Genomic DNA, 222,393 nt, shown 5'->3' with positions numbered 1-222,393 from the left:
GTGCCGAGCGCGTGGCCATCGGCGACCCAGTGGAAGACGGTCTGGCCGTGCGTGCACACGGCATCCACTCCCCCGACCGCGTCGGATGCTGCGGCGGCGACCTCGGCGAAGGCCTGCCCGATCAGAGTGTCGAGCTCGCAGACCTCGGCGAGGGTCGTGGGCGCCGGCGGCAGCGCCGCGACGAGCCGGGCCCGCAGTGCGGGAGCGTAAGGAACGCTGTCCTCGTGCAGGACGGTGCCCTGCAGGTCTCCGTCCTTCTCGACGAAGTCCACGACCGTGACGTCGATGCCGTCGTGTGAGGTGCCCGAGAGCAGTCCGAGTACGCGCATGCGTGTTCCTTCCGTCGCCTGCTACGAGCGTAGGGCCGATTTGTTAGGGAGGCGAACGGAACGAGGGTGCTCTTCTGCACGATCACCTTCTGCAACGCGTTTTACACGCCGGCCGGTGAAGCGCGTGCATGCCGACAGCCCCCTCCGACGGCTACGTAGCATTCTGCGAGACCCCACCCTCCACCCGCAGAATGGGAGCATGTTCGTGTCCGCAGAGATCATCGCGATCGTCCTCAGTGCAGTGGGACTCCTTCTGACCCTGGGCGGCACCATGGTCGCGGGCTTCGCCTGGTGCGTCCGCAGATCCGACCGCGTCGAGGAGAGACTCGGCGCTCGCATCGACGGAGTCGAGGAGAGACTCGGCGCCCGTATCGATGCGGTCGCCGCCGACACGACCGAACTCAAGATCGCGATGGCCCGCATCGAAGGGCCGCAGCGCCACCTGATCGTTGCGGCCCGCTGACCTGGTCCGCGCCGGCGACTCAGCGTAAGACGAGCGCCGCGGCGCCGATGAGCGGCCCCTCGTCGCCGAGGCCCGAGCGCACAACCCGTGTGCGGCGGGAGTACTCGTGCGCGGCGCTCGCGGTGAGCGCCTGCTGCACGAGGTCGATGTAGTCCGTAGACACGCGCGAGAATCCGCCGCCGATCGCGACCATGTCGAGGTCGACCAGGGTCGCCGCGTCAGCGAGAGCCTCGCCGACGGCCTTCGCCGAGCGCTCGATCGCGGCACGGGCGATGGTGTCGCCCGCGGCGGCATCCCGCGCCAGGTCCTCGCCGGTCGCGCCCGTCCAGCCCTGTGTCTGCGCCCACGCGGCGCTCGCGGGTCCGGAGGCGATCTCCTCGAGGGTGAGCCCGCCTTCGCGACGCACCTGTCCGAGATGCCCGGCGTTGCCGGTGGCGCCGGGGATGTACGCGCCGTTGACGACGAACCCTCCCCCGACACCCGTCGAGACGACGATCGACAGGGAGGAACGGGCATCCTTGGTGGCACCGAGCCAGGACTCGGCGAGCGCGAGCGCACCTCCGTCGTGGCCGAAGACAGTGGGCAGCGCGCGTCCGAGGATTCCGGAGGCGGTGGAGCGCACCGCCTCCGCGAGACCGTACCCGCGGGCTGCAGGCATGTTCACGGGGAGGATCTGTCCGACGTTCCGGTCGATCGGACCAGCACTGCCGATGCCGGCGCCGATGAGTTCGGCGTCGTCGGGGAGCCGGGAGAGAGCGTGGGCGATCACGGTCGCGATCGCCTCGTCGAGGGACGCGGGAGTGGCGTCGCGGCCCGTCGCCCGGCGGCTGCGGCTTCCCCGCGCGAGCATGCCGTCATCGCCGACGAGCGCGGCCTCCATCTTGGTGCCGCCGACGTCGACGGCCAGGGCGTAGCGGGTCACTGGGGGTCGAGTCCGAGGTCGTCGAGGTCGAAGGCGGCGCGCCATTCGAGGCCCTCGGCTTCGATCGCGGCCTGCGCGCCGGTCTTGCGGTCGACGATCACGGCGACGGCGACGATCTCGGCGCCCTCCTTGCGCAGCGCCTCGACGGCCTTGAGCGCGGACTGACCCGTGGTCGAGGTGTCTTCGAGCACCACGACGCGCTTGCCCTCGACGTCGGCGCCCTCGATCTGGCGGCCCCGGCCGTGGTCCTTCGGCTCCTTGCGCACCACGAAAGCGTCGAGCGGCTTGTCGGCGGCGACCGAGGCGTGCAGCACCGAGTTCGCGATGGGGTCGGCCCCGAGGGTCAGGCCGCCGACCGCGACGACGTCGAGGTCGCCGATCAGGTCGAGCATGATGCGGCCGATCGCGGGAGCCGCGCGGTGGTCGAGGGTGAGCTTGCGCATGTCGACGTAGTACGTCGCCTTCTTGCCGCTCGAGAGGGTGAAGTCTCCGTGGAACACCGCCTCGTCCTTGATCAGGTCGAGGAGGGTCTGGCGGTCTGCGTCGAGTGCGGTCACGGCATCCAGTGTAGGAGGCAAGCCCTAGGCTTGACGCATGCGCTTGGCCACCTGGAACGTCAACTCCATCCGCACCCGTGTCACACGCACCGTCGAGTTCGCCGTCAGAGAAGACATCGACGTGCTGGCGATGCAGGAGATCAAGTGCAAACCCGAGCAGTTCCCGTACGGCCCGTTCGAAGAAGCCGGGTACCACGTCGAGGTGCACGGACTGAATCAGTGGAACGGCGTCGCGATCGCGAGCCGCCTGCCGATCACCGACGTGCGCACGGCGTTCGACGGCATGCCGGGCTTTGCCAAGGGCCATGAGGGACCGGATGCGCCGCTCGAAGCGCGCGCTCTGGGCGTGCTCGTCGACGGCGTGCGGGTGTGGAGCCTGTATGTGCCGAACGGCCGCTCGCTCGACGACCCGCACTACACCTACAAGCTGCACTGGCTCGAGGCTCTCAAGCAGTCGACCGCGGCAGAGCTCGCCGCGAATCCCGATCTGCCGCTCGCTTTGGTCGGCGATTTCAACATCATCCCGTTCGACGCCGACAATGGCGACCCCGACATCGTCGAGGGTGTTTCGACGCACGTCTCGCCGCAGGAGCGCCAGGCCTTCTTCGCGTTCGGCGACGCAGGAGTCACTGACGTCGTGCGCCCGCTGCTTCCCGAGGGCTTCACCTACTGGGACTACCAGCGCCTCAAGTTCCCGCGCAACGAGGGCGTGCGCATCGACTTCATCCTCGGCTCGAAGACGCTGGCGGATGCGGTCACCGGCGCATCGATCCACCGCGACGAGCGCAAGGGCGAGCAGCCCAGCGATCACGTTCCCGTGGTCGTCGAGTTCGACCTCGGCAACGCCGACGAAGACGACGATGACCTGCCGATGATTTTCTCCTGATTCCCGTGCCCCTCCGGCTGATCGCCACCGATCTCGACGGGACCCTGCTCGACTCCTCGTCCTCCGTCACGCGGCGCACCCGCGCGGCCCTCGACGCGGCGCGGGCACGCGGCATCCATGTCGTTCCGGTGACGGCCCGTCAGCCGATCGGCCTGCGCGCGCTCGCTGGTGATGCGGGGTTCGACGGCTGGGCGCTGTGCAGCAACGGCGCCTATGCGACGCACCTCGACGACGGGCGGATGCTGTTCGCCGAGGAGCTTCCGGCAGAGACGATCCGCACCCTGGCCGAGGCGCTGCGCGCCAGCATCCCCGGGCTGCTCTTCGCGAGCGTGCGTGAGGGCGGCGAGACGTTCGTCGCGCAGCACGGCTATGCCGAGATCGCCGACCTAGCCGACCACAAGCGCGATCCGCGCACGATGGGCGGCGTCGAGCTCGATCATGTGCTGGCCGCCCCCAGCCTCAAGCTCGTGATCCGGCATCCGGAACTCGCCCCGACGGCGTTGTTCGACGCGCTGCGCGACCTCGGGCTGACCGGCTTCGAGGCGACGCTCTCGGGCGCCCCGTTCGTCGAGGTCATGGCCGAGGGCGTGACCAAGGCCACGGGGCTCGCTCGCCTCTGCGAGCACCTCGAGATCGACCGCCGCGACGTCATCGCCTTCGGCGACGCCCTCAACGACGTCGAGATGCTGCGCTGGGCGGGTCACGGTGTGGCGATGGCCGGCGCGGCAGACGTCGTGCAGGACGCCGCGGATGAGACGACCACCTCGAACGACGACGACGGGGTGGCGAGGGTGATCGAGCGGATGCTCGGCTGACTCGCCGAGCCGATCAGTCCTCGAACGTCCCCACCTCGGGCACCTGATCCGTCCGTCCGTAGCGCAGCAGCATCACACCGCCATCGTCCGCGACCGGGGGCTCGAGCAGCCGCAGCACCGACGGCATCGCGCCGTCGTCGAAGACCTTCTTGCCTGTGCCGAGCAGGATCGGATACACCCAGAGGTTGAGCTCGTCGAACAGCCCCTCGGCCAGCAGTGAGTGGGCGAGATCGATGCTGCCGATCACGTGCACCTCGTCGTGCCGCGCCCGCATCGCGGCGACCTCCGCGGCGAGATCGTCTCCGACGCGGACGCTGCCCTTCCACGACAGGTCGACGTCGGCATCCCGTGTCGCCACATACTTCGGCACACGGTCGAAGAGCCTGCCGATCTCCCCCGACGGGCCGTCGGTGTGATGCGGCCAGTACGCGGCGAAGATGTCGTAGGTGCGGCGCCCGAGCAGCAGCGCGTCGAGCCCCTGCATCCCCCGCTGCACCTGGGGTCCGAGCCCGGACGACGGGTACCCCGCCTGCCAGCCGCTGAACTCGAAGCCTCCGGACGGATCCTCGTCGATGCCGCCCGGCCCTTGCGCGACGCCGTCGAGGGTCATGAAGAGGTCGATCAGAATGCGTCCGGTCATTCGAGTGCTCCTTCGCACGAGAGATCCTGCACGACGACACCCCTCACAGTAGGCGCTCAGGGCAAGTCGCGGGAGGGCGTCTGGTCGGTGGGTGCCGGCACCTCCGCGCCCCAGCGTCCGAGCGCCTCGATCGCCTCCTTCAGCGCGACACCTCGCTCGGTGAGGGCATAGGCACGCGTGTTGTGGCGCAGGGGCAGCCGGCTCAGCACCCCCGCCGCTTCGAGCTCGCGCAGACGGGTCGCGAGGATGTTCGTCGGCACCCCGAGATCGCGCTGCAGGTCGCCGTATCTCAGCGGCTCGTCGAGCAGCTTCTCGACGATCAGCAGAGCCCAGCGGGCTCCGACGATGTCGAGGGCAGAGGCGAGGTCGCTCACGAGGCCGCGTCGGAGTCCGGCTTCATCCAGAAGGGCGAGTAGTGGTATCCGTCAGGATCGTCGAACTGGCGCTGATACATGAACGAGTAGTCGTCGGTGTCGCCGACCCGCCCGCCGGCCGCCGCGGCACGCTCGACGAGCTCATCCACGGCCTCGCGGCTGCCGAGATCGAACGAGACAGTGACCTTCGAGGGCGTGTCGGGGCCGCCGATCACGTCTTCCGTGCCGCCGACGCTCGCATACATCTCGCGGCTGCCGAGCATGACGTACTGCTCGGGCGCGATCGCGAAGCACGACACGTTGTGATCGGACATCTCCGTGTTGAGGGTCCAGCCGAGGGCGGTGTAGAACGCTGTGGCCCGGTCGACGCTCTCGACGGGGCAGGTGATGAAGAGGCTCATGCGCTAACACTTGCAAAATACAAGTGTGGCGTCAAGACCCTCCGCGGCGGCAGCACGATCCCCCGTGCGGGGGATGCCGCATCATCCGCCCCGGCTCTACGGTGGGGGAATGCCTGCAGCGCCGTTCACCCGCATCCCCAGCGTCCGCGAGCAGCGCGGCGATCTCGTGCTCGCTGCGGTGATGTTCGTCGGCGCGGTCCTGAGCGCCGCGCTCTCGACAGTGGCCGAGATCTACGGCGACACCAGGGCGGAGCCGTGGACGGCGCTGGTCTATGCGGTCGCCGTCACCGCGCCGCTCGCCGTGCGACGCCGCTGGCCCGCGCAGGTCGCGATCGCCGTCTGCGTCGCGTACTTCCTCGCGATCTCTTTCCAGGTGCCCGAGATCTATGTCGGCAACATCGCGATGTTCGTGTCGCTGTACACGGTGGGCGCCTGGATGAACAACCGTCGAGCCGCGATGATCGTGCGCGTCTCGATCATCGTCGGCATGTTCGTCTGGCTGATCATCACGATGTACCGACAGACCATCGAGGAGGCCGACAAGGCCGACGTGGCGGCCGGTCTCCTCTCGCCCTACCTCGCCTTCATGCTCATCCAGCTGCTGCTGAACGTGCTGTACTTCGGCGGCGCCTACTACTTCGGCGAGCGCTCATGGCTCGCCGCGCAGGAGCGCGCGGTGCTCGAGCAGCGCACGGCCGAGCTCGAGCAGGAGCGCGAGGTGACGGCAGCGCAGGCCGTCGCACTCGATCGGGTGCGCATCGCCCGCGAGCTGCACGACGTCGTCGCGCATCACGTGTCGGTGATGGGTGTGCAGGCGGGCGCCGCCCGGCTCGTGATCGATCAGGACCCCGAGAAGTCCAAGAGCATCCTGAGCGGCATCGAAGGCTCGGCGCGCGATGCGATCCATGAGCTGCGGCAGCTGCTCGAGACCCTGCGAACCCCTGGTGGCGAGACGACGGATGTCGCCTCGACGGTGACCCTCGACGACATCCGATCTCTGGTCGACGCGTCGTCCGAGGCGGGGCTGCCCACCGACTATGCGGTGATCGGCACCCCGAAGCCCGTGCCCTCGCTCGTCGCCGTGAATCTGTACCGCATCGCCCAGGAGTCGCTCACGAACGCGCGCCGCCACGCCGGCATCGGCGCCACCGCCGACGTGCGAGTGCGCTACGACGACGACAGTGTCGAGGTCGAGGTCGTCAACACCGGCCGCGCCGTGGCAGTGCTGCGCCCCGGGCTCGGCCAGCTCGGCATGCGCGAGCGCGCAGCCGCATCCGGAGGAACACTCGACGTCGCTCCGCGTCCGGCGGGAGGGCTGCGCGTGCGGGCACGCGTTCCGCTGGCCGGCACCGGTGCCGCGCAGACCGAGGCGGTCGAACCGCTGATCGAGACGAGCACCACCTCATGAGCCAGACCGACGCGCCGATCCGAGTCCTGCTCGTCGACGACCACGCGATGCTGCGTGCCGGATTCCGGACGATCCTCGACACGCAACCCTACATCACGGTGGTCGGAGAGGCGGCGACCGGCGCCGAAGCGGTGGCGCAGGCATCGGCTCTTCACCCCGACGTGATCACGATGGACGTGCAGATGCCCGACATGGACGGCATCGAGGCCACCAGGCGGATCGTCGCCGACCCCGGTGTCGGCGCGGCCATCGCCATCGTGACGACGTTCGATCGCGACGACTACCTCTACCAGGCGCTGGATGCCGGAGCGAGCGGCTTTCTGCTCAAGAACGCCGGCGCAGAGGATCTCATCGCGGCGGTCCGTGCACTCGCGGCGGGCGACGGGATGCTGGCGCCCGAGGTGACGCGCCGGGTGCTGGCTCGATTCACGACGGCGTCCGCACCGGCATCCGCGCCGGCATCGTCACCGACCGTCGCGCCGGCGCAGGTCACCCCGCCCGTGCTGCTCGACCCGCTCACCGACCGCGAGGCCGAGGTGCTCGCGCTCCTGGCTGACGCCCGCAGCAACGCCGAGATCGCCGCAGCCCTGTTCATCGGAGAGGCGACCGTGAAGACGCACGTCTCACGCATCCTGCAGAAGCTCGGTGCGCGCGACCGCGTGCAGGCCGTCGTGCTCGCGCACCGGATGGGTCTCACGTAACGCCGACCCCGATACTCTCGGATCCATGCCCGAAGCCGCACCTCTCTCCCGACCGGTCCTGGCCGGGGTGGTCACCGCACTGGTCGGATTCACGAGTTCGTTCGCCGTCGTGCTCACGGGTCTCGGCGCCGTGGGGGCCACGCCCGCGCAGGCGGCCAGCGGGCTGCTCGCCGTCAGCCTCACGATGGGACTCGCCTGCATCGTGCTCGCCTGGCGGTATCGGATGCCGATCACGGTCGCCTGGTCGACCCCCGGCGCAGCCCTGCTCGCCGCGACCGGAGTGGTCGACGGCGGATGGTCGGCCGCCGTCGGGGCTTTCCTCGTCGCGGCCGCGCTCATCCTGCTCACGGCGCTCTGGCCGGCACTCGGAGCGCTGATCGCACGCATCCCGCCGTCGATCGCGCAGGCGATGCTCGCCGGAGTGCTGCTGCCCCTGTGTCTCGCACCGATCACCGGACTCGTGGCGAACCCGTGGGGCGTGGTTCCCGTCGTGCTGACGTGGCTGGTCTTCGCACGCCTCGCGCCGCGGTGGGCCGTGCCGCTCGCCTTCGTCGCCGCAGCGGTCGTGGTGGCGGTCTCGCTGATCCAGGAACGCTCAGCAGTCGACGCCGGGCTCCTGGTGCCCAGGATCGAGCTCACCGCCCCGACCTTCACGGTCGGCGCCCTGGTCGGTCTGGCGCTGCCGCTGTTCATCGTCACGATGGCCTCGCAGAACGTGCCGGGGATCGCCATCATGCGCAGCTTCGGCTACGAGGTTCCCTGGCGACCCTCGATGCTCGTGACGGGTGTCGGAACCGCGCTCGGCGCGACGGCCGGTGGCCATGCCATCAACCTCGCGGCGATCAGCGCAGCCCTCGCCGCCTCACCCGACGCCGACCCCGATCCGAAGCGCCGCTGGGTCGCCGGGGTCTCGACCGGTGTCTCGTACCTGGTGCTCGGGGGCTTCTCTGCGGCCTTCGCGACGCTGGTGCTGCTGGCTCCCGAGGCGGTGATCCCCGCGGTGGCAGGGCTCGCGCTGTTCGCGGCCTTCGGGTCTTCCGTGCAGCAGGCGATCGACGATCCCGGCGAGCGCATCCCCGCGGTCGTGACCTTCCTGGTCGCGGCATCCGGCATCGCGGTGCTGGGAGTCAGCGCAGCGTTCTGGGCTCTCGTCGCGGGCCTCGTCGTGCGCACGGTGCTGCACGCCGGGCGTCGCTGACACCGCACGATCCTGACACCGCACGGTCCTGACACCGCACGGAGTGCCCTCGGCTACCGTGGACGCGTGACAGTTCCCACGCCTGCTCCTGCGCCGTCGGCCGGCGCGCCAGCCGGATTCTTCGACGCACGCGCGCTGCTCGACCCGGTTAACCCCGCCGAGGTCGATGCCTTCGCCCGAGCGCAGCGCGCGGCCAACCCCCTGTCGGCCGGCCGGATCGTCGCGTGGGTGGTCGCCGGATTCGCGCTGCTGTGCGTGATGCCGGTGCTCGCGATCATGATCCTCGGGCTCGGCTACGCGCTCGGCCAGGAGGCCGGGGTCGCCATCGCCGCCCTCGTCGGTCTCGTGCTTCTCGCAGGACTCGTCGTCGGCATCGTGATGCTCGTGCGCCGCAGCATCCGCCTGCGCAATCTCACCCGGTTCCGCCTCGCGCGCTTCGCCGGTGCGAACGCGATGAGCTACATCGAGAGGATCGACGCCCCACCGCTGCCCGGCATGATCTTCTCGTCGGGATCGAGCCGCATGTCGACCGACGTGCTGCGTGGGGTCGAACCGCGTTTCGTCGAGTTCGGCAACTACCAGTACACGACGAGCAACGGCAAGCAGTCGACGACCCATCGCTGGGGGTACGTCGCGGTGAAGCTCGACGTGCCGCTGCCGAACATCGTCCTCGACGCCCTCGGCAACAACACCCTCGGCAGCACCCTCGCGTCGGCGTTCAGAAACGACCAGCGGCTCTCGCTCGAGGGAGATTTCGACCGGTACTTCTCCCTGTACTGTCCGACCGGATACGAGGTGGACGCCCTGTATCTGTTCACCCCCGATGTCATGGCGCGGTTCATCGACCACGCGGCGCAGCTCGACGTCGAGATCGTCGATGACTGGCTCTTCCTCTATTCACGTCGCAGCCTCTCGACGCTCGACCCCGCGACGTGGGCGTGGCTCTTCGGCGCGGTCGGGGCACTGCTCACGAAGCTCGATCAGTGGGCGCGCTGGCGCGACGACCGGCTGCGGCTCGCCGCCCAGCATCCCGGGTTCGCCCAGACATCAGCGCCCGCTGCGGGTTCCGCGCCGGCCGCCGCCCCGGCGCTGCCGTTCGCGGCTCCGCCGGGGATGCTGACGCCTCCGCCCATCGGCGTCGCGCCGCCCGGTCAGCGCCTGAAGCGACGCAGCCCCTGGCTGATCGTCGCCATCATCCTCGGCGTCACGTTCGTCGTCACCATGGCGCCGTTCGCGCTCGGGATCTTCTCGGTCCTGTTCCTGCGCTGAGCGCCTCGCCGTCTTCCGCTCTCCCCCGCTCTCCCCCGCACTCTCCCGCACTCCCCCGCACGGCTGACTGCCGGCCACGCGGGACACTCGCAGATCCCCCTCACAGATCCGCCACAGGGGGGATGCCGAGGCCGAGCACCGCGCCATAGCGTGAGGTCATGACCACAGGAAAGCTCGTACTCACCGGCATCACCAAGAGCTACGGCTCTCGGCGCGTGCTCGACGACGTCTCGTTCGAGGTGTCCCCCGGGCGCCTCACCGGGTTCGTCGGCGGCAACGGCGCCGGCAAGACCACGACCATGCGCATCGTCCTCGGGCTTCTCAGCTCCGACGGCGGACGCGTCGAGCTCGACGGCACACCGCTCACCGGCGCCGACCGCCGCCTCTTCGGGTACATGCCCGAGGAGCGTGGCCTGTATCCGAAGATGAAGGTGCTCGACCAGATCGTGTACCTCGCCCGTCTGCACGGCTTCAGCAAGACGGATGCCACGACGCGAGCCACGGCACTGCTCACCGAGCTCGGGCTCGAAGAGCGCCTGAACGACACGATCGAGTCGCTCTCGCTCGGCAACCAGCAGCGCGCGCAGATCGCCGCAGCGCTCGTGCACGACCCCGAGGTGCTGATCCTCGACGAGCCGTTCTCGGGTCTCGACCCGCTCGCGGTCGACGCGGTCGCGTCGGTGCTGCAGGCGAGCGCCGCGAAGGGCGCGTCGATCCTGTTCTCGTCGCACCAGCTCGACGTCGTGGAGCGGCTCTGCGACGACCTCGTGATCCTCGCCGGCGGCACGATCCGCGCGTCCGGCTCCCGTGACGGGCTGCGCGCACAGCATGCCGGAAGCCGGTACGAACTCGTCTCGGCCGGGGATGCCGGCTGGCTGCGCGCCGAGCCCGGCGTCACCGTGGTCGACTTCGAGGGCGGCTACGCCCTGTTCGACGCCGACACCGTCGACACCGCCCAGCGCGTGCTGCGCACCGCCGTCGAACGCGGCGATGTCGCGAGCTTCGCACCCAAGCATCCGTCCCTCGCCCAGATCTTCAAGGAGGTCATCCAGTGAGCACCTCGCACACCACCGGCTCGACGTCGCAGGCATCGCTGATCTGGCTCGTCGCCGAGCGCGAGATCGGCTCGAAGCTGCGCAGCAAGGCCTTCCTGATCTCCACCGGCATCCTGCTGCTCATCGCCCTCGCCGGCATCGTGATCGGCGGCTTCGCGAGCAAGAACACCGATGCGATGCCCGTGGCCGTGACCTCGGAGACGGCATCCGTCGTGTCGGCCCTGCCCGCCGTCGAGATCACCGAGGTGGCGGACCAGGCCGCGGCCGAAGAGCTCGTGCGTTCCGAGAAGGTCGATGCCGCGGTCCTCCCCGGCGACGGCGCGACCGGGTTCACCGTGATCGCTCTCAAGGACGCTCCGACCAGTCTCGTGTCGGCGCTCTCGCAGGCGCCGGACATCGAGATCCTCGAGCCGGCCACGACGAACCCGCTGCTGCGATACTTCATCGCGATCGCCTTCGGCATCGTGTTCATGGGTGCGGCCGCGACCTTCGGCGGCACGATCGCCCAGAGCGTCGTCGAAGAGAAGCAGACCCGCGTCGTCGAGATCCTGCTGTCGACCATCTCGGCGCGCACGCTGCTCGCTGGAAAGGTCATCGGCAACACGATCCTCGCGATGGGTCAGATCCTCGCCCTGGCCGCGGTCGCGACGATCGGGCTGATAGCCACCGGCCAACGCGAGGTGCTGTCGACGCTCGGCGCCCCGATCATCTGGTTCGCCGTGTTCTTCCTGTTCGGGTTCATCCTGCTCGCGGCGCTGTTCGCCGCCGCCGCATCGATGGTCTCGCGTCAGGAGGACATCGGCTCGACCACGACCCCCATCACGATGCTGATCATGGCTCCGTACGTGCTCGTGATCATCTTCAACGACAACCCGCTGGTGCTGACGATCATGTCGTACGTGCCGTTCTCGGCTCCGGTCGGCATGCCCATGCGACTGTTCGTGGGCGAGGCGCAGTGGTGGGAGCCGCTGCTCAGCCTGGTGATCCTGCTCGCCAGCTGCGTCGCGGCGATCATCATCGGCGCGAAGATCTACGAGAACTCGCTGCTGCGCATGGGCAGCAGAGTCAAGCTCGGCGAGGCGCTGCGCGGCTGACCGCAGAGACCCCCTCCATCGACAAGGCCCCACCCCGCAGACATCTGCGGGGTGGGGCCTCGTCGTCAAGCGGGGCGCGAGCAGGGTCAGAGCAGGCCGTCCGACAGGGCGGTGGGGTTTCCGAACCGGTGGTTGGTGATCGACACGGCCTGCTCGTGCAGGAAAGGCAGCATCTCGACGCGGCCCGCGCCCGTGACGGCATGCGACCACACGGCGACATCGGGTGTTCCGCCGAGTGCCTCGAACAGAGCGGATGCGTCGCCACCGACGAGGCGCACCCGCTGCCAGCTGTGCTCGGCCTTCGCCGCAGCCTTGGCGAAGCGCTTGACCCAGGTCGCATCCTTCTCGTTCGTCACGGCGACACCCTGGGCACGCAGCGCCTTCTCCACCCGAGAAGGCAGAGCCGATGCCGACACCGTGAACGGGCTGCCGCTGCGCAGAGCCGCAGCGATCACACGGATGCCGTCGGCGAGCGGAGCGTCCTCCGCGATGCGCACGTCGGCCGCGACCGGACGGTAACGGAACACGTTGCGCTCGACCCCGAGGCCCGACTTGTCGCTGACGGCGCCGAACTCGTCGACCCAGGCGCGCTCGTCGGACGCGGCCGCGCGGTGCAGCCATTCGATCTCGACGGCACCGAGGTCGGAGCCGGCCGCGCTGAGCACCGCGTCGACAGCGGAGTTCACCGCTGCTCCGGGCGCCGCTGCGGGGAGCTCGGCCGGAGCCCACTCGCCGAGACCGAACAGGTAGTTCGGCCCACCGGCCTTGGCACCCGCACCGACGGCCGACCGCTTCCAGCCGCCGAAGGGCTGACGCTGCACGATCGCCCCGGTGATGCCGCGGTTGACGTAGAGGTTTCCAGCCTCGACGCGGTCGAGCCAGGTCGCCACCTCGTCGGAGTCGAGCGAATGGATGCCGGCGGTGAGGCCGTAGTCCACGGCGTTCTGCAGGCGGATCGCCTCGTCGAGGTCCTTCGCGTGCATGATGCCGAGCACGGGTCCGAAGAACTCGGTGAGGTGCGTGGTCGACCCCGGTGCGACGCCGATCTTGACGCCGGGCGTCCACTGCTTGCCCTCGTCGTCGAGCTTCTTCGGCTCGACGAGCCAGCGCTCGCCCCTCTCGAGGGTCGTCAGCGCGGTGAGCAGCTTGCCGTTCGCCGGCTCGATGATCGGCCCCATCTGGGTGGCCGGGTCCTCGGGCAGACCGACGCGCATCGAGGTGACGGCATCTACCAGCTGACGCTCGAACCGCTTCGAATCGGCGACCGAGCCGACGAGGATCGCGAGAGACGCCGCCGAGCACTTCTGACCGGCGTGGCCGAACGCGCTGCGCGCGACGTCGGCGGCCGCGAGGTCGAGGTCGGCCGACGGCGTGACGATGATCGCGTTCTTGCCGCTGGTCTCGGCGAGCAGCGGCAGGTCGGAGCGGAACGAGCGGAACAGCTGCGCCGTCTCATACGCACCGGTGAGGATCACGCGATCCACCTCGGGGCTCGCGACCAGGCGCGTGCCGAGGTCGCGGTCGGCGAGGTCGACCAGTGCGAGCAGGTCGCGCGGCACTCCGGCAGCCCACAGCGCCTCGACCATGACCGCGCCGCAGCGCTGCGTCAGCTTGGCGGGCTTGATGATCACGCCGGAGCCCGAGGCGAGACCCGCGAGCACGCCGCCGGCCGGGATCGCCACCGGGAAGTTCCACGGCGGGGTTACGACGGTCACCTTCGACGGCACGAACTCGGCGCCGGAGATGTTCTCGAGGTCGAGGGCGCGCTCGGCGTAGTAGTGCGCGAAGTCGATCGCCTCCGAGACCTCGGGGTCGGCCTCGGCGATGGTCTTGCCCGCCTCGTGCGCCATGATCTCGATCAGCTGACCGCGCCGTGCGGCCAGCTCATCACCGGCCCGGTGCAGCACGGCGGCGCGCTCGGCGGCGGGCAGCGCGGCCCATCGAGTGGCGGCGGCGGATGCGGCGGCGAAGATGCCGTCGAGCTCGTCGGTCGTCTCGACCTTGGCGAGGGCGATCGAGTCGAGACCGAGCGTCGAGTCCACGGAGCGCGCGAGGATCTCGCGACCCCAGGCACGGTTCGCGGCGATCGCCGGGTCGCTGTCGGGCTGGTTCTCGAAGCCGGCGGTGGCGGCATCCGTCTGTGCTGCCGCCTCAGCGGCACGGTCCTGCACGCGATTCGACGAGGGCACGGAACGGTCGGCCTCGAGACCTGCCAGTGAACGCTCGAAGCGCTCGCGCTCGCGGGTCAGCAGCGCGGGGTCCGAGGCCAGCTCGAACACGGCCGACATGAAGTTCTCGGGGCTGGCGTTCTCTTCGAGACGGCGCACGAGGTAGGCGATGGCCACGTCGAACTCGGCCGGGTTCACGACGGGTGTGTAGAGCAGCAGCCGACCGACGTCCTTGCGGACGGCTTCTGCCTGGCCCGTCGCCATGCCGAGCAGCATCTCGTACTCGACGGCATGGGTCACTCCGCGCGCCTGGGCGAGCAGCCAGGTGTACGCGATGTCGAAGAGGTTGTGTCCCGCGACGCCGATGCGCACGGCATCCAGTCGCTCCGGGGTCATCGACCAGTCGAGCACACGCTTGTAGTTCGTGTCGGAATCCTGCTTGGTGCCGTAGGTGGCGAGCGGCCAGCCGTGCACCTTGGAGTCGACCTCTTCCATCGCGAGGTTCGCGCCCTTGACGACGCGGACCTTGATCGGTGCTCCGCCCTTCGCCCGACGGGCGGCAGCCCACTCCTGCAGCTGCTGCATCGCGCCGAGGGCGTCGGGCAGGTAGGCCTGCAGCACGATGCCGGCCTCGAGGTTCTCGAGACCCGGCTGGTCGAGGATGCTGGTGAACGCCGCGATCGTCAGGTCGAGGTCGCGGAACTCCTCCATGTCGAGGTTGATGAACTTGGTCTTGCCCGCGGCCTCCGAGCTCGCTGCGAGCTCATAGAGCGGCGTGAGCTTCTCGACCACGTCGGCCACGGCCTCGTCGAACGACCACATCGAGAGCTGGCTGACGACGCTGGAGACCTTGATCGACACGTAGTCGACGTCCTTGCGGGCGAGGAAGTCGTAAGTGCCCTGCAGGCGTCGACCGGCCTCGCGCTCACCGAGCACGGCCTCGCCGAGCAGGTTGAGGTTCAGGCGGTTTCCGCTCTTGCGCAGCTTCGCGATCGCGGGGCCCAGCTTCGACGGCGTCGCGTCGAGCACGAGGTGCCCCACCATCGCACGCAGCACGCGGCGCGAGATCGGCACGACGACGCCGGGCAGCTTCGGCGCCCAGAAGCCGCCGGCTTTGATGGCGGCCCGCAGGTATCCGGGCAGCAGCGAGGGGGTGATGTCCGAGAGGTCGGCGAGCGCGCGGCCGGCGACGCTGAGGTCTTCCGGACGCATCACGCCGTCGACGAATCCGACGGTGAAGGCGAGCCCGTTGGGGTCCTTGAGGACTTCGGACAGGCGCTGCGCGGCGGGCTCGACGGGGTGCGTCTCGCTCTCGGTGAGCCAGCGCTGCACGAGGGCCGCGACCTCTTCGGTGCGCGGCGTCGTGTCGGGGGTGGTGGTGTCGGCGGCGACAGTCATCGGGGAACCTTCCAGGGGGATCGCACACCCGGGTACGTGTGCGGCTCGATCATTGTCAGGCGCGCGAGTAGGCTACGTCTATCAACCGATTCGCGAGCTTTCTGTTCAGTCAGAGTGAACGATCCGCGTCATCGAGAAAGAGAGCCGATGCTCGACGTCAACCGCCTGCGGATGCTGGTCGAGCTGTCTCGTCGCGGAACCCTCTCTGCCGTCGCCGACGCCCTCTCCTACAGCAAGGCCTCGGTGTCTCAGCAGCTCAGCGCGCTCGAGCGCGACGTCGGCGTCCCCTTGCTGCGCCGGGTCGGACGCGGGGTGCAGTTCACCCCGCAGGGCAACGTGCTCGTGGCGGAGGCCATCGGCATCCTCGATCAGCTCGAGCACGCCGAGGTGGCTGTCGCGGAGTCTCTGACCGAGGTGACCGGAACGGTGCACATCGCCGTCTTCCAGTCCACGGCGCACTCCCTGCTGCCGGGTGCGCTCAACGCGCTGCGCGAGCAGCATCCGGCCCTCCGCGTCGAGGTGACCGAGAGCGACCCCGAGACCGGGCTCGTGGGCGTGTCGAGCCGCGACTTCGACCTGATCCTCGCCGAGCAGTACCCCGGCCGCACCCGCCCGATCCATGCCGACCTCGACAGGGTGGTGCTCGTGCACGACTCGATCGCCCTGGCCCGGCAGCCGGGCACGCGGGAGACGGCGGATGCGGTCGCGGCTCTGTGGTCGACGAGAGACGAGCCCTGGGTGCTCGAGCCCGCAGGCACCGCGTCGCGGGCATGGGCCGAGCAGCTGTGCCGCACCGCCGGGTTCGAACCCGATGTGCGCTTCGAGGTCGCCGACCTCACCGCGCACGTGCGTCTGATCCGCGCGGGCCTCGCCGTCGGCCTGCTGCCCGAACTCGTGTGGGCGGGCGAGGCCCCCACCGTGGCACTCACGTCCCTGCCGGACGAGCCGCGTCGGGAGATCTTCTCCTCGGCTCGACGGGTGTCCGCGGCAGCGCCGTCGATCCGGGCCGTGCGGCGAGCGCTCGCGTCCGCCGCCTCCCGCAACCTGCTCGACTGACGCCCGCCGCCTGCGTCATCGACGTTCAGACGATGTCACGCGACGTCATCGGGAATATGCATTCACATGCATCTGTTGAGATCCTCGTACCCGGACGAAGGAGTCCGATCGACTCCTTTCCGAAAGGCACTTCCGTGAGCACTCCCGTGATCGACCGCACCGCCCCCACCGAGCACCCCGTCCTCGACGTCCTCGCCGGGCGCTGGAGCCCCCGCGCCTACGACGCCGAGAACACGATCGACGACGCCAAGCTGAACGCCGCCCTCGAGGCCGCGCGCTGGTCGCCGTCGGCCTACAACCTGCAGCCGTGGCGCTTCATCGTCGCTCGTCGCGGCACCGCGCTGTTCGATCAGGTCGTCGACTCGCTGGTCGAGTTCAACCAGCTCTGGGCCTCGAAGGCGTCGGCGCTCGTCGTCGCGATCGCCGAGACCGAGTCCGAAGAGGGCAAGGCCATCAGCCACGCGGTCTACGACCTCGGCCAGGCTGTGGCGCACTTCTCGGTGCAGGCGCACCACGAGGGTCTCCTCGTGCACCAGATGAGCGGCTTCGACCCCGAGGTCATCCGCGAGTTCGCCGACCTGTCGCCGAGATTCTCCGCCATCACCGTGATCGCCGTCGGCGAGTACGGCGACGCCGCCGGTCTTCCCGAGGGCCTCCAGCAGGGTGAGACCGCACCGCGCGTGCGCCGCCCGATCGGCGAGACGGTCATCCTCAGCGCCTGACGTTGCAGTCGCTCCCATCAGGGAGCACACAAGAGGGGCGGATGCGACAGCATCCGCCCCTCTTGTCGTATCCGGTCCTACTCGTCGAGCAGCTCGGCTTCGATCACCTCGTCGTCGTCTCCGGAACCGAGGTCGGGCTCGGGTTCAGGCGAGGTCGACGTCAGCACCAGTCCGGCGCGGTCGACCGCGACATCGACCCTCACCAGGTCGCCGTCGTGCACCCCGCCGGAGAGCAGCGCGGTGGCCAGCTTGTTCTGCACCTCGGTCTGGATGAGGCGCCGCAGCGGGCGGGCGCCGAACATCGGGTCGTAGCCGCGTTCGGCGAGCCACGACCGGGCATCGGGCGTGACCGCCAGGGTGAGCCGCCGATCGCGCAGGCGATCGTGCAGCTGATCGATCGACAGCTCGACGATCTGGGCCAGGTCGTCCTGACTGAGCGCCGAGAACATCACGATGTCGTCGAGACGGTTGAGGAACTCGGGCCGGAACGCCTGGTGCACGAGGGCCATCACCTGCTCGCGCTTCTCGTCGGGCGACAGCGTCGGGTCGATGAGGATCGGCGAACCGAGGTTCGACGTCAGGATCAGGATGACGTTCGTGAAATCGACCGTTCGCCCCTGGCCGTCGGTCAGACGACCGTCGTCGAGAACCTGCAGCAGCACGTCGAACACCTCGGGGTGCGCCTTCTCGACCTCGTCGAGCAGCACGACGCTGTACGGACGCCGCCGCACCGCCTCGGTGAGCTGCCCGCCCTGCTCGTAGCCGACGTATCCGGGAGGGGCGCCGACGAGACGGGAGACCGAGTGCTTCTCGCCGTACTCCGACATGTCGATGCGCACCATGGCGCGCTCGTCGTCGAACAGGAAGTCGGCCAGGGCCTTCGCCAGCTCGGTCTTCCCGACACCGGTCGGCCCGAGGAACAGGAACGATCCGGTCGGGCGACCGGGGTCGCTGATGCCCGCACGCGAACGTCGGACCGCGTCGGACACCGCCTTGACGGCGTCCTTCTGCCCGATGAGGCGCTTGCCGAGCTCGGATTCGAGGTGCAGCAGCCGCTCGCTCTCGCCCTGCAGCAGGCGGCCGACGGGGATGCCGGTCCACGCGGCGATCACGGCGGCGATGTCCTCGTCGGTGACCTGCTCGTTGACCATGCGCCCCTCGGTCGAGACCGTGGCCTCGGCCTGCTCGGCTTCGGCGATGTCGCGCTCGAGGCGCTTGATCGTCTCGTACTCCAGCTTCGAGGCACGGGTGTAGTCGGCCTCTCGCATGGCGAGGTCGCGCTGCGTGATCGCGTCGTCGAGCTGCTTCTTGAGGTCGCCGACCCGGTTCAGGCCCTGGCGCTCGCGCGCCCAGCGGGCTTCGAGCTCGGCCAGCTGCGCCTCCATGCCCACGAGCTGCTCGCGAAGAGCCGCGAGTCGCTCCTTCGACGCGGCATCCTTCTCGCGCTTGAGAGCGAGCTCTTCGAGCTTCATGCGGTCGACCTGACGCTTGAGCTGGTCGATCTCGACGGGAGAGGAGTCGATCTCCATCTTGAGCCGAGACATCGACTCGTCGATCAGGTCGATCGCCTTGTCGGGAAGCTGCCGCGCGGGCAGATAGCGGTTCGACAGCGCTGCGGCGGCGACCAGTGCGCTGTCGGCGATCGTCACCCCGTGGTGCGCCTCGTACCGTCCCTTGAGGCCTCGGAGGATCGCGATGGTGTCCTCGACCGTGGGCTCGCCGACGTAGACCTGCTGGAAGCGACGCTCGAGCGCGGCATCCTTCTCGATGAACTCGCGGTACTCGTTGAGAGTCGTCGCGCCGATCAGCCGCAGCTCGCCCCTGGCCAGCATGGGCTTGAGCATGTTCGACGCCGCCACCGAGCCTTCGCCACCGCCGGCGCCCATCAGCACGTGCAGCTCGTCGATGAAGGTGATGATCTGCCCATCGGACTCGGTGATCTCTTTGAGCACGCTCTTCAGCCGCTCCTCGAACTGTCCGCGGTACATGGCTCCGGCGACGAGAGCCGAGATGTCGAGCGACACCAGCTCCTTGTCCTTGAGCGACTCGGCGACGTCGCCGGCGACGATGCGCTGAGCGAGCCCCTCGACCACGGCCGTCTTTCCGACGCCGGGCTCGCCGATCAGCACGGGGTTGTTCTTCGTGCGTCGGGTGAGCACCTGGCTGACTCGACGGATCTCGCTGTCTCGCCCGATCACGGGGTCGAGCTTGCCCTGTCGGGCGCGGTCGGTGAGGTTGATGCCGAACTGCTCGAGGGCGGACTGCTGGTCGTCGTTCTGCGTGCTCTGTGGGCTGGCCATGTGCTCCTCCTGGGAAGACTCCTTCTGATCGAGATCCACAAAGTTGAGTGGACTTGACTCAAGTTTAGCGCATTGTGCGCACGGCATCCAGAATCGCTCGTGCGACCTCGTGCTTCGAGCCTGACGCGGATGCCACGACAGCGCCACCCCCTCCGACGATCTCGACCGCGTTGTCGCGCTTCTCGAAGCCGTGGTCGGCATTCGCGAGGTTGACCGCGAGCAGGTCGACGCCCTTGCGCTCCCTCTTGCGGCGAGCACGCTCGCGACGCTCGGCAGGATCCTCCGAGGTCTCGGCGGCGAAGGCGACGATCGTCTGACCCTGCGGCGCGCGACCATCGGCGCGGGCGCCGGCGAGGGCGGCGACGACATCCTCGTTCTCGACGAGGTCGAGGTGCGTGAGCACGCCCTGCTCCTTCGTCAGCTTGTGCTCCGACACCGTCGCAGGGCGGTAGTCGGCGACAGCCGCCGCCATGATCACGATGTCGGCCCCCGGCGCGGCCTCCTTCATGGCGTGGGCGAGCTCTGCCGCGGTCGCGACCGGGACGACGCGGATGGACGGATGCCGAGCGTCGCCCAGCACATCGGCCGAGATGTTCGCCGCGACCACCGTCACCTCCGCACCACGCGCTGCGGCATCCGCGGCGAGCGCGACGCCCTGCCGACCACTCGACCGGTTGCCGAGGAACCGCACGGGGTCGATGGGCTCTCGCGTGCCACCCGCAGAGACGACCACCTGGAGCCCCTCGAGATCGCGCGGCGCGAGCAGGGCGAGGGCCGCCTCGAAGATCTGCTCGGGTTCAGACATGCGGCCGGGTCCGCTGTCGCCGCCGGCGAGCTCGCCGTCGGCCGGCCCGACGAGGTGCACCCCACGGGATCTCAACGTCGCGATGTTCGCCTGCGTGGCGGCGTTGCGCCACATCTCGGCATGCATCGCCGGGGCCAGCAGCACCGGCGCCTCGGTGGCGAGCAGCGTGGTGCCGAGCAGGTCGTCGGCGATTCCCGCGGTGATCTTCGCGATCGAGTTGGCCGTCGCGGGGGCGACGATCACGAGATCGGCCCCCTGGCCCAGCGCGACGTGTCGCACCCGGGCGACGTCGTCGTGCACGCTGGTCGTGACGGGATGCCGGCTGAGCGCCTCCCACGTGGGCGTGCCGACGAATCGGAGTGCGTCCTCGGTCGGCACGACGGTCACATCGTGCCCCGCCTTCGTCAGCAGACGCACCAGGTGCACTGTCTTGTATGCGGCGATGCCACCCGTAACCCCGACGACGATGTTCACGGTTCGATTCTGCCCCAGCATCCGAGGCCGCGGGCCCGAGACTGCTCGACCCACTTCTAGACTGGATCCCGTGTGCACCGTGGTGATCGATGTGGCCGGCCCCGAGACCGCGCGGCTGCTCGCGGTGCGAGACGAAGACCCGCAGCGCGAGTGGGATGCCCTCGGCGAGTGGTGGCCCGATGCCTACCCCGGCGTCTCGGGCATCCGCGACCGGCGGGCGGGCGGCGCCTGGCTCGCGGTGAACGCCGCCGAGCGGCGACTCGCAGTGCTGCTGAACCGCGCCGACGTCGTCGATCTCGCGGCAGACGTCGCCGTCTCACGCGGTGCGCTCGCCCTCGAATCGGTCATGGGACGCTCCCCGGTGGCTCCACTTCCCATGCACGGCTTCAACCTGCTCGAGGTGCGGCCGGAGGGAGCGCGCGTGCTGAGCTGGGACGGCGCAGAGCTGCGCGAGACGGCCCTCGGCGACGGTATCCACATGATCGCGCACGACGACCTCGACGACCTCGACACTCCCCGGATCGCGGCGTGGCTCCCCGAGTTCCGCGCTCTGGGCGCGACCGGCGACAGCATTGACTGGACCGGCGAATGGACATCGCTGCTCGCCTCCTCCGCTCGGCTCGACCCTGAAGACGATCGGGCGATCATCCGCGACAACCGTCCGCACGGTTATCCGACCCAGTCGCTGCTGTACTGCACCGCGGCCGTCACCCCCGACGGGGCCGACGTCGACTACCGCGCACTCCCGAGCCCAGGGCACTGGAACCACTGAGCGCACCACGCCGCATGAGGCGGCCGAGCGGTCAGGCGGCCGACGACTCCGTCTCGTCCGCGCACGAGAAGCGCGCGCGGTAGGCCGTCGGGGTGGTGCCGAGCACCCGCGAGAAGTTCTGCCGCAGCACGGCCGCCGAACCGAAGCCGCACTCGTCGGCGATCTGCTCGAGCGACAGATCGCTGCGCTCGAGCATCCGCTGGGCGTGCAGCACGCGCTGTCGCGCGAGCCAGGCCGCGGGAGTCGCGCCGTACTCCGCCTTGAAGCGACGGGCGAAGGTGCGGGGAGACATGAGCGCGCGCGCGGCGAGCTGATCGACGCCCAGGTCGTCGCGCAGGTGCTCGACGGCCCAGTCAGCGACAGCGGCGAGGGAGTCGTTCTGGGCGACCGGGATCGGGCGGTCGATGAACTGCGCCTGGCCGCCGTCGCGCTGCGGCGGAACCACCATGCGGCGGGCGATGCGATTGGTGAGCTCGGCGCCGAGCTCGATGCGCAGCAGGTGCAGGCAGGCGTCGATGCCGGCTGCCGTGCCGGCGCTCGTGATGATCCGGTCGTCCTGCACGAACAGCACGTCGGGGTCGATGTCGATCTCGGGATACATCTCAGCCATCACCTCGGAGTACATCCAGTGCGTGGTCGCGCGGCGCCCGTCGAGCACACCCGCCGCGCCGAGGATGAACGAGGCACTGCAGATGGTCAGCACCCAGGCCCCCCGCGCCACCGCGTCGCGTGCGACCTCGAGCAGCAGCGGATCGATCTGCGTCCAGTACTCGCGAGGAACGGGGCAGAAGATGACGAGGTCGGCCTCGTACGCGAACGACAGATCGTGCTCGACGTTGATCGAGAATCCCAGCTTCGACTTCACGACGCCAGGATGCGGAGCGATGACGCGGAAGTCGAAGTTCGGCACCCCGTCGTTCGACCGGTCGAGGCCGAACGCCTCGCACGCGAGCCCGAACTCGAACGGCGCGAAGCCGTCTTGGACGATGCAGGCGACGGTCTTCATCATGGCGTTCTCCCGGTTTGGCAGTTTTCCTACGAGCAGAGTCTATTCTGCCACTCGTGGCAGATCAAGAGGGATCGTAGCGTTTCTGCCATGATCCTCATCATCGCACTCATCGCCCTGGCCGTGTGGGCCGCCGTCGCGACCATCATCGAACTCCGGCGCGACGGACACAGACGCGTTCCCACCGACTGGTCCCGCGTCGCCGATCGCGACGCCCTCGACCGAGCGGAGACCGGGCGCGTCTATCGCTGAACGGGAGCGGAATCTCCCCGTGCGGCGACGCGCGCGGCTACGCTCGTGTGCATGAGCGAGCCCCAGCAGCCTCCTGCGCAGCCACACGGAACTCCCCCGGACTACGCGGGCTCGCACCATCCGGCGCAGCCGGCACCACAGCAGCCGCACCCGTATCCACAGCAGCAGCCGCAACCGCCGCATCCGCCGCAGCCGCCGTACGACCGACAGCCGCACCCCGGACAGCCCTATCCCGGACAGCCCTATCCCGGGCAGCCGTATGGAGGGCAGCCGTATGGAGGACAGCCGTATGGAGGACAGCCGTACCCGGGTGAGCAGCGTCCGCCCCAGCCCGGAGCGGGCCTCGGGCGCACCGCCTTCCTTCTCGCTCTGGTCTCTCTCGCGATCGGGCTTGTCGTCACGCTGTCGTACCCTCTGATGTTCCGGATGACGGGCGACCCCTCCGCCATCGGCGCGTTCTCAGCGATCGGCAACGGACTCGTGCTGGTCGTCGCCGTCGTCGGACTCATCCTCGGCCTGATGTCGGTGCGACGACCGGGGCCGCAGATCCTCGCGGGCATCGCGATCGGAATCACCGCATCGGAGCTCGTCGGAATCGTCATCTCGTGGGTGTCGAATCTCTTCTACGCGCTTCCTTTCTGACCGTCCGGAGAATCGATGAGCGACCAGCAGCAGAACCCAGAGGTCCCCCAGGATTCGGGCCAGCCTCGGGATGGCGGACAGGCCCCGCATCCCTCTCCGAGCCAGCCGTACCCTGCGCAGCCCCAGCCGGCCGCGCACCAGGCCCCGCCGCCCGCGCAGCCCGGCCAGCCCTACGCGCAAACCGGCCAGCCGTATACGTACCCGGGTCAGCCGCACGCACAACCCGGCCAGCCCTACGGACAACCGGGCCAGCCCTACGGAGTCGCGACGCCGCCGTCCCCATCAGGTCAGACAGCACCGCGGCCGGGAAGCCTCGGCCTCACCGCGTTGATCGTGGCAGTGAGCGCCGCGGTCATGGGGCTCTTCTTCCAGATCGTCACCCCGTTCATGTACATGAGCGTCGGCTACCAGTTCGTCGAGCTGCTGTCGAACCTCGTGAATCTCATTGTGCTGGCCGGTGCAGGTGCCGGTCTGGTGCTCGGCCTCATCGCGGTTCGGCGCCCGGCACCCCACCTGCTCGCGGCGATCGCGATCGGCGTCGGCGGCAGCACCGTCGTCGGCACCCTCATCTCGTGGGTGTCGAACCTGTTCTACTACTTCGGGTTCTGAGCGCGAGACTCAGCCGCGAGCACGCGCTCGTAGACCTCGATCATCGCGGCGGTGCGCGACGACTGACGGAACGACTCCGAGACTTCGCGCATGGGCTGAGGTGCGACGCCGGCAGCGATGTCGGATGCCGCGCGGCGCAGGGACTCGACGAGACCCGCCCGTCGCTGGTCCTCGGTGCCTGACGCGCCCGGGACAGCCCAGAGACCGCCTCCCAGTTCCGCGGCGATGTCGGGGTCGCTGATCACCGACGGCGTGCCGAGGGTCGCCGCCTCGAACGGCGTCATCCCCTGCGTCTCGAAGCCGATCGACGTCTGCACGAGCGCGTCAGCGGCGGCGATTCGCGCCAGCGTGTCGGGATAGCTGAGCTTGCCGGCGAACCGCACGTGCGGAAGCCCCGCCACGACCTTCTCGGCCGCGGCTCGCTGGGCGCCTCCGCCGATGATCTCGAGATCGGCGTCGATGCCGGATTCGACGAAGGCCTCGAGGAACGGAAGCAGCCGCTTCTCGGGGCTCATGCGTCCGAGCCAGACGAAACGAGGCCGCCCCGGTTCACGCTCGCCGGGTGCAGCGGCGAGCGTCGCGTCGCGGATGTCGTCGTCGATGCCGTTCCAGACCACATCGACGGGACTGAACACGCCATGCTCTTCGAGGCGCCGCGCGAAGTGGGTGGAGGGCGCGGTCACCGCCGAGGCACCGCCGGCGATCCCGCGCAGGAACGCCCACCCGTCACTGCCGCCGATCGTCGGCACCGCCCCCGCGAGCGCACGGCGCCGCCAGACGTTCAACACCGAGAGAACCGGTCCATGCAGCGGGGTGACCGCGGCGATTCCGACATCGACGCGGTTGTGCATGGTGTGCACGACGGGGATGCCGTGGCGGGCCGCATACCGGTGGCCGATGAAGGCGCCCCAGAAGTCGGCCTGCACATGCACCAGGTCGACCGGCGGACGGTGCGTCATCGCACGGTCGAGCGCACGGTCCGTGGCGCGTCCGGGCCAGCTCATCGAGTACTCGCGGTCGGCGGTGATCGGCACGGACGGCAGATCGACGTTCGACGGGTGGGCGATCCGCGGGGCGCGGCTTCCGTGCATCGTCGGCGCGACGACGGTGACCGTGTGGCCGGCGCGCTCCAGGAACTCCCGCTGCAGCCGCATCGACACCTGGGCTCCGCCGAGGGAGTCCAGGTGCTGATCCCCGAAGAAGACGATGTGCATGACGCGCGTCGTCACTCGGGAAGCGGCTCGTCGCGATACAGCGCCTCGAACGTGTCGAGTGTGCGGTTGATGTCGTGGATCGCGACGCCGTCGAGCGATGCCTGCTGCATCCGCGCATACTCTCCCGGCGATGCGGTGAGCACGTCGGTCAGCCGCTCGGCGAGGACATCCGCGTTGCCGGGCTCGAACAGAAAGCCGTTCTCGCCGTCGTGCACGAGGTGCGGCAGCGCGACGGCATCCGCGGCGACGATCGGCAGCGCCGAGGCCATCGCCTCCATGGTCGCGATCGACTGCAGCTCGGCGATCGAGGCGATCGTGAAGACGGAGGCGCGCGACAGCAGCGCACGAAGCTCCTCGTCGCTCGTGCGGCCGTGGAACGTCACCCGATCGGCGAGGCCGAGCTGATGCGAGAGATTCTCGAGCTGCTTGCGCTGGTCGCCACCGCCGACGATGTCGAAGGTCGCCTCGAGCGCCGGGTCGAGCTTCGTGATCGCCTCGAGGATGACCTCGACCTGCTTCTCCGCAGTCAGACGTCCGACGAAGATGATGCGATTCTTCTCACGAGGGGCGATCACGGGCGTGTACTGCGTGCGATCGATGCCGCAGCTGACGGGGATCACGTTCTCGACGGCGACGGTCCGCTCGAGGAAGTCGGCGGCGCGACGTGTCGGTGTGGTGATCGCGCGCGTCAGGGCGAAGGTGCGCTTCGCGTCGCCCCATGCCCAGCGCAGCACGAGGTCGTCGACGAACTTGGGCATCGTCGTGTGGTCGAGGATGTTCTCGGCCATCACGTGGTTCGTGGCGATCACCGGGATGCCGCGCTCGTGCGCGATGCGGGCGAGCCCCCGACCGATCACGATGTGCGACTGGATGTGCACGACGTCGGGCTGCACGGTGTCGAAGATCTTGCGGGCGTAGTGCTTCACGCGCCACGGCCACACGAACCGCAGCCAGTCGTGCGGAGCCCAGCGCACCGAGGGCAGTCGGTGCAGGGTCATCGGCTCGCCCTCGATGACCTCCGTCCGCGGCGCAGCACGGCGGTAGACCAGGTTCGGGGCGACGACATGCACGTCGTGGCCGCGCTGCACGAGGCCGGCGGCGAGGCGCTCGGCGAAGCGGGCGGCACCGTTGATGTCGGGGGCGAAGGTGTCGCATCCGATCAGGATGCGAAGCGGACGCTGCCCGGAGTCGGGGGCGACGTCGGGAGCGCTCGTCGGATCGGAGGTAGAGGAGGACATTCTGCCTTACGGTACGGCGGTCAAAGAGCCCGATCGGGCGCTCGCCACTCTACCCGAGGGGCCTGATCCGACCGTTGAGGCATACCGGCATCCCTCAGCCTCACCCCCTAGCGTGGAGGAATGCGACTGACTGCCGACGCCGACCCCCGGATGTGGATCCCCGTCACCGATTCGCTCGGCTGGAAGGGGCGACGGCACCGCAAGGCGGCCATCAGGATGCTGCTGGGGCAGGTGAACTCGGCGATCGGCGTCACCGAACGCCCCGGTTCGCGGATCGGCGCGTGGGCGATGAGCCAGGCGGCCCCGATGCTGATGCGCCGGGCGGACGGCCGTGTGCTCGTGTGGACCTGGAAGGCCGATCCGGAGCTGGTCGTCGCGATGGCGACCGTGCAGGCGCTGACCCCTCAGGTGCGGGTGGCTCGCGCCTCGATGCCGATGGACTACGACGACACGGTGTCGTTCTCGAGTCGGTGGTTGGGTGCGGGCGAGAAGCTCGTCGTGGCGATGCCGCCATCACCCGCGTCTCCGCCGTTCGTCACGTACACCTGGGACACCGGCACGCACCTGGTGACACTGACCGCGATGTGCAGTGACCGCGAGCGCTTCGGCACGCTCGACGGTGCGCTCGATGACCTCGCGCGCAGCATCCGGGTCGCCGATGAGGTCACCGGCGGCGAGTCGCCTGAGGTCCTGAGGCTCGACCCGGCCTGACCCCGCCTGGGTGTGCGTCGTTCCCGACCGGGTGCGCGTCGGCCCCATCCGGGCGTGCGTCGTCTTCGCCCGGGCGTGCTCAGACGCGAAGCAAGGTGCGGGGAACCCGAGAGGGTGCCGGCAGGCTGAGCCGTGGTGTGCGCCATCGCTGGTCGGGGTCCCACCATGCCGGTCCCCGCACCTGGGGAAGGCCGGCGTTCATTCGGATCTCCCACCCCGAGGTGCCGAGGGATCGGTGATGCCACCAGCACAACGGCACACCGTTGTCCGTGTGGGTCGGTCCGCCGCGTGAGTGTTCGGTCACGTGGTGGATCTCGCACCATGACGCGGGGACGTGGCATCCGGGGATCAGGCATTCCTTGTCGCGGGCGATGATCGCGCGGCGTTGATGCACGGTGAAGATCCGGTCGGTGGTCGTGATGCCGATGATCCGGCCCTCATCCATGAGCACGCGCTGGATCGCTCCGGAGCACGCGACCTGCGCCGCAACGGACACCGGGACGTGGGCACCGGAGCCCGGGATCGTCGCCCACCCTCCATTGCCACTCGCTTCGGAGGCAGTGCCTCCGAAGGCGGCGCCCGTGGCGTGGGCCGCGAGGTCTTTCGCGTCGACTTTGACGACAAGGACGGGCGATGCGCCGCCGAGGGTGGGCATGTCCTTGTGCCGGGCAGCGATTCCGAGCGCTGCCGTCAGGGCGTCGTGGCGCTTCTGCGCCGCGGTGCGGTCATCGAGCACGCACCGCGGATCGGAGTTGAACGGATCAGGCTCCTCCGGATCGGCCGCCATGTCTGCGCCAGCCCCAGCGCGCGAAAAGTCGGTGTCGCGAGACTCGGTATCCGGAGAATCGGTGTCGGCATCGGTGCCCCCGCTCGGTGTGAAGAACACGCCGGGCATCGGCGGCCCCTCGCCCTTGGGATTGAGGATCGCGTCCATGATGAGCTGCAACTGGGCAGCGGCATCCGGGGTCAGGTATCCGCGGATCACGTGCATGCCGTCTTTCAACTGGCCGATCATGATCCCCCGACGACGCCGCGCATCCTCGTCCTTCGGCTCTTCACCATCGGGGTCGAACATCGATGCGAGATCCTCCGCCAGGGCCTTCAGATCCTGCGTGGTCGGTGACGGACCGGCCACATCCTCGTCAGCACTCGGGTCTTCGTCGGGTCCCGCGTCGAGGCCGTGACCGCGTGCACACCCCGCCAACGCGACATCCGCCGCCAACCGCTGATCGACCGTGAGGCGATCCCAGACCTTCTCGATCGGCCCCGTCGCCGCCAAGAACCCCGCGACGCCGACTACCCCGTCGAGCAGGGCCAGCCGCATCTCCGACCACCGCGCCGGCATCCTCTCGCCCGCCAGACTCATCGGCCGCCGCACGAGGTCGACCACTTTGTCGACCCGGGTCGCGCCTCGCACATCGACGCCCACCGTGCGTTGCAGCAGCTCATTCATCCCCCGGCATCCCGCCGAATGCGGAAAGTCACCCGCATCCCCCGTCGCTACGGTCTCAACGATCACGGCCTCGACCCGTCGGAACGCCGCCCCCGCACCCTGCAGGACCGTGACCCGCTCCGCATCCGACAACCCCGCGAGCCCGTCGCCGGACAGCACCGCATCGAGGTCGGCGATGACCCGATCCAGAAGCTCCGCGGTGCTGTTCATACCCCCTAGTCAACCGAGGGCCACCGACATTCGAGACCCGAAATCACCCCTATTTACCCCAGTTCAACGACATATTCCAATCTCCCAATACAACGCAGAAGGGTCGCACCCCGGCAGCGAGGGACCCCCAACTAGTGAACACAGGTAACAATGTAGTAGCATCACAATTATGGAACCGCTCTTCGTCGACCGACTGCTGCAGATCGCCGACCTCTTCCAGAGGGACATGGCCCGCGCCTTCGACGGCACCGGCCTCACGACTGCCCGCGTGCACCTGCTGTGGGTCCTGCAGCATGCTGGCCCGTCGACCCAGCAGGCTCTCGCGCAGCTCTGCGAAGTCAGTCCTCGCAACATCACCGGCCTCGTCGACGCTCTCGAGAAGTCGGGACATGTCCGCCGCACGCCGCACCCCAGCGATCGACGCGCAGTACTGGTCGAGTTGACGGAAGCCGCGACCCACACGATGGCGCGGATGCAGGAAGAGCACGAACAGCTCAATGCGACCCTTCTGGCCGCGATCGCTCCGAGAGACCGCGCCGCGGTCGAGCGAGGCCTGTCGGCCGTCGCCGCACACCTCGAACACCTCGTGACCACCGCGGCAACCTCCGCCCCTGAAGACGCGCGCGCGACCACCACCCCCGAGGGCACGCCATGACCGAGCAGCTCCACTCGACCGCTCCCACCCCGACCCCGATCGCGCGCACACTCGACTTCCTCCATCGCGCATGGGTCGCCGAGCTTCGCGTCTACTCGAGCATCGCGCGGGCGATCGCCCGCCGCCCCGCAGTCCCGAAGGGCGGCACGGGGATCGGCTATCACCGCCCCGTGCTCACGGTGCTGTTCATCTTCATCGGTCTCTCCGCGGTGGAGATCCCGATCCTCGACCTCATCGTGCATCAGTGGCCCGCCGTGCGCATCCCTCTGCTGGTGCTCGGGATCTGGGGTGTCACCTGGATGGTCGGCCTCCTGTGCGCGATGCTCATGCGGCCGCACGCCGTGGGGCCTGACGGCGTGCGCGTGCGCAGCGGACTCGAGCTCGACGTGCCGATCGGCTGGTCCGACATCGCGTCGATCGCGATCAGCCGTCGGGTCGACGAGCCCAAGCAGCCGCGGGTCATCGGTTCGGAGTACGCCGAGCGGATGCAGGACAAGACCAACATCGAGATCGAGCTCGAACGCCCGGTCGCGATCCGACTTCCCGGTCTCGCGCCGAAGGGCGGGACGCATCAGGTCGATCGCATCCGGCTGTGGGCGGATGATCCTCGCGCCTTCCTCGACGCCTCACGACCGTTCCTGACCGCGGCCTGATCAGTCGAGGCCGCGCTCGGCGAGCCACTGCTTCGCGACGAGCACCGGGGCGCGCACGAGCCACGCATCCGCGATGATCTCGGCCAGCCGGTCTCGATCCACCACGTCGAGCTGCACGAGCAGGCCCGGGTACCCGTCGAAGTGCGGAATCGAGAACAGCCCCTCGGGCTCTGCGGCGAGAAGCGCCGTCTTCTCTTCGAGGCTCGCGACGCGCACGCCCAGCACCGGCCCGTCGGGCCATTCGAGTCCGAGATCGGAAAGCTGCCGCAGGTCGACCTTGCTCGGCCCGCGCACCCAGGCGATCTGTCCGCTCGGCAGCCGCCAGGACGGCTCGCCCGTGTGACCGCTTACGCGCTCGGTCACACCGGGCAGCGCGAGAGCGATCTCACGGACGTCGTCGACGGTCGCCATCCGCCCATCGTCCTCCCGTGAGGCTGCGGCCACAATGGCCGACTCAGCTCGCCGCCCCCGGATGTCGTCAGCGCGAGTCGCGCTTCGCCTGTCTGCGAGCGCCCTGGGCGCGAGTGGACGCGTCTCGCTTCACTCCTCCGGTCGTCTGCTGATGCTCCCGCATGCGACCGCCGGACACTCCCTCGTCGAGCGGTGTGTCAGACGAGGGACCGCTCCACTTGCCCTCACGGGCGCGGGCCAGTCTCTCGTCCTTGAGTGCCTCCGCCTCCTCGTGCGCCACTCGAGCGAGCTCGGCGCTGATGATCGAGAGCGCCTCCTCGAAGACGTAGGCCCGGCCCCGGGCCTTGTCGGAGCCGGCCGCCGCAGCACCTCGCCCGCCAGCCTGCTCGACCCGCTCTGCCGCACCGCGCCGATAGTTCGTCGTGTGCTTGTTGCGTGCCCGCCTGACACGTTTGTGCAGCGCCAGCAGGCCGTCTTCATCCAGCTCTGCCAACCGGTCTGGTTCGAGCTCTCGGATGAGGTCTCGTTCCTTGTCCTTCAGAACCCACAGGTACTGCTCCATCTCGTGCTCCTTCGCTCGAGGCTCCCCATCGCCGGTCGTGCAACCGAGTATGCAGGCGGAGGCGACTCTCCGCCAGAGGTTCTGTTGCGCGCGGGGAGTCGAGAGAATGGAGCCTCAGCGCACGACGCGCAGCGTGCGCACCTCGAACGGCCGCAGACGCAGCTCTCCGCCCACGCGACCGTCGTCCAGCGCGTCCTCGATCAGGGAGACCTCGCGGATCTCCTGGTGCTCGAAGCCGGCATCCAGCGACCCGACCGCACGACGCCCGAGCGCCTCGTAGAGGCGCACGATCACGTCGCCCGACCCGTCGTCGGCGAGCTTCACACCCGAGATCACGATGCCCTCGCCGTCGACGGTCACGAGCGGTGCGACCTCGCGAGCGCCGCGCACCAGCGTCGGCAGCGAGTTGAGCCGGATGCCTTCGGCGGTGGCGATCGCGGCATCCGCGCCGACCACGAAGCCGACCTCGATCTGGTGGGGGCCGTGATCGGTGTCGGGGTCGGGGAACCGCGGCGCCCGCAGCAGCGAGAGTCGCACCGTGGTCGTCACGGCATCATCCGACACGTCCCTCGAGGTGTCGTAGCCGTAGATCGAGTCGTTGACGAGCGCGACACCGAAGTCCTGCTCGCGCACCAGCACGAAGCGGTGCATCGAGGTCTCGAACTTCGCCGCCTCCCAGCTCGTGTTCGTGTGCGTCACGCGTGACTGATAGCCGAACTGCGTCTCGGCCTCGGTGTGGGTGGCCTGGATGTCGAGAGGGAACGCGAGCTTGAGGAGCTTCTCGGTCTCGTGCCAGTCGATGTCGTTGCGCAGCAGCACGGTGCGTGAACCCGGTGCGAGGGTGATCGTCTGCACGATCGTCGACTCGGAGAACGAGCGCGTCACCTCCACCGAGGCGGTGCCGTCGACGACGGATGCCGAGATCGAGTCGACCGCGGTGAGGTCGACGACGCTGTTGCGGTAGTACTTGTCGATGTCCCAGGCGTCCCACATGTTGGGGAAGTCCTGGTGCAGCTGGAACAGGTTCGCCGCGCGCCCCTCAGGCACCGCCTCGCGACCCGACGCCTTGTCGACCGCCGAGACGATCAGACCCTCGGCGGAGATCAGCACGGAGACCATCTCGTTCTCGAGGCGCCATCCGCCGTCTTCGCCGGAGAGCAGGACGGATGCCGCGGCCGACGCCTCGACGAAGCCGGCGCCGAGCGCCCGGCCGTCGCCGACGCCGACGGAGGTTGGCACGAAGCGCAGCTCGCGGTCTCCCTCGCCCGCCAGCGAGCGGCGGGCGGCATCGGCGATGTCACGCGCGTCGGACAGCACGTTCGAGAGCACCTCGACGGCCTCACGGTGCACCCACGCGATCGACGTGCCCGGCAGGATGTCGTGGAACTCGTGCAGCAGCACGGTCTCCCACAGGCGGTCGAACTCGGCCTGCGGGTATGCGGCGCCGGTGCGCACGGCATCCGTCGCGGCCCACAGCTCGGCCTCGACGAGCGCATGCTCGGCCCAGCGGTGCAGCGCCTTCGTGGCGTGCTGGCTGGTGAGGGTGCCGCGGTGGAGCTCGAGGTAGAGCTCGCCCACCCACACGGCCGGGTTCGGCAGCTCGGCGCGGGCAGCGTCGAAGAAGTCGTCGGGGTGCTCCCAGACGACGCGCGCGCTGCCCTCGAGGTTCTCGAGGCGCTTCGCCTTGCCGGTCATCTCGCGGGTGGTTCCGCCGCCGCCGTCGCCCCAGCCCACCGGAGCGATCGACCGCGAGGTCACCCGGTTCTCCTTGAACTGACGCGAGGCCTTGGCGACCTCCATGCCGCTCAGCTGCGAGTTGTAGGTGTCCATCGACGGGAAATGAGTGAAGACCTGCGACCCGTCGATCCCCTCCCAGAGGAAGGAGTGGTGCGGGAAGACGTTCTGCTGGTTCCACGAGATCTTCTGCGTGAAGAACCACTCGAACCCGGCGCGGCGCATGAGCTGCGGGAGGGCGGGCGAGTAGCCGAAGCTGTCGGGCAGCCAGACGCCCTTCGACCGGATGCCGAACTCTCGCTCGAAGAAGCGCTGTCCGTACGAGAACTGGCGCACGAGCGACTCGCCTGAGGGCATCACGGTGTCGGATTCGACCCACATGCCGCCGAGCGGCAGGAAGCGCCCCTCAGCGACGGCCGCCTTGACGCGCGAGTAGACCTCGGGGCGGTGCTCCTTCAACCACGCGTACTGCTGCGCGCTCGACATGCCGTAGAGGAAGTCCGGCTGCTCGTCGATCAGCGTCGTCATCGACGACGTGGTGCGGGCGACCTTGCGGATGGTCTCGCGCACCGGCCACAGCCAGGCGGAGTCGATGTGCGCGTGCCCGATCGCCGAGATGCGGTGCGCGCTGGCCTCGGCAGGCGCCGCGAGCGCGGGTGCGAGTCGGGCTCTGGCATCGGAGGCGGTCTCGACGATGCGCTGCAGATCGAGCACGTCGAGGGCGTCGTCCATGGCCTGCAGGATCTGCATGCGTCTGGGCGAGGTCGCCGGCAGCTCTGCCTGGAGTTCGAACAGCACCTCGAGGTCGAGGGACAGCTCGAAGACCTCCTGCTCGAAGACGGCGAGGTCGATGCGGCGGGTGCGGTAGAGCGGCTCGCGGGAGGACGTGCGGACGTCGCCCTCCTGCGTGGGCAGGAAGGGGTGGTAGTCGAGCAGCACCGGGTTGGCTGCCGCTTCGAGATAGAGCTCCACCGGCTCGTCCCCGTGCGCGTCCTCGGTGATCGGCAGCCACTGGTTGCGCGGGTTGATGCTCTTGACCGGGCTGCCGTCAGGCCGGTAGACGAGCGCCTCGCACTGGAACCCCGGCATGTTGATGTCGAATCCGAGGTCGATGACGGCCTCGACGCGACGGCCGGACCATTCGGCGGGCACGCGACCGGTGAGCTTGAACCAGGTCGTCGACCAGGCAGGGCCCCACATGCTCGGCACGGATGCCGGGGCGAAGTCGAGAGCGAGCCCGTCGGCGGGGCTGATCGGCTCACCGGGGATCTCGTTGACCTCGACGGCGAGAGGCACGGAGGCGGAGTGGACTGCCGGGCGGATGCGCTCGTCGAGCACCCGCTTGACGCGTCCGACGGTGAGCGAGGTGTCGTCATGCATGGTCTGATTCTCCGGGCTCGACGGTGAGAGGGGGACTGACTCGCGCCCAGAGTCGGGCGGTTGCCGACAATGCTATCGGATTTACTAAAGCGATCTAGTAGAACCGGCGCGAACCGTGTCCGGCGGCTTCCGAGCGGCTAAACCGATCAAGTAGTGTGAGCGCATGACCTCGGGCAAACGCGTCACCATCGCGGACATCGCGCGTATGGCCGGAGTCTCACCCGGTGCCGTGTCTTTCGCACTCAACGGCCGCCCCGGCGTGAGCGACGAGACCCGCCAGCGGATCCTGGCGATCGTCGAGGAGAACCACTGGCAGCCGAGCTCGGCCGCGCGGGCACTGGTCGGCGCTCGGGCCAACACGGTCGGCTTCGCGCTCGCACGCCCCGCCCGCTCGCTCGGATCCGAGGCCTTCTTCACCGATCTCATCGCCGGCATCGAGTCACGTCTCTCCGAGAGCAAGGTGAGCCTCCAGCTGCGCCTGGTCAGCGACATCGCGGAAGAGATGGAGGTGCACCGTCAGTGGCGGTCGTCGAACCAGGTCGACGGCATCATCATGATCGACCCTCGTGACGACGACCCTCGCAGCGATCGCATCGCGGCACTCGACGCCCGGGCAGTGCTGATCGGGTCGAAGCCGTCGCCCGAGGGTGCGGTGCCCAGTGTCTGGATCGCCGACGACGAGGTGGCCGAGACGCTGTTCTCCTACCTCGCCGCCCTGGGCCACACGCGCATCGCCTACGTCGCGGGTCCCGCCGAACTCGAGCACACCCGACTGCGCGCCGAGGTGCTCGATCGCATGGCGGCCGACGGCATCTCGGGCGAGGTGATCACCACGGACTTCTCCCCCGCCAGGGCATCAGCCGTCACACGCTCCCAGCTGTCGGGTCGCCTGCGCCCGACGGCGATCGTCTACGACAATGACGTGATGGCCGTCGCCGGCCTGCGCGTCGCTCAGGAGATGGGCCGCGCGGTGCCCCGCGACGTCTCGATCGCGTCCTTCGACGACTCGGTGATCGCCGGCCTGATCAATCCGTCGATCACCGCGATGACCCGCGACACGTTCGAGCTCGGCGAGCAGGCCGCGACGCTGCTGCTGCAGCAGATCGTCGCCGCGATCAACCTGCCCAGCGCGCAGGGCCCCACACCCACTCTCACCGCCCGCGAGAGCACTGCTCCGCCGGCGGCAGCATCCTGACGACGGTTCTCCGGCGTCCTGCGACGACGTCTTCAGCCGCCGACGACGGTGTTGACGGAGCCGTAGGGGTCGACACCGCTCGTCGACAGATCAGGGCGGATGAGCCGACGGATGCCGCGCGCGGCGAGCGCCGAGTCCTCGCTCGCGGTGTGCGACGTCACGAACGCGGGATCGAGGCCGTCCCCGCACGCGTCCACCCAAGCTTGGAACACCGCGCCGCCGGGGCTGAGGGCCGCCCGGCTCGCCGGCACCTCACGCTCGTCGACCTCGATCACGATCGCCGTCTCGCGCTCGGGCGCCGCGGTGCGCTCGCGGAGTTCCGGGATCAGCTCGGCGAACCGACGGCCGATGGGCTTGGCGGCGCCGCTCTGATCGATCAGGCCGAGCGAGTACTCCAGCTCGGGGAAGTCGCCGAGATCCCGGCTCACGTCGTGCGAGCACCACCAGGTCACGCCCCAGAGGTTCTCGGTGCGCACCGCCGATCGCAGGGTCGCCTCGAGGAAGCCGGGCATCTCGCTCTCGTCGAGGCAGTTCGACGGCGCACCCACCTCCTGCAGCCACACCGGCCGGTCCAGATCGGTCGCGAAGGCGCGGGACAGCTCGATGAGGTACTCGGCGTGCCGGTCCGCGGCGATCGACCGGCCGCCGTACCGCTGCGCGGTGCCGTTGAAGATCCACGAGTGGATCGTGGTCATCTCTCCCAGGCGGGAGGCATGCGCGGGGGTGAATCCGTGCCCGTCCATGTACCAGACCGCGTCGTATTCGCTGTGGACGTGCGAGAGACCGGGCGCTGCTCCCTCCGCCGCGGCGAGCAGCGACTCGATCCAGTGCCCCGCCTCGTCGGTCGTGACCGGCCACGGAGAAGGGTGGGTGTGCGCCGAGAACTGATTCGTCTCGTTGCCCAGCGTCAGACCGAGGAAGTTCGGGGCGTCGCGCAGGGCGCCGGCGAGCGTCTGCACGAGGTCGACCTGGCCGCTGAGCGCCTTCGGATCGGTGAACATGTTGCGGTCGTGCCAGGTGTAGAGCCAGGACGGCACGAAGTCGAAGCTCGAGAGGTGTCCTTGGATCACGTCGACGCTGGCATCGAGGTCGAACTCCGCCGCGATGTCGATCATGGCGCGGACATCGTCGATCGCCTTCGTGCGGATGAGCGTGCGGTTCGGCTGCAGCACCGTCCACAGAGGGAACACCCTGACGTGATCGAGCCCGAGCTCGGCGAGCGCCGCGAAGTCGCGCCGCACATCATCGGGTGTGAAGTCGAGCCAGGAGTGCATCCAGTCCTTCGACGGCGTGTAGTTCGCCCCGAATCTCAGGCGAGCATCGAGAGCGCGGCGCTGCGTCATGTGTCCGGACCTTTCCGACAGAGCCCTCCGACGAGGACATGTCGCACCACTATAACGCTTGAGCAACAAGCCGCCACCCGGAATACCGCGACTTGTCCATGGGCCGAGCGTCGAGACCTTGACAGAGACCGCATCCGATGGTTTCATCTGCTAAAGCGTTGTAGTCCGCTCAGTGGACACCGCCAATCGCCCGCCTCGAGGAAGAAGCACGATGAAAGTTCCCGCACGCATTGTCGCTCTGGCAACATTCACGATCGGCGCCATGGCGCTCGCCGGCTGCACCGGAGGGGGCACCACATCGGGTGCCGCCGGTCCGATCGACACCTCCGGCGAGCTGAGCGGAACCATCCAGTTCCAGACCTGGTCGCTGAAGAACGAGAAGTTCACCCCCTACTTCGAAGACCTGATCGACGCGTTCGAGAAGGAGCACCCCGATGTCACCGTCGAGTGGCTCGACCAGCCGGGCGACGGCTACCAGGAGAAGATCCTGAGCCAGGCGAATGCGGACACCCTGCCGGACGTGCTGAACCTGCCGCCGGACATCGCCTATCCGCTGGTCGCGGCCGGCAAGCTGGTCGACCTCGAGACGGCCGATCCGGATCTGAAGTCGGGTTACAACGCCGGAGCGTGGGACGCCTACAGCCAGTACCCCGGCGTCGAGGGCACCTACGGCCTGCCGTGGTACCTCTCGAGCGACGCCTCGTGGTGGAACCTCGCTCAGCTCGCCCCGTTCGGCGTCACGGAGGAGAACCTTCCCACGACCGTCGACGAGCTGCTGACCCTCGCGAAGGACGTCGCCACCGAGTCCGGCGGCAAGGTGCAGCTGCTGTCGTCGATCCCCGCGCTCGACACGTTCACGTCGGCGGGCATGGAGGTCATCAACGATGAGGGCGAGTTCGACTTCAACACCGACGAAGCCGCAGCGATCATCGAGAAGTATGCCGACGCCTACGCGGCCGGAGCGATGCCCGCCGAGGCCCTGACCGGCGACTACGGCGGAAACGCCGAGGCGTACATCCAGGAGAAGGTCGCGTTCACCACCGGCGGCACGGGATTCACCACCGACCTCGCCAAGGATGCACCCGCACTGCTCGAGAACACCGTCGCCACCCAGCGACTCGGCATCCCGCCGCTCTACGTGCAGGGGCTCAACATCTCGGCCGACTCCGACAACAAGGAGGCCGCGCTCGCGTTCGCCGAGTTCGCGACGAACGAGGAGAACCAGGTCGCGTTCTCGTCGCTCGCCGTCGGCACGGCCCCCGGCACGTCCTCCGGTGGTGACGCCGTCGTCGAGAACATCTCATCGACGATCACCGACGAGAAGCAGCTCACCGCCATCGACACCGTGTTCACCGCCATGCAGGACGCCAAGGCCATCCCGTTCCAGTGGACCTCCGACATGGCGACGTACATGACCCAGCAGATCGCGCTCGCCGTCAACGGCGAGGCCGACGCGCAGGAGCAGCTCGACAAGATCGTCGAGTACGCCAACGCGAACCGCGTGGACCAGTGAGCATGAGCGCGGACACCAGCATCCGGAGCGGAAGCCGGAGAGGGCGGAAGACCATCACGTCGCACCGGTGGTTCACGCCGTGGCTTCTCCTCGGCCCCGCCGTCATCTGGGTGCTGGTGTTCGCGCTCTGGCCGTTCCTCAACACCGTCTTCCTGAGCTTCACCGACGCGCGCCCCCTGCGCACACCCGAGTTCGTCGGCGGGGCGAACTACGAGCGGATGTTCGGCGACGAGATGTTCTGGAACGCCCTCACCACGTGCATCATCTACGTGGTGGTCTGCGTGCCTCTGCTGACAATCCTCCCGCTGCTGCTGGCGCTGCTCGTGCAGAAGAAGCTGCCGGGTATCGCGTTCTTCCGCACCACCTTCTACTTCCCCGTCATCGCCTCGGTGGTCGTGGTCGCACTCATCTGGACCTGGCTGTTCGACAGCCGCGGCATCATCAACCAGACGCTCGAGTTCCTCGGACTCGTCGACAAGCCCATGGCCTTCCTCGTCGATCGCTGGCTGCTGCTCGGCTGCGCGATCCTGCTCACGGTCTGGAAGGGCCTCGGCTACTACATGGTCGTGTACCTCGCCGCCCTCGGCAACGTCGGCAAGGAGCTGCACGAGGCGGCGATGCTCGACGGTGCGGGCTCGTTCCGTCGCTTCCTGTCCGTGACGATCCCCTCGGTGCGTGGCGCCATGCTCCTCATCGCGGTGCTCATAGCGGTATCTGCGATGAGGGTGTTCGCCGAGCTCGATGTGCTCTCCAAGAGCACGGGCGGGCCCGGGGGCTACGACATGTCGCTGGTGATGCTGATCCGTCAGGTCGGCTCCGGCCTGAACGGCAACATCGGCTACGCCTCGGCGATCAGCGTCGCGCTGTTCCTCCTCACCCTCATCCCGCTGGCCGCGATCGCGTTCATGAATCGCGAGAAGAAGGCGAAGGTCTCCGCATGAGCACGCTCACTCCGCCGCGCATCGACGACGACCGTCGACCCGACGATCGGCCGGCGACGCCCACGCGCGAACCCATCTTCCGCCGCCGCGGCTCCGGCGACTTCAGCAAGCCGACGCTCGGCGGACTCATCGGCCGCTACGCGCTCCTGCTGTTCGTGCTGGTGATCGTCATCGGTCCGTTCCTGTGGCAGCTCTCGACCTCGTTCAAGGGCCCGCAGGAGAACATCTACTCGTTCCCGCCGAACCTGATCCCCCGCGAGCCGACCCTGCAGAACTACGTCACGGTCGCCGAGATCGTGCCGGTCTACCTCTACGCCTGGCACTCGCTGCTCGTGTCGGTCGGCACGGTGCTCAGCAACGTGATCCTCGCGACGTTCGCGGGCTACGCCCTCGGATGCATGCGGTTCCGCGGCAAGTGGATCGTGATGGCCATCCTGCTCTCGACCCTGCTCTTCCCCGGCGAGGTCACCGTGACCAGCAACTTCCTCACGATCCGCGCCCTGGGACTCGCCGACACCCTGTGGGGCGTGTTCCTGCCCGGTGCGATCAGCGCCATGAACGTACTGCTCGTCGCCACCGCCTGCCGGATGATCCCGAAGGATGTGCTGGATGCTGCGACGGTCGACGGCGCCACCACCTGGCAGCGCATCCGCCACATCGTGTGGCCCAACATCCGCGGCATGGTCTCGGTGGTCGCGATCTTCGCCTTCATCGGCGCCTGGGACGACTACCTCTGGCCGCTCATCGTGCTCTCCGACCCGTCGAAGTACACCCTGACCGTCGGCATGGCCTATCTGAACAGCAGCTTCTCGGTCGATCCTCGTCTGATCGCGGCCGGCACCATGATCGCTCTCGTGCCGATCGTCATCATGTTCTCGTTCACGCAGCGGTTCTTCTTCAAGGGTGTGCAGGAGGGCGCGGTCAAGGGGTGAGCACCGTGCACCTCGCGCCCGCCGACGGGCCGGCCGATCCTCCATCGTCCCGCCCTCGGGCGGGCGTGATCGCCGGCCAGGTCTTCGCCTTCGCGTTCGACCCCTCGGCGGGCGAACAGCGGATCGATGTCCCCGGACTCACGGACATCCCCGTCACGCCCGACACCGTGCTGCACTGGGCGTTCTACGCCGACGGCAGCGAGGCGACCCTCGCCCCGCATGCGGCGCTCGCGGTGACGGTCGATGTGCGCAGCGCCGATGGCTCCAGGCTCGGCGAGATGGCCGCCGTGCGTGATCGGTACGACTTCGCCGTCACCCCCGATGCCCAGTTCGCGGCACGCTGGAGCCTGCCGGAGCAGTGGAACGCCGACACCGTGTCGCTCGCCCCGCTGCGGTCGAGGTCGAACACGCCTGTCACCGTCGAGCTCGTCTTCGGCGCCGGATCCCTGGCGAACGAGGCGAATCTCCCCCCACGCGTCAGCGGGTTCGTGCAGTGCACCGTCGAGGAGATGCCGGCACTGCCTTCTGCGGCCGAGCTTCCGCCGGTCGAACGCGTGGACACCCGGCGAGGCACGCACTCCGGGCCACGCTTCTCCCGCGGCAACACCATCCCCGCAGTCGCCGTTCCGCACGGCTTCACGTTCGTCACTCCGGCCACCGACGCGTCGGATACCCGCTGGCCGTACCGCCCCAGCATCCACGACGACCCCGCGGGGAGACGTCTCGAGGCACTGCAGTTCTCGCATCAACCGAGCCCGTGGATCGGCGACCGCTCGGTGCTCCAGCTCATGCCGTTCGACGGGCGTCCGGCGTCCGGCCGTGCGGACCGTCGACGCTGGATCACCCCCGGAACCGAGCGCGCACGGCCGCATGAATACGCCGTCGACCTCGGCGGACTGCGCGTGGAGATGACCGCGACCTCGCACGCCGCCGCCTTCCGGGTGCATGGAGCCGACGCCGACGCGGCCATCGGCTTCGTGATCGATCAGCCGACCGACGAGGGCCGACTCGACTGGACCGATGCCGGGGGCTTCGAGGGATGGACGCCCGAGGGCACCGAGGACTGGGGCAACGCTCCGCGCTGCTACTTCGTCGGCACGGTGCTGCACGGCGAGGGCGGAGAGGAGCCGGGCCCGCGTGGCCCGCTCGACGACGCCGGGCGGGGGCGGGTCGCCGGCTACGTCGGCGGGCGCGGTTCGCTCGAGGTGCGAGTGGCGGTCTCGTTCGTGTCGGTGGATCAGGCCAGACGCAGCCTCGCGCTCGAAGCCCCGGCAGAGGTGTCCTACGAAGAGCTGCGGGCGGCGTCCGCGGCATCATGGAACCGCGTGATCGGACGCGTGACCATCCCTCCCCTTCCCGCGGCGGAGGCTCCGTATCGACGGCTTGCCGACGAGGAGAATCGAGGTCGGATCGCCGCGGCCCTGCACCGGATGCACCTCTATCCGAACACTGCGGCCGAGAACACGGGAACCGCGGATGCGCCGCTCCCTGGGTTCGCCGACGTCTTCGCGGCCCGAGAGCCGTTCGGCGAACGCGCCACCGTCGCCCCGCTCGTCAGCGGCGAGCTCGTGGTGAACAACGGCTACTGGGACACCTACCGCACCGAGTGGCCCGCGCTCGCGATGCTCGACCCCGCGCTGACCGGCAGGTTGCTCGACGGCCAGCTCGCCCAGTATCGGCGCGGCGGGTGGATGGCCCGGTGGAGCGCTCCGGGATACGTCGACAGCATGGTGGGAACGTCGAGCGACCAGATCTTCGCCGATGCCGCACGGTGGGGAGTGGAGTTCGATCACCCGGAGGCGTTCGAGAGCGGCTGGCGCAATGCCTGCGAGCCAGGACCCGACGCGCTGCGTGGCCGCAAGGGCATCGCCCGTGGGCGCTTCACCGGATTCATCTCCTCCGACGTGCCGGAGGGCATGAGCTGGACCATCGAGAACGCCGTGAGCGATGCCGCGCTGGGCCGGTTCGCCACGCAGCTCGCTGCCGACGCAGAGCTCGACGCGGACTCAGCTCAGGATGCCGCGCGCTACCGATCCTTCGCCCGATACTTCGCCAACCGGGCCCTGTCGTACCGCACGCTGTTCGATGCGGACTCCGGGTTCCTCCGCGGCAAGGACGCGACGGGCGCCTTCGCCGCGGACTTCGACCCGCGCATCTGGGGCGGCGACAACGTCGAGACGAACGCCTGGGGCATGTCGGTCGGCGCCGTGCATGACGGAACCGGACTCGCGGCGCTGCATGGTGGCCGCAGTTCCTTCGGTCAGCACCTCGACGCCCTCTTCACCGAACCCGAGACTGCCGATGAGCGATTCGGCGGGGCGTACGGCACGGTGATCCATGAGCAGCGGGAGGCACGCGCCCTGCGCTCGGGCATGTGCGCGATCTCGAATCAGCCCGCGCACCACATCCCCTTCATGTACGCGTTCAGCGACCGACCGTGGCGCACGGCAGCGATCGTGCACGACCTGGCCGGCCGCCTCTTCGCAGGCGCCCACATCGGCCAGGGCTTCCCCGGCGACGAGGACAACGGCGAGATGAGCGCATGGTGGCTGTGGGCTGCCCTCGGGCTCTACCCGCTCGAGCTCGCGTCGGGAGTGCTGCGGATCGGGTCTCCCCTCTTCGACGACGTCCGCGTCGATCGCGCAGACGGCCGCTCGCTGCGGATCCGCTCTCATCGCCGCGAGCCGGGAGCGCATGTGCTGCAGCGCGCCCGGCTCGACGGCGTCGATCTTGCGCTGGCCGAGCTGCCCATCGGCGCTCTCGTCGGCGACGCCGACCTCGAGCTGGTCTTCGGCACCGACCCATCGGATGCCCTCGAGCGGGGCGAGCACTCACCGGCCGATGCCGCGACCTGGCGCCGCGACCTGACGGCCGCCGGCGGAGACGGGATCGCGTCCGCATCCGTCGTAGACGCCGGGCGTCTCTTCGACGACGGAGATCCGTCGGGGTCTGACGGCGTCACCCTGGCAGCCGGCGAATGGGCGGGGTGGCGCTTCGCCGAGTCCCGCGCCGTCAGCGACGTCACCGTGACGATGATCGCCGCGGCCTCCTCGGCATGCCTGCGGTGGGAGGTCCTCGATCCGGACGGGAACTGGTGCGCAGCGCCGACCACGCACGACGCAGACCTCCCGGCCGACCGGACCACCCCGTTCGAGCTGGTGTCACGGGTCGTGACCCCGGCGATCCGCGTGCGGGCGGAGGTCGGGGTCACGATCCGTCAGATCGAGGTCTTCGACCTCGGGTGATGGCCTCGAGCGCGGGTCGTCACTTCGACAGGACGAACGAGAGCTCGGTGACGTTGCCGGCGACGTCGACCACCTGCAGCGTGTTCGCCCCCGCGACCGCGCCGAACGCGCCGGGCTTCACGAAGTTCAGGTCGCTCCACGCGTTGTCCGAGAGGTCCTTGGCGACCCCGTTCACCGAGAGCCTGTCGATCTTCCCCTCGTCGTAGAGCTTGTAGCTCACGCGCTGATAGGTGCCGTCCTGCTTGCTCTTCGTGAACTGGGCTCCCTCTTTCACCGTGACGGTCGGAGGTGTCGTGTCGCGGGGTGCCGCGCGGTACTCCGTCGCCTCGCCCTTCAGCGCTTCGGTGATGCCCGAGAGATACGCCGACTGGTCTGCCGCGGTGAGGTTGTAGGCGACATAGACCCCGTAGCCGTCAGACACCGTCCGCGTCGCGAAGTCGGCTGCCGTCGCGGCGCTCGTCGCCGAGAGGTCGATCGCGGCCGCTCCGAGTCGCGTCCTGTCTTCGAGCCCGCTCACGGTGGGAGCGTCGTACGTCGGGTAGTACGGGTTCCAGGCGTAGTCGAGCACGCCGACGGCGTCGAACAGCGTGAAGTTGGTCGTCGTGTACGTCGGACCGATCGCGTACAGGCTGATGATCTTGTCGGGGCCGAGTCGATCGCGCAGCGCCGTTGCCAGCCATCCGAACGACTGCGGGTTCGGCTGCGGGGTTCCGTTCGCGCCGTACTCGCTCCACTCGTCGTCGAAGTCGATGCCGTCGAGACCGTAGGTCGTCACGGCGTCGGCGAGCTGTGCGGCGAACGCATCGGCCTGCGCATACGAGGTGAAGTTCGCGAACCCGGCGCCCTGGTGGTTGCCGAGCACCGAGAGCAGCACCTTGGTGCCCTTCGCCTGCACCGGTCGGATCTGCGTCTCCGCATCGTCGAGCGTCTCGGTGACGCGCTCGTTGAAGTGCAGGTACGCCTTCTCGCCGTCGTAGTTGATGTTGGCGGCGAAGATCATCGCCATGTCGATGGCTGCGTCTCCGGACTCGGCGAGCGTGTAATCCGCCACGTTGGCTAAATCGTTCGAGTTCACCTCGACGTAGACGGCGAGCTTCGGATCGGTCGGCTCCGAGGTCTCGGCGGCGGCTCCCATCGAACCGGCGAGAATGCCCGCAGCAGCTGTGGCGAGAACACCCAGCCCGGCGATGCCCCTTCGCAGTCGGTGATTCCTGACATTCTGGTTCATCACTGATCGTCTCCTTCGGCGTCGTTGTCGAATCAGGTCGCGTCGTCACGACCTGCCGCCGACTATAGCGCTTAAGTGGAAAGACGGGAAGGAACGGAAGAAGGGGCGGATGCCGCAGCATCCGCCCCTTCTCGACCCGCTGGAGTCAGCCGATCAGATCGCGACGTCTCCGACCAGGTTGACCTTGATGCCCATGCCGGCGAACATCGCCGCTTTCGCGATGAGGGCCTTGTCGGCCGTCTCGGCATCCGGTGCGTAGACGAGCTGCGCGTGGTTGGCCTTGTGGCGGGCCATGAACTGGTCGCGCGAGACGCCGTGCAGCACCACGTGCGCGATCGGCCACTCGGGGTTCGTCGCATCCTTGCGCCGCTGGGTCTCCTCGGCCGGCAGCTCGACGACCGATGCCCGGAAGATGTCGGCCTGCAGGATGCCGTCGGCGATGAACACACGCGACAGCACGATCTCGCCCGGCTTCGAGACGCCGTTGATCGTCGCGCCGCCGGCGGGGAAGAAGACATGGCCCTGGCGCCATCCCTCAGCGTTCTGCCACCCGCCGAGGTGCGACGCCGGCACCGAGCCGGAGATCTCGTAGACCCAGACGAACTGCCCGTCGAAGTCCTCGCCCCAGCGCACGTCGTGCAGGGTGTTGTCGGGCACGAGGCCCATCGCGCGCCAGACCCGATCGGTGACCAGCGCGTCGACTGCGACGCCCTCGTCGGCCTCGTTGAAGTGCGGGAACGCGCGGCCTTCGTGCAGCACCCGTGAGCCATCGCGCGAGGTGACGGGCGGGCGCTCGGTCGAGTTCAGGATGCCCTCGGCGAGGTCGGATGCCGGAACCAGGTCCTTCAGGCCCTGCTGATATTGGATGCCGACCGCGTCGAGCCCGAAGTCGTCGGCGATGCGGAGGGCGGCGATGTACATCTTCAGCTGCCACTGCACCTGCTCGCGGGTCAGCTCGGTCTCGGCATCCGCGCCGTACCGGAACGTCATGCCGGCGTCGATCAGCCAGTCGTAGGCGGCATCGGCCTCGTCGTCGCCGACTTCGAGCATCTCGGCATACAGAGCCGACTGCGAGAGGCGCTCCTTGTAGATGCCCGTCCTGTTGAGCAGCTCGTCGTCGAAGATCGCGTTGTACATGCCCATGCAGCCCTCGTCGAAGACGCCGATGATGGCCTTCTCGGCGAGGAGGTCGGCGGCGAGCGCCTCGCCCAGCGCCTTCTCGGGGCTGTCGGGCAGCGCGGGCAGTGGACGCACGTGCGAGGCGTCATGGGTGATCGCGCCGGTCTCGGTCCACTCCCTGATGCCGGCGGTGAACCAGTCGTCGGTGAAGTCGACCGACCAGATCGTCGCGTAGGGCTTGTCCATCTTGGTGAGGCCGGCGTTCAGGCCGAGGAGTCCGACGAGGCCGGGCCAGTCGCCCGCGAAGTTCGCGACGGTGAGGATGGGGCCCTCGTGCGTGCGCAGACCGGCGAGCACGTGGTGCGAGTACTGCCACACGGCCTCCGCGACGATGAGCGGAGCATCCGTGGGGATGTTCTTGAAGACCTCGAGGCCCATGCGCTGGCTCGAGATGAAGCCGTGCCCTGTGGCGGGGTCGACGTCGTTGGCGCGGATGACGGTCCAGCCGAGCTCCTCGAACACGCCGGTGACGCCCGCTTCGAGCTCGACCTGCACGGGCCAGCCGCCGGTGTTCGCAGCCTCGCGCAGGTCACCGGAGGCGATCAGGTACGCGGTCTTCGGCGCGGATGCCGGTCGGGATGCCGTGGTCGGCAGGGTGTAGGTCATAACTCGCGTCCTCCTTGATCGCACGTGTGCTGCAACCCTACGCGAAATCGATTTCATCGCGCAAGCAGTGCTGCTCATGATCGCTTCTGCACCGTTCGACATGCGCCCGGGTTGTACCCGATGTGCGGACACTCCGGCATACAGCACCGACAGGCGGTGACATCCTGATCCCCTCGACGAACAATGGGGGTATGGAATTGAGCGATCCGCAGGCCTGGACGATGATCGGCATCTTCGCCACCGCGATGCTCGGAGGCATGACCCTCATGACCACGCAGTTCAATCGGGTGCTGCGCGCCGAGATCGGAGGCCTGCGCAGCGAGATGCACGGCGAGATCGGAGGCCTGCGCAGCGAGATGCGCGCCGGCTTCGAGGTCGTGAATGTGCGGCTGGACTCCCTCGACACGCGACTGACCCGCGTCGAGGGCAAGGTCGATGACCTCGACACCGAGCTCACCAATCTCGCCACGCGATTCTGGCGGTCGCAGTAGGACCGAGTGGCGTGCGCGTCAGCGCGTGACAGTCAGCCCGGCGCTGGCGGGCTGGACCTCACTCGGCAGCACCACTGTGCGTGACGGCCCGCGGTCTCCGCCGATGCGCTCGAGCAGCATCCGCGCGGCCCTGACTCCCATCTCACGGGCCGGCAGTCGCACGACCGTCACTGCGGTCGGCGAGAGCGTCGTGAACGGCAGCGAGCCGATCACCGCGACGCCCACCCGCGGTGGCGTCAGGCCGTGTTCCGTCAGAACCTGTATCGCACCCACGCCGATCAGATTGTTGCCGGCCACCACCGCATCGGGGCGTTCCGGCAGCGCGAGCAGCTCCTCCATGGCGACCCTCCCCCCGTCGACGCGGAACGTCGAGAAGCGCAGCAGCTCGTCGGCGTCGACGCCGGGGGCCCCGGCCGCGAGCGCCGCACGCCAGCCCGCTGCGCGCTCCGCAGCGGTGTCGATCCCCTCGGGTCCGCCGATGTATGCGATCCTGCGGAATCCGGCGGCGAGAAGCCCCTCGGTGGCCGACGCTCCCGCGTCGCGGTTGGCCATCACGACGCCGTCGATGTCGTAGACGGTGTGCCGGTCGACGGCGACGACGGGGCGCCCCGTGTCGAGGATGCCGTCGAGCCTCGTGCGCTCGGATGCCGGGGCGATGATCACTCCGGACATGTGCTCCGAGATCGCGATCTGCAGGTAGGCCGCCTCCTTCTCGAGCTGCGAGTCGGAGTTGCAGAGCACGACCGAGTACCCGGCCTCCGAGGCGACGTCCTCGACGCCTCTGGCCATCTCGGTGAAGTACGGGTTCTCGATGTCGGGGATCACGAGGCCGATGACCTCGGAACTCTGCCTTCGCAGGTTGCGAGCGGTCCGGTTGGGCGTGAAGCGCAGCTGCTCGGCGGCTCGGCGCACCGCGTCGACCTTCTCGGCAGAGACGCTGGTGCCGTTGAACACCCGCGAGACGGTGGCCGGCGACACCTGCGCGAGTCGAGCGACATCGTAGATCGTGGCCATCGGCACACTGTAACCGGTTTCACGACGATCGGCGAGAGGCGGGCGAGAGCCGCCGCCGGCCGGTCAGTCGGCGAGCATCCGGTCCCGCACCTGACGCCGCAGCACCTTGCCGATGAGCGAGCGGGGAAGCTCGTCCACGACGACGATGCGCTTGGGCACCTTGTAGGGCGTGAGCCTCGTGCGACAGAAGTCGCGCAGCGCGCCGGCATCGAGGGTAGCACCCTCTCGGAGCACGATCGCGGCGGCAATCTCCTCCCCACCGCTCGACCGCGGCAGGCCGACGACTGCGGCCGCGACCACGTCGGGATGCGCCTCGAGGGCGTCCTCCACCTCGGTGGGCGACACGTTGAACCCGCCGGTGATGATGAGCTCCTTGAGGCGGTCGACGATCGTGACGAAGCCGTCAGCCGAGACCTCGGCGATGTCGCCGGTGCGCAGCCATCCGTCGGCGAGCAGGACGTCGGCGGTGTCGCCCGGGCGGCGCCAGTACCCCTGGAACACCTGAGGGCCGCGGATGAGCAGTTCGCCGCGGTCGCCGACGGGCACGTCGACCTCGGTGTCCGACGGGTCCACGACGCGGATCTCGGTGCTCGGGAACGGCACTCCGACGGTGCCGGGACGCCTGCTCCTGCCCATCGGATTGCCGAGCGCGACGGGCGAGCTCTCGGTCATGCCGTAGCCCTCGACGAGCAGGCCGCCGGTCGCCTCCTCCCACCGCTGCACGGTCGCGACCGGAAGACTCATCGCCCCCGAGATCGCGAAGCGGACGGTGGAGAGGTCGATGGTCCCGCGCGATGCGGCACGCGCGAGCTGGTCGTAGATGGGCGGGACCGCGGGCAGGAACGTCGGCGGACTGGTGCGTGCAGCCTTCGTCACGAGGCCGAGGTCGAACGTCGGGAACAGCACGAGCTTGGCGCCGATACTCATGGCGAAGGTGAGGCACAGCGTCATGCCGTAGGCGTGGAACAGCGGGAGCACTCCGTAGAACGTCTCCTCGCCGTCGACGAGACCCGGCACCCACGCCCGGCCCTGCATCGCGTTGGCGCGAAGATTCTCGTGCGTGAGGATCGCTCCCTTCGGCGTGCCCGTGGTTCCGCTCGTGTACTGCAGCAGCGCCGTGTCACTCAGCGCCGGACCCTCGACCTTGCGCGACAGAGCCCGATGGTCGACCAGCTTCTTCCAGGCCACCGCTCGCCGTGCTCTGGGGGTGGCCGTCAGCTTCGCGCGTGCTGCGCGCGCCTTCGGGAGGGGCAGACGCAGCAGCATCCGCTGGGAGGCCGGCATCGCCTCGGTGAGGTCGACGCTCACGATGTGCTCGACACGGAGATCCGCGGGGAACTCGGCGATCGTGTCGACGGTCTTGTCCCAGACGATCGCGACCTTGGCTCCGTGGTCTTCGAACTGGTGCCGCAACTCCCTCGTCGTATAGAGCGGGTTGTGCTCGACGACGATGGCACCGAGGCGGAGCGCGGCGTAGAAGGCCACCACATGCTGCGGGCAGTTCGGCAGCACGAGCGCGACCCGGTCGCCCTTGTGCACACCCAGCCGCCGCAGCCCCTCGGCAGCGCGCAGGATCTGGTCGCCGAGCTCGCGATAGGTCGTGACCGCGCCGAAGAACTCCAGTGCCGGCCGACGGCCGAACGTGGCGATGCTCGCCGACATCATCTCCGGCAGCGTCTGCGTCGGGGCATCGATCTCAGCGGGCACACCGTCCGCATAGGAGTCGAGCCATGGCCGGGATTCATACGGGGAGGCGGGCATGGTTCCATCCTGCCCCGATCGGCTGTGAGCCGCCCTCGGAACCGCGGCGCAGAGCTGCGTCTACCGGTGCGCCGCCACGACCCGTGCGACCGCCTCGCGCTCGGCATCCGTCGGCTCGGCGATGGCCATGCGGCAGTGCGTGTCCACGACGTCCAGCACGCGATACGCCTCTTTCATGCGCGCCATGTCTCCGCCGATGAGCGAGACGACATCGTCGACGGCGGCCTGGGCTGCGGCGACGGCGTCGGCATCGCCCGAGCGGCCGGCATCGGCCAGCGCGCGGAACGGCTTGGGGGTGACGGAGGAGACCCCGGAGACCACGCCCTGCGCGCCCACCTCGACCGCAGCGATCAGGTCGCGGTCAGCGCCGGTGTAGAGGTCGAAGTCGGCGGGCACTGCGGCACGGTAGGCGGCGATCTCCTCGAGCGACAGCTCGCTGATCTTCGCGCCGACGACGTTGGGCAGCTCGGCGAGGCGGGCGAGCAGCTCGACCGAGACCGGGTTGCCGCTGCGTGCCGGGTAGATGTAGACGTACAGTCGGCCATCTCCGATCGCTCCCGACAGCGCCGCGAAGTACTCGAAGATCGACTCGTCCGTGGCCTTGAGGTAGTACGGCGTGAGGGCGGCGAACTCGGTCGCTCCGAGGCCCTTCGCGATCTCGACCAGTCGCAGCGCCTCGAACGTGCTCGGCTGCCCCACGTGCACGACGACCCGCATCCGGTGCTGCAACTCGGCCAGCGCCGCCTCGACGATCGCGGCGAACTCGGTCGCATCGACGGCGGGGAACTCCCCCGTGGTGCCGAGGATGAACGCGCCCTCGTTGCCCGATTCGGCGACGAAGCGGAAGATCGCTCGCGATCCCTCGAGGTCGAGAGCGCCGTCGCTGTGGAAGGCGGTCGGCACGGCGGTGAGGATGTCGTAGCGGGTCACTTCTCGTTCTCCTTGGGGTTCTTGCGGGTTCTGCGCGGGCGCCTCGCGGGGGCCTGGACATTGCGGACGGTCGACGTGAGCAGGTCGGGGTCGGCTGCGAGCTCGCCGTGCGCCTTCTCGATCTGCTCGCGGCTCTCGGCCTTCAGGATCGAGTCCTCGAGTGATGCGCGTTCGGCGCGGGGCGTGCGGGCAGCGCGGATCGCGGGCATCACGATCGACAGCACGGCGAGCGCGAGCAGCACGATCGCGATCGGGCTCACCACCTCGAAGAACGGACGCGTCGGGAGGATCGCCAGCGTTCGGGCGAGGTTCTCCTCGGCGAGCGGACCGAGCAGCAGGCCGAGCACGATGGGCCCTGCCGGCACCTGCATCCGCTTCAGCAGCACTCCGATCACACCGAAGACGAGCATCGTGACGACGGTCGAGAGGCTGTTCGAGGTCGCATACGTGCCGATGATGCAGAAGATCAGGATGCCGCTCCACAGGTACGGCTGCGGCACGTCGAGCAGCTTCACCATGCCCTTCATGCGCACGAGGCTCAGCCCCAGCGACAGCAGGGTCGCGACGAGCATGATGCCGACGATCGAGACCACGAGGTCGGGGCGGTTCGTGAACAGCGTGGGCCCGGGGGTGATGCCCCAGATGATCATCGAGCCGATCATCACGGCCATCACCGAGTCGCCGGGGATGCCGAGCGCCATGGTGGTCGTGAGAGATCCGCCGAGCGTGGCGCTGGATGCGGTGTCGGAGGCGGCGACGCCTTCGATCGATCCCTTGCCGAACATCTCCGGGTGCTTCGACGCCTTGCGAGCTCGCTCCCAGCCGATGAGGCCGGCGATGTCGCCGCCGGCGGCCGGGATGAGCCCGACGCCGAGTCCGACCGCGCCGCCGACGGCGGTGGCTCGTCCGCTCTGCTTCAGCTCCGAGCGGTTCGGCCACCAGCGACCGAGGCTCGAGATGGGGCGCACGTTGCTCTTGCGATAGGTGAGCAGCTGGTCGAAGAGCTCGGCGATGCCGAACAGCCCGATGATCACGGCGATGAAGTTGACGCCCTCGACCAGCTCGAGCACTCCGAAGGTGAAGCGCTGGTCAGCCGTCGCGGCATACGTTCCGACAGTGCCGAGCATGAGGCCGAAGAGACCGGCGAGGATGCCCTTGAGCATCGACTTCGACGAGATGCCGATCATGATCGAGATTCCGAAGACGACCAGAGCGAAGAGCTCGGGCGACTTGAAGTAGTCGCGGGCGAAGCTGGCGATCGGCACTGCGGCGACCGCGAAGAGCACGAGAGAGGCGAGGATGCCGACGGCCGACACGATCGCCGAGATCGTGAGCGCGAGTCCTGCCCTCCCCTGCTTCGCCATCGGATAGCCGTCGAGCGTCGTCGCGATCGAGGCGGGTGTGCCAGGGGTGTTGATGAGGATCGACGGCACCCGGTCGCCGAAGTTCGCGGCCACGTAGATCGTGAGCAGCACGGCGAGCCCCTGGACGGGTTCGAGGGTGAGCGTGAAACCGGCGGCGAGCGCCACGGCCATGGTCGCGGTGATGCCGGGGAAGGCTCCGACCATGAAGCCGAGCAGGAGCCCGACGAGCATGTAGAGCAGGATCGAGATGTCGAGGAGCGAGTTCAGCCCCTCCATGAGCGCGTTCACAGCGGGATCCTCAGGAGCATGCCGAACACGACGTAGACGAACGCCGTGACGGAGACGGAGTAGATGATCAGGCTCAGCCAGCGGCGGTGCCCGTAGAGGAGCATGAGAGCGGCCATCAGCACGGCTGCGGCGACGGGGAAGACCTCGATGCGATAGCCGAAGAGGATGACGGAGCCCAGCGACCAGACCGCGATGAAGGCGCCGGCGATCGCGAGAGTGGCGACGACGCGGACCATGCCACCCGGCTGGATGCGGTCGAGGTCTTCGCGACCGGGAGCGGGGCGGGTGACCGCCAGGGCCAGGATCGCGAGCGAGATGACGACCGCTGTGACGGCGATGACCATGGGCCAGAAGCGTGCGTCGATCTGGCCGGGCAGCGCCTCCCGACGCAGGGGGATCTGCGTGGCCAGGAAGAGGTAACCGGCGCTGAATGCCAGGGCGACGAATCCGAAGGCGATCTCGAGCGGTCGCGAGGGGGGCGCTCCCTGGTGAGCGTCCTGCTCGACCGAAGGAGTTACATCGGCGTGGGACATGGTGCTCCTTCTCTGGTCTGACGATCGGTGTCCGACTGCGGGGTCGACGGTTCGGCCGACCCCGCAGCCCGGCCGGGTCAGCCCAGGAGGTCCTTGAACAGGTCGAACTGCTCGTCGACGAACGTCGTCCACTCGGCGGAGTCGCGGTAGACCACGAGGTTGCCGGCGTCCTTCTGGAACTGCTGGTAGGTGTCGGACTCGACGGCCTCCTTGACGGCCGCCTCGAGTTCGCTCTTCACATCGTCCGGCAGGCCCTTCGGGGCGTAGATGCCGCCCCAGCCGCCGAACACGACGTCTTCGCCGATCGCCTCGTCGGCCGTCGGCACGTCCTCCGCGTCGGGGTGGCGCTCATCGTTCAGGACGGCGAGGATGCGCACGGCTTCGCCCTGCGCGAGAGCCTCGCCCAGGCCGGACACCGCCGCGACGGTCTCACCGGATGCGGCGGCCGCGACGGCCGTGGCTCCACCGTCATAGGGCACCGGGGTGAAGGCGGCATCGGTCGCGTCGCCGAGACCGATCGTCGCGGCCTCCCAGATCGAACCGGCGCCGGAGTTCGCGACGGTGACCGCACCGGACTTCGCCTGCGCGACGAGGTCTTCGAGCGACTCGATGCCGCTGTTCGCGCCGACCGTGACGACGCCGGGGGCGAGCATGATCTGCCCCAGCAGGTCGAAGTCCTCGGGCAGCACGTTCGCGCTCTGCGTGGTGTTGAGCATCGCGATCTCGACGGGAGCGAAGCCGATGACGTAGCCGTCGGGGTCCTGCGCGCCGACGTACTCCATCGCCAGGGCGCCTGCGGCACCCGGCATGTTCTCGGGGATCAAGCTGACGCCGAGGATGCCCTCGAGCTCGGTGGCGAGCGCACGCGACGACAGGTCGGATCCACCGCCTGGGTTCGCCTGGATGATCAGGCGGATGTCGTTCTCGGGAAAGGCGGATTCCGCATCTTCACCCTCTTCGACCTTCGTGCAGGCCGACAGGACGAGAGCGGTGGCGGCGACGGCCGCGAGTGCGGCGGCGGCACGGGTGATGCGCTTGCGGGGCATCTTTGCTCCTCTACGTGGGTCGACCTTGTTGTCGACGCTCTGACCGTAGCAGTGTTGACTGTTAACAGTCAACACCGTTGGCTTCGAGACTTCCGCTTGTCTCGCTGTCGCCACCACACTCCAAGATGCCAGTATGAGAGCAGCTACGAGGGGAGCGGAGCAATGTTCGACGAGCTCAGAAGACAGCAGGCGTTGGAGGAACTCGGGATCCTGGACACCCCCCGGGATGAACGAGTCGATCGAGTGGCCAGGCTGGCCCAGCAGATGTTCGGCGTGCCGATGGTGAGCGTCTCTCTGCTCGACGGCGATCGCCAGTGGCGCAAATCCGAGATCGGCCTCGGCGGCGACGAGGCACCCCGACAGGATTCCTTCTGCGACTACACGGTCGGTCAGGACCGCACGGTCGTGGTCGAGGATGCCAGCGCGACCGAGATCTTCGCCACGAACCCGTTCGTGGTCGGCGACCCCCATCTCCGGTTCTACGCCGGGCATCCGCTCCACGCGCCAGGCGGCGAACCCGTCGGCACTCTGTGCGTGCTCGACACCGAACCGCACTCGTTCTCGGAGGCGGAGCGCGCCCTGCTCCGAGACCTCGCATTCTGGGTGCAGAGCGAGATCGCGGCAGACGTCGAGCTCGATCAGGCCACCCTCATCCAGAGCGCACTGCGACCGCACTCGCTCCCCACCGTCGCCGGTTACACGATCGCGGGCGGCGGCGCCTCGCGCGGGCGCCTGGCGGGAGACTTCTACGATCTGCGCCTGCACGGCGAGGCGCTGCGCATCACCCTCGCGGACGCGATGGGCAAGGGCACCGGCCCCGCCATCGTCGCGGCCGGGGTGCGTGCATCTCTGCGCACAGCCCCCGAACGCAGCATCGCCGAGGCGATCGCCGATGCCGACCGGATCCTCGAGGAGGATCTCTCGGAGACGACGATGTTCGTCACGGCCGTCCACGCCGAGCTGCAGCCCCAGACCGGCGACCTGGAGGTGATCGACGCGGGACACAGCCTGGCGTTCATCCTCCGCCGCGACGGCTCGTGGGAGCACCTCCGTTCGACCGGACTCCCCCTCGGGATGGGCGCGGCACTGCCCGACCAGGATCCTCGGGAGTCCCGCCGCACCCGCCTCGAGCCCGGCGACGCCTTCGTCTGCTGCAGCGACGGGCTGCTCGACGTGCTCGACGCCGATGACCCGTTCGCCCATGTGGCCCGAGTGCTCGACACCCTCGGCCCCGACGGGGCGATCGAGGAGGCGCTGGGACTCATCTCGGACGACCGGGCCACCGACGACATCACCGTGATCGTCGTGAGGCGCGACGCATGACCGCACGCTTCGCTGCGATCCGCATCATCGCCGTCCTGTCGGTGCTGCTCGGGGTGAACTACGTCGCCTGGCGCTGGCTCGAATCGGTGAACTGGTCGGCGTGGTGGATCGCCGTGCCCCTGGTGATCGCAGAGACCTACAGTCTGATCGACACCTTCCTCTTCTGTCTCACGATGTGGCGGGCCAAGGAACGCCCGGCCCCGGTATCCCCACCCCAGGGCACTGTCGACGTGTTCATCGCGACCTACAACGAGCCGATCGAGCTCGTGATGACGACGGCACGCGCCGCGCGGGGGATCGCGTATCCCCACACGACCTGGATCCTCGACGACGGCGCGCGTCCCGAACTCGAGCAGGCCGCCCGCGAGGCGGACATCGGCTACCTCACCCGCTCGGACGACTGGACCGGAAAGCCCCGTCACGCGAAGGCGGGCAACCTCAATGCCGCACTGTTCGAGACAGACGGAGAGTTCCTCCTCATCCTCGACGCCGACCAGATCCCCGACCCGCTGATCCTGCACCGCACGCTGGGGTACTTCGCCGATGACCCCGAGGTCGCGGTCGTGCAGACGCCGCAGTGGTTCGTCAACGTCGACGAGGCCGACCCGCTCGGCAGCCAGGCACCGCTGTTCTACGGTCCGATCCAGCAGGGCAAGGACGGCTGGAACGCCGCCTTCTTCTGCGGCTCGAACGCCGTGCTCCGCCGCGACGCCCTGATGCAGCTGGGGATCATCGGCTACGTGCGCGAGGTGACCGACACCGCGGCCCGCGCGCTGCGCACCTCTGAGACCCTGATCGAGAAGGAGATGCGCTCGGCATCCGACCCGGAACTCCGCCGGGAGCTGTACTCCCTGCACCTGTCGATCGGCCGCGCCCGGCGCGATCTGGCCGCCGGCGCCCCTGTGCGCGAGATCGCGGATGCCGTGTCGGCGGCCGTGCGCAACGCCTCGGTGATCCTCGTCGCCAAGGATCTCGCCGGCATCAGAGCCGATCTCGCCGAGCTCGGATCCCTGCCGATCGCGCACGACGCACAGCTCGACGCCATCGTCGTCGACGAGGCGGGCCTGACGGCGCTGGCCGAGTCCGACCTCTCTCCCATCACGGCGCTCGATGCCGTCGCAGCCCTGCTCGACGCCCTGCGCCTCGACCGCGGCGACGAGGCACAGCCGATCCTCCCCCTGGCGACGATCTCGGTGACGGAGGACATGGCCACGGCGATGCAGCTGCACTCGCTCGGCTGGCGCAGCGTCTACCATCACGAGATCCTCGCCCAGGGACTCGCACCCGAAGACCTGCGCACGATGCTGACGCAGCGACTGCGCTGGGCCCAAGGCACGCTGCAGGTCATGTTGCGCGACAACCCGCTCGCGAAGCGCGGGCTGTCGATCGGCCAGCGACTGATGTACTTCGCCACGATGTGGAGCTATCTGTCGGGGTTCGCCGCCGTCATCTATCTCACGGCGCCGGTCGTCTATCTCGTGTTCGGGGTGCTGCCCGTCACCGCCTGGTCGGTCGACTTCTTCGTCCGGTTCCTGCCGTACTTCCTGGTCAATCAGCTGCTCTTCCTCGTCGTCGCCAAAGGACTCAGAACCTGGCGCGGACAGCAGTACTCCCTCGCGCTGTTCCCGGTCTGGATCCGCGCATGCTGGACCGCCGTCGCGAACGTGGTCTTCGGCCGCCCCCTCTCCTTTGCGGTGACGCGCAAGGACGGACGCGATCCGCGAGGGGTGCCGTGGGGTCAGATCTGGCCGCAGCTGACCGCGATCGTCGTGCTCAGCGTGGCGCTCGTGATCGGCGTGACCCGGGTCATCATCGGCACGGGCGACGGAACGGGCACTCTCGTCAACACGGTGTGGGTGCTGTACGACCTCGTCGTGCTCAGCGTCATCATCCAAGCCGCTCGCTACCGCGGACCGGCCCGAATCCTCGAGGAGGAGAACCATGGATCTCAGCACTGACGTCAGGGACGGCTTCGCCGTGATCGCCCTGTCCGGCCGCCTGACGGCGACGGGTGCACCGCTGCTGCGCAAGGCGGTGAACGATCTCGTCGCCGCCGGCGACTCGAAGATCGTCATCGACATGGCCGAACTGCAGTTCGTCGACTCGTCGGGGCTCGGCGCTCTCGTCGGCGGGCTGAAGAGCGCCAGGGTCGCAGGCGGCGATCTGCGCATCGCGACAGTGCCCGAGGCTGTGCGGACGGTGCTGCACCTGACGAACCTCGACCGGGTCCTCCTCGACCACCCCACGCCTGAGACGGCGTTCGATGGGCACTGACCGGCACACCGCGCATGTGGCGGGCCTGGCCGGGCCCGCCTTCGTCGAGCATGTCCTCGACGCCCTGGACGCGCTGTGGGAGGCGGCCCCGCACGTGACCCCCGAGGACCGGACGCTGTTCGCGCTGGCGGTCAGCGAGGTGTCGACGAACATCGCCAGCCATGGTGAAGCGGCGGGCGAACCGGATGCCGGCATCACCGTCGAGGTCGACATCGAGGTGAGCTCCGACGCTCTCGTCGCGACCTTCGTCGACACGGCAGATCCGGCCAGGATCGACTGGGATGCGGTGACGATGCCCGGCGTCGACAGCGAGAGCGGACGCGGTCTGGCACTGTCCACGGCTGTACTCGACGACTTCGAGCACAGCGGTGACGCGACCGGCAACACCTGGGTGCTGCGGCGTCGCCTCACCCCTCGGGCCTGATCCCGGGTGCTGCCGCTACGGCAACGGGCAGTCAGGCAGGCCGGTCGGCCAGCTCGCTGAGCATCCGATCGCGCGCGCCGTCGAGATGGGCGGTGAGCACTGCCGCCGCCTCCTCGGGCGTGCCTGAGCGCATCACGTCCATGAGCTTCATGTGGTCGTCGGATGACTCGTGAAGGTCGTCGTCGTGATTGATGGTCACCTCGAGAAGCGACGCGAAGGTCGGCAGGTACTGACTCCACGCCCCCTGCAGTCGCGGGTGGTCGGCGAGGACGTAGATCTCCGAGTGGAACTCGAGGTCGGCGGCGACGAACGCCGCGTGGTCCCCCCTGTCGGCGGCCTGGCTCATGCGATCGACCGTGGCCGCCATCGCTGCCCACCGTGCGTCGTCGTCGACTCTCATCGCGCGCGAGAGCGCGAGCTGCTCGAGAGCGCCCCGCAGACTGTAGAGCTGATCGACGTCGTCCTGCGAGAGCCCGGTGATGTAGACGCCGCGCGGGCGCTGCACCTCGACGAGCTTCTCGAAGCTGAGCTGGGTGAGTGCGTCGCGGATCGGGCCCCTGCTCACCGAGAACTCCTCGGCGAGCGCCTCCTCGGTGATGCGCGCACCGGGCGAGAGCTCGCCTCGGACGATGCGCTGACGCAGGACCTGCGCCACCTGCGCGCCGAGGGACTCTCCGCGCTTGACGGTCTGTGTCACGGTGACCTCCTGTTAACTGTTGACAGGATACACACCGGAGAGGGAGCGCCCCGTGGGGCGCTCCCTCGTGCCCTCAGCTGAGCCAGGCGGGAACCCGGCCGCGCAGGAACGCACCGTCGAGTGAGAACCGTCCGGCACCGGTGAGCGCGAGAGCCAGCGCGGCCGCGCCGAGCACGGCGACGAACTCGTATCCGCCCTCGCCGACCCAGAGCCCGGCGGCGAGGTGCACGAGGACCAGGGCCACGACCATGTCGATCGCGAGCAGGATGCCGGCCAGGCGGGTGAAGAGGCCGAGCACCAGCAGGATGCCGCCGATCAGCTCGACGAAGGCGACGAAGGGGGCGGCGATCTCGGGCATCGGCACCCCCATGCCCGCGAAGCTGCCGATGGTGCCGGGGATCGTGTATTCGAAGATCTTCTGCGCTCCGTGAGCGGCGAAGACGGCGCCGACCACGACGCGCAGGACCAGGAGTCCCAGCGAGGCGGCGGCAGAGGGGGCGGTGGTGTTCGTCATGAGGAGGTGTTCCTTCGTGGCAGGACACCGCGCGCCAGGCGCGGAGCAGGGGCTATCCCTGCTCATCACGCTATTGAGGGGACTTTTCCGTCTCCTGAGCGCGGGTCTCCGTAACCCCTCTCGGTTCCGCCTTCCGTAGACTCGCCGGATGGGAGATGCGCCGTCTGGACGACGATGCGCACCGCCGGGAAGGGGCACGAGGCGAGAGTGAGGGCACGATCGGCGTTCGGCGTGCTGCGCTTGGCCACGGCCGCAGTGTGCACCGTGGCGCTCGTGCACCGACTGTTCTGGGGGCTGAGCTCCCGCACGATCGCGGGGGAGAATTTCTTCGCGTACCTGACCGTCCAGTCCAACTGCGCGCTGGTGGCCGTGCTGCTGATCGGTGCGGTGCTCGCCTTCATCCGGGCCACGGATCCTCGCTGGTTCACCGTGGCTCTGGCTCTCGTGCTGACCTGGACCATCACGGCAGGGCTCGCCTTCGCGCTGATCGTCTGGCAGGCGGGACTCCGCGGTATCCGCGTCGACGTGCCCTGGTCTGATCAGGTGCTGCACTTCTGGCTGCCGGCGTGCACCGCCATCGCCTGGGTGCTCACACCCGGACACCGCGGCGTGCCGTGGTGGGTGGTGCCCACGGCCCTCTCCTTCCCGCTCGCGTGGGGCGGCGTCACGATGTGGCGCGGGCCGTCGGTGGGTTGGTATCCGTACTACCTCCTCGACCCGAGACAGGTGTCAGGGCCCCCGGAGTTCCTGCTCACCAGCGGGGTGGCCCTGGCGATCTTCGCGCTCGTCGCGACGTCGATCGTGCTCGTCAGTCGGATGCGACGACGTGGCCAGGAGCGGCCGGAGGTCTGAGCGCGCTGCGGCCGGCGCGAGTCAGGCCGGTGCGGTGAGGAACGGCGCGAGCGAGGCGATCGCCGCCTCGAGCGTCTTCTGCTCACTCATCTCGGCGAACGTGGCTGCCGCTTCTCCGCCGACGATGCCCACCACGATGTTCTCACCCGTGGTCGGTGCGAGGTTGATCCAGGTGCGGATCAGCGCATCGCCGCCGACCACGTGCCAGAGCATCGCCTCGGAATCAGCGGCTGCAGCATCGCCTTCGGCCTCGCCTTCGCCGTCGGGAGCCGACACGATCAGCGGATCGTCGAAGCGCAGCCAGACCGTCTCGATACGTCCCATCTCGAGCTCGGCGATGGCACCACGATGACCGAAAGGCAGCGCAGGCGAGAACTCCAGTCCCTCGCCCTTCAGAACGCCGAGCGGCACCGTGATGAGCACGCGGTCGAACGACAGCGATTCTCCGGAGGCGATGCCGAGGCTGACGCCCGCCTCGTCGTAGGCCACGCGACTGACGGGCGACGAGAGGCTCAGCTTCGCACCCTCGAGAAGCTCGTCGATGGCCGGGGTCAGGTCGCCGAGAGGCGCCATCATCTCGTCGACGGGGAGCCGCGGCGGGAACCACGTCGATTCGTCGGAGGCGTCGGCCCCTGAAGCGGCCGAGATCGAGGCGAGGAGTGCGGCGAGTCCCGGCTCTTCGGGATCAGCGCCCGCAGCCGTCAGCGCCTCCTCCAGAGAGGTGTCCGTCGGCCCCTGCTGGGCGGTGGCGATCGCCGCCTGCACCGGTTCGATCGACACCGGCTCGACGTCCTCGCCGGTGCCGGTGTCGGTATCGGTGGATCGCCACAGCGCACCCGCGATCGGAACCATGCGGATGTCGAGAGTGTTGAGGGTGTCGAGCAGGACATCGTCGGACGACCCGAGCAGCCATCCGCCCAGCTGAGCCGGGAAGGGCCAGGCCTTGTCATCCACGACAGAGTGGACGCGCCCGCCGACGCGGTCGCGCGCCTCGAACACCGTGACCTGCAGCCCCTCAGCGACGAGTCGGGCGGCGGCCGCGGCACCGGCGAGACCCGCGCCGACGATCGCGACGCGCTCACCGGTGTCGGCGGCTCGCAGAAGCTCATCGGCGGCCCGATCTCCGGATCGGAGCGCGGCGGCGATCGTGCCCGGCGCCTCGACGTCGGTCGCCTCCCCGGCGATGAAGAGCCGGTCGTCGATCGGCTCGGCCAGCGCCTCGCGGGCGCTCGCCTGCGTGCCGACCGGGGTGAAGCTCGCGGCACCGAGCGCGTAGGGGTCAGTCGTCCACGCGCTGCGGGCGAACGCCGCGGGGGTGATCGCGCCGGCGGTCGGCTTCGGGGTGGGCGAACCGTCGGGCGTGGGGGACGGAGCCGGCTCAGGCGTGCAGGAGGCCAGCAGGACTCCCAGGACGCCGGCTCCGGCGCCAATCAGCAGTGTGCGACGCGTCATCCTCATCGTGTCGCAACGATACCGCGCGCGGATGGATGACGCGTGCGGCGACCTCTGTGAGGTGCCGGCTCCGAGTATCAGCCGCGTCCGCTACCGGGGTGCCAGAGCACGACCTCGGCCGAGCGACGGATGCGGCGACCGCTGGGCATCGGGGTGACGCCGGCGGATCCTGCGGCGAACACGCGCATGCCGGGGCGGTTCTCACGCTCGGCGCGCAGTGCGGCATCGAGCTCGGCCACGCGGCGGCGCAGCATCCGGTTCTCGTCTTCGAGGTCGAGAACACGCGCGATCGCCGGGAGGCTCACGCCTTCGGACGACAGCTGGGCGACCTCGCGGAGCTGTTCGATGTTGCGGGTCGAATAGCGACGAGAGCCGCCGGAGGTGCGACCGGGCACCACGAGTCCGATGCGGTCGTACTGCCGCAGCGTCTGCGGGTGAAGACCCGAGAGCTGGGCGGCGACGGCGATCGCGAACACCGGGGTGTCGGCATCCATGTGCTGGTCAGCCATGTTCCCTCACCTCTTCCTCGGTGTTCGCGTTCGTCATCGTGCCTGCTGCGGGCTTCTCTACCGGCGGGCCTTGGCCATGAGGTCGGCACGCGGGTTCTCTGCGGGCTCGAGCGACTGGAACTTCTCCAGCGCCTCTCGAGCGGCGTCGTCGAGGTGCGACGGCACCGCGATCTGCAGCTCGGCGAGCAGGTCGCCCGTGCCCTTCGACGTGGTGACGCCGCGGCCCTTGACGCGCAGCACCCGCCCGGAGGGGGTGCCGGGTGCGACGCGGAGCTTGACCGTGTCGCCGCTGAGCGTAGGAACCTCGATCGTCGCCCCGAGCGCCGCCTCGGTGAAGGTCACCGGCACGACCACACGCAGGTTCAGCCCTTCGCGGGTGAACACCGGATGCGGTCGCACCGCGATCTGCACCACCACGTCGCCGTTCTCTCCGCCGTCGGGAGAAGGGCGTCCGCGTCCGCGGAGCCTGATCTTCTGCCCGTCAGCGACGCCGGCGGGGATCTTCACCTTGAACGGCTTGCCGTCGTCGCCTTGGAGCGAGATCGTCTCGCCCTGCACGGCCGTGGCGAAGTCGAGCGTGGTGCGCGCCGTGACATCGGCCCCCTTCTGAGGGCCGCCGAAGCCGCGGTATCCGCCGGAGGTCTGCCCGAAACGGCCGGAGCCGAACGAGCCACCCTGACCCTGATTGAACATCGCGAAGATGTCCTCGAAGTCGGCGGACTGCTGCTGCCCGCGCCCCTGCTGCCCGAACCGGCTGAAGACGTCTTCGAAGCCGCCCGCGCTCGAACCGCCCGCCGTGAAGCGTGCGCCCGAACCCATGGCGCGGATCTCGTCGTACTCCTTGCGCTGTTCGGCATCCGAGAGCACCGAGTACGCCTCGCTGACCTCTTTGAACTTCGCCTCCGCCTTCGCATCACCCTGATTGGAGTCGGGGTGGTACTTGCGAGCGAGCTTGCGGTACGTCTTCTTGAGATCAGCGTCGCTGACGTCCTTCGAGACCCCGAGGGTCTTGTAGAAGTCCTTGTCGAACCAGTCCTGGCTAGCCATCGATCACCTACTCCGCAGGTACGGCGACGACGACCTTCGCGGGACGCAGCTCGACATCACCGAGGCGGTAACCCACCTCGACGACCTCGAGCACCGTGGTCTTGTCGACGCCCGGGGTGGGCTGTTGGAAGATCGCCTCGTGGCGCTGCGGGTCGAATTCCTCGCCCTTCTCGCCGTAGGAGACGACGCCGAGACGCTCGACGATCACCCGCACCTTGCCGGCGATCACGGCGAAGGGAGTGCCCTCGACGAGATCACCGTGCTGGGCCGCGCGATCGAGATCGTCGAGCACGGGGATGAGGCCCTTCGCGGCCTCGCCCTTCGCGCGCTCGATCTCGACCTGACGCTGCTCTTCGGTGCGTCGGCGGTAGTTGGCGTACTCGGCCTGGAGTCGCTTGAGGTCGTTCAGCAGCGCGTTCTCGGCGTCCGCGATCGCGGTATCCCCCGCAGCGGCCTCAGCCGTCTGGTCGGCGTTCAGGATGTCGTCGATCGTGAAGTCCGCGTCGTCAGAGCCCTCCGCAGCCCGGGCCTCGTCAGAGTCCGGGTTGTGCGGCGCGGGGCCGGATGCCTGAGCATCCGACCCCTCGCTGTGACCTTCGGCGGGCTCAGGAACCTGATTGTCGTCGAAGTTCTTGTCCGTCATGATTACTTCTTCTCGTCCTCGTCGTCGACGACCTCGGCGTCGATGACGTCCTCGTCAGAGGAGGCGTCGTCGGCCGGGGCCTCGCCCGCAGCGTCGGCGCTCGGGGCGCCTTCGGTCTGGGACTGCGCGTAGATGGCTTCGCCGATCTTGCCCTGCGACTGGTTCAGCTTGTCGAACGCGGTCTTCACGGCCTCGTCGTCTTCGCTGGCCAGAGCCGTCTTGAGAGCGTCGACATCGGCCTTGACCTCGGTCTTCACGTCCTCGGGCAGCTTGTCGTCGTTCTCGGTGATCAGCTTCTCGATCGAGTACGCGAGCGTCTCGGCCTGGTTGCGGACCTCGGCGGCCTCACGGCGCGCCTTGTCCTCAGCCGCGTGCTCCTCGGCCTCGCGCACCATGCGCTCGATGTCTTCCTTCGACAGCGACGAGCCGCCGGAGATGACGATCGACTTCTCGGTGCCCGTGCCCTTGTCCTTGGCGGACACGTGTACGATGCCGTTGGCGTCGATGTCGAACGTGACCTCGATCTGCGGGATGCCACGGGGAGCCGGGGCGATTCCGGTGAGCTCGAACGTTCCCAGCGGCTTGTTGTCGCGGGTGAAGTCGCGCTCGCCCTGGAAGACCTGGATCGCGACGGACGGCTGGTTGTCGTCTGCCGTGGTGAAGGTCTCGCTGCGCTTGGTCGGGATGGCCGTGTTGCGCTCGATGAGCTTGGTCATCATGCCGCCCTTGGTCTCGATGCCGAGGCTGAGGGGGGTGACGTCGATGAGCAGAACGTCCTTGCGCTCGCCCTTGAGGACACCGGCCTGGAGGGCCGCACCCACGGCGACGACCTCATCGGGGTTGACGCCCTTGTTGGCCTCCTTGCCGGTCTCGCGCTTGACGAGCTCGGCGACGGCGGGCATGCGGGTCGATCCACCCACGAGCACGATGTGATCGATGTCGGCGACCTTGATGCCGGCTTCGCGGATGACGTCCTCGAACGGCTTCTTGGTGCGGTCGAGCAGGTCCTTCGTCAGGTCCTCGAACTTCGCGCGGGTGATGGTCTCGCTCAGCGACACCGGGCCCGACTCGGTCAGCGACAGGTACGGGAGGTTGATGCTGGTCGAGGTCGAGGAGGAGAGCTCCTTCTTGGCCTGCTCCGCAGCCTCCTTGAGACGCTGCAGGGCGATCTTGTCACCCGAGACGTCGACGCCCGTGGTCTCCTTGAACTGCTTGATCAGGTGGTCGACGAGACGCTGGTCCCAGTCGTCACCGCCGAGGCGGTTGTCGCCCGCGGTGGAGCGCACCTGGATGGTCGAGAAGTCGTCGTCCTTGCCCACCTCGAGCAGCGAGACGTCGAACGTTCCACCACCCAGGTCGAAGACCAGGATGAGCTCGTCTTCCTTGCCCTTGTCGAGGCCGTAGGCCAGGGCGGCTGCGGTCGGCTCGTTGATGATGCGCAGGACGTTGAGGCCCGAGATCTCGCCGGCCTCCTTGGTGGCCTGACGCTCGGCATCGTTGAAGTACGCGGGGACGGTGATGACCGCATCGGTCACCGTGTCACCCAGGTAGGACTCGGCGTCGCGCTTGAGCTTCTGGAGGATGCGCGCGGAGATCTCCTGCGGCGTCCACTTCTTGCCGTCGACGTCGAACGTCCAGTCGGTGCCCATGTGGCGCTTGACGGATGCGATGGTGCGGTCGACGTTCGTGACGGCCTGGCGCTTCGCGGTCTCACCGACGAGCACCTCGCCGTCCTTCGTGAATGCGACGACCGAGGGGGTGGTGCGGAAGCCCTCGGCATTGGCGATGACCTTCGGCTCGCCACCCTCGAGGACGCTGACGACGGAGTTCGTCGTACCGAGGTCGATTCCAACAGCACGTGCCATGTGATTCTCCTTAGTTGCTGAGGTTGATAGTGGTCTGGAAATCCGGGGCGATCAGGGAAACCTGAGTCGCGATGGCTCAACTGTACTCCGACTCCCGAACACTGTCAAATAAAGTTGATACGTGGCGGCTCAACTTTGAATTCGGTGCCGATCTCCCGCCACCGGAGCACCCCCGCACATCCGCACCTGCGTCGAGGCGAGGTCCCCGAAACACCGCCGTCACACGGCTCACCTAGAGTCCCTGCATGAGCCGTCCCATCCTCCTCGCCGTGTCGCACGGCACCTCGGATGCCGAAGGAGCGCGCGCCATCGCCGACCTGGTCGGCGCCGTCGCCGCAGCGATGCCCGAGGTCGAGGTGCGCAGCGCCTTCGTCGATGTGCAGCAGCCCGACGCCGCAGATCTCTTGCCCACGATCGATGGCCCCGTCGTGATAGTTCCACTGCTGCTCTCGCGCGGATTCCACGTGCATCACGACCTGCACGGGATGGCGGCGAAGAAGCCGGATGCCGTGGTCAGCGCCCCGCTGGGACCCGACCCGCGTCTCGCCGAGGTGCTCGCGGACCGCCTGGCCGAGGCAGCCACACCGACACCCACCGAGACAGACGGAGCTGTGGTGCTCGCCGTCGCGGGCTCGCGCGACCCCGCATCGCTCACGGATGCCGAAGCGATGGCGTCCCTCCTCTCTCTCCGTCTCGGCAGGAGGATCGAGCTCGCCTACCTGGCCGCGCGCGAACCCGACCTGCCCCACGCGCTGCGCGAGCACCCCGACGCGGTCGTCTCGACATACCTGCTCGCCCGCGGCTTCTTCTTCGACCTCACCACGAGGCAGGCACCAGGGCGACGCGTCACCACTCCCCTGCTCGACGGTACGACCGTGCCGCAGCCGCTGATCGATCTGATCGTCGCGCGCTACGAGGAGGCCTCGGCACAGCTGCACGCCGCCCCGACTCCCGAAGCCGCACAGTCGTGATGGCGGGCACGGTCACCCTGGTCGGAGCAGGACCCGGCGATGCCGGCCTGCTGACTCTGCGCGGGCTGCGCGCCCTGCAGCAGGCGGATGTGATCGTGGCCGACCGCCTCGGAGCCCGCGCCGTGCTCGCGCAGCTCGCCGGAGAAGGAGTGCAGCTCGATGCCGAGGTCATCGACGTCGGCAAGCTCCCCGGCCATCACCCGGTGCCGCAGGACGGCATCAACGAGCTGCTCGTCTCGCTCGCCCAGCAGGGCCGTCATGTGGTGCGACTCAAGGGCGGCGACCCCTTCGTCTTCGGGCGAGGGCGCGAGGAGCAGCTGTTCTGCGAAGCGGCCGGCATCACCGTCGAGGTCATCCCGGGCGTCACGAGCGCAGTGGCGGTACCGGGCATCGCCGGCATCCCCCTGACACAGCGCGGCGTCGCCGAGACATTCACCGTCGCGAGCGCGCACGACCAGATCGAGACGCTCGGGGGCGGGCGCGACCACACCGTCGTGCTGCTGATGGGCGTGAACACGCTCGGGCATTCCGCGCACGTGCTCGCGGCAGGTGAACGCGGCGCCGACTGCCCCGTCGCGATCATCGAAGACGGCTTCGGTGAGCGCCAGCGGGTCACGGTCGGCACCCTCGGCACGATCGCCCACCTCGCCGCGGCTCAACAGGTGCGATCCCCCGCGGTCGTCGTGGTCGGCGACGTGGTCGCGCTCAGCCCGCACGCCGGGATCAGCCCGCACGCCGCGCTCAGCCCGCACGCCGAGATCAGCCCGAGTTAGGCGACCCTCAGTCAAGAGGTGGCAGACTGTCGTCAGCGGACCGATTCTCGCCCGATGAGCGCGTCCGTCGGCGGCGCCGCCATGGTCGGCGCATCCGCGTCTGCCACACGGAGGCGACCGCTCTTCTCCCGGGAGCGCGAATGACTGACACGGACACCTACGACGTGCTCGTGATCGGCGGCGGTCCGGCCGGACTGTCGGCCGCCCTCAACCTCGGCCGTTCGCTCATGCGCGTGCTCGTGGTCGACGCCGACCGCCCGCGCAATGCCGCCACCCTGAACTCCCACGGGTTCCTCACGCGCGACGGAGTGCCCCCGCACGAGCTGCGACGCATCGCCCGCGACGAGCTCGCCGCCTACCCGAACATCGAGATGCGCACGCGCGTGAGGGTGCTCGAGCTGGCGAGGTCGAACGCGGGCGGCGAGATGGACGCCGACGGGCAGCCGCCTCGGTTCACGGCATCCATCGGTCGCAAGGATCCGACCGACACCGTCACCGCGCACTCGGTGCTGCTCGCCACCGGGCTTCGCGAGACCCTCCCCGACGTGCCCAACCTGCGCGGCTTCTACGGCATCAGTCTGTTCAGCTGCGCGGCCTGCGACGCGTGGGAGCTGCGCGGGCGGCGACTCGCGCTCATCGGCACGACGGATGACCTCGCCGACCGCGCCCGACTCATCGCCCGCTGGACCGAGGATCTCACCGTCTTCACGCACGGCGCAGACACCGTCACGGCCGAAGAGGAGGCCGAGCTCGCCGTGGCGGGAGTCGCGGTCGTCCGCTGTCCGATCTCCGAACTCGTCGGTGATCGCGGCCGCATCGAGGCGATCGGACTCGACGACGGGACCGTCATCGAGGTCGACGGCGGCTTCGTGCGACCGGAGTGGGAGACCGATCTGTCGTTCCTGCGCGACTTCGCGCCCTCGGTCGACGACGACGGTCACCTCATCACGGACCGCTCGGGCCGCACAGACGTCCCCGGCCTGTATGCGGCCGGCGATGCGGCGATCCCCGGCCCGCAGCAGCTCATCGTCGCCGCCGGTGCAGGTGCGAGGGTCGCCTCGGTGATGGTGCAGGACGCCGTCGGCATCGCTTCAGCACACTGAACGCCCCCGCGAAACCCCCCTCTCGGCTCCCTGGCCCGCGACTATGCTGACCGGCATGACGCGCATCTCGCAGGCCCCGCCGCTGGTCCGCCTCGCCGCCCTCTCGGTGGTCGCGCTGGCCATGCTGCCGCTCAGCGGCTGCCTGTACGCGCAGATCCCCGTGAACGTGCCGGACGGCGACGGACCGGATCCCTCCCCCACAGCCATCCCCTCGGAGGAGCCATCCGGCGATCTGCCCTCGACGATGACCTTCGCAGACGGCGCCGACATCCCCGCCGAAGCGTACATCCAGTGGGGCGACGGCCTCATCGCCGACGACGGCTGGAAGATCATCAAGCCCGACGACGGCAACGGCGGGTGGACCTACGGCACGATCGACGACACGTGCACCGCGCAGTTCTGGCAGGGTCTGATCCCCGATGTACCGACGGTCGCGGGCGATGACAGCGTCAGCTCGGATGCCATGCTCGCCGTCATCCTCGGCGAAGCGGATGCCGCTGCGATCACACCGCTCTCGACGACCGGGTCCTTCAGCTATCAGGTCGGCGGCAACTCCGACGTCGAGAACCGACAGGTCGTGGGCGAGGAGGCCGACCGCCAGTGGGCGATGGCCGCACGGGCCTTCACCGCGACGGGGGTCGGGCTCTACGTGATCGTCGACTGCACCGGGGGCGACATGCAGGCCACGATGGCCGAGGTCATCGACAAGAACGCCGTCGTCATCCAGTGACGCCGGCCGCCCGGCATCCGCTCTGCCGAGGTCGGGCGGAGGTCACTTGCCGCCGGGCGGGCCGACGAGCAGCAGGATCACGTACAGCGCGACGATGCCGACCGCGAGCAGAATCGCCAGAACCCAGGGGCGGCGCAGGAACCAGCGCATGAGCCGGTCGTGCCAGCGCGCATCACGCGGGTCCTGCGTCTGGTCCACGCGCCACTCGCCGGCCAGTCGTCCCGTGCGGTGCAGCCAGATCTCCATCGGGATCGTCGCGTAGGGAACGATGGCACTGGCCACGGCCAGGACCGCGACCCCGAGGTGCCAGCGCTGATTGAGCGCGACGAGCACGGCGGTCGCCGCGTACGCGAGGAACACGAACCCGTGGATGCCACCGCCCACCGTGACGACGATTCCCGGCGCACCTGCCGCACGGGCGATGATCGCCGAGATCAGGATGGTCCAGGTGATCGCCTCCGCGATCGCGAGAACTCGGAACAGGCGGTCGGGTGTGCGGAACACGGGACTCCTCGGGTGGGGGTCCGTCCAGCGTATCCGGAATACCTATGCGCTCCCGGGCGTTGCCGAAGGCATGGTGACCGTCGACTCCGCAGCCCTCGGGCACGTGCTCGACTCCGTCGACCTCCGCGTCGGCATCGCCCGACGAGCGCCTCTCGCCGCCGGAGGGATCCTGCCGATCCCCGCGGGCTCCGCCACCCTCGTCTACATCGCGGCGGGCTCGGTGCACGGGCATCCGCCGCTGACCACCGGATGCCGCCTCGACGTCGACCGCGCAGCGCAGATCATCGCAGTGGACGATCGACCGCTGCACGCGAACCTGGTCGCCGGAGATGCGTTCCTGACGCTCGGCCGCGCGTCGATCGCCCTCGAAGCCGACGCGGTCACCGACCTCGTCGTCGTCGACCTGGAGTTCTCGGACAGTGCCGCGATGATCGCCGCGCTTCTTCCCGACCCGATCACCGTCATGTCGTTCGCCGCTCTGGAACCTGCGGCAGCCGCCCTCGCCGGGAGCATGGGACCCACCGATCCCGCCACGTGCCCGTCGCGCCAGGGCGACCCGGTGATCTGCCGGATGATGGCGCAGACCGTGCTGCTCTCGGTGATCCGCGCGTGGGCCGCGAACGGCTGCGCCCCCGCCGGCTGGCCGTCCGTGTCGAATGACCCGTTCCTCGACCGCGTCGTCGAGGCGATCCATGAGCAGCCCGGCCGCGACTGGACGGTCGAACGCCTCGCGAGCGTCGGCGCGATGTCCCGGTCGGTGTTCGCCGAGCGATTCCGCAGCGCGATCGGCCGCTCGCCCTCCGACTACGTCACCGAGGTGCGCGTCGACGCGGCGAAGCGGATGCTGAGCGAGGGGCGCTCGGTCAGCGAGACGTCACGCGAGCTGGGCTACGCCTCCGACGAGGGGTTCAGCCGCGCGTTCCGCCGCCGCACGGGGATGACCCCGTCGACCTGGCGCGCATCGCGGCTCGCCCCCGTCCCGGCGTAGAAGTCCGCCTCAGGCGAGCTTCGCCGCCGCGACGCTCCTGCGGTTCGACATCCCGAAGAGCACAGCGCCCACCAGCAGCGAGACCGCCCCGAGCACGTAGACGAACTCCACATCGAGGGTGTCGACGAGCAGTCCGCCGACTCCGGCCGCGATCGTGATCGCTCCCTGGAATCCCACGACGACGAGGCTGCCGCCTGCCTCGAGCCGGTCGGGCGTGCGGTGCCCCACCCACGTGTTGATCACGAGCAGCCACGACGAGAAGAAGAAGCCCCAGACGAGCACGACGATCCCGATGCCGAGGACCGAGCCCGACAGGAAGATCATCGACAGCACTGACACGGCGATCACCAGCGGGGCGAACACGGCGAAGAACCCGAAGGTGCGGTCGATGAAGAACCCGAGTCCGAGGTTGCCGGCGAGGCCGCCGAGCCCGAACAGGGCGAGGAGCAGGATGATCGTCGACGGCTCGATCTCGGGGATGCGCTCGAGCGCGAGCCGCACGTACGTGTAGGCGAGGAAGTGGCCCAGCACGACGAGCACGTGCCCGACCATGCCGAGCCCGATGCCCGGGCGGCGCACGGTGTCGACGAGGAGGCGGATGCTGGCCCCCTGCTCGGCCGGGACCGACGGGAGCATGAGTCGCAGCGCAACGGCCAACAGCACCATGAGCACACCGGCGATGGCGAACACGGTCTGCCAGTCGACGATCTCGCTGAGCATCACGCCGAGCGGCACGCCGGCGACCGTGGCGAGGGAGACGCCGGCGGAGGTGAACATGACGCCGCGGCCGAGGTGCTCCGGTCCTGCCAGGCGCACGGCGACCGTGATCGACATCGCCCAGAAGGCGCTGATCGCGGCGCCCAGCAGGAACCGCGCGAGAAGCACGATGATCAGGTTCGGCGCGATCGCGACGATGAGGTTCGACACCGCTGCGGCGAGCGCCATCCAGACGAGCAGCGAACGCCGGTCGAGACGGGGGAAGATCAGCCCGACCGTCGGCGCGACGATCAAGCCCACGAGCGCGGTGACCGTGACGGTCTGCCCTGCCTGACCCGGGGTCACCCCCAGCGCGTCGGCCATCTCGGTGAGCACGCCGTTGGGCAGGAACTCGGCCGTGACGAGCAGGAAGCCCATCAGCATCAGCACGATGAGTCCGCCATAGCGGATGCCCTCGGTGCGGGCGGTCGTCACAGGTACGGGCGCGGTCGTCGTCATGCTTCCACGCTCGCAGGTGTCGGCGGCGCTCGCCCGACGCGGCGTCCACGGCATCCGACCATTCGTCCGGACCGGGTCCGGACGGCACCAGATGGGGTCTTTACAGCATCCGCCCGCACCCCCTAGGCTCGACGACGCGCCGGGGTTCTCCCGGAAGGCCAGAGCGAGAGGAGTGGATGACATGAACACCGTCTCTGTCGTGCCCCTCGCCGACATCCTTCCTCTCGAGGCCGCTCGCTCCTGATCCGCGCGTGGCCTCCGTCTCTCGGAGCCACATCGTGTCTGATCTCTTCGCTTCTTCCGAAGCATCCACATCCACCACTTCTTCCCTCTTCGACGCATCTCCTTTCGAGTCCGTCCCCACCTTCGCCGACGTCGAACCCGGTGAGCACCAGCGCTGGACCACCTGGCCGGCGATCACTCCGACAGAGCGTGGGCCGCTGCCGTGGCCCGAGTGGGTCGTGACGAGCGCCGGTGCACTCGACACCGAGCTCGGCATCCTGAAGACAGGCAAGGAGGCAGACGTGTTCCTGCTCGAGCGCGCGGTGCCGGACGACCCGGAGCAGCGCACGCTCCTCGCCGCCAAGCGCTACCGCGACACCGACCACAGCAGCTTCCACCGCTCGGGCGTCTATACCGAGGGCCGCACCACGCGGAACACCCGCGATGCACGCGCACTCGCCAAGAAGTCCGGCCATGGCCGAGCGGTCGCCGCCCTGCAGTGGTCGTTCGCCGAGTTCGATGCGCTGAGCCGCATGTGGGAGCTCGGTGCGCCGGTGCCCTACCCGGTGCAGGTCAACGGCACCGAGCTGCTCATGGAGTTCATCGGCGACTCGAGCGGGGTCGCCGCACCCCGACTCGCCGCGGTGCGCAGCGACCCCGTCGAGCTGGCCGGTCTGTACGACCAGATCGTCGACCTCATGCGGATCTTCGCCGCGGCGGGGTTCGCGCACGGCGACCTCTCGGCATACAACCTGCTCGTGCATGAGGGGCGGGTGCGCGTGATCGACCTGCCGCAGATCGTCGACATCATCGCCAATCCCCAGGGTCTCGACCTGCTGCACCGCGACTGCGTCAACATCTGCGATTGGTTCGCGCGGCGACGGGTCGAGTGCGATGCGGAAGAGCTCTTCGCGGAGATGCTCGCCGCGTCGTATGCGTGAGGTTCACGCCATCCGCATCGCGGCATCGAGCAGGTCGACGAGCGGCCGAGGCATCCGCTCGACCGGCAACGCATCGATGATGTCCGCCGAGAATCGGGCCTTCCGGCCTGCGGCGGTGCCTGCGAACCGGTGCAGTTGCTCGTCGATGGTCCGTGCGCGCTGCGCGGGCTGCTCCTGGAACACCTGGAATCGTGCGAGTTCACCCCGAGCCGCGAGCGTCTCGAGCAAGAGCTCCGGACCTGCCGCGGCGATCACCTCGTCCTCGAGGTCGCGCGAGCAGCCGAAGAAGCCGCCGTCGCTCGGTGCCGCGCCGTCGGCGATGACGCCGAGATCCATGAGGATCTTCGCGACGTAGTCTCCCTCGGCCGCGTCGTACAGACCGAGGATGCGCGGAGCATCCGACTCCGCACGCATCGCGGCCAGACGCTTGCGCAGGTTGGTGATGCCGTCGAGATCGACGAGATCGAGGCCCGCGATGTCGGTCCGACGGCGGCGCGCGAGGGCGACGAAGGCGAGGCTGTCGCTGCGGCCTTCGAACAGAACCACGGTGCGAGGCACCGCCCGCGTCGTCGACATGCCTCGACCCTAGCCCGCGGCGCGCCGTCACCCTCCGTTCACCGTGCGCCGCCAGACTTCGAGCATGAGCGAATCCCCGCAGAGCGGCGCGGTGCCCGAGCCCGCCGCCACTGCCAACAGCGGCGCGGTCGGAGTCATCGGCCTCGACCTGCGCGGCGAGACACCGGCCCCCAAGAAGCAGGTCTACTCGTGGGCGCTGTGGGACTGGGCGACGCAGCCCTTCAACACCGTCATCCTGACCTTCATCTTCACCGCGCTGTACCTCACGACCGAGGCGTTCCTGCCGGCGTCGATCGCGGGTCTCGACGCGAAGGATCCGATCCGCGAAGCCGCCGAGGCGGACCTCGCCTCGGGTCTGGGCCTCGGGTCGACGATCGCCGGAATCGCGATCCTCCTGATCGCGCCGGTGCTCGGCCAGCGGGCGGATGCCGCGGGGCGGCAGAAGCTCTGGCTCGGGATCGGCACAGGGGCGCTCATCGCGTGCATGCTCGGCCTGTGGTTCGTCGAGCCGACGCCGACACTGTTCTGGCTCGGCGTGGCGCTGATCTCGGCGGGCTCCGTGTTCGGCGAGATCGCCGCCGTCAACTCGAACGCGATGCTCATCGGGATCGCGAATCCGAAGACCGTCGGGCGCATCTCCGGCCTCGGCTGGGGATTCGGCTACATCGGCGGCATCATCGCGCTCGTCCTCGTCGTCGTCTTCTACATGCTCGACTGGTTCGGCCTGCCGGACGACGGGGGTCTGCCGTTCCGCATCATCGCCGTCGGCTGCGCGATCTGGGCGATCGTCTTCTCCATCCCGATCTTCCTCAACGTGCCGGAGCCCTCGCTCGGCCGCCCCGAACGCAAGGTCGGCTTCTTCGCGTCCTACGGGCTGCTCGTGAAGGACGTCGCCGGCCTGTACCGCAACCCCGACACCCGTCAGACGTTCTGGTTCCTGCTGTCGAGCGCGGTGTTCCGCGACGGACTCGGCGGCGTCTTCGCGTTCGGCGCGGTCATCGCCAGCCAGGTGTTCGACTTCGAATTCCTCGACCTCGTGATCTTCGGCATCGCGGCGAACCTCATCGCGGGCGTCTCGACGATCATCGCCGGCCGCTACGACGACCGATTCGGTCCGAAGCGGATCATCCTCCTCTCGCTCGCCGCCATGGTGATCGCCGGCCTCGCCGTGTTCTTCCTGGTGGATGCCGGCACGATCGTGTTCTGGATCGGCGGTCTGGTGCTCTGCGCGTTCGTCGGCCCCGCCCAGGCCGCGTCGCGGTCGTTCCTCGCCCGCATCACCCCGGCCGGGCGCGAGGGCGAGATCTTCGGCCTCTACGCCACGACCGGGCGGGCGGCGAGCTGGATGGCATCCGGCGCGTGGACCCTGCTGATCGTGCTCTCGGGGTCGACGTCCTACGGCATCCTGGGCATCGTCCTGGTGCTGATCGCCGGCTTCCTGCTGCTGCTGCCGGTCAAGGCCACGCAGAACGTCTGAGCGATCGGTTGCGCCGACCCTGTCGGTGATCGAGGAGTAGCCTGACCGCGTGACGGTCATCATCGCCTTCCTCGCCAACATCCTCGTCGCGATCGCCAAGACCGTCGCGGCGGTGCTCACGTCGTCGGCCTCGATGGTGGCGGAGGCGGCGCATTCGTGGGCGGATGCCGGCAACGAGATTTTCCTGCTCATCGCCGACCGGCGGGGTGCGCGGGCGAAGGATGAGCGGCATCCGCTCGGGTACGGACGCGCGGCGTTCGTGTGGTCATTGATCGCGGCGTTCGGGATCTTCACCGCCGGCTCGGTCGTGTCGATCATGCACGGCGTGCAGGAGCTCTCCGAGACCGGCCCGGTCGAGAGCCCCGGGGTCGCGTACGCCGTGCTCGGCATCGCCTTCGTGCTCGAGGGAGCCTCGTTCACGCAGGCGATGGTGAAGTCGCGACGGTTGGCGCGTGAGCGGGGATCGTCGACCTGGGACTATGTGCTCGACACCAGCGACACGACACTGCGGGCGGTGTTCTTCGAGGACATGGCCGCCCTGATCGGGCTGGTGATCGCTGCCGGTGCGATCGCGATGCACCAGGTCACCGGGATCGCTGCGTGGGATGCCGTGGGATCGATACTCGTCGGGGTCCTGCTGGGCGTGGTCGCGATCATTCTGATCGGGCGCAACATCGCATTCCTCGTGGGCTCGAACGCGTCCCCCGCGCTCCGTGACCGCGTGGGGCGCGCACTGCTCTCTTCCCCGCAGATCCAGCGGCTCACGTATCTGCACATCGAGTACGTGGGGCCGAACCGGCTCTTCATCGTCGCCGAGGTCGACCTGGCCGGCGACGCGCGTGAACACGATGTGGCCCGGAGCCTGCGCGCGATCGAGCAGCAGATCGAGGCGCACGAGGTCGTCGAGACCGTGGTGCTGTCGCTGTCCGTCGACGATGAGGAGTCGCTGGAGTTCGCCGAGATCGCCTGAACCTCCTGCTCTTCCTTCCTCCCTACCTCGATGCCGGGTCATCCGGCGCGGGCGAGGGTCGACTCTTCCGGAAGACTCAGCCGCGGGGTGTGCCATTGCTGTGCCGGATCCCACCATCGCGGCCCTCGCACTTGCGGAATGCCGTCGTTCATCCGGATCTCCCACCCCGACGTGCCCAGACTTCGGTGGTGCCACCAGCACAACGGCACACCGTTATCCGTATGCGTCGGCCCGCCCCTGGCGTGCTCGGTGACATGGTGGATCTCGCACCACGACGCCGACACGTGACACCCGGGGATCAGACATTCCTTATCGCGCGCGACGATCGCCCGGCGTTGATGCACGGTGAACACCCGATCTGTGGTCGTGATCCCGATGATCCGACCCTCATCCATGAGCACCCGCTGGATGGTCCCCGAGCATCCGACATGTGAGGCGACGCTCACCGGCACCTGCCCCCACGCACCGCTGACGCTCGCGCGCCCGGTGCCGTTCTCAAGGTCCTTCGCGTCTACCGTCACGACCAGGGTCGGACCCGCACCGCCTAGCGAGGGCATGTCTCGGTGGCGGGCTGCGATCGCCAATGCCGCGGCGAGAGCGTCATGTCGCTTCTGCGCCGCCGTGCGGTCATCGATGACGTTGCGCGGATCGGAGTTGTACGGATCATCTGCGGCATCGCCCTCGTCGGTGCCGCCCCCGTCGGCATCGCCCTGGCCGGTACCGCTCTGGTCGGTGCCGCTCTGGTCGGCATCACCCTCGTCGGCATTCCCCTCCCCCTGCGTGAACACCACGCCCGGCATCGGCGGACTGTCGCCCTTGGGGTTGTTCTGCGCATCGAGGATCAGCTCCAATTGCGCGGCGACCTCGGGCGTCAGATATCCCTTGATCGAGCGCAGTCCGTCACGCACCCGGCCGAGGGTTATGCCCCGTCGGCGCGCAGGCTCGTCGCCGGGCTCGTCTCCATCAGGGTCGAGCAGAGCGGCCAACGTCTCTGCGAGGAGCTTCAGCTCGTCGAGCGTGGGCGCCGGGCCCTGGAGCTCTGCCTCGGGGCCGGCCTCGGGGTCAGGTCTGATTCCCCGCGCCGCCCGCGCCAGGCAGATGTCTGCGTCGAGCCGATCATCGACGCTGATGCGATGCGACACCTTCTCGATCGGCTCGGTCGCGGCCAACATCCCCGCGACTCCGATCGCACCGTCGAGCATCGCCTCTCGCAGCGCCGGCCACCGAGCGGGCAGTCGATCGCCGGATACCAGGTTCACACTGCGCCGCACCAGTCCGACGACGTTCCCGACGCGCATCGCCCCGCGCACATCTGTCAGCAGCGTGCGCTGCAGCAGCTCGCTCTGCGTGCGGCATCCGGTGGAATGGGGGAACTCCACCGCATCCCCCGTCGCGATCGTCTCGATCACCACGGCCTCGACCCGCCGGAACGCCGCACCAGCCGCCTGCAGCACGTGCACCCGTTCTGCATCGGACAACCCGGCGAGTGCATCATCGGACAATACTCGATCGAGGTCGGAGACGACCTGATCGACGAGGGCGCGAGTGCGGGATGACATGGCCCCATCCAACTCGGGGCCACCGACATTCAGACCGCAGAATCGAGCACTTTTCGACCAGATCAGAAGCATATTCCGGAACACCGGCTGAGCATTCTGGAACACCGGTGAGCGATCACGGAACCCGGGTGAGCGATCACGGAACCCGGCGGGTGATCGCGGAACAGCGTCGGCTGATCGCGCACCACCGACGGCGCAGCCACGAGCCCACCACCGGCCGAGCCCATCACCGGCCGACCCCACTCACCGATCGCCCCCACTCACCGGCGGCAGCGCACCCCTGCGCGGAGTCAGCTCTCCCAGTTGTCGGCGAGCTTGTTCAACAGCGTCGCGAGCTGATCGCGCTCCTCGTCGGTGAACGCCGCGAGCGCCTTTCCCAGCGCCTCTCGTCGCTCGCCCCGCATCCCGCGGGCGATCTTCCGCCCCTCGTCGGTCAGCGCGATCCGCGTGCGTCGCGCATCGTCGGGGTCCGCCTCCCGGCGCACGAATCCGTGTGCGACTCCCTGCTGCACGAGCCGCGACGCCCGCGGCTGGTCGACGCCGATCGCCGCGCCGAGATCGCTGACGCTGAGCGCGGTGGATGCCGCGGCGAGCGCCTCGAGCATCCGCATGCGAGCCGGGCCACCGAAGCGCCCCGAAGGGTCGTTCATCCACGGGGGCATGCCAGGGTGCCCAGAGTGCCCGTGCCCGTGCTCGTGCCCGTGAGACCCGCGGTCAGATTGGTCGGAATGACCGGAGTCGTCGGAGTGGTCGGAATGCGCGTCCCCGTGCCACGGATGTGGCCCGCCCATGCCTCGCGGGCCGCGCCCGCGCTCGCCAGGCCGTCGCCCACGCAGGCGGGACAGGGCGCGGGCGATGGCCTCGGTGGGGTCGTTCTCTGCGGCGCTCACACATCGATTTTACATGCGACTTGACATGGATCAGTACTGCATGTCACACTACATATACATGCATAGTGACAAGCACATGTTCCATGACATCTAAGGACTTCACCCATGAACACCTCTGACACTCAGAACACAGACAGCACCTCCCGCCCCTTCCGCTACTGGCTGAAGGCCGTCGACCGCCTCATGGCGGCCGAGTTCGACTCTGCCTTCGAGGGCGAGCACGCCAGCCGCCGCGACTGGCGGATCCTCAACGTCATCGATGGCACCGCGCCCGCCCGTCGTCCCCTGAACTCCCACAAGCTGCACGACCTCGTCGAGCGCGGCTGGGTCGTCGCCGACGGCGACGGCTGGACGCTCACCGACGACGGCCGAACGGCCAAGGAACGCCTCGGCAGCATCGTCGACGGCATCCGCGCGAAGGTCACCGACGCCGTGAGCCCGGACGACCTCGAGACCACGCTGGCCTCGCTCGAGCAGATCGCCCGAGCCTTCGGCTGGGACGAGGAGACTCCGCTCCCCCGCGGACGCGGTCGTCGCCACGGCTTCGGCCGACACGGCTTCGGCCCCGGGTTCGGCCCGGGGCGCGGTTTCGGCCGCCGCCACGGACACCCGTTCGGACGCGGTCGCGGCTTCGCACCCGGGTTCGGCTCCGAACACGGAGCGGATGCCGAGCTCGACGGCCATGACTGCGGACACCGCGGACACCCCGGGCACGACCGCTTCGCGGAGGCACGCGCAGACCACGGTCACGGCCGCGCAGATCACGGTCACCGCCACGGCGGTCACGAACACGGCCACGGCGGTCGCGAACACGGCGACGTCAGTAACGAGCACGGCCATCGCCGCTGCGAGCACGGTCGCCACGGAGCGCCGCGCCACGGCGAGCACCGCGTAGCCCGGGCAGCTCAGCACGCCTACGAGCGCGGCTTCGATGCCGGCTTCTCCCGGGGTCGCGACGCCTGACGGCATCCGATCATCGAGAACGCCCCGTCTGACTCAGGTCAGGCGGGGCGTTTCTGCCTGCTCCGCACGGTTCGTTCCGCTGCGTGGCCACATCCGCATCCGAGAACTCGGAGACCGATCCGTTTTCGACCCCGCTCGACGTCCCGAACGCTCTATCGACTCCGCAGATCCTCTGCGCGAAGCAGCCTGGCTGCTCCGAGTATCTCGACCCCGAGCAGGTGACCGTCACGATCGAAGTCGAGGATCAGCTCGCCCTGCAGATCGTCCGGCAGCGGCACCGGCACCTGCCGTGACGCCTCACCAGGGCGGATCGGTCGCCCGATCGTCGCATACGCGGCGTCGACCTCGGAGTCGTATCGCAGATCACCCATGCCACGGCACCCCGGTGCCAGCGGCGATCGTCTCGGACCCACCGGCCGGCAGCGCGAACGACACCGTCGTGCCGAGGTAGATCGCCCCGGCGATCGCCGCCCCGAGCAGGACGAGGAGGAACGCGAAGATCACGAACGTCAGCGCACCGTATCCGCCCGATGTCGGCGCCTCGGGTGCCACCGACGGCTGCGCCCAGTCGTCGGCCACAGGAGCCGGCTGATCTCCCGTGAGGATCGCCGGCTTCGGCCGTGATCGGCGCGTCGACGGGAGCATCGCCTCCGGGGGAGGCGGCGGGATCACCGCATCCGGAATCGCAGACTCCGACGGAGGCGGCGGAATCACCGCATCCGGAATCGCAGACTCCGACGGAGGCGGCGGAATCACCGCATCCGGAATCGCAGACTCCGACGGAGGCGGCGGAATCAGCCCCTCCGGGATCGGGATCTCGGGCGGAGGCGGCGGGATGACAGCTTCCTCCGGTCGGATGTACGGATCTCTGCTGTCACCGCTCATGTCAGCCCCCTACGGCTCCGACGTCGGTCGTGCCGACGTCCGTCTTGTGGAAGTTCTGGAACGAGCGGGATGCCGTCGGCCCTCGCTGCCCCTGATAGCGATTGCCGTACGGGCCGGAGCCATACGGGTTCTCGGCCGGCGAGGTCAGCCGGAAGAAGCAGAGCTGCCCGATCTTCATGCCCGGCCACAGCTTGATCGGCAGCGTCGCGACATTCGCGAGCTCGAGCGTGACGTGCCCGGTGAAGCCGGGGTCGATGAAGCCGGCGGTCGAGTGCGTGATGAGGCCGAGGCGACCGAGCGACGACTTGCCCTCGAGGCGTGCCGCGATGTCATCCGCCAGCGAGACCTGCTCGAAGGTCGCGCCGAGCGCGAACTCGCCGGGGTGCAGGATGAACGGCTCATCGGGGTCGACCTCGATCAGCCGAGTCAGCTCGGGCTGATCGACCGACGGGTCGATAAACGGGTATTTGTGATTGTCGAACAGGCGGAAGTAGCGGTCCAGGCGCACGTCGATGCTCGACGGCTGGATCATCTCCGGCTCGTGCGGATCCAGCCCGATGTGGCCGGATGCGAGTTCTGCTCTGATGTCGCGGTCGCTGAGAAGCACGGCCCCAGCCTAGTCACCACACGCCGCCGACACTTTGGCCATGACCGACAGGGCAGGTAGGCTTGCGTTCACCCGCTCCTCGGATGCGAGTACGGGGCTGTAGTTCAATGGCAGAACTTCTGCTTCCCAAGCAGATAGCGCGGGTTCGATTCCCGTCAGCCCCTCCACACAGTTATCCCCAGGTCAGCGCACCTTTCTTTCGCTGGATTCTCGCGCTCCCTGGGCATCCCAGGCGCTTGGCGTGCCAGAGACGTGCCACTAGCACCGTTGCCAGCCGCCTCCAGCCCGCCGTAGCGTGCTAGAAGTGAGCATCGATCCGCACCTTCCAGAACCCACCACGGCAACCGTCACACGCACCAATTCTGGGTGGGTCGCGCGCATCTACGGTGCAGACACCCTCTTGATGACAGAGACACCACTGGCATGGGGTGGAGTCGATTTCTACTCCGACGGGCTCGATGCAGTGGCGCGTGCCCACGCCATTCCTGACGGCTACGCCTCCAAGGGCGCACAAGGGTGGGATAAGACGCCTGACGGCTCATATTCCGCTGTCCTGCACCGGCTCGACCTCCGGATGACTCTGTGATCATCCCCGCGGCGAACACTGCGGCTCAGGCCACGGCAATAGACCCGACTCTGCTCGCGTTTCTTACGATCTTCGGCGCGGCGGGTGTTACCGCAGTTGCTGGAGCGGGCCTTGCGATCTGGCAGTCACGTCGCGACCACGCGCGCTGGGTGCGCGAGCGGCGGTACGAAGGGCTTACGCGTATCCTCGCACTGGCGGACCACTACGCTCGCCATCGGGCGGACGGCTCCGAGATGATGGCGCGCTCCGACGAACTCCAGGTCGAGCACGCATTAGGCGATCCTTCAGCCGCCGATAGCCTGCGCGTCCTCGGGGAAAATATGGCGCGGAATCTGGAGCAGGTAGGTCCGATTCACGACGAGATGACCGACGTGGCCGCGACTCTCGAAATCATCGGGCCGAATGACGTACTGGAGGCCCTGAACGCCTATACCGACACCTTCCCGGGTGATGATCCTGACGCGACCGAGCGCGCCAAGGATGCATTCGTGATCGCCGCGCGCAAAGCACTTCGAATCAAGGCGTAGAAGCCCGCCTACAGGCCCGGCATCTCCAGCCGGATCACGGCTTCGAGGCCAGCACTTCGAGAGCCTAGATGCGCATTCAGCGCTGGTCCCGCGAGAGCGTCCATGGCTTCCGCCAGGACCGCGTTCCGCTCCTCCGCGGCGTGCTGGTAGATAAGCGCGGCGCGTGCAGTGCGGTGCCCTGCACTGGCCATAAGTTCCCGGGTGGTCCCTCCAGCCTGGGCGGCCGCGGCGAGTCCTGCATGTCGGAGGTCGTGCACGTGAAACTGCCCCGCGCGCCCCAGCCCGACATACGCGCCGCAAACGGTGCCTCACCACAGCACTCGGCGCTATGATGCGAAAACCACCCACAACGAAAGAGTGCGCAATGTCGACCCAACCAGCGACGCTTCCCAACGTGCCCGCCCTTCCGCTCACCGACTACGCGACGTACCGCAACCTTGCTCTCGGCGTGATCGAATCCGCCTATCCGAGTGCGCTTCCTGAATATTTCGCACCGAAGCCGACGTCCGGCTCGGTGAACTTCACGGCCGCCTGATGCCCGTCTGGAACCGACTGCTCGCAGAGTTCGATGCCGTTCCTCCGGAGCAGAGGGGGCAGTGGATCACCAACCAGTTCGCTACGTGGCTGGGAAAGGTGTCAGCACTCCGCAAGGACAAGAACGTGATCATCTATGGCTCAGCGTTCTTGCAGAAGCAGGACGTTCCAGCGTCGTTCGTGAGCATCACCCACGAGGACCTCAACGGACTGATGGCGGTGATTAAGGGGATGGAGTTCGAGAAGGGCCTCACTCTCATCCTCCACACACCTGGCGGCGTGACTAACGCCACAGAGTCACTCGTCGACTACCTCCACGCGAAGTTCCCGTCAATCGAGGTGATCGTTCCGACCTTCGCTATGTCGGCTGGAACCATGATCTCGATGGCCGCGGATCGAATCGTCATGGGACATCACAGCCAGTTGGGGCCGATCGACCCACAGATCCCGACCGTTGCGGGGCGCAGTTACTCTGCCCAGACCATCGTTGACCAGTTCGACGCGGCCAAGGCGGACATTGCGCGCGACCCTATCTTCGCCCACGCCTGGGCTCCCATTCTCGCTAGCCTGGGGCCCGGCTTGCTGAAGGAGTCCAGCAACGCGCTGGCCTACTCAGAGAAGATGGTCGCGAACTGGCTCGAGAACTACATGCTGGCGGGGGACGCCGACGCTTCAACGAGGGCGGCGGAGATCGCTAAGTATTTCGCTGACAACTCGCACCATAAATCGCACGGTCGGCGGATCGGGCGGGATGAAGCGGCCGCGCAGGGCCTGGTGATCGAGGAACTCGAAACGAACCAGGACCTCCAAGAGGCCGTGCTAACCGTCTACCATCTGATGACGATCTGGTTCGAGCAGACGAACTTCACCAAGATGATCTGGGGCACGACGGGGAACCAGTGGCTCAAGAACTGGGGCGGAACCGCATAGGGACCTAGGTCCCAGGCTTCTCTAGTCGGAGGACGGCTTCTAGTCTCGGGGCGTGCGTGCCAATGACCGATCCGGTGAGAACGTCCATGGCACCCGCGAGGACCGCACTCCGCTCCTCCGCCGCGTGCTGGTAGATGAGCGCCGCGCGAGCGGTCCGGTGACCGGCACGCGCCATGAGTTCGCGCGTCGTGCCCCCGGCCTGGGCGGCCAGCGTGAGCCCGGCGTGCCGGAGATCATGGACGTGAAACTGCCCTAGCCCGACGCCGCGGGCCGCTTTCCGCCAGGCATGGCTCAGGGCGTTTCCGGTGATGGCCTCGCCGTCCCGGCGGGGGAACATGGGGGACTTGGGGAATCCGGTCGTGCTGGCCAGATGCGCCTCGACCTCAGCGGCGATGCTCGGCGGGAGCACCACCGTGCGGGCCTCCCCTGTCTTCGTGGGGGTGATGGTGCCCTGACCTCGAACGTAGATGCGCTGGCGCTCGACTCGCACGGCCCCGTTGGCGTAGTCGCCGCGCTGGAGCGCTTCCAACTCCCCGACCCGCAGGTGTGCTCCGAAGGCCACACGGATAGGCAGGTGCCACTTCTCCGGCATGGCCCCGACGATGGCGGCCAGGTGCTCCGGCGAGAGGTACGGGCGCTCCGGGTCGTTGACCTGCCCGGCTCCTTCGATCTGGCAGGGGTTCTCGCTAATGAGCCGGTCCTTCACGGCGGCATTCAGGATCGTGCGGAGGAGGCTGTACGCCTGGCGGAGTCGGGCCTCTCCGGTGGCCCCGGGGCGGTTCTTCACCGCCTTCGCCAGCACCTTTCGGGTGCGGGTGTACCAGGCGCGCACGTCTGCCGGGGTGATGGCGGACAGTGCACGGTCATGGAGCCCGGCGAGGGGGCCGGTCAGCAGGTCCTCGTACAGCGCCTGGGTCTTGGCGGCGAGGCGTCCACGGGTGCGACCGTTTGCCACCCACTCCGCGGCGTAGGGGCCAAAGGGCTGGAGCCCGGCACGGTGGTCTCGGTAAGTGCCGCGCATCCGGTCCGCGCGAACCCCGGCGATGTGGTCCAGTGCCTCACGCTTCGTGGGGAAGGTGGTGGGGGCGGTCATGGGCCGCCCGGCGGGGTCTGGATAGCGGGCTTGCCACCTGCCGGAGGGCAGTTGCCGGGTGCTCCCGAACGCCTGTCGATTGGCCTTCTGCCGCCGCTCTGCCATGACTCTCCCCGCTCGGTCCAGGTGGTGACACCTTGTAACTAAAGTCCAGTTCAGAGGACTTTTTGAGTTTGCAACCTCAGCATACCCCGTGTTACCGTCGGGTCCCACAGGGAAGCGCCACCGACGACGCGACCGCCATCCAGGAAGGACCTGGGCTAGCCACCGCTAACCCGAAAGGACCTCCTGATGATCACCGCGATACCGAGCACCAGTGCCGCCACCCTGGCACGCATCCGTGAGACCCGGCCCGCGTTCCTGAAGGTCCCGGACGTGGCGATCCTCCTGGAGTGCCACCCCAGCAACGTCTACAAGATGGTGGCCAACGGCACCCTCCCGGCCCAGCGGTTCGGCAAGGCCATCCGCATCAGCACAGTCGCGTTCCTGGCCTTCATCGACGGCGAGGGCTGAGGTGACTACCGCCAGGGGCGAGAACACCGGACGGGCCAGCACCTACCGCGGCGCGCACGAGGCCCTTGTTCAGGCCCGCGGCTCCGCAGTAGGCCGCTCCTGCCATGGGTGCGGTCTACCGGCGAGAGGGTGGATGAGGATCGGCCCGGCAACGCACATAGGCCGGAACTCACATGGGAAGCGGGTGAAATGGTCCACCGACCTGAGCGCCTACGCCCCCGGGTGCGCCCGGTGCAACGCCCGCGCCGATCACGGCGGCTCACTGGTGCTCTGTCCCCGTAAACATGTGCGGGCGGCATGGGGCACCACCCCGAAGGGCGAGTGCCGCGGGTGCGTGCGTGAGCGCCGCCGGAGGCTCTGATGGGGTTCGCGACCCTGGACCGCATGAAGGAAGCGCTCCTCTCAGCGCCCGTATCCCCACTGGAGCGAATCGTGCTCCTCGACATGGCCGTGGCCGTCCAAGACGGCGCTCCGACCTACACGTGGGGGCATGACCGGCTGGCGCTGGCGCTGGGCCGTGAGCCGGGGCTGAAAGCGACCAAGAGCGCCCTGGAGCGCGTGCTGTCCGCACTCACCAGCCGCGGGCTCATCGTCCGCACGGGAGCGGCACACCGCGGCCGCCATGCGGAGTATCGGCTGGCCGTCCTGGACCTGAAAGGGCCCCGGTCTGAGCGAGGCCCATTCGTCGCGGACCCTGCCGAGAAAGGGCCCCGGTTTGAGGGAGAAAGGGCCCCGGTTTTCCCGGTAAAGGGCCCCGCTCAGACCGGGGCCCCACTACCTGTATCACTACCTGTTCCACTACTTGGTAATGGTCACCGCACGCGGCGACCGACCGAAAAGGTTGCTCCGCCTTCAGCCAAACAGCGTGCACACCTCGCCGACCTCCGCGCCGCACTCGAAGGGCTGGAGACGGAGCAAGAGCGCGTCACAGGACCGGCCAGCGCCCAGGAGGCGGATGACCTTATTGGCCTCTACCGCGCTGAGGCCCACCGGCGAGCGCACAACGGCGAGCCCTTCGATTGCCCCATCACCGAACTGTCGCCGGATGCACGGCGCTACTACGAGGGCCGTGGACTCGCGGACCTATTCCCCGACCCCTGGGTCACTGAACGAGAGGAGACGGCATGAGCGCCGACACCATCACCATCGCCCGCGAGGAGGTCGCGGCGCTGCCCGGCCTCCCTGTGCCGGATCTACCGCCGGACGTGGACCTCGCCGAGTACGCCCTCGGTGACACCGTGCGGCCGCGCCGCCATATGAAGCGCCTGGATCGACTGACCCGCCGCGCCGAAGCATTCATGCTCCACCGGACAGGTGTGGCCATGACCACCATCGCCATGCAGATGGACGTGCACCCGAAGACGGTGCAGCGGTGGATTCGGGAGGAGGTTCAGCGCATCCCGGAGGAGGAGGCGGACGCTATCCGCACCCTCGAACTGGCCCGCCTCGACGCCATCCTGGTCCCGCAGATGCGCCTGGCCCTCGCTGGTGATGGGTTCGCGGTGGACCGGGTGCTGAGGATCATGGACCGCCGCGCGAAGTACCTCGGCCTGGACAACGCCAAGCCAGGCGGCTTCGAGCAGGTAGGCGCGCTCCTCGACCGGCTGGTCATGGGGGAATGACCATGGTCTACGCGCCCCGCCGCCCCAGCGCCATCGGCAACGCCACCCGGTCGAAGCGAGAAGCCCTGCCGGGATACCAGGCCGCGATGGATTCCATCCCGGTGCACCATGCGGACGCCATCCGGGCCTACATCGCGAGCCTCCACCAGGAGGCGGCCGTCCAGCGCACCGCCGCCGCACGTGCACGTGCCGCCCTGGAGTCCCGAGCACAGGACGACGGAGACGCCGCTGACCGCCCTCGACCTGACCCCCTCTCCAACCCCTCGCCCACCACGGGCAACCTCAACCGACAAGGAGCACAAGCATGACCCGCACCGACCTCACCACCACCGCTGTCCAGGCCCGCCGGGACCTCGCGGCCGCCGCCACCCTCAGGGACACTCACCTGACACCGGAAGGGCTACGAGCCCGCCAGCGCGCCGACGTGGACCGCATCCGCACCACCGTGCGCGCCGCCATCCCAGCGATCCCCGAGGCACCTGACCGGGGGCTGGTCCTGGACACCCTCCGCCCGCAGACCGCGGACGACCACGCCGCCCTCAGCCGGGAGCGGGAGAAGGTCCACGCCCTCGTCTACGCCGGACAGGACCCCTCTCAGGGCTTCGAGCGTGAGCCGGGCATGCGCCTCCAGGACGTGATCGCCCGGGCGGACCGCACCCGCCTGGCGGCCATCCTGGACGATCTGGAAGTCATGCCGCACCTGCTGGTGCACGACGACCGGGATCGGCTCCTCGCCGCGTACGAGGGCCTCGTCTGGGAACGCCTCACTCAGGTGGACCCGGCGGCGCTTGCTATCGCTGAGCAGGAGAGCGCCGCGGCTGAGCCCGCCGCGTGGGCCGCGGTCCTCACGGACCTGGCGGACACGGGGGACCTCACTCCGGAGTCGCTGGCACTCCTGCATAACGCTGACCTCGACGCCTATCGCCTCCTGGTGGACGGGGACCGGGTGCACATCGACGTGCCCGGCTCGCAGTCCGCCATCCCGTCCATGCTGGCGGGCGTGGACAGCGCTACCGCGTAGCGGGAGTCGCGCACGGGCGGTCCGGGTTCCATGGCGGTGGCCGGACCGCCCTTCTTCGTCCGCGGAGCGGCCCTCTGCGCCCCGCTGACGGCCGACAGCGCGTCTCGTGCTTCACGGTGAGTCGAGCGCTCACCAGGGCCTCTACGGGCCGCAGAGGGTCATGCAGTTCTGGTGGAGATAGCGCCTCTGACCGGGTGGAAACCCTGGGGCGACCGGTTTAGGGGACACACCGTAACCACCTCTCCCGAGCGGCGGGGCGCACTCCACCCCCGCCGCCCCACGGAGCCAGACGCAACCCCATGTAGGAACGTTCTGCCGCCCCCTCCAACGCTCGGTGTCTGGCGTCGTTGTCCACAGCCTCACGGCGGAGCACTGGAGCCGTCCAACAGGCACCGCGGCGTGCCAGATTCGTGCCATTAGAGGGGGGTACGTGCCACCAACCGGGGGTACTGGACGGTAAGCCCACCTCCGGAGAGTGCGCGGTTCCGCGGACCGGAGAAGGGCCGCTACCTGCTTCCCAAGCAGATAGCGCGGGTTCGATTCCCGTCAGCCCCTCCACAACCCGCGCCGCTCTCGGCGCAGAGCGCAGAGCGCAGAACGAAGAGCCCGAGACTCTACCCAGTCCCGGGGCCCCGTCGCTCATGCTGGTCTTCTCCATTCCGGTATCCCGGCATGCGAACGTGCTGCGCGATGGGCGAGGGGCGGCCGGGAACATAGCATCGGTTTCGCGACGGCACCCTCTTCTTGGATGCGAAGGCGAACACATGATTGATGTTCACGACGACGGCAGACGCGAATCTCGACCCGCAGTCCATGGCCTGCAACGTCCGCGGTTGATGACTGTCCTCGATCGAGGACACGCCCTGGTGCTGATCAGCGGCCCTGCCGGAGGCGGCAAGTCAGTTCTGCTCAGCCAGTGGGCCGGAGCACAACCACGTCGTGGCATCGGAGCGATCCGCATCGCCTTCGAGGGCCAGCTCGCAGATGAGAATCAGATGCTCCGCAGCGCTTTCGCGCAGCTGCTCGCGCTCGATCTCGTACAGGACAGGGCGAAGGCGACAGCAGTGCTTCGTGGGTTCGAGAGCATCCGGGACAGGTTCGGTGCGGTCCGAGCGGCGTTCGCCGAACTCACGGGTCCGTGCGTGCTGGTGATCGACAACGCGGAACGCGCGGATGAGGCGCGCTGGCTTCACCTGTGCGTGTCGTTGCTCGAGGTCGCACCAGCTCTTCGAATCGTGGTTGCAACCCGACGATCGCTGACGACGGACGGCTTGCGGACGTTGGCATCCATCGACTCTGCAGTCATCGGTCCGGGGCAGCTGCTGTTCACCCCTGACGAGGCCCGCGAAGTGTTCGAGAGCGTATCGGGCGTGCCGGCGCCTCCTGACGGCCTGGGTGAGATCGCCGCACTGCCGCTGTCTGCTCGGTTGCTGGGCCTGGCGCACGTGATGAGAAGAGGACAGCTCGACTTCGTCACCTCCGAGCGCGAGCAGGTGGCGGATGCTCTGCTGTCGACCCTCGTGAGCGAGCGCGTGTCGCCGGAGTTCCGCGAGTTCCTTGTCAAGACGGCTGTTCCTACCGCCGTGACGGCCGATGTCGCGGCACGCCTGGGATGGCCAGACGATGCTTCAGAGCACCTTGAACGTGCCGAGTACTTCGGACTGGGCATGTGGGAGTCCGGCGAAGCCGGGCCCTCGTTCGCGTACACCCCCGCGCTTCGCGATGCGCTCCTGCGGGCATTCGATCAGGCTCCTGTCGAGACCACCGCGCAGGTTCGCCGCACCGTCGCGCTCTGGGCATTCGAGCATCGGCGCCCGCTCGAGGCGCTGTCGAACGCGCTGAAAGCGAAGGACTACGCCCTCGCGTCGCGACTCGGGCGCAAGGCCTGGTTCGTGCTCGCGCGGACCTGCGCCGCGGATGTCGTTCAGCTGCTGCACGAGCAGGGCCCTGCAGTCCTCGTCAGATATCCGATCCTCTCCACCATCATGGCTCTCGTCCTCACCCAGCTGGGGCACCGGGTGCGTGCTTTCGCATACTTTCACAGCGCTGCGATGAGGCTGCACGGCCGGTCGTCCGACGACGATCTGGTCGAACGCTTCTGGACCCTGACGGTGCAGTCGCTGGCCGAACGCTTCTCCGGTCGATTCCACCGCGCGGGGGCGACAGCGTTCCTGGTGACTCGGACTTTTGACGCGATGACTCCTGTGCAGCGCGAGAGCTGCGACGGGGCTACCGCGCTACTGCTCAGCAGCTGCGGACTGAGCCTCCTCTTCGCGGGGCACCCGGATGACGCGGTCTCCGTGCTCGAGCAGGGAATGACCATGCACGTCGACGATGCGGTGACGATCTTCGAGAACGGTGTCACACTGCGCATTCCCGACGACGACGGCGGGTGGTACCACTGCGCTTCGACACTCGCCGCAGTGCACGCGGTCCACGGAAGACTGTCGGACGCTCGTCGCGTTCTCGATGAGATCGACGCCGCCGACCCACCCGTCGCGTGGAGAGTCGACCTCTTCGGCATCATGGAGCAGGTCGCACGCGCCCACATCGCCGTGGCAGATGGTGACGTTGCGCTCGCCCGAGAGCGGATCGACAGCGTGGCGCACTGGGTCGGATCCACCGAGCTGTGGCCGTTCATCGTTCACACCCAGAGCGTCGTGTCTCTGCATTCCGGGCGAACGACCGACGCGCTTCTCGTGTTGTCCCGCGCACTGGGCCGTAACGCGAACTCCACGACGTCGGAATACGCCATGAAGTTCGTCTGGGCCGCACGCGCCGCTGCCGAGCTCGCGTCCGGCAGTCGCACGGCGGCCGAGCGAACCCTCGAGGAGCTCCCCGACTGGGCAGCCGAGCGTCACGCCCTCACGGCCCTCGCCATGCTGCTCGCGGGCGACTTCGGCGGAGCGCTGGTGAGTGCACAGGCGCTCGACTCCGACCATGGTGAGGAACCCCTTCGCTCCGGCTGGAGACCGCTCGCACTGCTCATCGCAGGCGTCGCCGCGGGCCGGCTCGGCAAGAGCGGAGCCGCAGCGACAGCACTCGCGCATGCGACTGCACTCATGCGGGAGGAACACACTCTGGCGCCATTGGCGATGATCCGTCGAGAGGATCTGCTCGTCGCCCGTGAACTCTGCGACGAGAGAGGTCGCGCGATCGTCGACGCTCACCTTTCAGGCCGCACGGATGACATCTTCCCTCCGCTCGAGGCTGCGGTGTCGCTCACCGCGAGGGAACGCGCGGTGATGCGAGAACTCAGCAAGACCGCCTCGACTGCCGATATCGCGAAGGCCCTGTTCGTCTCTCCGAACACGGTCAAGGTGCAACGGCGAAGCGTGTACCGAAAACTCGGAGTCTCGACCCGGGAGCAGGCTCTGCTTCGCGCAGCCGAACTCGGGATCCTGACCCGAGGTTCCGAGGGCGCAGGAAACTGAAGAAGAGAATGAGGCGTACGGCAGGCCTGGGGTGCGCGCCATACGCCTCATGGTCGAAGCACCGCGAGGTTCGTCCTCGCCGGGGGCCCGAACCGACCACTGATCACGCTAGATGGGCTCACTCGCCTTCGCCGGGCTCAGCAGCGGAGCCGCCATCGTTAACCCTCGTCTTCACCCTCTGTCATCGCGCTCGTCCGCATGACCCGACGCGGCCGGGATTCGTCGACCATGTCTGCTGACCCGGTGACATCTAGGCTGGAGTCTCAGCACCACCCGGGGGGGGGACAGCATGGCGAATCGCGCGCGACGATGGATTGCGACCGGAGCAGCACTGGCCGCCATGTCGACTGCAGCAGTGGTACCGAGCGCGGCAGCCGCGCAGGACTTCTCGGCCGGCGGGCCGAACTGGTACATGGACGCGATGAAGATCGCGCCGATCCACGACGCCGGAATCACCGGCGAGGGCGTGACCATCGCCGTGCTCGACGGGGGCCTCTACCTCGACGCGCTGACGCTGCAGGGTGCCGATATCGAGGTTCCCGACTTCGATGGATGCCCGGACCCTCTCGACTACGCACCCACCCAGTACACGCAGTTGCAGCATGGCACCGCGGTGACCTCTCTCATCGTCGGCAACGGCACCTCTGAAAGCGGTGAAGGGCCTCGGGGCATCGCACCTGACGTTCACATCCTGTACTACGGGATGCTCCAGGGCGCAGCCAACGAGGCGCGCGACTGCGAAGCGTTCTACAGCGACGTGCTGGACGACGCCGTTGCCCGCGGTGCAGACATCGTCACGATGTCCGGCGGGTACTCGTTCCTTCACCAGGAGATCTCCCAGCCGACATACGACAGTGTCACGAAGGCGCTGCAGGCAGGGGTCGTCGTCATCGGGGCACTCCCCAACAACGACAGCACCTCGGTGCACGTGCTCAACACGACCAACGGTGTGCTCAACGTCGCGTCCGTGGACGCGACGGCGGCTCCGGCGAAGAAGAAGTATTCGGAGGAGAACATGACTGACCCGAACACCGACGTCGTCGCACCCGGCATTCAGGTCGCCGGGATCGGTTTCAACGACACATGGGGCATGACCGCCTGGAATGGCAACTCCGCAGCCGCACCTCTCGTCGCCGGCCTCGTCGCGCTGGGCATGCAGAAGTGGCCGGACGCGACCCCGGAGCAGCTGATGCAGTCCCTCATCCGCAACACCGGCTCGACGCCGCACGAGCTCGAATGGTCCGCGACCTTCGGACACGGCGTCGTCAACGCCACCCGATTCATCGCCGAAGACCCGACCCAGTACCCGGACGAGAGCCCGCTGTTCACCGACGAGCAGTTCCCCACGTTCGACGAGGTGTACAACCCGCCGTCGCCGACCCCCACACCGGAGCCGGTCGAACGACCGCAGTCGCAGCTGCCGATGGTGCTGGTGAGCCTCGCTCTCGTGGTGCTCCTCGCGCTCGCCGCCCTCGCCGGCGTCATCATCCTCATCGTGTTCGTCGTGAAGCGCAGCCGTCGGGTGCCTGACGACAGCTGACGCTCCGTCTGCCGTCCGCATCCCATCCGATTCCCCGCGGGCTCCGAACAGGAGCAGATGGGCCCGTTCTCGCGCGCCCGAGAGGAGTTCCGATGATCGAGTCATCGACCCCGCCGCTTGCCGACCTCGACGGGTATCGCAACGTCACCGACCTGCTGGCCGCGCGCGCCTCCGTCGCGCCGGATCACGTCGCCTTCGAGGTCAAAGGCGCGGATGCTCGAGGCCCGTGGCGCCCGATCACGACTCGGGAGTTCCTCAACCAGGTGCGCGCTCTGGCGAAGGGCTTCATCGCCCAGGGCGTGCGCCCCGGTGATCCGATCGCGATCATGGCGGCGACACGCTACGAGTGGGCCGTCGCCGACCTCGCGTCCTGGTTCGCCGGCGCCGTGGTCGTGCCGATCTACGAGACGTCGTCGCCGTCGCAGGTGAACGCCATCGTCGCTGACGCCGGCGTGCGCCTGGCGATCGGCGGCACCACGGAGCACGCGGTGCTTCTGCAGGCGGCGCTGACGCAGACGGAACGGATCACGCTCGGGGCATGGACGATGGATGCCGCAGCATCCGGCACTCTCTCCGACCTGGTCGCGCGTGGCGTCGAGGTCACCGACGACGAGCTCGACGCCCGCAGGACCTCGGCCACGCAGGACGACCCCGCGACCATCGTCTACACCTCCGGCACGACGGGCGAGCCCAAGGGTGTCGTGCTCACGCACCGGAACTTCCTCGGTCAGGTGCTCAACATCGCCGCCGCCTACCGCGAGATCGTGAACGAAGGCGGCAACACCGTCATCTTCCTGCCACTCGCCCATGTGCTGGCCCGCGGCCTGCAGCTGATCTGCCTGGCCAGCGGCATGCGCATCGCGCACCTCTCCGACCCGTCGACCGTCGTCGCCACACTCGACACACTGCGTCCGACGTTCCTCGTCGTCGTGCCCCGGGTGCTGGAGAAGATCCAGGCCGCCGCTGCCGCGAAAGCCGCCGACAAGGGGCTCACGAAAGTATGGGCGCGAGCCCGTGCGACGGCGATCGCCTGGGGCCGCCGCGCCGAACAGGTCGACGCCGGCCGGCGAACCACGAGGAACCGCGGACTCGCCCTGCGCCACCGCCTCTTCGACGCGCTGTTCTATCGACGCCTCCGCACCGTGATGGGCGGACGAGTCGGATACATCCTCTCCGGAGGAGCAGCTCTCGAGAGCGACCTCTCGCTCTTCTTCCGCGGCATCGGCGTGCCCGTCATCGAGGGCTACGGACTCACCGAGACGACCGCGCCGCTCACCGGCAATCTGCCCGGCCGCATCGCCTCCGGCAGCGTCGGCTCGCCGCTCCCCGGTCTCACGGTGCGCATCAGCGACGAGGGCGAAGTGCTCGCTCGCGGCGTCGGCGTCTTCGCCGGGTATCGCAATCCGGCCCACGACGAGGACGCCTTCGTGGACGGCTTCTTCCGCACCGGTGACCTCGGGCGGCTCGACGACCAGGGCCGGCTCATTCTCGAAGGCCGACTCAAAGATGTGATCGTCACCTCGAACGGCAAGACGATCGTCCCCACGCGCTGGGAGCGGTCCGTCGAAGCAGACCCACTGGTCTCGCATGCGGTGATGGTCGGCGAGAGCAAGCCGTACCTCTCGGCCCTTCTGGTTCTCGATCCCGAGCAGACGAAGGCGTGGGCGGATGCCGAAGGCGTCGACATCCCCATGCCCCCGCAGCCCGACATCCGCGAGGTCACCGACCCCGCGCTTCGCGCCCACCTGCAGCGTGCCGTCGACGCCGCGAACGCGCTCGTGGCACGCAGCGAGCAGGTGCGTCGCTTCAGCGTGGTCTTCGCCGACCTCGAGGACCGCGGGCTGGTCACACCCACCATGAAACTCAAGCGGAGCGTGGTGCTCGACCGCGCCGGCGCCACCGTCGAAGACCTGTACCTCTGAGAACCGGAAAGAACACCATGTCCTCCCCCACCCCCACGAAGCCCAAGTCCTCGCGCGCCTCGCTCATCGCGATCATCGTCGCGCTCGTCATCGGAGCCCTCGTCGCACTCGCCGGCAGCCAGGGCGGCGCGACGCTCGGCAGCATCCCGCTGTTCGCCCTCGCTGTCGCCGCGGCGTACGCGATCCAGATCCTCGCCTTCATCCCGGCGATCATCCTGCGCACCGAGCGGTTCTTCGACCTCACCGGCAGCCTGACGTTCCTCGCGATCTCCCTGGCCCTCGTGCTGCTGACGCCCTTGCCGGACGCCCGCAGCTGGATCCTCGCGGCGATGGTGATCCTGTGGGCCGCGCGTCTCGGGTCGTTCCTCGCCATGCGCGTGCACAGGGCCGGATCCGACGGACGGTTCGACGAGATCAAGGGCTCCCCCGTGCGCTTCCTGCAGGTGTGGGTGATCCAGGGCGCCTGGGTGTCGATCACCGCGGCAGCGGCCTGGATCGCGATCAGCACGGATGCCGCATCGCGAGCGCCCATCGGGTGGCTGACCGTCGTGGGGATCGTCGTGTGGCTGCTCGGCATGACGATCGAGATCGTCGCCGACGCGCAGAAGTCGGCGTTCCGCGCCGACCCTGCCAACAAGGACGAGTTCATCCGCACCGGACTGTGGTCGAGGTCGCGTCACCCCAACTACTTCGGCGAGATCGTCATCTGGGTCGGTGTCTTCCTCACTGCGGCACCGGTGCTCGCCGGATGGCAGTGGGTCGCGATCCTGTCGCCGCTCTTCGTCATCCTGTTGCTCACACGGGTCAGCGGCATCCCGCTGCTCGAGGCTCGCGCCGAGAAGAAGTGGGGCGACCGCGCCGACTACATCGAGTACCGCGAGAACACGCCCGCGCTGATCCCGCGGCTCACCCGGCCGGCCGTTCGGGAGACTGCGGCATAGGCGCTGAGTGACGCCGTCTCACCCGACGAGCGGCCCTCCGACCTTCCAGTATCCGAGGAAGGACACGCGGTCCTTCGCGATCCCCACCTCAGCCGTGAGGTGGCGTCGGATGCGTGTGGTGACGCCCGATTCGCCCGCCAGCCACACATAGAGCTCGGCATCATCGCGCAGCGTGCCCTGCCGCGCGTCGACCCATTCCCGCAGTGCGCGCTCGACGCCTGCGTCGTCACCGGTCCCTCGAGGGACGACATGGATGCGCGCGTTGTCGGGAGCATCCGCCGAGACGATGTCATCGGCGGGGTCGTCGCACTCGAGGAAGACGTCGGCATGCGAGTCGAGCGACAGCGAGGCGAGGATGCCGCTCACGGCCGGGAACGCCGTCTCATCGGCGACCAGCAGGAAGTGCCGCGCTTCGCCCGGCTGCCAGTGCAGGCCGTACCCGGTCCACCCCATACGGGCGTCCGGCCCGTTGACCACGAGATGATCACCGGGCACGGCCGCGGCCGCCCACGCGGAGGCCGGTCCTGCCGGTTCATGCAGGTAGAAGTCGATGTCGATCTCGCAGGCATCCGCCCTGATCGCCGCTGGCGTGTAGGTACGGAGCACGTTCCGCTCGTCTTCCGGCAGTGCACGCCAGCGGGTGTACCAGTCGGAGGGATGCGGGGTGGGTTCGTCGAGCAGCCCGAAGTCCGCGATGCTGCCGTCGGGCAGGGGCAGCACGACCTTGATCCGCTGGTCCGTGCCCCAGGCGGCGAAGTTCCGCAGGCTCTCTCCGGCGAGCGTCAGCCGGACGAACCGCGGGCTGAGCATCGCGCGCCTGCGCACCTCGACGGGGAACGCGCTGTACGCCCACGGCCGCTCGGCATCCACGGACCCGCTCACGATCGCACTCCCCCGTGGGCGGAGCGGCCGACCGAGGGTGCGGATCCGCGCAGCGGCACCACGAGAGGCCCGCCCGTGACCGGATCTGCGATGACGACGTTCTCAAGACCGAAGACCTCATGCACGCGCTCGCTCGTGATCACCTCGTGCGGCGGCCCCTCGGCGACGATGCGTCCATCGCGCATGGCGATGATGTGCGTCGCGTACCGCGCCGCGTGATTGAGGTCGTGCAGCACCGCCACGAGCGTGCGGCCCTGCGCGTTGAGGTGCGCGAACAGTTCCATGAGCTCCACCTGATGCGCGACATCGAGGAAAGTGGTCGGCTCGTCGAGCAGCAGCAGATCGGTCTCCTGCGCGAGCACCATCGCCACCCACACGCGTTGGCGCTGGCCACCCGAGAGCGCGTCGACCGGACGCGCCGCCAGGTCGGCGGTCCCGGTAGCCTCCAGCGCATGCTGAACGGCCCGCTCATCGGCATCCGACCACTGCCGCATCAGGTTCTGATGCGGATAGCGCCCCCGCGCGACCAGATCGGCGACCGTGATCCCATCGGGAGCCGTCGCGCTCTGCGGCAGCAGCCCGAGCCTGCGGGCGACCTCCTTCGCCGGGTACGAGCCGATCGTCTGCCCGTCGAGCACGACACGTCCGCCCGACGGAGCGAGCAGTCGCGACAGACCTCGAAGAAGCGTCGACTTGCCGCACGCGTTCGGGCCGATGATGACGGTGAAACCGCCGTCTGGCACCGCGACAGACAGCTCGCGCACGATCTCGGTGCGGTCGTACGACAGGCTGATCGCCTCGGCCGACAATCGCGACGCGGCGGTCTCGGTGGACGGGAGACGTTCGGGCGAGGACGGGATTTCAGGCACGGCGGCGGATCTCCAGGATGATCATGAGAACGAGGTAGGCGCCGCCGACGGACACGGTGACGACGCCGACGGGCAGTGATGTGGGCAGCACGTGCTGCGCGATGAGGTCGGCGCCGAGCAGCAGCACCCCGCCGAAGAGGCCCGAGAGCACGAGCGACAAGTGCGGGGTGCGGGCGACGAGGCGCGCGATCTGGGGCGCGGCGAGGGCCACGAACGCGACGGGTCCAGCGACCGTGGTCGCCGCGGCGACGAGCGCGACACCGATGAGCAGCGCCCCGGCGCGGATCGCTCCCGGTCGTACACCGGTCGATGCCGCCATGTCGTCGCCGAGACCGAGCTGGCGCAGCCGCGGCACGAGCATGACCGCGGCGACGACGAACGGCAGAGCGCTCGCGAGAGCCCCCGCGAGCGGCCCGGCGGTGACGCCGTTCAATGATCCGGTTCCCCAGGCCGAGGCGAACATCGCCGTCTCGAGCTCGATCTGCAGCAGCATCCACGTGTTCAGAGAGGCGAGGATCGCCGAGACTCCGATCCCGACCACGATCAGGCGGAACCCCTGCACCCCGCCGCGGGCGGATAGCAGCCAGATCACCGCGGCCGTGACGAATCCGCCGAGGAGTGATCCGACGGTCAGCACCGGCCAACTGCCTGACACGAGCACCAGTGCGAGCAGCATCCCGGTGAATGCGCCGTTGGAAAGTCCGAGGATGTCGGGGCTCGCGAGCGGGTTGCGCGTCACGGTCTGGAACAGCGCGCCCGCGATGCCCAGAAGAGCGCCGACCGTGACCGCGGCGAGCGCCCTCGGGAGTCGCCACTCGATCACGACCGTGCGGTCCATGGCGTCTCCGCCCCCGAGCAGGGTCTGCATCACCTGCTGCGGCGTCAGCGGATAGGCACCGAGTGCCAGAGCGAGCACGGCCAGCACGCAGAGGACGCCGACGGCGACCACGCCCGCGACGACACTGCGCTGACGCACCGGCATCCGCAGGGGACCCGCGCGAAGGATCCACCGGCGGTACCCGACGTCGGTGAGCGCGGTCACTCGCGACTCGCTCACAGCGCACTCGCCGTGCGGCGGCGTGCCAGCACGATCAGCACAGGAGCCCCGACGAACGCCGCCACGATGCCGACCGGCACCTCGGCCGGGGCGATGATGATGCGACCCAGAACGTCGGCAAGAAGGAGGATGACCGGCGCCAGCACGGCGGAGAGCGGCAAGATGACGCGCTGATCCACGCCGAAGGTCCAGCGGATCACGTGGGGCACCATCAGGCCGATGAAAGAGATCGGACCGGCCAGGGCGGTGGCGGCACCGGCCAGCAGGGTGACGGCGGCGATGACACCGACGCGGATGCCCACGACGTTGGCGCCCTGCGCGCGGGCGACATCTTCACCGAGGCCGATGGCATTCAGTCCCGGGGCGAGCAGCAGCGCGAGCACCAGCCCCGCGACCACGAACGGGAGCACCGGCAGGATGACGTCGAAGCCGCGGCCGAGAAGCGACCCGGCATTCCAACTGCGCATGGAGTCGAAGGCCTCGGGGTCGCTCAGCGACAGCCCGGTGGTGATGCCCGAGAGCACGGCCCCGAGCGCGACGCCGGCGAGCGTGAGCCGCAGCGGGTCGGCGGGGCCGCGTCCCGAGGATCCGATCAGGTAGACGGCCACCGTGACCACGAGCGCGCCGAGGAATGCGAGCCACACGAACTGCGACACATCGCGCAGACCGAGAAAGGTGACGCCCAGCGCGACGGCGAGCGCGGCACCGGCGTTGACGCCGAGAATGCCGGGATCGGCGAGCGGATTGCGGGTGAAGGCCTGGATCAATGCACCAGCCACCCCCAGCGCGACGCCGGCCACAAGGCCCGTGACGGTGCGGGGGATGCGCAGATCGAACACGATGTAGTCGGTCTCGGGGGTTCCGCCGCCCTGCAGCGTCGCCCACACCGCCTGCGGGGAGAGCGGGTTCGCGCCGACCGTGAGAGAGAGCAGGACGGCCAGCGTGAGGGCGACCAGGAGGCCGATCGTTCCTCCGACCGCGCGCAGGCCGCGGTGCGGAGAACGTCGACGCCGCGTGAGCGGCGCCGACGTCTCGGTCAGGGAGAGAGCGGTCAACGGCTCGCTTCGAGGTACGTCTCGATGTCGTCGAGCACGGCCTGCGCGCCCTTGGGCCCGACACCCGACACCCAGTAGCTCGTGTCGACCGGGGTCACCGACGGGAAGGCGTCAGCGTTCTGGGTGATCGCTGCGGGGATCTCGGAGGCGTCATCGAGGTCGGTCACGGTGACGAACACGTGATCAGCCTGTGCCGAAAGGATGTTCTCCGGCGAGAGGTCGGCCTGCAGCCCGTCGGCCCAGTCCTGCTCGGGGATCGTGAACCCGGCGCACTCGAGCAGGCTGCCCGAGAACGAGACCGGCCCGTAGAGGCTGAGCGTCGTCTCGTCCCGCGGACGGATCAGCTGCGCGGTCTGACCGTCGACGTCGTATTCGTCTGCCAGAGCCTCGCAGCGCTCGTCGACAGCCTCCAACAGGTCGGCGACCTCGCTCTCACGGCCCAGCGCCTCGCCGATGAGCAGCGCGTTGTCCCGCCACGGGTCAGCCTGAGTCTCGATGAACACGGTGGGTGCGATCGCCGCGAGCTGCTCGTAGAGCTCGGAGTGCCGCGCCTCGGTGCCGAGGATCAGGTCGGGCTTGAGGGCCGCGATCGCCTCGAGATCGGGCTCCGGCACGGTGCCGACGGGCTCGACGCCGTCCGCACCGAGGTAGGCCGGTGCCCCCGTGACGTTGCTGGCGACCGCGCTGCCCACCGGTTCGATGCCGACGGCGACCGCAGTGTCGAGCTCGAGCGGCTCCAGCGTCACCACGCGCTGCGGGTCATCAGGGACGGCCGTCGTGCCGCGGGCGTGCTCGACCTCGTGCGTGTCGGAGGATTCGGCGGGTTCGTCGGTGGCGGCGGTGGGGTCGGCGGCGCAGCCGGCGAGCAGGAGCAGTGCGCAAGTCGAGGCGGCGAGGGCTGCGGAGGCGCGGCGACGGAGGCGGGAGGGCATGGTGAATGACCTTTCGGGACCGGGAGGGGGACGACACCGAGACGATCGGTGTTGGTTAGGCAACCCTAACAGGAACCCCGGCGCCGGTGCCGTGCGGGGTGAGTCGCTCAGAGCACGTCGGCGATGACCTCGAACGTGCGCTCAGGGTCTTCCAGTTGCATGTCGTGATGAATGCCGGCGATCCGGCGGATCTCCCACCCCTCCCGCTCGAGCGCCTCGGCCATCGCGTCCGGCAGCACAGCGGGAGACTCGTCGGAGAGCACGATCGTCGACGGCACAGCGGGCGGCGCGATCGTGACGGGATGGAAGGCCACCTCGCGGAACACCCCGATCGCCATCTTCGAGTCGAACAGCTGCTGACTCTTCTTCATCGAGGAGCGGATGCTCTCGGGATACGCCGCACGCTGGGCGGCACTGCGGCGCGACTGACGCAGCCCGACGACCCCGAGGGTGAGGGCGGGGATCGCCCAGAAGGCGCGGCCGGCGAAGCCGGTGGTGGGCAGTGCGAGCCCGAAACCGGGGTCGAGGTAGATCGCGCGCTGGGGGCGCAGACGCTCGACGGCACGGACGAGGACCGCACCTCCGAGTGAGTGCCCCATCACACTGTGCAGGCCCTGCGGAAGAGACTCCACGACGTCGTCGGCGATCTCGGCGAGCCCGTACGAGGGTGCCCGGTCACTGCGCCCGTGCCCGCGGAGGTCGACCGTCGTGACCGTGTACCGCCCCGTGGACAGCATCCGTTCGATCAGCGGCTGCCAGGCCGTGCCGTCAGCGCCGAGACCGTGGATGAGTCCGACGTGGCGTTCGCCCGTGCCGGCCGTCGTGGTGTGAAGGTGCATTCCGTCATTCTGCCCGAGCAGCGCGTTTGGCCTGCTGGAAGACGCGGATCGCCTCGTACCTCTCGGCCGACCGCGCCTGTCGCTTCTCCCGCTGTTCGTCGCGGTTCTTCGGGGGTGCCGTCGTCACGAGACCGTCGAGCAGTTGCCGCACCGAGCGCTCGATCTCGGCGACAGCTCGGTCGAACACTTCCTGGTTCGCCCGCGACGGCGCGTTGGCGCCCGAGATCTTGCGCACGAACTGCACGGCGGCCTCGTGGCACTCGACGTCGGTCGCCGGCGGCTCGAGATTGTTCAGGGGAATGATGTTGCGGCACATGCCTGTCAGGCTAGATCGCTGAGCGCCGGAGTCAAGAGGCTGTCGCGGCACGACGACCTCCGCCCCATCCTTTCGACCAGCTCCGCCCCTACTCGTCCGGGTGGTCAGCCGCGGGCGATGGCGGCCAGTTCGACGCGCGACGCGACGCCGGACTTGCGCAGCAGGTTCGACACGTGGAACTTCACCGTGTTCTCGCTCACATTCAGCGTCTCGGCGATCTCGCGGTTGCGACGCCCCGCGGCCACCAGGCGAAGAACGTCGCGCTCGCGGGGGCTCGCGTCGATCGCATCCGGCAGTTCGCCGGGTTCGGCGGGCGGATCGAGAGGCAGGCGGATGCCGACCTCCGACCCCCATCCGGGCGTCGAGGCCACCGACAGGTCGCCAGAAAGTGCAGAGACCTGCTCGGCGATCGGGCGAAGTGCGTCGTCGTGCGTCGTCAGGTCTCCCCGGCCGTCATCGCGGATCGCGATCAGCAGGTTCAGTCCGTCGCAGTCCCATTGGATGCGCACTCGTCTCGTCTCTCCGCGGTCGACGATCGCCAGCACGGTGCTTCGGACGATCGACCGCGCCGAGTGTGCGATCACCCCGGGGAGTGCCCGTCCGTTGGCCGGCGGCTCGACGAACTGCACGTCGAGCTCGCTGTAGCGCACCAGCGGGCGCAGGTCGCCGCGCAGACGCTCGAAGGCGCCCGTCACCGGCTCGAGTCCTGCTCCCTGCTCGTCGTTGAGCGTCCGGAGTCCGACCAGCGCGCCGGCCGCGACATCGACCGCGATCGTGCGAGCCGCCCGGTCGTCGAGCCTTTGCGAGCGCAGCGTCGCGAGCAGCGATTCGAGGGTGAGGGCGTAGCGGTCCCGCTGCTCGGCGAGAGCGAGCGCATGGTCTGCGGCCAGTCGGCGTGAGGCCGCCGGGCCCACTTGCTCTTCGATGCTCATGAACACCTACTCTATCCGGCCCCCTTCCTTCGGGTAGGTGGAACGGTCCCGAGGCAGGAGCGCCCGAGGGGCGAGCGCTCGCGAGAGTGGAGACATGCCTCTCACCGCCACGATCTCGCCCGGCGCCGCCATCTCCCTCATCGCGAACGAGCTGCTCCGCGTCTCGGAGCGCACCAGCGTCGCGAACGCGCATCAGCTCATCGACCTGGCAGACCTCGTCGCCGATGCCCGGCGCGTCTTCCTGCTCGGCGCCGGACGCTCAGGGCTCGCCCTGCGCATGACGGCGATGCGCCTCATGCACCTCGGGCTCGACGTGCACGTGGTCGGCGACACCACCACTCCGGCTATCGAGGCCGACGATCTGCTGCTGACGGCGAGCGGGTCGGGAACCACCGAATCGATCGTGCGAGCCGCGCAGCGCGCCTCGTCGGTCGGGGCGCGCATCGGCGCGCTCACGACCGCGGAGACCTCGCCCCTGTCGGAGCTCGCCGACGTCGTCGTGCGAGTGCCTGCCGCTCAGAAGCTGGACCGCACGGCCGATGCCTCGCACCAGTACGCCGCGAGCCTGTTCGAGCAAGCCGTCGTCGTCATCGGCGACGGACTCTTCCACGCGCTCTGGCAGCGCCAGGGCACCAGCGCCGACGACCTCTGGCCGCGCCACGCGAACCTCGAATGAGCGGCCGCCGCCCCACCATCCACCCCGCAGAACGAACGGAACACTCATGAAACTGCAGTTCGCCATCGACACGCTCAGCACCGAGAAGGCCCTCGAACTCGCCGCCGCCGCGGCCGCGCACGTCGACATCCTCGAGCTCGGCACCCCGCTGATCAAGAGCGAGGGCCTCTCGGCGATCACCGCCCTCAAGAACGCCCACCCCGACAAGGTGATCTTCGCCGACCTCAAGACCATGGATGCCGGTGAGCTCGAGGCCGACATCGCCTTCGGCGCGGGTGCGGATCTCGTGACGGTGCTCGGTGTGGCCGACGACAGCACGATCACCGGCGCGGTGAAGGCCGCGAAGAAGCACGGCAAGGGCATCGTCGTCGACCTGATCGGCGTGGCCGACAAGCCCGCCCGCGCGCAGCAGGTCATCGGCCTCGGCGCAGAGTTCGTCGAGATGCACGCGGGTCTCGACGAGCAGGCGCAGGACGGCTACTCGCTCGACAGCCTGCTCACCGACGGCAGGGCATCCGGCGTCGCCTTCTCGGTGGCCGGTGGAGTGAATGCCGCGAGCATCGCCGCCGTGCAGGCGTCCGGCGCGCAGGTCGCCGTCGCCGGCAGCGCGATCTACAGCGCCGACAACGTCGGTGACGCCGCAGCCGCGCTGCGTGCCGCGATCAGCTGACGACTGCAGAGCGAGGGGCCGACCGGTGATTCCGGTCGGCCCCTCTGCGCGTGGACCCGCCACGACGTCTCCGGCCGTCTCTTCGAGCGAGGACGAACACACGCCGGCGGCGCCGCTCTAGACGACCCTCGCCGTCACCAGCAGGTACTCCCACGGCATCGTCCCGGCGTCGAGGTGCTTCTCGCCGAGCGCGACCAGCGCAGCATCCAGTTCCCCGCGCCGCTGCTCGTCGTCACCCACCGCACGATAGGCGGCAGCCGTCGGCCCGTAGAAGTCGCGGAAGAAATCGCGGAACTCTGCTCCAGACGCGAATCGGTCGACGGCCAACTTCCGACGCTCCATCGACAGATCGGTCACGCGATCTCCGAGAAGGTCGCGCACGTGCTGCTCGTCACCCCACAGCGGCGGCGGCTGCACTCCCGCGGGAGGGGCGGGGACGAACTGCTTCAGTGTGGCGAACAGTTGACCGACGAACCCCTCCGGCGTCCAGTTGATCAATGCCAGCCTGCCGCCTGGGCGCACGACCCGGGTCAGCTCGCTCGCTGCGACCTCGTGGTGGGGCGCGAACATGACGCCGACGCACGACAGCACCGCGTCGAACGAGTCGTCGGCGTAGGGCAGCGCCTCGGCATCCGCCTCCTCGAATGCGAGCTCGACGCCCTGACGCGCGGCATCCTTCCTGCCGATCTCGAGCAGCTCGGGGGTGAGGTCGCTGGCGACGACGGATGCTCCGGCACGAGCGGCCTCGATCGACGCGTTGCCGGTGCCGGCGGCGACGTCGAGCACCCGGTCGCCCGGCCCGACGCCGCTCTCTGCGACGAGCACGCGACCGAGTTCGGGGATCACCTCACGTGCGACGGCGGCATAGTCGCCGAGCGCCCAGACGACTCTGTGCTTCGCCTTCAGCGCGCGATCGGCTTCGGCCTGAAGATCGGTGGTGGTGATGTTCATGATGGGCTCCTCTGCCTTGTGCTCCTCACGCTACGAAGCCCCCGCAGACCGCTCTAGTATCGGATCTGTACCGGGTCTATCGTGAGGCTCGTGGGCGCCCCCTATTACCAGTTCTGCCCCGTCGCCAAGGCGATGGAGCTGCTGGACGAGCGATGGACGATGCTCCTGCTGCGCGAGCTGCTGCTCGGCACCGAGCACTTCAACGACCTGCGCCGCGGCCTCCCCCGCATGTCGCCCACTCTGCTGTCGCATCGGCTCGACCAGCTGCAGCGCGCCGGGCTGATCGAGCGGATCGCCCAGGGCGCCGACGTCCGCTACGTGCTCACCCCGGCGGGTGCCGAGCTGCGGCCGGTCGTCGAGCAGCTCTCGGCATGGGGCGTGCGATGGATCGGCGAGCTCGGCGACGCCGATCTCGACCCCAAGCTGCTGCTCTGGGACATGCATCGCAACATCGACCACGAGACCGTTCCGGAAGCGCGCACGGTGATCGCACTGCACTTCACCGATGCGAGCCCGGCGCAGCGACGGTGGTGGCTCGTGATCCACGACGGCGACGCCGACGTCTGCGATGCCGACCCCGGCTACGACGTGTCGGTCGAGGTGCGGTGCACCCTGCGGGCCCTGACCCGGTTCTGGCGCGGCGACATCGAATGGACGACGCTGCTTCTCGCTGAAGAGGCCACGGCCACGGGCCCGAGTCACCTGCGGCGAGCGCTGCCGTCGTGGTTCACGCGGCCGGGTTATGCAGCGGTGCCGAGGGCGGGTGCGCCAGTGCTGGCTTCGGCGGGCGGCGGCGTGCGCGCCGCATCTCCCGTCGCCTAGTCAGAGCCGCTGTCGAGGAACACCCTGACCCGATCGCCGTCGAGCACGAACTGCAGCGCCGTGCCCGAAGGGTAACGGTCGACGAGTTCGCCCGGGCTCTCGCCATCGATCGGCATCACGAAGGCCGCCGGGAACGACCCCACACTGCACGTCCCGTAGATCCGGCCGCTGGTATACGACGATCCGTCGGGATCCGACTCCGGCGGCACGTCCTCCGTCGGGGTGGCGTTGAGGCAGCGACTCTCCGACGAACGGTCACCCGACTCCGAGACCCACCCGGCGGTCGCGAAGAGCGTCAGGCCGTAGAACTCGACCGCCGCGACATCCTCCTCTGCTCCGAACCAGCCGGGTGGCACGGCTCCGGTGCGGGTCAACTCGAGCGTCGCGATCTGCGGCGCCTGCGCGGATGCCGAGAACATGGGGATCGACACGAGCGTGTAGGTGATCGCCGCCGCGATCACCGCGGTCACCACGACCGATGCCGCCCAGAGCAGCGCCTGGCGTCGCGCGGTCCAGCCGAATCGCCCGGAGGTCTCGGGCGCAGCACCCTCGTCGTCCCAGAGGGAGTCCTCGTCCCACCCCTCGCCACGGTCGGAGCGGGCGGCGTCGCCCTCGGCAGCGGGTGCGGGGCTCGGCTCGGGAGTCGACCGGGCGTGTTCCCGCCTGACGGGTGCCGCCATGCGCGCCGACTCCAGCTCCTGCAGTCGGCGCATCGCGGCGGGATCCGACGCGATGTCGGCACGGGGCCCGTAGGCGCGGGCGCGCAGCTCGCGCAGTTCATCGTCGGCTGTGGCGTCCATCCCCGGCATCGTCTCACGACAAGGGGGCACAGACCTCGGGCTTGCACCTGCGCGTCACGTCCCGCTCGAGAGCACCCTCGCGTTCAGCCTCCGCTGCCAGTCGCGGAGCGTCCACATCGGATGGTGCGGAGCGGCGTTCGAGCACGGCACGACTCCCCAGACCCCGGCGCGGAGCGCAGCATCCACGCCGCATTCGGCGAACTCGAGCCCGTACTCGCTCTCTTCGTACCAGGCGTTCAGGGGCGTGTAGCCAAGCCACCCCTCGCCGATCACGGCGGGCACCTGTCGCCAGTGCGCCCACGCTGCGACCGCCGCGACCCGCGACTCGATCTCGCGACGCATCATCAGCCGATAGGGGGCGGCGTGCTCGTCGAGCCAGGCATCCCACAGCCCCGGATCCACCCAGTCGTAGCCGTAGATCATCTGGTCGGTGACGACCGTGGCGCGCAGCTTCCACTCGGCGGGTCGCCCGTACTCGGCGGGGGTGGGAGCACCATCGACGAGCAGCGACCGCAGCATCGCATTCGGGAACCCCTCCGACTGCTCGGACCGGATGTCGATGAGCTGCTGCAGCGCGTCGAGCACGCCGTAGCTGTAGACGTGGAACTGCGCCGCCCCGAGAGCATCCGACACCTGGTGCATCGCCAGGTGCGGCGGCTTGCCGTAGCTCGCGGTGATGAGCAGATCAGGATGCTGCTGTCGCAGCCCCGCGAGTGCCCGCTCACCCGAGCCGGTCAGCGCCGGGAGGATCGAGAAGTCCACCTCGTTGTGCAGCTCGACGAGTGCGATCTGCGAGCGTAGCCCGAGATCCGTCACCCAGTCGATGAGCCGGTCCCACGCGGCGGCAAGGTGGTCGTACCGCTCGGCGAGAGGCACCGCGTCGATCGCCTCGAACCATCTCGACGACCGCGCGAAGCTCGGGGACTGCTGATACTCCCAGCTCGCGAAGATCACGACGAGTCCGTGCCGCTTCGCCGCCTCCAACAGCTGACGCAGACGATCGAGCAGATCGATCCGATAGCCGCCCGGCACGTCGTACCAGCGGGTGCCCCGGCCGTAGCAGCTACCGTCGAGAGCTGCGCCGAGCCCCTCGATCTCGAGGTCTCGCGAGAGGTCCGACAGCTCGGGGTGGCCGAACAGCAGCAGCGGGGCGGCGCAGATGCGGATGCAGTTGTAGCCGAGATCCGCAGCGTCTGCGCAGGCCCGGTCGAGATCCGCATAGGGCTCGCCCTCCCCCGCCCTCGTGTACCAGGAGAAGTCCCAGAGCGTGATCGACAGCCGCGCGGGCAGATGCGCGGGCACACCGAGCGGCATCGGCCCGCCGGCATCCGACTCATGTCCGGTGCCCAGGTAACGCTCGGTCATCGCCGGGCTCCCTCGTCAGTCGTCATGGCTCCCCCGGGTGAACAGCAGCAGCTCGGGAAGGCTCGTCGCGAAGTAGTCCGTCTCGCCCGACTCGTGGCGTGCCACGGGCGGCGTGTACGGGCTGCGGGCCTCGCCGAGGTTCGACGGCGGGTCGGCCGTCGGCAGGCCGAGCGCCGCCAGGGTCGCATCCCACGCGGCGAGCGCCTCGCCTTCGCCGCCCTCCCACGGCCGGAACTCGCGTCCGGTGAGGATCGCGTAGGCCCGTGTGGCCTCGCCGACGGCCAGCAGCAGCCGCACATAGGCGATCGCGAAGTCGTCGCGCGTCAGCACGAGCGCTTCGAGCGGTCGCAGGCGCTCGTATCGCGTGGCGTCGTCGTGCCCCAGACGCGCGGCCAGCTGGTCCTGCTCGTATCGCAGACGGGCGTCGCCGGGCGCTGCGTCGACCGCCTGCTCGTACAGGGCCCAGGCGCGGTCGTCATCGTGCGTGACCGAGTAGGCGGCGAGCGCCGCATCGCGCAGCAGCACGGGGTGACGCAGGCCGAGTTCGATCGCCGCATCCCACTCGGCCGCAGCCTCGGTGCGCCTGCCCGACGCGTAGAGCAGGGTTCCGCGCAGCATCCGGGCCGTGGCGTCGTCGGGTTCGGCGGCGACCGCCCGGTCGAGGGCGTCGAGCGCGTCGAGTCCCGACGGGAAGGCCCAGGTGAGATCGGCTTCGCGCGCCCGGTGCCGGTGCGCGGCGGCCTCGGCCGACCGCCCCTCCGCGTCGAGGATCGCCGCCGCGAGATAGTGGGCGATCGGACCGAGGTTGCCGCTCGGCGTCACCGCGGCCGACTGCACCCGGGCCAGCAGCAGCAGAGCGGATGCCGCGTCGCCGGCGTCGCGCACCTCCAGCGCCACGTCGAGCAGGATCCCGGTGTCGTGGATCTCGTGCCCGGCCAGGAACCGGATCGTGGCCGCGAGGGGGTCGGCGTCGAGAGCACGGTCGAGCACCCGCTGCGCCTCTGCGTCGCGTCCGGAGCGGCGGAGCAGGATCGCCCGCAGCGCGATGCGCCGCGGGTCGTGCGCGGCGACCTCGTCGAGCTCGTCGAGCACGCGCGTCGCGGCGCGATCCTGGCCCTGGTGCGCGAGCGACTGGGCGAGTGCGAACCCGGCGGCCGCGGTCCACGCGCCATCCCACCCTGCCTTTCCGAACGCCTGCTGCGCCTCGACCACGTGGCCGAGGCGGGACTGCACGAGACCGAGCAGATAGAAGGCTTCGGCATCGACCGGGTTCGCGTTGCGTCGGGTCAGGCGGGCGACAGCCGCGCGGACGTGAGCGAGGGCGTCTTCGTGGTGCCCCTGTCGGTACAGCCGGTCGGCCACCGCCAGGTTGGTGCGGGCATCGCCCGGATCCCGTTCGAGCGCAGCACGCCAGTAGGGCATCGGCGACCGGGTCGGATGCCGGTACTGGCTGAGGTGCAGACCGGTGAGGTACAGCTCTTCGACCGACTCGGTGGCCTCGGGCGACGGCGGCTCCTCGGCGACCCAGGGCTCCTCGGAATCGACCACCGTCGGCGCCCACCGCACCAGCACGCGCCCGCCGGCGTCGAGCACCCGCACCTCGAGGTCCCCGTCGTGGCCGTGGCCGCGCGTGCGGACGACTGCCGGCACACCAGGATCCAGGTCGACGGCGTGAGTCTCGACCGTCTCGCCCGCGGACTCGACCAGCACCCTCGCACCGGGACGGCGGGCGGTCGCCGCGACCGAGACGACCAGGTCGTCGCCGTCGCGATCGATGTGCACCGCGGCATCCGGTGTCGCCTGATGCACGACCCCGATCGCGGGCACCGGGTACCAGTACTGCGTGAAGGTCTTCGTCTCGCCCGGCAGCAGCCACGAGAAGTCCGGCTGGTTGTCGGTGTAGACGCCCGCCATCAGCTCGACGTAGGGGCCGTCGAGGTCGGTCAGCTGCGCGTCCCACGCATGACCGAAGGCCGCATCGCCCCAGGTCCACATCTTCTTGCCCGGCGACACCCGGCGCTCGGCCCAGTGCACGAACCCGGCCCCTGCCGCGTGGTCGTAGCCGCCGAAGAAGTCCTGCTGCGAGTCGACGATCATGTACGACGTCGGCACGGGGATGTTGCGGTACCAGTCGATCCGATCGGCGCCGGGGGTCTCCGCCGCGCGAGCCGGGTAGTCGACGCCGTAGTACGGGCGATCCGCCGCCGGGAACGAGGTGAGCGCGCGGCGGGCGTGATCGGCCACGTGGCGCACGTCCTCGGGAAAGAACGCCTGGTAGTCGTCATGCACTCGGGCCGCGACGTTCGCCCACCAGAGGAAGCTCTGGCGCTCCTTCGTGCGGTTGTGCAGCCGCACCGCGAGCTCGACCACCGAGCTGCCCGGCCGCAGGCGCACGCCGTGCTGCGCCGACATGCGGGCGAACGGATCGTGGTCGTGGCACCAGAGGGTGACCGTGCCGTCGTCGTCGGTCTCGATGCTCGTCTCGACCTGCAGGCAGGTGGCGGGTCGGTGGTGCTGCGGCCAGTTGAACTCGACACCACCGCTGATCCACGGGCCCGCGAGACCCACGAGAGCCGGCTTGATGACGTTGTTGCGGTAGAAGAAGTCGTAGCCGGTGACCTTGTCGTACCCGACGTGGATGCGCCCGCCGAGCTCGGGCAGCACGACGAGGCGCACGTACTCGTTCTCGAGGTGAACGGCGTCCCACTCGCGCGGAGTCGGCTGATGGTCGACGCTCTCGATGAAGGGGATCGGATACACCGCTCCGCTCGACCCCTGGTAGACCCGGCGATCGAGGAACATCGGATACGGGCTCGGCACCCCGGTCTCGTAGGTCGCGATCGTGAGCGGTTCACGCCAGGCCACGGGCCGACCGGCCTCGAGGGTCGGCCGCAGCCTCTGCGGCACCTCGGGAAGCTCGATCGTCATGATTCTCCTCGGACTCGGCGGGCCACGTCGGCCGCTCTTCGAGGCTAGGAGCGCTGCAGCACCCTGGGTATGGTGAGAACGAGGGATGACATGGACGAAACGACGTATCGCAGCATCGCCCCGCACTCGCCGGACACCGCCGCGCGCGCGGAGGGATTCGCCGATCAGCGACTCTGCGTGGTGCCGCGCCCCCAGGTCGAGCACACGCTCGCCGCGCCCGTCACCCGGCGCCTCACCGTCACCGACGCGGGCCTGTTCCCCCATGCCGCGGGCCACCTGCGCCAGCGCCTGCGAGGGGCGTCCGAGACGATCGTGCTGGTCTGCGTCGGCGGCGCGGGCGTCGTGACGTTCGGTGGCGACGAGTACGCGCTTAGCCCCGGCACGAGCATCGCGATCCCCGCAGGCACCCCGCACGAGTACCGCAGCTCCGATCGCGACCCATGGACGATCTGGTGGCTGCACGTGCGAGGGACGGATGCGGCAGAGCTGACGACTCCGCCGGGCGCCTCCCGTCTGGTGCGGCTGCGCGCGGTCGATCGGGTGGTGGCGCTGTTCGATGAGCTCGTCACACTGCTCGAGCGTCGCATCTCGCCCGCGCACCTGCTGGCGGCATCCGGCATCGCCTGGAATCTGCTCACGCGCATCACGGTCGACAGCACGCTGCCCGCCGAGGGCTCCCCGCTCGAGCGGGCGATGCGCTACCTCGAGACGCGCATCGACGGCAGCATCCAGGTCGCAGACCTCGCGGCCCTCGTCGGGCTGTCGCCCTCGCACCTGAGCGCGCTGTTCCGTCAGACGACCGGCAGCGGGCCGGTGGCCTTCCACACCTCGCTCAAGATGGGCAGGGCGCGGGCGCTGCTCGACACCACCGGTCTGTCGGTCGCCGAGATCGCCGCGGCGGTGGGCTACGCCGATCCGCTGTACTTCTCGCGGCAGTTCCGCCGAGTGCACGACGTGAGCCCCACGACCTACCGCGCCCAGCACAAGGGCTGAGCGCACGCGTCACGGGGTCGTGCGCACCCGCGCATACCGGCGCACGAGCACGGCCGCCGCATCGACCCGCAGCACCGGATCGGCGGCCGTCGGCCGGACGCGGGGGTCGACGTGCACGGGAGACGCGGGATCCCAGGCGAATGCCTCGAGACGGATCGGATGCTCGGCCAGCAGATCGCGATAGGCGGTGAGGTCGACCTCGAGCGGCCGCCCCGACCAGAACTGATCGGCGATCAGCCGGTCGCCGATGTGCAGACGGATGACGTCGCCGACCCAGTCGAGCCGCAGCACCACCTGCTCGGCATCGACGCCGATCCCGCTCGGGATGAGCATCTCGACCGCCGAGGCCTCGGCGAAGTCGGCCTCCGTCGGGGCGCTCACGCGCGATGCCGGGCCGCCGACCCTCGGGGCGAACACGGGCACTGCCGGGAAGACCGGCGGCACCAGATCGTGATGAGCATCTGCCGCCTCGACCACCGTCCGTCGGAACTCGACACCGGCTCGGTCGGCGCGCTCGGCCAGAACGAGCATGTCCGCATCGGCATCCTGCCTCTCGGCCACGAAGTCCGTGTCGTCGAACCAGCCGCCGTGCGGCCAGATCACCACGCTGTCGATTCCGTCCACGGGGCCCCACCAGACGGCATCCGCGGTGGCGCTGTCGAGGATCACGAAAGTCGTGCGGCCGACCTGCACCCGACAGTCGACGCCGGGAGCCGAGTCGGGGCGGATCACGAGTCGCCCGTCATCGTTCACCGTCGTGCTCGCTCCCCGCACGACGGGCGGTGCGACGTCGTCGACCTGGATCTCGACCTCGATGCCGTCGCTCGCCGCCAGGACCACCACCTCGTGGTCGCCGAGGCGGATCTCGGTGATCGGCTGCGCCGTCGCGCTCACGGCGGACAGGCCTCCGAGGGGCTGGCGGATCGGCCAGAAGAAGGAGGACCCTGAGGGCACGGTGATCGGGTCGCTCGGGATGCGCACCGCCCCGTCGCGTCCGCCGATCTCGAACTTCACGGCCTCGACCGCATCGAGCGGCGAGAGTGCGGGCTGGTGGGTGTTGACGAACAGGAATCCTCGGTGGCCGTCGCCGCGCACCGACCAGCGCAGGCCGCCCGGATCCGACGGCCCGATGCGCGCCGGGCAGGTCGCGAGCCGATCGCCGAACGCCGTGAGGAACAGGTGCTGGCGTCGCAGCTGGTGAAAGTGCGGGCGCTGCGTGCCCGCGGCGCCGATCGGCGCGAAGAAGTCGTAGTCGCGCACGGGGACGTCGTTCGGATACCCGGTCGCCTGCGACTCCTGCGTCGTCGAGAGCGCCCCCTCGAAGTGGAGTCCGCCGTGGAACATGTAGTAGCCCTGCCAGGCCGATCCGCTGCCGAGCTTGGTCAGCGCGAGCGCGGCGACATCCTGCGCGTCGACGAGCGGGCGACGGTGATAGGCGGTCGCCATACCGCTGCCCAGTTCGCAGGTCGCATAGGGCCAGGCGTCGCTCGTGCCGCGGTCGCCGGCCGCATCGACGTCGACGGGAGCGGCGCGCAGGTCGGCTCCGACCGAGAGGTCGTCCCGCACGTCGCTGAACGTGAAGTGCTGTCGCCCGAACTCCGGCCACCCGGTGTCGGACTCCTCCCAGAACCCGTCGGCGTACCCCGCATACACGGGCAGGAAGCGACCCTGCGGCAGGCGAGCGCCACCCCACCCGGTGGCCGTGAAGAGGCTGGCGACGAGGCCGACCGATTCGGCGATCGTGCGCAGCGTCGACAGGTGCTGCGGCTGGTCGTACAGTTCGTTCTCGATCTGGATGCCGATGATCGGCGCATCCGGAGCCTCGGCACGGTGCACGAGATCGGCCACCTGGCCGGCGATCGCGGCGTACCAGCGATTCGCCACCTCGAGATAGGCGGGGTCGTCAGTGCGATGCGCGATGTCGCGCGCCTGCAGCCAGTCGGGGAACCCGCCGTTGCGCGTCTCGCCGTGCGCCCAGGGACCGATCCGCAGCACGACATCGAGGCCGACCCGATCGGCGATCTGCACGAACGCCCGCAGGTCGCGATCACCGTCCCAGCGGAACTCGCCCTCGACCTCCTCGTGCGCCAGCCAGAAGACGTACGTCGCGAGCACGTCGATGCCGCCGGCTCGCATCTTGCGCAGCTCGCGTTCCCACACCTCGCGACGATCGCGCACGAAGTGGTACTCCCCCATCACCGGGATCCACGGCCTGCCGTCTCGGCTCAGATACCGGTCGGTCACCTCGATGCGACGAGAAAGGTCGGCACCGTCGCCGAGGTCGAGGGCCGCGGGCACCGGTGCGGTCGGTCGCGGAAGATGGACGCGGTATCGCGCCTCGGCAGAAGTCGTCGTCGAGGAGGTCATCACTCGACCGTACGCATGCGCGCGGAGCGAGCGACAGGGGCGAAGCGACGGAATGGCTGGAGAGAACGACGGACGCTGTCGGCCGGCCGTCCCCACGCGCAGCGACGGGCGGGTGGAGCGTGACACCGCTCCACCCGCCCGTCGGGGGTCTCAGTTCTTGAACGCGTCCTTGACGTTCTCGCCGGCCTTCTTGGCGTCGGCCTTGACCTGGTCGGCCTTGCCTTCGGCAGCGAGCTTGTCGTTGTCGGTCGCGTTGCCGATCGCTTCCTTCGCCTTGCCGGCGATGTCCTGAGCGGCATTCTTGATCTTGTCATCGAGTCCCATGAGGAGCTCCTTTCGTGAGGGTGATCGTGACGACGGGAGGATTCCCGGCGTCTTATCGTCGTTGCAGTACGCGACCGACGATAAGTCTCTGGTTCACGACAGACGACGCTGATCGTGGGCGAGACGCGCACGCAGGCCGGTGTGGACAGAGACATAGGTCTCGGTGTCGCGCCCGGTCAGGGTGGCGAGGTTGGTGAGCAGCCGATCGACATGGTCGACCAGCTCTCGGGGGTCGGTGTTCTGCCGAGGCGTGACCGCGACGTGCAGCACCGGCTGGTGGCGGATGTCGTTCGCCGTGACCTGCGCCGAGAGGATCTCACCGCGGGTGGCGAGCGAGTTCTTCACGGCATCCGAGACGAACGACTCCGTGACGGTGACCCGCCCGAGGGGGTTCTGTGCTCCGGTCGAGCGGAACGCGGTCTTCGACCGGCGACCTGCGACGCTGGTGAGCGCGAGGATCAGGAGCACGATCACGACGAGGATCGCCGCGACCGCGCCGATGCCGATCCACGAGAGGCTGCCGCCCGCGATCGCCGTGGCGGCGATCGCCTGGTCGAGCCAGGAGCGCGCCCCCTCGCCGCCCGACGTCCAGATGTCGGTCGCGGTGGGCCAGCTCATGACGGCGATGCCGAGCGCTCCGAGACCGAGGAAGAGCAGGCCGATGATGAGCAGCAGGGTGCGGTTCAGCGCACGGTTGGTGTTGTTCACAGCTCGTCTTCCTTCTCGTTCGGACGCTCGACCCGCACCCTGGTGCGGACGCTGCGCGTCAGGCGGTAGGTCTGCAACTCGGCCTCGGCGGCCGACTGCACCGCATTCCTGTCGAGCGGGATGCCCGCTCCCGGGCGCACGGTGACGTCGACGCTGCGATGGCCGACCCCGACCGTGATGCTGTCGCGAGCCAGGCCCGTCTCCTCGGAGAGGTGCTGAGCGAGAGCGCTGGCGATCACGCCGTTGTCGACCACGACCGCACGGTCACCGGACTCGAGGGTGTGCTTGGACAGACGGCCCGGGGTGATGGCCAGGACCACGAAGATGATCCCGATCAGAGCCAGCACGACGCTGCCCGCGATCACGAGCCCCGCCGGCTGGGCGGTGGGCAGGCCCACCAGCCATCCGCCGGCGGCGGCGGGTCCGAGCAGGAGGGCCGGCTGGGCAGCGAGGCTCAGCACGATCTCGAGCCCGATGTACGCCAGGGCGAGGATGAGGAGGACGACCGCGACGAACATCGCGACAGTGCGCGGTGAATGCGTCTCGCGTCGGACGACGCGACGCAGAACTGGTGTGCTCATCGCACTCGTCTCCTCTCTGGGATGGTGGCACCGGTGATGGTGAGGGTGATGCGGGTGACGTCGCGTCCGAGAAGGCCGGCCAGACGCTGCTGCAACTGCTCCTGCAGCTGACGGGCACGGTCGAGCACGGGGACGGTCTGGGCGATCGCGGCGGTGTCGTCGAGATCGGGGATCGGCAGCGGCGTCGCGATGCGCACCGCTATCCCTCCGGGGTGTTCGGCGACATCGACCTTCACGTCACCACGCGGCACACCGATCAGGGTTGCGGACGCCTGTTCGGTGACCGTGCGGTAGACGCGCTCTTTCACGTCGATGCGCCCAGGGACGGTGGTCTCTCCGGTGGCGACTCGCGAGGAGCCGCCACCGGTGGCGAGGTTCTGGTCGATGCGCATCAGGAGGTGCGCCGCCCCGTGAACGCGTCTGCGAGACCGCGGACGTCGAGCTTGCCGGAGGCGATCCGGCCGATGATCGCGCCGATGCCTGCGAACAGGGCCATGAGGAGGAAGCCCCAGAACCCGAACAGCAGAGCGGCAAGGGCCAGGAGCGCTCCGATCAGCGCGCCGGTGGTGGTGGGGGTCATGAGACTCGCGACTCCTCGTTCTCGTTGCTGTCGTCGCCGGGCACGTGCACGTCGTTGACCTCGACGTTGACCTCGACGACCTCGAGGCCCACGAGGCGGCTGATCGCACCGGCGACGGCGGCGCGGACGTTGCTCGCGACCTCCTGGATGGGCGCGGGGTACTCGACGACGATCGTCAGGTCTGCGGCGGCCTGGGTCTCGCCGACCTCGACCTTGACGCCCTGAGAGAGGTCGGTCGCGTTGACGGCGTCACGGATCGCGCCGAAGGCGCGGGCTCCGCCGCCGCCGAGTGCGAACACGCCGGGAACCTCACGCGCGGCGATGCCGGCGACCTTGGCCACCACTCCATCGGCGATCGTGGTCTTGCCCGCGGCGTCCGAGTCTGCGGGGATGCGCGACGTCGAGAAGCTCGAGCTGCGGTCGACCCGCGAGGCGGATGCGGCCGGCTTCGGCGCTGCGGAGGTCTGCGACAGCTCCTTCTCGGCGGGGCTGGTGGGGGTGTTCTGGTCCTGAGTTGCCATGTCGATTCCTTTGCCTGAAGCGGATGCCGGCTGCGAGACCGATCCGATCTCACCGGGAGCGTGTTGGTCGCTCACAGATAGGACGAGTGAGGGTGCGCATTCGTCACAGATTCGTCGCGAAGGCACGCCCCGTGGCGGCGGGTGCCCGCACGAGCGGGCCCGAGCCGTGCCGATGTCGGCGGGATTCGCGCGACGGTTGACCGCTCCCGGTCTGGCCGGCTCCGCCCTCGACCGCGAGGATTGTCGGATGAACCGCGATTCGCCCGCCACTGCCCTGCTCGTCATCGACGCCCAGGAGTCCTTCCGCCAGCGGCCCGACGAGTGGGCGTCCACCGCCAACCCGGGTGCCATCGACAACATCTCGCAGCTCGTCGCCCACGCACGGCGTGTGGGAGACGCGGTCGTGTGGGTCACGCACTCCGAGCCCGCCAGCGGAGGGGTGTTCGACCCGGCCAACGGATTCGTCCGAGTGATGTCAGATCTCGATCCGCAGAGCGACGAGATCGCCGTGACCAAGACCACCGTCAACGCGTTCACCTCGACCGACCTCGAGGATCAGCTCCGGCGCCTCGGCGTCGGACGGCTCGTCGTCTGCGGCATCCGCACCGAGCAGTGCTGCGAGACGACGGCTCGGATGGCGGCCGACCTCGGATTCACGGTGGAGTTCGTGACGGATGCCACGACGACCTCGGCGATCGAGGCGAACGACGGACTCGCTGCCGTCTCGGGCGACGCGATCATGCAGCGCACCGAGAGCATCCTCGCCGCACGCGGATTCGCGACCGTCATCCGCACGGCCGACCGGGTGGGTGTCTCGGCCTAGGTTGGAGGGCATGGCCTCCCCGCTCGCGCTCCCCGACCTCGCCGGCCGCACGATCATCGTGACAGGGGCGAACGCCGGCATCGGCTATTGGTGCGCCGAGATCCTCGCCCGGCACGGCGCCAGGGTGCTGCTCGGATGCCGGTCGGCGGAGCGCGCCCAGGTCGCGGTGTCGTCGATCCGCGCGCAGGTGCCCGACGCCGACCTCGATGTCGTACCGGTCGATCTCGGGTCGCTCTCGAGCATCGCCACCGCCGCGGCATCCGTCGGAGAGCGCCTCGACGCGGTGATCTGCAACGCCGGAGTGAAAGCCGCGGATCGCAGCGCCCGCACCGCCGACGGCCTCGACCTGATGGTGGGCACGAACTTCATCGGGCACTTCGCGCTGCTCGCGCAGCTCGGTGACGTGCTCGCCGACGACGCGCGGGTCGTGGCGGTGGGGTCGCTGGCTCACCGTTTCGCCGAGATCGCCCCCGCTACGCTCTCTCAGCCGTGGACCGGACCCTCGCTGCGCCAGTACGGTCGATCGAAGGCCGCCCTGATGGCATTCGCGTTCGAGCTGAACCGCCGGTGGCGGGGCACGGCGCGTTCCGCGCTGTGCGCGCATCCCGGGTATGCGGTCGACCCCCTCACACCGCACCGCGACGGCCTCGCCGACGTGTCGGGAGCGGGGCGGGCTCTCGCTGCGCTGAGCCGCCCGCTCGTGCAGGGCAAGGATGCCGGGGCCGCGCCGATCGTCCACGCGGCGGTCGCGGCAGATGCCACCGGCGGCGACTACTGGGGCCCCGGCGGGCTGCTGGAGTTCCGCGGGGCACCGAAGCGGGTCTCCGCCAGTGAGCAGGTGCGCTCGGTCGACGTCGGGGCCGAACTGTGGGCCGTCGCAGAGCACGCGGCCGACGTCCGCTTCAGGATCTGACGGGCGCGGCGTCGGTGCGGCTCAGTCCGCCTCGAGCACGTAGGCGCCGGAGGCGTCGGTGAACATCGCGGTCTGGCCGGGCTTCGCCTCCCGCACGAAGCCGGAGACCCACGGGAAGCGAGCGAGGAACGAGTCGACCGACCACACCTCATGGTTGGAGGAATCGTTCATGTAGGCCTCTGACTCGAGCCCGGTGACGGATTGCAGGTCGCGCCCCGTGAAGGTGACCCATCGCGGCGGATGCTCGGCGTGCAGCTTCGAGAGGAAGACCGGCGCGTTGCCGGCAAGTCCAGGGGCTGAGACCGAGTCGTCTCGTGTGACGTCGAGCAGGGCGTCGACGGATCCTGCCGCGGCGACCAGTGCGTCCCACCCCTGGGCAGATGCGAACGCCGCCTCGGCATCCGTCAGCATCCGGAGAGTGCGCACATGGCCGATCAGGGTGCCGTCGTCCGATCGCACCTCGTCGAACGATGCGCCCCAGCGCGACGGACTCACCATGATCGCCGAGATGCGGGTGCCGGCGAGGAACGGCTCGCTGTTTCGCCAGGGAGCGCCGGTCGGGGGCACGCGCCTGTTCGTCGCGATGTCGTCGCAGACGATACCCAGCGCGATGCGAGCCGCACCCTGCTGGCCGTCCAGCACTTCGACGGCCAGCTCGACGCGCTCACCCGAGTCGGTGGGCATCAGCGACGCCCCCGACGTCATGATCGTGATGGGTCCGCCCGGCGGGCTCTTCTCGACCACGCGGATCGCACCGCCGATGCGGTCTTCCCAGGCGACGGGATCGGCGCCGAGCGAATCGAAGACGTGTCGGGGAAACTCCATGCCATCGGTCATCGCCCCAGTCTCACAGGCCTCCGTCGACGGTCGCAACGGCAGCCGACCCTCGAGGCCGAACGCGCTCCTAGGCTGGGCGCATGATCTCTGAACCCCAGGACGCCGCATCGAGGCGGGTCGTGTTCCGCCGCTTCGGCGGACCGGAGGTGCTCGAGATCGACACGAGACCGGTTCCCCTGCCGGGGCGCGACGAGGTGCGCGTCCGAGTCGTCGCTGCGGGAGTGAACCCCGTCGATTGGAAGCTCTTCAGCGGTCGACCGATGCACGATCCGTACGAGCGCTCGCTGCCCTCCGGCAACGGATACGACTTCGCGGGAACCATCGACGAGGTCGGATCCGACGTCGAGGGCTGGCGCCTCGGCGATCGCGTCTTCGGCGGTCTCCGCTTCCACGCGCAGGCCGACCACCTGGTGATCGATCCGACGCTTCTGGTGCGGGTTCCCGATCGGCTGCCCCTCGTCATCGCGGGCGCGCTCAACGTGGTCGGACGCACCGCCGTGGCGAGCGTCGAGTCGCAGAACATCGGGCCCGACGACGTGGTGCTCGTGAGCGGGGCAGCCGGAGGCGTCGGCATCCTGACCGCGCAGCTGTGCGTCTTGCGCGGCGCGAGCGTGCTCGGCTCCGCGAGCCCTCGCAATCACGAGCTGCTGAGGCGACTGGGCATCCATCCCCTCGCATACGGGGAGGGGATGGCGGACGACCTCCGCACCGCCGCCCCCGCCGGGCCGACCGTCGTGCTCGACACGGTCGGCCACGGCACCGTCGATCTCGCGCTCGCGCTCGGCGTTCCGCCCGAGCGCATCAACACGGTCGCCGACTACGAGGCTCGCACGCGGCATCCGGTGCGGGGCGTCGGCGGATCGGCCGCCGGCACAGCAGAGCTCGCGATGATCGCGGAGCTGCTGGCCGACGGCACGATCGAGCTGCCGATCGACTCGGTGCACCCGCTCGAGAGCGTCCGTGCCGCGTACGCCCGATCCATCGAGGGTCATGCGACCGGCAAGATCGTGGTCGTGACCGACGCGAAGGCCGTCTAGGCGGCGTCGGCCGCCCTGGCGGGGATCTCGTCGATCGATCGATACACGGGCAGACCGCGCTCGAGTGCGATCTCGACGTCCTTGTCGGCGCCGGCGGAATCGCCGGGCAGCCGCAGCACGGCATCGCAGTGCTGCAGCAGTCGGTGGGCGGTCTCGTACATGACGTCGCCGTCGGCGGCATCCGTCTCGGACATGCCGCGGAGGATCGGCAGGGCGACCCATTCGCCGATCATCGGCACGTGACCGAGGCGATGGATGGGTGCCGCCGCCTCTTCGAGTCGTTCGAGGTTGCGGGCGATGAGGACGGGATCGCCGCCGGTTCCCGAGCGATAGGGGCCGGCGATCAGAATCAGAAGTGGAGTTGTCATGGAGAAGACTGTAACGTTAACCGTGCAAGAACGTGCAACTTCGTGAATGAACAAGGTTCTGAGGAGTCGGATGCTGGGTGCGCAGCGCAAAGACCATCTGCGGGAGATCCTGCGCAGACACGGCCGCGTGGTGGCGAAGGATGTCGCCGCCGATCTCGGCGTCTCGGAGGACTCCATACGCCGCGACCTCCGCGAACTCGCCGATGCCGGTGAGATGGTGCGGGTCTACGGCGGCGCTCTGCCGATTCCACCGGCCGACCGCCCCGTCGACCAGCGGGCCGCGCTCGCGACCGAGAGCAAGGAGCGAGTCGCCCGCCGCGCCGTCGAGGTGATCTCGCCGGGTGCGACGATCGTGCTGGACGCCGGCACCACGACTCTCGCGATGGCCCGGATGCTGCCGCACGGCGCCGAGCTGACCGTGATCACACCCAGCCCGGCGATCGCCCTCGCGGCCGCAGAGCACTCCGATGCCCGCATCGTGATCATCGGCGGAGAGCTCGCTCGCTTCTCGATGGTGACGAGCGGCCCGCTCGCCATGGAGGCGATGCAGCATCTCGCGGCCGATCTCTTCTTCGTGGGTGCCACCGGCATCGATCCAGAGCGCGGCCTGACCACCGGCAACCTCGACGACGCCGCCACCAAACGTGCGATCGCCGCCCGCAGCACGCAGACCTATGTGCTCGGCAGCGAAGAGAAGATCGGCGCGACCTCGCGGTATCCGGTGCTCGACCTCGACGCGGTCGCCGGTGTCGTCGTCGACCCCCTCGACCCGAACCCCGTGATCGAGGAGCTCGCGGTGCGCGTGGCCGTCCTGCGCTGACCGCTCGTCAGGCAGGCACCGCCGACCGCCCGTCAGGTGATGGTCGTCGCCACGATCGTCGGGGTCATGATGGCCACCATTGCAGCGGCGATCGCGTCGTTGACGGCCTTGGCGACGGCGTCCCCCGCCGGTGACCCTGCGGTGAGCTGCTCGATCCGCTTCTTGAGGTCTCGCGCCGACAGCCCGCCGCATTCTTCACGCAGGATCGCATGCGCGGAGTTCAGGTTCTGCAGGATCGACAGCAGCGCCAGATCGGCCTGGGTCGGAGCCCCGGTTCCGGCGAGGACCGCGGCGAGCCGCGAGCGCAGCGCCTGCTCGGGCGTGGAGTCGGATTCGGGAGTGCGCGCCGCCCCCCAGCCGAAGAACCCGCGCTCTCCGCGAACGAGCACACCCTGCACGACGAGCGACTCGACCACGACCTCCAGCGGATCGAGCTTGGGCCGGACGACGAGCGACTGCAGTCGTTTGCCGCGCAGCGGCACGAGGCGCTGCAGCGTCGTGTCGAGGATCGGATTGCCGGTCGGCTCGGTCGACACGATCTCGACGACCGGGTTCTTCTCGCTCGACACCGATACGCGACCGTGCAGGGCGAGGTCGACGATGACGGCGGCGACCTCGCCGTAGAGGCGGTTCACACTCACCGCGCTCTCGACGCGGCCATCGGGCCGGAGAAGCAGCATATGGAGTTCTTCGACGATCAGCATGCATCCACGCTATGACGGGATCTCGCGGCTCGACATCCCCCGGACGGATGACTTCGGATGCCGGAGTGCGACCGGAACAGCAGCGCACCGACGCACGAACGCCGCGCCCCCGGAGAAGACGCGGCGTTCGAGGGAGAGTGTTACGCGCCGATCTTCTTCGCGTCGTCCGCGTTGAGCACGCGGAAGAGCAGGGCCGCGATGACTGCACCGACCACGGGGGCGACGATGTAGAGCCACAGCGACGCCCAGTCGAAGTATCCGCCGACCGAGAGGCCGAGGGCCACTGCCGGGTTGAAGCCGCCGCCGGAGATCGAGCCGACGGTCGCCGCCCCGACGAACACCGTGGCGCCGATCGCGAGACCGTAGAACGAGTTGCCCTCGGTGTCCTTCGAAGTCGCGGTGTTGAGCACGACCCAGACGAGGATCAGCGTGAAGAGAGCCTCGACGAAGAACGCGGGACCCACCTCGACGACCATGGCCTCGCCACCGGCGGGCCACACGGCGAAGCTGACCAGTGCGGCGAGCGCGCCGCCGACGAACTGCGCCACGAGATAGGCGATGAAGTCGACGACGCTGAGGCCGCCGCGAAGGAAGACGCCGACGGAGACCGCCGGGTTGAGGTGAGCGCCCGAGATGTGACCCGTCGAGAAGACGAGCACGGCGAGCGTGAAACCGATCGCGAGCGGGGTCAGCGGGCTCTCGCTGTTGACCGCTGCGATGATCGTGAGGACGAAGAGGAAGGTGGCGATCGCTTCGGCGAGCGCCTTGCGTGGAGTACCGGACATGAGAGTGCTCTTTTCTGAGAGGTGATGGAAGGCGACCCCCGTCCGCCTGCGCACTCCAGCCGACGCACCCTCCGTTGCGCCCCCGAATATAGCGACAGCGGCCACGACAGCTCGCTCGACGCGCGGTCTCCCTGTGAAACCGCTGAGTGGCATATCGGGCCCTGTCAACCCCGTCGCCACCGCGACGGGGTATCCGTACGGTGCCAGGATGACCTCCGACGCCCCCACGTCGCACGCGGAGCCCACCCGCCTGCGACGCGCCATCACCGGCCCTCTTCTGTTCGCCTTCATCCTCGGCGACGTGCTCGGCGCCGGGATCTACGCGCTGATGGGAGTCCTCTCCGAGAAGGTCGGCGGGATGCTGTGGGCGCCGTTGCTGCTCGCCCTGCTGCTCGCCCTGCTGACCGCGGGTTCGTACGCCGAACTCGTCACCAAGTACCCGCGCGCGGGCGGGGCGTCGGTCTTCGCAGAGCGCGCCTTCCACAGCCCGATCGTGTCGTTCCTGGTCGGATTCAGCATGCTCGCGGCGGGCGTGACGAGCGCTGCCGGTCTGGCGATCGCCTTCGCCGGCGACTATCTGGGCACGTTCTTCGACCTGCCGACCATCCCCGTCGCGATCGTCTTCCTCGCCATCGTCGGAGCGCTCAACGCCCGCGGCATCCGCGAGTCGCTCGGCGCGAATCTGGTGATGACGGCGATCGAGCTGAGCGGACTCGTGATCGTCATCGTCGTGGTGGGCATGTTCGTCGCGGGTGGCGGCGGCGACGCCTCCCGGCTCACTCAGACACCGGAGGGGACTCCCGTCGCCGTGGCCGTTCTCGGTGGGGCGGTCATCGCGTACTACTCCTTCGTCGGTTTCGAGACCTCGGCGAACATGATCGAAGAGGTCAAGGATCCGCGGCGCACCTACCCCCGAGCGCTCTTCGGCGCCCTCTTCACCGCCGGAGCGGTGTACGTGCTGGTGGGCGTCGCGAGCTCGATCGCGCTGCCGGCATCCGAGCTGCAGGAGTCGAGCGGCCCGCTGCTCTCGGTCGTCGAGGCCGCGGGCGCCAGCATCCCGTCGTGGCTGTTCAGCCTGATCGCGCTGATCGCCGTCGCCAACGGCGCACTGCTGACGATGATCATGGTCAGCCGTCTGACCTACGGGATGGCCGAGCAGAACCTGTTGCCCGCGGTGCTCGGTCGGGTGCTTCCGAAGCGCAAGACCCCCTGGGTGGCGATCCTCACCACCACCCTCGTCGCGATGGGCCTGACGCTGGTCGGAGACCTGGCGACGCTCGCCGAGACCGTCGTGCTGCTGCTGCTGATCGTCTTCCTCAGTGTCAACGTCTCGGTGCTCGTGCTGCGACGCGACCGAGTGGAGCACGACCACTTCCGCATCTGGACGGTCATCCCGGTGCTGGGCATCGCGTCGTGCATCCTGCTGCTGACCCAGCAGCGTCCCATCGTCTGGCTGTTCGGTGCGATCCTGCTGGCGGTCGGCGGCCTCCTCTACCTGCTCACCCGCTGGGGCCGACACCGCACCGCGAGCCGCGGCAGTGACACAGACCCCTCATCCACCACCACGAAGGAGAACCATGAGCACGCCTGACATCACCCCCGACGCCGACGACGCGATGAGCAGCGAGGAGAAGCGTCACGACCAGCTGACCTCGGCCCCGGACGCGACCGAAGCCGACGCCGCGCCTCGCATCGAGGTCTCGGAGCACGACGGCAACACCCGCATCGACATCGTCCCGGATGCTGCGGTGCGCCCCGGCCCCGGTCCTGGAGTCGAGACCGACGACGAACCCGGTCGGTGATCGGCGCCGGGCGCAGTCCCCGCTCGGCCCGCCCCACAGGAATGCCGATATATCACAGGTGATCGCTGGAAAGCAACCTCTGCGCGTAGGCTGACGACGAGGTCGCTTCTTCGACCTCGAGGCCGGCGGCCCGGATGTCGTCACCACAGTCGGGGGGAAGCCATGAGCGTCACCGCAGATCAGGGCACTGACACGAGGTCTGACGCCGAGCTCGCCGACGCGACCCGCGACGGCGACGCTCAGGCGTTCGCCGTGCTGTGGCAGCGGCACTCCGAGGCAGGGCTGCGTGCGGCCCGTGCGGTGACCCGCTCGATCGACCCGGACGACCTCGTCAGCGAGGCCTTCACGAAGACCTTCAGCGCGATGCAGAACGGGGGCGGACCGACCGACGGCTTCCGCGCCTATCTGTATGCCGCCATTCGCAACGCTGCGGCGACATGGGGCGGCAAGCAGAAGGACATCCCCATCGAGTTCATCGAGGAGATCCCGGACGAGGGTCCCGATGCGATCGAGCAGCTGTCGGACAAGACGATGCTCGCCGCCGCCTTCAAGAACCTGCCCGAGAACCACCGCACACTGCTCTGGTATCTCGAGGTCGAGGGCATGAAGCCGCGAGAGATCGCGCCGCTGATGGGGCTCACCCCGAACGCCGTATCCGCCCTCGCCCTGCGCGCACGAGACGGATTCCGTCACGCGTGGCTCGACGCGCTCATCGCCGATCCCTCCCGTCCCGAAGAGTGTCGCTGGGCGTGCGGGCGACTCGTTCGCCGCACCCGCCGACCGGTCAGTCGACACGAGCGTCCGCGTCTCGAGACCCATCTCGAGGGGTGCGCCGGTTGCACGATCATCGCTCGAGACGTCGACACGGCCTCGTCGAAGCTGCGTGCGGTGCTCCTGCCCCTCGCGCTCGGCAGCGCCGGCGCCGCGGCCTATGCGGCGCTCGAACCCGGTGCCGCCGCGAGCGCAGCCGTCATCGGACCATCGGCCGCCCTGCGATCCCGGCGAGTCCTCACCATCGGGATCGCCGCGGGCAGCGCGGTCGCACTCGCGGCCACGGTCGCAGTGGCGATCGCCGCCCCCTGGACGCAGCCCCTCCCGGGCGCCGACCGCGGCGAAGCCTCCGGACCCGTCGCCCACCCCGTCGACCCGACGCCCGGTGCGCCATCCTCGACGCAGGTCGACACTCCTCCGACGCCGCCGCCCGTGTCCCCCCCTGCACCGCCGCTCGTTCCCGCTCCCGTCGAGCCCACCCTCGAGCCGATCGTCGACACGACCTCGCCGACCTCGCCTGACCGCGAGGTTCCGTCATCGGAGAGTCCGCCGGCGACTCCGCCGGCCGCAGCGATTCCCCCGGTGGGCATTCCCCCGGCCGGGAAGCCGCCCGTCGATACCCCGCCCGTCGATACCCCACCGGTCGAAACCCCGTACGCGTTCGGCCTCGAGCCGGACGGATGGGACACGAGCAACCCGCTGGCGGTCTCTGCGCGCGGCACCGGCATCCCCGGAAGCACGGTCGCCATGCTCGACGAGCTCGGCGCAGTCGTCGCCGAGGTGCTCGTCGACGATGAGGGCGTCTTCGTGATCACGGTCGCGGGCGACGACCTCCGGCAGGGCATGATCCTCACCGCGCAGCACACGTCGCCCGCCGGCGACGTCGAGCTCAGCGAGCCGATAGGCCCCCTCTCGTTCCCGGTGCCGGTCATCTCCGGCGGGCAGTCGCGCATCCACCTCGACGGGGCGGATGCCGACGCCGACGGCGAGCGGGACGACGCGCTCGTCACCCTCGAGGGGATTCCGGGCGGATGGGTGCAGGTCGCCGTCGACGGCGTCGTGAACCCTCATCTCATCGCCATCGACGAGGTGACCTCCGACGACTACATCCCCGACATCCACCTCGGATTCCACCTGCTGACCCTGCGCTACGTCGATGTGGAGTCGGGCCGCACGGGACCCGGCGCCGAGTACGCCGTGGTCGTCACCCCCGGCGGCAAGTGACCACCGAGGCACGGATCCGACTGGCATATCGGTTGCGTCGTAAGGAACGGGCGTCTTCGGCGTCTTTATAGTGGGACACGAAATCGGCCCTGGGGACCTGAGCCGACTTCGTGTCCGGGTGCTCGCGATCCCCCCTACGGGAGGCGTCACTCGCGGGTGGGGCTGCTCCCCAGTCCCACCCGCATTCTTTCTCGAGGCTGAGAGGGCTACAGCCAGCCCTTGCGCTTGAACGCCCAGTAGAGACCGGCACCCATGCCGACCATCAGAGCGACCGCCATGGGGTATCCGAGCGTCCAATGCAGCTCGGGCATGTGGTCGAAGTTCATGCCGTAGACCGTGCCGACGAGCGTCGGGGCGAACAGGATCGCCGCCCACCCCGAGATCTTCTTGACCTCGTCGTTCTGCCGGATGCTCAGCTCGGTCATCCGCCGCATCTCCTCGTTCTGCCGCCGCGCCACGATCGTGGACTCGACGGTCAGGGCGTTGTCGAGCACCGTGCGGAAGGTGTTCGCCCGCTCCGAGACACGGAGGGTGTGGTCGAGCACATCGCGCAGATAGCGCTGCAGCTCTTCGTCGACCTGGTACTTCGCCGATCCGCGCAGCAGCGAGTCGAGCATCCCGGCCAGCGGCTGCACCGCCCGCTGGAAGTCGATGACCTCACGGCCGAGCTCGTAGATGCGCTGCGTGGCATCGACCTCGTCCTCGAAGAGCTGGCTCTCGATCTCGTCGATGTCGTTCTCGAGGCCGGCGAGCACCGGTGCGTACTCATCGACGACCTCGTCGAGGATCGCGTAGAGCACGGCCTCAGGGCCGAGCTTCAGCAGCCCCGGGTCGTCTTCGAGGCGGCGACGAACGCGTCCGAGGTCGGGCGACTCCGCGTGACGGATGGTCACCACGAAGTCCCGCCCCACGAGCACGTGGATCTCGCCGAACTCGACCTCCTCCGCCGCATCCAGATACCGTGCGGAGCGCAGCACCATGAACAGCACCTCGCCGTAGCGCTCGAGCTTCGAGCGCTGGTGACCGGCCAGCGCGTCCTCCACGACGAGAGCATGGATGCCGAACTCGTCGGCGACCTCGCGGATCTCGGCTTCACTCGGCCGGTACAGGCCGATCCAGCTCATGCCGCCGCGCTCGCGCAGCACCTCGAACGTCTCACTGAGGCTGCGCGGATTCTCGGTGCGGATGCCGTCGACATAGATCGCGTTGTCGATGATCGCCATCGGCGTTCCCTCCATCGGTCGGCCGCGGATCGATCGTCCGCCTCCGAGATCAGCCGGCGGGCGGTGCGACGCAGGGGATCGCGGAATCAGTGATCTCCTGGTGGTACTGCTCGGCCGTGAACGGCAGTCCGAACTCGGGAGCCGTCTCGCCCGCAGCTGCGGGAGCCTTCGACGCGATCGCGGCGAGCTCCCATGCCAGGAACATCGCGGTCAGCCCGCCGGTCGTCGAGTCGTTCAGCGACACCGCGACCGTGAAGCCGGACTCAGGATCGGAGAACGCCGACGTCTGGTATCCGGGAGTCCAGCCCGACTGTCCGACCATCGATCCGACGAGCAGGGCTCCTCCGGTGGCCTGGAACCATGAGGGCGCCTCGGGGCTCTGCGGCAGCGGGGCACCGAAGCGGTTCGGCTCGTCCTTCGTCCGCAGCTTCTGCGCGGCCTCGGCCTGGGCGTACCGGCCGAGGTCCTCGATGGTCGACACGACGCCGGAGTCGGTGTACCCCGTGCTCGATGACAGCGTGGTGATGTCGGTCGGAGCCGCGCAGTTGTATCCGCCTTCGATCGGCGTCAGGTAGTGCCCGTTCATGACCGGACCGGTCGAGGGCGCAGCCGCGGCCGGCGAGGGCAGCGATGTGTCGGCGAGACCGAGCGGCTGGGCCACGTACTCGGCGATCAGCTCGGATGCCGTATGGCCCGATGCCCGCTCGAGCGCGAGTCCGAGCAGCAGGTATCCGGCGTCGGAGTTGGTGTAGGTCGTCTTCGGCGTGGCGCGCGGGGCACCGAGGCCGTAGGACGCGAGTTCGAGCGGCGCCCACACGCGCTCCGGCGTGGTGAGCCAGGCAGCCTGCGCGGTCGCCTCTGACGAGCCGGCTCCACTCGTGCTGTTGCACAGGTCGAGGAGCGTGATCCCCTGCATGTCTGCGACGCCCGAGACGTAGTCGGTCACGGAGTCGTCGAGTTCGACCACACCCTCGTCTGCGAGGCCGTAGAGGACGTCGCACGTCATGAGCCGCGTCATGTCCGCGATGCGGAAGGCCATGTCAGTGCTGACCTCCTGGTCAGAGCCGGGCCCCTGCGTGCCGACGCCGGTGACCCAGCTGCCGCTCCACGGAGCCCATACGCCCACGACAGCACCCGAGGCACCCGACGCGGCGAGCGCGTTGGCGACGGCTGCCTCCATCGCGGCGACGGTGTCGTCGGGCAGCGAACCCTCGACCTGGGACGGCGGCTCGTAGCTGAACTCCGGCTCGGCGGTGCAGCCGGTGAGGAAGAGCCCGAGCACGGCGACGCCGGCCGCTGCTGCGCGGAACGTGCGCGACGAGAGAAGCTGCATGAAAGGGGACCCCCGGAAGACGTGTCTCCCGAGTCTAGAACGCCGTTCCTGAAAGAAGGCATCGCCGAGGCCCCTTTAGGGTGATCAGCATGCCCCACATCTTCGAGGCCGACGTCGTCTCGGCCATCCTGCGCCACATGAACGGCGACCACACCGATGACAATCTGCTCATCACACGCGCCTTCTCGTCGGCCGAGGGCGATGAGATCACCGACGCCGTGATGACGGACCTCGACGGCGACGGCGGTGTCTGGGAGGTCACCCGCTCGGGGGCCGCCTCCGAGTTGCGCATCGCGTGGCCCTCCGGTCCGATCACCGAGCGACCCGCTGTGCGTCGCGAGGTCGTCGCACTCTACGACCTCGCGTGCGAGAAGCTCGGGGTCGAGCCGCGCCCGCACGCGTGACGCTCTGAGATATCGGGGTTTCGCTCGAGGTTAGGCAACCCTTACACTTGGCACATGTCCGAGATCCTCTCCTTCTCCGCAGCCCTCCGTGAGCGCTCCTCCGGTTCGCACTCGCGCAGCGAGGGTGCCGGCTTCATGTCAGACCTGCTCAAGGGCGAGGGCTCGCGCGAGGACTACATCGCGCTCGTGGCACAGCACTACTTCATCTACGAGGCCCTCGAGAGCGCGGGCGAGCGGATGCGCCGCGACCCCGTCGCATCCGTCTTCATCAGCGACAAGCTGACCCGCCTGCCCGCTCTCGAGGCCGATCTCGAGTTCCTTCTCGGTGCCGGCTGGCGCGACGAGATCGTCGCACTGCCCACCACGCAGCGCTACGTCGAGCGCATCCGCCAGGTCGGCGCGACCTGGGCCGGAGGCTTCGTCGCGCACCACTACACGCGCTACCTCGGCGACCTCTCGGGCGGCATCTTCATCGGGCGGGTGATGGCCCGCCGCTTCGGCTTCGAGACCAACGGCATCGGGTTCTACCTGTTCGACGACATCGCCGACCCGTCTGCGTTCAAGGACGTCTACCGCGAGCAGCTCGACGCAGCCCCGTGGGACGACGCCGAGCGCGAGCGCGTGATCGACGAGGTGCTCCTCGCCTACCGGTTCAACACCGAGCTGTTCGAAGACCTCGACCGCGCGCGCGTCGCCGCCTGAGACCGCTCAGGCCTTCCCGACCTCGGGCGTGGTCGCCGCGAGCCAGGCGTCGCGCATGAAACGGCGCACATCCTCGTCGACCCGGATGTCACTCGGGCGCAGCGCCCTCGACAGGTAGAGCCCGTCGAGCGACGTGAGCCGAGACAGCGCGACGTAGGTCTGCCCCGGTGCGAACGCGCCGGACCCCAGGTCGATGATGGCGCGATCGTACGTCTTGCCCTGCGACTTGTGGATCGTGACCGCCCAGGCGAGGCGCAGCGGGAACTGCGTGAACTCGGCGACGACGTCACGGGAGAGCTTCTTCGTGCTCGGCTCGTAGGAATAGCGGAAGCGCTCCCAGACCGCAGGATCGACGTCGACCTCATCACCGTCGATCTCGACGCGCACGGTCTCGCCGAGGATCCGCACCACCGTGCCGATCGTGCCGTTCACCCACCTCGGCGGCTCACCCGACATCGAGGTGTCGTTGCGGAGGAACATCACCTGCGCACCGATCTTCAGCTTCAGTTCCGACTCGGCAGGCAACGACGCCTCGCCGCGTCCGAACTCACCGCTCACCTCGGCCTTCGCGGTCTGCTCCTTGCCCGGCAGCGCCGCGAGGTGCCGGCTGTTGATGGTGTTCACGATGTCGTTCCGCGTGGCGAGCGTGATCATCGGCACCTCCCCCGGCTCAGGATCGGGGGGCGTGCGTGCGCCCTGCGCGTTCAGCACACCTGCGATCTCGGCGGTGACCCGGCCGTACCGCACCGCGTTCAGCATCGCCTTGAAGCCGTCGTCCGACTGCCTGTGGATCTGCACGAGTTCGCGCACGTGCAGCTCCGCGCGGGTGTCTACCGCGAAGAGGCCCTCTTCCTCCTCGGGCGCCTCCCCACCGGCGGCGCCGGCCCAGACCTTGGCGTCGAAGAACCAGAACGAGCGGTAGTGGTCCTTCACATAGCGCAGTTCGTCACCGCGCGGCGGCACGGGCGCCAGCTGATACGGGTCGCCGAACATCACGATCTGCACTCCGCCGAACGGGATGCCGCGCTTGCCCCTCGCCTGCCGGAGCGAACGGTCGATCGCGTCCATCAGGTCGGCGTTGACCATCGAGATCTCGTCGATCACAAGCGTCTCGATCGCGTTGAGGATGCGCCGCGTGTTGTCGTTCTGGTCGATGTCCGAGTCGCCGATCAGACCGATCGGCAGCCGGAACAGCGAGTGGATCGTCTGACCCTCGACATTCAGGGCGGCGACTCCGGTCGGTGCGCAGATCGCGATCTGCTTCTTCGTGTTCCACGAGAAGTACTGCAACAGGGTCGACTTGCCGGTGCCGGCCCGACCGGTGATGAAGACGTGCTCGCTGGTGTCCTCGATCAGCCGGAACAGCTCTTGCTGCTCTTCGGACAGGGCGGGAAGCGACACGGATCTCTCACACGGACGAAGGCGGGAATGCACGGTGGCATCGTGCCTCCCCATGCTACGCGGCGCCGCCGCCCGGCATCCGACGGACACAGCGATCGGATGCCGACGCACACCGACTCACGCACGGCGTCGTCCCAGGCCGCACTTCTAGACTGACGCCATGCAGCAGGTCGAGACGAAGGCGCCCCGGCGCTCGCGCCTCGTTGCCGACCTCGCGATGCTCGCGGTGGTCGGACTCGTGCTCGTCGCCGCGCTCGGCGCAGGCGGGATGACCCTCTACCAGCAGTTCTACGGACCCTCGGCCTTCGTCGTGCGGTATCTCGATCTGCTCTCCGAGGGGCGAGCGGCCGATGCCCTTCGGGTGCCCGGTGTCGCGATCGACCGGGAGACGCTCGAGGTCGCAGGCATCGGAGCTACGGCGTCGGAGGCCCTGCTGCGCCACTCGGCCCTCGCCCCGCTCACAGACGTCGAGGTGCTGTCGGAGAAGCCCGACGACGCCGGCAAGACCGAGGTGACCGTCTCGTTCAAGGCCAGCGGCCACACCGGAACCACCACCTTCACCGTCGAGCAGGACGGCTGGGCCGGGGTCACCCCGAACTGGCGCTTCACGACGAGCCCTCTCGCCGTGGTCGAGCTCACGCTGCGAGGCGCGGATCAGTTCGCCGTCAACGGCTTCGAGATGGACCGCCGCCAGGTGTCGGCCGCCGGTGCGCAGGCCGCTCCCCTCGATCCCCTGCCGCTGCTGGTCTTCACGCCGGGCCTCTATTCGGTGACCGTCGACACGGCGATCGCCGACTCCGAGGGCGTCGGAGTCCTCGCGGACACCCCGCTCGCCACCACCCCCGTCGACGTGCAGACCGAGCCCACCCCCGACTTCGTCGCCGTGGTGCAGCAGCGTGTCGAGGAGTTCCTCACGGAATGCACCACGCAGGAGGTGCTGCAGCCGACCGCATGCCCGTTCGGCCTCGAGGTCTACAACCGCCTCGCCTCGCTGCCGAAGTGGTCGATCACGGCGCAGCCCCGGGTGAGCGTCGTTCCTGATGGCGGGCACTGGAAGATCCCCCCGACGGATGCGGTCGCGCACGTCGAGGTCGAGATCCGCTCTCTCTTCGACGGCTCCGTCCAGGAGGTGTCCGAAGACGTCCCGTTCCAGGTCAACGGATCGATCACGATCCTTCCGGACGGAAAGGTGTCGATCCGAGTCGGGTCTCCCGACGAGGAGACGACGGGCTGAGAGCCCGTGGTCAGCGCGCTTCGCGCTCGGCCTGACGCAGGTCGCGCTCTGCGAGGGCCGCGAGCTTCTCGTTGTACTCCTCGAGCTCGGCCTCGCCCGTGCGATCGGCATGCCGGTCGCGGCGCTTCTGCAGCTTCGTGTCGCTGCGGCTCCACTGGATCGCCACCGTGATCGCGAGGATCAGGGTCGGGATCTCACCGATCGACCACGCGATGCCGCCGCCGATGTACTGGTCTTCGATCGGTGTCGGGCCCCACGTGCGCCCCATCGATCCGAACCAGTCGGCGACCATGAGCCCCTCCTGCATCATGATCGCGACGCCGAAGAAGGCGTGCATGGCCATGATCGCGATCAGGGTGATCAGGCGACCGGGGTAGGGCAGACGGTACGGCACGGGGTCCGCGCCGACCAGGCTCAGCACGAACAGGTATCCGGAGATGAGGAAGTGCGCGACCATCCACTCGTGGCCGAGGTGCTCGAACATCGACCAGCGCACGAGGTCGGTGAAGTAGAAGGCCCACAGCGACAGGATGAAGATGCCGGCAGCGACGAACGGGTGGGTGACGACCTTCGAGAACGGCGAGTGCACCGCCCACATGATCCATTCGCGGCCGCCACGGGTGCCGTCGTCGCGCTTGTGGATCGCACGGAGCGCCAGTGTGACCGGCGCCCCCGAGACCAGCAGCAGCGGGATCGCCATCGACAGCATCATGTGACCCAGCATGTGCACGCTGAAGAGGTACTCCTGGTAGGCGTTGATCGGGCCGCCCGTGACCCACAGCAGCATCAGCATGCCCAGCACCCAGAAGACGGTGCGGTGGATCGGCCAGCGATCGCCGCGCAGTCGCAGGCGGCGCACCCCTGCGAGGTAGAAGAAGAGGCCGAACCCGGCGGCGACCAGCCAGAGCACGTCGATGTCCCACGCCGTGAACCAGCGATCGATCGTGAACTCGGGAGGCAGGGGTGAGCGGGTGAGGTTCTCGGCCGGCGTCTGCACGAACGCGGCCTCCTCGCCCGTGGGCGGCGGCGTGCGCGCGAGCGCGGCGGCGGCACCTGACGCCAGGCCCATCAGTGCGACCTCGCAGAGCACCAGCATCCAGAACCAGCGCGCCGCACCGGCTCCCTCCAGACGAGGGATCAGACGGATGCGGTACCAGGCGCCGAGCAGACCCATGCCCACCAGGAGCACGACCTTCGCGAGCAGGATCGTGCCGTAGGGCGTCCAGAGCTGGGAGATGTCGCCGAAGGAGACGATGGAACGCGCCAGGCCCGAGATCGCGACGACCGCGAAGGCGGCGATCGCGAGGCTGGAGTAGCGGCTGACCAGCCGCGCGGTGCCCACGCCCGAACGGTCGCGCAGGATGACGACGAGCAGCAGCCCACCGAGCCACACCGCCGCGCCGATCGTGTGCAGGAGGATCGAGTTCACGGCGATGTTGTGGCCGGCGAGCTCACCGGAGTGGCCCTGGGTGGCCAGCGGAAGGAAGGATGCCGCCGCGAGGATCGCTGTGATCAGGGTGGGCGTCCACGTGCGCCAGGCGAACGCGAGCACGGTGATCACCGAGCCCATGATGGTGGTGATCAGCCACGACTGACCGAGCGGCAGCTGCAGCAGGAATCGTCCGAGCTGCTCGCCGAACTCACGTTCGGCGCTGAGCTGCGGGTTGAAGGCCGCCATGAACGTGAAGAATCCGCTGATGCCGGCGGTGACCGTGAAGACGGCCGCGCCCGCGGAGGCCGCGTTGAGGGCCGTGTCGAACGACCTCTCCTCACTGCGCAGCGCGAACAGCGCCAGCACGAGAGAGCCCAGCATCGCCGCGGCCGCGATGTTCATCACGAGCTTGACGATGGGGGTGGCCCAGCGCACGAAAGGACCCGGATCCTGCAGCAGCAGCGGCGCCGCGCCTCCGCCGATCAGGAGGGCGATGAGCACGCCGATCAGTCCGGTCGCGAGCAGGATTCCGATTCCGCCCGCGCGATACGCGGAGCGGTTAGGGGTCTGCACGGCGCGGGCACTCACCCCTCAAGCCTAAGCCGCGGAACCGGAGTGGGAGCACGAAGGCCGCCCCCGACGGATCGGGAGCGGCCTTCGAAGAGGTGCAGTCTTACTTGACGGCAGCCTTGAGCTTGGAACCAGCGGTCACCTTGACGCGGTGGCCGGCCGGGATCTTGATCTCGGCGCCGGTCTGCGGGTTGCGGCCCGTGCGAGCTGCGGTTGCGACCTGCTCGAACGAGATCCAGCCCGGGATCGAGACCTTGCTGCCCTTGGCAACAGCGTCGGAGACCGAGGAGAACAGCGCGTCGAGGACACCCGAGACGGTGGCCTGGCTCTGGCCGGTGGCAGAAGCGATGCTCGCGACGAGCTCGGTCTTGGTGATGGACTTGTCAGCCATGTCATCCTCCAGCGACGAGGTTCCCGTCGCATCGTTGGTGTTCGAAGGGCGACTGCCCTCCGTTGGTCGAGTGACCGCCTTGAATGTACCAACCACCGCCCACATTTCCGCGTCATTTCGCGGGTTTTGGGGTTTTGGGCGGCGTGTCGTGGTGCAGAAGTGACGAATGTGACTCGTGTGGCGTCCGACCGAGTCAGGCGGACAGCCGCGGGAATCCGCTGAAAAGCCGCTCAGCTGCGGCGGTGAGAGGCGATCACCGCGCGGGCGGTGCGCGCGAAGGCCGGCGTGACGCGCTCGTCTCCATCGAGGTAGCCGCCGACGAGCGCTGCATCCCGCAGGAGGACGAGGGATGCCGCGACATCAGCGGGGCGCTCGAGACCCGCCTGCTCGGCGACGGCCTGCAGGGTGAAGCGGAACCACTCCCGGTGCTCATCGATCAGCACACGGACGGCACCGTCGGCATCCGGATACTCCGCAGCTGCGTTGATGAACGGGCAGCCCCGCGTGTGCCGGAGGCGGATGTCGGCGGCGATGCCCTCGATCACCGCGTCGACCAGCTGCGCCGGATCCGTGACCTCCGCTCCTGCCTGGGCGAACAGCGCCCGGAGCATCTCGTCTTCGTTGCGCAGGTACGCGAGGACCAGATTCTCCTTGCCGCCGAACTGCTTGTAGAGCGTGGCCCTGGTGACCCCGGCCTCATCGATGATGCGATCGACGCCGACCGCGTGGATCCCCTCTTCATAGAAGAGCCTGGTCGCGCTGTCGATCAGTCGGGTGCGGGCGGCGCTCGGACGCTTCGGTGCGTCGGCGGTCGTCGTGGTGCGAGTCGTGGTGTTCATGGTGATCCCTCTCATCGTGTCATCCGGATCGAGCAATCCGGACCGCGACTTCGGATTTTCGGGAATAGGTTGCGGTAGATAGAACGTTCGGTCTACTATCACCCTAACGCACTCGCATACGGCGGGGGCAGGGACAGGAGAAGAAACCATGAACAGCACCGAGAAGCTCCCGATCGTCCTGATCCACGGACTCTGGATGACGCCGAAGAGCTGGAGCACGTGGGCCGAGCGCTTCCGCGCCCAGGGCCACGAGGTGATCATCCCCGGGTGGCCCGGCATCGACGACCGCTCGGTCGAAGACATCCGCCGCGATCCGTCGGCACTCGAGGGCGTCGGCCTGAAGCAGATCGCCGACCACTACGAGCGCATCATCCGCACCCTCCCGGTGAAACCGATCATCATGGGCCATTCGTTCGGCGGGGTGCTCACGCAGATGCTCGCCGACCGCGGACTCGGTGCCGCCTACGTGGGCGTCGCCCCCGGACAGACCGCCGGCGTCACCGCCCTCCCCCTCTCGACCCTCTGGACCGGAACGCCGATCCTCTCCAACCCCTTCGGGCGCAACGGCGCCAAGCCGCTGTCGAAGCGCCACTTCCACTTCACGTTCGGCAACGACCTCTCGCGCGCGGCATCCGATGCCCTCTGGGAGGAGTACGCCGTGAACTCCTACAACCGGGTCTTCTTCGAAGGCGTGACCTCGGTGCTCAATGAGAAGGGCGGAGTCACCCACGTCGACTACGCACGCGCCGACCGCGCCCCGCTGCTGCTGATCGCCGGTCAGATCGACCACGTGGTGCCGCCGACCATCGTCCGCGCGATCGAGAAGAAGTATCGCTCCACCGGCAGCCCCGCCATCGTGGACTACAAGGAGTATGCCGGCCGCACCCACCGCCTCGTCAGCCAGGACGGCTGGGAGGAGATCGCCGACTACGCCCTCACCTGGGCGGTGGCGCACGCGACAGCATCCGTCTGATGCGCGGGGGGCCGCATCCCCTCGCACCGCCTCCCCTCGCACTGACTCCCCTCGTCGCACCGCGCCCCCTCGCGCTGCACCCCCTCGCACTGCACCCCCTCGCACCGCGCCCCCTCGCACTGACTCCCCTCGTCGCACCGCGCCCCCTCGCGCTGCACCCCTCGCACTGCACCCCGTTAGGCGGACATGTCCGTGTTGGGCGGATTCCTGGGCCGGGATCCTCCTCCCCACAGGGCAATCTCCGCCCGACGGGGCGCGCCCGAGTCGCCGAGTCACGCCGCAACGTGAAGGCGCTGAGCGATGGCGGTCAGGATCCTGTTCTGCACGGCAGGCCATTCGTTGATGAGCTGGTGGTAGCTGATCCGCATCACGTGATAGCCGCGCACCGTGAGCTCTGCATCATGTTCGATGTCGCTCGACCGCTGGGGCCCGACGTGATGCCCGCCGTCGATCTGAATGACGAGTCGGTCTCCCACCAGGAAGTCGACGTGATGCCCGAACACCCAGACCTGCGGGGTGATCGGCACATCGAGCCATCGGAGCCTCGTGCGGAAGACCGTCTCGGTTCCTGCATCCGCGAAGGGTCGCGCATCCTCCAGCAGCCTTCTCGCCGCAGGCGGTAGCGGAGCCCTTGAGAGGACATCCACATCGACCAGGCGCTGTCGAAGCGCGGACTCCCACGTCGCGAGCGCGTCCTCGTGCGACTGGCAGCGGGCGACGAGAACCAGCGCGTTCTCGACGGAATCCTCGAGCCGATCGGGATCGCGCGGGAAGAGCGGACTGCTCCAGTGCACAACGCCGCGGACGGTGTTCGCGTGACCCGACTTCGCCGGTGCTGCCACGTGCGGCTCACCGGTCGACGTGACCCACAGACCCTTCCGTTTGGCCAACGTGATGCAGCTGAGCACGACGCCGCGCTTGGCAGCCGCAAGGAGCATCGGATCAGCATCACGGAGTGCCACCCAACCTCGGCACACCGAGATGACCGCCCCACTCCGGACGGCTCGCTTCACGTCGTACTCCGTGGCTCCTGATCGGCGCAGCGTTCGGATTCGGGCGATTCCTTGCCGCTCGGCCAGTGCGGGTACGACATCCATCCGTCGATCATGCCCAGCCCGCGGCATCCTCCGTGGCCGCTGCGTGGTGAGATCCCACCGGAAGGGGGGAACATCAAGATTGCGCCGCATGTGCAGGAGCACCCGTCCGGCGGAGAACACGTCGTCGGGAGGAGAACACCCCGTAGGGCGGAAGATGCTGCGCCAGAAGTCCGCCCCACAAGGAGAAGTCCGCCCCACGGGGCGCTGCGGATGCGGGGAGCGGATGCGGGAGCGGATGCGGGAGCGGATGCCGGGAGCGGATGCGGGGACGGCGCTGCGAAGGAGCGGATACCGCGGCATACCCCCGAACACAGCGAAAGGGGCGAGGATCCGAAGATCCTCGCCCCTTCAGGCTTGTCTGCTGAGACTTACCAGCTGGACTTGGTGACACCGGGCAGCTCGCCACGGTGTGCCATGTCACGGAAGCGGACGCGCGAGACGCCGAACTTCGTGAGGACACCGCGGGGGCGGCCGTCGATGACGTCGCGCGAACGCACGCGAGCCGGCGACGCGTTGCGCGGCAGCTTCTGCAGGCCGACGCGTGCGGCCTCGCGGGCCTCGTCGGTGGCGTTCGGGTCGACGAGGGTCTTCTTCAGCTCGGCGCGACGCTCTGCGTAACGCTCGACGATGACCTTGCGCTGCTCGTTGCGAGCGATCTTGCTCTTCTTAGCCATTGATCAACGCTCCTCTCGGAATTCGACGTGCTGACGGATGACCGGGTCGTACTTCTTGAGCACGAGGCGGTCGGGGGTGTTGCGGCGGTTCTTCTTGGTCACGTACGTGTAGCCCGTACCTGCCGTCGAACGCAGCTTGATGATCGGACGTACGTCCTGAGCCTTCTTGGCCATTAGAGCTTCACACCCTTCGCCTGGAGGTCCTTGACCACGTTCTCGATGCCACGGACATCGATCACCTTGATGCCCTTGGCGGACACGTTGAGCGTGATCTTACGACCGAGCGAAGCGACGAAATAGGTCTTCTTCTGCACGTTCGGGTCGAAGCGGCGCTTCGTCCGGCGGTGCGAGTGCGAGACGTTGTGACCGAAGCCGGGAACAGCTCCGGTCACCTGGCACACTGCTGCCATGATGGTGACTCCTTCTATACCGTGAGGCCGGACGGCCTCACCCAAGATCCCTTGTCTGCGCGCCACCCCGCACCGCCGATTTCTCGGCCGAAGAAGGGGGAGCACGCGAACTACGCACAGGAGTGTGCGCAGACAAAGAGTCAGTTTAGCACGGGCATGGCTCAGATTCGCACAGCCTCGAGCAGCAGCGCAGCGCCGGGAGCCAGCAGCGGCAGTGGCACTCCGACCGACTCGAAGAACGCTCCCGTGGCCTGGATCCCGGCATCCGTCCATCCGGGGCCTGCCACCTGATGGCGCGACACCGCACCGAGGTCCTCCCGCACGCGCAGCCGATACCGCTCCCCCGCCTGCAGCCCGGGAATACGGGTGCGCGGAGTGAAGCCGTCGACCGACGCGCCCAGCCGCACCCAGGCGAACACGCCCCGCGAACCGTCGGCCGCGACGACGCCGTGCAGCAGGGTCTCGTCGTCGACTTCATCGCTGCGCACCGTGACACCCGAGTGCAGCAGCGGCCGAAGCTCGCGATACAGCGCGGTCCAGCGAGCCAGCGCCGCGCGCTCGTCGTGGGTGCATCCGGTGATGTCCCACTCGATGCCGGCGTGGCCGAACAGCGCGGTCGTCATGCGGAACGGCAGGGATGCCGCGCGGTGCGTGGTCTCGGCGATCGGCGGACCCACGTGCGATCCGACGAGCTCGGGCGGCACGAGCGTGCCCGTCCAGCGCTGGATGCGCTGACGCTCGACCGGGTCGTTGGAGTCCGAGGCCCACACGCGCTGCGTGCGCTGCAGCACCCCGAGGTCGACCCGGGCGCCGCCGCTCGCACACGATTCGATCTCCAGCGACGGATGCCGTTCGTGCAGCGCGTCGAGCAGCGCGTAGAAGGCGGTGGTCTGCGCATGCACCGATGCGCGGCCCGTGTGCGGCGACACCGCCGCGTGCAGGTCCCGGTTGTGGTCCCACTTGATGAAGTCGATGCCGACCTCGGAGACCAGGGCATCGAGGCGCTCGAGCAGGTAGGCAGCGGCATCCGGGTTCGCGAGGTCGAGCACCTTCTGGTGCCGCCAGGTGGGCGAGTCGGGAGACGCCTGCAGCACCCAGTCCGGATGCTGCGCGGCGAGGTCGGACACCGGGTTGACCATCTCCGGCTCGAACCAGAGCCCGAACTGCATGCCGAGTCCGTGCACGTGCTCGGCGAGCGGTCGCAGGCCGTCGGGCCACTTGGCGTCGTCGATGAACCAGTCCCCCAGGCCCGACCGGTCATCGGGTCGGCCGCGGAACCAGCCGTCGTCGAGCACGAAGCGCTCGACGCCGACGGAGGCCGCGGCCTCGGCGAGCGCGATGATCTTCGCCGGGTCGTGGTCGAAGTACACCGCCTCCCACGTGTTGAGCACGAGCGGGCGCGGCGTCGTGGGGTGCGCGGAGAACGCGCGCACGGTCTGATGCAGACGGGCGGACACCGAGTCGAGGCCGCTCTCGCCGTAGGTGAGGAACACCCGAGGCGACACGTAGGTCTCACCGGCCGCGAGCCGGATCTCTCCGGGCAGCAGCAGCTCTCCCCCACCGAGCACGGCCCCGTGCACGCCGGCGCCTTCGGGCAGCCGCTCGACGCCGACCTCGAGGTCGCCGCTCCACGCGACGTGCGCGGTCCACAGTTCGCCCCGACGGAAGCCGAACCCGTCGGTGCCGACCGCGGTCAGGTAGGGCGCGTCATGCCCGCCACGGCCGCGGCGAACCTGACGCAGGTGCGCTCCGTGGCGCAGAGCGCCCCGTTGCGGGTGACGCTCGCCGGTCCAGCGTCCGGTGTGATCGAGCACCTCGGTCGCGTGGGCAGGAACAGGCAGCAGGATGCGCGCGGCCAGCAGATCCAGCGGCCCAGCACCGTCAGCGGTGCTCGTCACCGATACCTGCGCGGTCAGCACGCCGAAGGGATCCAGGTCGAGCTCGAGCACCACGGATGCACCGGCAGCGGCATCTGCGAACTCTGCCCGCAGCGATGTCGCCGTCGCCTCCCACCCGACCGACCGCAGCAACGGGGCGCTGTGCAGGCCCCCGCGATGCCAGGCGAGAGCCGGGGCACCCGACCACCCGTCGGCCTCGACGGCCAGCAGCGGGAAGGTGCGCGGCGCGTCGAACGAGCTGAACGTGACCGAGCCGGTCGACGAGGCCGAGAGCGCATCGAGATCGGCGGCGTCGAGCGTCGCGCCCCAGTGCAGCAGGCGCGCCGTGGTCGTGTCGATGACGACGCTCACGCCGCCGGAGGTCAGATGGACGAGTTCGCTCATTGCTGCTCCAGACGGATCACAGACGAAAAGGGAGGCCCGCCCGTGAGCATACGGGCGGGCCTCCGGGAGGTGTTACTCCTTGACGGGGATCGACGCGGCCTTGAGCGCGTCGACGGTCGCCGTCTGGCCCTTCTCGATCGCGTCGAGCAGCGTGCCGCTGCCCGAGACCGCGGCCTTGAACCCATCGGACACGTCCGAGTAGGTCTGGGTCATGGTCGGGCCCCACGCGAAGTCGGGCGAGACCTGGGTGGCGGCGTCGGCGAAGACGTCGTAGATCTTCTGTCCGCCGTAGAACTCCACGCCCTCGGCGTAGACCGGGAGCTCGAGGCCGGCGGTGGTGGCCGGGTAGAGGTTGGCCGCCTCGGCGAGCGCGGTCAGCGCCTCATCCGACGTGTTGAGCCAGAGCGCGAACTTCGTCGCCTCGTAGAGGTGCTCGCTGCCCTTGAGGACCGCGGTCGACGAGCCGCCCCAGTTGCCGGCGGCGGATCCGCCCTCTTCCCACTGCGGGAGGGGTGCGACAGCCCAGTTGCCCGCCGTGTCGGGCGCGCCGCTCGAGATCGAGTTGGCGCCCCAGACGGCGGAGTTCCAGGTCCAGACCTGACCGGAGTTGTAGGCGTTGTTCCACTCGTCGGTCCAGGCGGGAACCGTCGCGACGAGGTCGTCGTCGAGCATGCTCTGCCAGAAGTCCGCGACCGTGGTGGTGGCGTCATCGGCCAGCGAGACCGTCCAGCCCTCGTCGTCGCTCGAGAACCACTGAGCGCCGTCCTGCCACGCGAAGCCCGCGAACTGGTTGATGTCCGACTGCGAGAAGTTGGTGATGTATCCGCCGAGGTCGCGGATCTTCACGGCGGCCTCACGGTACTCGTCCCACGTGGTGGGGATCTCGATGCCGTTCTGCTCGAACAGGTCGGCGCGGTAGAACAGCCCCATGGGGCCGGTGTCCTGCGGCACGCCGTAGACACCCTCGGTGCCCAGCGTCACCTGACCCCAGGCCCAGTCGACGAACTGGTCTTCTGCGGCCACGACGTCCTCGCAGGCGCTGAGGTCTTCGAGGCCGTCCTGCACCAGGAAGTTCGGCAGCGCGTCGTACTCGATCTGGCCGAGGTCGGGAGCGTCGCCCGCCTTGATCTGGTTGAAGAAGTTCTGGTAGGTGCCGCCGTTGCCGTTGGGGCCGGTCTGCACGTCGACCTGGATCTCGGGGTTGGCGTCGTTCCAGATCTTCACGACGTCTTCGATGCCGGGGATCCAGGAGGTGAACTCGAGCGTGACGTCTCCGTCGGCCGGGGTGCACGAGGCTGCGGCGTCGCCGCCGGTGCCTGAGCTGTCTCCGCCGGATGCCGAGCAACCGGCGAGCGCGAACGCCGAGATGGCGATGACAGCGGCTGCCTTCATCTTCGAATGCTGCATTTCGATCCTTTCGTGGATGCGATGGGGGTGGTGCGGGTGTGTGGTGCGGGTGGTGCGGAGCCGTCCGGTCGGTCCGGTCGGCTGCCTGCTCACTTCAGGGCGCCGGCGCCCAGTCCGTTGCGCCAGAAGCGCTGGAGCAGGAGGAAGGTGACGATCAGCGGGATGACCGACAGCAGAGCGCCGATCAGCACGAGACCGCGGAGTTCTGGCAGCTGGTTCAGCTGGTTGTTCCAGTTGTAGAGACCGAAGACGACCGGGAAGAGGTCTTCGGATCGGAGCATGATCATCGGCAGGAAGAAGTTGTTCCAGATGGCCACGAACTGGAAGAGGAACATCGTCACCAGCGCCGGGGTCATCAGGCGGATGCTGACGGTGAAGAACGTGCGGATCTCACCCGCGCCGTCGAGTCGACTCGCCTCGAGCAGTTCGTCGGGCACGGAGGAGGCGGCGAAGATCCGCGCCAGGTAGACCCCGAACGGACTCACGATCGAGGGCAGGAAGACCGACCAGAACGTGTTGGTCAGCTGCGCCTGGCTGAAGATCAGGAACAGGGGCAGCGCGAGCGCGGTGGCGGGCACGAGCACCCCGCCGAGCACGATGTCGAACATCAGGTCGCGGCCCGGGAACCGGTACTTCGCCAGGGCGTAGCCGGCCATGGCGGCGAGGAGCGTCGCGATGGCCCCGCCGAGTGCCGCATAGAGCACCGAGTTCATCAGCCAGCGCAGGTACACGCCGTCGCGGTAGGCGAACAGCTCGGCGATGTTGTCGAGCAGATGGAAGTCGGCGAACCACAGTGGAGCGGTGGTCAGGATGTCACCGGTCTCCTTGCTCGACGCGACGAGCAGCCACCACAGCGGCAGCAGGAAGTAGACCGTGAACACGGCCATGATCAGCATGGCGCCGGTGCGGGAGATGCCCGATTCGCGAGGGCCCTTGCCCCGTGGGGCCTTTTCGCGCGAGCCCCGACCGGGGGCGACGATCGTCATGGTGCTCATGCGTTCTGCTCCTTGCGCTGCATGTACTTCATGAATCCGAACGACAGCACGAAGGTCGTCACGGCGAGCACAACTGAGAAGGCGGCCGCCAGATTGGTGTTCGGGATGGATGCCGTGGCGTACACGGTCATGTTCGGGGTGAACGTGCTCGTCACCGCCGAGCTGAACGACCGGAAGACCTGGGGCTCGGCGAGCAGCTGCAGCGTGCCGATGATCGAGAAGATCGCGGTCATCACGATCGCCGGGCGAACCAGCGGGATCTTGATCGACCACGCGATGCGCCACTGACCGGCGCCGTCGAGGATCGCCGCCTCATACAGCTCCTGCGGGATCGACAGCAGCGCCGAGTAGATGATCAGCATGTTGTAGCCGACGTAGACCCAGGTGACGACGTTCGCGATCGACCACAGCACGAGGTCGGCGCCGAGGAAGTCGATGTTCTTCGTGATGGCGGTGAACGGCGACAGGTTGGGCGAGAACAGCGAGCCCCACATGATCGCGGCGATGACGCCCGGCACCGCGTACGGCACGAAGAACGCGAGGCGGAAGAAGCGCTTGCCCCGCACGAGCGGCGAATCGAGCAGCAGCGCGAACAGCAGGGCGAGGCCGAGCATGACCGGCACCTGCACGACGCCGAAGGTCAGCATCCGCCCCATCGAGCTCCAGAACGCCTCGTTCTGGAAGACGAGCACGTACTGGGCGAAGCCGCCGAACACCTGCTCGGCCTTGCCGAACGTGCCGTCACGCTCGACCACGAGCAGCGACTGCCAGAACGCGTACGCGATCGGCACGACGTAGAACAGCGCGAACAGCACGCCGAAGGGCACGATGAGGAACGCGATGGCGCCCTTGTGCGGAATCCGTCGGCGGCGGCCCGGCGCTCGGGGCGCTGAGGCGACCGCCGGAGCGGTGAGCGTGGTGGTCATACATCCTCCTTGATGATGCGGACCGCCCCGGCCGGCACGAGTCCGGTGGAGGGGGCGTCGGTGACGAGGTCATGGCCCGTGGCCGCGATCTCGACATCGGTCGATCCGTGGTTGATGACGAACAGGAACGAACCGGCGTCGCCGGTGCGGCGCACGATCTCGACGTCGCGGTCGGCGCCGGGTGTCGGGGCGACTCCCGCCGATGCGGCGAGCTGCGCGACCAGTCGGCGGTAGTCGTCGCGGGCGGGCTGTGTCCCCAGGAACCAGGCCTCGCCGGCACCCGCCGCGCGGCGGGTGATCGCGGGTCGGCCGGCGGCGGGCCCATCGACGAACGAGGCGACGACCTCGGCATCCGTCGTCTTGAGCCGTTCGCTCCAGATCGTGCCCGTCGTGCCGTCGCTGAGGGTGACGGACTCGTCTGGGCGGAGCGGTGCGAACTCCTCCGACCGGATCCCGAGCAGCTCGCGGAACGCTCCGGGGTAGCCGCCGGTGCGCACCCGGTCTTGCTCGTCGACGATGCCGCTGTAGAAGGTGATGAGAGCCGTGGCACCGTTCTCGACCGCGCGGGCGATCGCCGCAGCATCCGCATCGCTGATGAGGTGCAGGGCGGGCACGATCAGCAGACGGTAGCCGTCGAGCTCTGCGCCCGGGCGCACGACATCGGTGGTGATGCCGGCATCCGCCAGCGCCGCGTGGGCGGCATGCACCTGGCCGAGGTAGGTGAGCGCCTCGCTCGGCCGACCCTCGTTCTCGGTGGCCCACCAGCTGTCCCAGGAGAAGAACAGTGCGGCGTCGGCGGCGACGCGGGTGCCCGCGACCTCGCCGAGACGCTCGAGCAGCGCGCCGAGCTCGACGACCTCGCGCCACTGGTCGGAGTCCTCGCCCGCATGCGGCACGAGGGCCGTGTGGTACTTCTCCGCGCCCTGGGTCGACGCGCGCCACTGGAAGAAGCAGATGCCGTCGGCGCCGCGGGCGATGTGCGCGGCGATGTTGCGCTGCATCTCGCCCGGGGCCTTGGCGAGGTTGTACGGCTGCCAGTTCACGGCGCCGGTCGAGGTCTCCATGAGCAGCCAGGGTGCGCCCTGCGCGAGGCCGCGGGTGAGGTCGGCGGCGAACGAGAGCTCGCCTCGTGCATCGTCGAGGCGGCGGTCGAGGTAGTGATCGTTGGCGATCAGGTCCATGTCCCCCGCCCACGTCCAGTAGTCGAGGTTGCGGATGTGCGCGGTGACCATGAAGTTGGTCGTGACCGGCAGATCGCTGCGATCGCGCAGGATCGCAGCCTCGGCACGGTAGAGCGAGAGCTGCTCGTCGGAGCTGAAGCGCTGGAAGTCGAGGATCTGACCGGGATTCCGCAGCGACAGGGCCTGGGCGGGCACGCGCACGTCGTCGAAGTCGCTGTACCGCTGGCTCCAGAACGTGGTGCCCCACGCGCGGTTCAGCGCCTCGATGTCGGCGTAGCGCTCACGCAGCCAGCCGCGGAACGCCTCGGCGCTCGTGTCGCAGTAGCAGAGCGCGTTGTGGCAGCCCAGCTCGTTCGACACGTGCCAGAGCGACACGGCGGGGTGGTCGCCGTAGCGTTCGACGACGCGGGTGACGACCTCGGCGGCGTAGGCGCGGAAGACGGGCGAGCTCGGGCAGTAGCCCTGGCGGCCGCCCTGGTGGAAGACGGTGCCGTCCTCGCCGACCGGGAGGATCTCGGGATGCTGCGCGGTGACCCAGGGCGCGGGAGAAGCGGTGCCGGTGCCGAGGTTGATGCGGATGCCACCCTCGTGCAGCAGCGCGATGATCTCGTCGAGCGCGGTGAAGTCCCACACGCCCTCTGCGGGGTTGATCGACGACCAGCCGAAGATGTTGATCGCCACGAGTCCGACGCCGGCCTGCTGCATGAGCCGCACGTCGTCGGGCCAGACGCTGCGGTCCCACTGCTCGGGGTTGTAGTCGCATCCGAAGACGAGGCCGCGCCCTGCGGAGAGGGTGGCGATGCGGTCGGACACAGCGGCGGCCATCGGTGACGCTCCTTTGCGGATCATGTGTGCACGTGCACAGCTCGTGTCACGAAGACGACGACCGGGATTTCTGTGAACGTGCACACATCGTCGCACGACGTGGCGAATCCCGTCAAGTCGCGGTCGCTAGGCTGTCGATCATGAGTACTTCCGCCCGCCGTCGCAGCACCGTGCACGATGTCGCGCGCGTCGCCGGAGTCTCCAGGGGAACCGTCAGCCGCGTGATCAACGGCGGCTACGTGTCGGACGCCGCGCGCACCGCGATCGAAGAGGCGATCCGCGAGGTCGGCTACGTGCCGAACACCGCCGCCCAGAACCTCGTGCGACAGCGCACCCAGGCCATCGCGTTCATCGTGCACGAGCCGCACGCGCTGTTCCTCGAAGACCCCAACATCGGCGCGATCATGCTCGGCACGAACGAGACTCTCTCCGAGGCGGACTACCAGATGGTCTGCCTCGTGGTCGACTCGGTGCGAGACACCGAACGCGTCGCGCGATACCTCAACGGCGGGTTCGTCGACGGCGCTGTGATCGTCTCGGCCCGAGCGCAGGATCCGATCACCAAGGCCGTGATGCGACTCGACCTGCCTGTCGCCTACGTCGGCCACCCACCCGACGTCGATGCCGCCTGGGTCGGCGTCGACAACCGCGGCGCCGCGCAGGCCGTCACCTCACGTCTGCTGGCGACCGGTCGCACGAGGGTCGGCATGATCGCCGCCGCCCTCGACCGAGACTCGGGCACCGACCGCCTGGCGGGCTTCACCGAGGCTCTCGGCGACGCCTTCGACCCCGACCTCGTCGAAGAGGTGCCGCTGTACTCCTACGCCGACGGCGCCGCGGCGATGACGCGTCTGCTCGACCGCGCCCCCGACATCGACGGTGTCTTCGCCGCATCCGACGCGGTCGCGGCCGGCGCGATGTGGGCGCTCCGCGAAGCCGGACGCCGTGTGCCCGACGACGTGGGCGTCGTGGGCTTCGACAACAGCAGCTGGGCGACGCGCACCACGCCGCTGCTCTCGACCGTCGACCAGCCGGCCGAAGGGCTGGGTGCCGCGGCCGCGGCATCCGTCCTCGCGCAGCTGCGGGACGATCAGCGCCCGCGCGAGGGCATCATGCTGCCGACGCCGGTGGTGTGGAGAGACTCGGCCTGACCCGGGCTCAGGCGCGGTCGAGGGACTCGGCCTGAGCGCCCCTCCCCCAGCGGAACGGCGAGACCGTCGGGTCGCCGGCGATCCAGAAGCGCCAGGGGAACGCCGCGGTGCCGGCGATGCCAGCCACGCCCACTCGCGGGCCGGTCGCCACATCGGCGACCGGCACGTCGCGCAGCCACAGCTCCGCGCGGGCGCCCTCGAACTCCTCGCCCGTGACCGCATCGATGCCGTCGTGGATCGGATGCCGCAGCCCCACCGCCTGGCCGAATCTGCCGGGCCCCTTGGCGAGGTCGCGCAGTGCCGTTGCCGTCAGCGGGGTGTTCGCGCGACGGCGCACGGCGACGGCATCCGCCCCGTGCACGACCTCGCCCGCGCGCAGCAGGATTCCTCCGGCCTGACCCTCCGACCCCGAGACCACATTCACGCACGAGTGGATGCCGTGGCTCAGGTAGACGTACAGATGCCCCGGCTCGCCCCACATCGTCGCATTGCGTGCGGTGCGGCCCATGCGGGCGTGAGAGCCCGGATCGGCCTCCGGTCCGGTGCCCTGGCCGTGATACGCCTCGACCTCGGTGAGCCGGAGGCGCACCTCGGAACCCGCGACGACCGTCCGCAGCTCTGCGCCGAGCAGCAGTGGCGCGACCTCGACCGGCAACGCGCTCAGCTCGGCGCGGGTCGCTCGGTGCAGGGCATCCGTCGGCATGGGCTCAGAACTGCGGCGCCGTCTGGCACCACGAGGCGTCGAAGCCGGTGAGGGCCACGATCTCGTCGCCCGTGCGCAGGTCGAGCAGGTGCGTCTCGAGGTTCTCGGGCAGCGGCAGGCGCATCTGGTCGTAGGGGTTGTCGGCGAGATCCGGCGCGATCACGACCGCGGCGTACTGACCGCTGGGCGACGCGCAGGCCTGCAGGATCGAGTCGGTCGAATCGACCTCGACGAGGGGCGTCGCCGCGCCCTCGTCGTCGACGCGGACGACGGCCTGGCCGATGGGCAGCCCGCTCTCATCGCGCGAGACGACGTGGCGCAGCGTGCCGCCGGGGAATGGGGTGATCGTCATCGCGGAGCCGTAGTCGGGAGTCGATGCCGCGAGCGGCACCTCCGAGCCGTCGGTGAGGTTCAGCTCGACCACCGAGCCGTCGAGTCGCTCGACTATCGCCGTGTAGGTGCCGCGCGAGATGCCCTGAATGGTCGTCGCCAGTCCGAGGGACTGCACCCCGGCGTCGGTCGTGCGATCGACCAGCGAGAGCGCACCGTCGAAGTCGATGAAGAGCATGGCCGCACTGTCGGGCACGAACTGCCAGACGAAGACGTTCGCCTCCTTGTCACCGACCTCGGTGACCACAGGCTCGTCATCGCCGCTGAGCGACTGCGTGACGAGCACGCTCGCCCGCCCCTCGGTGTCGGTGAGCTTCTTGTCGGAGTAGCTGTAGCCGACCAGGCCGCCGCGGTCGGACACCTGGATCGCGCCCACATACCCGACGCCGGGCAGCGTCAGTTCGCGCGGATTCCTGCCGTCGCGGTCCATCACGAGCAGCTTCGAGCCCTCGTCCTCCTCGACCGAGACGACGAGCTGCGATGAGGTCGCGCGGAAGTCGTTGATCTTGTCGGCCGCGAAGACGGGCTGCGCCTGCTCGCCGGTCAGGTCTGTGCGGAAGATCTGATCGTCACCGTCGGCGTCTCGGCGCAGCAGGAAGATGTTCGAAGCCGGAGTCGAGAAGCTCGTCGAGAGCGTGGCGCTGGGGCCGCCTCCGGCGCCCACCGCATCGGCGATGTTCACGGTGTACTCGGTGTCGTCGTCGAGCGGAACGGTGAAGCGGATGCCGATGCCACGCCCCGCCGCATCCAGCGTGAACGGCACGGCCGGTTCGACTGTGACCTGCGACTCGTCGATCGCCGCCAGCGACTGGTTCGCCGTGAGGATGACGCGGCTGCCCGAGGTCTCGATCGCCTCGGTCGGATTCACCTGCACGTCGGTGATGCGCGGACCCTGCGTGAGGCTGACGACGCCGAGTCCTGCGCCGACGAGCACCAGGATGCCGAGGACGGCGCCGAGCGCCAGCAGGAAGCGGCGGTCGCTCGAGGCCGCGGGCTTCTCGGACTTCGGCGCACTGGCGGGCTTCGGCGTCTTCGCGGGCTTCTCGGGCTTCGAAGACTTCGCGGCCTCAGATGCCTTCGCGGGCTTCGGCGTCTTCTCTGGCTTCGGCGTCTTCTCCGGCTTCGGCGGCTTCGCGCGCTTCGGCCTCTTGTCGGCCCTCGGTTTCTCGAGCGCGGGGGCCGCGTCGTCCGTCGTGGAACGAGCAGGGGGCACATAGTCGGCCGAGGAGTGAGCCGCGAACGTGGTCGTCGAGTCGGCATCCGGCGGGACGAAGGTCGAACGCGTCGGACGCACATCACCCGTCGCGCGATCCGCGGGTGATGCCCCGCCTGTCGAGCGCACCGCAGGTGAGGCGATACGCGGGTCCGTCGCGGGAGACGTGTCGTCTCGGTCGGCCCCGCCACCCTCGCTCGGCGAGGGAGACGCAGCTGCCGCCTCGGCCTCGCGGGCGGCACGCAGCTCGGCCCGGGTGCGCGGCACCGCCGGCTCGTCGGGGCGCTCGTCGTCAGTACTCATACGGATCCGAAGGCTCGTCGATCGCGGTGACGGTGGTCGGTTCGACGTGCAGCGATCCGTCGGCATCCGCCTTGACCGTGCCCTCGACCTCGACCCACTGGCCGGTGTCGAACTCTCCGGCGTCGATCGTCACCGGCAGGGTCGCCGGCTGGGCATCGATCACGCAGTGCGTGATGACCAGGCGCGTGAGGTTCACGCCGTCGGCATCCGTCGGGGTGACGAAGCCGGTCAACGTGACCGTCTTGCCGTCGTAGGCCGCGGTGTTGGTCGCCGTCGAGAACACGCTCGCCCAGTCGCCCACGCCGAAGGTCGCGGTGTCGGCGACTCCGAGGGTCACGTCGTCGGCACCCGCGAACAGGGCGGTCTGCTCGCCCACACGCGACATCGCGAGTTCGACCGACAGCGACGCGGGAGGCAGCACGAGTGCGGCGATCACGACGCCGGACGCCACGACTCCGCCGGTCACGGTGCCGGCGAGGGCGAGAGAGCGGCGGGGCGAAGCCGCGGCATCCGCCTCGTGGCTCTCACCATGGTCGTGGCCGTGATCGCCCTCTTCGCCGAGCGGCAGCGTGCACGACCAGATCGCGCCCGCGAGGGTCACGACGGCGGCGGCGCACGCGAACCACACCGATTCGGGACTGATGTAGAGGTTCAGTCGTCCGGTCAGACCGAGTCCGAGAGTGACGACCGAGATGACGGTGGCGAGGCCGATGCCCAGCCAGCGGGTGCCGAGGGCACGGGCGCGCGAAGGCACCTGCGGCGCCTGCGAGGAGTGCTCAGACAAAGACGTTCACCCCGATCCCGATCGCGAAGGCGGCGAACACGACCACGCCGACGATGCCGACGAGGGTGCGGGTGGTGAAGGTCGTGCGCATCAGCGCGAGCATCTTGACGTCGACCAGCGGGCCGACGAGCAGGAACGCCACGAGGGCGCCCGACGAGAACGTCGAGGCGAACGAGAGCGCGAAGAACGCGTCGACGTTCGAGCAGATCGCGACGGTCATCGCGAGCGCCATCATCGCGAGGATCGACAGCACCGGGTTCGAGCCGATGGCCAGCAGCACCTCGCGCGGGATCAGCACCTGCACGGCTCCGGCGAGCGCCGAGCCGATCACCAGCGCGGGCATGACCGCGCGCAGCTCGACGAGGAACTGGGTGAGGCTGCGGCGCATCGGCGTGCCGTGCTCGTGGGTGACGCGGTCGCAGGTGTCGATGAAGCGCTGCGTGAGCAGAGAGTCGGGCGAGGGGTGGCGGCTGTAGATCCAGCCGATCAGGTTGGCGATCAGGTATCCGCCGATCAGACGGGCGACCAGGATGCCGTCGTCGAAGCCGAACGCCGCGTGCGTGGTGAGGATCACGATCGGATTCACGATCGGCGCGGCGATCAGGAAGGTCAGCGCCTCGGCCGGCGCGAGTCCCCGCATCATCAGACCGCGGGCGAACGGCACGTTGCCGCACTCGCACACGGGGATCAGCATGCCCAGCAGCGACAGCACGGCACGGCGGGCCCATGCGCGCTTCGGCAGCCAGCGGTGGATCACGTCGGCGGGCAGCCATACCTGCACGACGATCGAGAGCAGCACACCGAGGATCACGAACGGCAGCGCCTCGATGAGCACGCTCAGCGCGAGGGTCAGGCCGTCCTGGGCTCTGTCAGGGAGGCTGGCGGTGAACAGGGTCGGCAGGAACCGGTCGACCAGGAACAGGGCCGCCACGATCACGGCGCCGAGCGCCACCCCGATCCACGGCGAGCGCGGCGATCGGGTGGGACGGTGCGAGTGCATCGTCCGTGGAGCGGCCTGGGTGGTCACGCGTTCGCTGCCTCTTCGGCATCGCGCTTGTTGGTGCACGAGGCACACAGCCCGAAGATGTCGACGACGTGTGCGGCATCCGTGAATCCGTGCAGAGCGGCGGTGCGGTGCGCCCACTGCTCGACGTCGGTGGCCTCGATCTCGACGGTGAGTCCGCAGTTGCGGCAGATCAGGTGATGGTGGTGGCCCTGGGTCGTGCAGGCGCGGTAGAGCGCCTCGCCCTCGGGGCTCTGCAGCGAGTCGGCATCGCCCGCGGCTGCGAGTCCGGCCAACGCGCGGTAGACCGTGGCGAGGCCGATGCCGGTGTTGTCGTCACGCAGCGAGGCATGCAGGTTCTGCGCGCTGACGAACCCTCGCGCGTCGGCGAGGGCTTCGCGCACGCGATCGCGCTGCCAGGTGTTCCGCTGAGCCATACCCACGATTCTAGGCGCGCCCCCCTTGCCGGGCCCTGGGAAGGTCAGGCCCGCACTCGTCGCACACCGCCGCGGGCACGCTGGATGATCCAGCACACGACGTAGATCGTGAACGACAGCGTCGTGATGTACGGGCTCACCGGCAGCGTGCCGGCGAGCGCGAGCAGGATGCCGCCGACGGCCGACACGAAACCGAACAGCGCAGCGAGCAGCGGCACCGCGACCGGCCCGGCGGAGATGCGCATCGCAGCGGCCGCAGGAGTCACGAGCAGCGCCATCACGAGCAGCGCGCCGATGATGTGCACGCTGACCGCGACGATCAGCCCGAGCAGCACCATGAACAGCAGGCTCACGGCACGCGTGGGCACGCCGCGGGCGGCGGCCGACTCGGGGTCGAGCGAGTCGAAGCGCAACGGGTTCCACATGAGCAGCAGCCCGAGCAGCACGACGATGCTGATGCCGAGCAGCCAGCCGAGGTCGGGGCTCGACACAGAGACGATCTGCCCGGTGAGCAGACTGAAGCGGTTGGCGCTGCGGCCGTCGTAGAGCGAGAGGAACAGGATGCCGAGGCCGAGGCCGAACGGCATCAGCACGCCGACGATCGAGTTGCGGTCGCGGGCCTTGGCCCCGAGGATGCCGATCAGGATCGCCGCGACGAGTGCGCCGCCGAGCGAGCCGACCACCACGCTGCCGCCGAACAGCAGCGCCGCGGCAGCACCCGCGAAAGAGAGCTCGCTGACCCCGTGCACGGCGAATGCGAGGTCGCGCTGCATCACGAAGACGCCGATGAGTCCGCCGACGATCCCGAGCACCGCTCCGGCGATGATCGAGTTCGCGAGCAGGGCGACGAGCTCGCCGTAATCCTGGAACGAGAAGACGTCGCTCCAGTCGACCGCGGGGACCATGCCGGTGATGACGTTCATGCGGCACCTCCGTGGTCGTGATCGTGCGCGTGCTCGTGGTGGGGCTCGGCATCCGGCACCCCGACGACGACCAACCGGTCGCCCGCCCGCAGCACGAACACCGGGGTGCCGTAGAGCTCGGTGAGCACGCGCGTCTGCAGCACCTCTTCGGGGGTGCCGAGCACGAACCGACCGCCCGCGATGTAGAGGATGCGGTCGACACGGCCGAGGATCGGGTTGATGTCGTGCGTCACGAACAGCACGGCGGCGCGGCGATCGCGGCGCTGACGGTCGATGATGTCGGTGATGGCGACCTGGTTCGCGAGGTCGAGGTTCGACAGCGGCTCGTCGCACAGCAGCAGATCCGGCTCGTCGGCGAGGGCCTGCCCCACCCGCAGTCGCTGCTGCTCTCCGCCCGAGAGCAGGCCGACGCGGCGCTCGGCGTAGTGGGCGGCTCCGACCGAGGCCAGCAGCTGGTCGACCTTGGCCTTGTCGCCGCGGTGCGGAACAGGGAAGCCGAAACGGCTGCCCTGCACGCCCAGCGCGACGAGATCGCGGGCACGCATGCTCGTGTCGGGGGCGAGCGAACGCTGCTGCGGGATGTACCCGATGCGCGGATTGCCCTTGCGCACCGGTTCGCCCGCGACGCTGATCTCGCCGGCCGACAGAGGCTGCAGGCCCAGGATGCTGCGCAGCAGCGTCGTCTTGCCCGATCCAGACGGACCGAGCACGGCGATGAACTCGCCGGGGTCGACCGTGAGGTTCAACCCCGACCACAGCTCCCGGTCACCGCGCTGGAGGGCGGCTCCGCGCACCTCGAGCACCGGGTTCGACTTCTCGGCTCCTGCCCGCGCGTCGGCGGCGGCGCTCACGACTGCAGCGCGTCGGCGAGGCTCTGGATCGCGTCACTCATCCACTCAGAGTACGACGATCCTTCGGGCAGCAGCTCCGTGAAGGCGACGAGCGGGATGCCGGCATCCGTCGCGGCGTCCTCGACGCGCTGCGTCTCGGCTCCGCCGGTCTGCGCGTTCGTGAGCACGGCCGCCACATCGCCGCCTTCGACGACGTTGAGGGTGTCGAGCAGTGTGGCGGGCGCGACATCGCTGCCCTCCTCGACCGCCTCCGCGAAGCCCTCGGGGGTGACGTCGGTGAGCCCGGCGGCTGCGGCGAGGTATCCGGGCAGCGGCTCGGTGATGATCACGTTCGCACCGGCGGCGTCCGTCTTGAGCGTCTCGAGGTCGGCCTCGAAGCCCTCGAGGTCGGTGACGATCTCCTCGGCGTTGGCGGTGAACTCCGCCTCGCCGTCGGGGTCGATGGTGGCGAGCTCTTCGGCGATCGCCTCGACGACGTGGATCATCGTGTGCGGGTCGAACCAGACGTGCTCGTTGAAGCCCTCGATGTGGTTGTGTCCCTCGTGACCCTCTTCACCTTCGGCATGGTCGTGATCGTGCTCCGCCTCGGCCTCGTCATCCGAGTGCTCGTGGCCCTCGTTGCCGGGGAAGTCGTGCGAGAACTCGACGGCGCTGACCACGTGCACGTCCTCGGCGTCCTGCAGCAGGGTGTCGATGAAGCCGTCGTAGCCGCCGCCGTTCTCGATCACGAGGTCGGCCTTCTGCACGGTCAGGCGGTCGCGGGCCGAGGCCTCGTACGAGTGGGGGTCCTGGGTCGCCGAGGTGATGATCGATGTCACGTCGACGCGGTCTCCGCCGATCTGCTCTGCGAGCGAACCGTAGACGTTGGTGCTCGCGGCGACCGTGACCGCGCCGCCGCCGCCCTCTCCCGCTGCGGGAGTGGTGGAGCATCCGGCCAGCGAGAGTGCGGCGACGGATGCGATGGCGAGGGCGACGAGCGGCTTCTTCATGCTCTCACTCTAAACGCTAATGAGAACCATTATCAAATTGGCGGGGAGTTGGGGTGACGTTCGCGACCGTCTGCGGGACCGAAGCACGGATGCAGGACGAGAAACCGTGTTCTCGTCCTGCATCCGTACTCTCTTCCCGCAAACGACTCCCTGCGAACGACTCAGTGCGACCGACTCAGCCGATCAGGCCCGGCGCGATCCACACGGTCGAGTCGCCGGGAACGGTGCTGTCGACGACCGTGCCGAGCACGACGTCTGCGGCATCCGCTCCGAGGTCGAACGGCTCTGAACCGAAGTTCGTCACGATCTGCCAGCCGTTCGGGCGGGCGAAGCGCAGCACATCCGGACGCCCGGTCTCGATCCACTCCAGGCTCTCCTCCGTCTGCAGTTCGTGGCGCAGGCGCAGCGCCTCGCGATAGAGCGCGAGCGTCGACGAGGGGTCGCCCTCCTCGACATCGACCGCGTACTCCGCGAACCACTCGGGCTGAGGCAGATGAGCATCGCCCGATCCGAATCCGAACGACGGACCGGATGCCGTCCACGGCAGCGGCACGCGGCATCCGTCCCGTCCCAGACCGTCGAAGACGGCACCGCGGAAGAACGCCGGGTCCTGACGCTGCTCGGGCGCGACCTCGGCGACCTCGTGCAGCCCCAGCTCCTCTCCCTGATAGAGGTAGGTGCTGCCGGGCAGGCCGAGCAGCAGCAGCGTGGCAGCGTGCGCCCGACGCAGTCCGGCCTCGCGGTCGAGCTGATCCTCCGGCCCACCCTCGGCGACCCACTCGACGCCCTGCTTGACTCCCGTGCGACCGGCCAGCGGAGCGAGCCCGTATCGCGTCGCGTGACGCGTCACGTCGTGGTTCGACAGCACCCACGTGGTCGACGAACCCGTCGCCTCCGACTGCGCGAGGTTGTCGGTGATGATCGTGCGGAACTGCGTCGCGTCGAAATCCGCGACGAGGAGGTCGAAGTTGAACGCCTGTCCGAGGCCCTCGGCCGACGCGTACTTCGCCCGACGCTCGGGCGTGCTGACCCACGCCTCGGCTACGGCCGTGCGAGGCGGGTCGTATTCATTGAAGACCCGACGCCACTCGGCGTACACCTCGTGCACGTCGTCGCGGTCGTGCAGCGGGTGGTTTCCGTCGTGCGGCAGCAGTTCGAGCTCGGCGGTGCTCGGCAGCGGCTCGGCCAGATCCTTCGTGAGCATGTGCGCGACATCGATGCGGAAGCCGTCGACCCCACGGTCCGACCAGAAGCGCAGGGTCTTCAAGAAGTCCTCGCGCACCTCGGGGTGATCCCAGTTGAGATCGGGCTGCTCGGGGGCGAAGCTGTGCAGGAACCACTGCCCGTCGTCGACCCGTTCCCAGGCCGAGCCGCCGAACGCGGCGGTCCAGTCGGTCGGGGGCTCCGAGCCGTCTGGCCCCGATCCCTCGCGGAAGATGTACCGCTCGCGAGCCGCCGAACCGCGACCTGCGGCGAGCGCCTCCTGGAACCACTCGTGCAGATCCGACGAGTGGTTCGGCACGATGTCGACGACCACGCGGATGCCGCGTTCGTGCAGAGCGGCGACCATCTCGTCGAAGTCCTCGAGCGTGCCCAGGCGCGGGTCGACGTTGCGATAGTCGGCGACGTCATACCCTCCGTCGGCCAGCGCCGACGGATAGAACGGGCTGAGCCACACGGCATCGATGCCGAGGTCGCGCAGGTAGTCGGCCCGCGAGACGATGCCCGGGATGTCGCCGAGTCCGTCTCCGTTCGCATCCGCGAAGCTGCGGGGGTAGATCTGATACACGGCGGCCTGCCGCCACCATGCTGCCGTCGTGTCGTCGCGGGTCTCGGTGAGAAGCGCATCGGTCATGAGGGGTATTGCTCCTTCGTGTTGCGGTCTGCGGTGTGTGACGTATCAGCGCGTGTCGCGCATCAGCCCTTGACGGCGCCCTGCGTGACGCCTTCCATGACGAAGCGCTGCGTGAACAGGTATGCCAGGATCGCCGGGGCCATCGCCATCAGGTACGAGGCGAACGACACGTTGTAGTTGTTGCTGAACTGGGTCTGGAAGAGGTTCTGCCGCACAGGCAGCGTCTGCATGGCCGGGTCCGAGATGATCAACGACGGCATCATGAAGTCGTTCCAGGCGTACAGGAACGCGAAGATGCCGACCGTCGCACTCATCGGCGCGAGCAGCGGGAAGATCAGCTGCCAGAACGTCTGCCACGTGGTGGCGCCGTCGATGCGGGCGCTCTCTTCGAGCTCGATCGGGATCGACCGGAGGAACGCGGTGAACAGCAGCACGCTGAAGCTCAGCTGGAACATCGTCGCGAGGATGATCACGCCGAACGGGTTGTCGAGTCCGACCCAGCCGGTGAGCTGGATCTGCGGCAGAGCGACGACCGGGAACGGGATGAACATCGCAGCCAGCAGGTAGAAGAACGAGTAGCGGAACAGGCGGTGGTCCCAGTTGCGAACGATCGCATAAGACGCGAACGCAGCGAGCACGATGGTCGCGATGACCGTTCCGGCCGTGACCAGCAGGGAGATGCCGGCGCCGACCGGGAACTTCGTGAGGTTCCACGCCTCGACGAACCCGTCGATGCTGAACGGAGCCGGCAGCGAGAAGGCGTTGCCGTCGACAGCCTGACCGGTGGTCTTGAAGGCCATCGAGATCGTCACGTAGAGCGGCAGCAGCACGGTCACGGCGCAGAGGATCAGGATGATCGTGCCCGACCAGTTGACGCGCTCCATGCGGACGCGCGGCTTCTTGCCCGTGGTGGGGATGGTGGTGAGTGTCTGCGTCGACATCAGAGTGCGTTCCTTCCGCGGGTCAGCGAGAGCTGCAGCAGGGAGATGAGCACGGCGACGATGAAGAAGATCGTCGCGTTGGCCATCTGGTAGGCGTAGTCGCCGCCGTTGAATCCCGCGATGATCGTCATCGCGACGCTGCGGGTGGATGTGCCGGGTCCGCCGTTGGTGAGTCCGACGATGATGTCGTAGGCGTTCAGGAAGCCCTTGAAGCCGAGGATCACGTTGATCACCACGTACCCCGCGACGAGCGGAAGCGTGATGCGCAACAGCTGCTGCCTCTTGTTCGCGCCGTCGATGCTCGCCGCCTCATAGACCTCGCCCGGCACCGAGAGCAGACCTGCGATGTAGATCAGCAGCGTGCCGGGAACCGCCTGCCATGCGGTCACGATCACGATCGCGACCCAGGCGAGATCGGGGTTCGCGAGAAGGCTGGTGGACAGCCACGGGATGCCGGTGGCCGCGCCCGCCGCCGGGATGGAGTTGGAGAACAGGAAGTTGAAGACGTAGGCGATGATGATGCCCGAGATCACCATCGGGATCACGAAGATCGTGCGGAGCCCCGTCTTGAAGCGGATGCGGGACGTGAGCCCGACCGCGAGCATGAAGGCGACCACATTCACGACGATCACCGTGGCGATCGAGAAGCCGAACGTGAACAGGTAGCTCTGCAGGATGGCCGGGTCGCTGAACATCGCGATGTAGTTCGTCAGCCCGTTGAAGCTCCACTCGCCGATGCCGATGGAGTCGGTGAAGCTGAAGAAGATGCCCATGACCCCGGGCACCGTGATCGCGAGCGTGAAGATCACGAGGGTCGGCAGCAGGAACAGGTAGTAGATCGGCTCGACCTTGCGAGCGCGGCGCCCCAGCTTGCGGGTGCCTCCTGTGACGATCGCCGTCGTGTCGGTCGTCGGAGTGTTCGGCTTGGTGATGTTCGATGCGGCGGGAGTCGCCGCGGGATCGGGCAGAGCGGTGTTCGTCATGGCGTGGACTCCTCTGTCTCGCCGGATGCTGAGTCCTCGCCGGAGGCGTTGTCCTGGGTCGACGGGATGGGAGCGCGGAATGCGATCCTGGCCCAGTCGGCATCCATGGTGCGCAACGTGGAGGTGGTGGACGCGCCGAGCACCATCGCCTGCGCGTAGTTGAAGACCGGAAGGGTGCGGGGCACGAGCACCGAGGGGCCCTGGTAGATCTGCCCGTTGTCGTAGTACTCGACCATGCCCTCGACCCGCGGGTCGTCGGGAGCCGGAGCATCGTCCGTCGGGGTGAAGCCGAGCTGCGAGGCGTTGTACTCCTCGATGTGCTCGGGCAGGAACAGGTACTCGAGGAAGTCGCGTGCGGCCTCCTGATGCTGCGATCCCTCGGGGATCATCGCTGCGAGGTCCATGTTGACGCGCACACCGAGGTCGGCAGGGTCGTCGGTCATCGGCAGCGGGAAGGTGCCGAGTTCGAGGTCGGGCGCGGTCTTCTCGATCTCGCTGAAGGCCCACGGTCCCTGCAGGTACATCGCGGCCTCGCCCTTGCCGAAGGCGAGGTTGCCGTCGCCGTAGCCTCGGCTCGCGGCATCCGCGTTGGTGTAGTTCTTCACCAGGGTCATCATGCGGTCCATGGGCTCGGCGAAGTCGTTCTCGAACGAGACCTCCGAGTCGGGCCCGACCTCGGTGCCCTCTTCGGCGAGAGTGTCGAAGAAGTCGATCACGTCGACCGAACCACCGGCGGTGTAGTCGTACCAGCCCTGAGCGACCGTCCAGTCGTCCTTGAAGGTGGCGTAGAACGGGTCGATCCCCGCCTCCTTGAGCTGGTCGCACACGGCGAGGAGCTCGTCCCAGGTCTGCGGGACCTCGAGCCCCTGCTGCTCGAAGATCTCCCTGTTGTAGATGACCGAGGCCCCCATCACGGAGTACGGCAATGCGCTCGTGCGGCCCTCGCATGAGCCGTACTGCTCCATGAGCGGCTGCAGGTCGTCGCGGATGGTCGATGCCGCCTCCGTCTCCGAGAGATCGGTGAGCGCGCAGCGCTGCACGAACCGGGCGATCTCGTAGTTGTAGTTGGCGAGCATGATGTCGGGCGGGTTGCCCCGCACGAAGCTGGCCGAGACGACGTCGACTCCCGAGGTGTCGATCTCGACGCGCACCTTGTCCTGCGAGGAGTTGTACTGCGCGACGAGCTCGGTCATGAACTCGATCGCCTCACGTTTGCTGAACGTGAAGCGGATGGTCTCGGTCCCGCCGGCTGTCGAGCAGCCGGTCAGCGCGGCGCCGACCAGGGCGAGCGCGGCAGCTCCGGCGACGAGCCGGGCCGGGCGTGGTGGTTTCACAGACACCGTTGTCCTTTCGTCCGGTAGATACGCAGACTAAATCTAGTGAGCGAATTTACTTCGATGAACGGTACTCTCTCATCTGGACGAGAGTGAGGTCAAGGCCCGTGACAGAAGTCTCCGCAGGTCTGGGCACCGGGCGAGCCAGCGTCGGCGCAATCCTCGACTTCGCGTGGGCGGCCGGAGAGTTCACCGCCACCGAGGCGATGGCGAGCACCTCGCTGACCCGCTCCACCGCGATCGACGGCATCGACACTCTCGTCGACGCCGGGGTTCTGCGTGAGCTCCCGAACGCCCGCGTCGCCGGCAGCTACCGCGCAGGGCGCCCCGCGCGGCGCTTCGTGCTGTCATCCGACCTCGGCGTCGTCGTCGGGGTGGATGCCGGAGACACCCACCTCGCTGTCACGATCTCGGACCCGCTCGAGCGCACCCTCGTGCACCACCGCACAGATCTCGACCCGACCCAGTCCGCAGCCGCCCGGCGCGCGACGATCCTCGGGCAGATGCAGCTCGCGGTCGACGAAGCAGGAGTCCCGCGAGACACGATCCTCGCGATCTGCGTCGGAGTGGCCGCTCCCGTCAACCGCGCAGGCATCTCGCCCCCGCACCCCGAGGGCTTCTGGGAGCGCACGAATCCGGGACTCGCCGAGGCTCTGGCCGACTGGGCGCCCGTCGTCGAGATCAAGAACGACGCTCAGCTCGCCGCGATCGCCGAGGGCTCGACGGGGTCTGCGGTCGGATGCCGTGACTATGTCGCCCTGCTCGCCAGCGAACGGTTCGGCGGTGGTGTCGTCATCGACGGCCATGTGCTGCACGGTGCGCACGGCGGAGTCGGCGAGGGCGTGGTGTTCGACCACATCATCGGGGTCGGGTCGGCCTTCGGCCTGCGCTACGCGCTGCAGGACCAGGTGCGCGCGGGCGTCGAGAGCGGCGAGATCTCGTCGGAATCCGCGATCGGTCGGCTCGCGCGCGAGGACCGCGTCGACCCTCGCGTCGTGCTGACCGCCGCGTCCGCCGGCGATGCCGATGCGCTGCTCGCGACCGCGCGCGTGGGCGCGACCCTCGCTCGAGTCGTCGGCGTGCTGGGCAGCATGTACGACCCGGCGCGCGTGATCGTCTGCGGCGGGGTCGCCGAGAGCATCGCCCCCGTGCTCACGGCCGCACGCGAGGTGCTGCCGACCCAGCTGCACCTGCCGGCGCCCGAGATCCTCGCCTCGACGCTCGGCGCCGAGGTCGTGTCGATCGGCGCCGTCGCGACGGCGCGCCGTGCCGCCCGCGAGGTGGCCGTGCCGCTGCTCGCGGAGCGGCGCCTCAGCGCGGTCAGCTGAGACCCGTGCGAGAGCCTGAGCTGCACCGATCCCCCTCGGCGATCGAACTGCTCCTCGACCCGGCTGCCGAAGCCGCGATCCGGGCCGAGTGGGATGCACTCGCCGCGCGCGGCCTGTCGAGCCTCGCGGGGCACACGTCGGCGAGCAACCGCCCTCACATCACACTGGTCGCGCGCGTCGACCTGCCACCGCCCGGCCAGGATGTCTTCGCCGGCATCCGTTCGTTCCCGATCACGCTCGGTGCTCCCCTGCTCTTCGGCTCCGGGGATCGTCGCGTGCTGGCCCGCAGCATCGTGCCCAGTCCAGAGCTGATCGGCCTCCGAGAGACGATCCTCGCCGCCGTCGGGCCGGGCGCGGATGCCCCGCACACCGCATCGGGCGAGTGGATGCCGCACGTCGCCCTCGCCCGCCGGTTGCGGGTCGCTGACCTCGCGCAGGCGCTGGATCTCGTCGGCGGCGATATCCATGCTCACGCGCACTGCGTGCGGCACTGGGACCCCGACGCCGCGCAGATCACTGCTCTCGCGGAGCTGCGCCAGGCGTAGTCGGGCGACCCTCACGGATCAGCGTCAGCCCCAATGAGGTGAGGGGAACGAGTCGCGTCGCACGCGCGCGGCGGCATCCTGCAGGGCCCTGCCGTCAGCTTTCGAGACAGTCGCGCATGTCATTCCACGCGGCGGTCAGGGCATCATCCAGCAGGAGTTCGGCGGGCCCTTCCAGCCATCGGACCATCGCGAGGTCGAAGCACGTCACGGCGAGAGCCGCCAGCGTATGCGACCGCCGGGGATCGATGCCGCGACCGCGCAGCGACTCTTCGATGGCACGACCGAGGTGATGACTCTGCAGAAGCTCGCGCTCGTGCAACGCGGGCTCGCTGCGGATGATGGCGCGCCGACGCGCGATGGTCCGACGCCAGCCCTGAAGCTCGCGGCACGCGGCCGAGAGGCCCGCCCGCACCGTAGCGGCCCCGCCGCTCTCCGGCGGGACGGACTCGATGAACTCGCGCACAGCCTGAGGGAACTCGCGGTCTCTGAGGAACAGGACGTCGCGCTTGTCGGAGAAGTGACGGAAGAACGTCCGCGTCGTCAGCCCTGCCTCCGCGGCGATCTGCGGAACCGTCGTTCCCGCGTATCCCTGGCGTTCGAACAGGAGCATCGCCGCAGCTTCGAGCCGCAGCGCGGCATCGGGTGACCATCTGGGCATGCATCCATGATGACACGACGTGCCGTAAGGTGAGCTGTAACGACACGAGATGTCATCAAATGTGAGGAACGGATCAGAATGCGAGACAACACGGCTGCGTGGATCGACGCCCCCTACGCCGACCTGACCGTCCGGGGCGCGCCGATGCCGACGCCCGGGCCGGGTCAGCTGCTGGTCGAGACGCGGGCGGTGGCCGTGAACCCCCTGGACGCGATCATCCAGTCGAACGGCACGGTCATGTACGGGTGGCTGCGGTACCCCGTGGTCCTCGGCGAGGACATCGCAGGCGTCGTCGTCGAGACCGGCGCCGACGTGACCGATTTCGCAGTGGGCGATCGCGTCGTGGCATACGCGATGGGCTTGGAGAAGGGCAGGGATGCCGTCTCCGAGAGCGGCTTCCAGAGCTACGTCGCCGTCGACGCGAGCCTCGCTGCCGCTCTGCCCGAGACGATGGCCTTCGGAGACGCCGCGGTACTCCCCCTGGCTGTGTCCACCGCCGCAGCCGGCCTGTTCGAGACCGATCAGCTCGGGCTGGACTTCTCCACCCTCGGCGCTTCGGAGCCCCGCGACGAGGTCGTCGTGGTGTGGGGCGGCGCGACCGCCGTCGGAGGCAACGCCATCCAGCTCGCCCGAGCGGCGGGGTACCGCGTGATCACGACGGCCTCAGCCGGCAACCACGAGCGGATGATGCAGCTGGGGGCGGAGGCGGCGTTCGACTACCGCGACCCGGACGCCGTCGACCGGATCATCGAAGCCGTGAAGGGCTCGGTCGTGGCGGGAATCCTGGCGGTCGCCGTGGGGTCGGCGGAGCCGTGCCTGAGGATCGCGCGCGCGACCGGCGCCACGAGGATCTCGATGGCGAGCCCGCCGGTGTCGTTCTACGATCAGCCCCGCCGACGCGGCCTCTCGCTGACTCGCATGCGACTCGTCCTGCGCCTCGGAACACGAACGGCGCTTCTGCAGCTGCGAAGCCGCATCCACGGCATCCGGGCCTCGTTCATCTGGGGAAGCGCCATCGCGGCCTCTCCCGTCGGACCGGCGATCTGGCAGAAGTATCTCCCCGTCGCTCTCGCCTCGGGGAGACAAACGCCCTACCCGGACGCACGGATCGCGGGGACCGGCCTCCCCGCGGTGCAAGGAGCGATCGACACACTGCGTCGCGGCGTATCCGCTCAGAAGCTCGTCATCACCCTCGACCCGACACAGACGGAGTCGTAGCGGTACTGGTGACCGCTCCCCCATGGGTCGGCCGCAGGGATCCCCGCGCACGCGGGGCTCCCTGCGGGAAAGTCCACCGTCAGCAGTGACTCACAGCATCACTCCACGAGCAGTGCGGGCTCCTCGAGCACGGACGCCACGTCGGCGATGAAACGGCTCATGCCATCGCCGTCGATCACGCGGTGGTCGAACGACCCGGCGACCGTGGTGACCCAACGGGGGCGCACCTCGCCGTCGACGACCCACGGCTTCTGGCTGATCGTGCCCATGGCCACGATTCCTGCCTCGCCGGGGTTGATGATCGGCGTGCCGGCATCCATCCCGAACACACCGATGTTGGTGATCGTGATCGTGCCGCCCTGCTGGTCGGCGGGACTCGTCTTGCCTTCGCGGGCGGTGAGCGTGAGGCGGTTCAGCGCGCGGGCGAGGTCCTTCATGCTGAGGTCCTGCGCGTCCTTGATGTTGGGCACGAGCAGGCCGCGGGGAGTCGCCGCGGCGATGCCGAGGTTCACGTAGTGGCGCACGGCGATCTCGGCGCCGCCCTCGGTCTCGATCCAGGCCGCGTTGACCATCGGGGTGCGACGAGCGGCCCAGATCACGGCACGAGCCATGATCAGGAGCGGCGAGACGCGGATGTCGGCGTAGTCGGGCGATGCCTTGAGCCGCTTGACGAGCTCCATCGTGCGGCTCGCATCGATCTCCTTCCACACGGTGACGTGCGGGGCGGAGTAGGCGCTCTGCACCATCGCCGACGACGTGGCCTTGCGCACGCCCTTGACGGGGATCGACTCGGTGCGGTCGTCGCTGGCAGAAGAGGCGGATGCCGGGGCCGGCGACAGACCGCGGGCGAGGCCCGCCGGAGCGCTCTGCGGCGCGGGCACGGTCTCCTCGCGCACGGCACCCCACTCGGGAGTCTCGATGTTGCGGAACACGCTGGCCTGCGAGGCATGGGTCATGACGTCGTCGCGGGTCACCTCGCCGTCTGCGCCGGTCGGTGTGACCGTCGTGAGATCGACCCCCAGGTCGCGGGCGAGCTTGCGGATCGGCGGCTTCGCGATGACACCGACCGAAGAGCGCACCGGGCGCTCGGCCGGACGCTTGCGCCGCGAGGTGGCACCGCCGCCCGTGCCGTAGCCGACGAGCACCGAGCCGCCGCCCTCTTCGGGAGCGGGCGCTTCGGCGGTGGCGATCTTGCCGGGTCCGGCGTCGTCCCGAGCATCCGTCACGAACGTGATGATCGGGGATCCGACCTCGACCGTCGCGCCCTCGGCGGCGAGCAGCTCGCCGACGACTCCCGCGTGCGGCGAGGGCAGCTCGACGAGCGACTTGGCCGTCTCGATCTCGCAGATGACGTCGTTGATGGCGACGGTGTCACCCGGCGCGACCTTCCACGCCACGATCTCGGCCTCGGTCAGGCCCTCCCCCACGTCGGGGAGGTTGAAGTTCTGCGTGCTCATGTTCGGTCCTTCCGGAACGGTGAGATCAGGTGAGATCAGTAGGCCAGCGAGCGATCGACGGCTTCGAGGATGCGGTCGGCATCAGGGAGGTAGGTGCCCTCGAGCTTCGCGGGCGGGAACGGGGTGTCGTACCCCGAGACCCGCAGCACAGGGGCCTCGAGTGCATAGAAGGCGCGCTCCATGACGGTGGCGGCGATCTCGCTGCCGATGCTGACGAACCCCTGCGCCTCCTGGGCATAGACCATGCGTCCGGTCTTGCGCACCGAACTCAGGATCGGCTCGTAGTCGACCGGCGACAACGAACGCACGTCGACGACCTCGCAGCTGGTGCCCTCGGCCTCGGCGAGCGCCGCGGCCTGCAGCAGCGTCGTGACCATGGCGCCGTGTCCGACGAGGGTGACGTCGGAGCCCGTGCGCACGACGCGGGACGAGTGCAGCGGGGCGGCCGACGCGTCGAGCTCGACCTCGCCCTTCTGCCAGTAGCGGCTCTTGGGCTCCATGAAGATCACCGGGTCGTTCGACGCGATGGCCTCCTGGATCATCCAGTACGCATCGTTCGGGGTCGATGGCGAGACCACCCGCAGCCCTGGAGTGTGCGCGAAGTACGCCTCCGGACTCTCCTGGTGGTGCTCGACGGCGCCGATGTGTCCGCCATAGGGGATGCGGATGACGATCGGCAGGCTCAGCTTGCCCTCGTGTCGGTTGGTGAGCTTGGCCAGTTGGGTCGTGATCTGGTCGAACGCGGGGAACACGAAGCCGTCGAACTGGATCTCGATCACCGGGCGGAACCCGGTCATCGCGAGCCCGATCGCCGTGCCGACGATCCCCGACTCCGCGAGGGGAGTGTCGAGCACTCGTCGGTCGCCGAAATCACGCTGCAGGTGCTCGGTCACGCGGAAGACGCCGCCGAGCTTTCCGATGTCCTCGCCCATGAGCAGGACCTTGGGGTCGTCCTCCATGGCCCGGCGCAGGCCGGAGTTGAGCGCCTTGCTGAGGGGCATCGTCTCGAGGGTCACTTGCTGTCTCCTTCGAATGACGCTTCGTATCGCCCGTGCCATGCCTTCTGCTCCGCGATGAGCGGATGCGGGTCGCTGTACACGTGGTCGAACATCAGGTCTGCGGTGGGCGATCCGAGCTCGACGCTGCGTGAGCGCAGATCCTCGGCGGCGTCGGCCGCCTCGGCATCCACATCGGCGAAGAACTGCCCTGCTGCTCCCCTGTTCTCGAGGAACGCCCGCATGCGATCGATCGGGTCGCGCTGTGCCCACGACTGCTCTTCGTCCGAGCCGCGATACTTCGTGGGGTCGTCGCTGGTGGTGTGCGCTCCGAGGCGGTAGGTCACCGCTTCGATCGCGCGAGGGCCCTTGCCGCTGCGGGCCTCGTCGAGGGCCACTCGCGAGACGGCGTAGCTGGCGAGGACGTCGTTGCCGTCGACGCGGACGCTGGGGATGCCGTAGCCGGCGCTGCGCTCGACGAGCGGCACCCGCGACTGCGTCGCGACGGGCACGGAGATCGCCCAGTGGTTGTTCTGCAGGAAGAACACGGTCGGAGCCTGGTAGCTCGCGGCGAACACCATCGCCTCGTGCACGTCGCCCTGGCTCGATGCGCCGTCGCCGTAGTAGACGATGACGGCTTCGTCCTTGTCGACGTCGCCGGTGCCGGACCGGCCGTCGAAGTTCAGCCCCATCGCATATCCGGCCGCGTGCAGGACCTGCGAGCCGAGCACGAGAGTGTAGAGACGGGTGTTGCCGTTCTTCGGGTCCGTCGGATCCCAGCCGCCGTGCGAGACGCCGCGCATGAGCTTGATGATGTCGACCGGGTCGACTCCGCGGATGCGGGTGACGGCGTGCTCGCGATACGAGGGGAAGAGTGTGTCCTGCGCGCGGGCTGCGCGGGCCGAACCGACCTGGGCGGCCTCCTGGCCGCGGCTCGGCGGCCACAGCGCGAGCTGGCCCTGACGCTGCAGGTTGGTCGCCTGGGTGTCGATGGCGCGGATGACCACCATGTCGCGGTAGAACTGCTCGAGCTCGGCGTCGCCGATCGCCTCGATCAACGACAGATACTGCTCTGCAGCCGGACTCGGCGTGAAGCGGCCGTCCTGATCCAGGACGCGGACGAGTTCAGTCTCTGACGGGGTCACGAATGCCACGCTACCGCCGTGCGCATGCTCGGGCACGCATACCTAGGACGTCCTCGTAACTGTCGGGAAACCGGAGAACAGCCCGCCCGCCGCGAGTCAGAGCTGGGTCGCGGCGACCTCGAGAACGCGATCGACGGATGCTTCTTCACCGACCGAGATGCGGATGCCGTCGCCCGGGAACGGGCGCACGATGAGGTCGGCGGACGCGAAGGCCGCGGCGACGTCGACCGTGCGCTCGCCGGTGGGCAGCCAGATGAAGTTGGCCTGGCTGTCGGGAACGTCCCAGCCCTGCCTGCGCAGGCCCTCGACCAGGCGGGTGCGGCGCTCGACGATCACTGCGACACGCTCCAGCAGCTCCGACTCGGCATCGAGGCTCGCGATGGCGGCGTTCTCGGCCGCCGAGGTCACGGAGAGCGGGATGCCGGTGGTGCGCGCGGCGTCGAGGACCTTCTCGTTGCCGATCGCGTATCCGATGCGCAGCCCGGCGAGCCCGTAGGCCTTCGAGAAGGTGCGCAGCACCACGACGTTCGGATGCCGTTCGAAGACCCGCTCTGCGAGGCCATCGACCGCACCGGGGGCGGTGACGAACTCGGCGTAGGCCTCGTCGAGGACGATCAGCACGTCGGCGGGGACCCGCTCGACGAACGTCGCGAACTCGTCGCTCGTGATGATCGGCCCGGTCGGGTTGTTCGGAGTGCACAGGATGACCGCGCGGGTGCGCTCGGTCACGGCATCGGCCATCGCGTCGAGGTCGTGGCGGGAGTCGGCGGTGAGAGGCACCTGCACCCCGGTCGCACCGGCGACGAGCGGCAGACTCGGGTAGGCCTCGAACGAGCGCCACGCATAGACGACCTCGTCGCCGACCGATGCGGTGGCGAGGATCAGCTGATGGAGGATCGAGACGCTGCCCGCGGCGACGTGCACCTGCTCGGGAGCGACGGCGTAGCGAATCCCCAGCCGCTCGCGCAGCCGGCCGGCCGTGGCGTCCGGGTAGCGGTTGATCGGCGTCGTGTGCTGCAGCGCCGCGGCGACCGAGGGAAGCGGCTCGAACGGGTTCTCGTTGCTCGACAGCTTGTAGGCGTCGGGGCCCGCCTGCTTGCCCTGTCGGTACGGCGCCAGGGCGGCGATGGCGGGGCGGATGCGCGGCAGGATCGGGTCGGTCACAAGGATGAGTCTAGATTCCGCAGCCCCTCTGGCACCGATCCCGAGGCGGTAGTACCATTTTGGTATGGCGATGACGGTGCGACTCCCGGAAGAACTCGACGCGCGGCTCGACGAGATCGCGCGCTCACGGCACACCTCGAAGCACGCGATCCTGATCGAGGCGGCGACCAGATTCGCGAACACCGAGACGAAGACGGAGCGCGTCCTCTCGATCGCCGACGAGGTAGCCGAACGATATGCGGACACTCTCACGCGGCTCGAAGACGCCTGATCCGTGGCCGAGTACGTCGAGCCGGAGCAGGCGCTCGCCCTGATCACGAAACTCGGCCTTCGCGTGCGCGACGAAGGGCTGCTGTTCTCCGCACTCGCTCGTCCCGCAGCCAGCATGTTCGGAGCAGATGCCTATATGTCTTTCGAGGCCAAGGCCGCGGCGCTCATCAGCTCAGTCGCTCAGAATCGCTCTCTCTTCGATGGGAACAAGCGACTCTCGCTGTACGTGACCTTCATCTTTATCCGCCTCAACGGATACGAGTTGACCTTCAGCAACGACGAGGCGTTCGACTTCGTGCTCGACGTCGCGCAGAGTCGGATCGATCTCGACGAGATCGCCGCCGTGATCAGAGCACACATTCGATAGCGAGCGAGCGATGTCGGACTGACTTCCCGCGGAGCGCATGGAAGACTGGACGGACTATGCGCTTCATCATCCGAGTCGTCGTCAACGCGTTCGCCCTGTGGGTCGTGACGCTGATCCCCGCGCTGCAGGTGCAGATCAAGGCGTTCGCGCCGGGCGAGACCCTGCAGCTGGTGCTGACCCTGCTCGCGGTCGCCGCGATCTTCGCGCTCGTGAACACCTTCATCGGGACGGTGGTGAAGATCGTCGCGTTCCCGCTGTACATCATCACCCTCGGCCTCATCGGCTTCGTGATCAACGGGTTCCTGCTGTGGCTCACCGCCTGGATCACGAGCGGCTTCGGCTGGGGTCTCACGGTCGGCAGCTTCTGGTGGGGCGTACTGGCCGCGCTCATCATCTCGCTGATCAACGGCGTCTTCGGCTTCATCCTGCGCCCGCAGAGCAAGAAGCAGCGCCGGGACTGACGGGTGGCCCCGCGCATCGCCCGCGCATAGGTCACTCGACGCGCTCCGCCTGATACTCGGTGCGCTCGATCACCTCGGCGGCGTCGAGTTCTCTCCAGAACTCGTCCACCGCGTCGATCCGGGGATCGCTCGAGGCATCAACCGCCTCCGCGGTCTCGATGTACGTGTCGAGGTGGTGCGCGTCGACCACGAAGTCCTCAAGGGTGTCGCCCGGGTTTCCCTGGGCCGAGACGACGACGCTGTCGGCTGATCCGGTGCCCTCGGGTGACCCGCCTCCGGCCAGCGCGGGGACGGGATCGTCGGAGTGCCGGAACTGGATGATGGTCTGATCGTCGTCGAGGGTCGGTTCGACCGGGCTCCCCGCCGTGACCTGCATCTGCACGTCGAACTCGCTCTCCATCGCGAGGTGCGCGGCGATCATCCCCGACTGGGAGTGCGCGACGACGTCGACCTCGTCGCCGGGCTCGGCGCCCGCCGCTCTGAGAGCCTCGAGAGTCGCCTGATACGACGCTGATGCCTTCCCCGAGTACAGCTCGAGATTGGACTTCGAGTCCCACGGCTGCTTCCCTCCCCATCCGACGCTCTGCGTTCCCTCGAGATAGGCGACGAACTTCGTGGTGCCGTCGGCGAAGGAGTACTTCTCGACGGCGACCTGCGCCCCCGCTGTGGCCGCCATGCGTCCGAAGGCCCCCGCCATGCTCGACGGCGCACCCTGGGGCGACGACGTCTTCACCGGCGAGACCGAGACGGGGTCGGCCTTGCCCTGCAGCCTCTCGCCGGGGAGCACCTTGCCGAACCCCGAGAACACCCCCACGAGTGCCGCGGTCCAGAAGACCTGGTCATACAGGGCGGGCGTCACGATGTTGCCCGTGAGGCCCTCGAAACGGCTGGCGCGCCACTGGGCGATGAGCTCGTCAGCCAGCGCGGAGACCCTCTCATCCGACGCGGCAAGGCGATCAGCCCGCAGTGTGAGGCGTTGCGCCGTGCTCGGATCGGTCTGCGCGAGCATCTCGGCCTCGGCTCGCAACTCGACGTACTCGTAGGCATCGGCCATGAGCAGGGTGGAGCCGGCGGTCTCCTGGCATTCCGAGTGCAGGCGAGCCACGTGCTGACCCGATGCCCACAGCCCGACGGTGTCGACGCGAGCGGTGAACCCCGGGGTGTCGACGATGATCCGATGCGCGCGCAGGATCGCGGAGCGCGCATCGTCGTAGCGCGATGCGACCTCGTCGATGCGTCTGGCGACGTCGCGCAGCACGTCGGGGTCGACCGAGATCGCTCCGCCATGATCGATCGTGAGCCCGGTCATGAGACGTCGATCCGCTCGGCCTCGGACTCTCGGCTGCGCATCTCGGAGGCTTCGACGCGACTGGCATGCCGAAGCTCCTCGAGAGAGTCCTGCATCGCACGCACTCCATCGGAGTGCCAGTCGGTGTCGGGGGCGAGGAGAGCGAGCGATGCGCGGGCGCCGTCGAGCGCGTCGACGGCGCTGCGGATGGCGGCCAGGACCTGGGCTTTCGCCCACGCGGTCTCAGCCGCACCGGACTGCGCGAGTGCAAAGGAGTACATGCGCCCAGCATCCGTGATCGGCGCCCAGCGCCGAGCGCTGGAGGCCCGCGTTCGCAGGCATCGTGGGGAGTTCGCGTCAGCGCGACCATCGTGCAGAACGGGTGCGTCACGCCCGGCCCGGGATCCCCGGCATCGCGCGATCGGCCTCCGACCGGCAGAATAGGACGGTGACATCCCCGGATCCCTTCCGCGTGATCTTCGTGTGCACGGGGAACATCTGCCGCTCTCCGATGGCAGAGGTGGTGTTCCGCGATCTCGCGGAGCGACAGGGCCTCGGCTCGAAGATCGTCTCGCGCAGCGCGGGCACCGGTGATTGGCATCTCGGCGAACGGGCCGATCATCGCACGCTCGATTCGCTCGCCCGCCGCGGCTACGACGGCTCGCAGCATCGCGCGAAGCAGTTCACCTTCGCCTCCTTCTCGGAGAACGACCTGGTCGTGGCGCTCGACCGCACGCACGAACGCATCCTGCGCGAATGGGCGCACGACGAAGACGAAGAGGGCAAGGTCACCCTGCTGCTCGCGTTCGACCCCGATGCCCGGAGCCAGGACGTGCCCGACCCCTACTACGCCGGCGCTGAGATGTTCGATTCGGTGCTCGGTATGATTGAGACCGCGACTCGCGGGCTGTTCCGCCAGCTCGAGCCGGCTCTCCGCCAGCCCCGCACGCCCCGCACTCCCGGGGCCCGATCAGGAGGACTCCCCTGACTTTCCAGCCTTCGCTCCCGCCCCAGCCCCTGAGCCCCCTCGACGGTCGCTACCGCAGCGCCGTCACCGGCCTCGCCGACTTCCTCTCGGAGGCGGGCCTGAACCGCGCCAGGGTCGAGGTCGAGGTGGAATGGCTGATCGCTCTCACCGACCGCTCGCTCTTCGAGACGAGCCCGCTGTCGGCTGCCGGCAAAGAGCGCCTGCGCGCCCTCTACCGCGACTTCGGACAGGCCGAGATCGACTGGCTCGCCGAGAAGGAAGCCGTCACCCAGCACGACGTGAAGGCCATCGAGTACCTGGTTCGCGATCGCCTCTCGACCCTGGGCCTCGACTCGATCGCCGAGCTCACCCACTTCGCCTGCACGAGCGAGGACATCAACTCGGCCTCGTACGCGCTCACCGTGAAGCGCGCGGTCGAAGAGGTCTGGCTCCCGGGTCTCGACGTCGTGATCGCCAAGCTCCGCGAGCTGGCCGCCGAGCACGCCGATGCCGCGATGCTCTCGCGCACCCACGGCCAGCCGGCCACCCCGTCGACCATGGGCAAGGAGCTCGCCGTCTTCGCATGGCGTCTCGAGCGCGTGCGCGCGCAGATCGCGGCATCCGACTACCTCGCCAAGTTCTCGGGTGCGACGGGCACCTGGTCTGCGCATATCGCGGCCGACCCCGACGCCGACTGGCCCACCATCTCCCGCGAGTACATCGAGGGCCTGGGCCTCGGCTTCAACCTGCTGACCACGCAGATCGAATCGCACGACTGGCAGGTCGAGCTCTACGACCGGGTGCGTCACGCGGGCGGGATCCTGCACAACCTCGCGACCGACATCTGGACCTACATCTCGCTCGGCTACTTCGCGCAGATCCCCGTCGCCGGTGCGACCGGATCTTCGACGATGCCGCACAAGATCAACCCGATCCGGTTCGAGAACGCCGAGGCGAACCTGGAGATCTCGGGGGCGCTGCTCGCATCCCTCGGCCAGACCCTCGTCACCAGCCGCCTGCAGCGCGACCTCACCGACTCGACCACGCAGCGCAACATCGGCGTCGCGTTCGGACACTCGCTGCTCGCGATCGACAACCTGCGCCGCGGCCTCAACGCCATCTCGCTCTCTCGCGACGTGCTCCTCGCCGACCTCGACGTGAACTGGGAGGTTCTCGCCGAGGCGATCCAGACCGTCATCCGCGCCGAGGTCGTCGCCGGCCGCTCGTCGATCACCGACCCCTACGCGCTGCTCAAGGAGCTCACCCGTGGGCACCGCGTCGGCGCCGCGGACCTGGCGGCCTTCGTCGATGGGCTCGAGATCGGGGATGCCGCGAAGCAGCGCCTGCTCGCGCTGACTCCCGCCTCGTACACCGGCATCGCCGAGCAGCTCGCGAAGTAGGCGCGAACGCGCGGGTGCCGCTGAGGCATCCGCTCGTTTGTGCGGGGCCACAAGCGCACCGCACGCGCGATGCGGGGCCACAAACGCACCGCAAACGGGCGGATCAGATGCGAAACTGACCCCGCAGCGAAGCGACCCCGCACGACACTGACCCGGCGCCGGGTCGCGAACGCCCCTCGCGCTACGGGCGAGGTTCTCCGGAGTGCGCGCCGGCGGGGTCTCGGGGCATGAACGCCGCAGCGATCAGCGTCAGCACGGCCACCACTGCGGCGGCGATGAACACCCAGACGGATGCCGAGATGATGGTCGCCGGATCATCCGGCCCCGCGCCCTCCGCGATGACCGAGTTCGAGATCGCGCCGAACACCGCTACTCCGAGCGCGCTGCCGGCCGACCTGGCGAAAGCGTTCATGCCGGTCACGGCACCGCGCTCACCCCATCCGACCGAGGCCTGAGCCGCGATCAGCGTCGGGGCGGCGCTCCATCCCAGGCCGAATCCGAGCACGAAAGCCACCGCCGCGATCGAGAACGGATTGGGCCAGGGCGACACCAGCGCGAGAGCGACAGCCGCGACAGCCGTGATCGACATGCCGGTGAGCGCCGTGCGCCGGAACCCGATCCGCATGTACAGCCGGCCCGCGTTCGCCGCGGCGAGCGGCCAGCCGAGGGTGAGCGCCGCGACCGCCAGCCCCGACAGCAGTGGAGCGATGCCGATGGAGCCCTCGAGGTAGGCGGGCGCGAAGCTCGTGACCCCGGTCATCAGGGCGCCGATGCCGAGCGAGACGATGGTCGTCGTGAGGATGAGCGGCCTCGCCGCCAGGCGCAGGTCGACGATCGGCTCGGCGGCACGACGCTCGACGAGTCCGAAAGCCACGAGCGCGGCCGCACCCAGCCCGAAGCAGACGGCGCTGGGGATCGAGAGCCATGCCCAGGCGTTGCCTCCCTCGAGCATCCCCAGGATCAGGCCCGTGAGTCCGACGGTCAGCAGCACGGCTCCTGCATAGTCGATGCGATGACGCTGCGTCTGCTTCTCCTCCTGATATCGCCGCAGCAGCATCCATCCCGCGATCAGACACAGCGGGATGTTGACCCAGAAGATCCACCGCCATGCGTCGAGCTGGGCGAAGATGCCGCCGAGGGCAGGGCCGACGACCGACGAGATCGCCCAGACCGATGCGATGTATCCCTGCACCTTCGCGCGCTCGGCGACTGTGTAGATGTCTCCGACGATCGTCATCGACATGGGCGCCACTGCACCTGCGCCGAGGCCCTGGATGATGCGGAAGATGATCAGGGACGTCATGCTCCAGGCGAAGCCCGAGAGCACGGAGCCGAGCAGGAACAGTGCGATTCCGAGCAGGATGATCGGCTTGCGTCCGACGGTGTCGGCGAACCGCGAGTAGATCGGCACGCTGACCGCCTGAGCGAGCAGGTAGACGGAGAACAGCCAGGGGAACTGCTGATAGCTGCCGAGGTCGCGGACGATGCTGGGAACGGCAGTCGCGAGGATCGTCGCGTCGATCGCGATCAGGCCGGTGGCGAGCATGAGCGCCCCGAGCACCGGGCCGCGTTTCGACCTGAGTCCGATGGAGGCGCGGTCGATCGAGGCAGTCACTTCAGGGTCAAGCCGTCGACGCCCTGGACTATTCCGGTCGGATCCGAGAAGTCCAGGATCACGTCAGGACGAGGACGTGCGGCCCGGCTTGTCGGAGTCCGGTTCGTCTGCCGTCTCGGGGTCGAAGAGCACAGGGCGGTCGACCGTCTTGGCGACCTCGGCGGGGTCGACCACGAGGATCAGCATCGCCAGGAACAGCAGCGTCACGATGAACGCGCCACCGCCGACGACGAGTCCGAGCGCGATCGGGGTCAGGCCCTCGTACGTGCCGCTCGCGATCGCATTGTTGACGCGGGCGGTGAACGCCCCGGTCGACACGAGCGTGACGATCGCGGCGAAGATGCCGCACGCGGCAGCGATGCCCAGCAGGTGCAGAGGGCGCAGGATGTCGCGCCGGGTGGGCTTCTCGTCGCTCATCGCTCTCCTCCGTGCCCGGCGGGGGCCGGGTCGTTCTCGGTCACGCGACCCTCGGCGACGGCATCTGCTCGCTTCGGCGTGAGTCCGGCGATGCCGAGGAAGACGGCAACGACCGCCGCGTATCCGCCGAACATGCCGACGCCGAGGATGATGCCGGTGAGTTCGAATGCACCCGCGCCGTCGATCGCGTAGGGCTGCACGAAGCCCGCAGGGATCGCGATCAGCAGCACGGCCAGCAGCAGCCCGAACACCCCGAGGGTGATCGAATCGCGTGCATTCGGCTCTCCTGCTCTGCGCGCACGCAGCCCGACGACGAGTTCGAGGATTCCGGTCGTCACCGACCAGGCGATCACGACGACGAAGAAGAGGTCCTCGGTTCGCCATGCGGGCACGCCTGCGGTCATTCCGGCGGCGAAGCTGAGCAGTGCGAAGACGACGGAGGGCCAGCGCTGACCGGCCGGATAGACGAGCCAGGCGGCGACGATCATCACGAGACCGGTCGTGAGCACGAACCCGCTGAAGACGGAGAGACCGACGGCCGCCGAGTGATCGGGCGAGAAGGTGATCATCACGGCTGCGGCGGCGGCGAAGAGCGCGCGCAGCAGCTGAAGGTGACGCACGGTGAACGCGCGGGCAGGGGCAGACATGAAGATCGAGAATCCTCCGGGGGTGTTACCCCCAGTCTACGCGGGGGCGCTGAGTGGGCGCCGACACCGGAGAGGTGTTCGCGGGGCCCGATGGATCTCCCCAGATCGATCATCAGGCCCCGCGACAGAACGCAGCGACGGGGGCGACACTGCGTCAGGCCGAGTGGTCGCGAGGTCGGGCACCCTGCTCACGACTGCTCAGCCGATAGACCCCAGAAATAGCACCTCGTCCCCTACGCGATGCCAGTGTGGTCGTAAGCTCACTCTAGAACGCGATTCTTCACATACCGGAGGGGGTGCTGTGATGAGCATGGAAAGTGGCATTCGCCGATATGCCGATGTATTCGCAGCGTCCTTCCGAGACGCGATCAATGCACGTGGATTGACCCTCGCCCGGCTGCACGAGCAGCTGCGCGCTCGCGGCAACAGCGTGTCGATGGCGACGCTCAGCTACTGGCGATCCGGAGCGCGCCGTCCCGAAGGAGCCCAGTCGATGGCCGCCCTCGGCGACATCGAGCAGCTTCTGCACCTCGAGCCCGGCTCGCTCACCGCTCTGCTCGGCACGACGAACCGCACAGGACCCCTCGGCCCCAATCTGTTCCCCCTCGACGAGCAGGAACTCGAGGAGGCCGTCAAACAGGCGTTCGCCGCCCTCGGCGCCGAGTACCCAGACACCTCGCGTGAGCTCACGACGCACTCCGTGACGGACGTGGATGCCGCCGGCAACGTGTCGTACTCGATCACCCGCAGCATCGTGCAGTCGACCGTCGGGACGGTCGCGTCGATCCCGTTCCTCGAGATGACGCCGGGCATCAGCACGCCCGCACCCTTCATCGAGGCTGTGGCCGGGGGACGGATCTCCGCGCGCTACTCGCATCCGAACGGCGAGGTGCACGGCGTCCTGTTCGAGCTCGACGTGCCACTGACCGCGCCGGGCACCGCGATGGTGGAGTGGTCGGTCGCCTACCCGCCCGACTATCCACCGCAACGGGAGACGGGTCACGCCGTCGCCCGGCAGTGCCGAGAGCTGCTGGTATGGACGCGGTTCCACCCCGACGCACTGCCCGACCGCATCGAGGAGCGCGTCGAGACCCCGGATGGCTCGAAGCTCACCGAGCTGTCTCTGGAGGGCCGCACGTCAGTGCACCAGGTGCGACGCGCGTTCGGCCCGGGGCTGCTCGGCGTCGCCTGGAGCTATGCGGACGGCGCTGACCCCCGGCACCTGACCCCCGGGACCTGACCGCTCAGCCCGGCTGATCGCCGACGGCGACAGGGCGGCCGGGAGTGTTCGACCACTGGCTCCACGAGCCGGGGAAGACCTTCGCCTCGATTCCGATCTCGTCGAGGACCAGAGCGGTGTGCGCTGCGGTGATGCCCGAGCCGCAGTAGGCCGCGACGGGTGTGCCCTCGGTCACCCCGACGGCCGCGAAGGTCGCCTGGAGGGTGTGCATATCGAGGATCCGGCCCTCGGCATCGAGATGAGCGGCCATCGGGACGTTGAGCGCTCCGGGGATGTGGCCCGCAATGGGATCCAGGGGCTCGTGCTCTCCGCGATAGCGATCGGGAGCGCGCACATCGAGCAGCACGCCGCCGTCGGCGAACGAGGCGGCCTCGTCGATCGAGATCGCATCGCCGCCGATCTCGTCGAGGACCACATCGCCCGGCGCCGCCTGCACATCGTCGTCAGCGACCGGGAGGCCCGCGGCCGTCCACGCGCGGATGCCGCCGTCGAGCACGCGCACATCGACTCCGCCCTGGCGCAGCAGCCACCAGGCTCGCGACGCGCTGAGCCCCTTCGCGTCGTCGTACGCGACGACGACATCGCCCTGATTGGCACCCCATCGACGCGCGGCGTCCTGAAGTGTCTGGGTGGAGGGCAGCGGATGACGGCCCTCCGACGGCTCTCCGTGAGTGGCCAGCTCGGTCGCGAGCGGCACGAAGACCGCCCCGGGAATGTGCCCTGCGAGATAGTCGGCGTAGCCGTCCGGCCGATCGAGTCGCCACCGCACGTCGATCACACGAACGGGAGTCTCGGACTTCAGCAGGTCATCCAGTTCGACGGCGCTCACGAAATTGCTCATGAGGCGAGGCTATCGAGACGACGTTCGAATCCCGCACCCGGCTCTGTTCCGTCGACGCATCGGACCGTCGGCGTGATTCGAAACGCGGGCGCGCGCGGCGCTAGGCTCAACCAGGCCGCGTCGAGAAAGGACAGCATGTCCACTCGATTCCGCTTCATGGGCCTGCGTCGGCAGGAGGTCGCCCTCATCGCGGTGACCGCGGTGTGGGGCAGCACGTTCCTGCTCGTGCACTGGGCGATGCAGCACTCGGGCCCGTGGTTCTTCGTCGGCATCCGGTTCCTGATCGCCGGGCTGATCAGCGTCGTCATCTTCCGCCGGGCGCTGCGTGGCATCCGCTGGCGCGACATCGGCGCCGGCGTCGCGATCGGCGTGATGATCTATCTGGGATACGGGCTGCAGACCGTCGGACTGCAGACCATCGACTCGAGCACCTCGGCCTTCATCACGGCGATGTACATTCCGCTCGTGCCGCTCGCGCAGTGGGCCGTGTTCCGCAAGCGACCACCGGCCATGGCGTTCGTGGGAGCCGCTCTCGCGTTCCTGGGGCTGCTGTTCATCGCCGGCCCCGACGCCTTCGCGCTCACCCTCGGATCCGGCGAGATCCTGACGCTCATCAGCACGCTGCCGATCGCAGCGGAGATCATCCTGATCAGCGTCTTCGCCGGCAGGATCGACCTCGGCCGGATCACCATCGTCCAGCTCCTCACCGCGGGACTCCTCGGCATTCTGACCATGCCGGTGGTCGGAGAGGGACTGCCCGAGTTCTCCTGGATCTGGGTCGGCTGCGCGGTCGGACTCGGGGCGGCGAGCTGCATCATCCAGCTCACGATGAACTGGGCCCAGAAGTCGGTCTCGCCGACCCGGGCCACGATCATCTACGCGGGCGAGCCGGTCTGGGCCGCCGTGATCGGGCGCATCGCCGGCGAGCGCCTGCCCGTCGCCGCGCTGATCGGCGGAGCGCTCGTCGTGCTCGGCATCCTGGCCAGTGAGCTCACACTCGTCCGCCGCCGCCCGTCCGAGTAGCAGACAACGGGAATATCGGTGACGTGGGCGCGTTGCACCCCACATGATTGAAACTTCAACCGTCGTTCCGGTCGCCACCGAGCGGACGCGGGTGCGCGTGCCGATGCGCTTCGCCGACGGATTCTCCACCACGGCGGATGTCGTCACGTTCGACGGTCTGATCGACGGACGCGAGCACCTGCTGCTCGGCCTCGGCGACTGGAGGGCCGCCATGGACCGGGCGTCGGACGGCGGGGATGCCCCTCTCGTGCGACCGCACAGCGAGTGCCTCACGGGCGACGTGTTCGGCTCGGAACGCTGCGACTGCGGACCGCAGCTGCGCGAGGCCGTCGAGCGCATCGCCGACGAGGGCGGCTTCCTTCTCTACCTGCGCCAGGAGGGCCGGGGCATCGGCCTCTACGCCAAGCTCGACGCCTACGCGCTGCAGGATGCCGGGCTCGACACGTATGAGGCGAATGTCGCTCTCGGTCGCGGTGAGGACGAGCGCGACTACACGATCGCGGCGCAGATGCTGCAGACGCTCGGCGTCGACAGCATCCGCCTGCTGAGCAACAACCCCGACAAGGCGGCACAGCTCGAGGCGCTCGGCATCCGCGTCACCGAACAGGTGCGCACCGGCGTGCACCTGTCGGACGCGAACCACCGCTACCTCGAGGCCAAGCGCGACCACACCTCGCACACGCTCGACCTGTCTGCCGCGTGATGAGCACTGGCGTGATGACCGAGCGTGGGGTCAAGGACCGGCGCCTCGACGACGCCGAGATGCAGACGTGGCTGCCGACCATCCGCTTCGTACAGCTGCTGCCTCAGTTGCTCGACCGCACTCTGAAGGCCGAGACGGGACTCAAGCACTCGCACTACGCGATCCTCGTGACGCTGGCCGGGCAGGGCGATCGGGCGATCCCGATGACCGAGCTGGCGCAGATCGCCGGGCTCAGCCGCTCACGCCTCAGCCACGCGATCGACTCGCTCGAAGAACGCGGCTGGGTGACGCGCACTTCGTGCAGCACTGACAAGCGCACGCTGACGGCTGCGCTGACCGATGCCGGCCGGGAGCTGCTCCGCGCCGCGGCGCCCGTTCACGTGGCGCAGATCCGTCAGCTGATCCTCGATCCGCTCACCGCCGACGAGCGGGAGCAGCTCGGCACGATCCTCACCAAGCTGCTCCCCGGAGTCGCCGCCGCGCTCTAGGGCCGATCAGCGCCTTCGCGGTGCGATGCGGGTCACGCTTCGGGGATCTCCCGGCCGAAGGTCTCGAGCGTGACGTCCTCGGGCTCGGGGCCGCGTCGCACACCCGTGTCGAGGGCGTCGATCGCACCGAGCTGGTCGGCCGTGAGCTCGAAGTCGAACACATCGAAGTTCTCGGCGATGCGGGCGGGGCGCACCGACTTCGGCAGCGCGGATCGGCCCTGCTGCAGGTGCCAGCGCAGCATCACCTGTGCCGGCGACTTGCCGTGCTCGGCGGCGATAGCCGTGAGGGTCTCGTCGTCGAAGACGGATGCGCCGTTCGGGCGGTACGCCGTGATGCCGCCGATGGGCGACCACGCCTGCGTGACGATGCCGGCTGCGGCATCCGCCTGCTGCACCTCGCGCTGCTGGAAGTACGGGTGCACCTCGATCTGGTTGAGCGAGGGCACGATGCTCGTCTCGGCTGCCAGCTTCTCGAGGTGCTCGACCATGAAGTTGCTGACGCCGATCGCGCGCACCCGACCGTCGGCGAGCAGGGTCTCGAGTGCCTTGTAGGCGCCGAGCGTGAGGTCGAAGCGGGTGGGCAGAGCCTGGTGCAGGATCAGCAGGTCGAGCTGATCGACGCCGAGCTTTCCGGTCGACTTCTCGAACGCGTGCAGCGTCTCGTCATAGCCGAAGTCGCTGATCCAGACCTTGGTCTCGACGAAGATCTCGTCGCGCGGGATGCCGGTGCGGCGGATCGCCTCGCCGACCTCGCGCTCGTTTCCATACGCGGCCGCGGTGTCGATCAGGCGGTAGCCCGTCTCGATGGCTGTGCTGACGGCATCGACGGTCTCTTCCGGAGCGGCCTGGAAGACGCCGAAGCCGAGGGCGGGCATCTCGATGCCGTTGTTGAGTGTGATGTTCATGGTCATACCTCCAGTGTGCGCGCGGGTGAAATGGTGAGGGAGTGCCCACCAGTACCTCCCTCCGCGGGCCGAGGGGGCGTACCGTCGAAGCCATGGACACCCGCAGCGAGGTGCGCGAGTTCCTCTCCACGAGGCGCGCACGCATCACCCCAGACCAGGCGGGCCTCCCCGCATTCGGCGGCAACCGCCGGGTGCCGGGACTCCGCCGAGAAGAGGTGTCGCTGCTCGCCGGCGTCAGCGTCGACTACTACACGCGTCTCGAGCGGGGCGATCTGTCCGGCGTCTCCGACAGCGTGCTCGATTCGCTCGCCCGCGCCCTGCAGCTGGACGAGGCCGAGACCGCCCACCTGTTCGACCTCGCTCGTGCGGCGAACGCGTCGCCCGTCGCCCGCAAGCCTCGCAAGAAGGTCGAGGTGCTGCGCCCCAGCATCCTGCGCCTGCTCGACGCGATGACCGAGGCGCCGGCGATCGTGCGCAACAACTACTTCGACTACCTCGCCGCCAATGCGCTGGGCCGTGCTCTCTACGCGCCGCTCTTCACCACCGCGGTGCCGAACAGCGCTCGATTCGCCTTCCTCGACCCGGCCGCCCAGGAGTTCTATCCCGAGTGGGAGCGCAACACCCAGGAGCTCGTCGCCGCGATGCGCGGTGAGGCCGGACGAAACCCGTACGACCGCAAGCTCACCGATCTCGTGGGCGAGCTGTCGACCCGCAGCGAGCGATTCCGCACCCTGTGGGCCGCGCACAACGTGCGATTCCACCGCAGCGGCGTCAAGCGCATCAACCACCCGGTCGTCGGTGAGATGGAACTGACCTACGAGGCGTTCGAGCTGCCTGCCGACCCGGGCCTGCAGATGTCGACGTACACGGCGGAGCCCGGGTCTGCCTCGGAGGAGAAGCTGCGGATGCTGGCGAGCTGGGCGGCGACGGATGCGGCCGTCGCCGCGTCGGAGACCGTGACGTCGGAGCGCACGGAAGCCTGAGCGCGACGATTCTGCTCTGAGCAGAACCGCTCGAACCCCGCCCTGACGGCGGATTATCGTGAGGCATGGCCGACCTCGTCCCGTTCTCCCGTGCACCTCGTCCCGCTCGTCCCGCTCGTCCGCGGCCGTTCGACCCGGAACCGCTGTGGCGCCACATGCTGGGCGATCAGCTGCGACGCCGACGACATGCCCGCGACGAGACGCTGACCGAGACCGCAGACAACGCCGGGGTCTCGCCGCAGTATCTCTCGGAGGTCGAACGAGGACTCAAGGAACCGTCGAGCGAGATGATCGCTGCGATCGCCGGAGCCCTCGACACCTCGCTCGTCGAGCTGACGAGCGCCGTGGCCGCCGAGCTGCGTCAGGCCGCGGCGGCTCCGGCATCCGCTGCGGTGTCTGTCACTCGCGGGGCCTTCGCCCTCGCCGCCTGACAGGGCCCCTCTTCCGTCGGTCTGTCCGTCTGCAGGACCCCCGGCAGTCAGACGGCCCGCTCCCCCAGCACGGTGTCTATCAGTCCGTACTCCAGGGCGGCGGATGCCGTGAAGACGCGATCCCGGTCGGTGTCTGCGCGCAGCTCGCTCAGCGAGCGACCGCTGTGCCGGGCGAGGATCGACTCCATGTCCGCCCGCACCCGCACGACCTCGTCCGCCGCGAGGATCAGATCGGGGATCGCCCCTCGGGACTGCCCGGCGGGCTGATGCAGCACGATACGGGCATGGGCGAGCGCGGCTCGCTGACCCGGCGATCCGGCCGCGACGAGCAGCGCCGCCGGCCCGATCGCCTGGCCGACGCACGTCGTAGCGACGGCGGGGCGGATGTGCTGCATCGTGTCGTAGATCGCCAGCGCCGCCCCCGGGTCGCCGCCTTCGCTGTTGATGTAGAACTGCACGCCCGCGTCCTGGCTGTCGGCGTCGAGGTGCAGCAGCTGCGCGATCAGCGCATTGGCGACTCCCGCGTCGATGCCGGTGCCGAGATAGATGACCCGCTCGGCGAGCAGATGCGAGTACACGTCCATCACCCGTTCACCCCGCGGATGCTGCGCGATGACGTTCGGGATCGTGTAGCCGCTCATGCGCTCGCCCCCAGTCCGACGCGAGCACGTCGCCGGGGCATGAGATCGACGAGCGAGTCGACGATCTCGTCGATGAACCCGTAGTCCTTCGCCTTTTCGGCGGTGTACCAGCGGTCGTGCAGCGAATCCTCGAAGATGCGCTCCACGGGCTGACCGGTGTCGGCGGCGATGAGTCCGAGGACCGTGTCGCGCATGTGCCGGAGGTCGTCGGCCTGCGTCTCCAGCTCGCCCGCGGAGCCGCCGATCCCGGCAGAGCCCTGATGCATGAGGATGCGGGCGTGCGGCAGCGCCCGGCGCTTGCCCTTCGCCCCCGCCGAGAGCAGGAACTGCCCGGCGCTGCACGCGAGTCCGAGCGCGAGGGTCGACACGTCGTTCGGCACCAGCGTCATGAGGTCGCGGATCGCGAGCATCGACGGCACGGAGCCGCCGGGCGAGTGGATCCAGAGGGCGATGTCGGTCGTCGGATCCTCCGCCGACAGGCTCAGCAGCTGCGTCATGAGCAGCGTGCCGTTGTCGTCGTCGAGGGCGCCGTCGAGCACGAGGACGCGCTCGTGGAACAGGGCCCGTCTGGCCTCGGGTCCGAATTGCGGGATGGGGGTCTCTTCACTCATGGCCCCAGCATTCGCCGCCTCGATCCACCGCGGCGGGTATCCGCTCGAGGCAGATCAGCCCACAGCAGATCGAGCCGGCACGCTCTCGTAACACCCCCGACTCACGGGGCTTCTACCCTCGAAGCATGGCGAAACAGCAGACACCCGAGTGGCAGTGGTCCGAAGACGGCATCAACTTCCGCACCCGCAAATGGGTGAAGCCGGAGGATCTCAACGCGAACGGATCGCTGTTCGGCGGCAGCCTGCTGAAGTGGATCGACGAGGAGGCGGCGATCTACGCGATCGTGCAGCTGGGCAACTACCGCGCGGTGACCAAGCACATCTCGGAGATCAACTTCGAGGCCTCGGCCGTGCAGGGCGACCTGATCGAGATCGGCCTGCAGGCGACCCACTTCGGCACCACGTCTCTGACCATGCGCGCCGTCGCCCGCAACATGATCACCCGCAAGCGCATCCTCACGATCGAGAAGATCGTGTTCGTGAGCCTCGACGAAGACGGCCTGCCCACCCCGCACGGATACAAGGAGATCACCTACAACCGCGATCGGATGCCGACGGAGCGCATCGCCACCGGCACGATCCGGCTGCCCTAGGGTCTGGTCAGCCGCTCAGCCGACGTCATCGCGGCGACGGGCGTTCCCGCCCGCGACAGCGCAGCGAACGCCTGCGCGAGGTCGGCGATGAGGTCGTCGACGTTCTCGAGACCGATCGACAGTCGCAGCACATCGGCATCAGGGCGCGCCTCTGCGGGCACGGGTCGGTGAGTGAGAGCGGCCGGATGCTGGATCAGCGAATCGACGCCGCCCAGCGACACGGCGTGCGTGAACAGCGTCGTCGACGAGGTCACAGCGGATGCCGCGGCATACCCACCCTGCATACGCATCGCGATCATGGCGCCGGTGCCCCGCATCTGACGCTCGATGATGCCCTCGGGGTCGTCGTCGAGCCCGGGGTAGAAGACCTCGGCGATCTCAGGTCGGTCGATCAGCCACTGCACGATGCGACGAGCGCTCTCCTGCTGCGCCCGCATGCGCACCGGAAGGGTCGTGAGTCCACGGTGCAGCAGGTACGCACCGAGCGGGTGCAGCAGACCACCCGTCACGGCTCTCACCCGGCGGAGCGCCTCTGCGGTCTGCTCGTCGCAGGCCACCACGCCCGCGATCACATCGCCGTGCCCGCCGAGGTACTTCGTGGCACTGTGCAGCGACATGACCGCGCCGTGGTCGATGGGGTTCTGCAGCACGGGCGTGGCGAAGGTGTTGTCGACGACCACCGGCACGCCTCCCGCCTGCGCCACCACCGCAGCGATGTCGGCGATGTCGAGGGTCGGGTTGGCGGGGGTCTCGACCACCACGAGTCCCGTGTCGGGGCGGATGGACGCGGCGACCTCGGCGGGGTGGCAGTACGTCGTCTCCACACCCAGCAGACCGGAGCCGAGCAGGTGATCGGTGCCGCCGTAGAGCGGTCGCACCGCGACCACGTGGTTCTTGCCCGCCGCGGGGCCGTGCGCGAGGATCACCGCTGTCATCGCCGCCATGCCCGATGCGAAGGCGACCGCGGCCTCGGCGTGCTCGAGCTCGGCGAGGGCATCTTCGAACCGCGCCACGGTGGGGTTCCAGAGTCGCGCGTAGACCATGCTGCCGTCTGCGGGCGGCCGGCCACCCGTCGCCATCGCCTCGTACGAGTCGCCTCCGCGCTCGATGTCAGGCAGCGGGTTGGTCGTCGACAGGTCGATCGGCAGCGCGTGGACTCCGAGTGCCTCGAGGTCGGAACGCCCGCTGTGCACGGCGACGGTGTCTGGATGCAACGGTGCAGTCATGCCTGCCACGTTGCCCGAATCGCGATCGATGCGCAGAAGTTCGACAGCATCCGTCGCATTCTGGGCCGTTCTCGATATTCTGAGCAACAGGACGACCGCGAGGAGGTGCGGGCACTGGCGAAAGCACCACTCGACGAGGTCGATCTCGAGATCCTCGCCGTGCTCACCCGCGACGCCGAGGTCACGAACAAGGCGCTCGCGCACGGACTCGGTCTCGCGGAGTCGACATGCGCCCATCGCGTGCGCGCCCTGCGCGAGCGCAGGATCATCCGAGACACCCGCATCCGGGTCGACGGGGCGGCTCTCGGTCTGCCTCTCCAGGCGATCATCAAGGTGCGCCTCGCGAATCACACGGGCCCCAAGGTCACCGCGCTCTTCGACGCGCTCGCGAGCATCCCGAGGGTGCTGCAGGTGTTCCACGTCGCGGGCGTCGACGACTTCCTCGTGCACGTCGCCGTGGAGGATGCCACCGCCCTGCGCGACATCGTGCTGGAGCACATCACGATCCACCCCGTTGTGCGCGGCACCGAGACGCAGCTGGTGTTCGAACTCCGCGACGGTGCGGGCCTGCTCGCGCGCTGAGCGGATCGTGGGCGAGGATGGACACGTCTGCCGAGCAAGGGAGCCCAGAATGAGCCGCAGCGCCACCGCAGCCACGACCGCGATCAGAGAGATGCGCGACTTCCTGTTCGCGAATGCGACGGACTACGCCGCGGCGCGCGAAGGGTTCGTCTGGCCGACGCCCACCGAGTTCAACTTCGCGCTCGAGTGGTTCGACGTCGTCGCCGCCGAGACACCCGACCGCCCGGCCGTGCAGATCGTCTCGGCCGACCTCAGCCTCGAATCGTGGACGTACGGCCAGCTGTCGGCCCGCTCGGACCAGGTCGCGGCCTGGCTGACCGGTCTCGGCATCCGACGAGGCGACCACGTCATCGTGATGCTCGGCAACACCATCGAGCTGTGGGAGGTGATGCTCGCGATCACCAAGGTCGGCGCGGTGTCGATCCCGACCTCGACCCTGCTCTCGGCATCCGATCTGGCCTATCGCGTCGAGCACGGTCGGGCCCGCGCGATCGTCACGCTCGGCAGCCTCTCCGAGCGCATCGACGACATCGACGCCGACGTGCTGCGCATCGGGGTGGGCGACGGCATCCCGGCCGAGTGGGTTCGGTTCGACGACTCGGCCGACGCGCCGACGACGTTCGCGCCGGATGCCGCGACACCCGCCGACGACACGGCCCTGCTCTACTTCACCAGTGGCACGACCAATCGCCCGAAGCTCGTGCAGCACACGCACGTCTCGTATCCGATCGGACACCTGTCGACCATGTGGTGGCTGGGTGTGCGACCCGATGACGTGCATCTCAACATCTCGTCACCCGGGTGGGCGAAGCACGCCTGGTCGAGCTTCTACTCGCCTTTCCTCGCCGAGGCCACGGTGTTCGTCTACAACTACGACCGGTTCGACGCGAACACCCTGATGCAGGTCATGGACACGCACCACGTCTCGACGTTCTGCGCTCCGCCGACGGTGTGGCGGATGCTGATCCAGGCCGACCTCGCGCGGCTCACCCACCCGCCGCGCGAACTGGTCGGAGCCGGCGAGCCGCTGAACCCCGAGGTCATCGACCGGGTGCGCGAGGCCTGGGGCGGCACGATCCGCGACGGCTTCGGCCAGACCGAGATGACGGCCTGCGTCGGCAACTCCCCCGGTCAGATCGTCAAGGTCGGATCCATGGGACGCCCGCTGCCGGGATATCCCGTCGTGCTGCTCGACCCCGCCACCGGAGAGATCGGCGAGCACGAGGGCGAGATCGCGCTCGACCTCGCCGACCCTCCGGTCGGACTCATGGCCGGATACTACGACGACCCGGTCAAGACCGCCGAGTCCCGCGTCGGCGGCTATCACCACACCGGTGACATCGCTCAGCGGGATGCCGACGGGTATCTCACGTACATCGGGCGCGCAGACGATGTGTTCAAAGCCTCCGACTACAAGATCTCGCCGTTCGAGCTCGAGTCGGTGCTGCTGGAGCACGACCTCGTGATCGAGGCGGCGGTGATCCCGAGTCCCGACCCCACCCGACTCTCGGTTCCGAAGGCCTACGTGTGCCTGCGCCCTGACGCGGTCGACGCCGAAGCAGACGCCGCCCGATCGATCTTCGCGTACGCCCACGACCGGCTGTCGTCGCACCTGTGGGTGCGGATCATCGAGTTCGTTCCCGAGCTGCCCAAGACGATCTCGGGAAAGATCCGCCGCGTGGAGCTGCGCGCCAGAGAGGCCGACCGCGTGACCTCGGGTGATGAGGCCGGACAGCACCGCGACCGCGACTACCGGTGACCGGGCCTCAGCCTGCGAGTGCGGGCTGGCTGCCCGTGCTCGGCGCTTTCGCACCGCGCGGCACGGCAATAGGCTCCGGCGCATCGATGAGCGCCTGAACGCGTGCGGCTCGGGCGGATTCACGTGCCGGCTCACCGGCGTTGACGATCCCTCGCACGACGCCTCCGATCACCAGCATCGCGACGAGCACGATGCCGGACACCAGCAGCGGCGTCCACTGATTGGCGAACGACGCCGTGGAGCTGAGCATCGCGCTCGGAATCCACAGGCCCACCGCTCCGCCGGCGAGACCAGCCGCTCCGCGCATGATCGCGACTCCTGCGACCAGCGCGCACAGCGCTGCGAGCACGGCCCCCGCCACTCCGATCGGCACCAGAATCGATGCCAGTTCGCTTGCCACCCTTGACGATGTCATCACGACCCCCCGGTCCGCGGAATCTCCGCATGACCAACATTACGAAGTGTCGGCATGCCGGGCATCCATCTCAAGGATGATGTTCTGCAACCGTGACGAGCTGTTCAGCGGCGCGTCAACCGCGCGAAACGCGACGTCTTCACCACCCGCACCGGCTGGGTGACGACCGCATCGACGACCATCGAGCCGTCGGTAGGCCCGATGATCGCCATCGCCGAGGTCTCGGTGGCCTCGATCGGGTCGATGGGCATGCGGGCGAGCGACCGGTGAGCGCGCACATAGGCCGGCACCAGCAGCACGATCGCACCGAGCCAGGCGAGAGGGTTGCTGAGCGCGACGCCCTCGAAGCCGATCATCGCGCCGAGCACGATGGCGGCGCCCACGCGCATCACCAGCTCGATCACACCGGTGACCGTCGGCACGAGGGTGTGCCCGAGGCCCTGCAGCGCACCGCGCAGCACGAACAGCACGCCGAGCGCCCAGTAGCCGCATCCGTTGATGATCAGCATGAGGTGCGCGAGTTCGACGACGTCATCCGCGGCGGCACCGTCGCCGACGAACAGCCGCACCAGGGGCGCACCGAACGCGATGATGACGACACCGAGCGCGATGCCGGCGGCGATCGCCATCCAGGTGCCCTCGACGACACCGCGGCGGATGCGGTCGGGGCGACGACCTCCCAGGTTCTGCGCCGTGTACATCGACGAGGCAAGGCCGAGCGACGAGAGGAACGCCACGGCGAGACCGTCGACGCGCGATGCCGTCGTGTAGGCGGCGACGGCCTCGGAGCCGAGCGTGTTGAGCGCCACCTGAACGACGAGCGTGCCGATCGCGATGATCGACGCCTGGAACCCCATCGGCAGCCCGAGACGCAGGTGCTCCCTGAAGTCGTCGCGGGTGATGCGCCAGTCGGCACGACGCAGGTGCAGCATCGGCAGTCGGCGGCGCACGAACTCGAGGCACAGCGCGACCGATACGGCCTGGGCCACGACCGTCGCGAGCGCCGCGCCGCCCACGCCCCAGTCGAGCGGACCGACCATGAGGACCACGAGGCCGACATTGAGCGCACACGACACCGTGAGGAAGATCAGCGGCGTGCGCGAGTCGCCGATCGCGCGGATGATCGCCGAGAGGTAGTTGAAGAACATCGTCGCGCTGGCGCCGATGAAGCTGATCTGCGTGAAGACCGTCGCCTCCGGCATGAGCTCGGCCGGCGTCTGCAGCAGGGCGAGCGTGGGCGCGGCGATCAGCGGCGCGACGATCGTGAGCACCACGCTCGTGATGCCGGTCAGGATCACGCCCGTCGCGACCGAACGGCGCACTGCCGCGCCGTCGCCCGCGCCGAACGCCTGCGCGATCGGAATCGCGAAACCGCTGGTCAGGCCCCAGGCGAAGCCGATCAGCAGGAACAGCAGGCTGCCGGTCGCGCCGACCGCGGCGAGGGATTCGACGCCGAGATGCCGGCCGACGACGACGGCATCGGCGAACTGGTACATCTGCTGCACGACGTTGCCGAGCAGCAGGGGGATCGAGAACGACAGGATGACACGCCACGGGCGGCCCGTGGTGAGAGAGGTGGCCATGATGGGAGCGGCTCGCAGAACTGGGGGATGATCGGGGGTCGAACCAGGATATCGAATCGATTCGGTTAATTGCCATCCCCGATCGGCCATTACGGTCGGAAGGATGCCGCAGCGGGACGCGGCACCCGACACCGGAGGTTCGAGCGATGACGACAGAGAGAACACGGGGATCCGTCGGAGAGGACGGCACCGTCGACGGCGACGACCAGCACCTCAAGAGAGCCCTGAGCAACCGCCACATCTAGCTGCTCGCGATCGGCGGAGCGATCGGCACCGGCCTGTTCATGGGCAGCGGCAAGACGATCTCGGTCGCCGGCCCCTCGGTCATCTTCGTCTACATGATCATCGGCTTCATGCTGTTCTTCGTCATGCGGGCGATGGGCGAGCTGCTGCTCTCGAACCTCAAGTACAAGTCGTTCAGCGACTTCGCGAGCGACCTGCTCGGCCCGTGGGCCGGCTTCTTCACCGGGTGGACGTACTGGTTCTGCTGGGTCGTCACCGGTGTCGCCGACGTGATCGCGATCGCCGGATACTCGGATGCGCTGATCCCCGGCATCCCGTTGTGGATCCCGGGCGTCCTCGTGATCGTCATCCTGCTCGCACTCAACCTGCCCACCGTCGCCGCCTTCGGCGAGATGGAGTTCTGGTTCGCGCTCATCAAGATCATCGCGATCGTCGCGCTCATCGTCACGGGTCTCGTGATGATCTTCACGGGCTTCCAGCACGATGCCGGAACCGCCAGCTTCAGCAACCTGTGGGACCACGGCGGCATGTTCCCCCATGGCTTCATGGGCTTCGTCGCCGGATTCCAGATCGCCGTGTTCGCGTTCGTCGGCGTCGAGCTCGTCGGCACCGCCGCGGCCGAGACCAAAGACCCCGAGAAGAACCTGCCCAAGGCCATCAACGCGATCCCGATCCGCATCCTGCTCTTCTACGTGGGCGCGCTCATCATCCTGATGGCTGTCACCCCGTGGACCGAGTACGTCGCGGGCGAGAGCCCGTTCATCGCGATGTTCGCCCTCGCGGGTCTCGGCATCGCCGCGACCGTCGTGAACCTGGTCGTGCTGACCTCGGCCATGTCGAGCGCCAACTCGGGCATCTACTCGACCTCGCGCATGGTGTTCGGGCTCGCGCAGGACGGCGATGCGCCCCGACTCTTCGGCCGCCTGTCGAAGCGCCGAGTGCCGCAGAACGCACTGTTCCTGTCGTGCATCCTGCTGCTCTCGGGCGTCGTGCTGCTCTACGCGGGCAAGGACATCGGCACCGCCTTCGACATGGTGACCACGGTCTCGGCCGTGTGCTTCATGTTCGTGTGGACGATCTTCCTGTGCAGCTACCTCGTCTACCGCCGTCGGCGGCCGGAGAAGGTGGCAGCGTCGAAGTTCCGGATGCCGGGCGGCGTCTTCATGGTCTACGTGGTGCTCGCGTTCTTCGTGTTCATCCTCTGGGCGCTCACGACGCAGCCCGACACCCTCACCGCGCTGCTCGTGACGCCGATCTGGTTCGTGCTGCTGCTCGTCGCCTGGCTGTTCGTGCGCAGGTCGCAGAATCACCTGAGCCGCCACGCGGCGCACATCGCGTACCTGCGAGACGAGGCGGCCGAGTAGCCCGAGTCGACTGAGAGGGGTTCCGACAGCCCCTCCCTCATCGTCGCCGGCGCGCGTAGCGTCGGGCCTGACGAAAGGACATCTGATGCACACTCGCACACTCGGACAGGGCCTCGAGGTCTCGGCAGTCGGTCTCGGCTGCATGGGAATGTCGCAGAGCTACGGGCCGAACCCGGGCACCCGCGACGAGATGATCGGCGTGCTGAGGTCGGCCCTCGACCTCGGCGTCACCTTCTTCGACACCGCGGAGGTCTACGGCCCCTATGTGAACGAGGAGCTGGTCGGCGAGGCTCTGGAGCCGATCCGCGACCAGGTCGTCATCGCGACGAAGTTCGGCTGGCGCATCGAAGACGGCAAGAGCGTCGGACTCGACAGCCGGCCAGAGCAGATCCGTCGCGTCGCCGAGGAGTCGCTCCGGCGCCTGCGCACCGACGTGATCGACCTCTTCTACCAGCACCGTGTCGACCCGGACGTGCCGATCGAAGACGTCGCCGGCACAGTGGCAGAGCTCATCGCCGAGGGCAAGGTGCGGCACTTCGGGCTCTCAGAAGCCTCGGCGTCGACCATCCGCCGCGCGCACGCCGTGCAGCCCGTCACGGCGCTGCAGAGCGAGTACTCGCTGTGGACTCGCGACCCAGAGGCAGAGGTGCTGCCGATGCTCGGCGAACTCGGCATCGGGTTCGTGCCGTTCAGCCCGCTCGGCAAAGGCTTCCTCACCGGCACCGTCGACCGCAGCACCTCATTCGCGGAGGGCGACATCCGCGGCACGATCCCGCGTTTCAGCGAAGAGAACCGCGCCGCCAATGAGGCCCTGGTCGCTCATGTCGCCTCGCTCGCCGCAGCGAAGGACGCCTCGCCCGGTCAGATCGCCCTCGCCTGGCTGCTCGCCCGGGAACCGTGGATCGTGCCGATCCCCGGAACCCGCCGCACCTCTCGCATCGCCGAGAACGCAGGCGCGACCGCTGTGGCACTGTCGGCCGACGAGGTCGCCGATCTCGATCAGCTCGCCGAGCGCGTCGGCGTGCAGGGAGACCGGTACAACCCGCAGCAGATGTCGTTCGTGGACCGTTGAGCAGGCGTCGGCGCTGGGTAGTCTGAGGCGGATGACTCCGCCCCGCAGCTACCCGGCCACGATCGCCGCCCCTGTGGAGCACGAGATCGTCATCAAGAAGTCGCGGTTCATCGCGACGGTCGAACCCGTCGGCTCGGTCGACGACGCGGACGCCGTGATCTCCCGCCTGCGCAAGAAGTGGTGGGATGCGCGACACAACTGCAGCGCGATGGTCACCGGGCTGCTCGGCGATCAGGCGCGGTCGTCTGATGACGGCGAACCCTCGGGCACCGCGGGAGTGCCGATGCTCGAGGTGCTGCGCCGGCGGGAGCTGACCGACGTCGTGGCTGTCGTCACCCGCTACTTCGGCGGCGTGAAGCTCGGCGCCGGCGGACTCGTGCGCGCTTACTCTTCGGCGGTGTCCGAGGCTCTCGATCATGCCGCCCTCGTGCGCCGGCAGTCGCTCACACAGGTGACGATCGACGTCGCGCACGCTGATGCCGGTCGTTTCGACAACCTCCTCCGCGACTGGGCAGGCCACCACGGCGCGACTCTCGGCGAGCCCCGCTATGCCGCAGCGGCGACGCTCGAGCTGTGGGTGCCCGTGGATGAGCTCGCCCGCCTCGCCGATGACCTCGCCGCGGCATCCGCCGGTTCCGTCGCGCCGGTGATCGGCGTCGAGCGCATCGTCGACGTGCCGGCCTGACCCCGGCGGGCACCCCCGGCTGATCCACAACAGCATCCGGATATTCTGGATGCCGCGATCTCGGAAGGAGAGCGATGTTCGACAGCCCGCTCTCGGCTTCTGCCTACGAGATCCTCGGTGTGGACCCGTCCGTCGACGACGGTGAGCTGCGGCGCGCGTATCGCCTTCGGCTGCGCCAGACCCACCCGGACACCGGCGGAGACTCCGCGGTGTTCATCCAGGTGCAGCGCGCGTGGGAGCTGATCGGCACGCCCGAGGGCCGCGCCGCCTATGACCGCCGCTCCGGGGCGCACCCCGGCATCCCCGCCGAACCGGAGTGGAACGGCTGGCGCCCGCAGACCGCGACGAGGACGGATACGCGCCCTCGCGCTCGCTCGTACGGGCATCCCGGTGGGTGGCGCCGCGAGCGCTACCTGGTGCTCATCCGCGAGTGGGCGGGCCGTGGCGTCGAGGTGCCCGACCCCTACGATCCCGCGCTCGTGCGCTCGGCCCCGCGCGACCTTCGACGCCTGCTCGCCGATGCCCTCGCCGAAGAGGCGACCGCCCGCACGGTGAGCGCCCTCGGCATGGGCTTCACGGTGTGGCACGACGTCGCCACAGGAGCGGATGCCGACGACAAGCTCGACCATGTCGTGCTCAGCCCGTCCGGCCTCTACGGCATCATGTCGGAGGACTTCGGCGGAGTGGTGGGCTTCCGGCGAGGCGAGATCACCGGCCCGAGCCTCGGCACCCGCGCACCCGTCACCGCGGCTCTCGCGCGCATGCGCACCGTCGCCAAGGCCGCCCGCGTGAAGTTCGGCGGACTCATCCTGGTGCTCCCCGACGACGATCTGGCCCAGGCCGTCACGCCGCTGGGCAGCAGCCGCGGCGTTCCCGTCGTCGTCGTGCGGCGCAGCGCGCTCTCGATGGTGCTGCGCCAGGGAGTCCCCGGCGCACGCGCGATCGGCGGCAACGAGCTGTTCGACGTGCGCACACGGCTGCAGCAGACGGTCACCTTCGTCTGACTCGGGACAGCGCGGCATCTCGACCTCGGATGCCGTCGAGCCGAACCTCTTGACCCGCATCGTCAAACCGGTTTACACTCGCATCACCCGCAGTCATCAAACCGGTTAAACCGCCCGGGGAGGCTGCGGTCCCATCGACGTTCCACGAGGAGGTGGCATGAGCCGCACGACGATCGCCGACGTCGCCCGCGAGGCCGGCGTCACCAAGGCCACCGTCTCGCACGCGATGAGCGGCAAGCGGCCCATCTCCGACGACACCAGGGCCAAAGTGCTCGCGGCCGCAGAGAAACTGAACTGGGTGCCGAGCCAGAGCGCCCGCGCGCTGGCCACGCAGAAGGCCAATGCGATCGCCGTGGTGCTGGCCCGCGACCCCGAGGTCATCGCCAACGACTCGTTCTTCCCCGCGTTCATCGCGGGCGTCGAGTCGGTGCTGGCCGAGACCGAGACGGCCCTGATCCTGCAGGTCGTTCCCGATCGGGCGGCCGAAGAGCGCGCCTATCGGTCGCTCAGCCACGGCCGGGCCGATGGCGCCCTGCTGCTCGATCTGCGCAACGAGGACTGGCGCGTGCCGCTGCTCGAAGAACTCGACCTGCCGTCGGTGCTGGTCGGCGCCTACGAGCAGCCGACTCGGTTCTCGTGCGTGCGCACTGACGACGACGCACCCGTTCGCGAGATCATCGCCCACCTGCGCGCCGAGGGGCACGAACGCATCGCCCACGTCTCAGGACCGCTCGACTACGTGCACTCGCGAGCGCGCGCTGATGCCTACATCGACGCCGTCGGTGGCGACACCCTGCTGCGCGAGGGCGACTTCACCGCCGCGAGCGGACGAGCGCGCACCGCCGAGCTGCTCGCGCTGCCCGATCGCCCGACGGCCATCCTGTATTCGAACGACACCATGGCGATCGCCGGACTGTCGTTCGCACGGTCGAGCGGCCTCAGCATCCCCCGCGATCTCGCGATCGCGGGCTTCGATGACGACCACCTGTCGGCCCACCTCTCCCCCGCACTCACGAGCGTCTCGTCGGGCCCGGCCGCGCGAGGTCGCGCGGCCGCCCGCCTGCTGCAGGCCGACATCCTCGGCGCCGAGCCGCGCACAGAGGTCGTGGACTGCAACGTCGTGCACTTCCGGGAGAGCACAGCCCGCTAGACGATCACCCGAACCATCGCGTCAAGGAGGACAACATGAAGAAGAAGATCCGCGCAGCAGCGCTCTTGGGAGCCGTCGCGCTCGTCGCCACCGGATGCTCGAGCGGAGGCGGAGGCGGCGGCGCCTCGGCCGAAGGCACCGGCTCCATCGACATCTGGCTGTCGAACAACGAGCAGGAGGTCGCCTGGGGCACCGCCGTCGTCGACGCCTGGAACGCCGAGCACCCCGACGAGAAGGTCAACGCCCAGGAGATCCCCGCCGGCTCATCGTCGGAAGAGGCGATCACCGCGGCCATCACCGCCGGCACCGCCCCATGCCTCGTCTACAACGTGGCTCCGGCCGCCGTGTCGGGCTGGGTCAAGCAGGGTGGCCTCGTCGACCTCAACACGATGGAGGGCGGCAGCGACTACATCAGCGAGCGCGGCGGCGACGTCGAGTCGTATGCGACCGACGGCAGCTTCTACCAACTGCCGTGGAAGTCGAACCCGGTGATGGTCATGTACAACAAGGCGCTCTTCGAGGCCGCGGGCATCGACCCCGAAGACCCGCAGATGGCGTCGTACGACGACTTCCTCGCGGGCTCCAGGGCGATCGTCGAATCCGGGGTGCAGAGCGCGATCTGGCCGGCGCCGACGAGCGAGTTCTACCAGCCGTGGTTCGACTTCTACCCGCTCTACCTCGCCGAGACGGACGGCACGATGCTGGTCGAAGACGGCAAGGCGACGGTCGACTCGGATGCCGGGCGCGAGGTCGCCGAGTTCTGGAAGACCTTCTACGACGAGAAGCTCTCGCCCAACGAGGCGTCGACCGACGACGCGATGTCTGCCGGCACGACCGCGATGCAGCTCGCCGGCCCCTGGGCCATCCCGTCGTACGCCGAGACCGTGGACGTCGGGTTCATGCCCGTGCCGACGAGCGACGGCCGCGAGAACCCGACCACCTTCGCCGACTCGAAGAGCGTGTCGATGTTCACCGCGTGCGAGAACCAGGGCACCGCGTGGGAGTTCCTGAAGTTCTCGACGAGCGTCGAGAGCGACGGGCAGCTGCTCGAGGCCACCGGCCAGATGCCGATGCGCACCGACCTCACCGAGACCTACGCCGACTACTTCGACGCGAACCCGAACTACGTGGCGTTCGCCGAGCAGGCCGAGGCGACGGCCGATGTGCCCAGCATCCCGAACTCCGTGGAGGCCTGGCAGGCGTTCCGCGACGAGTACTCCGCCGCCGTGATCTTCGGCAAGGAGTCGGTCGACGACTTCCTGAAGAACGCCACGACGAAGATCGACGACCTCGTCGCCGAGTGATGAGCCCGTCATGACGCTCCGAGACGACGCCGTCGCGGACGTGGCCGGGGGCACTGCAGCCCCGGCCCCGTCCGCGGGCCGGCCACCGAGGGCGCGGTTGCGCACCCGACTCCTGGGTGCGCAACCGATCGGCGGCCTGTTCGCCCTGCCGTACCTGGTCTTCGTGCTGGCGATCTTCGCGTTCCCGCTGGGATTCGCGGTCTACATCGCCTTCCACGACTACTTCTTCACCGCCCCCAACGTCGAGGTCGAGCGACCGTTCGTGGGCTTCGACAACTTCGTCACCGTGCTCACCGACCCGAGAGTGCTCGGTTCGTTCCGCAACACCCTGATCTTCCTCGTCATCAACGTGCCGCTCACCGCCGTGCTCTCGCTCGTGCTCGCAGCGGCGCTGAACACCGGCATCCGCTGGGTCGCCGCCTACCGGGTGGCGTTCTACGTGCCGTACCTGACGGCCAGCGTCTCGCTCGTCGGAGTCTGGATGCTGCTGTTCTCCGGCAACGGTCTGATCAACACCATCCTCGGGCCGCTCGCCCCTGATCCGTCGTGGCTGGTGAACAGCGGTCTCGCGATGCCGATGATCGCTCTGTATGTGACCTGGAAGCAGCTGGGGTTCTACATCCTGCTGTACCTCGCAGCGCTGCAGAACGTTCCGAAAGAGCTCTACGAATCGGCCGAGACCGACGGCGCCGGAGCCTTCTCGCGCTTCTGGAACGTCACCGTGCCCGGCGTGCGCAGCGCCACCACGCTCGTGCTGATCCTGTCGATCATCACCGGTGCCAACCTCTTCACCGAGCCGTACCTGCTGACGAACGGCGGCGGCCCCGACGGCGCCTCCTCGACACCCGTGCTGCTGATCTATCAGCTGGGCATCCAGCAGCAGAATCCCGACACCGCGGCAGCGATCGGCATGATCCTCGTGATCCTGGTCGGCATGCTGTCGCTCGCCGCCAACCGCGCAACCAGGGAGCGATGACCATGAGACGCACGCGTTCACTGCCCCGCATCCTGAGTCTGATCCTGCTCACGGTCGCGGCCATCGGCTTCGCCTTCCCGTTCTACTTCATGCTGGTCGGCGCGTTCCAGGAGAACCCGACGAACTCGCCGAACGAGCTCTTCCCGACGAGCGGATGGACGGTCGACAACTTCGTCGCGATCGACTCCCGCATCGACCTCGCGGGCTCCCTGCTCAACTCGCTGATCTTCACGGCCGGAGTGCTGCTGGGCACCGTGGTGTTCGGCCTGCTCGCCGGGTATGCGATCGCGCGACTCGACTTCCGCGGCCGAGGCGTCATCTGGGTGCTCATGCTGCTCGTGCAGATGGTGCCGTTCCAGCTGCTGATGATCCCGCTCTACGTGCAGATCACCCGCAACTACGGGCTCGGCGACTCGTACATGGGCATGATCCTGCCGTTCCTCATCAACACGACGGCGGTGTTCATCTTCGTGCAGTTCTTCAAGGCGCTGCCTGTGGAGATCTTCGAGGCCGCGCGCATCGACGGCGCCGGCGAGATCCGACTGCTGACCTCCGTCGCGATCCCGCTGATCAAGCCGGTGCTCGTGACCGTCGTGCTGGTCACCTTCATCGGCCCGTGGAACGAGTTCCTCTGGCCGTTCCTCATCACGAAGGACGCGTCGCTGCAGCCGCTCGCCGTCTCTCTCGCCAACTACATCTCGAACGTCGCGCAGTCGACGGCGAACCCCAACGGCGCGATCCTCGCGGGTGCCACGGCACTGGCGTTCCCCGTCGTGATCCTGTTCATCGTCTTCCAGCGCTTCTTCCGAGCCACCGACCTCGGCGCGGCCGTCAAGGGCTAGCCGCTCCCTCCCCAGAATCCCCGAAAGGACCCCCATGTTCACCGGAGCATCCTTCCCCCTCGGCCCGTTCGTCCCCTACGAGGGCAACCCCATCCTGCGCCCGAAAGGCGACAGCTGGGAGTCGGCCAACCTCTACAACCCGGCCGCGCTCGTCGACGGCGACGAGGTCGTGCTGCTCTACCGCGCGCACGCAGACGACATCGTGTCGCACATCGGCATCGCTCGATCGAGCGACGGCCTGAACTTCACCAGGGAGGACGCTCCGATCCTCTCCCCCTCCGAGGACTACGAGCGGTTCGGATGCGAGGATCCACGCATCGCGCTGATCGACGGCACCTACTACCTCACCTACACGGGCTGGGATCGACGCAGCGCGCAGCTGTGCCTCGCGACCTCGACCGACCTGCGCACCTGGACCAAGCACGGTCCGCTGTTCGACGACTTCGACACGTTCAAGACCATGGACCCCCGCGGGTTCAACTGGTCGAAGGCCGGTGTCATCGTGCCCACGATGATGCACGGGAAGTGGTGGATGTACTTCGGCGAGGGGGCGATCTACTGGGCGACCAGCGACGATCTCATCCACTGGACGCCGGGCACCGCCGACACCGAGCCGATGTACTCGCCGACGCCAGGCACCTGGGACGAAGCCCTCGTCGAGATCGGCACCTCACCCGTGCTCGCCGACAACGGACTGCTCGTCTTCCTCACCAACGGGGCGACCAGGACCGTGCACGACGACGGCTCGGTCGACGTCGACTACCGCTGCGGTCAGATCGCGATCGACCCCGATGAGCCGACGAAGGTCATCGCTCGCCTGCAGGAGCCGTGGCTGCGGCCGCAGACCTTCGAGGACATGAACGGTCTGGTGTCGAACGTGACCTTCGTGGAGGGGCTCGTGAAGTTCCAGGACAAGTGGTTCGCGTACTACGGGCAGTCCGACACGACGCTGGCCGTCGCCATCCACGACCCCGCCCAGCCGTGGGGTCGTGCACTGCGGGATGCCGGCGAGGAGTGATGACATGGGCATCTCGCGTCGCACGTTCCTGACCGCTGCCGCTACGACCTCCGCACTCGCACTGCTCCCGCTCGATCCGGCCGGAGCTCACGCCTCGGCATCCACTGCCGGTCTGCCTCTCGGGTCTCTGCCCACGAGCGCGGGTGCCGGTGCGGGTGCGGGTGCGGGTGCGCGACTCACGAACCTCGCACACCTGCGCTTTCTGCTCGCGGAGGTGCCCGTCGTGGCGAGCGCCACGCACACGACGTTCGGCATCGAGGCGTCACCGCGCGTGCTCGCGCCGTGGACGTATGCCGACACCGACGGCGCGGGAGGATTCCGCCCGGTGGGTGGCGGCACTCGCGACGCCGTGACCGGGTACTGGACGCAGGGTGCCTACAACGCGGATGACATCGCGCGAGCCGCGATCGTGTTCCTGCGCGCGTGGAAGGCGACGGGCGACGTGCAGAGCCGCGACGAGGCACGCGATGTGCTGCGGTCGCTGGCCTTCTTGCAGACGACGAGCGGTCCGAATGCCGGGCGCGTGGTGCTGTGGCAGCAGGAGGACGGCACGCTGAACCCGAGCGCGATCCCCGTCGAGCTGCCTGACCCGTCGGACTCCGCCGAGTCGTATTGGCTGGCGCGCACGGTGTGGGCGTTCGGCGAGGGCTATGCCGCGTTCCGCCGGGAGGATGCGGAGTTCGCGGCCTTCCTGCTCTCGCGGCTGCATCTGGCTCTCGATGCGCTCGGTCGCGAGTCGCTGTCGCGCGCCGGGCAGTGGGTGCGCAGCGACGGACGCGACCTGCCCGCCTGGTTGATCGCCGGCGGAGCGGATGCCACGGCCGAGGCCATGCTCGGACTCGCCGCCGCGACCGAAGCCGGAGACGCACGGAGTCGCGCGGCCCTGCAGACATATGGCGAAGGGGTGGCGGCGATGGCCACCGATCCCGCGAAGGGCTGGCCGTTCGGTGCCGTGCTGCCGTGGACCGGTTCGCTCGGGTTCTGGCACGCCTGGGGCGCGGCCGCTCCCGAGGCTCTCGCTCGCGCCGGTGCGCTGCTGCGACATCGAGGGTGGAAGGCCGCGGCCATCGCGGATGCCGGCACCTTCACCCCGCAGGTGCTCGCCTCAGGCGGACCGCACAACGCGTGGGCGCCGTTGCCGGCCGAGGCCCAGATCGCGTACGGCGCGCATGGTCGCGTCGCGGCGGCAGTGCAGGCGGCATCCGTCGGCGGTGAAGGGCTGCGCGTGCTCGCGGGGCTCGCCGCCGGGTGGTTCTTCGGCGCGAACACCGCAGGCATCCCGGTCTACGACCCCGCCACCGGCGTGACGTTCGACGGCGTCGAGACCGACGGACGGGTGAATCGCAACTCCGGGGCCGAATCCACGATCCATGGTCTCCTCACGATGCTGCTGCTCGATGCGAACCGGGACATCGCCCGGATCGCGACGTCGATCACCGGACTGTCGTCGTTCTCGGGGCTGCGGGTGATCGATGCCGAGAACGCTCGGCTCTCGGCGGGCTGCGTGGTCGTGCGCCCCGAGGGCGGCGCGTGGATCGGCGAGGGCAACCTCTCGGGTGGCGCGTACGTGCGGGTTCCCTCGGGCGAATCCGTCGAGTTCGACGTGACCGAGGCCTCCGGCATCCTGCATGGTCTCGTCTGGAGACAGGCGGCAGATGCGGGCGAAGCGGTGTGGGAGGTGTTCCGCGGCCGCCGGCGTGTGTGGAGCACTCGCACGCCCGCGGGTGGCACCGGCGATCGTGGCCTCACCGAGGCTGACGGGATGCTGGTGCCGCAGCTGCTCGGTGGCGACCTGCCCGCCGAGACCGTGACCGTGCGCTGCACGAGCACCGGCGACCTGCGGCTCGATGCTCTGGTGATCCAGCCGGCCGTCGCGAACGCGGTGTACTCGACGACCTCCGGCGCGGCGGTGCTCTATGCGAACGGGACCCGCCGGGATCAGCGGGTCGCTGCGCTCGCACCAGGCTCCGGACGGGCCTACGAGGCAGACGGATCGCAGCGCGGCCAGGCCGTGGGCAGCGGGAAGGTGCGGGTGCGCGGCGGAGGATTCACGATCACCCGGTGACCGGGCCCCCGACGTCGGACTACGGTTGCGGTGTGCCTGCGCTCCCCCTGTACGACCAGCTGCCCGACCGCCCCGCGCCCGACAACCCCTCGGGAAAGCTCGTGCTGCTGCGGCACGGCGAGACCGAGTGGTCGAGGGCCGGCCTGCACACGGGTCTCACGGACATCCCGCTCACGGCGCGGGGCGAGGACCTCGCCCGCGGCGCCGGACAGCTGGTCGCGGACTACGACTTCTCGCTCGTGCTGTGCTCGCCCCTCGAACGCGCCCGGCGCACGGCCGAGCTCGCCGGACTCCACGCCGAGGTCGATCCGCTGCTCGTCGAGTGGGACTACGGCGGATACGAGGGTCGCACGACGAAGGACATCCGCGAGGAGCTCGGCTACGACTGGAGCGCGTTCACCCACGGAGTGATCCGCGGTGCGACGCCGGGCGAGACCGTCGAGGAGGTCGCGGCCCGCGCATCCCGCGTGCTCACCCGAGTCCTGCCCGCACTCGCCGAGGGCGATGTGGCGCTGGTCGCGCACGGCCACTTCCTCCGCATCCTCACCGCGGTCTACCTGCGGCTCGCTCCGCGCTTCGGCGCGCAGATCACGCTGGATGCCGGATCGGTGTCGGTGCTGAGCTTCTACCGCGAGCAGCCGGCGATCCTGACGTGGAACTACGGGCTCGAGCTGCCCCTCGTGCCCTCGGAGTCCTGACCGCGTCAGTGGCTCCAGACGGCCGCGTGCTCAGGGCGTCGCGACGAGCGACAGCGCGTGGACGGTGGGCGCGCCCTCGAGAGCGAGCTCGAATCGCACTCCGGTGCGAGCGGTCGTGACGTCGAAGGCGATCGTCTCGTCGGCGCACACGATCGGCTCCGACGGAGATTCCTCGTCCAGTTCGCTGGTCGTGAGCGTGATGGTGCCGTCCCCCCTGCAGGCGAACTGAGCCTGGTACGACCCCGGCGCGAGTGACGTGAAGGTCGTCACGTCGTTGGCGGAGCTGTTCTCGCTCATCCATCCGGAGAAGCCGAAGATGTACCCGTCGGCGTCCGGGCCAGGGACAGCTGTCTTCGCCCAGTCGGCGATCTCGTCGACAGGCACGGGGAGCAGCGCTTCATCGGAACTGGCGTCCGGAGTCGCGGTCGACGCGGGGCTCGACGCCGAGGCGGAGGGCGACGGGGATCCCTTGCCCGACCCTGAGGGTTCGTCACTGCATCCGGCGAGCGCGACGCCCGCCATCAGGATCAGTCCCACTGTCACCGCTCTTCTCGTAGACATCCCTTCACGCTACGTGCGCGTGTGCAGGATGCAACCCGCGCGGCCGACACGCAATTCTTTTGAGTTACTCAAAATAAACGGTAGAGTCGAGGCATGGAGACAGAACTCGACTCGGCACTTCGCGGTGCCGGGCTGCGCGCGACCGCGGGCCGCGTCGCCGTTCTCGAGGCACTGGAATCCATGGCCCACACGGATGCGGAGCGGGTCTTCCGCGCCGTGTCCGAAGTGCTGCCGACGACGTCGATCCAGTCGGTGCACAACATCCTCGCGGACCTGACGACGGCGGGCCTGCTCCGTCGGATCGAACCGGCAGGCTCCGCGGCGCTCTACGAACGGCGCATCGACGACAACCATCACCACATCGTGTGCACCCAGTGCGGCGCCATCGGCGATGTGGACTGCGTCGTCGGCGAAGCGCCGTGCCTCACCCCGTCTTCGGCGGGGGGATTCACCGTCCAGACAGCCGAAGTGACCTTCTGGGGCCTGTGCCCCAGTTGCCAGAACGCCGCGCAGTAGCATCCGACGTCCGATCCCGGGCACCCGGGGTGATCGTCGTGCCTGTGCGCAGAAGGAGAAGAACATGACCGACCCATCGACCACCACCCAGACGGGTACTCCCGTCGCGAGCGACGCGCACTCGCTCACCGTCGGAGCAGACGGCCCCACCGTCCTGCACGACCGCTACCTCGTCGAGAAGCTCGCGTCGTTCAACCGCGAGCGCGTGCCGGAGCGCAACCCCCACGCCAAGGGCGGCGGGGCCTTCGGAACCTTCACCGTCACCGAGGACGTGTCGGCGTACACTCGCGCCGCGGCCTTCCAGCCCGGCGCTCAGAGCGAGACGCTGCTGCGCTTCTCGTCGGTCGCCGGCGAGCAGGGTTCGCCCGACACCTGGCGCGACGTGCGCGGCTTCGCGCTGCGCTTCTACACGCCCGAGGGCAACCTCGACATCGTCGGCAACAACACCCCGACCTTCTTCCTGCGCGACGCCATGAAGTTCCCCGACTTCATCCACTCGCAGAAGCGTCTCGGCGACTCGGGTCTGCGCGACGCCGACATGCAGTGGGACTTCTGGACCCTCTCCCCCGAGTCCGCCCACCAGGTCACGTACCTGATGGGAGACCGCGGCCTGCCGCGCAGCTGGCGCCACATGAACGGCTACGGCTCGCACACCTACCAGTGGGTCAACGCCGCAGGCGAGCGCTTCTGGGTGCAGTATCACTTCCTGTCGAAGCAGGGCGTCGAGGCGATGAGCGCCGACGAGGCCGAGAAGCTCGCAGGGTCGGATGCCGACTACTACCGTCGCGACCTGTTCGACGCGATCGCGAGCGGCGACGCCCCCTCGTGGGATGTCTACGTGCAGGTCATGCCCTACGAAGAGGGCAAGACCTACCGCTTCAACCCGTTCGACCTGACGAAGACCTGGTCGAAGAAGGACTACCCGCGCATCAAGGTCGGCACGTTCACGCTCGACCGCAACCCGCAGAACTTCTTCGCCGAGATCGAGCAGGCCGCCTTCTCGCCCGGCAACCAGGTTCCCGGCACCGGCATCTCGCCGGACAAGATGCTCATGGCTCGCGTGTTCGCCTACTCGGACGCCCAGCGGTACCGCATCGGAGCGAACTACAACCAGCTGCCGGTCAACCAGCCGCACGCGGCCGAGGTGCGCAACTACATGCACGAGGGCCAGATGCAGTACAAGTTCAACCCGGCCGAGCACCGCGTCTACACGCCGAACTCGTACGGTCCTGCCGGTGGCCCGACGGCCGACCCGGCCGCGGGTATCGAGGCGAGCTGGGAGTCGGATGGCGAGCTGATCCGTGCCGCGGCGACCCTGCACCTCGACGACGACGACTTCGGTCAGGCGGGCACGCTCTACCGCACGGTCTTCGACGACGAGCAGCGCGCGCGCTTCCTCGAGACGCTGACCGGCCAGGGTCAGGGCATCACGATCGACGCGATCCGCGAGCGGTTCTTCCAGTACTGGACGAACGTCGACGCCTCGCTCGGCGACGCCCTGCGCGCTCGCTTCTGAGTCGCATCCGCTGACGACCGAGACCCACCGTCCCCTCGGGGCCGGTGGGTCTCGGCGTATCCAGGCTTCATCAGGGGAGCACAATGGATGCCGTGGCTGTTCCCCTCTCCGACCTGACCCAGATGCCCGAACCGCAACAGGTGCATGCCGCCGATGGCACTCGCCTCGCGACGTACACGTGGGGCGAGTTCGACGCCCCGGTGGCGGTGATCGTGCACGGTTTCGCGTCGAGCGCCCGTGACACCTGGGTGCTCACGGGGTGGGTCCGCGAGCTCACCAAGTCCGGGTATCGGGTGCTCGCGCTCGACCAGCGCGGCCATGGCCTCAGTGAGAAGCCGCATCAGGCCGACGCCTATGGCATCCGCACGCTGGCCACCGATGTCGAGACGGTCATGGACACGTACCTGGTCGACGAAGCCGTGTACATCGGATACTCGCTCGGAGCACGGGTCGGCTGGGAGGTCGTGCGTGACCTGCCGCACCGGATCGGCCGTGCCGTGCTCGGCGGGGTGCCCGACGGCATCCCTCTCGCCCGGCTCGATCTCGATCAGGTGCGCGCATACCTGGCGGACGGCACGCCCGTGTCGGATCCGACGACGCAGAACTACATCACACTGACCGAGCGCGTGCCCGGCAACGACCTCGGCGCGCTGGTGGCGCTGGCCGAGGGGATGCGGTCGTCACGGACGATCGACCCCGATCCGTCGAACGCCCCGGCGAGCCCGATCCTGTTCGCGACAGGGTCGAAGGACGCGATCATCGAGGGCTCACGGGCCCTGGCATCTGCTGCCCCACAGGGGCGGTTCTTCGAGATCCCGGAACGCAACCACTTCAACGCCCCGGGATCTCGCGCCTTCAAGGAAGCCGCGTTGGCATTCCTGTCGGAGAGCTGAACCCGGTCAGACCGTCGCGCTCTGCTCGCGCTTCGGCAGCACCCATCCCGCGCGCGGGAAGTGGCAGGTGTAGCCGTTCGGGTACTTGATCAGGTAATCCTGGTGCTCCTCTTCGGCCTGCCAGAAGGGGCCCGCGGGCTCGATCGTGGTCACGGCCTTGCCCGGCCACAGGCCTGAGGCGTCGACGTCGGCGATGGTGTCGCGCGCGACGGCCTCCTGTTCGGGGCTGAGCGGGAAGATCGCCGAGCGGTAGCTCGAGCCGATGTCGTTGCCCTGACGGTCCTTGGTCGACGGGTCGTGGATCTGGAAGAAGAACGCGAGGATGTCGCGATAGGTCGTCTTGGTGGGGTCGAAGACGATCTCGACCGCCTCGGCGTGACCCGGGTGATTGCGATAGGTGGCGTGGTCGTTCTGCCCACCGGTGTAGCCGACACGCGTGTCGAGCACGCCCGGCTGGCGGCGGATGAGGTCTTCCATGCCCCAGAAGCAGCCGCCGGCGAGCACGGCGGTCTCAGCTCCGGGGGTGCGGGTGATGGTTCCGTTGTCGGTCATGACTGCTCCTCAGAGGTGGGGGTGGTGGGGAAGAGGTGACGGTAGCGACCGTACCCCTCATCTTCCAGGCTGTCAGCCGGGATGAACCGCAGGGCGGCCGAGTTCATGCAGTATCGGAGCCCGCCGGCGTCGCGGGGTCCGTCGTCGAAGACGTGCCCGAGGTGGCTGTCGGCGCCGGTGGATCGCGCCTCGGTGCGCTTCATCCAGAGCTTGCGGTCGGTGCGCGTGGTCACGGCATCGGCTTCGATGGGCTTGGTGAAGCTCGGCCATCCGGTGCCGCTGTCGAACTTGTCGGTCGATGCGAACAGCGGCTGGCCCGAGACGACGTCGACGTAGATGCCGTCGTCGTGGGTGTTCCAGTACGCGTTGCGGAATGGCGGCTCGGTGGCGTCCTCCTGCGTCACCTCGTACTGCAGGTGCGTGAGGTCGCTGACGGCCCCGGGGGTCTTGCTGTACTCGTTCGACATGATCTGACTCCTTGTCCGACGCGGCTGGCTGCAGCGTCATAGAGAAGAACCAGGGGGACGCCGGTTTTGGTCCCGCAGGACTGTGAGCGGGCTGTGAGTTTGTGCGCAGTCGATAGAGTTGCTCCGCTACATACACAACAGGGAGACGCACATGTCGGTTGGACTGCTCGCCGTCGTCGATGACATCCTCAGCGCGGCGATGAAGGCCTCGGCGAAAGCCGCGGGCGTCGTGATCGACGATGCCGCGGTGACCCCGCAGTACGTTCAGGGCATCACGCCCGCACGCGAGCTGCCGGTGGTCGCGAAGATCGCTCTGGGATCTCTCGCCAACAAGTTCGTGATCATCATTCCGATCGCACTGCTTCTCACAGCGTTCGCGCCGTGGGTGCTGCCGTACCTGCTGATCCTGGGTGGCGCGTACCTCTGCTTCGAGGGCGCCGAGAAGGTGCTCGAGTGGTTCGGTGTGCAGCATGGTCACGCCGACGAGAGCGACCGCAACGAGAACAAGCTCGTCTGGGGTGCCGTGCGGACCGACCTGATCCTGTCGACCGAGATCATGCTGATCTCGCTGGCGAACCTCGAGGCCGGTCTCGACATCTGGACCACCCTCGCCATCCTCGCCGTGATCGCGCTGCTCATGACCGGCGTCGTCTACGGCGCCGTGGCGCTGCTCGTGAAGATCGATGACATCGGCCTGAAGATGGCGAAGAACCCCTCGAAGCGCGTGCGCCACACCGGCATGCGAATCGTGCGATCGATGCCGGCGGTCTTCCGCTTCATCAGCATCCTCGGCACCGTCGCGATGCTGTGGGTCGGTGGGCATCTGCTGCTCGTGAACCTCGGTGAGGTGGGGGTGCACTTCGGCGCCGACATCCTGCACGGCATCGAGCATGCTCTTGAGCCTCTCGGCGGGGTCATCGTCTGGATCGGCGACACCCTGTTCTCGGCCATCGCCGGCCTGATCGCCGGCCTGATCATCGTCGGGATCATCCTGGGAATCGGTCGCCTGATCGGCAAGAAGCCGAACTTCCACGAGGGCGAGGAATCGCCCGCCGACGTGCACGTCTGACACGGGCGCTGCAGAACCGGCCTCAGGCCGCGATGTCATAGCGCGCCCTGCCTCCGAGGCGCGGCGTCCTCTCGAGATCGATGCTCCGAGGTGGGATGAGCCACACTCGCGCGGCGCGACCGACCCCGTCGATGCGGATATCCCACCCGTTGTCGTGGATGCGGTGGTGACACGACTCGCACAGCAGCACGCCGTTGTTCAGGTCGGTGGGTCCGGTGTCTCGCTGCCACCACCTGATGTGATGCGCCTTCGTCATCTGCGGCGGGAGACCGCACATCACGCATCCGCCGTCTCGCTCGACGAGCGCCAATCGCTGTGCGCGAGTGAAGAGCCGCTTCTCTCGGCCCCAGTCCAGGATCTCCCCCACTGATCCGAGGACCACGGGGATGATGCCGCCACCCGCGGCCATCCGACGGCAGGTGCTGACGCTTACGGGCTGGTCGCTGCCGTCGATCGTCGCGCTGCCCTCGCCTGAGGTGAGCTGATCGAGGTTCACGCGCACCACCACGGTCGCACCCGATGCAGGCATACCGCCGTTGTCGCAGGCGATCGCGTGCTCGCAGATGGCGGTCAGCGCATCGGCCTGGATCATCGCGACCGAACGGCGATCGGCATCCGGCGCGTCGGGGTCTGTCGCGGTGATCCGCGACTGAAACGAAGCCGCCACATATGCCTGGATCGCGGCCTTGATCGGCGCCCCCGATGCGATGTCGGTCTGCAGGACGAGGTGAAGCGAACCATCGCGCTCGAACATCGTCAGGGAACGACGGTCGCGAGCCTCGCGCTCTTTGGGTGCGATGCCGTCGGGGTCGAGCCAGGCTTCGGCACGGGACACCAGCTTGCCGACGTCGCCGAGGGACATGCCTGCCGCCCGGTCGACGAGCAGACGCTCGGCCTCTTCGACCCGGGCCGACCCCACCTTGAGCCGGATACGCTCGAGCAGGCTGACGATGAGCGCCGCAGCAGCCACAGAGATGTCCCCCGCGGCGAGCGCTGCCGCCAACACGGGATACTTCGCGGGCAGCACCTCGCCCAGCAGGTCGGTGCGCGACGCTGCAGCCTGACCGACCGTGATGAGGCGCTTCGCGTCTCCCGGCGCCCCGCCGGTCGTCGCTGCGATCATCGTCGCCGCGCTCCGGTAGCCCTGCTGTTTCGCGAGCCCGTCCGAGCCCAGTTCCGGTCGTGATTCGTGCGCGATCGCGGCGGCGAGTTCTGCGTGGAGCCCGTCGAGGCAGCGCTGCGCCTGGCTCACCGCACGGTGCGCATCGAGCAGTTCGCGGCGAGACAGATCGCAGCCTCTCTCGGCATCCGCCCATGCGTCGCCGAGGCGCTCGACGGCCGCGAGGATCGGAGACAGACGGGGATTCGGCATGTCTCCAGTTTAGAAGATATGTTCGAATCTCGGTCGGTATGCCGCCATACGATCGATGGCTATGCCTGCTCCCCACGGGCGTGATCCTCACTGCCCAGCCACTCGTCGAACGTGACCTCCCCCTGCAGAGCATCGGCCCCGCCGCGCAGCGACCCCGACGCGAGCCCTTTCCCGTACGCGCCGGGCAACCGCACCCCCAGCACCCGCCGCCGCACCCCGTCGAAAGCCAGCTGTCGCCTCGCCACATCCACGAGAACCTCATCACGCGGCCCGACCAGATCGCGCGCACGCCCCACTGCCGCACCCGAGGCGACACGCACCAGATGCGCACCGACCTCGCGCGCCGCCACGGGGCGCATCAGCAGCTTCGGCATGACCGCCACGGGCCCGGACATCCCCGACAGCAGCTGTCCCGCGAACTCGTGGAACTGCGCCGCCCGAGCGATGGTGAACGGCACCGAGCCCGCAGCCACCGCGCGCTCCTGCGCGAGCTTGCCCGCGTAGTAGGAGGAGTCGATCCCGTCGATCCCCACGATCGACAGCGCGACATGATGCCCGACACCAGCGGCGTGCTCTGCGGCGAGCAGGTTCCTGGTCGCCGTCTCGAAGAACCCGATCGCCTTCGCGGCCGACAGGGTGGTCGTGTTCGTGACGTCGACGACAGCATCCACACCCTGCAGCGCGTCGGCGAGTCCGGCACCGGTGATCACGTCAGCGCCGGCCGAACGCGAGAGCACGACAACGTCGTGGCCCGCATCCCGCGCCGCCTCGACGGCATACCGACCCACCACTCCCGTGCCCCCTGCGACTGCGATCCTCATGCGACTCCCTCTCCACTCCGGCGGCGCGCATGCGCACCCCGCGTGCGCCCACCGCCCACCGTCTGAAAGAGATGACGAGACGGCGCCCGGGAATGTGAGGCCTCACACCTCGCAGCCCTGCGTCGTCATATCCTGCGAGGGCACGACACCACGAGCACAACACCATGAGCCCACCACCAGCACAACATCACCAGCGCAACACCTCGCGCCCGACCTCGCGAACGCACCACCCGGAGGAGATCCCCATGGATGACGACCTGGACGACGTCTTCCGCGAGCGTCGCCGCCTGCTCGCCCTCGGCTATCGGATGACCGGCACGCTGGCGGATGCTGAGGATGTCGTGCAGGAGACGTACCTGCGCTGGTACCGGCTCACCGAGGCCGAGCGCGAGGCGATCGCGAACCCGCCAGGCTGGCTCACCACCGTCGCAGGACGCGTCGCCCTCGATCTTCTGGGTTCCGCTCGGCGCAGGAGAGAGCAGTACGTCGGGCCGTGGCTGCCGGAGCCCGTTCCGGCCGAGCTCTTCTCGGGCGCGATCGGATCGCGCACGGCATCCACACCCGAGGATCCCCTCGATCGCGTCACTCTCGACGACGATGTCTCGACCGCGCTGCTCGTCGTGCTCGAGGCGATGACTCCGGCTGAGCGCGTGGCCTTCGTGCTGCACGACGTCTTCGCCGTGCCGTTCGACGAGATCGCCGAGGCCGTGGGCCGTTCCTCTGCCGCAGTGCGGCAGCTCGCGGCATCCGCTCGTCGTCACGTGCGCGAGAACCGGGCGACCGCCGTGCCCCGCGCCGAGCATGACCGCGTGGTGCGTGCCTTCCAGCAGGCGACGCGCACGGGCGAAGTCGCCCCGCTGCTGAAGTTCCTGGCACCCGAGGTCGAACTGCGCAGCGACGGAGGCGGCGTGGTCAGCGCAGCACGCAACGTCGTGAGCGGCGCCGACAACGTCGCGCGCTTCCTGCTCGGGATCGCAGCCAAGAACCCGCATTTCACCGCCGAGGAGTGGCAGCTCGGCGACGGTCTCGGCCTGGTGTTCCGCGACGGAGAGAAGGTGCACTCGGTCATGAACCTGCATGTCGAGGCGGGTGCGATCACCCAGCTCTGGATCGTGCTCTCGCCCGCGAAGCTCAGCTACTGGAATCCCACGCCGCAGCGACCGGCGGAGTGAGCGCCGAGGTTCAGCTGTCAGCGGCTCGAGCCAGCGTCGCCCGACACACCATCGCCCGACAACCCATCGCCCGACACACCATCGCCCGACAACCCGTCGCCTGACAGCGCTTCGGCGACGGCGTCAGCCGCGATCTCGACGAGCCGCTGATCGCTCTTCTCCTCATGCGCCGTGATCGTGACGACCGCATCCGCAGCATCGTCGATGAAGACGTACTGTCCATACCGCCCGTCCAGACGCCAGCCGTTGTGCGGCCCACGCCAGGCGGCGAGGCCATAGGAGGAGTAGAGGCCGCCCGCCCCCGACGAGACCCACTCGGAATGCATCCGATCGATCCAGCGCTCCGACACGATGGACTGCTCCCCGAACCGGCCCCCATCACGAAGCACGCGCCCGATCCGAGCCAGTTCCTCGGTGCGGAGCTCCAGCCCGCTTCCGCCCACGATCCATCCGAGCGGACATCTCAACCATTGCGGATTGTGGATGCCGAGCGGCTGGAACAGTCGGGGCATCAGCCACTCCCGCACATCGCCGACGGCAGCCCCGAGCATTCTCATGGCGACGTAGGTGCTGGCATCCGAGTACTGAAAGCGCTCCCCCGCACCTCGGCTCGGGCGAGAGAGCATCTCGACGGCGAGGTCGGGCCAAGGCACCTCCTGGTCGCCGAACCACTCGAAATCGATCCCGCTCGTCATCGTGAGGAGATGCCGGAGCGTCACCCGTTCGACACCAGCGCCGCGCTCGGGCACCGCCAGGACATCGACGGCTCGGGTATCGAGCGACAGGACGCCCTCGTCGATGGCGATCCCCGCCGCGAGTGCGCTCACCCCCTTGGACACCGAATACAGGTTCACCCGATCGTCGCTGCGCCAGCGATGCCGGGCTGATTCGTGACCGACGAGCACATGAAGTCCGTATGCACCCAGCTGCTCGTCGTCGATCGCACGGACGATGCGGTCGCGAACCGCTTCAGCGAGAGACATGACGCCAGTCTCCCGCATCCCCACCCCGGCATCCTGCTACCGTCGTCCAGTGCGCACCCGAGCGCAGATGCAGGAGACCCCGATGAGCGACCACCAGATCCGGGATGCCGAGACCGCCGACCTCGAAGCGATCACGGCGATCCACAACGACGCGGTGCTGAACACCACCGCCATCTGGAACGAAGAGGCGGTCACCGTCGAGGATCGCGCCGGCTGGCTCGCGGAGCGCACCGGCCGCGGCTACCCGGTGCTCGTCGCGGTCGATGACACCGGCGTACTGGGTTACGCGACGTTCGGCGACTGGCGCCCGCACAGCGGCTACCGCCACACGGTCGAGCACTCGGTCTATGTGCGCGACGGTCAGCGCGGCCGAGGCATCGGCAAGGCCCTGATGATCGAGCTCATCCACCGAGCCCGCAGCCTCGGCAAGCACGTCATGGTCGCGGCGATCGAGAGCAGCAACACCGGGTCGATCATCATGCACAAGCGCCTCGACTTCATGCAGGTCGGGCGGATGCCGCAGGTCGGCGCCAAGTTCGACCGCTGGCTCGACCTCACCTTCCTGCAGCTGGTTCTCGACGAGCGCCCGTTCCCCGACGAGATCCGATGAACGCCCTTCTCTGGCTCGCAGACGCCTTCAACTCGCAGTGGGTGCTGCCAGGCGGTCAGGTGCTGCTGATCCGCGAAGTGGTGGGCAACGCGTTCGGCCTCGCCAGCGCTCTCGGCGGCATGCAGCGCAAGATCTGGGCGTGGCCCGTCGGCATCGTCGGCAACCTGCTGCTGCTCACGGTCTTCCTCGGGTCCATCCTCAACCCCGACCACGAGCTCCCGCATCTGCTCGGGCAGGCCGGCCGTCAGGTCATGTTCATCATCGTGGCGATCTACGGCTGGGTGCGGTGGCGTCAGGCGGCCTCGAACGGCGGGCGGGTGACCCCGCGATGGGCGCCGAACAGCGCCCGAATCGGCCTGGTGCTGGTGATGGTGATCGGCACGATCGCGCTGACCCCGCTGTTCCGAGCCCTCGGCTCGTGGGAGCCGGTGTGGGCCGACGCGTGGACCTTCGTCGGATCGCTGCTCGCCACCTACGGCATGGCCAAGGGGTGGACCGAGTTCTGGCTCATCTGGATCGCCGTAGACGTGGTGGGCGTTCCGCTGCTGTTCAGCTCGGGCTTCTACGCCACCGGATTCATGTACGTGTTCTACGGCGTCTTCACCGCGGTCGGGTTCGTGGTCTGGTGCCGAGCACAGGCGAACGAGAAACCCCAGGTCGACACGATCATGCCCGATCCGCGGCCCATCACCTCCACGATGAAGACCGTGGACGGCGAGCGGGACTGATCCGGGACTCGACCGACGAGGACACCGGACGGGCACACCGGTCACTACGGGACTACGGTGGGCGCATGCCGATCGAGCGGTCGCGGTTCGCTGTCACTCCGGTGGTGGCGGCGATGGTCGCGCTGGCGCTCGTGCTCGCCGTCACGGCGACCGCATACGGCTACCACCGCGACGAGCTGTACTTCCGGATGCTCGACCCCGCGTGGGGCTATGTCGATCAGCCTCCGCTGACTCCCCTGATCGCCACCGCGGCGGCGGCGATCTTCGGCGACACCGTGGTGGCCGGCCGCATCATGAGCGGCCTCTTCGCCATCGCATCCGTCGTGATCCTCACACTGATCACGCGAGAGGTGGGCGGTGGACGGCTCGCACAGGCGCTGACCGCCTGGGGCATGGCCGGGGCCTCGATGACGCTCGCCTTCGGCCATGTGCTCCTGACCGCCAGCCTCGACCTGGTCATCTGGCCTGCTGCGCTGCTGTTCGCACTCCGAGCGACGCTCCGCGACGACGGCCGCTGGTGGCTCGCCGTCGGCGCGATCGTCGGCATCAGCGCTCTCAACAAGCTGCTCGTGGTCGCGTTGCTCATCGGCATCGCCACCGGGCTCGCGGTGTTCGGTCCTCGGCGGTGGTTCCGGTCGGGCTGGTTATGGGGTGCCGTGGCGCTGTGCGCGATGCTCGCCCTGCCCAGCATCCTCTACCAGTCGCTCGACGGCTGGCCACAGCTCGCCATGGGAGCTGCCCTCGGCGAGAACAACGCCGACGAGGTGCGGATCATGATGTGGCCGTTCTTGATCCTCATGGTCGGGCCGGTGCTCGCGATCTGGTGGGTGGTCGCACTGATCTCGCTCTTCCGTCGACCCGAATGGCGGCCGATCCGCTGGATCTCGGTCACTTTCGCCGTGATGGTCGTCTTCGTCTTCGCTGCGGGGGCGCAGTTCTACTACACGTTCGGCGTGCTCTCGGTGCTGGTGGCGATCGGGTCGGCCCCTGTCGCCGACTGGGCCCGCACGCGCGGACGGCGCGCGCTTCTCTTCGCGGCGATCGCCATCAACAGCATCGGATGCGCGCTGACGTCGCTCCCCCTCCTCCCGGTCGAGGCCTTCGGCGCGAGCGGCCTGGCGGCGGTCAACGCGAGCTCTGCCGATCAGGTGGGGTGGGAACGCTACGTCGAACAGATCGAGACCGCGGTCGGAGACTCGGAGGCGGATGCGATCATCACCGCGAACTATGGCGAAGCGGGCGCGCTCGACCGGTTCGGGGTCGATCTGCCACCGATCACGAGCGGACACAACGCGCTCTGGGACGCGGGCCCTCCTCCGCGGGATGCCACGACAGTCGTGGTCGTCGGCGACTTCGGCCCCGCACTCGAGGCGCACTTCGAGACCTGCACCGTCGTCGGCGTGCTCGAGAACGGCGTCGGGGTCGAGAACGAGGAGCAGGGTGTGCCGATCCGCGTGTGCACGGACCCGGTGGCGTCGTGGGTCGAGCTGTGGCCGCAGTTCCGACACCTCGACTGAGCAGCATCCGTCTGCCGACTCGCTGCCCGAATGTGTCGGCACGTGTCGCGGAGGCTGGCCTCAGCGCGGCCCAGGAGTTTTGCTAGTCCCCATGACTCGCCAGATCCGCTTCAACGCCTTCGACATGAACTGCGTCGCCCACCAGTCGTCCGGTCTGTGGCGGCATCCGGACGACCGCTCGCGTCAGTACAACACCATCTCGTACTGGACGGACCTCGCGAAGCTGCTCGAGAGCGCGACCTTCGACGGCATCTTCATCGCCGACGTGCTCGGCACCTATGACGTCTACGGCGGCACGAACGAGGCGGCGATCCGCAACGGCGCACAGGTGCCGGTCAACGACCCGATCCTGCTCGTGAGTGCGATGGCCGCCGTCACCGAGCACCTCGGATTCGGCATCACCGCGGGCACCGCGTTCGAGCATCCGTACCCGTTCGCCCGTCGACTGAGCACCCTCGACCACCTGACCAACGGACGCGTCGGATGGAACGTCGTGACCGGCTACCTCCCCAGCGCCGCGCGCAACATGGGCCAGCAGGATCAGCTCGCGCACGACGACCGCTACGACCACGCCGACGAGTACGTCGAGGTGCTCTACAAGCTGTGGGAGGGATCGTGGGAAGACGACGCGGTCGTCGAGGACCGTGAGCGCGGCATCTTCACCGACCCGTCGAAGGTGCACCCGATCGGCCACGAGGGCAAGCACTTCAGCGTTCCCGGCATCCACATCTCCGAGCCTTCGCCGCAGCGAACGCCCGTGATCTACCAGGCCGGCGCCAGCCCGCGCGGCGTGCGCTTCGCGTCGGAGAACGCCGAGGCGATCTTCGTCGCCGCGCCCTCGAAAGAGGTGCTCGCCGGCACGGTCAAGCGCATCCGCGATGCGCTCGAGGATGCCGGGCGCGACCGCTACGACGCGAAGATCTACACGCTGCTCACCGTGATCACGGGGGCCACCAGCGCGGATGCCGCGGCGAAGCACGCCGAGTACCTGTCGTATGCGAGCCCCGAGGGCGCGCTGACCTTCATGTCGGGCTGGATGGGCGTCGACCTGTCGCAGTACGCCGAGGACGAGCCGGTCGGCAACGTCGAGTCGAACGCGATCCAGTCAGTGCTGCAGCACCTGAAGGAGGAGGCCGATCTGGGGCGCGAGTGGACCGTCGGCGACTTCGGCCGCCACAACGCGATCGGCGGCCTCGGCCCCACCATCGTGGGCTCGGGCGTCGAGATCGCCGACGAGCTGCAGTCCTGGGTCGAGGAGACCGACATCGACGGGTTCAACCTCGCCTACGCGGTCACCCCCGGCACCTGGCAGGACGTGATCGAGCACGTCATCCCGGTGCTCCGTGAGCGCGGCGTCTATCCGAACGAGTACACGCCGGGCACGCTGCGCAACAAGCTGCAGGGCAAGGGCGACCGTGTGCAGGACACGCATCGCGCCGCGCGATACCGGATCGGAGCGAACGCCCCGGTCGCCTGATCAGCGGCGCGCGCGTGATCAGCGGCGGCGGGCCCCTCAGTCGGCCTTCGAGCTGAACATCCCGCGCAGCACGAGGAACACCACGACCGCGACGACGGCGACGATCGCGAGCTTCGCGATGAACCACAGGATCGAGAACAGCGCGCTGACGATCCACCAGGCGATCACCACGGCGAGGATGACGCCGACGATGGTCCAGAGCGAGTTCTTGTTCATGGTTCCAGCCTAGGCGGCGCGGCGACGTCACAGATCCGGAGGCTGCGACGTCAGTACTGAGGAGGCGCAACCGCGCCCATCAGTGAAGGAGACGACGTGTCGCACGTGAACATCGGCAAGATCTACGCAGCCCCGTACCAGGCGATGCTGGAGTTCGCCGGAAGAGCCGCAGAGGCAGGGGCGGATGCCGGACTCTCGCCGCTGCTCGTCGAACTCGTCAAGGTGCGCGCATCGCAGCTCAACGGCTGCGCCTTCTGCCTCAAGATGCACTGCGCAGATGCGGTCAAGGCCGGAGAGACCGCCGACCGGCTGGCGGTGCTCGCCGGGTGGTGGGAATCGCAGTACTTCTCGGCCGAGGAGCAGGCGGCCCTGCAGATCGCGGAGAACGTGACGATGATCGGCGACCACGGACGCCTCGCCGACCGAGGGGTCGCCGTCGAGGGGGTGCTGACCGAGAAGCAGATCGCGGCCGTGACCTGGCTCACGGTCGTCATCAACAGCTGGAACCGCATCGCGATCAGCAGTCAGTACCCCGTGCACGCCTGATCCGGCGGCATCACACGGAGAGGGCGGATGCCGCGGCATCCGCCCTTCCGCATCGGATGCGTCGGCGTCAAGTCCCTTCTCGGGCGGCGGATCGGGGGCGAGACTGCGAGCATGTCTGCACCGGCCATCACTCCGTCCGCCCTTCTCGGCATCGCCGCCCGTGGCCCGCTCAGCGACGGCATCATGCGTCGACTGACCGGAGACGAGATCGACGACCTCGGCGCCCGGGCCGAGGCCGCACTCGCCACCAGTGACGACGTCGTGAGCGACGACGACATCCAGCTCGCACTCTTCGTGCTGTACGCCTCGTCGTACGGATCGCTGCCGGAGCTCGATCCGACCCTCGAGTGGGATCCGGGCCTGGTCGCCACCCGAGCGCTCCTCGAGCAGGTCTTCGAGCGCGCACTGCGGGCGACCGTGCCGACCCCCGAGCTGCCGGAACCGACCGTGGATGCCGTCGGACGAGCCCTCTTCGCCCTCGCCGAGGCCGACACGGGGCCGAGCCTGTCGCGCTACGTCGCGAAGAAGGCGACCGACGAGCAGATGCACGAGTTCTTCATGCAGCGCTCGATCTACACGCTGCGCGAGGCAGACCCGCACTCGTGGGCCATCCCCCGTCTGACCGGTCGTCCCAAGGCGGCGCTCGTCGAGATCCAGTCCGATGAATACGGCGGAGGGCGTCCCGACCGCGTGCACGCGACGATCTTCGCCAGGGCGATGCGTGGCGCGGGCCTCGACGACAGCTACGGCGCCTACGTCGACGACGTGCCGGCGATCACGCTCGCGTCCCTCAACATGATGTCGATGTTCGGCCTCAACCGGCGTCTCGTCGGAGCGATCGTCGGACACCTCGCCGCGTTCGAGATGACCTCGTCGATCCCCAACCGCCTGTACGCCGATGGCCTGCGACGCCTCGGCTTCACCGAGGACGTCACCGACTACTTCGACGAGCACGTCGAGGCGGATGCCGTGCACGAGCAGATCGCCGCGCGCGACCTCGCAGGCGGGCTGGCCGAGGACCGGCCCGACCTGCTGTCCGACATCATGTTCGGCGCCGCTGCGTGCCTGACGGTCGACGGCTGGGCGGCCGGTCACATGCTCGACTCCTGGACCCGCGGAGAGACCTCGCTGCGAGAGCGGGTCACCCGATGAGCGCCTCGGAGGATGCCGTCACGATCACGGCCTACCCCGACGGTCCGCTGCTGGTGCGCGGCGCGGCGGTGCTCGAGACCTCCGACGGCGAGCCGATCGAGGTGAAGCGCCGCACGGTCGCGCTCTGCCGCTGCGGCCTCTCGACGATCAAGCCGTTCTGCGACGGCACGCACAAGGCGGCAGGGTTCCGTACCGACGCCTGACGTCCGGTCCCGCCGTGCCTGTCGGCGGTCGTGATCAGTGCCCCTCGGCCGGCAGGCATCCGCCGTCCATGATGACGCCGCCGATCTCGACGGTGAAGACGTCGGCCGACACTTCACCGAAGATGCATCCGCCCTCAGGTGCGGCCACCCCGAATGCGACCGCGCGCTCGTCGCCGATCGTCTGGATATCGGTGAGGCCGGCGTCGGCGAACACTTCCTCCACAGCCGCGACCGACAGGCCGCCCGAGGTGCGGAGCCTCTCGAGACCGGCGCGCACCGACTGGGCCGGCTTCTCGGCGGCTTCGCGGCTCTCGTCGGCGAGGTCCACCCGGTCGCGGTAGCGCTCATTCTGCGCCATCGCGTTGTCCGGGTCGTAGGGCGCGCACTCCGGCGGCAGTTCGACGCCCTCGACCTGCGGGCATGCCGCCGTGGGGGTGGGCGTCGGTGATTCGGTCGGTGCTGCGCCCAACGGCCCGCTGGTCGCGGTCGCGCATCCCGCGAGCACTGTCGTCGTGGCGAGCAGTGTCAACGTCGCAAGGACGAGAGGCAGACGCGCGCCTCTCGACCCGTCCCCCCGGATTCCGGTCATGACCTCATGCAACCACAGGCGACGGACGGCGCCAACCGGGTGCGCGCCAAGTCGTGGCCCCGGGAGGAGATCTGCGCCCCGGGAGGAGCATCTGCGGCGATCGGTCCTTCCGAGGCGCAGTTCTCCTCCTGCGGCGCAGGCACGATGCGGCTACGAGGCGCGACGACCCCGCTTCAGCGCGGATTCAGCGTGCGCCCGCCACACTGGAGGAATGCGGATCCTGGTGGTTGACGACGAGGTGCGATTGGCCGACGCCGTACGCCGGGGACTCGAGGCCGAGGGCTTCGCGGTCGACGTGGCGAACAACGGCGTCGACGGGCTCTGGCGTGCGCGCGAGACCCGGTACGACGCGATCGTGCTCGACCTGATGATGCCCGGGATGAGCGGCTGGAAGGTCTGCGAGGCGTTGCGCGCCGAGGAGAACTGGACGCCTGTGCTCATGCTCACCGCGAAGGACGGCGAGTGGGATCAGGTCGAAGCCCTCGAGACAGGGGCCGACGACTATGTGACGAAGCCGTTCTCGTTCGCGATCCTCGTCGCCCGCATCCGCGCTCTGGTGCGTCGTGGCGCGGTCGCACGCCCCGCGGTCCTCGAAGCCGGAGACCTGAAGCTCGATCCGTCGTCGCACCACGTCTGGCGCGGCGAGACCCAGATCACGCTGACGGCCCGCGAGTTCGCCGTGCTCGAGCACCTGATGCGACACCGCGGTCAGGTGCTGTCGAAGCGCGCCCTGATCGAGGGGGTCTGGGACGACGACTTCGACGGCGACCCGAACATCGTCGAGGTGTACGTCGGGCACCTGCGCCGCAAGCTCGACAAGCCCTTCGGTCGCGAGGCGATCGAGACGATCCGCGGTGCCGGCTATCGATTGGCGGCAGACGGTGGCTAGTCGCGGATGGCGGTCGGTACGCGGCCGCACGACTCTCGGCGCGACTCTCGTCGTGGCCGTCGCGCTGCTCATCGGGGCGTTCTCGTTCTACGGCATCCTGAGCTCCAGCATCCACGCCAGCGCCGAGCGCGCGGCGGAGCAGAGGCTCGACGAGCTCGCCGGGCGATTCGACGGCCCCGGAGGCGGACCCGGCGGCGAGCGCGGCGTCGACTCGCTCGACGACGAGATCGTGCAGATCATCGGCGAGGACGGCGCGGTCAAGGCCGCCAGCGAGGACGCCCGCGACGAGCTCGGCTCCACCGCACTCCCTCTCTCCGACCACGCCGGCACCATGACGATCGGCGGCGAGCCCATGCTCGTCGTCTCGGACGATCTCGACGACGACGAGACCCTCGTGCTGGCGGTGTCGATCGAAGACGGGGTCGAGACGCTGTCGACCGTCGCCGTGCTGCTGACCGTGGCCGTGCCGCTGCTGCTGCTGCTCGTCGCCATCACCACCTGGCTCGTCGTCGGGCGTGCACTCCGGCCGGTGACCCGCATCCGTCAGGAGGTCGACGGCATCACCGCCGAGCATCTGCACAGGCGGGTCGAGGTGCCGCCGTCGTCCGACGAGATCGCGGCGCTCGCGACCACCATGAACCGGATGCTCGATCGCCTCGACGCGTCTGCCACGGCTCAGCGCCGCTTCGTCTCGGATGCGTCGCACGAGCTGCGGTCACCGCTCGCGACGATCCGCCAGCACGCCGAGCTCGCGCAGGCGCATCCGGCCACGACGAGCATCGGCGAGCTCGCAGAGGTCGTCTCGGACGAGGGTCTGCGGCTGCAGGGCATCGTCGAGTCGCTGCTTCTGCTCGCCCGGCTCGACGAGGGCGGCGGCACGCATGACGAGGCGATCGACCTCGACGACCTCGCCCTGGGTGAGGTGCGTCGACTGCGCTCGCGGGGCATCGAGGTCGACGGCTC

Annotated in this window: 224 protein-coding genes, 1 tRNA gene and 1 pseudogene (2 of these 226 running past the window's edge); 110 read left to right on the top strand and 116 right to left on the bottom strand. The window is 68.8% G+C overall.

The annotated features are described in order from the left end of the window. Positions 1–329, bottom strand: the 5' portion of a protein-coding gene (locus ACIP5T_RS13615) for an anhydro-N-acetylmuramic acid kinase (RefSeq protein ID WP_400864113.1). It extends 829 nt beyond the left edge of the window; the window shows 329 of its 1,158 coding nt (coding positions 1–329); it begins with the start codon at positions 327–329; the stop codon falls past the left edge of the window. A gap of 199 nt (positions 330–528) precedes the next feature. Between ACIP5T_RS13615 and ACIP5T_RS13610 the strand changes: the two genes are divergently transcribed. Then, positions 529–792, top strand: a complete 264-nt coding sequence (locus tag ACIP5T_RS13610; protein WP_400864111.1) for a hypothetical protein — start codon at positions 529–531, stop codon at positions 790–792. A gap of 19 nt (positions 793–811) precedes the next feature. Here ACIP5T_RS13610 and ACIP5T_RS13605 read toward each other — a convergent pair whose 3' ends face one another. Further along, entirely contained in the window at positions 812–1,714 is a 903-nt protein-coding gene (locus tag ACIP5T_RS13605; RefSeq protein ID WP_400864109.1) for an ROK family protein, read from the bottom strand. After that, a complete protein-coding gene (gene pyrE / locus ACIP5T_RS13600) occupies positions 1,711–2,271 on the bottom strand; it encodes an orotate phosphoribosyltransferase (protein WP_400864107.1) in 561 nt (186 codons plus the stop codon). Before pyrE ends, ACIP5T_RS13605 begins: the two co-directional genes overlap by 4 nt. Positions 2,272–2,308: 37 nt before the next feature. On the opposite strand from pyrE, the gene ACIP5T_RS13595 reads away from it, so the two are divergent. Together ACIP5T_RS13595 and ACIP5T_RS13590 are read left to right on the top strand one after the other, a co-directional pair. Further along, positions 2,309–3,157, top strand: a complete 849-nt coding sequence (locus tag ACIP5T_RS13595; protein ID WP_400864105.1) for an exodeoxyribonuclease III — start codon at positions 2,309–2,311, stop codon at positions 3,155–3,157. 5 nt (positions 3,158–3,162) lie between these two features. Next, positions 3,163–3,972, top strand: a complete 810-nt coding sequence (locus ACIP5T_RS13590; protein WP_400864103.1) for a Cof-type HAD-IIB family hydrolase — start codon at positions 3,163–3,165, stop codon at positions 3,970–3,972. Positions 3,973–3,985: 13 nt separating this feature from the next. Here ACIP5T_RS13590 and ACIP5T_RS13585 read toward each other — a convergent pair whose 3' ends face one another. The 3 genes from ACIP5T_RS13585 to ACIP5T_RS13575 are packed head-to-tail and all read right to left on the bottom strand — an operon-like array spanning position 3,986 to position 5,387. After that, entirely contained in the window at positions 3,986–4,612 is a 627-nt protein-coding gene (locus ACIP5T_RS13585) for a dihydrofolate reductase family protein (RefSeq protein WP_400864101.1), read from the bottom strand. Positions 4,613–4,668: 56 nt separating this feature from the next. Continuing rightward, positions 4,669–4,986, bottom strand: coding sequence for a winged helix-turn-helix transcriptional regulator (locus tag ACIP5T_RS13580; protein ID WP_400864099.1), 318 nt, complete (start codon positions 4,984–4,986; stop codon positions 4,669–4,671). Then, positions 4,983–5,387 carry a VOC family protein gene (locus ACIP5T_RS13575; protein ID WP_400864096.1) on the bottom strand — a complete coding sequence of 135 codons (405 nt, stop codon included), beginning with the start codon at positions 5,385–5,387 and terminating at the stop codon, positions 4,983–4,985. Before ACIP5T_RS13575 ends, ACIP5T_RS13580 begins: the two co-directional genes overlap by 4 nt. A gap of 109 nt (positions 5,388–5,496) precedes the next feature. Between ACIP5T_RS13575 and ACIP5T_RS13570 the strand changes: the two genes are divergently transcribed. The 6 genes from ACIP5T_RS13570 (at position 5,497) to ACIP5T_RS13545 (ending at position 12,112) form a co-directional block, all read left to right on the top strand. Continuing rightward, the gene (locus ACIP5T_RS13570; RefSeq protein WP_400864094.1) at positions 5,497–6,795 is read left to right on the top strand and encodes a sensor histidine kinase; all 1,299 of its coding nucleotides are present in this window, start codon (positions 5,497–5,499) and stop codon (positions 6,793–6,795) included. Continuing rightward, positions 6,792–7,496, top strand: coding sequence for a response regulator (locus ACIP5T_RS13565; protein ID WP_400864091.1), 705 nt, complete (start codon positions 6,792–6,794; stop codon positions 7,494–7,496). The genes ACIP5T_RS13570 and ACIP5T_RS13565 overlap by 4 nt, the downstream gene beginning before the upstream one ends. A 25-nt stretch (positions 7,497–7,521) precedes the next feature. After that, the gene (locus ACIP5T_RS13560; protein WP_400864088.1) at positions 7,522–8,694 is read left to right on the top strand and encodes a benzoate/H(+) symporter BenE family transporter; all 1,173 of its coding nucleotides are present in this window, start codon (positions 7,522–7,524) and stop codon (positions 8,692–8,694) included. Between the two features lie 66 nt (positions 8,695–8,760). Beyond that, a complete protein-coding gene (locus ACIP5T_RS13555) occupies positions 8,761–9,963 on the top strand; it encodes a hypothetical protein (RefSeq protein ID WP_400864085.1) in 1,203 nt (400 codons plus the stop codon). Positions 9,964–10,121: 158 nt separating this feature from the next. Continuing rightward, positions 10,122–11,018 (top strand): ABC transporter ATP-binding protein, encoded by an 897-nt coding sequence (locus ACIP5T_RS13550; protein ID WP_400864082.1) that lies wholly within the window; start codon positions 10,122–10,124, stop codon positions 11,016–11,018. After that, positions 11,015–12,112 carry an ABC transporter permease gene (locus ACIP5T_RS13545; protein ID WP_400864079.1) on the top strand — a complete coding sequence of 366 codons (1,098 nt, stop codon included), beginning with the start codon at positions 11,015–11,017 and terminating at the stop codon, positions 12,110–12,112. The genes ACIP5T_RS13550 and ACIP5T_RS13545 overlap by 4 nt, the downstream gene beginning before the upstream one ends. Before the next feature lie 86 nt (positions 12,113–12,198). On the opposite strand, the gene ACIP5T_RS13540 is transcribed toward ACIP5T_RS13545, so the two are convergent. Continuing rightward, positions 12,199–15,678, bottom strand: coding sequence for a proline dehydrogenase family protein (locus ACIP5T_RS13540; RefSeq protein ID WP_400864077.1), 3,480 nt, complete (start codon positions 15,676–15,678; stop codon positions 12,199–12,201). Positions 15,679–15,825: 147 nt separating this feature from the next. Between ACIP5T_RS13540 and ACIP5T_RS13535 the strand changes: the two genes are divergently transcribed. Together ACIP5T_RS13535 and ACIP5T_RS13530 are read left to right on the top strand one after the other, a co-directional pair. Then, positions 15,826–16,734 (top strand): LysR substrate-binding domain-containing protein, encoded by a 909-nt coding sequence (locus tag ACIP5T_RS13535; protein WP_400864075.1) that lies wholly within the window; start codon positions 15,826–15,828, stop codon positions 16,732–16,734. Between the two features lie 134 nt (positions 16,735–16,868). Continuing rightward, a complete protein-coding gene (locus tag ACIP5T_RS13530; RefSeq protein ID WP_400864072.1) occupies positions 16,869–17,456 on the top strand; it encodes a nitroreductase family protein in 588 nt (195 codons plus the stop codon). A 77-nt stretch (positions 17,457–17,533) separates the two neighbouring features. On the opposite strand, the gene ACIP5T_RS13525 is transcribed toward ACIP5T_RS13530, so the two are convergent. After that, on the bottom strand, positions 17,534–19,756 hold the full coding sequence (locus tag ACIP5T_RS13525) for an ATP-dependent Clp protease ATP-binding subunit (protein ID WP_400864070.1): 2,223 nt from the start codon (positions 19,754–19,756) through the stop codon (positions 17,534–17,536). Positions 19,757–19,820: 64 nt separating this feature from the next. Further along, entirely contained in the window at positions 19,821–21,035 is a 1,215-nt protein-coding gene (coaBC, locus tag ACIP5T_RS13520; RefSeq protein ID WP_400864068.1) for a bifunctional phosphopantothenoylcysteine decarboxylase/phosphopantothenate--cysteine ligase CoaBC, read from the bottom strand. A 70-nt stretch (positions 21,036–21,105) separates the two neighbouring features. On the opposite strand from coaBC, the gene ACIP5T_RS13515 reads away from it, so the two are divergent. Then, the gene (locus ACIP5T_RS13515; RefSeq protein WP_400864065.1) at positions 21,106–21,807 is read left to right on the top strand and encodes an NRDE family protein; all 702 of its coding nucleotides are present in this window, start codon (positions 21,106–21,108) and stop codon (positions 21,805–21,807) included. 31 nt (positions 21,808–21,838) lie between these two features. On the opposite strand, the gene ACIP5T_RS13510 is transcribed toward ACIP5T_RS13515, so the two are convergent. Then, the gene (locus ACIP5T_RS13510) at positions 21,839–22,813 is read right to left on the bottom strand and encodes a GlxA family transcriptional regulator (protein ID WP_400864745.1); all 975 of its coding nucleotides are present in this window, start codon (positions 22,811–22,813) and stop codon (positions 21,839–21,841) included. 90 nt (positions 22,814–22,903) lie between these two features. Between ACIP5T_RS13510 and ACIP5T_RS13505 the strand changes: the two genes are divergently transcribed. From ACIP5T_RS13505 to ACIP5T_RS13495, 3 genes are read left to right on the top strand one after another with little or no spacing between them, the layout of a single operon-like run. Then, entirely contained in the window at positions 22,904–23,065 is a 162-nt protein-coding gene (locus ACIP5T_RS13505) for a hypothetical protein (protein ID WP_400864063.1), read from the top strand. A gap of 51 nt (positions 23,066–23,116) precedes the next feature. Further along, on the top strand, positions 23,117–23,707 hold the full coding sequence (locus ACIP5T_RS13500; protein WP_400864060.1) for a hypothetical protein: 591 nt from the start codon (positions 23,117–23,119) through the stop codon (positions 23,705–23,707). Positions 23,708–23,722: 15 nt separating this feature from the next. Beyond that, on the top strand, positions 23,723–24,316 hold the full coding sequence (locus tag ACIP5T_RS13495; protein WP_400864057.1) for a hypothetical protein: 594 nt from the start codon (positions 23,723–23,725) through the stop codon (positions 24,314–24,316). Here ACIP5T_RS13495 and ACIP5T_RS13490 read toward each other — a convergent pair. Further along, complete coding sequence (locus ACIP5T_RS13490) at positions 24,301–25,545, bottom strand: glycosyltransferase family 4 protein (RefSeq protein WP_400864055.1); 1,245 nt, start codon at positions 25,543–25,545, stop codon at positions 24,301–24,303. The two genes, ACIP5T_RS13495 and ACIP5T_RS13490, sit on opposite strands and share 16 nt — an antisense overlap. Beyond that, positions 25,542–26,768 (bottom strand): glycosyltransferase, encoded by a 1,227-nt coding sequence (locus ACIP5T_RS13485; RefSeq protein WP_400864052.1) that lies wholly within the window; start codon positions 26,766–26,768, stop codon positions 25,542–25,544. The genes ACIP5T_RS13490 and ACIP5T_RS13485 overlap by 4 nt, the downstream gene beginning before the upstream one ends. 120 nt (positions 26,769–26,888) lie before the next feature. On the opposite strand from ACIP5T_RS13485, the gene ACIP5T_RS13480 reads away from it, so the two are divergent. Continuing rightward, positions 26,889–27,479, top strand: a complete 591-nt coding sequence (locus ACIP5T_RS13480) for a hypothetical protein (RefSeq protein WP_400864050.1) — start codon at positions 26,889–26,891, stop codon at positions 27,477–27,479. Positions 27,480–27,558: 79 nt separating this feature from the next. Here the strand turns inward: ACIP5T_RS13480 and ACIP5T_RS13475 are convergent, their stop codons facing one another. Then, the gene (locus tag ACIP5T_RS13475) at positions 27,559–29,142 is read right to left on the bottom strand and encodes a DUF222 domain-containing protein (RefSeq protein ID WP_400864047.1); all 1,584 of its coding nucleotides are present in this window, start codon (positions 29,140–29,142) and stop codon (positions 27,559–27,561) included. A gap of 169 nt (positions 29,143–29,311) precedes the next feature. Between ACIP5T_RS13475 and ACIP5T_RS13470 the strand changes: the two genes are divergently transcribed. Beyond that, positions 29,312–29,797, top strand: a complete 486-nt coding sequence (locus ACIP5T_RS13470; protein WP_400864044.1) for a MarR family winged helix-turn-helix transcriptional regulator — start codon at positions 29,312–29,314, stop codon at positions 29,795–29,797. After that, on the top strand, positions 29,794–30,450 hold the full coding sequence (locus ACIP5T_RS13465) for a hypothetical protein (RefSeq protein ID WP_400864041.1): 657 nt from the start codon (positions 29,794–29,796) through the stop codon (positions 30,448–30,450). The genes ACIP5T_RS13470 and ACIP5T_RS13465 overlap by 4 nt, the downstream gene beginning before the upstream one ends. Here ACIP5T_RS13465 and ACIP5T_RS13460 read toward each other — a convergent pair whose 3' ends face one another. From ACIP5T_RS13460 to ACIP5T_RS13450, 3 genes are all read right to left on the bottom strand, one after another. Continuing rightward, complete coding sequence (locus ACIP5T_RS13460; protein WP_400864038.1) at positions 30,451–30,861, bottom strand: MmcQ/YjbR family DNA-binding protein; 411 nt, start codon at positions 30,859–30,861, stop codon at positions 30,451–30,453. It lies immediately after the preceding gene. Between the two features lie 67 nt (positions 30,862–30,928). Then, a complete protein-coding gene (locus ACIP5T_RS13455; RefSeq protein ID WP_400864035.1) occupies positions 30,929–31,423 on the bottom strand; it encodes a hypothetical protein in 495 nt (164 codons plus the stop codon). A gap of 114 nt (positions 31,424–31,537) precedes the next feature. Then, positions 31,538–34,537 (bottom strand): alpha-mannosidase, encoded by a 3,000-nt coding sequence (locus ACIP5T_RS13450; RefSeq protein WP_400864032.1) that lies wholly within the window; start codon positions 34,535–34,537, stop codon positions 31,538–31,540. Between the two features lie 163 nt (positions 34,538–34,700). Between ACIP5T_RS13450 and ACIP5T_RS13445 the strand changes: the two genes are divergently transcribed. Next, positions 34,701–35,732 (top strand): LacI family DNA-binding transcriptional regulator, encoded by a 1,032-nt coding sequence (locus ACIP5T_RS13445; protein ID WP_400864029.1) that lies wholly within the window; start codon positions 34,701–34,703, stop codon positions 35,730–35,732. A gap of 32 nt (positions 35,733–35,764) precedes the next feature. Here ACIP5T_RS13445 and ACIP5T_RS13440 read toward each other — a convergent pair whose 3' ends face one another. Further along, complete coding sequence (locus ACIP5T_RS13440; RefSeq protein WP_400864026.1) at positions 35,765–37,075, bottom strand: glycosyl hydrolase; 1,311 nt, start codon at positions 37,073–37,075, stop codon at positions 35,765–35,767. A gap of 211 nt (positions 37,076–37,286) precedes the next feature. On the opposite strand from ACIP5T_RS13440, the gene ACIP5T_RS13435 reads away from it, so the two are divergent. From ACIP5T_RS13435 to ACIP5T_RS13420, 4 genes are read left to right on the top strand one after another with little or no spacing between them, the layout of a single operon-like run. Continuing rightward, positions 37,287–38,588, top strand: a complete 1,302-nt coding sequence (locus tag ACIP5T_RS13435; RefSeq protein ID WP_400864023.1) for an ABC transporter substrate-binding protein — start codon at positions 37,287–37,289, stop codon at positions 38,586–38,588. 2 nt (positions 38,589–38,590) lie between these two features. After that, positions 38,591–39,529: a carbohydrate ABC transporter permease gene (locus ACIP5T_RS13430; RefSeq protein ID WP_400864021.1), complete on the top strand. Its 939-nt coding sequence runs from the start codon at positions 38,591–38,593 to the stop codon at positions 39,527–39,529. After that, the gene (locus ACIP5T_RS13425) at positions 39,526–40,461 is read left to right on the top strand and encodes a carbohydrate ABC transporter permease (protein ID WP_400864018.1); all 936 of its coding nucleotides are present in this window, start codon (positions 39,526–39,528) and stop codon (positions 40,459–40,461) included. The genes ACIP5T_RS13430 and ACIP5T_RS13425 overlap by 4 nt, the downstream gene beginning before the upstream one ends. Next, the gene (locus ACIP5T_RS13420) at positions 40,458–43,706 is read left to right on the top strand and encodes a glycoside hydrolase domain-containing protein (protein WP_400864015.1); all 3,249 of its coding nucleotides are present in this window, start codon (positions 40,458–40,460) and stop codon (positions 43,704–43,706) included. Before ACIP5T_RS13425 ends, ACIP5T_RS13420 begins: the two co-directional genes overlap by 4 nt. A gap of 19 nt (positions 43,707–43,725) precedes the next feature. On the opposite strand, the gene ACIP5T_RS13415 is transcribed toward ACIP5T_RS13420, so the two are convergent. After that, complete coding sequence (locus ACIP5T_RS13415) at positions 43,726–44,934, bottom strand: endo-beta-N-acetylglucosaminidase H (protein WP_400864742.1); 1,209 nt, start codon at positions 44,932–44,934, stop codon at positions 43,726–43,728. 153 nt (positions 44,935–45,087) lie between these two features. Further along, positions 45,088–46,719: a fucose isomerase gene (locus tag ACIP5T_RS13410; protein WP_400864012.1), complete on the bottom strand. Its 1,632-nt coding sequence runs from the start codon at positions 46,717–46,719 to the stop codon at positions 45,088–45,090. A gap of 191 nt (positions 46,720–46,910) precedes the next feature. Here ACIP5T_RS13410 and ACIP5T_RS13405 point away from each other — a divergent pair, with 191 nt between their 5' ends. Then, the gene (locus ACIP5T_RS13405) at positions 46,911–47,210 is read left to right on the top strand and encodes a hypothetical protein (protein WP_400864010.1); all 300 of its coding nucleotides are present in this window, start codon (positions 46,911–46,913) and stop codon (positions 47,208–47,210) included. Between the two features lie 18 nt (positions 47,211–47,228). Here the strand turns inward: ACIP5T_RS13405 and ACIP5T_RS13400 are convergent, their stop codons facing one another. From ACIP5T_RS13400 to ACIP5T_RS13375, 6 genes are all read right to left on the bottom strand, one after another. Beyond that, complete coding sequence (locus tag ACIP5T_RS13400) at positions 47,229–48,224, bottom strand: LacI family DNA-binding transcriptional regulator (RefSeq protein ID WP_400864007.1); 996 nt, start codon at positions 48,222–48,224, stop codon at positions 47,229–47,231. Between the two features lie 63 nt (positions 48,225–48,287). Continuing rightward, the gene (locus ACIP5T_RS13395) at positions 48,288–49,985 is read right to left on the bottom strand and encodes a long-chain-fatty-acid--CoA ligase (RefSeq protein WP_400864005.1); all 1,698 of its coding nucleotides are present in this window, start codon (positions 49,983–49,985) and stop codon (positions 48,288–48,290) included. A gap of 60 nt (positions 49,986–50,045) precedes the next feature. Next, positions 50,046–50,915 (bottom strand): dihydrodipicolinate synthase family protein, encoded by an 870-nt coding sequence (locus ACIP5T_RS13390; RefSeq protein WP_400864003.1) that lies wholly within the window; start codon positions 50,913–50,915, stop codon positions 50,046–50,048. Next, positions 50,912–52,567 carry a tripartite tricarboxylate transporter permease gene (locus ACIP5T_RS13385; RefSeq protein WP_400864000.1) on the bottom strand — a complete coding sequence of 552 codons (1,656 nt, stop codon included), beginning with the start codon at positions 52,565–52,567 and terminating at the stop codon, positions 50,912–50,914. The genes ACIP5T_RS13390 and ACIP5T_RS13385 overlap by 4 nt, the downstream gene beginning before the upstream one ends. Then, positions 52,564–53,100, bottom strand: coding sequence for a tripartite tricarboxylate transporter TctB family protein (locus ACIP5T_RS13380; RefSeq protein WP_400863997.1), 537 nt, complete (start codon positions 53,098–53,100; stop codon positions 52,564–52,566). The genes ACIP5T_RS13385 and ACIP5T_RS13380 overlap by 4 nt, the downstream gene beginning before the upstream one ends. Positions 53,101–53,177: 77 nt before the next feature. Beyond that, positions 53,178–54,146: a tripartite tricarboxylate transporter substrate binding protein gene (locus tag ACIP5T_RS13375; protein ID WP_400863994.1), complete on the bottom strand. Its 969-nt coding sequence runs from the start codon at positions 54,144–54,146 to the stop codon at positions 53,178–53,180. A gap of 162 nt (positions 54,147–54,308) precedes the next feature. On the opposite strand from ACIP5T_RS13375, the gene ACIP5T_RS13370 reads away from it, so the two are divergent. The 4 genes from ACIP5T_RS13370 to ACIP5T_RS13355 are packed head-to-tail and all read left to right on the top strand — an operon-like array spanning position 54,309 to position 58,167. After that, the gene (locus tag ACIP5T_RS13370; RefSeq protein ID WP_400863991.1) at positions 54,309–55,469 is read left to right on the top strand and encodes a PP2C family protein-serine/threonine phosphatase; all 1,161 of its coding nucleotides are present in this window, start codon (positions 54,309–54,311) and stop codon (positions 55,467–55,469) included. Beyond that, positions 55,466–57,427: a glycosyltransferase family 2 protein gene (locus tag ACIP5T_RS13365; RefSeq protein ID WP_400863989.1), complete on the top strand. Its 1,962-nt coding sequence runs from the start codon at positions 55,466–55,468 to the stop codon at positions 57,425–57,427. The genes ACIP5T_RS13370 and ACIP5T_RS13365 overlap by 4 nt, the downstream gene beginning before the upstream one ends. Continuing rightward, on the top strand, positions 57,411–57,743 hold the full coding sequence (locus ACIP5T_RS13360) for an STAS domain-containing protein (RefSeq protein ID WP_400863987.1): 333 nt from the start codon (positions 57,411–57,413) through the stop codon (positions 57,741–57,743). The genes ACIP5T_RS13365 and ACIP5T_RS13360 overlap by 17 nt, the downstream gene beginning before the upstream one ends. Next, positions 57,733–58,167: an ATP-binding protein gene (locus ACIP5T_RS13355; protein WP_400863985.1), complete on the top strand. Its 435-nt coding sequence runs from the start codon at positions 57,733–57,735 to the stop codon at positions 58,165–58,167. The genes ACIP5T_RS13360 and ACIP5T_RS13355 overlap by 11 nt, the downstream gene beginning before the upstream one ends. 31 nt (positions 58,168–58,198) lie before the next feature. Here the strand turns inward: ACIP5T_RS13355 and ACIP5T_RS13350 are convergent, their stop codons facing one another. Then, positions 58,199–58,864 (bottom strand): GntR family transcriptional regulator, encoded by a 666-nt coding sequence (locus ACIP5T_RS13350; RefSeq protein ID WP_400863983.1) that lies wholly within the window; start codon positions 58,862–58,864, stop codon positions 58,199–58,201. Between the two features lie 73 nt (positions 58,865–58,937). Next, entirely contained in the window at positions 58,938–59,378 is a 441-nt protein-coding gene (locus ACIP5T_RS13345; protein ID WP_400863981.1) for a DoxX family protein, read from the bottom strand. A 207-nt stretch (positions 59,379–59,585) separates the two neighbouring features. On the opposite strand from ACIP5T_RS13345, the gene ACIP5T_RS13340 reads away from it, so the two are divergent. Then, positions 59,586–60,230, top strand: a complete 645-nt coding sequence (locus ACIP5T_RS13340; protein WP_400863979.1) for a Pr6Pr family membrane protein — start codon at positions 59,586–59,588, stop codon at positions 60,228–60,230. Positions 60,231–60,251: 21 nt separating this feature from the next. Here the strand turns inward: ACIP5T_RS13340 and ACIP5T_RS13335 are convergent, their stop codons facing one another. The 5 genes from ACIP5T_RS13335 to dnaK form a co-directional block, all read right to left on the bottom strand. Beyond that, positions 60,252–61,682 carry an FAD-dependent oxidoreductase gene (locus ACIP5T_RS13335; protein WP_400863976.1) on the bottom strand — a complete coding sequence of 477 codons (1,431 nt, stop codon included), beginning with the start codon at positions 61,680–61,682 and terminating at the stop codon, positions 60,252–60,254. Between the two features lie 77 nt (positions 61,683–61,759). Then, entirely contained in the window at positions 61,760–62,191 is a 432-nt protein-coding gene (locus ACIP5T_RS13330) for a heat shock protein transcriptional repressor HspR (RefSeq protein ID WP_400863974.1), read from the bottom strand. 57 nt (positions 62,192–62,248) lie between these two features. After that, on the bottom strand, positions 62,249–63,238 hold the full coding sequence (locus ACIP5T_RS13325) for a DnaJ C-terminal domain-containing protein (protein ID WP_400863971.1): 990 nt from the start codon (positions 63,236–63,238) through the stop codon (positions 62,249–62,251). A gap of 7 nt (positions 63,239–63,245) precedes the next feature. Then, on the bottom strand, positions 63,246–63,881 hold the full coding sequence (locus tag ACIP5T_RS13320; RefSeq protein WP_400863969.1) for a nucleotide exchange factor GrpE: 636 nt from the start codon (positions 63,879–63,881) through the stop codon (positions 63,246–63,248). Between the two features lie 2 nt (positions 63,882–63,883). After that, positions 63,884–65,746, bottom strand: coding sequence for a molecular chaperone DnaK (gene dnaK, locus ACIP5T_RS13315; RefSeq protein WP_400863967.1), 1,863 nt, complete (start codon positions 65,744–65,746; stop codon positions 63,884–63,886). 245 nt (positions 65,747–65,991) lie between these two features. On the opposite strand from dnaK, the gene ACIP5T_RS13310 reads away from it, so the two are divergent. The 4 genes from ACIP5T_RS13310 (at position 65,992) to ACIP5T_RS13295 (ending at position 69,323) form a co-directional block, all read left to right on the top strand. After that, on the top strand, positions 65,992–66,717 hold the full coding sequence (locus ACIP5T_RS13310; RefSeq protein ID WP_400863965.1) for a sirohydrochlorin chelatase: 726 nt from the start codon (positions 65,992–65,994) through the stop codon (positions 66,715–66,717). Further along, entirely contained in the window at positions 66,717–67,490 is a 774-nt protein-coding gene (cobA, locus tag ACIP5T_RS13305; protein WP_400863962.1) for a uroporphyrinogen-III C-methyltransferase, read from the top strand. Before ACIP5T_RS13310 ends, cobA begins: the two co-directional genes overlap by 1 nt. Positions 67,491–67,630: 140 nt before the next feature. Then, entirely contained in the window at positions 67,631–68,593 is a 963-nt protein-coding gene (locus ACIP5T_RS13300; RefSeq protein ID WP_400863960.1) for an NAD(P)/FAD-dependent oxidoreductase, read from the top strand. Between the two features lie 55 nt (positions 68,594–68,648). Beyond that, complete coding sequence (locus tag ACIP5T_RS13295) at positions 68,649–69,323, top strand: hypothetical protein (RefSeq protein ID WP_400863958.1); 675 nt, start codon at positions 68,649–68,651, stop codon at positions 69,321–69,323. A gap of 42 nt (positions 69,324–69,365) precedes the next feature. Here the strand turns inward: ACIP5T_RS13295 and ACIP5T_RS13290 are convergent, their stop codons facing one another. After that, on the bottom strand, positions 69,366–69,827 hold the full coding sequence (locus tag ACIP5T_RS13290) for a DUF3817 domain-containing protein (protein ID WP_400863955.1): 462 nt from the start codon (positions 69,825–69,827) through the stop codon (positions 69,366–69,368). Between the two features lie 70 nt (positions 69,828–69,897). Here ACIP5T_RS13290 and ACIP5T_RS13285 point away from each other — a divergent pair, with 70 nt between their 5' ends. Continuing rightward, positions 69,898–70,815 (top strand): helix-turn-helix transcriptional regulator, encoded by a 918-nt coding sequence (locus ACIP5T_RS13285; protein WP_400863953.1) that lies wholly within the window; start codon positions 69,898–69,900, stop codon positions 70,813–70,815. 9 nt (positions 70,816–70,824) lie between these two features. Here ACIP5T_RS13285 and ACIP5T_RS13280 read toward each other — a convergent pair whose 3' ends face one another. Continuing rightward, a complete protein-coding gene (locus ACIP5T_RS13280; protein ID WP_400863951.1) occupies positions 70,825–72,030 on the bottom strand; it encodes an MFS transporter in 1,206 nt (401 codons plus the stop codon). Positions 72,031–72,308: 278 nt separating this feature from the next. Between ACIP5T_RS13280 and ACIP5T_RS13275 the strand changes: the two genes are divergently transcribed. Continuing rightward, a complete protein-coding gene (locus tag ACIP5T_RS13275) occupies positions 72,309–73,193 on the top strand; it encodes a serine protein kinase RIO (protein ID WP_400863948.1) in 885 nt (294 codons plus the stop codon). Positions 73,194–73,196: 3 nt separating this feature from the next. Here the strand turns inward: ACIP5T_RS13275 and ACIP5T_RS13270 are convergent, their stop codons facing one another. After that, on the bottom strand, positions 73,197–73,769 hold the full coding sequence (locus tag ACIP5T_RS13270; protein WP_400863945.1) for an ATP-dependent endonuclease: 573 nt from the start codon (positions 73,767–73,769) through the stop codon (positions 73,197–73,199). A gap of 64 nt (positions 73,770–73,833) precedes the next feature. On the opposite strand from ACIP5T_RS13270, the gene ACIP5T_RS13265 reads away from it, so the two are divergent. Beyond that, positions 73,834–75,246 carry an MFS transporter gene (locus ACIP5T_RS13265; RefSeq protein ID WP_400863943.1) on the top strand — a complete coding sequence of 471 codons (1,413 nt, stop codon included), beginning with the start codon at positions 73,834–73,836 and terminating at the stop codon, positions 75,244–75,246. A gap of 49 nt (positions 75,247–75,295) precedes the next feature. Next, positions 75,296–76,216 (top strand): cation diffusion facilitator family transporter, encoded by a 921-nt coding sequence (locus ACIP5T_RS13260; RefSeq protein WP_400863940.1) that lies wholly within the window; start codon positions 75,296–75,298, stop codon positions 76,214–76,216. A 38-nt stretch (positions 76,217–76,254) separates the two neighbouring features. On the opposite strand, the gene ACIP5T_RS13255 is transcribed toward ACIP5T_RS13260, so the two are convergent. Continuing rightward, a complete protein-coding gene (locus tag ACIP5T_RS13255) occupies positions 76,255–77,775 on the bottom strand; it encodes a DUF222 domain-containing protein (protein ID WP_400863938.1) in 1,521 nt (506 codons plus the stop codon). 290 nt (positions 77,776–78,065) lie between these two features. Then, complete coding sequence (locus tag ACIP5T_RS13250; protein WP_400863935.1) at positions 78,066–78,425, bottom strand: MarR family winged helix-turn-helix transcriptional regulator; 360 nt, start codon at positions 78,423–78,425, stop codon at positions 78,066–78,068. A gap of 345 nt (positions 78,426–78,770) precedes the next feature. On the opposite strand from ACIP5T_RS13250, the gene ACIP5T_RS13245 reads away from it, so the two are divergent. Beyond that, the gene (locus ACIP5T_RS13245) at positions 78,771–79,628 is read left to right on the top strand and encodes a hypothetical protein (RefSeq protein ID WP_400863932.1); all 858 of its coding nucleotides are present in this window, start codon (positions 78,771–78,773) and stop codon (positions 79,626–79,628) included. A gap of 152 nt (positions 79,629–79,780) precedes the next feature. Here the strand turns inward: ACIP5T_RS13245 and ACIP5T_RS13240 are convergent, their stop codons facing one another. From ACIP5T_RS13240 to dcd, 3 genes are read right to left on the bottom strand one after another with little or no spacing between them, the layout of a single operon-like run. After that, positions 79,781–79,999: a DUF2283 domain-containing protein gene (locus ACIP5T_RS13240; RefSeq protein WP_400863929.1), complete on the bottom strand. Its 219-nt coding sequence runs from the start codon at positions 79,997–79,999 to the stop codon at positions 79,781–79,783. Further along, positions 79,992–80,513 (bottom strand): hypothetical protein, encoded by a 522-nt coding sequence (locus tag ACIP5T_RS13235; RefSeq protein ID WP_400863926.1) that lies wholly within the window; start codon positions 80,511–80,513, stop codon positions 79,992–79,994. The genes ACIP5T_RS13240 and ACIP5T_RS13235 overlap by 8 nt, the downstream gene beginning before the upstream one ends. Before the next feature lies 1 nt (position 80,514). Continuing rightward, positions 80,515–81,120 (bottom strand): dCTP deaminase, encoded by a 606-nt coding sequence (dcd, locus tag ACIP5T_RS13230; protein ID WP_042536862.1) that lies wholly within the window; start codon positions 81,118–81,120, stop codon positions 80,515–80,517. Positions 81,121–81,213: 93 nt separating this feature from the next. Here dcd and ACIP5T_RS13225 point away from each other — a divergent pair. The 5 genes from ACIP5T_RS13225 to ACIP5T_RS13205 all read left to right on the top strand — a co-directional run bounded on the left by ACIP5T_RS13225 (position 81,214) and on the right by ACIP5T_RS13205 (position 83,697). After that, positions 81,214–81,287, top strand: a tRNA-Gly gene (locus tag ACIP5T_RS13225). A gap of 137 nt (positions 81,288–81,424) precedes the next feature. Continuing rightward, the gene (locus tag ACIP5T_RS13220) at positions 81,425–81,706 is read left to right on the top strand and encodes a hypothetical protein (protein ID WP_400863923.1); all 282 of its coding nucleotides are present in this window, start codon (positions 81,425–81,427) and stop codon (positions 81,704–81,706) included. Beyond that, entirely contained in the window at positions 81,703–82,233 is a 531-nt protein-coding gene (locus ACIP5T_RS13215) for a hypothetical protein (RefSeq protein ID WP_400863920.1), read from the top strand. Before ACIP5T_RS13220 ends, ACIP5T_RS13215 begins: the two co-directional genes overlap by 4 nt. Positions 82,234–82,597: 364 nt before the next feature. Next, entirely contained in the window at positions 82,598–82,768 is a 171-nt protein-coding gene (locus tag ACIP5T_RS13210) for a hypothetical protein (protein ID WP_164743724.1), read from the top strand. Beyond that, positions 82,768–83,697, top strand: a complete 930-nt coding sequence (locus ACIP5T_RS13205; RefSeq protein WP_400863917.1) for a hypothetical protein — start codon at positions 82,768–82,770, stop codon at positions 83,695–83,697. The genes ACIP5T_RS13210 and ACIP5T_RS13205 overlap by 1 nt, the downstream gene beginning before the upstream one ends. Before the next feature lie 4 nt (positions 83,698–83,701). Here ACIP5T_RS13205 and ACIP5T_RS13200 read toward each other — a convergent pair whose 3' ends face one another. Next, the gene (locus ACIP5T_RS13200; RefSeq protein ID WP_400863914.1) at positions 83,702–84,790 is read right to left on the bottom strand and encodes a tyrosine-type recombinase/integrase; all 1,089 of its coding nucleotides are present in this window, start codon (positions 84,788–84,790) and stop codon (positions 83,702–83,704) included. Positions 84,791–85,081: 291 nt separating this feature from the next. Here ACIP5T_RS13200 and ACIP5T_RS13195 point away from each other — a divergent pair, with 291 nt between their 5' ends. The 9 genes from ACIP5T_RS13195 to ACIP5T_RS13155 all read left to right on the top strand — a co-directional run bounded on the left by ACIP5T_RS13195 (position 85,082) and on the right by ACIP5T_RS13155 (position 95,783). Then, entirely contained in the window at positions 85,082–85,303 is a 222-nt protein-coding gene (locus tag ACIP5T_RS13195) for a helix-turn-helix domain-containing protein (RefSeq protein WP_400863911.1), read from the top strand. 360 nt (positions 85,304–85,663) lie between these two features. Continuing rightward, complete coding sequence (locus ACIP5T_RS13190; protein WP_400863908.1) at positions 85,664–86,431, top strand: hypothetical protein; 768 nt, start codon at positions 85,664–85,666, stop codon at positions 86,429–86,431. After that, positions 86,428–86,925, top strand: coding sequence for a transposase family protein (locus ACIP5T_RS13185; protein WP_400863906.1), 498 nt, complete (start codon positions 86,428–86,430; stop codon positions 86,923–86,925). Before ACIP5T_RS13190 ends, ACIP5T_RS13185 begins: the two co-directional genes overlap by 4 nt. 2 nt (positions 86,926–86,927) lie before the next feature. After that, complete coding sequence (locus ACIP5T_RS13180; protein WP_400863904.1) at positions 86,928–87,233, top strand: hypothetical protein; 306 nt, start codon at positions 86,928–86,930, stop codon at positions 87,231–87,233. Beyond that, entirely contained in the window at positions 87,230–87,946 is a 717-nt protein-coding gene (locus tag ACIP5T_RS13175) for a hypothetical protein (protein WP_400863901.1), read from the top strand. Before ACIP5T_RS13180 ends, ACIP5T_RS13175 begins: the two co-directional genes overlap by 4 nt. An 836-nt stretch (positions 87,947–88,782) precedes the next feature. Continuing rightward, positions 88,783–91,380 carry a LuxR C-terminal-related transcriptional regulator gene (locus tag ACIP5T_RS13170; RefSeq protein WP_400863899.1) on the top strand — a complete coding sequence of 866 codons (2,598 nt, stop codon included), beginning with the start codon at positions 88,783–88,785 and terminating at the stop codon, positions 91,378–91,380. A gap of 340 nt (positions 91,381–91,720) precedes the next feature. Further along, the gene (locus ACIP5T_RS13165) at positions 91,721–92,920 is read left to right on the top strand and encodes a S8 family peptidase (protein WP_400863897.1); all 1,200 of its coding nucleotides are present in this window, start codon (positions 91,721–91,723) and stop codon (positions 92,918–92,920) included. 92 nt (positions 92,921–93,012) lie between these two features. Next, positions 93,013–94,842 carry an AMP-dependent synthetase/ligase gene (locus ACIP5T_RS13160; protein WP_400863894.1) on the top strand — a complete coding sequence of 610 codons (1,830 nt, stop codon included), beginning with the start codon at positions 93,013–93,015 and terminating at the stop codon, positions 94,840–94,842. Positions 94,843–94,859: 17 nt separating this feature from the next. Next, positions 94,860–95,783 (top strand): DUF1295 domain-containing protein, encoded by a 924-nt coding sequence (locus tag ACIP5T_RS13155; RefSeq protein WP_400863892.1) that lies wholly within the window; start codon positions 94,860–94,862, stop codon positions 95,781–95,783. 18 nt (positions 95,784–95,801) lie between these two features. Here ACIP5T_RS13155 and ACIP5T_RS13150 read toward each other — a convergent pair whose 3' ends face one another. The 8 genes from ACIP5T_RS13150 to ACIP5T_RS13115 form a co-directional block, all read right to left on the bottom strand. Next, entirely contained in the window at positions 95,802–96,665 is an 864-nt protein-coding gene (locus ACIP5T_RS13150) for a siderophore-interacting protein (RefSeq protein ID WP_400863889.1), read from the bottom strand. Beyond that, a complete protein-coding gene (locus tag ACIP5T_RS13145) occupies positions 96,662–97,534 on the bottom strand; it encodes an ABC transporter ATP-binding protein (RefSeq protein WP_400863886.1) in 873 nt (290 codons plus the stop codon). The genes ACIP5T_RS13150 and ACIP5T_RS13145 overlap by 4 nt, the downstream gene beginning before the upstream one ends. Then, on the bottom strand, positions 97,527–98,591 hold the full coding sequence (locus ACIP5T_RS13140; RefSeq protein WP_400863884.1) for a FecCD family ABC transporter permease: 1,065 nt from the start codon (positions 98,589–98,591) through the stop codon (positions 97,527–97,529). Before ACIP5T_RS13140 ends, ACIP5T_RS13145 begins: the two co-directional genes overlap by 8 nt. After that, a complete protein-coding gene (locus tag ACIP5T_RS13135; RefSeq protein WP_400863881.1) occupies positions 98,588–99,646 on the bottom strand; it encodes a FecCD family ABC transporter permease in 1,059 nt (352 codons plus the stop codon). Before ACIP5T_RS13135 ends, ACIP5T_RS13140 begins: the two co-directional genes overlap by 4 nt. Then, positions 99,643–100,578, bottom strand: a complete 936-nt coding sequence (locus tag ACIP5T_RS13130; protein ID WP_400863879.1) for an ABC transporter substrate-binding protein — start codon at positions 100,576–100,578, stop codon at positions 99,643–99,645. The genes ACIP5T_RS13135 and ACIP5T_RS13130 overlap by 4 nt, the downstream gene beginning before the upstream one ends. Positions 100,579–100,685: 107 nt before the next feature. Then, on the bottom strand, positions 100,686–101,417 hold the full coding sequence (locus ACIP5T_RS13125) for an alpha/beta fold hydrolase (RefSeq protein WP_400863876.1): 732 nt from the start codon (positions 101,415–101,417) through the stop codon (positions 100,686–100,688). Between the two features lie 4 nt (positions 101,418–101,421). Beyond that, positions 101,422–101,733, bottom strand: coding sequence for a DUF2277 domain-containing protein (locus ACIP5T_RS13120; protein ID WP_400863874.1), 312 nt, complete (start codon positions 101,731–101,733; stop codon positions 101,422–101,424). A 104-nt stretch (positions 101,734–101,837) separates the two neighbouring features. Then, the gene (locus tag ACIP5T_RS13115; protein ID WP_400863872.1) at positions 101,838–102,665 is read right to left on the bottom strand and encodes a LuxR C-terminal-related transcriptional regulator; all 828 of its coding nucleotides are present in this window, start codon (positions 102,663–102,665) and stop codon (positions 101,838–101,840) included. 94 nt (positions 102,666–102,759) lie between these two features. Here ACIP5T_RS13115 and hxlB point away from each other — a divergent pair, with 94 nt between their 5' ends. After that, positions 102,760–103,341 carry a 6-phospho-3-hexuloisomerase gene (gene hxlB / locus ACIP5T_RS13110; protein ID WP_400863869.1) on the top strand — a complete coding sequence of 194 codons (582 nt, stop codon included), beginning with the start codon at positions 102,760–102,762 and terminating at the stop codon, positions 103,339–103,341. A 46-nt stretch (positions 103,342–103,387) separates the two neighbouring features. Then, on the top strand, positions 103,388–104,011 hold the full coding sequence (gene hxlA, locus ACIP5T_RS13105; RefSeq protein WP_400863866.1) for a 3-hexulose-6-phosphate synthase: 624 nt from the start codon (positions 103,388–103,390) through the stop codon (positions 104,009–104,011). A gap of 117 nt (positions 104,012–104,128) precedes the next feature. Here hxlA and ACIP5T_RS13100 read toward each other — a convergent pair whose 3' ends face one another. Next, positions 104,129–104,962: a methyltransferase domain-containing protein gene (locus ACIP5T_RS13100; protein ID WP_400863863.1), complete on the bottom strand. Its 834-nt coding sequence runs from the start codon at positions 104,960–104,962 to the stop codon at positions 104,129–104,131. A 90-nt stretch (positions 104,963–105,052) separates the two neighbouring features. Here ACIP5T_RS13100 and ACIP5T_RS13095 point away from each other — a divergent pair, with 90 nt between their 5' ends. Further along, a complete protein-coding gene (locus ACIP5T_RS13095; RefSeq protein WP_400863860.1) occupies positions 105,053–105,784 on the top strand; it encodes a winged helix-turn-helix transcriptional regulator in 732 nt (243 codons plus the stop codon). Here ACIP5T_RS13095 and ACIP5T_RS13090 read toward each other — a convergent pair. The 3 genes from ACIP5T_RS13090 to ACIP5T_RS13080 are packed head-to-tail and all read right to left on the bottom strand — an operon-like array spanning position 105,781 to position 110,877. Further along, the gene (locus ACIP5T_RS13090) at positions 105,781–106,584 is read right to left on the bottom strand and encodes a hypothetical protein (protein ID WP_400863857.1); all 804 of its coding nucleotides are present in this window, start codon (positions 106,582–106,584) and stop codon (positions 105,781–105,783) included. The two genes, ACIP5T_RS13095 and ACIP5T_RS13090, sit on opposite strands and share 4 nt — an antisense overlap. Positions 106,585–106,638: 54 nt before the next feature. Then, entirely contained in the window at positions 106,639–107,949 is a 1,311-nt protein-coding gene (locus ACIP5T_RS13085) for a cellulase-like family protein (protein WP_400863855.1), read from the bottom strand. Positions 107,950–107,964: 15 nt separating this feature from the next. After that, positions 107,965–110,877, bottom strand: coding sequence for a DUF5107 domain-containing protein (locus ACIP5T_RS13080; RefSeq protein ID WP_400863852.1), 2,913 nt, complete (start codon positions 110,875–110,877; stop codon positions 107,965–107,967). Positions 110,878–110,967: 90 nt separating this feature from the next. On the opposite strand from ACIP5T_RS13080, the gene ACIP5T_RS13075 reads away from it, so the two are divergent. Next, a complete protein-coding gene (locus ACIP5T_RS13075; RefSeq protein ID WP_400863850.1) occupies positions 110,968–111,870 on the top strand; it encodes a helix-turn-helix domain-containing protein in 903 nt (300 codons plus the stop codon). Positions 111,871–111,879: 9 nt separating this feature from the next. On the opposite strand, the gene ACIP5T_RS13070 is transcribed toward ACIP5T_RS13075, so the two are convergent. The 7 genes from ACIP5T_RS13070 to ACIP5T_RS13040 all read right to left on the bottom strand — a co-directional run bounded on the left by ACIP5T_RS13070 (position 111,880) and on the right by ACIP5T_RS13040 (position 116,951). Next, on the bottom strand, positions 111,880–114,237 hold the full coding sequence (locus tag ACIP5T_RS13070; RefSeq protein WP_400863847.1) for a beta-galactosidase: 2,358 nt from the start codon (positions 114,235–114,237) through the stop codon (positions 111,880–111,882). Between the two features lie 150 nt (positions 114,238–114,387). Continuing rightward, complete coding sequence (locus tag ACIP5T_RS13065; RefSeq protein ID WP_042541591.1) at positions 114,388–114,561, bottom strand: CsbD family protein; 174 nt, start codon at positions 114,559–114,561, stop codon at positions 114,388–114,390. A 93-nt stretch (positions 114,562–114,654) separates the two neighbouring features. Further along, positions 114,655–115,269, bottom strand: coding sequence for a hypothetical protein (locus tag ACIP5T_RS13060; RefSeq protein ID WP_400863843.1), 615 nt, complete (start codon positions 115,267–115,269; stop codon positions 114,655–114,657). Beyond that, entirely contained in the window at positions 115,266–115,850 is a 585-nt protein-coding gene (locus ACIP5T_RS13055; protein WP_400863840.1) for a DUF6286 domain-containing protein, read from the bottom strand. The genes ACIP5T_RS13060 and ACIP5T_RS13055 overlap by 4 nt, the downstream gene beginning before the upstream one ends. Beyond that, positions 115,847–116,242 (bottom strand): hypothetical protein, encoded by a 396-nt coding sequence (locus ACIP5T_RS13050; RefSeq protein WP_400863837.1) that lies wholly within the window; start codon positions 116,240–116,242, stop codon positions 115,847–115,849. The genes ACIP5T_RS13055 and ACIP5T_RS13050 overlap by 4 nt, the downstream gene beginning before the upstream one ends. Then, positions 116,242–116,430 (bottom strand): DUF2273 domain-containing protein, encoded by a 189-nt coding sequence (locus ACIP5T_RS13045; protein ID WP_140038388.1) that lies wholly within the window; start codon positions 116,428–116,430, stop codon positions 116,242–116,244. Before ACIP5T_RS13045 ends, ACIP5T_RS13050 begins: the two co-directional genes overlap by 1 nt. Further along, on the bottom strand, positions 116,427–116,951 hold the full coding sequence (locus ACIP5T_RS13040) for an Asp23/Gls24 family envelope stress response protein (RefSeq protein ID WP_400863835.1): 525 nt from the start codon (positions 116,949–116,951) through the stop codon (positions 116,427–116,429). Before ACIP5T_RS13040 ends, ACIP5T_RS13045 begins: the two co-directional genes overlap by 4 nt. A gap of 247 nt (positions 116,952–117,198) precedes the next feature. On the opposite strand from ACIP5T_RS13040, the gene ACIP5T_RS13035 reads away from it, so the two are divergent. Together ACIP5T_RS13035 and ACIP5T_RS13030 are read left to right on the top strand one after the other, a co-directional pair. Continuing rightward, positions 117,199–117,774 carry an isochorismatase family protein gene (locus ACIP5T_RS13035; RefSeq protein ID WP_400863832.1) on the top strand — a complete coding sequence of 192 codons (576 nt, stop codon included), beginning with the start codon at positions 117,199–117,201 and terminating at the stop codon, positions 117,772–117,774. 10 nt (positions 117,775–117,784) lie between these two features. Further along, the gene (locus ACIP5T_RS13030; protein ID WP_400863829.1) at positions 117,785–118,687 is read left to right on the top strand and encodes an SDR family NAD(P)-dependent oxidoreductase; all 903 of its coding nucleotides are present in this window, start codon (positions 117,785–117,787) and stop codon (positions 118,685–118,687) included. 21 nt (positions 118,688–118,708) lie between these two features. On the opposite strand, the gene ACIP5T_RS13025 is transcribed toward ACIP5T_RS13030, so the two are convergent. Continuing rightward, complete coding sequence (locus ACIP5T_RS13025; RefSeq protein ID WP_400863826.1) at positions 118,709–119,524, bottom strand: suppressor of fused domain protein; 816 nt, start codon at positions 119,522–119,524, stop codon at positions 118,709–118,711. 80 nt (positions 119,525–119,604) lie between these two features. Here ACIP5T_RS13025 and ACIP5T_RS13020 point away from each other — a divergent pair, with 80 nt between their 5' ends. Further along, positions 119,605–120,561, top strand: coding sequence for an NADP-dependent oxidoreductase (locus ACIP5T_RS13020; RefSeq protein ID WP_400863823.1), 957 nt, complete (start codon positions 119,605–119,607; stop codon positions 120,559–120,561). On the opposite strand, the gene ACIP5T_RS13015 is transcribed toward ACIP5T_RS13020, so the two are convergent. After that, positions 120,558–120,929 (bottom strand): DUF4406 domain-containing protein, encoded by a 372-nt coding sequence (locus ACIP5T_RS13015; RefSeq protein ID WP_400863820.1) that lies wholly within the window; start codon positions 120,927–120,929, stop codon positions 120,558–120,560. The genes ACIP5T_RS13020 and ACIP5T_RS13015 overlap by 4 nt on opposite strands. 70 nt (positions 120,930–120,999) lie before the next feature. Between ACIP5T_RS13015 and ACIP5T_RS13010 the strand changes: the two genes are divergently transcribed. Beyond that, complete coding sequence (locus ACIP5T_RS13010) at positions 121,000–121,749, top strand: DeoR/GlpR family DNA-binding transcription regulator (RefSeq protein WP_400863817.1); 750 nt, start codon at positions 121,000–121,002, stop codon at positions 121,747–121,749. A 32-nt stretch (positions 121,750–121,781) separates the two neighbouring features. Here the strand turns inward: ACIP5T_RS13010 and ACIP5T_RS13005 are convergent, their stop codons facing one another. Both ACIP5T_RS13005 and ACIP5T_RS13000 read right to left on the bottom strand, forming a co-directional pair. Then, on the bottom strand, positions 121,782–122,453 hold the full coding sequence (locus ACIP5T_RS13005) for a GPP34 family phosphoprotein (protein ID WP_400863814.1): 672 nt from the start codon (positions 122,451–122,453) through the stop codon (positions 121,782–121,784). A 140-nt stretch (positions 122,454–122,593) separates the two neighbouring features. Beyond that, entirely contained in the window at positions 122,594–123,238 is a 645-nt protein-coding gene (locus ACIP5T_RS13000; protein ID WP_400863811.1) for an MIP/aquaporin family protein, read from the bottom strand. Between the two features lie 208 nt (positions 123,239–123,446). Between ACIP5T_RS13000 and ACIP5T_RS12995 the strand changes: the two genes are divergently transcribed. From ACIP5T_RS12995 to ACIP5T_RS12985, 3 genes are all read left to right on the top strand, one after another. Further along, a complete protein-coding gene (locus tag ACIP5T_RS12995; RefSeq protein WP_400863808.1) occupies positions 123,447–124,829 on the top strand; it encodes an APC family permease in 1,383 nt (460 codons plus the stop codon). Then, entirely contained in the window at positions 124,816–125,040 is a 225-nt protein-coding gene (locus ACIP5T_RS12990) for a multidrug transporter (protein ID WP_400863805.1), read from the top strand. Before ACIP5T_RS12995 ends, ACIP5T_RS12990 begins: the two co-directional genes overlap by 14 nt. Before the next feature lie 162 nt (positions 125,041–125,202). After that, positions 125,203–127,035: an RNA polymerase sigma factor gene (locus ACIP5T_RS12985; protein WP_400863802.1), complete on the top strand. Its 1,833-nt coding sequence runs from the start codon at positions 125,203–125,205 to the stop codon at positions 127,033–127,035. A gap of 206 nt (positions 127,036–127,241) precedes the next feature. On the opposite strand, the gene corA is transcribed toward ACIP5T_RS12985, so the two are convergent. Further along, the gene (gene corA, locus ACIP5T_RS12980; protein WP_400863799.1) at positions 127,242–128,258 is read right to left on the bottom strand and encodes a magnesium/cobalt transporter CorA; all 1,017 of its coding nucleotides are present in this window, start codon (positions 128,256–128,258) and stop codon (positions 127,242–127,244) included. A gap of 49 nt (positions 128,259–128,307) precedes the next feature. Then, positions 128,308–129,591: a serine hydrolase domain-containing protein gene (locus tag ACIP5T_RS12975; protein WP_400863796.1), complete on the bottom strand. Its 1,284-nt coding sequence runs from the start codon at positions 129,589–129,591 to the stop codon at positions 128,308–128,310. Positions 129,592–129,680: 89 nt separating this feature from the next. On the opposite strand from ACIP5T_RS12975, the gene ACIP5T_RS12970 reads away from it, so the two are divergent. After that, complete coding sequence (locus tag ACIP5T_RS12970; RefSeq protein ID WP_400863793.1) at positions 129,681–129,995, top strand: DUF2470 domain-containing protein; 315 nt, start codon at positions 129,681–129,683, stop codon at positions 129,993–129,995. 54 nt (positions 129,996–130,049) lie between these two features. After that, positions 130,050–130,697 (top strand): heme oxygenase (biliverdin-producing), encoded by a 648-nt coding sequence (locus tag ACIP5T_RS12965; RefSeq protein ID WP_400863790.1) that lies wholly within the window; start codon positions 130,050–130,052, stop codon positions 130,695–130,697. A 6-nt stretch (positions 130,698–130,703) separates the two neighbouring features. Here ACIP5T_RS12965 and ACIP5T_RS12960 read toward each other — a convergent pair whose 3' ends face one another. Beyond that, positions 130,704–132,098, bottom strand: coding sequence for an ATP-dependent RecD-like DNA helicase (locus ACIP5T_RS12960; protein ID WP_400863788.1), 1,395 nt, complete (start codon positions 132,096–132,098; stop codon positions 130,704–130,706). 160 nt (positions 132,099–132,258) lie between these two features. Between ACIP5T_RS12960 and ACIP5T_RS12955 the strand changes: the two genes are divergently transcribed. Next, complete coding sequence (locus tag ACIP5T_RS12955; RefSeq protein ID WP_400863785.1) at positions 132,259–133,332, top strand: hypothetical protein; 1,074 nt, start codon at positions 132,259–132,261, stop codon at positions 133,330–133,332. Positions 133,333–133,342: 10 nt separating this feature from the next. On the opposite strand, the gene ACIP5T_RS12950 is transcribed toward ACIP5T_RS12955, so the two are convergent. The 3 genes from ACIP5T_RS12950 to ACIP5T_RS12940 form a co-directional block, all read right to left on the bottom strand. Then, positions 133,343–135,352, bottom strand: coding sequence for a cytochrome c oxidase assembly protein (locus ACIP5T_RS12950; protein WP_400863782.1), 2,010 nt, complete (start codon positions 135,350–135,352; stop codon positions 133,343–133,345). Positions 135,353–135,437: 85 nt separating this feature from the next. Then, the gene (locus tag ACIP5T_RS12945; protein WP_042541574.1) at positions 135,438–135,725 is read right to left on the bottom strand and encodes an HU family DNA-binding protein; all 288 of its coding nucleotides are present in this window, start codon (positions 135,723–135,725) and stop codon (positions 135,438–135,440) included. A 230-nt stretch (positions 135,726–135,955) separates the two neighbouring features. Further along, positions 135,956–136,564 (bottom strand): TetR/AcrR family transcriptional regulator, encoded by a 609-nt coding sequence (locus tag ACIP5T_RS12940; protein WP_400863780.1) that lies wholly within the window; start codon positions 136,562–136,564, stop codon positions 135,956–135,958. Positions 136,565–136,712: 148 nt separating this feature from the next. Here ACIP5T_RS12940 and ACIP5T_RS12935 point away from each other — a divergent pair, with 148 nt between their 5' ends. Then, positions 136,713–137,537, top strand: coding sequence for an alpha/beta hydrolase (locus ACIP5T_RS12935; protein WP_400863778.1), 825 nt, complete (start codon positions 136,713–136,715; stop codon positions 137,535–137,537). A 272-nt stretch (positions 137,538–137,809) separates the two neighbouring features. On the opposite strand, the gene ACIP5T_RS12930 is transcribed toward ACIP5T_RS12935, so the two are convergent. The 9 genes from ACIP5T_RS12930 to ACIP5T_RS12890 all read right to left on the bottom strand — a co-directional run bounded on the left by ACIP5T_RS12930 (position 137,810) and on the right by ACIP5T_RS12890 (position 147,334). Next, positions 137,810–138,475: an endonuclease domain-containing protein gene (locus ACIP5T_RS12930; protein ID WP_400863775.1), complete on the bottom strand. Its 666-nt coding sequence runs from the start codon at positions 138,473–138,475 to the stop codon at positions 137,810–137,812. A 527-nt stretch (positions 138,476–139,002) separates the two neighbouring features. After that, positions 139,003–139,308, bottom strand: coding sequence for a 30S ribosomal protein S14 (gene rpsN, locus ACIP5T_RS12925; protein WP_042540535.1), 306 nt, complete (start codon positions 139,306–139,308; stop codon positions 139,003–139,005). A gap of 3 nt (positions 139,309–139,311) precedes the next feature. Beyond that, complete coding sequence (rpmG, locus tag ACIP5T_RS12920) at positions 139,312–139,482, bottom strand: 50S ribosomal protein L33 (RefSeq protein ID WP_017203558.1); 171 nt, start codon at positions 139,480–139,482, stop codon at positions 139,312–139,314. Further along, positions 139,482–139,718: a 50S ribosomal protein L28 gene (gene rpmB / locus ACIP5T_RS12915; protein WP_042540533.1), complete on the bottom strand. Its 237-nt coding sequence runs from the start codon at positions 139,716–139,718 to the stop codon at positions 139,482–139,484. Before rpmB ends, rpmG begins: the two co-directional genes overlap by 1 nt. A 161-nt stretch (positions 139,719–139,879) precedes the next feature. Next, on the bottom strand, positions 139,880–142,000 hold the full coding sequence (locus ACIP5T_RS12910; protein ID WP_400863772.1) for an alpha-galactosidase: 2,121 nt from the start codon (positions 141,998–142,000) through the stop codon (positions 139,880–139,882). Between the two features lie 72 nt (positions 142,001–142,072). Continuing rightward, a complete protein-coding gene (locus tag ACIP5T_RS12905; RefSeq protein WP_400863770.1) occupies positions 142,073–143,407 on the bottom strand; it encodes an ABC transporter substrate-binding protein in 1,335 nt (444 codons plus the stop codon). An 89-nt stretch (positions 143,408–143,496) separates the two neighbouring features. Next, entirely contained in the window at positions 143,497–144,402 is a 906-nt protein-coding gene (locus ACIP5T_RS12900; protein WP_400863768.1) for a carbohydrate ABC transporter permease, read from the bottom strand. Then, entirely contained in the window at positions 144,399–145,328 is a 930-nt protein-coding gene (locus ACIP5T_RS12895; RefSeq protein WP_042540527.1) for a carbohydrate ABC transporter permease, read from the bottom strand. Before ACIP5T_RS12895 ends, ACIP5T_RS12900 begins: the two co-directional genes overlap by 4 nt. After that, a complete protein-coding gene (locus ACIP5T_RS12890; protein ID WP_400863764.1) occupies positions 145,325–147,334 on the bottom strand; it encodes a beta-galactosidase in 2,010 nt (669 codons plus the stop codon). Before ACIP5T_RS12890 ends, ACIP5T_RS12895 begins: the two co-directional genes overlap by 4 nt. Positions 147,335–147,474: 140 nt before the next feature. Between ACIP5T_RS12890 and ACIP5T_RS12885 the strand changes: the two genes are divergently transcribed. Continuing rightward, a complete protein-coding gene (locus ACIP5T_RS12885) occupies positions 147,475–148,485 on the top strand; it encodes a LacI family DNA-binding transcriptional regulator (RefSeq protein WP_400863762.1) in 1,011 nt (336 codons plus the stop codon). 7 nt (positions 148,486–148,492) lie between these two features. On the opposite strand, the gene ACIP5T_RS12880 is transcribed toward ACIP5T_RS12885, so the two are convergent. The 12 genes from ACIP5T_RS12880 to ACIP5T_RS12825 form a co-directional block, all read right to left on the bottom strand. Further along, entirely contained in the window at positions 148,493–149,188 is a 696-nt protein-coding gene (locus tag ACIP5T_RS12880; protein WP_400863760.1) for a DNA-3-methyladenine glycosylase, read from the bottom strand. 4 nt (positions 149,189–149,192) lie between these two features. Beyond that, positions 149,193–151,094, bottom strand: coding sequence for a hypothetical protein (locus ACIP5T_RS12875; RefSeq protein WP_400863758.1), 1,902 nt, complete (start codon positions 151,092–151,094; stop codon positions 149,193–149,195). Beyond that, entirely contained in the window at positions 151,084–151,848 is a 765-nt protein-coding gene (locus ACIP5T_RS12870; protein ID WP_400863755.1) for a TIGR03943 family putative permease subunit, read from the bottom strand. The genes ACIP5T_RS12875 and ACIP5T_RS12870 overlap by 11 nt, the downstream gene beginning before the upstream one ends. A 22-nt stretch (positions 151,849–151,870) precedes the next feature. Then, complete coding sequence (locus tag ACIP5T_RS12865; RefSeq protein WP_400864739.1) at positions 151,871–152,878, bottom strand: permease; 1,008 nt, start codon at positions 152,876–152,878, stop codon at positions 151,871–151,873. Positions 152,879–152,901: 23 nt separating this feature from the next. Then, positions 152,902–153,318 (bottom strand): Fur family transcriptional regulator, encoded by a 417-nt coding sequence (locus tag ACIP5T_RS12860; protein WP_042540517.1) that lies wholly within the window; start codon positions 153,316–153,318, stop codon positions 152,902–152,904. 44 nt (positions 153,319–153,362) lie between these two features. Beyond that, on the bottom strand, positions 153,363–154,241 hold the full coding sequence (locus ACIP5T_RS12855; protein ID WP_400863752.1) for a metal ABC transporter permease: 879 nt from the start codon (positions 154,239–154,241) through the stop codon (positions 153,363–153,365). Next, complete coding sequence (locus tag ACIP5T_RS12850; protein WP_400863749.1) at positions 154,238–155,092, bottom strand: metal ABC transporter ATP-binding protein; 855 nt, start codon at positions 155,090–155,092, stop codon at positions 154,238–154,240. The genes ACIP5T_RS12855 and ACIP5T_RS12850 overlap by 4 nt, the downstream gene beginning before the upstream one ends. Beyond that, entirely contained in the window at positions 155,089–156,081 is a 993-nt protein-coding gene (locus tag ACIP5T_RS12845; protein WP_400863746.1) for a metal ABC transporter solute-binding protein, Zn/Mn family, read from the bottom strand. The genes ACIP5T_RS12850 and ACIP5T_RS12845 overlap by 4 nt, the downstream gene beginning before the upstream one ends. Before the next feature lie 175 nt (positions 156,082–156,256). Beyond that, entirely contained in the window at positions 156,257–157,936 is a 1,680-nt protein-coding gene (locus tag ACIP5T_RS12840) for a glycoside hydrolase family 13 protein (RefSeq protein WP_400863743.1), read from the bottom strand. Positions 157,937–157,998: 62 nt separating this feature from the next. Beyond that, entirely contained in the window at positions 157,999–158,877 is an 879-nt protein-coding gene (locus tag ACIP5T_RS12835; RefSeq protein ID WP_400863740.1) for a carbohydrate ABC transporter permease, read from the bottom strand. Beyond that, positions 158,877–159,860, bottom strand: coding sequence for a carbohydrate ABC transporter permease (locus ACIP5T_RS12830; RefSeq protein ID WP_400863737.1), 984 nt, complete (start codon positions 159,858–159,860; stop codon positions 158,877–158,879). The genes ACIP5T_RS12835 and ACIP5T_RS12830 overlap by 1 nt, the downstream gene beginning before the upstream one ends. Then, a complete protein-coding gene (locus ACIP5T_RS12825; RefSeq protein WP_400863735.1) occupies positions 159,857–161,200 on the bottom strand; it encodes an ABC transporter substrate-binding protein in 1,344 nt (447 codons plus the stop codon). Before ACIP5T_RS12825 ends, ACIP5T_RS12830 begins: the two co-directional genes overlap by 4 nt. Before the next feature lie 101 nt (positions 161,201–161,301). Between ACIP5T_RS12825 and ACIP5T_RS12820 the strand changes: the two genes are divergently transcribed. Then, on the top strand, positions 161,302–162,522 hold the full coding sequence (locus ACIP5T_RS12820) for an ROK family protein (RefSeq protein ID WP_400863732.1): 1,221 nt from the start codon (positions 161,302–161,304) through the stop codon (positions 162,520–162,522). A gap of 5 nt (positions 162,523–162,527) precedes the next feature. Further along, entirely contained in the window at positions 162,528–163,067 is a 540-nt protein-coding gene (locus tag ACIP5T_RS12815) for a 2'-5' RNA ligase family protein (protein ID WP_400863729.1), read from the top strand. Between the two features lie 94 nt (positions 163,068–163,161). On the opposite strand, the gene ACIP5T_RS12810 is transcribed toward ACIP5T_RS12815, so the two are convergent. Beyond that, positions 163,162–163,725 carry a TetR/AcrR family transcriptional regulator gene (locus ACIP5T_RS12810; RefSeq protein WP_400863726.1) on the bottom strand — a complete coding sequence of 188 codons (564 nt, stop codon included), beginning with the start codon at positions 163,723–163,725 and terminating at the stop codon, positions 163,162–163,164. 78 nt (positions 163,726–163,803) lie between these two features. Between ACIP5T_RS12810 and ACIP5T_RS12805 the strand changes: the two genes are divergently transcribed. Next, on the top strand, positions 163,804–164,943 hold the full coding sequence (locus ACIP5T_RS12805; protein ID WP_400863724.1) for a zinc-binding alcohol dehydrogenase family protein: 1,140 nt from the start codon (positions 163,804–163,806) through the stop codon (positions 164,941–164,943). Positions 164,944–165,041: 98 nt separating this feature from the next. On the opposite strand, the gene ACIP5T_RS12800 is transcribed toward ACIP5T_RS12805, so the two are convergent. The 4 genes from ACIP5T_RS12800 to ACIP5T_RS12785 all read right to left on the bottom strand — a co-directional run bounded on the left by ACIP5T_RS12800 (position 165,042) and on the right by ACIP5T_RS12785 (position 169,704). Next, on the bottom strand, positions 165,042–166,400 hold the full coding sequence (locus ACIP5T_RS12800) for a dihydrolipoamide acetyltransferase family protein (protein WP_400863720.1): 1,359 nt from the start codon (positions 166,398–166,400) through the stop codon (positions 165,042–165,044). Positions 166,401–166,435: 35 nt separating this feature from the next. Next, a complete protein-coding gene (locus ACIP5T_RS12795; protein ID WP_400863717.1) occupies positions 166,436–167,458 on the bottom strand; it encodes an alpha-ketoacid dehydrogenase subunit beta in 1,023 nt (340 codons plus the stop codon). Next, a complete protein-coding gene (gene pdhA, locus ACIP5T_RS12790; protein WP_400863714.1) occupies positions 167,413–168,540 on the bottom strand; it encodes a pyruvate dehydrogenase (acetyl-transferring) E1 component subunit alpha in 1,128 nt (375 codons plus the stop codon). Before pdhA ends, ACIP5T_RS12795 begins: the two co-directional genes overlap by 46 nt. 96 nt (positions 168,541–168,636) lie before the next feature. Further along, positions 168,637–169,704: a histidinol-phosphate transaminase gene (locus ACIP5T_RS12785; RefSeq protein ID WP_400863711.1), complete on the bottom strand. Its 1,068-nt coding sequence runs from the start codon at positions 169,702–169,704 to the stop codon at positions 168,637–168,639. Between the two features lie 64 nt (positions 169,705–169,768). Here ACIP5T_RS12785 and ACIP5T_RS12780 point away from each other — a divergent pair, with 64 nt between their 5' ends. Genes ACIP5T_RS12780 through ACIP5T_RS12770 form a run of 3 tightly spaced genes read left to right on the top strand, consistent with a single transcriptional unit; the run spans position 169,769 to position 170,802 of the window. Then, the gene (locus ACIP5T_RS12780) at positions 169,769–169,975 is read left to right on the top strand and encodes a ribbon-helix-helix protein, CopG family (RefSeq protein WP_056311190.1); all 207 of its coding nucleotides are present in this window, start codon (positions 169,769–169,771) and stop codon (positions 169,973–169,975) included. A gap of 3 nt (positions 169,976–169,978) precedes the next feature. Beyond that, on the top strand, positions 169,979–170,341 hold the full coding sequence (locus tag ACIP5T_RS12775) for a type II toxin-antitoxin system death-on-curing family toxin (RefSeq protein ID WP_400863707.1): 363 nt from the start codon (positions 169,979–169,981) through the stop codon (positions 170,339–170,341). Positions 170,342–170,397: 56 nt separating this feature from the next. Then, positions 170,398–170,802 carry a phage holin family protein gene (locus ACIP5T_RS12770; RefSeq protein WP_400863704.1) on the top strand — a complete coding sequence of 135 codons (405 nt, stop codon included), beginning with the start codon at positions 170,398–170,400 and terminating at the stop codon, positions 170,800–170,802. Positions 170,803–170,833: 31 nt separating this feature from the next. Here ACIP5T_RS12770 and ACIP5T_RS12765 read toward each other — a convergent pair whose 3' ends face one another. Beyond that, positions 170,834–172,111, bottom strand: a complete 1,278-nt coding sequence (locus tag ACIP5T_RS12765; RefSeq protein ID WP_400863701.1) for a hypothetical protein — start codon at positions 172,109–172,111, stop codon at positions 170,834–170,836. Continuing rightward, positions 172,108–172,371, bottom strand: coding sequence for a hypothetical protein (locus ACIP5T_RS12760; protein WP_400863699.1), 264 nt, complete (start codon positions 172,369–172,371; stop codon positions 172,108–172,110). The genes ACIP5T_RS12765 and ACIP5T_RS12760 overlap by 4 nt, the downstream gene beginning before the upstream one ends. 230 nt (positions 172,372–172,601) lie before the next feature. Here ACIP5T_RS12760 and ACIP5T_RS12755 point away from each other — a divergent pair, with 230 nt between their 5' ends. After that, positions 172,602–173,078 carry a low molecular weight protein-tyrosine-phosphatase gene (locus tag ACIP5T_RS12755; RefSeq protein WP_400864736.1) on the top strand — a complete coding sequence of 159 codons (477 nt, stop codon included), beginning with the start codon at positions 172,602–172,604 and terminating at the stop codon, positions 173,076–173,078. Continuing rightward, positions 173,075–174,457, top strand: a complete 1,383-nt coding sequence (gene purB, locus ACIP5T_RS12750) for an adenylosuccinate lyase (RefSeq protein WP_400864733.1) — start codon at positions 173,075–173,077, stop codon at positions 174,455–174,457. The genes ACIP5T_RS12755 and purB overlap by 4 nt, the downstream gene beginning before the upstream one ends. A gap of 181 nt (positions 174,458–174,638) precedes the next feature. On the opposite strand, the gene ACIP5T_RS12745 is transcribed toward purB, so the two are convergent. The 3 genes from ACIP5T_RS12745 to ACIP5T_RS12735 all read right to left on the bottom strand — a co-directional run bounded on the left by ACIP5T_RS12745 (position 174,639) and on the right by ACIP5T_RS12735 (position 177,136). Beyond that, positions 174,639–176,072 carry an MFS transporter gene (locus ACIP5T_RS12745; RefSeq protein ID WP_400863696.1) on the bottom strand — a complete coding sequence of 478 codons (1,434 nt, stop codon included), beginning with the start codon at positions 176,070–176,072 and terminating at the stop codon, positions 174,639–174,641. A 63-nt stretch (positions 176,073–176,135) separates the two neighbouring features. Further along, entirely contained in the window at positions 176,136–176,489 is a 354-nt protein-coding gene (locus tag ACIP5T_RS12740) for a hypothetical protein (RefSeq protein ID WP_400863693.1), read from the bottom strand. Further along, a complete protein-coding gene (locus tag ACIP5T_RS12735; RefSeq protein WP_400863690.1) occupies positions 176,486–177,136 on the bottom strand; it encodes an acyl-CoA synthetase in 651 nt (216 codons plus the stop codon). The genes ACIP5T_RS12740 and ACIP5T_RS12735 overlap by 4 nt, the downstream gene beginning before the upstream one ends. A 304-nt stretch (positions 177,137–177,440) precedes the next feature. Here ACIP5T_RS12735 and ACIP5T_RS12730 point away from each other — a divergent pair, with 304 nt between their 5' ends. Continuing rightward, positions 177,441–178,376 carry a hypothetical protein gene (locus ACIP5T_RS12730; protein ID WP_400863687.1) on the top strand — a complete coding sequence of 312 codons (936 nt, stop codon included), beginning with the start codon at positions 177,441–177,443 and terminating at the stop codon, positions 178,374–178,376. Between the two features lie 4 nt (positions 178,377–178,380). Here the strand turns inward: ACIP5T_RS12730 and ACIP5T_RS12725 are convergent, their stop codons facing one another. Then, a complete protein-coding gene (locus ACIP5T_RS12725; RefSeq protein ID WP_400863684.1) occupies positions 178,381–179,217 on the bottom strand; it encodes a sulfurtransferase in 837 nt (278 codons plus the stop codon). 135 nt (positions 179,218–179,352) lie between these two features. Between ACIP5T_RS12725 and ACIP5T_RS12720 the strand changes: the two genes are divergently transcribed. Genes ACIP5T_RS12720 through ACIP5T_RS12710 form a run of 3 tightly spaced genes read left to right on the top strand, consistent with a single transcriptional unit; the run spans position 179,353 to position 181,431 of the window. Then, positions 179,353–180,240, top strand: a complete 888-nt coding sequence (locus ACIP5T_RS12720; RefSeq protein WP_400863681.1) for a DMT family transporter — start codon at positions 179,353–179,355, stop codon at positions 180,238–180,240. Positions 180,241–180,283: 43 nt separating this feature from the next. Further along, the gene (gene ribA, locus ACIP5T_RS12715; RefSeq protein ID WP_400863678.1) at positions 180,284–180,943 is read left to right on the top strand and encodes a GTP cyclohydrolase II; all 660 of its coding nucleotides are present in this window, start codon (positions 180,284–180,286) and stop codon (positions 180,941–180,943) included. A 14-nt stretch (positions 180,944–180,957) separates the two neighbouring features. After that, positions 180,958–181,431, top strand: a complete 474-nt coding sequence (locus ACIP5T_RS12710) for a MarR family winged helix-turn-helix transcriptional regulator (protein WP_400864730.1) — start codon at positions 180,958–180,960, stop codon at positions 181,429–181,431. A 32-nt stretch (positions 181,432–181,463) separates the two neighbouring features. Here the strand turns inward: ACIP5T_RS12710 and ACIP5T_RS12705 are convergent, their stop codons facing one another. Continuing rightward, entirely contained in the window at positions 181,464–182,336 is an 873-nt protein-coding gene (locus ACIP5T_RS12705) for an aldo/keto reductase (protein WP_400864727.1), read from the bottom strand. Positions 182,337–182,428: 92 nt separating this feature from the next. On the opposite strand from ACIP5T_RS12705, the gene ACIP5T_RS12700 reads away from it, so the two are divergent. Both ACIP5T_RS12700 and ACIP5T_RS12695 read left to right on the top strand, forming a co-directional pair. Then, a complete protein-coding gene (locus ACIP5T_RS12700; protein WP_400863675.1) occupies positions 182,429–183,319 on the top strand; it encodes a helix-turn-helix transcriptional regulator in 891 nt (296 codons plus the stop codon). Between the two features lie 65 nt (positions 183,320–183,384). Next, positions 183,385–183,750 carry a helix-turn-helix domain-containing protein gene (locus ACIP5T_RS12695; RefSeq protein WP_400863672.1) on the top strand — a complete coding sequence of 122 codons (366 nt, stop codon included), beginning with the start codon at positions 183,385–183,387 and terminating at the stop codon, positions 183,748–183,750. 47 nt (positions 183,751–183,797) lie between these two features. Here the strand turns inward: ACIP5T_RS12695 and ACIP5T_RS12690 are convergent, their stop codons facing one another. Both ACIP5T_RS12690 and ACIP5T_RS12685 read right to left on the bottom strand, forming a co-directional pair. Continuing rightward, positions 183,798–184,391, bottom strand: coding sequence for a ClpP family protease (locus tag ACIP5T_RS12690; RefSeq protein WP_400863669.1), 594 nt, complete (start codon positions 184,389–184,391; stop codon positions 183,798–183,800). Beyond that, on the bottom strand, positions 184,388–185,002 hold the full coding sequence (locus tag ACIP5T_RS12685) for a ClpP family protease (protein ID WP_400863666.1): 615 nt from the start codon (positions 185,000–185,002) through the stop codon (positions 184,388–184,390). Before ACIP5T_RS12685 ends, ACIP5T_RS12690 begins: the two co-directional genes overlap by 4 nt. 125 nt (positions 185,003–185,127) lie before the next feature. On the opposite strand from ACIP5T_RS12685, the gene ACIP5T_RS12680 reads away from it, so the two are divergent. After that, entirely contained in the window at positions 185,128–185,595 is a 468-nt protein-coding gene (locus tag ACIP5T_RS12680; RefSeq protein WP_400863663.1) for an acyl-CoA thioesterase, read from the top strand. Here the strand turns inward: ACIP5T_RS12680 and ACIP5T_RS12675 are convergent. Further along, the gene (locus tag ACIP5T_RS12675) at positions 185,592–186,821 is read right to left on the bottom strand and encodes a trans-sulfuration enzyme family protein (RefSeq protein WP_400863661.1); all 1,230 of its coding nucleotides are present in this window, start codon (positions 186,819–186,821) and stop codon (positions 185,592–185,594) included. The two genes, ACIP5T_RS12680 and ACIP5T_RS12675, sit on opposite strands and share 4 nt — an antisense overlap. 105 nt (positions 186,822–186,926) lie before the next feature. On the opposite strand from ACIP5T_RS12675, the gene ACIP5T_RS12670 reads away from it, so the two are divergent. Both ACIP5T_RS12670 and ACIP5T_RS12665 read left to right on the top strand, forming a co-directional pair. Then, positions 186,927–187,403, top strand: a complete 477-nt coding sequence (locus tag ACIP5T_RS12670) for an Lrp/AsnC family transcriptional regulator (protein ID WP_400863658.1) — start codon at positions 186,927–186,929, stop codon at positions 187,401–187,403. Between the two features lie 49 nt (positions 187,404–187,452). Then, a complete protein-coding gene (locus tag ACIP5T_RS12665; RefSeq protein WP_400863655.1) occupies positions 187,453–189,162 on the top strand; it encodes an AMP-binding protein in 1,710 nt (569 codons plus the stop codon). Between the two features lie 7 nt (positions 189,163–189,169). Here ACIP5T_RS12665 and ACIP5T_RS12660 read toward each other — a convergent pair whose 3' ends face one another. Both ACIP5T_RS12660 and ACIP5T_RS12655 read right to left on the bottom strand, forming a co-directional pair. Further along, positions 189,170–189,562, bottom strand: coding sequence for a hypothetical protein (locus tag ACIP5T_RS12660; protein WP_400863653.1), 393 nt, complete (start codon positions 189,560–189,562; stop codon positions 189,170–189,172). Between the two features lie 119 nt (positions 189,563–189,681). Further along, positions 189,682–191,160: an MATE family efflux transporter gene (locus tag ACIP5T_RS12655; RefSeq protein WP_400863651.1), complete on the bottom strand. Its 1,479-nt coding sequence runs from the start codon at positions 191,158–191,160 to the stop codon at positions 189,682–189,684. Positions 191,161–191,306: 146 nt separating this feature from the next. Here ACIP5T_RS12655 and cycA point away from each other — a divergent pair. The 11 genes and pseudogenes from cycA to ACIP5T_RS12600 all read left to right on the top strand — a co-directional run bounded on the left by cycA (position 191,307) and on the right by ACIP5T_RS12600 (position 203,581). Then, a pseudogene (gene cycA / locus ACIP5T_RS12650) lies at positions 191,307–192,767 on the top strand (D-serine/D-alanine/glycine transporter). An 85-nt stretch (positions 192,768–192,852) separates the two neighbouring features. Continuing rightward, the gene (locus tag ACIP5T_RS12645; protein WP_400863648.1) at positions 192,853–193,839 is read left to right on the top strand and encodes an aldo/keto reductase; all 987 of its coding nucleotides are present in this window, start codon (positions 192,853–192,855) and stop codon (positions 193,837–193,839) included. Positions 193,840–193,870: 31 nt separating this feature from the next. After that, a complete protein-coding gene (locus ACIP5T_RS12640) occupies positions 193,871–194,524 on the top strand; it encodes a YigZ family protein (RefSeq protein WP_400863646.1) in 654 nt (217 codons plus the stop codon). Between the two features lie 74 nt (positions 194,525–194,598). Then, positions 194,599–195,528: a J domain-containing protein gene (locus ACIP5T_RS12635; protein ID WP_400863643.1), complete on the top strand. Its 930-nt coding sequence runs from the start codon at positions 194,599–194,601 to the stop codon at positions 195,526–195,528. 157 nt (positions 195,529–195,685) lie between these two features. Continuing rightward, positions 195,686–196,678: a LacI family DNA-binding transcriptional regulator gene (locus ACIP5T_RS12630; protein WP_400863640.1), complete on the top strand. Its 993-nt coding sequence runs from the start codon at positions 195,686–195,688 to the stop codon at positions 196,676–196,678. A gap of 35 nt (positions 196,679–196,713) precedes the next feature. Further along, a complete protein-coding gene (locus ACIP5T_RS12625; RefSeq protein ID WP_400863638.1) occupies positions 196,714–197,982 on the top strand; it encodes an extracellular solute-binding protein in 1,269 nt (422 codons plus the stop codon). A 10-nt stretch (positions 197,983–197,992) separates the two neighbouring features. Beyond that, the gene (locus tag ACIP5T_RS12620) at positions 197,993–198,958 is read left to right on the top strand and encodes a carbohydrate ABC transporter permease (protein WP_082297923.1); all 966 of its coding nucleotides are present in this window, start codon (positions 197,993–197,995) and stop codon (positions 198,956–198,958) included. 2 nt (positions 198,959–198,960) lie between these two features. Beyond that, a complete protein-coding gene (locus tag ACIP5T_RS12615) occupies positions 198,961–199,800 on the top strand; it encodes a carbohydrate ABC transporter permease (protein ID WP_400863635.1) in 840 nt (279 codons plus the stop codon). 34 nt (positions 199,801–199,834) lie between these two features. Then, positions 199,835–200,818, top strand: a complete 984-nt coding sequence (locus tag ACIP5T_RS12610) for a glycoside hydrolase family 130 protein (RefSeq protein ID WP_400863633.1) — start codon at positions 199,835–199,837, stop codon at positions 200,816–200,818. A gap of 4 nt (positions 200,819–200,822) precedes the next feature. Beyond that, the gene (locus ACIP5T_RS12605) at positions 200,823–202,883 is read left to right on the top strand and encodes a hypothetical protein (RefSeq protein ID WP_400863630.1); all 2,061 of its coding nucleotides are present in this window, start codon (positions 200,823–200,825) and stop codon (positions 202,881–202,883) included. A 32-nt stretch (positions 202,884–202,915) separates the two neighbouring features. Then, positions 202,916–203,581, top strand: coding sequence for a histidine phosphatase family protein (locus tag ACIP5T_RS12600; RefSeq protein ID WP_400863627.1), 666 nt, complete (start codon positions 202,916–202,918; stop codon positions 203,579–203,581). 30 nt (positions 203,582–203,611) lie between these two features. Here the strand turns inward: ACIP5T_RS12600 and ACIP5T_RS12595 are convergent, their stop codons facing one another. After that, entirely contained in the window at positions 203,612–204,142 is a 531-nt protein-coding gene (locus ACIP5T_RS12595) for a hypothetical protein (protein ID WP_400863624.1), read from the bottom strand. Between the two features lie 93 nt (positions 204,143–204,235). Here ACIP5T_RS12595 and ACIP5T_RS12590 point away from each other — a divergent pair, with 93 nt between their 5' ends. The 3 genes from ACIP5T_RS12590 to ACIP5T_RS12580 all read left to right on the top strand — a co-directional run bounded on the left by ACIP5T_RS12590 (position 204,236) and on the right by ACIP5T_RS12580 (position 207,067). Continuing rightward, positions 204,236–204,658 carry a Fur family transcriptional regulator gene (locus ACIP5T_RS12590; protein WP_341955827.1) on the top strand — a complete coding sequence of 141 codons (423 nt, stop codon included), beginning with the start codon at positions 204,236–204,238 and terminating at the stop codon, positions 204,656–204,658. 64 nt (positions 204,659–204,722) lie between these two features. Next, the gene (locus ACIP5T_RS12585; RefSeq protein WP_400863621.1) at positions 204,723–206,174 is read left to right on the top strand and encodes a catalase; all 1,452 of its coding nucleotides are present in this window, start codon (positions 204,723–204,725) and stop codon (positions 206,172–206,174) included. A gap of 83 nt (positions 206,175–206,257) precedes the next feature. Further along, positions 206,258–207,067, top strand: a complete 810-nt coding sequence (locus ACIP5T_RS12580; protein WP_400863619.1) for an alpha/beta fold hydrolase — start codon at positions 206,258–206,260, stop codon at positions 207,065–207,067. Between the two features lie 6 nt (positions 207,068–207,073). Here the strand turns inward: ACIP5T_RS12580 and msrA are convergent, their stop codons facing one another. Next, the gene (gene msrA, locus ACIP5T_RS12575; protein ID WP_400863616.1) at positions 207,074–207,619 is read right to left on the bottom strand and encodes a peptide-methionine (S)-S-oxide reductase MsrA; all 546 of its coding nucleotides are present in this window, start codon (positions 207,617–207,619) and stop codon (positions 207,074–207,076) included. Next, complete coding sequence (msrB, locus tag ACIP5T_RS12570) at positions 207,616–208,086, bottom strand: peptide-methionine (R)-S-oxide reductase MsrB (RefSeq protein ID WP_400863614.1); 471 nt, start codon at positions 208,084–208,086, stop codon at positions 207,616–207,618. Before msrB ends, msrA begins: the two co-directional genes overlap by 4 nt. 151 nt (positions 208,087–208,237) lie before the next feature. Between msrB and ACIP5T_RS12565 the strand changes: the two genes are divergently transcribed. Continuing rightward, a complete protein-coding gene (locus tag ACIP5T_RS12565) occupies positions 208,238–209,155 on the top strand; it encodes a DUF808 domain-containing protein (protein WP_400863611.1) in 918 nt (305 codons plus the stop codon). A gap of 22 nt (positions 209,156–209,177) precedes the next feature. Here the strand turns inward: ACIP5T_RS12565 and ACIP5T_RS12560 are convergent, their stop codons facing one another. Next, entirely contained in the window at positions 209,178–210,527 is a 1,350-nt protein-coding gene (locus tag ACIP5T_RS12560; protein WP_400863608.1) for a DUF222 domain-containing protein, read from the bottom strand. Between the two features lie 59 nt (positions 210,528–210,586). Next, positions 210,587–211,348 carry an SDR family oxidoreductase gene (locus ACIP5T_RS12555; protein ID WP_400863605.1) on the bottom strand — a complete coding sequence of 254 codons (762 nt, stop codon included), beginning with the start codon at positions 211,346–211,348 and terminating at the stop codon, positions 210,587–210,589. A gap of 245 nt (positions 211,349–211,593) precedes the next feature. Between ACIP5T_RS12555 and sigJ the strand changes: the two genes are divergently transcribed. After that, positions 211,594–212,520 (top strand): RNA polymerase sigma factor SigJ, encoded by a 927-nt coding sequence (gene sigJ / locus ACIP5T_RS12550; RefSeq protein ID WP_400863602.1) that lies wholly within the window; start codon positions 211,594–211,596, stop codon positions 212,518–212,520. Between the two features lie 17 nt (positions 212,521–212,537). Here sigJ and ACIP5T_RS12545 read toward each other — a convergent pair whose 3' ends face one another. Then, positions 212,538–213,503, bottom strand: coding sequence for a serine hydrolase domain-containing protein (locus ACIP5T_RS12545; RefSeq protein ID WP_400863599.1), 966 nt, complete (start codon positions 213,501–213,503; stop codon positions 212,538–212,540). An 82-nt stretch (positions 213,504–213,585) separates the two neighbouring features. Between ACIP5T_RS12545 and ACIP5T_RS12540 the strand changes: the two genes are divergently transcribed. The 4 genes from ACIP5T_RS12540 (at position 213,586) to ACIP5T_RS12525 (ending at position 217,835) form a co-directional block, all read left to right on the top strand. Continuing rightward, positions 213,586–214,113, top strand: a complete 528-nt coding sequence (locus ACIP5T_RS12540) for a GNAT family N-acetyltransferase (RefSeq protein WP_400863596.1) — start codon at positions 213,586–213,588, stop codon at positions 214,111–214,113. Further along, a complete protein-coding gene (gene pnuC, locus ACIP5T_RS12535; RefSeq protein ID WP_400863593.1) occupies positions 214,110–214,841 on the top strand; it encodes a nicotinamide riboside transporter PnuC in 732 nt (243 codons plus the stop codon). Before ACIP5T_RS12540 ends, pnuC begins: the two co-directional genes overlap by 4 nt. 65 nt (positions 214,842–214,906) lie before the next feature. Continuing rightward, entirely contained in the window at positions 214,907–216,358 is a 1,452-nt protein-coding gene (locus ACIP5T_RS12530) for an ArnT family glycosyltransferase (RefSeq protein ID WP_400863590.1), read from the top strand. A 91-nt stretch (positions 216,359–216,449) separates the two neighbouring features. After that, entirely contained in the window at positions 216,450–217,835 is a 1,386-nt protein-coding gene (locus ACIP5T_RS12525) for an LLM class flavin-dependent oxidoreductase (RefSeq protein WP_400863588.1), read from the top strand. A gap of 36 nt (positions 217,836–217,871) precedes the next feature. Here the strand turns inward: ACIP5T_RS12525 and ACIP5T_RS12520 are convergent, their stop codons facing one another. Continuing rightward, positions 217,872–218,051, bottom strand: a complete 180-nt coding sequence (locus ACIP5T_RS12520) for a hypothetical protein (protein WP_140038472.1) — start codon at positions 218,049–218,051, stop codon at positions 217,872–217,874. Between the two features lie 96 nt (positions 218,052–218,147). Between ACIP5T_RS12520 and ACIP5T_RS12515 the strand changes: the two genes are divergently transcribed. The 3 genes from ACIP5T_RS12515 to ACIP5T_RS12505 all read left to right on the top strand — a co-directional run bounded on the left by ACIP5T_RS12515 (position 218,148) and on the right by ACIP5T_RS12505 (position 219,952). Continuing rightward, complete coding sequence (locus ACIP5T_RS12515; protein WP_400863584.1) at positions 218,148–218,597, top strand: carboxymuconolactone decarboxylase family protein; 450 nt, start codon at positions 218,148–218,150, stop codon at positions 218,595–218,597. Between the two features lie 111 nt (positions 218,598–218,708). After that, positions 218,709–219,749, top strand: a complete 1,041-nt coding sequence (locus ACIP5T_RS12510) for an iron-containing redox enzyme family protein (RefSeq protein ID WP_400863582.1) — start codon at positions 218,709–218,711, stop codon at positions 219,747–219,749. Beyond that, positions 219,746–219,952 (top strand): CDGSH iron-sulfur domain-containing protein, encoded by a 207-nt coding sequence (locus ACIP5T_RS12505; RefSeq protein ID WP_400863579.1) that lies wholly within the window; start codon positions 219,746–219,748, stop codon positions 219,950–219,952. The genes ACIP5T_RS12510 and ACIP5T_RS12505 overlap by 4 nt, the downstream gene beginning before the upstream one ends. 34 nt (positions 219,953–219,986) lie before the next feature. On the opposite strand, the gene ACIP5T_RS12500 is transcribed toward ACIP5T_RS12505, so the two are convergent. Further along, complete coding sequence (locus ACIP5T_RS12500; RefSeq protein ID WP_400863577.1) at positions 219,987–220,541, bottom strand: hypothetical protein; 555 nt, start codon at positions 220,539–220,541, stop codon at positions 219,987–219,989. A gap of 211 nt (positions 220,542–220,752) precedes the next feature. On the opposite strand from ACIP5T_RS12500, the gene ACIP5T_RS12495 reads away from it, so the two are divergent. Together ACIP5T_RS12495 and ACIP5T_RS12490 are read left to right on the top strand one after the other, a co-directional pair. Beyond that, positions 220,753–221,430, top strand: a complete 678-nt coding sequence (locus ACIP5T_RS12495) for a response regulator transcription factor (RefSeq protein WP_400863574.1) — start codon at positions 220,753–220,755, stop codon at positions 221,428–221,430. Next, positions 221,396–222,393: the 5' portion of a sensor histidine kinase gene (locus tag ACIP5T_RS12490; protein ID WP_400863571.1), read on the top strand. 361 nt of this gene lie beyond the right edge of the window; the window shows 998 of its 1,359 coding nt (coding positions 1–998); its start codon is at positions 221,396–221,398; the stop codon falls past the right edge of the window. Before ACIP5T_RS12495 ends, ACIP5T_RS12490 begins: the two co-directional genes overlap by 35 nt.

The organism is Microbacterium sp. NPDC088619, assembly GCF_044752825.1.
Classification (GTDB): Bacteria; Actinomycetota; Actinomycetes; order Actinomycetales; family Microbacteriaceae; genus Microbacterium.
The sequence above is the reverse complement of the archived record's forward strand: the minus strand, read 5'-3'. Positions and strand labels throughout refer to the sequence as shown.

Bases quoted from the DNA above. Each gene is read 5' to 3' on its own strand.
- ACIP5T_RS13100 (WP_400863863.1), bottom strand. From the start codon at position 104,962: ATGAACATCACCACCACCGATCTTCAGGCCGAAGCCGATCGCGCGCTG.
- ACIP5T_RS12700 (WP_400863675.1), top strand. From the start codon at position 182,429: ATGGACACCCGCAGCGAGGTGCGCGAGTTCCTCTCCACGAGGCGCGCA.
- ACIP5T_RS13165 (WP_400863897.1), top strand. From the start codon at position 91,721: ATGTCGACTGCAGCAGTGGTACCGAGCGCGGCAGCCGCGCAGGACTTC.
- ACIP5T_RS13000 (WP_400863811.1), bottom strand. From the start codon at position 123,238: ATGTCCGGTACTCCACGCAAGGCGCTCGCCGAAGCGATCGCCACCTTC.
- ACIP5T_RS12760 (WP_400863699.1), bottom strand. From the start codon at position 172,371: ATGTACTCCTTTGCACTCGCGCAGTCCGGTGCGGCTGAGACCGCGTGG.
- ACIP5T_RS12685 (WP_400863666.1), bottom strand. From the start codon at position 185,002: ATGAGTGAAGAGACCCCCATCCCGCAATTCGGACCCGAGGCCAGACGG.
- ACIP5T_RS13070 (WP_400863847.1), bottom strand. From the start codon at position 114,237: ATGACCTCCTCGACGACGACTTCTGCCGAGGCGCGATACCGCGTCCAT.
- ACIP5T_RS13065 (WP_042541591.1), bottom strand. From the start codon at position 114,561: ATGGGACTCGATGACAAGATCAAGAATGCCGCTCAGGACATCGCCGGC.
- ACIP5T_RS13330 (WP_400863974.1), bottom strand. From the start codon at position 62,191: ATGGCTGACCAGCACATGGATGCCGACACCCCGGTGTTCGCGATCGCC.
- ACIP5T_RS12625 (WP_400863638.1), top strand. From the start codon at position 196,714: ATGAAGAAGAAGATCCGCGCAGCAGCGCTCTTGGGAGCCGTCGCGCTC.
- corA (WP_400863799.1), bottom strand. From the start codon at position 128,258: ATGGCGATCATCGACAACGCGATCTATGTCGACGGCATCCGCACCGAG.
- ACIP5T_RS13285 (WP_400863953.1), top strand. From the start codon at position 69,898: ATGGTGACCGTCGACTCCGCAGCCCTCGGGCACGTGCTCGACTCCGTC.
- ACIP5T_RS12655 (WP_400863651.1), bottom strand. From the start codon at position 191,160: ATGGCCACCTCTCTCACCACGGGCCGCCCGTGGCGTGTCATCCTGTCG.
- ACIP5T_RS13335 (WP_400863976.1), bottom strand. From the start codon at position 61,682: ATGACGCGTCGCACACTGCTGATTGGCGCCGGAGCCGGCGTCCTGGGA.
- ACIP5T_RS13535 (WP_400864075.1), top strand. From the start codon at position 15,826: ATGCTCGACGTCAACCGCCTGCGGATGCTGGTCGAGCTGTCTCGTCGC.
- ACIP5T_RS13505 (WP_400864063.1), top strand. From the start codon at position 22,904: ATGATCCTCATCATCGCACTCATCGCCCTGGCCGTGTGGGCCGCCGTC.
- ACIP5T_RS13450 (WP_400864032.1), bottom strand. From the start codon at position 34,537: ATGCATGACGACACCTCGCTCACCGTCGGACGCGTCAAGCGGGTGCTC.
- ACIP5T_RS13465 (WP_400864041.1), top strand. From the start codon at position 29,794: ATGACCGAGCAGCTCCACTCGACCGCTCCCACCCCGACCCCGATCGCG.
- ACIP5T_RS13295 (WP_400863958.1), top strand. From the start codon at position 68,649: ATGACGCGCATCTCGCAGGCCCCGCCGCTGGTCCGCCTCGCCGCCCTC.
- ACIP5T_RS12615 (WP_400863635.1), top strand. From the start codon at position 198,961: ATGAGACGCACGCGTTCACTGCCCCGCATCCTGAGTCTGATCCTGCTC.
- ACIP5T_RS13240 (WP_400863929.1), bottom strand. From the start codon at position 79,999: ATGGGTGATCTGCGATACGACTCCGAGGTCGACGCCGCGTATGCGACG.
- ACIP5T_RS13080 (WP_400863852.1), bottom strand. From the start codon at position 110,877: ATGACGATCGAGCTTCCCGAGGTGCCGCAGAGGCTGCGGCCGACCCTC.
- ACIP5T_RS12710 (WP_400864730.1), top strand. From the start codon at position 180,958: ATGACCGAGCGTGGGGTCAAGGACCGGCGCCTCGACGACGCCGAGATG.
- ACIP5T_RS12880 (WP_400863760.1), bottom strand. From the start codon at position 149,188: ATGCCGACGGATGCCCTGCACCGAGCGACCCGCGCCGAGCTGAGCGCG.
- ACIP5T_RS12705 (WP_400864727.1), bottom strand. From the start codon at position 182,336: ATGAACATCACACTCAACAACGGCATCGAGATGCCCGCCCTCGGCTTC.
- ACIP5T_RS13300 (WP_400863960.1), top strand. From the start codon at position 67,631: ATGACTGACACGGACACCTACGACGTGCTCGTGATCGGCGGCGGTCCG.
- ACIP5T_RS13445 (WP_400864029.1), top strand. From the start codon at position 34,701: ATGACCTCGGGCAAACGCGTCACCATCGCGGACATCGCGCGTATGGCC.
- ACIP5T_RS13280 (WP_400863951.1), bottom strand. From the start codon at position 72,030: ATGACGACGACCGCGCCCGTACCTGTGACGACCGCCCGCACCGAGGGC.
- ACIP5T_RS13185 (WP_400863906.1), top strand. From the start codon at position 86,428: ATGAGCGCCGACACCATCACCATCGCCCGCGAGGAGGTCGCGGCGCTG.
- ACIP5T_RS13430 (WP_400864021.1), top strand. From the start codon at position 38,591: ATGAGCGCGGACACCAGCATCCGGAGCGGAAGCCGGAGAGGGCGGAAG.
- ACIP5T_RS12995 (WP_400863808.1), top strand. From the start codon at position 123,447: ATGACCTCCGACGCCCCCACGTCGCACGCGGAGCCCACCCGCCTGCGA.
- ACIP5T_RS13015 (WP_400863820.1), bottom strand. From the start codon at position 120,929: ATGACAACTCCACTTCTGATTCTGATCGCCGGCCCCTATCGCTCGGGA.
- ACIP5T_RS13155 (WP_400863892.1), top strand. From the start codon at position 94,860: ATGTCCTCCCCCACCCCCACGAAGCCCAAGTCCTCGCGCGCCTCGCTC.
- ACIP5T_RS13175 (WP_400863901.1), top strand. From the start codon at position 87,230: ATGACCCGCACCGACCTCACCACCACCGCTGTCCAGGCCCGCCGGGAC.
- ACIP5T_RS12800 (WP_400863720.1), bottom strand. From the start codon at position 166,400: ATGAGCACGCAGAACTTCAACCTCCCCGACGTGGGGGAGGGCCTGACC.
- ACIP5T_RS13485 (WP_400864052.1), bottom strand. From the start codon at position 26,768: ATGTCCTCCTCTACCTCCGATCCGACGAGCGCTCCCGACGTCGCCCCC.
- ACIP5T_RS12910 (WP_400863772.1), bottom strand. From the start codon at position 142,000: ATGAGCGAACTCGTCCATCTGACCTCCGGCGGCGTGAGCGTCGTCATC.
- ACIP5T_RS12605 (WP_400863630.1), top strand. From the start codon at position 200,823: ATGGGCATCTCGCGTCGCACGTTCCTGACCGCTGCCGCTACGACCTCC.
- ACIP5T_RS12540 (WP_400863596.1), top strand. From the start codon at position 213,586: ATGAGCGACCACCAGATCCGGGATGCCGAGACCGCCGACCTCGAAGCG.
- ACIP5T_RS13610 (WP_400864111.1), top strand. From the start codon at position 529: ATGTTCGTGTCCGCAGAGATCATCGCGATCGTCCTCAGTGCAGTGGGA.
- ACIP5T_RS13560 (WP_400864088.1), top strand. From the start codon at position 7,522: ATGCCCGAAGCCGCACCTCTCTCCCGACCGGTCCTGGCCGGGGTGGTC.
- ACIP5T_RS12720 (WP_400863681.1), top strand. From the start codon at position 179,353: ATGTCCACTCGATTCCGCTTCATGGGCCTGCGTCGGCAGGAGGTCGCC.
- dnaK (WP_400863967.1), bottom strand. From the start codon at position 65,746: ATGGCACGTGCTGTTGGAATCGACCTCGGTACGACGAACTCCGTCGTC.
- ACIP5T_RS12610 (WP_400863633.1), top strand. From the start codon at position 199,835: ATGTTCACCGGAGCATCCTTCCCCCTCGGCCCGTTCGTCCCCTACGAG.
- ACIP5T_RS13090 (WP_400863857.1), bottom strand. From the start codon at position 106,584: ATGGACGCCACAGCCGACGATGAACTGCGCGAGCTGCGCGCCCGCGCC.
- ACIP5T_RS13120 (WP_400863874.1), bottom strand. From the start codon at position 101,733: ATGTGCCGCAACATCATTCCCCTGAACAATCTCGAGCCGCCGGCGACC.
- ACIP5T_RS13425 (WP_400864018.1), top strand. From the start codon at position 39,526: ATGAGCACGCTCACTCCGCCGCGCATCGACGACGACCGTCGACCCGAC.
- ACIP5T_RS13360 (WP_400863987.1), top strand. From the start codon at position 57,411: ATGGATCTCAGCACTGACGTCAGGGACGGCTTCGCCGTGATCGCCCTG.
- ACIP5T_RS13495 (WP_400864057.1), top strand. From the start codon at position 23,723: ATGAGCGACCAGCAGCAGAACCCAGAGGTCCCCCAGGATTCGGGCCAG.
- ACIP5T_RS12530 (WP_400863590.1), top strand. From the start codon at position 214,907: ATGCCGATCGAGCGGTCGCGGTTCGCTGTCACTCCGGTGGTGGCGGCG.
- ACIP5T_RS12525 (WP_400863588.1), top strand. From the start codon at position 216,450: ATGACTCGCCAGATCCGCTTCAACGCCTTCGACATGAACTGCGTCGCC.
- ACIP5T_RS12890 (WP_400863764.1), bottom strand. From the start codon at position 147,334: ATGGCCGCCGCTGTGTCCGACCGCATCGCCACCCTCTCCGCAGGGCGC.
- ACIP5T_RS12630 (WP_400863640.1), top strand. From the start codon at position 195,686: ATGAGCCGCACGACGATCGCCGACGTCGCCCGCGAGGCCGGCGTCACC.
- ACIP5T_RS13245 (WP_400863932.1), top strand. From the start codon at position 78,771: ATGAACACCTCTGACACTCAGAACACAGACAGCACCTCCCGCCCCTTC.
- ACIP5T_RS12865 (WP_400864739.1), bottom strand. From the start codon at position 152,878: ATGCACTCGCACCGTCCCACCCGATCGCCGCGCTCGCCGTGGATCGGG.
- ACIP5T_RS13025 (WP_400863826.1), bottom strand. From the start codon at position 119,524: ATGACCGATGGCATGGAGTTTCCCCGACACGTCTTCGATTCGCTCGGC.
- ACIP5T_RS12510 (WP_400863582.1), top strand. From the start codon at position 218,709: ATGTCTGCACCGGCCATCACTCCGTCCGCCCTTCTCGGCATCGCCGCC.
- ACIP5T_RS12935 (WP_400863778.1), top strand. From the start codon at position 136,713: ATGAACAGCACCGAGAAGCTCCCGATCGTCCTGATCCACGGACTCTGG.
- ACIP5T_RS12580 (WP_400863619.1), top strand. From the start codon at position 206,258: ATGGATGCCGTGGCTGTTCCCCTCTCCGACCTGACCCAGATGCCCGAA.
- ACIP5T_RS12835 (WP_400863740.1), bottom strand. From the start codon at position 158,877: ATGTCGACGCAGACACTCACCACCATCCCCACCACGGGCAAGAAGCCG.
- rpmG (WP_017203558.1), bottom strand. From the start codon at position 139,482: ATGGCCAAGAAGGCTCAGGACGTACGTCCGATCATCAAGCTGCGTTCG.
- hxlB (WP_400863869.1), top strand. From the start codon at position 102,760: ATGCCTCTCACCGCCACGATCTCGCCCGGCGCCGCCATCTCCCTCATC.
- ACIP5T_RS12945 (WP_042541574.1), bottom strand. From the start codon at position 135,725: ATGGCTGACAAGTCCATCACCAAGACCGAGCTCGTCGCGAGCATCGCT.
- ACIP5T_RS12585 (WP_400863621.1), top strand. From the start codon at position 204,723: ATGACCGACCCATCGACCACCACCCAGACGGGTACTCCCGTCGCGAGC.
- ACIP5T_RS12770 (WP_400863704.1), top strand. From the start codon at position 170,398: ATGCGCTTCATCATCCGAGTCGTCGTCAACGCGTTCGCCCTGTGGGTC.
- ACIP5T_RS13020 (WP_400863823.1), top strand. From the start codon at position 119,605: ATGATCTCTGAACCCCAGGACGCCGCATCGAGGCGGGTCGTGTTCCGC.
- ACIP5T_RS12500 (WP_400863577.1), bottom strand. From the start codon at position 220,541: ATGACCGGAATCCGGGGGGACGGGTCGAGAGGCGCGCGTCTGCCTCTC.
- ACIP5T_RS13320 (WP_400863969.1), bottom strand. From the start codon at position 63,881: ATGACGGACAAGAACTTCGACGACAATCAGGTTCCTGAGCCCGCCGAA.
- ACIP5T_RS12740 (WP_400863693.1), bottom strand. From the start codon at position 176,489: ATGAGCGACGAGAAGCCCACCCGGCGCGACATCCTGCGCCCTCTGCAC.
- ACIP5T_RS12635 (WP_400863643.1), top strand. From the start codon at position 194,599: ATGTTCGACAGCCCGCTCTCGGCTTCTGCCTACGAGATCCTCGGTGTG.
- ACIP5T_RS13510 (WP_400864745.1), bottom strand. From the start codon at position 22,813: ATGAAGACCGTCGCCTGCATCGTCCAAGACGGCTTCGCGCCGTTCGAG.
- ACIP5T_RS12885 (WP_400863762.1), top strand. From the start codon at position 147,475: ATGAGTACTTCCGCCCGCCGTCGCAGCACCGTGCACGATGTCGCGCGC.
- ACIP5T_RS13570 (WP_400864094.1), top strand. From the start codon at position 5,497: ATGCCTGCAGCGCCGTTCACCCGCATCCCCAGCGTCCGCGAGCAGCGC.
- ACIP5T_RS12520 (WP_140038472.1), bottom strand. From the start codon at position 218,051: ATGAACAAGAACTCGCTCTGGACCATCGTCGGCGTCATCCTCGCCGTG.
- ACIP5T_RS13410 (WP_400864012.1), bottom strand. From the start codon at position 46,719: ATGACCTACACCCTGCCGACCACGGCATCCCGACCGGCATCCGCGCCG.
- pnuC (WP_400863593.1), top strand. From the start codon at position 214,110: ATGAACGCCCTTCTCTGGCTCGCAGACGCCTTCAACTCGCAGTGGGTG.
- ACIP5T_RS13460 (WP_400864038.1), bottom strand. From the start codon at position 30,861: ATGGCGACCGTCGACGACGTCCGTGAGATCGCTCTCGCGCTGCCCGGT.
- ACIP5T_RS12855 (WP_400863752.1), bottom strand. From the start codon at position 154,241: ATGAACGTCATCACCGGCATGGTCCCCGCGGTCGACTGGAGCGACGTC.
- ACIP5T_RS13585 (WP_400864101.1), bottom strand. From the start codon at position 4,612: ATGACCGGACGCATTCTGATCGACCTCTTCATGACCCTCGACGGCGTC.
- ACIP5T_RS12805 (WP_400863724.1), top strand. From the start codon at position 163,804: ATGCGAGACAACACGGCTGCGTGGATCGACGCCCCCTACGCCGACCTG.
- ACIP5T_RS13030 (WP_400863829.1), top strand. From the start codon at position 117,785: ATGGCCTCCCCGCTCGCGCTCCCCGACCTCGCCGGCCGCACGATCATC.
- ACIP5T_RS13210 (WP_164743724.1), top strand. From the start codon at position 82,598: ATGTCGACCCAACCAGCGACGCTTCCCAACGTGCCCGCCCTTCCGCTC.
- ACIP5T_RS13365 (WP_400863989.1), top strand. From the start codon at position 55,466: ATGACCGCACGCTTCGCTGCGATCCGCATCATCGCCGTCCTGTCGGTG.
- ACIP5T_RS13170 (WP_400863899.1), top strand. From the start codon at position 88,783: ATGACTGTCCTCGATCGAGGACACGCCCTGGTGCTGATCAGCGGCCCT.
- ACIP5T_RS13205 (WP_400863917.1), top strand. From the start codon at position 82,768: ATGCCCGTCTGGAACCGACTGCTCGCAGAGTTCGATGCCGTTCCTCCG.
- cobA (WP_400863962.1), top strand. From the start codon at position 66,717: ATGGCGGGCACGGTCACCCTGGTCGGAGCAGGACCCGGCGATGCCGGC.
- ACIP5T_RS12545 (WP_400863599.1), bottom strand. From the start codon at position 213,503: ATGTCTCTCGCTGAAGCGGTTCGCGACCGCATCGTCCGTGCGATCGAC.
- ACIP5T_RS12810 (WP_400863726.1), bottom strand. From the start codon at position 163,725: ATGCCCAGATGGTCACCCGATGCCGCGCTGCGGCTCGAAGCTGCGGCG.
- ACIP5T_RS13055 (WP_400863840.1), bottom strand. From the start codon at position 115,850: ATGAGCACACCAGTTCTGCGTCGCGTCGTCCGACGCGAGACGCATTCA.
- ACIP5T_RS13480 (WP_400864050.1), top strand. From the start codon at position 26,889: ATGCGACTGACTGCCGACGCCGACCCCCGGATGTGGATCCCCGTCACC.
- msrB (WP_400863614.1), bottom strand. From the start codon at position 208,086: ATGTCGAACGAGTACAGCAAGACCCCCGGGGCCGTCAGCGACCTCACG.
- ACIP5T_RS12695 (WP_400863672.1), top strand. From the start codon at position 183,385: ATGGCCGACCTCGTCCCGTTCTCCCGTGCACCTCGTCCCGCTCGTCCC.
- ACIP5T_RS12830 (WP_400863737.1), bottom strand. From the start codon at position 159,860: ATGACGAACACCGCTCTGCCCGATCCCGCGGCGACTCCCGCCGCATCG.
- ACIP5T_RS13595 (WP_400864105.1), top strand. From the start codon at position 2,309: ATGCGCTTGGCCACCTGGAACGTCAACTCCATCCGCACCCGTGTCACA.
- ACIP5T_RS13325 (WP_400863971.1), bottom strand. From the start codon at position 63,238: ATGGCTAGCCAGGACTGGTTCGACAAGGACTTCTACAAGACCCTCGGG.
- ACIP5T_RS13475 (WP_400864047.1), bottom strand. From the start codon at position 29,142: ATGAACAGCACCGCGGAGCTTCTGGATCGGGTCATCGCCGACCTCGAT.
- ACIP5T_RS13265 (WP_400863943.1), top strand. From the start codon at position 73,834: ATGAGCGAATCCCCGCAGAGCGGCGCGGTGCCCGAGCCCGCCGCCACT.
- ACIP5T_RS12680 (WP_400863663.1), top strand. From the start codon at position 185,128: ATGGCGAAACAGCAGACACCCGAGTGGCAGTGGTCCGAAGACGGCATC.
- ACIP5T_RS13540 (WP_400864077.1), bottom strand. From the start codon at position 15,678: ATGACTGTCGCCGCCGACACCACCACCCCCGACACGACGCCGCGCACC.
- ACIP5T_RS12725 (WP_400863684.1), bottom strand. From the start codon at position 179,217: ATGAGCAATTTCGTGAGCGCCGTCGAACTGGATGACCTGCTGAAGTCC.
- ACIP5T_RS13040 (WP_400863835.1), bottom strand. From the start codon at position 116,951: ATGGCAACTCAGGACCAGAACACCCCCACCAGCCCCGCCGAGAAGGAG.
- ACIP5T_RS12675 (WP_400863661.1), bottom strand. From the start codon at position 186,821: ATGACTGCACCGTTGCATCCAGACACCGTCGCCGTGCACAGCGGGCGT.
- msrA (WP_400863616.1), bottom strand. From the start codon at position 207,619: ATGACCGACAACGGAACCATCACCCGCACCCCCGGAGCTGAGACCGCC.
- ACIP5T_RS13380 (WP_400863997.1), bottom strand. From the start codon at position 53,100: ATGTCCCACGCCGATGTAACTCCTTCGGTCGAGCAGGACGCTCACCAG.
- ACIP5T_RS13005 (WP_400863814.1), bottom strand. From the start codon at position 122,453: ATGCTGATCGTCGAAGAACTCCATATGCTGCTTCTCCGGCCCGATGGC.
- ACIP5T_RS12735 (WP_400863690.1), bottom strand. From the start codon at position 177,136: ATGTCTGCCCCTGCCCGCGCGTTCACCGTGCGTCACCTTCAGCTGCTG.
- ACIP5T_RS13405 (WP_400864010.1), top strand. From the start codon at position 46,911: ATGGAATTGAGCGATCCGCAGGCCTGGACGATGATCGGCATCTTCGCC.
- ACIP5T_RS12985 (WP_400863802.1), top strand. From the start codon at position 125,203: ATGAGCGTCACCGCAGATCAGGGCACTGACACGAGGTCTGACGCCGAG.
- ACIP5T_RS12505 (WP_400863579.1), top strand. From the start codon at position 219,746: ATGAGCGCCTCGGAGGATGCCGTCACGATCACGGCCTACCCCGACGGT.
- ACIP5T_RS13255 (WP_400863938.1), bottom strand. From the start codon at position 77,775: ATGTCATCCCGCACTCGCGCCCTCGTCGATCAGGTCGTCTCCGACCTC.
- ACIP5T_RS12930 (WP_400863775.1), bottom strand. From the start codon at position 138,475: ATGCTCCTTGCGGCTGCCAAGCGCGGCGTCGTGCTCAGCTGCATCACG.
- rpmB (WP_042540533.1), bottom strand. From the start codon at position 139,718: ATGGCAGCAGTGTGCCAGGTGACCGGAGCTGTTCCCGGCTTCGGTCAC.
- ACIP5T_RS12990 (WP_400863805.1), top strand. From the start codon at position 124,816: ATGAGCACGCCTGACATCACCCCCGACGCCGACGACGCGATGAGCAGC.
- ACIP5T_RS13470 (WP_400864044.1), top strand. From the start codon at position 29,312: ATGGAACCGCTCTTCGTCGACCGACTGCTGCAGATCGCCGACCTCTTC.
- ACIP5T_RS12665 (WP_400863655.1), top strand. From the start codon at position 187,453: ATGAGCCGCAGCGCCACCGCAGCCACGACCGCGATCAGAGAGATGCGC.
- ACIP5T_RS13415 (WP_400864742.1), bottom strand. From the start codon at position 44,934: ATGAACCAGAATGTCAGGAATCACCGACTGCGAAGGGGCATCGCCGGG.
- ACIP5T_RS13050 (WP_400863837.1), bottom strand. From the start codon at position 116,242: ATGCGCATCGACCAGAACCTCGCCACCGGTGGCGGCTCCTCGCGAGTC.
- ACIP5T_RS13440 (WP_400864026.1), bottom strand. From the start codon at position 37,075: ATGACGCAGCGCCGCGCTCTCGATGCTCGCCTGAGATTCGGGGCGAAC.
- ACIP5T_RS13250 (WP_400863935.1), bottom strand. From the start codon at position 78,425: ATGAACGACCCTTCGGGGCGCTTCGGTGGCCCGGCTCGCATGCGGATG.
- ACIP5T_RS12840 (WP_400863743.1), bottom strand. From the start codon at position 157,936: ATGACCGATGCGCTTCTCACCGAGACCCGCGACGACACGACGGCAGCA.
- sigJ (WP_400863602.1), top strand. From the start codon at position 211,594: ATGGATGACGACCTGGACGACGTCTTCCGCGAGCGTCGCCGCCTGCTC.
- ACIP5T_RS12620 (WP_082297923.1), top strand. From the start codon at position 197,993: ATGACGCTCCGAGACGACGCCGTCGCGGACGTGGCCGGGGGCACTGCA.
- ACIP5T_RS13550 (WP_400864082.1), top strand. From the start codon at position 10,122: ATGACCACAGGAAAGCTCGTACTCACCGGCATCACCAAGAGCTACGGC.
- ACIP5T_RS13355 (WP_400863985.1), top strand. From the start codon at position 57,733: ATGGGCACTGACCGGCACACCGCGCATGTGGCGGGCCTGGCCGGGCCC.
- ACIP5T_RS13565 (WP_400864091.1), top strand. From the start codon at position 6,792: ATGAGCCAGACCGACGCGCCGATCCGAGTCCTGCTCGTCGACGACCAC.
- ACIP5T_RS12895 (WP_042540527.1), bottom strand. From the start codon at position 145,328: ATGACCACCACGCTCACCGCTCCGGCGGTCGCCTCAGCGCCCCGAGCG.
- ACIP5T_RS12640 (WP_400863646.1), top strand. From the start codon at position 193,871: ATGACTCCGCCCCGCAGCTACCCGGCCACGATCGCCGCCCCTGTGGAG.
- ACIP5T_RS12875 (WP_400863758.1), bottom strand. From the start codon at position 151,094: ATGAGTACTGACGACGAGCGCCCCGACGAGCCGGCGGTGCCGCGCACC.
- ACIP5T_RS12795 (WP_400863717.1), bottom strand. From the start codon at position 167,458: ATGGCACGGGCGATACGAAGCGTCATTCGAAGGAGACAGCAAGTGACC.
- ACIP5T_RS12765 (WP_400863701.1), bottom strand. From the start codon at position 172,111: ATGACCGGGCTCACGATCGATCATGGCGGAGCGATCTCGGTCGACCCC.
- ACIP5T_RS12965 (WP_400863790.1), top strand. From the start codon at position 130,050: ATGTCCGAGATCCTCTCCTTCTCCGCAGCCCTCCGTGAGCGCTCCTCC.
- ACIP5T_RS12565 (WP_400863611.1), top strand. From the start codon at position 208,238: ATGTCGGTTGGACTGCTCGCCGTCGTCGATGACATCCTCAGCGCGGCG.
- ACIP5T_RS12970 (WP_400863793.1), top strand. From the start codon at position 129,681: ATGCCCCACATCTTCGAGGCCGACGTCGTCTCGGCCATCCTGCGCCAC.
- ACIP5T_RS13190 (WP_400863908.1), top strand. From the start codon at position 85,664: ATGGGGTTCGCGACCCTGGACCGCATGAAGGAAGCGCTCCTCTCAGCG.
- ACIP5T_RS12595 (WP_400863624.1), bottom strand. From the start codon at position 204,142: ATGTCTACGAGAAGAGCGGTGACAGTGGGACTGATCCTGATGGCGGGC.
- ACIP5T_RS13455 (WP_400864035.1), bottom strand. From the start codon at position 31,423: ATGGAGCAGTACCTGTGGGTTCTGAAGGACAAGGAACGAGACCTCATC.
- ACIP5T_RS13010 (WP_400863817.1), top strand. From the start codon at position 121,000: ATGCTGGGTGCGCAGCGCAAAGACCATCTGCGGGAGATCCTGCGCAGA.
- ACIP5T_RS13045 (WP_140038388.1), bottom strand. From the start codon at position 116,430: ATGACCCCCACCACCACCGGCGCGCTGATCGGAGCGCTCCTGGCCCTT.
- ACIP5T_RS13200 (WP_400863914.1), bottom strand. From the start codon at position 84,790: ATGACCGCCCCCACCACCTTCCCCACGAAGCGTGAGGCACTGGACCAC.
- rpsN (WP_042540535.1), bottom strand. From the start codon at position 139,308: ATGGCTAAGAAGAGCAAGATCGCTCGCAACGAGCAGCGCAAGGTCATC.
- ACIP5T_RS13035 (WP_400863832.1), top strand. From the start codon at position 117,199: ATGAACCGCGATTCGCCCGCCACTGCCCTGCTCGTCATCGACGCCCAG.
- ACIP5T_RS13160 (WP_400863894.1), top strand. From the start codon at position 93,013: ATGATCGAGTCATCGACCCCGCCGCTTGCCGACCTCGACGGGTATCGC.
- ACIP5T_RS13115 (WP_400863872.1), bottom strand. From the start codon at position 102,665: ATGAGCATCGAAGAGCAAGTGGGCCCGGCGGCCTCACGCCGACTGGCC.
- ACIP5T_RS12755 (WP_400864736.1), top strand. From the start codon at position 172,602: ATGGCAGAGGTGGTGTTCCGCGATCTCGCGGAGCGACAGGGCCTCGGC.
- ACIP5T_RS12940 (WP_400863780.1), bottom strand. From the start codon at position 136,564: ATGAACACCACGACTCGCACCACGACGACCGCCGACGCACCGAAGCGT.
- ACIP5T_RS13500 (WP_400864060.1), top strand. From the start codon at position 23,117: ATGAGCGAGCCCCAGCAGCCTCCTGCGCAGCCACACGGAACTCCCCCG.
- ACIP5T_RS13345 (WP_400863981.1), bottom strand. From the start codon at position 59,378: ATGACGAACACCACCGCCCCCTCTGCCGCCGCCTCGCTGGGACTCCTG.
- ACIP5T_RS12690 (WP_400863669.1), bottom strand. From the start codon at position 184,391: ATGAGCGGCTACACGATCCCGAACGTCATCGCGCAGCATCCGCGGGGT.
- ACIP5T_RS12645 (WP_400863648.1), top strand. From the start codon at position 192,853: ATGCACACTCGCACACTCGGACAGGGCCTCGAGGTCTCGGCAGTCGGT.
- ACIP5T_RS13575 (WP_400864096.1), bottom strand. From the start codon at position 5,387: ATGAGCCTCTTCATCACCTGCCCCGTCGAGAGCGTCGACCGGGCCACA.
- ACIP5T_RS13180 (WP_400863904.1), top strand. From the start codon at position 86,928: ATGGTCTACGCGCCCCGCCGCCCCAGCGCCATCGGCAACGCCACCCGG.
- ACIP5T_RS13270 (WP_400863945.1), bottom strand. From the start codon at position 73,769: ATGTCGACGACGCGGGCGGTGCCTCGCACCGTGGTTCTGTTCGAAGGC.
- ACIP5T_RS13075 (WP_400863850.1), top strand. From the start codon at position 110,968: ATGGACGAAACGACGTATCGCAGCATCGCCCCGCACTCGCCGGACACC.
- ACIP5T_RS12555 (WP_400863605.1), bottom strand. From the start codon at position 211,348: ATGAGGATCGCAGTCGCAGGGGGCACGGGAGTGGTGGGTCGGTATGCC.
- ACIP5T_RS13435 (WP_400864023.1), top strand. From the start codon at position 37,287: ATGAAAGTTCCCGCACGCATTGTCGCTCTGGCAACATTCACGATCGGC.
- ACIP5T_RS13395 (WP_400864005.1), bottom strand. From the start codon at position 49,985: ATGCCCGCCTCCCCGTATGAATCCCGGCCATGGCTCGACTCCTATGCG.
- ACIP5T_RS12900 (WP_400863768.1), bottom strand. From the start codon at position 144,402: ATGAGCACCATGACGATCGTCGCCCCCGGTCGGGGCTCGCGCGAAAAG.
- ACIP5T_RS12975 (WP_400863796.1), bottom strand. From the start codon at position 129,591: ATGCAGCTTCTCTCGTCGCGCACGTTCCGCGCAGCAGCGGCCGGCGTC.
- ribA (WP_400863678.1), top strand. From the start codon at position 180,284: ATGATTGAAACTTCAACCGTCGTTCCGGTCGCCACCGAGCGGACGCGG.
- ACIP5T_RS13525 (WP_400864070.1), bottom strand. From the start codon at position 19,756: ATGGCCAGCCCACAGAGCACGCAGAACGACGACCAGCAGTCCGCCCTC.
- ACIP5T_RS12780 (WP_056311190.1), top strand. From the start codon at position 169,769: ATGGCGATGACGGTGCGACTCCCGGAAGAACTCGACGCGCGGCTCGAC.
- ACIP5T_RS13130 (WP_400863879.1), bottom strand. From the start codon at position 100,578: ATGCCCTCCCGCCTCCGTCGCCGCGCCTCCGCAGCCCTCGCCGCCTCG.
- ACIP5T_RS13400 (WP_400864007.1), bottom strand. From the start codon at position 48,224: ATGGCCACGATCTACGATGTCGCTCGACTCGCGCAGGTGTCGCCGGCC.
- ACIP5T_RS12845 (WP_400863746.1), bottom strand. From the start codon at position 156,081: ATGAAGAAGCCGCTCGTCGCCCTCGCCATCGCATCCGTCGCCGCACTC.
- ACIP5T_RS12860 (WP_042540517.1), bottom strand. From the start codon at position 153,318: ATGGCTCAGCGGAACACCTGGCAGCGCGATCGCGTGCGCGAAGCCCTC.
- hxlA (WP_400863866.1), top strand. From the start codon at position 103,388: ATGAAACTGCAGTTCGCCATCGACACGCTCAGCACCGAGAAGGCCCTC.
- ACIP5T_RS12730 (WP_400863687.1), top strand. From the start codon at position 177,441: ATGAGCATGGAAAGTGGCATTCGCCGATATGCCGATGTATTCGCAGCG.
- ACIP5T_RS12955 (WP_400863785.1), top strand. From the start codon at position 132,259: ATGCAGCAGGTCGAGACGAAGGCGCCCCGGCGCTCGCGCCTCGTTGCC.
- ACIP5T_RS12590 (WP_341955827.1), top strand. From the start codon at position 204,236: ATGGAGACAGAACTCGACTCGGCACTTCGCGGTGCCGGGCTGCGCGCG.
- ACIP5T_RS13195 (WP_400863911.1), top strand. From the start codon at position 85,082: ATGATCACCGCGATACCGAGCACCAGTGCCGCCACCCTGGCACGCATC.
- ACIP5T_RS13370 (WP_400863991.1), top strand. From the start codon at position 54,309: ATGTTCGACGAGCTCAGAAGACAGCAGGCGTTGGAGGAACTCGGGATC.
- ACIP5T_RS13375 (WP_400863994.1), bottom strand. From the start codon at position 54,146: ATGCCCCGCAAGCGCATCACCCGTGCCGCCGCCGCACTCGCGGCCGTC.
- ACIP5T_RS13125 (WP_400863876.1), bottom strand. From the start codon at position 101,417: ATGCACCTTCACACCACGACGGCCGGCACGGGCGAACGCCACGTCGGA.
- ACIP5T_RS13310 (WP_400863965.1), top strand. From the start codon at position 65,992: ATGAGCCGTCCCATCCTCCTCGCCGTGTCGCACGGCACCTCGGATGCC.
- ACIP5T_RS12495 (WP_400863574.1), top strand. From the start codon at position 220,753: ATGCGGATCCTGGTGGTTGACGACGAGGTGCGATTGGCCGACGCCGTA.
- ACIP5T_RS12560 (WP_400863608.1), bottom strand. From the start codon at position 210,527: ATGCCGAATCCCCGTCTGTCTCCGATCCTCGCGGCCGTCGAGCGCCTC.
- ACIP5T_RS12905 (WP_400863770.1), bottom strand. From the start codon at position 143,407: ATGCAGCATTCGAAGATGAAGGCAGCCGCTGTCATCGCCATCTCGGCG.
- ACIP5T_RS13235 (WP_400863926.1), bottom strand. From the start codon at position 80,513: ATGAGCGGTGACAGCAGAGATCCGTACATCCGACCGGAGGAAGCTGTC.
- ACIP5T_RS13085 (WP_400863855.1), bottom strand. From the start codon at position 107,949: ATGACCGAGCGTTACCTGGGCACCGGACATGAGTCGGATGCCGGCGGG.